The organism is Halorussus salinus (genome assembly GCF_004765815.2).
GTDB classification, from domain to species: domain Archaea; phylum Halobacteriota; class Halobacteria; order Halobacteriales; family Haladaptataceae; genus Halorussus; species Halorussus salinus.
The window spans coordinates 1-205,188 of record NZ_SBIS02000013.1; the positions used below are offsets into that span (position 1 = coordinate 1).

The 205,188-nt window shown below is 54.1% G+C and carries 177 protein-coding genes and 12 pseudogenes; 81 read left to right on the plus strand and 108 right to left on the minus strand.

The annotated features are described in order from the left end of the window. From EPL00_RS21910 to EPL00_RS21930, 5 genes are all read left to right on the plus strand, one after another. The coding region (locus EPL00_RS21910; protein ID WP_162224307.1) for an RNA-guided endonuclease TnpB family protein at nt 1–721 on the plus strand (721 nt) is incomplete at its 5' end. A gap of 1,436 nt (nt 722–2,157) precedes the next feature. Further along, on the plus strand, nt 2,158–3,111 hold the full coding sequence (locus EPL00_RS21915) for a ParA family protein (RefSeq protein ID WP_202932742.1): 954 nt from the start codon (nt 2,158–2,160) through the stop codon (nt 3,109–3,111). Further along, complete coding sequence (locus EPL00_RS21920; protein ID WP_135855068.1) at nt 3,108–3,527, plus strand: hypothetical protein; 420 nt, start codon at nt 3,108–3,110, stop codon at nt 3,525–3,527. Before EPL00_RS21915 ends, EPL00_RS21920 begins: the two co-directional genes overlap by 4 nt. A 351-nt stretch (nt 3,528–3,878) precedes the next feature. Next, on the plus strand, nt 3,879–4,466 hold the full coding sequence (locus tag EPL00_RS21925; RefSeq protein WP_135855069.1) for a DUF7504 family protein: 588 nt from the start codon (nt 3,879–3,881) through the stop codon (nt 4,464–4,466). 105 nt (nt 4,467–4,571) lie between these two features. Next, nucleotides 4,572–5,138, plus strand: coding sequence for a response regulator (locus tag EPL00_RS21930; RefSeq protein WP_135855070.1), 567 nt, complete (start codon nt 4,572–4,574; stop codon nt 5,136–5,138). An 854-nt stretch (nt 5,139–5,992) separates the two neighbouring features. Here EPL00_RS21930 and EPL00_RS21935 read toward each other — a convergent pair. From EPL00_RS21935 to EPL00_RS21945, 3 genes are all read right to left on the minus strand, one after another. Next, nucleotides 5,993–6,565 carry a hypothetical protein gene (locus EPL00_RS21935; RefSeq protein WP_135855071.1) on the minus strand — a complete coding sequence of 191 codons (573 nt, stop codon included), beginning with the start codon at nt 6,563–6,565 and terminating at the stop codon, nt 5,993–5,995. After that, nucleotides 6,562–6,942 carry a hypothetical protein gene (locus EPL00_RS21940; protein WP_135855072.1) on the minus strand — a complete coding sequence of 127 codons (381 nt, stop codon included), beginning with the start codon at nt 6,940–6,942 and terminating at the stop codon, nt 6,562–6,564. The genes EPL00_RS21935 and EPL00_RS21940 overlap by 4 nt, the downstream gene beginning before the upstream one ends. 379 nt (nt 6,943–7,321) lie before the next feature. Then, nucleotides 7,322–8,644: an RNA-guided endonuclease InsQ/TnpB family protein gene (locus EPL00_RS21945; protein WP_135855073.1), complete on the minus strand. Its 1,323-nt coding sequence runs from the start codon at nt 8,642–8,644 to the stop codon at nt 7,322–7,324. A 229-nt stretch (nt 8,645–8,873) separates the two neighbouring features. Here EPL00_RS21945 and EPL00_RS21950 point away from each other — a divergent pair, with 229 nt between their 5' ends. Further along, on the plus strand, nt 8,874–10,295 hold the full coding sequence (locus EPL00_RS21950) for an FAD-binding oxidoreductase (RefSeq protein WP_135855074.1): 1,422 nt from the start codon (nt 8,874–8,876) through the stop codon (nt 10,293–10,295). Between the two features lie 128 nt (nt 10,296–10,423). Here EPL00_RS21950 and EPL00_RS21955 read toward each other — a convergent pair whose 3' ends face one another. Next, on the minus strand, nt 10,424–11,833 hold the full coding sequence (locus tag EPL00_RS21955) for a response regulator (protein WP_162224308.1): 1,410 nt from the start codon (nt 11,831–11,833) through the stop codon (nt 10,424–10,426). A 355-nt stretch (nt 11,834–12,188) separates the two neighbouring features. Between EPL00_RS21955 and tnpA the strand changes: the two genes are divergently transcribed. Then, on the plus strand, nt 12,189–12,569 hold the full coding sequence (gene tnpA, locus EPL00_RS21960) for an IS200/IS605 family transposase (RefSeq protein WP_135855076.1): 381 nt from the start codon (nt 12,189–12,191) through the stop codon (nt 12,567–12,569). Beyond that, nucleotides 12,566–13,840, plus strand: a complete 1,275-nt coding sequence (locus EPL00_RS21965) for an RNA-guided endonuclease InsQ/TnpB family protein (protein WP_135855077.1) — start codon at nt 12,566–12,568, stop codon at nt 13,838–13,840. Before tnpA ends, EPL00_RS21965 begins: the two co-directional genes overlap by 4 nt. Before the next feature lie 30 nt (nt 13,841–13,870). On the opposite strand, the gene EPL00_RS21970 is transcribed toward EPL00_RS21965, so the two are convergent. Beyond that, on the minus strand, nt 13,871–15,058 hold the full coding sequence (locus EPL00_RS21970) for a hypothetical protein (RefSeq protein ID WP_135855078.1): 1,188 nt from the start codon (nt 15,056–15,058) through the stop codon (nt 13,871–13,873). An 881-nt stretch (nt 15,059–15,939) separates the two neighbouring features. Here EPL00_RS21970 and EPL00_RS21975 point away from each other — a divergent pair. The 4 genes from EPL00_RS21975 (at nt 15,940) to EPL00_RS21990 (ending at nt 20,843) form a co-directional block, all read left to right on the plus strand. Then, nucleotides 15,940–17,178: an RNA-guided endonuclease InsQ/TnpB family protein gene (locus tag EPL00_RS21975; protein ID WP_135855079.1), complete on the plus strand. Its 1,239-nt coding sequence runs from the start codon at nt 15,940–15,942 to the stop codon at nt 17,176–17,178. Between the two features lie 147 nt (nt 17,179–17,325). After that, nucleotides 17,326–17,997: a helix-turn-helix domain-containing protein gene (locus EPL00_RS21980; protein WP_135855080.1), complete on the plus strand. Its 672-nt coding sequence runs from the start codon at nt 17,326–17,328 to the stop codon at nt 17,995–17,997. Between the two features lie 309 nt (nt 17,998–18,306). Then, nucleotides 18,307–19,725 (plus strand): DNA methyltransferase, encoded by a 1,419-nt coding sequence (locus tag EPL00_RS21985; protein WP_202932744.1) that lies wholly within the window; start codon nt 18,307–18,309, stop codon nt 19,723–19,725. Between the two features lie 857 nt (nt 19,726–20,582). After that, entirely contained in the window at nt 20,583–20,843 is a 261-nt protein-coding gene (locus EPL00_RS21990; protein ID WP_135855081.1) for a hypothetical protein, read from the plus strand. A 188-nt stretch (nt 20,844–21,031) separates the two neighbouring features. Here the strand turns inward: EPL00_RS21990 and EPL00_RS21995 are convergent, their stop codons facing one another. From EPL00_RS21995 to EPL00_RS22005, 3 genes are read right to left on the minus strand one after another with little or no spacing between them, the layout of a single operon-like run. Continuing rightward, the gene (locus EPL00_RS21995) at nt 21,032–21,691 is read right to left on the minus strand and encodes a hypothetical protein (protein WP_135855082.1); all 660 of its coding nucleotides are present in this window, start codon (nt 21,689–21,691) and stop codon (nt 21,032–21,034) included. Between the two features lie 4 nt (nt 21,692–21,695). Then, entirely contained in the window at nt 21,696–22,766 is a 1,071-nt protein-coding gene (locus tag EPL00_RS22000; protein ID WP_135855083.1) for a Gfo/Idh/MocA family protein, read from the minus strand. A 2-nt stretch (nt 22,767–22,768) separates the two neighbouring features. Beyond that, entirely contained in the window at nt 22,769–23,806 is a 1,038-nt protein-coding gene (locus EPL00_RS22005) for a Gfo/Idh/MocA family protein (protein WP_135855084.1), read from the minus strand. 125 nt (nt 23,807–23,931) lie between these two features. Here EPL00_RS22005 and EPL00_RS22010 point away from each other — a divergent pair, with 125 nt between their 5' ends. Next, on the plus strand, nt 23,932–24,636 hold the full coding sequence (locus EPL00_RS22010; protein WP_135855085.1) for a PIG-L deacetylase family protein: 705 nt from the start codon (nt 23,932–23,934) through the stop codon (nt 24,634–24,636). Further along, nucleotides 24,633–25,661, plus strand: a complete 1,029-nt coding sequence (locus tag EPL00_RS22015; protein WP_135855086.1) for a hypothetical protein — start codon at nt 24,633–24,635, stop codon at nt 25,659–25,661. The genes EPL00_RS22010 and EPL00_RS22015 overlap by 4 nt, the downstream gene beginning before the upstream one ends. Before the next feature lie 451 nt (nt 25,662–26,112). On the opposite strand, the gene EPL00_RS22020 is transcribed toward EPL00_RS22015, so the two are convergent. The 3 genes from EPL00_RS22020 to EPL00_RS22030 are packed head-to-tail and all read right to left on the minus strand — an operon-like array spanning nt 26,113 to nt 29,933. Then, nucleotides 26,113–26,871: a sugar phosphate isomerase/epimerase family protein gene (locus EPL00_RS22020; protein WP_135855087.1), complete on the minus strand. Its 759-nt coding sequence runs from the start codon at nt 26,869–26,871 to the stop codon at nt 26,113–26,115. Between the two features lie 21 nt (nt 26,872–26,892). Further along, the gene (locus tag EPL00_RS22025; RefSeq protein ID WP_135855088.1) at nt 26,893–28,416 is read right to left on the minus strand and encodes an FAD-dependent oxidoreductase; all 1,524 of its coding nucleotides are present in this window, start codon (nt 28,414–28,416) and stop codon (nt 26,893–26,895) included. Next, a complete protein-coding gene (locus EPL00_RS22030) occupies nt 28,413–29,933 on the minus strand; it encodes an FAD-dependent oxidoreductase (protein ID WP_162224309.1) in 1,521 nt (506 codons plus the stop codon). Before EPL00_RS22030 ends, EPL00_RS22025 begins: the two co-directional genes overlap by 4 nt. Before the next feature lie 211 nt (nt 29,934–30,144). Between EPL00_RS22030 and EPL00_RS22035 the strand changes: the two genes are divergently transcribed. The 7 genes from EPL00_RS22035 (at nt 30,145) to EPL00_RS22065 (ending at nt 36,707) form a co-directional block, all read left to right on the plus strand. Further along, a complete protein-coding gene (locus tag EPL00_RS22035) occupies nt 30,145–31,674 on the plus strand; it encodes an ABC transporter substrate-binding protein (RefSeq protein ID WP_162224310.1) in 1,530 nt (509 codons plus the stop codon). 115 nt (nt 31,675–31,789) lie between these two features. Next, nucleotides 31,790–32,704, plus strand: a complete 915-nt coding sequence (locus EPL00_RS22040; RefSeq protein WP_162224311.1) for a carbohydrate ABC transporter permease — start codon at nt 31,790–31,792, stop codon at nt 32,702–32,704. A gap of 2 nt (nt 32,705–32,706) precedes the next feature. After that, nucleotides 32,707–33,591 carry a carbohydrate ABC transporter permease gene (locus EPL00_RS22045; protein WP_135855092.1) on the plus strand — a complete coding sequence of 295 codons (885 nt, stop codon included), beginning with the start codon at nt 32,707–32,709 and terminating at the stop codon, nt 33,589–33,591. 1 nt (nt 33,592) lies between these two features. Beyond that, a complete protein-coding gene (locus tag EPL00_RS22050; protein ID WP_135855093.1) occupies nt 33,593–34,717 on the plus strand; it encodes an ABC transporter ATP-binding protein in 1,125 nt (374 codons plus the stop codon). Beyond that, complete coding sequence (locus tag EPL00_RS22055) at nt 34,714–35,244, plus strand: helix-turn-helix transcriptional regulator (protein WP_135855094.1); 531 nt, start codon at nt 34,714–34,716, stop codon at nt 35,242–35,244. The genes EPL00_RS22050 and EPL00_RS22055 overlap by 4 nt, the downstream gene beginning before the upstream one ends. A 60-nt stretch (nt 35,245–35,304) precedes the next feature. Then, entirely contained in the window at nt 35,305–35,688 is a 384-nt protein-coding gene (locus tag EPL00_RS22060; RefSeq protein ID WP_135855095.1) for a Rid family detoxifying hydrolase, read from the plus strand. Further along, on the plus strand, nt 35,688–36,707 hold the full coding sequence (locus EPL00_RS22065; protein WP_135855096.1) for a zinc-dependent alcohol dehydrogenase: 1,020 nt from the start codon (nt 35,688–35,690) through the stop codon (nt 36,705–36,707). Before EPL00_RS22060 ends, EPL00_RS22065 begins: the two co-directional genes overlap by 1 nt. A 110-nt stretch (nt 36,708–36,817) precedes the next feature. Here EPL00_RS22065 and EPL00_RS22070 read toward each other — a convergent pair whose 3' ends face one another. Further along, the gene (locus EPL00_RS22070) at nt 36,818–38,026 is read right to left on the minus strand and encodes an aminotransferase class V-fold PLP-dependent enzyme (protein ID WP_135855097.1); all 1,209 of its coding nucleotides are present in this window, start codon (nt 38,024–38,026) and stop codon (nt 36,818–36,820) included. Between the two features lie 204 nt (nt 38,027–38,230). Between EPL00_RS22070 and EPL00_RS22075 the strand changes: the two genes are divergently transcribed. Continuing rightward, nucleotides 38,231–39,199: a sugar phosphate isomerase/epimerase family protein gene (locus EPL00_RS22075; protein WP_135855098.1), complete on the plus strand. Its 969-nt coding sequence runs from the start codon at nt 38,231–38,233 to the stop codon at nt 39,197–39,199. Between the two features lie 123 nt (nt 39,200–39,322). On the opposite strand, the gene EPL00_RS22080 is transcribed toward EPL00_RS22075, so the two are convergent. Further along, nucleotides 39,323–39,652, minus strand: coding sequence for a hypothetical protein (locus tag EPL00_RS22080; protein WP_135855099.1), 330 nt, complete (start codon nt 39,650–39,652; stop codon nt 39,323–39,325). Nucleotides 39,653–39,931: 279 nt separating this feature from the next. On the opposite strand from EPL00_RS22080, the gene EPL00_RS22085 reads away from it, so the two are divergent. After that, nucleotides 39,932–40,945, plus strand: coding sequence for a hypothetical protein (locus EPL00_RS22085; protein ID WP_135855100.1), 1,014 nt, complete (start codon nt 39,932–39,934; stop codon nt 40,943–40,945). Nucleotides 40,946–41,091: 146 nt separating this feature from the next. On the opposite strand, the gene EPL00_RS22090 is transcribed toward EPL00_RS22085, so the two are convergent. Further along, nucleotides 41,092–41,301, minus strand: coding sequence for a hypothetical protein (locus tag EPL00_RS22090; RefSeq protein WP_135855101.1), 210 nt, complete (start codon nt 41,299–41,301; stop codon nt 41,092–41,094). A gap of 73 nt (nt 41,302–41,374) precedes the next feature. On the opposite strand from EPL00_RS22090, the pseudogene EPL00_RS22095 reads away from it, so the two are divergent. Then, nucleotides 41,375–41,879, plus strand: a pseudogene (locus tag EPL00_RS22095) (RNA-guided endonuclease InsQ/TnpB family protein); the annotation flags it as partial. Between the two features lie 255 nt (nt 41,880–42,134). On the opposite strand, the gene EPL00_RS22100 reads toward EPL00_RS22095, so the two are convergent. Next, on the minus strand, nt 42,135–43,472 hold the full coding sequence (locus tag EPL00_RS22100; protein ID WP_135855102.1) for an RNA-guided endonuclease InsQ/TnpB family protein: 1,338 nt from the start codon (nt 43,470–43,472) through the stop codon (nt 42,135–42,137). Between the two features lie 365 nt (nt 43,473–43,837). Between EPL00_RS22100 and EPL00_RS22105 the strand changes: the two genes are divergently transcribed. Then, nucleotides 43,838–44,632 (plus strand): helix-turn-helix transcriptional regulator, encoded by a 795-nt coding sequence (locus EPL00_RS22105; protein ID WP_135855103.1) that lies wholly within the window; start codon nt 43,838–43,840, stop codon nt 44,630–44,632. Nucleotides 44,633–44,815: 183 nt separating this feature from the next. Here EPL00_RS22105 and EPL00_RS22110 read toward each other — a convergent pair whose 3' ends face one another. Further along, on the minus strand, nt 44,816–46,078 hold the full coding sequence (locus EPL00_RS22110) for a hypothetical protein (RefSeq protein WP_135855104.1): 1,263 nt from the start codon (nt 46,076–46,078) through the stop codon (nt 44,816–44,818). 241 nt (nt 46,079–46,319) lie between these two features. Then, nucleotides 46,320–47,099, minus strand: coding sequence for a hypothetical protein (locus EPL00_RS22115; protein WP_135855105.1), 780 nt, complete (start codon nt 47,097–47,099; stop codon nt 46,320–46,322). Nucleotides 47,100–47,372: 273 nt separating this feature from the next. Between EPL00_RS22115 and EPL00_RS22120 the strand changes: the two genes are divergently transcribed. The 4 genes from EPL00_RS22120 to EPL00_RS22135 all read left to right on the plus strand — a co-directional run bounded on the left by EPL00_RS22120 (nt 47,373) and on the right by EPL00_RS22135 (nt 50,583). Continuing rightward, entirely contained in the window at nt 47,373–47,648 is a 276-nt protein-coding gene (locus EPL00_RS22120; RefSeq protein ID WP_135855106.1) for a hypothetical protein, read from the plus strand. Between the two features lie 2 nt (nt 47,649–47,650). Further along, nucleotides 47,651–48,832: a DUF4350 domain-containing protein gene (locus EPL00_RS22125; protein WP_162224312.1), complete on the plus strand. Its 1,182-nt coding sequence runs from the start codon at nt 47,651–47,653 to the stop codon at nt 48,830–48,832. 127 nt (nt 48,833–48,959) lie between these two features. Continuing rightward, nucleotides 48,960–49,979 carry an AAA family ATPase gene (locus EPL00_RS22130; RefSeq protein WP_368407961.1) on the plus strand — a complete coding sequence of 340 codons (1,020 nt, stop codon included), beginning with the start codon at nt 48,960–48,962 and terminating at the stop codon, nt 49,977–49,979. A 223-nt stretch (nt 49,980–50,202) separates the two neighbouring features. Then, nucleotides 50,203–50,583 carry a hypothetical protein gene (locus EPL00_RS22135; RefSeq protein ID WP_135855109.1) on the plus strand — a complete coding sequence of 127 codons (381 nt, stop codon included), beginning with the start codon at nt 50,203–50,205 and terminating at the stop codon, nt 50,581–50,583. Between the two features lie 145 nt (nt 50,584–50,728). Here the strand turns inward: EPL00_RS22135 and EPL00_RS22140 are convergent, their stop codons facing one another. Next, nucleotides 50,729–51,751 carry a hypothetical protein gene (locus EPL00_RS22140; RefSeq protein ID WP_135855110.1) on the minus strand — a complete coding sequence of 341 codons (1,023 nt, stop codon included), beginning with the start codon at nt 51,749–51,751 and terminating at the stop codon, nt 50,729–50,731. Between the two features lie 552 nt (nt 51,752–52,303). Next, nucleotides 52,304–53,863, minus strand: a complete 1,560-nt coding sequence (locus tag EPL00_RS22145) for a DUF58 domain-containing protein (protein WP_135855111.1) — start codon at nt 53,861–53,863, stop codon at nt 52,304–52,306. 419 nt (nt 53,864–54,282) lie between these two features. On the opposite strand from EPL00_RS22145, the gene EPL00_RS22150 reads away from it, so the two are divergent. The 4 genes from EPL00_RS22150 to EPL00_RS22165 all read left to right on the plus strand — a co-directional run bounded on the left by EPL00_RS22150 (nt 54,283) and on the right by EPL00_RS22165 (nt 58,950). Further along, a complete protein-coding gene (locus tag EPL00_RS22150) occupies nt 54,283–56,520 on the plus strand; it encodes a hypothetical protein (RefSeq protein WP_135855112.1) in 2,238 nt (745 codons plus the stop codon). 196 nt (nt 56,521–56,716) lie between these two features. Further along, nucleotides 56,717–57,886 (plus strand): DUF1616 domain-containing protein, encoded by a 1,170-nt coding sequence (locus tag EPL00_RS22155; protein ID WP_135855113.1) that lies wholly within the window; start codon nt 56,717–56,719, stop codon nt 57,884–57,886. Nucleotides 57,887–58,296: 410 nt separating this feature from the next. Further along, a complete protein-coding gene (locus EPL00_RS22160) occupies nt 58,297–58,626 on the plus strand; it encodes a hypothetical protein (protein WP_135855114.1) in 330 nt (109 codons plus the stop codon). 129 nt (nt 58,627–58,755) lie between these two features. Next, nucleotides 58,756–58,950, plus strand: a complete 195-nt coding sequence (locus tag EPL00_RS22165) for a hypothetical protein (protein WP_135855115.1) — start codon at nt 58,756–58,758, stop codon at nt 58,948–58,950. Nucleotides 58,951–59,096: 146 nt separating this feature from the next. Here EPL00_RS22165 and EPL00_RS22170 read toward each other — a convergent pair whose 3' ends face one another. Then, nucleotides 59,097–59,420, minus strand: coding sequence for a hypothetical protein (locus tag EPL00_RS22170; RefSeq protein WP_135855116.1), 324 nt, complete (start codon nt 59,418–59,420; stop codon nt 59,097–59,099). A gap of 142 nt (nt 59,421–59,562) precedes the next feature. Here EPL00_RS22170 and EPL00_RS22175 point away from each other — a divergent pair, with 142 nt between their 5' ends. Together EPL00_RS22175 and EPL00_RS24225 are read left to right on the plus strand one after the other, a co-directional pair. Continuing rightward, on the plus strand, nt 59,563–60,486 hold the full coding sequence (locus EPL00_RS22175; protein ID WP_135855117.1) for a MarR family transcriptional regulator: 924 nt from the start codon (nt 59,563–59,565) through the stop codon (nt 60,484–60,486). Continuing rightward, nucleotides 60,483–61,001, plus strand: a pseudogene (locus tag EPL00_RS24225) (DUF6036 family nucleotidyltransferase); the annotation flags it as partial. The gene EPL00_RS22175 and the pseudogene EPL00_RS24225, both read left to right, overlap by 4 nt. A 3-nt stretch (nt 61,002–61,004) precedes the next feature. On the opposite strand, the pseudogene EPL00_RS22185 reads toward EPL00_RS24225, so the two are convergent. The 16 genes and pseudogenes from EPL00_RS22185 to EPL00_RS22255 form a co-directional block, all read right to left on the minus strand. Further along, nucleotides 61,005–61,808 (minus strand): annotated as a pseudogene (locus EPL00_RS22185) (DUF955 domain-containing protein); the annotation flags it as partial. 83 nt (nt 61,809–61,891) lie between these two features. Further along, the gene (locus EPL00_RS22190; RefSeq protein ID WP_135855118.1) at nt 61,892–62,893 is read right to left on the minus strand and encodes a DUF6610 family protein; all 1,002 of its coding nucleotides are present in this window, start codon (nt 62,891–62,893) and stop codon (nt 61,892–61,894) included. Nucleotides 62,894–63,007: 114 nt separating this feature from the next. After that, a complete protein-coding gene (locus tag EPL00_RS22195) occupies nt 63,008–63,307 on the minus strand; it encodes a hypothetical protein (RefSeq protein WP_135855119.1) in 300 nt (99 codons plus the stop codon). A 56-nt stretch (nt 63,308–63,363) separates the two neighbouring features. Next, on the minus strand, nt 63,364–63,579 hold the full coding sequence (locus tag EPL00_RS23915; protein WP_135855120.1) for a hypothetical protein: 216 nt from the start codon (nt 63,577–63,579) through the stop codon (nt 63,364–63,366). 121 nt (nt 63,580–63,700) lie between these two features. Continuing rightward, on the minus strand, nt 63,701–64,138 hold the full coding sequence (locus EPL00_RS22200) for a hypothetical protein (RefSeq protein WP_135855121.1): 438 nt from the start codon (nt 64,136–64,138) through the stop codon (nt 63,701–63,703). Nucleotides 64,139–64,216: 78 nt separating this feature from the next. Next, nucleotides 64,217–64,663: an SWIM zinc finger family protein gene (locus tag EPL00_RS22205; protein ID WP_135855122.1), complete on the minus strand. Its 447-nt coding sequence runs from the start codon at nt 64,661–64,663 to the stop codon at nt 64,217–64,219. Between the two features lie 176 nt (nt 64,664–64,839). Then, nucleotides 64,840–65,265, minus strand: coding sequence for a type VII toxin-antitoxin system HepT family RNase toxin (gene hepT, locus EPL00_RS22210; RefSeq protein ID WP_135855123.1), 426 nt, complete (start codon nt 65,263–65,265; stop codon nt 64,840–64,842). Further along, a complete protein-coding gene (gene mntA / locus EPL00_RS22215) occupies nt 65,266–65,724 on the minus strand; it encodes a type VII toxin-antitoxin system MntA family adenylyltransferase antitoxin (RefSeq protein ID WP_238398286.1) in 459 nt (152 codons plus the stop codon). Between the two features lie 19 nt (nt 65,725–65,743). After that, the gene (locus EPL00_RS22220; RefSeq protein WP_394352087.1) at nt 65,744–66,025 is read right to left on the minus strand and encodes a DUF7557 family protein; all 282 of its coding nucleotides are present in this window, start codon (nt 66,023–66,025) and stop codon (nt 65,744–65,746) included. A 64-nt stretch (nt 66,026–66,089) separates the two neighbouring features. After that, the gene (locus EPL00_RS22225) at nt 66,090–66,479 is read right to left on the minus strand and encodes a hypothetical protein (RefSeq protein ID WP_135855124.1); all 390 of its coding nucleotides are present in this window, start codon (nt 66,477–66,479) and stop codon (nt 66,090–66,092) included. Nucleotides 66,480–66,591: 112 nt separating this feature from the next. Beyond that, a complete protein-coding gene (locus EPL00_RS22230; protein WP_135855125.1) occupies nt 66,592–66,861 on the minus strand; it encodes a DUF7389 domain-containing protein in 270 nt (89 codons plus the stop codon). 22 nt (nt 66,862–66,883) lie between these two features. After that, nucleotides 66,884–67,285, minus strand: coding sequence for a DUF6166 domain-containing protein (locus EPL00_RS22235; protein WP_135855126.1), 402 nt, complete (start codon nt 67,283–67,285; stop codon nt 66,884–66,886). An 82-nt stretch (nt 67,286–67,367) separates the two neighbouring features. After that, complete coding sequence (locus tag EPL00_RS22240) at nt 67,368–68,228, minus strand: DUF6036 family nucleotidyltransferase (protein ID WP_135855127.1); 861 nt, start codon at nt 68,226–68,228, stop codon at nt 67,368–67,370. Then, entirely contained in the window at nt 68,225–69,163 is a 939-nt protein-coding gene (locus tag EPL00_RS22245) for a MarR family transcriptional regulator (RefSeq protein ID WP_135855128.1), read from the minus strand. The genes EPL00_RS22240 and EPL00_RS22245 overlap by 4 nt, the downstream gene beginning before the upstream one ends. Before the next feature lie 200 nt (nt 69,164–69,363). Further along, nucleotides 69,364–69,855 (minus strand): hypothetical protein, encoded by a 492-nt coding sequence (locus EPL00_RS22250; RefSeq protein ID WP_135855129.1) that lies wholly within the window; start codon nt 69,853–69,855, stop codon nt 69,364–69,366. A gap of 192 nt (nt 69,856–70,047) precedes the next feature. Further along, complete coding sequence (locus tag EPL00_RS22255; RefSeq protein WP_135855130.1) at nt 70,048–70,938, minus strand: biosurfactant protein 1; 891 nt, start codon at nt 70,936–70,938, stop codon at nt 70,048–70,050. A 178-nt stretch (nt 70,939–71,116) separates the two neighbouring features. On the opposite strand from EPL00_RS22255, the gene EPL00_RS22260 reads away from it, so the two are divergent. Next, nucleotides 71,117–71,431 carry a hypothetical protein gene (locus EPL00_RS22260; protein WP_135855131.1) on the plus strand — a complete coding sequence of 105 codons (315 nt, stop codon included), beginning with the start codon at nt 71,117–71,119 and terminating at the stop codon, nt 71,429–71,431. 115 nt (nt 71,432–71,546) lie between these two features. On the opposite strand, the gene EPL00_RS22265 is transcribed toward EPL00_RS22260, so the two are convergent. The 4 genes from EPL00_RS22265 to EPL00_RS22280 all read right to left on the minus strand — a co-directional run bounded on the left by EPL00_RS22265 (nt 71,547) and on the right by EPL00_RS22280 (nt 75,057). After that, on the minus strand, nt 71,547–72,476 hold the full coding sequence (locus EPL00_RS22265; RefSeq protein ID WP_135855132.1) for a transcription initiation factor IIB: 930 nt from the start codon (nt 72,474–72,476) through the stop codon (nt 71,547–71,549). 380 nt (nt 72,477–72,856) lie between these two features. Next, nucleotides 72,857–73,309, minus strand: coding sequence for a hypothetical protein (locus EPL00_RS22270; protein WP_135855133.1), 453 nt, complete (start codon nt 73,307–73,309; stop codon nt 72,857–72,859). After that, nucleotides 73,306–73,818: a winged helix-turn-helix domain-containing protein gene (locus EPL00_RS22275; protein WP_135855134.1), complete on the minus strand. Its 513-nt coding sequence runs from the start codon at nt 73,816–73,818 to the stop codon at nt 73,306–73,308. The genes EPL00_RS22270 and EPL00_RS22275 overlap by 4 nt, the downstream gene beginning before the upstream one ends. 342 nt (nt 73,819–74,160) lie before the next feature. After that, complete coding sequence (locus tag EPL00_RS22280) at nt 74,161–75,057, minus strand: DNA-binding protein (protein WP_135855135.1); 897 nt, start codon at nt 75,055–75,057, stop codon at nt 74,161–74,163. A gap of 788 nt (nt 75,058–75,845) precedes the next feature. On the opposite strand from EPL00_RS22280, the gene EPL00_RS24330 reads away from it, so the two are divergent. Beyond that, nucleotides 75,846–75,968, plus strand: coding sequence for a DUF7503 family protein (locus EPL00_RS24330; RefSeq protein WP_449405138.1), 123 nt, complete (start codon nt 75,846–75,848; stop codon nt 75,966–75,968). Nucleotides 75,969–75,970: 2 nt separating this feature from the next. On the opposite strand, the gene EPL00_RS22285 is transcribed toward EPL00_RS24330, so the two are convergent. The 4 genes from EPL00_RS22285 to EPL00_RS22300 all read right to left on the minus strand — a co-directional run bounded on the left by EPL00_RS22285 (nt 75,971) and on the right by EPL00_RS22300 (nt 81,617). Beyond that, on the minus strand, nt 75,971–78,046 hold the full coding sequence (locus EPL00_RS22285; protein ID WP_135855136.1) for a hypothetical protein: 2,076 nt from the start codon (nt 78,044–78,046) through the stop codon (nt 75,971–75,973). Nucleotides 78,047–78,100: 54 nt separating this feature from the next. Next, on the minus strand, nt 78,101–78,826 hold the full coding sequence (locus EPL00_RS22290) for a DUF7504 family protein (protein ID WP_135855137.1): 726 nt from the start codon (nt 78,824–78,826) through the stop codon (nt 78,101–78,103). 414 nt (nt 78,827–79,240) lie between these two features. Beyond that, complete coding sequence (locus EPL00_RS22295; protein WP_135855161.1) at nt 79,241–80,386, minus strand: Fic family protein; 1,146 nt, start codon at nt 80,384–80,386, stop codon at nt 79,241–79,243. A 484-nt stretch (nt 80,387–80,870) separates the two neighbouring features. After that, the gene (locus EPL00_RS22300) at nt 80,871–81,617 is read right to left on the minus strand and encodes a hypothetical protein (protein ID WP_135855138.1); all 747 of its coding nucleotides are present in this window, start codon (nt 81,615–81,617) and stop codon (nt 80,871–80,873) included. A 300-nt stretch (nt 81,618–81,917) separates the two neighbouring features. Between EPL00_RS22300 and EPL00_RS22305 the strand changes: the two genes are divergently transcribed. Both EPL00_RS22305 and EPL00_RS22310 read left to right on the plus strand, forming a co-directional pair. Continuing rightward, nucleotides 81,918–82,241, plus strand: a complete 324-nt coding sequence (locus EPL00_RS22305; protein WP_238398287.1) for a hypothetical protein — start codon at nt 81,918–81,920, stop codon at nt 82,239–82,241. A gap of 164 nt (nt 82,242–82,405) precedes the next feature. Beyond that, nucleotides 82,406–82,705 carry a site-specific integrase gene (locus EPL00_RS22310; protein WP_202932746.1) on the plus strand — a complete coding sequence of 100 codons (300 nt, stop codon included), beginning with the start codon at nt 82,406–82,408 and terminating at the stop codon, nt 82,703–82,705. 805 nt (nt 82,706–83,510) lie between these two features. Here the strand turns inward: EPL00_RS22310 and EPL00_RS22315 are convergent. From EPL00_RS22315 to EPL00_RS22380, 16 genes and pseudogenes are all read right to left on the minus strand, one after another. Beyond that, nucleotides 83,511–84,137, minus strand: a pseudogene (locus EPL00_RS22315) (DUF6735 family protein). A 219-nt stretch (nt 84,138–84,356) separates the two neighbouring features. After that, entirely contained in the window at nt 84,357–84,773 is a 417-nt protein-coding gene (locus EPL00_RS22320) for a PIN domain-containing protein (RefSeq protein WP_135855140.1), read from the minus strand. A gap of 9 nt (nt 84,774–84,782) precedes the next feature. Beyond that, nucleotides 84,783–85,013 (minus strand): hypothetical protein, encoded by a 231-nt coding sequence (locus EPL00_RS22325; protein WP_135855141.1) that lies wholly within the window; start codon nt 85,011–85,013, stop codon nt 84,783–84,785. Nucleotides 85,014–85,021: 8 nt separating this feature from the next. After that, entirely contained in the window at nt 85,022–85,282 is a 261-nt protein-coding gene (locus EPL00_RS24230; RefSeq protein WP_368407959.1) for a DUF6735 family protein, read from the minus strand. Nucleotides 85,283–85,594: 312 nt separating this feature from the next. Beyond that, the gene (locus EPL00_RS22330; protein ID WP_135855142.1) at nt 85,595–86,026 is read right to left on the minus strand and encodes a type II toxin-antitoxin system VapC family toxin; all 432 of its coding nucleotides are present in this window, start codon (nt 86,024–86,026) and stop codon (nt 85,595–85,597) included. Next, on the minus strand, nt 86,026–86,286 hold the full coding sequence (locus EPL00_RS22335; protein ID WP_135855164.1) for an AbrB/MazE/SpoVT family DNA-binding domain-containing protein: 261 nt from the start codon (nt 86,284–86,286) through the stop codon (nt 86,026–86,028). Before EPL00_RS22335 ends, EPL00_RS22330 begins: the two co-directional genes overlap by 1 nt. Nucleotides 86,287–86,404: 118 nt before the next feature. Next, on the minus strand, nt 86,405–86,548 hold the full coding sequence (locus tag EPL00_RS24235; RefSeq protein WP_368407960.1) for a DUF6735 family protein: 144 nt from the start codon (nt 86,546–86,548) through the stop codon (nt 86,405–86,407). A gap of 98 nt (nt 86,549–86,646) precedes the next feature. Beyond that, complete coding sequence (locus EPL00_RS22340; protein WP_135855143.1) at nt 86,647–87,135, minus strand: hypothetical protein; 489 nt, start codon at nt 87,133–87,135, stop codon at nt 86,647–86,649. A 154-nt stretch (nt 87,136–87,289) separates the two neighbouring features. Then, nucleotides 87,290–88,519 (minus strand): RNA-guided endonuclease InsQ/TnpB family protein, encoded by a 1,230-nt coding sequence (locus EPL00_RS22345; protein ID WP_135855144.1) that lies wholly within the window; start codon nt 88,517–88,519, stop codon nt 87,290–87,292. Nucleotides 88,520–88,522: 3 nt separating this feature from the next. Next, a complete protein-coding gene (locus EPL00_RS22350; protein ID WP_135855145.1) occupies nt 88,523–88,669 on the minus strand; it encodes a DUF2080 family transposase-associated protein in 147 nt (48 codons plus the stop codon). Between the two features lie 241 nt (nt 88,670–88,910). Next, a complete protein-coding gene (locus EPL00_RS22355) occupies nt 88,911–90,128 on the minus strand; it encodes a Cdc6/Cdc18 family protein (RefSeq protein ID WP_394352088.1) in 1,218 nt (405 codons plus the stop codon). A 633-nt stretch (nt 90,129–90,761) separates the two neighbouring features. Further along, nucleotides 90,762–91,280 (minus strand): DUF7342 family protein, encoded by a 519-nt coding sequence (locus tag EPL00_RS22360; protein ID WP_135855146.1) that lies wholly within the window; start codon nt 91,278–91,280, stop codon nt 90,762–90,764. Between the two features lie 189 nt (nt 91,281–91,469). Next, nucleotides 91,470–91,721 carry a hypothetical protein gene (locus EPL00_RS22365; protein WP_135855147.1) on the minus strand — a complete coding sequence of 84 codons (252 nt, stop codon included), beginning with the start codon at nt 91,719–91,721 and terminating at the stop codon, nt 91,470–91,472. Nucleotides 91,722–91,787: 66 nt separating this feature from the next. Beyond that, nucleotides 91,788–92,207 carry an HVO_A0114 family putative DNA-binding protein gene (locus tag EPL00_RS22370; protein WP_135855166.1) on the minus strand — a complete coding sequence of 140 codons (420 nt, stop codon included), beginning with the start codon at nt 92,205–92,207 and terminating at the stop codon, nt 91,788–91,790. A gap of 130 nt (nt 92,208–92,337) precedes the next feature. Further along, nucleotides 92,338–92,679, minus strand: coding sequence for a PemK-like protein (locus tag EPL00_RS22375; protein ID WP_135855148.1), 342 nt, complete (start codon nt 92,677–92,679; stop codon nt 92,338–92,340). Next, complete coding sequence (locus tag EPL00_RS22380) at nt 92,676–93,035, minus strand: MarR family transcriptional regulator (RefSeq protein WP_135855149.1); 360 nt, start codon at nt 93,033–93,035, stop codon at nt 92,676–92,678. The genes EPL00_RS22375 and EPL00_RS22380 overlap by 4 nt, the downstream gene beginning before the upstream one ends. A 746-nt stretch (nt 93,036–93,781) precedes the next feature. On the opposite strand from EPL00_RS22380, the gene EPL00_RS22385 reads away from it, so the two are divergent. Then, nucleotides 93,782–93,973: a hypothetical protein gene (locus EPL00_RS22385; protein WP_135855150.1), complete on the plus strand. Its 192-nt coding sequence runs from the start codon at nt 93,782–93,784 to the stop codon at nt 93,971–93,973. Nucleotides 93,974–94,024: 51 nt separating this feature from the next. Here the strand turns inward: EPL00_RS22385 and EPL00_RS22390 are convergent, their stop codons facing one another. The 9 genes from EPL00_RS22390 to EPL00_RS22430 form a co-directional block, all read right to left on the minus strand. Continuing rightward, nucleotides 94,025–95,299, minus strand: coding sequence for a phage NrS-1 polymerase family protein (locus tag EPL00_RS22390; protein WP_135855167.1), 1,275 nt, complete (start codon nt 95,297–95,299; stop codon nt 94,025–94,027). A gap of 353 nt (nt 95,300–95,652) precedes the next feature. Beyond that, nucleotides 95,653–98,685: an ATP-binding protein gene (locus EPL00_RS22395; protein ID WP_368407962.1), complete on the minus strand. Its 3,033-nt coding sequence runs from the start codon at nt 98,683–98,685 to the stop codon at nt 95,653–95,655. After that, complete coding sequence (locus EPL00_RS23920) at nt 98,675–99,805, minus strand: hypothetical protein (RefSeq protein ID WP_135855151.1); 1,131 nt, start codon at nt 99,803–99,805, stop codon at nt 98,675–98,677. The genes EPL00_RS22395 and EPL00_RS23920 overlap by 11 nt, the downstream gene beginning before the upstream one ends. Then, entirely contained in the window at nt 99,798–103,055 is a 3,258-nt protein-coding gene (locus EPL00_RS22405; RefSeq protein WP_135855000.1) for a VirB4 family type IV secretion system protein, read from the minus strand. The genes EPL00_RS23920 and EPL00_RS22405 overlap by 8 nt, the downstream gene beginning before the upstream one ends. 6 nt (nt 103,056–103,061) lie before the next feature. Next, nucleotides 103,062–104,264: a hypothetical protein gene (locus tag EPL00_RS22410; RefSeq protein ID WP_135855001.1), complete on the minus strand. Its 1,203-nt coding sequence runs from the start codon at nt 104,262–104,264 to the stop codon at nt 103,062–103,064. A gap of 2 nt (nt 104,265–104,266) precedes the next feature. Further along, the gene (locus tag EPL00_RS22415) at nt 104,267–105,163 is read right to left on the minus strand and encodes a hypothetical protein (RefSeq protein WP_135855002.1); all 897 of its coding nucleotides are present in this window, start codon (nt 105,161–105,163) and stop codon (nt 104,267–104,269) included. Beyond that, the gene (locus EPL00_RS22420) at nt 105,160–106,917 is read right to left on the minus strand and encodes a hypothetical protein (RefSeq protein WP_202932755.1); all 1,758 of its coding nucleotides are present in this window, start codon (nt 106,915–106,917) and stop codon (nt 105,160–105,162) included. Before EPL00_RS22420 ends, EPL00_RS22415 begins: the two co-directional genes overlap by 4 nt. A 43-nt stretch (nt 106,918–106,960) precedes the next feature. Further along, nucleotides 106,961–107,302, minus strand: a complete 342-nt coding sequence (locus tag EPL00_RS22425) for a hypothetical protein (protein ID WP_368407963.1) — start codon at nt 107,300–107,302, stop codon at nt 106,961–106,963. 889 nt (nt 107,303–108,191) lie between these two features. Continuing rightward, the gene (locus tag EPL00_RS22430) at nt 108,192–109,409 is read right to left on the minus strand and encodes an RNA-guided endonuclease InsQ/TnpB family protein (protein ID WP_135855004.1); all 1,218 of its coding nucleotides are present in this window, start codon (nt 109,407–109,409) and stop codon (nt 108,192–108,194) included. A gap of 316 nt (nt 109,410–109,725) precedes the next feature. On the opposite strand from EPL00_RS22430, the gene EPL00_RS22435 reads away from it, so the two are divergent. The 4 genes from EPL00_RS22435 (at nt 109,726) to EPL00_RS22450 (ending at nt 115,325) form a co-directional block, all read left to right on the plus strand. Continuing rightward, nucleotides 109,726–110,055 carry a hypothetical protein gene (locus tag EPL00_RS22435; protein WP_135855005.1) on the plus strand — a complete coding sequence of 110 codons (330 nt, stop codon included), beginning with the start codon at nt 109,726–109,728 and terminating at the stop codon, nt 110,053–110,055. Between the two features lie 63 nt (nt 110,056–110,118). Beyond that, complete coding sequence (locus tag EPL00_RS22440) at nt 110,119–111,039, plus strand: NAD-dependent epimerase/dehydratase family protein (RefSeq protein WP_135855006.1); 921 nt, start codon at nt 110,119–110,121, stop codon at nt 111,037–111,039. Between the two features lie 760 nt (nt 111,040–111,799). Further along, nucleotides 111,800–113,035: a glycosyltransferase family 2 protein gene (locus EPL00_RS22445; RefSeq protein WP_135855007.1), complete on the plus strand. Its 1,236-nt coding sequence runs from the start codon at nt 111,800–111,802 to the stop codon at nt 113,033–113,035. A gap of 994 nt (nt 113,036–114,029) precedes the next feature. Then, nucleotides 114,030–115,325 carry a sulfatase-like hydrolase/transferase gene (locus EPL00_RS22450; protein ID WP_135855008.1) on the plus strand — a complete coding sequence of 432 codons (1,296 nt, stop codon included), beginning with the start codon at nt 114,030–114,032 and terminating at the stop codon, nt 115,323–115,325. A 145-nt stretch (nt 115,326–115,470) separates the two neighbouring features. Here EPL00_RS22450 and EPL00_RS22455 read toward each other — a convergent pair whose 3' ends face one another. Next, the gene (locus EPL00_RS22455; protein WP_135855009.1) at nt 115,471–116,709 is read right to left on the minus strand and encodes a glycosyltransferase family 87 protein; all 1,239 of its coding nucleotides are present in this window, start codon (nt 116,707–116,709) and stop codon (nt 115,471–115,473) included. A gap of 665 nt (nt 116,710–117,374) precedes the next feature. Between EPL00_RS22455 and EPL00_RS22460 the strand changes: the two genes are divergently transcribed. From EPL00_RS22460 to EPL00_RS22490, 7 genes are all read left to right on the plus strand, one after another. Then, nucleotides 117,375–118,139, plus strand: a complete 765-nt coding sequence (locus tag EPL00_RS22460) for a hypothetical protein (RefSeq protein ID WP_135855010.1) — start codon at nt 117,375–117,377, stop codon at nt 118,137–118,139. Then, nucleotides 118,129–119,067 carry a hypothetical protein gene (locus EPL00_RS22465; protein ID WP_135855011.1) on the plus strand — a complete coding sequence of 313 codons (939 nt, stop codon included), beginning with the start codon at nt 118,129–118,131 and terminating at the stop codon, nt 119,065–119,067. Before EPL00_RS22460 ends, EPL00_RS22465 begins: the two co-directional genes overlap by 11 nt. A gap of 298 nt (nt 119,068–119,365) precedes the next feature. Next, nucleotides 119,366–120,274 carry an alkaline phosphatase family protein gene (locus EPL00_RS22470; protein WP_135855012.1) on the plus strand — a complete coding sequence of 303 codons (909 nt, stop codon included), beginning with the start codon at nt 119,366–119,368 and terminating at the stop codon, nt 120,272–120,274. A gap of 641 nt (nt 120,275–120,915) precedes the next feature. Next, complete coding sequence (locus EPL00_RS22475; RefSeq protein ID WP_135855013.1) at nt 120,916–122,364, plus strand: sulfatase; 1,449 nt, start codon at nt 120,916–120,918, stop codon at nt 122,362–122,364. A gap of 22 nt (nt 122,365–122,386) precedes the next feature. Then, entirely contained in the window at nt 122,387–123,805 is a 1,419-nt protein-coding gene (locus tag EPL00_RS22480; protein ID WP_135855014.1) for an oligosaccharide flippase family protein, read from the plus strand. A gap of 33 nt (nt 123,806–123,838) precedes the next feature. Next, nucleotides 123,839–125,275, plus strand: a complete 1,437-nt coding sequence (locus EPL00_RS22485; RefSeq protein ID WP_135855015.1) for a sulfatase-like hydrolase/transferase — start codon at nt 123,839–123,841, stop codon at nt 125,273–125,275. 44 nt (nt 125,276–125,319) lie between these two features. Continuing rightward, nucleotides 125,320–126,360, plus strand: a complete 1,041-nt coding sequence (locus tag EPL00_RS22490) for a glycosyltransferase family 4 protein (protein WP_135855016.1) — start codon at nt 125,320–125,322, stop codon at nt 126,358–126,360. Here EPL00_RS22490 and EPL00_RS22495 read toward each other — a convergent pair. Genes EPL00_RS22495 through EPL00_RS22510 form a run of 4 tightly spaced genes read right to left on the minus strand, consistent with a single transcriptional unit; the run spans nt 126,357 to nt 130,209 of the window. After that, entirely contained in the window at nt 126,357–127,010 is a 654-nt protein-coding gene (locus EPL00_RS22495) for a dTMP kinase (protein ID WP_238398289.1), read from the minus strand. The two genes, EPL00_RS22490 and EPL00_RS22495, sit on opposite strands and share 4 nt — an antisense overlap. Next, the gene (locus tag EPL00_RS22500; protein ID WP_135855017.1) at nt 127,007–127,969 is read right to left on the minus strand and encodes a glycosyltransferase family 4 protein; all 963 of its coding nucleotides are present in this window, start codon (nt 127,967–127,969) and stop codon (nt 127,007–127,009) included. The genes EPL00_RS22495 and EPL00_RS22500 overlap by 4 nt, the downstream gene beginning before the upstream one ends. Next, the gene (locus EPL00_RS22505) at nt 127,966–129,162 is read right to left on the minus strand and encodes a glycosyltransferase family 4 protein (RefSeq protein ID WP_135855018.1); all 1,197 of its coding nucleotides are present in this window, start codon (nt 129,160–129,162) and stop codon (nt 127,966–127,968) included. The genes EPL00_RS22500 and EPL00_RS22505 overlap by 4 nt, the downstream gene beginning before the upstream one ends. Nucleotides 129,163–129,165: 3 nt before the next feature. Beyond that, a complete protein-coding gene (locus tag EPL00_RS22510) occupies nt 129,166–130,209 on the minus strand; it encodes a hypothetical protein (protein ID WP_135855019.1) in 1,044 nt (347 codons plus the stop codon). A gap of 254 nt (nt 130,210–130,463) precedes the next feature. Between EPL00_RS22510 and EPL00_RS22515 the strand changes: the two genes are divergently transcribed. Further along, nucleotides 130,464–131,618, plus strand: a complete 1,155-nt coding sequence (locus EPL00_RS22515; RefSeq protein ID WP_135855020.1) for a glycosyltransferase family 4 protein — start codon at nt 130,464–130,466, stop codon at nt 131,616–131,618. Between the two features lie 10 nt (nt 131,619–131,628). On the opposite strand, the gene EPL00_RS22520 is transcribed toward EPL00_RS22515, so the two are convergent. Beyond that, a complete protein-coding gene (locus EPL00_RS22520) occupies nt 131,629–132,879 on the minus strand; it encodes a glycosyltransferase family 2 protein (RefSeq protein WP_238398290.1) in 1,251 nt (416 codons plus the stop codon). Between the two features lie 578 nt (nt 132,880–133,457). Between EPL00_RS22520 and EPL00_RS22525 the strand changes: the two genes are divergently transcribed. After that, nucleotides 133,458–133,982: a MarR family transcriptional regulator gene (locus EPL00_RS22525; RefSeq protein ID WP_135855022.1), complete on the plus strand. Its 525-nt coding sequence runs from the start codon at nt 133,458–133,460 to the stop codon at nt 133,980–133,982. Nucleotides 133,983–134,210: 228 nt separating this feature from the next. Here EPL00_RS22525 and EPL00_RS22530 read toward each other — a convergent pair whose 3' ends face one another. Beyond that, nucleotides 134,211–135,461: an RNA-guided endonuclease InsQ/TnpB family protein gene (locus tag EPL00_RS22530; RefSeq protein WP_135855023.1), complete on the minus strand. Its 1,251-nt coding sequence runs from the start codon at nt 135,459–135,461 to the stop codon at nt 134,211–134,213. Nucleotides 135,462–135,887: 426 nt separating this feature from the next. Between EPL00_RS22530 and EPL00_RS22535 the strand changes: the two genes are divergently transcribed. Beyond that, on the plus strand, nt 135,888–136,520 hold the full coding sequence (locus tag EPL00_RS22535) for a type IV pilin domain-containing protein (protein ID WP_135855154.1): 633 nt from the start codon (nt 135,888–135,890) through the stop codon (nt 136,518–136,520). Nucleotides 136,521–136,739: 219 nt separating this feature from the next. Here the strand turns inward: EPL00_RS22535 and EPL00_RS22540 are convergent, their stop codons facing one another. The 4 genes from EPL00_RS22540 to EPL00_RS22555 all read right to left on the minus strand — a co-directional run bounded on the left by EPL00_RS22540 (nt 136,740) and on the right by EPL00_RS22555 (nt 140,560). Next, nucleotides 136,740–137,915, minus strand: a complete 1,176-nt coding sequence (locus EPL00_RS22540; protein WP_135855024.1) for a DUF5305 domain-containing protein — start codon at nt 137,913–137,915, stop codon at nt 136,740–136,742. Nucleotides 137,916–137,982: 67 nt separating this feature from the next. Next, on the minus strand, nt 137,983–139,146 hold the full coding sequence (locus tag EPL00_RS22545; RefSeq protein WP_135855025.1) for a S26 family signal peptidase: 1,164 nt from the start codon (nt 139,144–139,146) through the stop codon (nt 137,983–137,985). A 65-nt stretch (nt 139,147–139,211) separates the two neighbouring features. Further along, on the minus strand, nt 139,212–139,808 hold the full coding sequence (locus EPL00_RS22550; protein WP_135855026.1) for an IS6 family transposase: 597 nt from the start codon (nt 139,806–139,808) through the stop codon (nt 139,212–139,214). Between the two features lie 188 nt (nt 139,809–139,996). After that, nucleotides 139,997–140,560, minus strand: a complete 564-nt coding sequence (locus EPL00_RS22555) for a hypothetical protein (RefSeq protein ID WP_135855027.1) — start codon at nt 140,558–140,560, stop codon at nt 139,997–139,999. A 404-nt stretch (nt 140,561–140,964) separates the two neighbouring features. Here EPL00_RS22555 and EPL00_RS22560 point away from each other — a divergent pair, with 404 nt between their 5' ends. Together EPL00_RS22560 and EPL00_RS22565 are read left to right on the plus strand one after the other, a co-directional pair. Then, entirely contained in the window at nt 140,965–141,498 is a 534-nt protein-coding gene (locus EPL00_RS22560; protein WP_135855028.1) for a DUF7344 domain-containing protein, read from the plus strand. Continuing rightward, nucleotides 141,498–141,983 (plus strand): hypothetical protein, encoded by a 486-nt coding sequence (locus EPL00_RS22565; protein WP_162224313.1) that lies wholly within the window; start codon nt 141,498–141,500, stop codon nt 141,981–141,983. Before EPL00_RS22560 ends, EPL00_RS22565 begins: the two co-directional genes overlap by 1 nt. Nucleotides 141,984–142,043: 60 nt before the next feature. Here EPL00_RS22565 and EPL00_RS22570 read toward each other — a convergent pair whose 3' ends face one another. The 7 genes from EPL00_RS22570 to EPL00_RS22600 all read right to left on the minus strand — a co-directional run bounded on the left by EPL00_RS22570 (nt 142,044) and on the right by EPL00_RS22600 (nt 151,567). Continuing rightward, nucleotides 142,044–144,035 (minus strand): hypothetical protein, encoded by a 1,992-nt coding sequence (locus tag EPL00_RS22570; protein ID WP_135855029.1) that lies wholly within the window; start codon nt 144,033–144,035, stop codon nt 142,044–142,046. A gap of 707 nt (nt 144,036–144,742) precedes the next feature. Further along, nucleotides 144,743–145,969, minus strand: coding sequence for an RNA-guided endonuclease InsQ/TnpB family protein (locus tag EPL00_RS22575; RefSeq protein WP_135855030.1), 1,227 nt, complete (start codon nt 145,967–145,969; stop codon nt 144,743–144,745). Between the two features lie 245 nt (nt 145,970–146,214). Next, nucleotides 146,215–147,318: a tubulin/FtsZ family protein gene (locus tag EPL00_RS22580; RefSeq protein ID WP_135855031.1), complete on the minus strand. Its 1,104-nt coding sequence runs from the start codon at nt 147,316–147,318 to the stop codon at nt 146,215–146,217. A 96-nt stretch (nt 147,319–147,414) separates the two neighbouring features. After that, on the minus strand, nt 147,415–147,972 hold the full coding sequence (locus EPL00_RS22585) for a metal-dependent hydrolase (protein ID WP_135855155.1): 558 nt from the start codon (nt 147,970–147,972) through the stop codon (nt 147,415–147,417). Nucleotides 147,973–148,307: 335 nt separating this feature from the next. Continuing rightward, complete coding sequence (locus EPL00_RS22590; RefSeq protein ID WP_135855032.1) at nt 148,308–149,546, minus strand: ABC transporter permease; 1,239 nt, start codon at nt 149,544–149,546, stop codon at nt 148,308–148,310. A 1-nt stretch (nt 149,547) separates the two neighbouring features. After that, nucleotides 149,548–150,690, minus strand: a complete 1,143-nt coding sequence (locus tag EPL00_RS22595) for an ABC transporter permease (RefSeq protein WP_202932751.1) — start codon at nt 150,688–150,690, stop codon at nt 149,548–149,550. Between the two features lie 115 nt (nt 150,691–150,805). Further along, a complete protein-coding gene (locus EPL00_RS22600) occupies nt 150,806–151,567 on the minus strand; it encodes an ABC transporter ATP-binding protein (protein ID WP_135855034.1) in 762 nt (253 codons plus the stop codon). A 415-nt stretch (nt 151,568–151,982) separates the two neighbouring features. On the opposite strand from EPL00_RS22600, the gene EPL00_RS22605 reads away from it, so the two are divergent. Further along, on the plus strand, nt 151,983–152,240 hold the full coding sequence (locus EPL00_RS22605; protein ID WP_135855035.1) for a hypothetical protein: 258 nt from the start codon (nt 151,983–151,985) through the stop codon (nt 152,238–152,240). Nucleotides 152,241–152,320: 80 nt separating this feature from the next. Here EPL00_RS22605 and EPL00_RS22610 read toward each other — a convergent pair whose 3' ends face one another. Then, nucleotides 152,321–154,822: a PGF-pre-PGF domain-containing protein gene (locus tag EPL00_RS22610; protein ID WP_162224314.1), complete on the minus strand. Its 2,502-nt coding sequence runs from the start codon at nt 154,820–154,822 to the stop codon at nt 152,321–152,323. 290 nt (nt 154,823–155,112) lie between these two features. Here EPL00_RS22610 and EPL00_RS22615 point away from each other — a divergent pair, with 290 nt between their 5' ends. Beyond that, nucleotides 155,113–156,180: a hypothetical protein gene (locus EPL00_RS22615; RefSeq protein ID WP_135855037.1), complete on the plus strand. Its 1,068-nt coding sequence runs from the start codon at nt 155,113–155,115 to the stop codon at nt 156,178–156,180. A 164-nt stretch (nt 156,181–156,344) separates the two neighbouring features. On the opposite strand, the gene EPL00_RS22620 is transcribed toward EPL00_RS22615, so the two are convergent. The 7 genes and pseudogenes from EPL00_RS22620 to EPL00_RS22645 form a co-directional block, all read right to left on the minus strand. Then, nucleotides 156,345–156,626 carry a HalOD1 output domain-containing protein gene (locus EPL00_RS22620; protein ID WP_135855038.1) on the minus strand — a complete coding sequence of 94 codons (282 nt, stop codon included), beginning with the start codon at nt 156,624–156,626 and terminating at the stop codon, nt 156,345–156,347. Nucleotides 156,627–156,852: 226 nt separating this feature from the next. Next, nucleotides 156,853–157,935 carry a hypothetical protein gene (locus tag EPL00_RS22625; protein WP_135855039.1) on the minus strand — a complete coding sequence of 361 codons (1,083 nt, stop codon included), beginning with the start codon at nt 157,933–157,935 and terminating at the stop codon, nt 156,853–156,855. 250 nt (nt 157,936–158,185) lie between these two features. Continuing rightward, nucleotides 158,186–158,532 (minus strand): annotated as a pseudogene (locus tag EPL00_RS22630) (zinc ribbon domain-containing protein); the annotation flags it as partial. Between the two features lie 516 nt (nt 158,533–159,048). Next, a complete protein-coding gene (locus tag EPL00_RS24240; protein WP_368407964.1) occupies nt 159,049–159,747 on the minus strand; it encodes a DUF4350 domain-containing protein in 699 nt (232 codons plus the stop codon). A 14-nt stretch (nt 159,748–159,761) separates the two neighbouring features. Continuing rightward, a complete protein-coding gene (locus tag EPL00_RS23925) occupies nt 159,762–160,058 on the minus strand; it encodes a hypothetical protein (RefSeq protein ID WP_135855040.1) in 297 nt (98 codons plus the stop codon). 303 nt (nt 160,059–160,361) lie between these two features. Continuing rightward, nucleotides 160,362–160,847: a type IV pilin domain-containing protein gene (locus EPL00_RS22640; RefSeq protein WP_135855041.1), complete on the minus strand. Its 486-nt coding sequence runs from the start codon at nt 160,845–160,847 to the stop codon at nt 160,362–160,364. Further along, entirely contained in the window at nt 160,847–161,308 is a 462-nt protein-coding gene (locus EPL00_RS22645; protein WP_135855042.1) for a type IV pilin domain-containing protein, read from the minus strand. Before EPL00_RS22645 ends, EPL00_RS22640 begins: the two co-directional genes overlap by 1 nt. A 331-nt stretch (nt 161,309–161,639) precedes the next feature. Here EPL00_RS22645 and EPL00_RS22650 point away from each other — a divergent pair, with 331 nt between their 5' ends. Continuing rightward, nucleotides 161,640–162,206 (plus strand): homing endonuclease associated repeat-containing protein, encoded by a 567-nt coding sequence (locus tag EPL00_RS22650; RefSeq protein ID WP_135855043.1) that lies wholly within the window; start codon nt 161,640–161,642, stop codon nt 162,204–162,206. Between the two features lie 457 nt (nt 162,207–162,663). On the opposite strand, the gene EPL00_RS24335 is transcribed toward EPL00_RS22650, so the two are convergent. Together EPL00_RS24335 and EPL00_RS24245 are read right to left on the minus strand one after the other, a co-directional pair. After that, nucleotides 162,664–162,819, minus strand: a complete 156-nt coding sequence (locus tag EPL00_RS24335) for a DUF7563 family protein (RefSeq protein WP_449405137.1) — start codon at nt 162,817–162,819, stop codon at nt 162,664–162,666. Nucleotides 162,820–163,005: 186 nt separating this feature from the next. Beyond that, a pseudogene (locus EPL00_RS24245) lies at nt 163,006–164,222 on the minus strand (RNA-guided endonuclease InsQ/TnpB family protein). Nucleotides 164,223–165,046: 824 nt separating this feature from the next. On the opposite strand from EPL00_RS24245, the gene EPL00_RS22660 reads away from it, so the two are divergent. Continuing rightward, nucleotides 165,047–166,342: a Cdc6/Cdc18 family protein gene (locus tag EPL00_RS22660; protein WP_135855044.1), complete on the plus strand. Its 1,296-nt coding sequence runs from the start codon at nt 165,047–165,049 to the stop codon at nt 166,340–166,342. On the opposite strand, the pseudogene EPL00_RS22665 reads toward EPL00_RS22660, so the two are convergent. The 3 genes and pseudogenes from EPL00_RS22665 to EPL00_RS22675 form a co-directional block, all read right to left on the minus strand. After that, nucleotides 166,325–167,623 (minus strand): annotated as a pseudogene (locus EPL00_RS22665) (RNA-guided endonuclease InsQ/TnpB family protein). The gene EPL00_RS22660 and the pseudogene EPL00_RS22665 overlap by 18 nt on opposite strands. Before the next feature lie 136 nt (nt 167,624–167,759). Next, nucleotides 167,760–168,161: a helix-turn-helix domain-containing protein gene (locus EPL00_RS22670; RefSeq protein ID WP_135855045.1), complete on the minus strand. Its 402-nt coding sequence runs from the start codon at nt 168,159–168,161 to the stop codon at nt 167,760–167,762. 25 nt (nt 168,162–168,186) lie between these two features. Beyond that, nucleotides 168,187–169,224: a DNA adenine methylase gene (locus tag EPL00_RS22675; RefSeq protein WP_135855046.1), complete on the minus strand. Its 1,038-nt coding sequence runs from the start codon at nt 169,222–169,224 to the stop codon at nt 168,187–168,189. Between the two features lie 487 nt (nt 169,225–169,711). Between EPL00_RS22675 and EPL00_RS22680 the strand changes: the two genes are divergently transcribed. The 9 genes from EPL00_RS22680 to EPL00_RS22720 all read left to right on the plus strand — a co-directional run bounded on the left by EPL00_RS22680 (nt 169,712) and on the right by EPL00_RS22720 (nt 175,929). Next, nucleotides 169,712–170,104 carry a nucleotidyltransferase domain-containing protein gene (locus EPL00_RS22680; RefSeq protein WP_238398294.1) on the plus strand — a complete coding sequence of 131 codons (393 nt, stop codon included), beginning with the start codon at nt 169,712–169,714 and terminating at the stop codon, nt 170,102–170,104. Next, nucleotides 170,097–170,498, plus strand: a complete 402-nt coding sequence (locus EPL00_RS22685) for a HEPN domain-containing protein (protein WP_135855047.1) — start codon at nt 170,097–170,099, stop codon at nt 170,496–170,498. Before EPL00_RS22680 ends, EPL00_RS22685 begins: the two co-directional genes overlap by 8 nt. 1 nt (nt 170,499) lies before the next feature. Continuing rightward, nucleotides 170,500–171,759 (plus strand): tyrosine-type recombinase/integrase, encoded by a 1,260-nt coding sequence (locus EPL00_RS22690; RefSeq protein ID WP_135855048.1) that lies wholly within the window; start codon nt 170,500–170,502, stop codon nt 171,757–171,759. Between the two features lie 374 nt (nt 171,760–172,133). After that, entirely contained in the window at nt 172,134–172,427 is a 294-nt protein-coding gene (locus EPL00_RS22695) for a hypothetical protein (protein WP_135855049.1), read from the plus strand. After that, on the plus strand, nt 172,424–172,564 hold the full coding sequence (locus tag EPL00_RS23720; RefSeq protein ID WP_202932752.1) for a hypothetical protein: 141 nt from the start codon (nt 172,424–172,426) through the stop codon (nt 172,562–172,564). The genes EPL00_RS22695 and EPL00_RS23720 overlap by 4 nt, the downstream gene beginning before the upstream one ends. 837 nt (nt 172,565–173,401) lie before the next feature. Beyond that, nucleotides 173,402–173,665, plus strand: a complete 264-nt coding sequence (locus tag EPL00_RS22705) for a hypothetical protein (protein WP_135855050.1) — start codon at nt 173,402–173,404, stop codon at nt 173,663–173,665. Then, nucleotides 173,662–173,949 (plus strand): hypothetical protein, encoded by a 288-nt coding sequence (locus EPL00_RS22710; protein WP_135855051.1) that lies wholly within the window; start codon nt 173,662–173,664, stop codon nt 173,947–173,949. The genes EPL00_RS22705 and EPL00_RS22710 overlap by 4 nt, the downstream gene beginning before the upstream one ends. Before the next feature lie 103 nt (nt 173,950–174,052). After that, entirely contained in the window at nt 174,053–174,436 is a 384-nt protein-coding gene (locus tag EPL00_RS22715; protein ID WP_135855052.1) for a hypothetical protein, read from the plus strand. Next, entirely contained in the window at nt 174,433–175,929 is a 1,497-nt protein-coding gene (locus EPL00_RS22720) for a transposase (RefSeq protein WP_135855053.1), read from the plus strand. The genes EPL00_RS22715 and EPL00_RS22720 overlap by 4 nt, the downstream gene beginning before the upstream one ends. A 408-nt stretch (nt 175,930–176,337) precedes the next feature. On the opposite strand, the pseudogene EPL00_RS23940 reads toward EPL00_RS22720, so the two are convergent. Beyond that, nucleotides 176,338–176,520: pseudogene (locus tag EPL00_RS23940) on the minus strand (UPF0175 family protein); the annotation flags it as partial. A 464-nt stretch (nt 176,521–176,984) separates the two neighbouring features. Here EPL00_RS23940 and EPL00_RS22730 point away from each other — a divergent pair. Then, entirely contained in the window at nt 176,985–177,950 is a 966-nt protein-coding gene (locus tag EPL00_RS22730) for a transcription initiation factor IIB (protein ID WP_135855054.1), read from the plus strand. Between the two features lie 77 nt (nt 177,951–178,027). Here EPL00_RS22730 and EPL00_RS24340 read toward each other — a convergent pair. Next, nucleotides 178,028–178,147, minus strand: a pseudogene (locus EPL00_RS24340) (DUF7342 family protein); the annotation flags it as partial. Between the two features lie 396 nt (nt 178,148–178,543). Here EPL00_RS24340 and EPL00_RS22735 point away from each other — a divergent pair. The 4 genes from EPL00_RS22735 (at nt 178,544) to EPL00_RS22750 (ending at nt 189,949) form a co-directional block, all read left to right on the plus strand. Further along, the gene (locus EPL00_RS22735; RefSeq protein ID WP_162224315.1) at nt 178,544–184,894 is read left to right on the plus strand and encodes a malectin domain-containing carbohydrate-binding protein; all 6,351 of its coding nucleotides are present in this window, start codon (nt 178,544–178,546) and stop codon (nt 184,892–184,894) included. Nucleotides 184,895–185,225: 331 nt separating this feature from the next. Next, nucleotides 185,226–187,517, plus strand: a complete 2,292-nt coding sequence (locus tag EPL00_RS22740; RefSeq protein WP_135855056.1) for a PKD domain-containing protein — start codon at nt 185,226–185,228, stop codon at nt 187,515–187,517. Then, nucleotides 187,517–189,088 (plus strand): dockerin type I domain-containing protein, encoded by a 1,572-nt coding sequence (locus EPL00_RS22745; RefSeq protein ID WP_135855057.1) that lies wholly within the window; start codon nt 187,517–187,519, stop codon nt 189,086–189,088. Before EPL00_RS22740 ends, EPL00_RS22745 begins: the two co-directional genes overlap by 1 nt. 6 nt (nt 189,089–189,094) lie before the next feature. Next, a complete protein-coding gene (locus tag EPL00_RS22750; RefSeq protein WP_135855058.1) occupies nt 189,095–189,949 on the plus strand; it encodes a hypothetical protein in 855 nt (284 codons plus the stop codon). 279 nt (nt 189,950–190,228) lie between these two features. On the opposite strand, the gene EPL00_RS22755 is transcribed toward EPL00_RS22750, so the two are convergent. The 3 genes from EPL00_RS22755 to EPL00_RS22765 all read right to left on the minus strand — a co-directional run bounded on the left by EPL00_RS22755 (nt 190,229) and on the right by EPL00_RS22765 (nt 195,194). After that, on the minus strand, nt 190,229–190,780 hold the full coding sequence (locus EPL00_RS22755) for a homing endonuclease associated repeat-containing protein (protein WP_135855059.1): 552 nt from the start codon (nt 190,778–190,780) through the stop codon (nt 190,229–190,231). A gap of 1,070 nt (nt 190,781–191,850) precedes the next feature. Continuing rightward, nucleotides 191,851–193,803, minus strand: a complete 1,953-nt coding sequence (locus EPL00_RS22760) for an ABC transporter permease (protein WP_135855060.1) — start codon at nt 193,801–193,803, stop codon at nt 191,851–191,853. A 449-nt stretch (nt 193,804–194,252) separates the two neighbouring features. Continuing rightward, nucleotides 194,253–195,194 (minus strand): homing endonuclease associated repeat-containing protein, encoded by a 942-nt coding sequence (locus EPL00_RS22765; protein WP_135855061.1) that lies wholly within the window; start codon nt 195,192–195,194, stop codon nt 194,253–194,255. Nucleotides 195,195–195,339: 145 nt separating this feature from the next. Here EPL00_RS22765 and EPL00_RS22770 point away from each other — a divergent pair, with 145 nt between their 5' ends. From EPL00_RS22770 to EPL00_RS24350, 3 genes and pseudogenes are all read left to right on the plus strand, one after another. Then, complete coding sequence (locus EPL00_RS22770; RefSeq protein ID WP_135855062.1) at nt 195,340–196,977, plus strand: rhomboid family protein; 1,638 nt, start codon at nt 195,340–195,342, stop codon at nt 196,975–196,977. Nucleotides 196,978–197,157: 180 nt separating this feature from the next. Further along, nucleotides 197,158–197,580 (plus strand): annotated as a pseudogene (locus EPL00_RS24345) (archaellin/type IV pilin N-terminal domain-containing protein); the annotation flags it as partial. A 75-nt stretch (nt 197,581–197,655) separates the two neighbouring features. Continuing rightward, on the plus strand, nt 197,656–198,549 hold the full coding sequence (locus EPL00_RS24350) for a hypothetical protein (protein WP_449405139.1): 894 nt from the start codon (nt 197,656–197,658) through the stop codon (nt 198,547–198,549). Nucleotides 198,550–198,684: 135 nt separating this feature from the next. Here the strand turns inward: EPL00_RS24350 and EPL00_RS23955 are convergent. After that, nucleotides 198,685–199,118: pseudogene (locus EPL00_RS23955) on the minus strand (DDE-type integrase/transposase/recombinase); the annotation flags it as partial. 662 nt (nt 199,119–199,780) lie between these two features. Between EPL00_RS23955 and EPL00_RS22785 the strand changes: the two are divergent. The 3 genes from EPL00_RS22785 (at nt 199,781) to EPL00_RS24255 (ending at nt 203,088) form a co-directional block, all read left to right on the plus strand. Beyond that, on the plus strand, nt 199,781–200,320 hold the full coding sequence (locus tag EPL00_RS22785) for a hypothetical protein (protein WP_135855065.1): 540 nt from the start codon (nt 199,781–199,783) through the stop codon (nt 200,318–200,320). 169 nt (nt 200,321–200,489) lie between these two features. Then, on the plus strand, nt 200,490–202,142 hold the full coding sequence (locus tag EPL00_RS23725; protein ID WP_202932753.1) for a BGTF surface domain-containing protein: 1,653 nt from the start codon (nt 200,490–200,492) through the stop codon (nt 202,140–202,142). A gap of 319 nt (nt 202,143–202,461) precedes the next feature. Beyond that, nucleotides 202,462–203,088, plus strand: coding sequence for a hypothetical protein (locus EPL00_RS24255; RefSeq protein WP_135855066.1), 627 nt, complete (start codon nt 202,462–202,464; stop codon nt 203,086–203,088). Between the two features lie 618 nt (nt 203,089–203,706). Here the strand turns inward: EPL00_RS24255 and EPL00_RS23960 are convergent. Both EPL00_RS23960 and EPL00_RS24260 read right to left on the minus strand, forming a co-directional pair. Further along, nucleotides 203,707–204,029 (minus strand): annotated as a pseudogene (locus tag EPL00_RS23960) (zinc ribbon domain-containing protein); the annotation flags it as partial. A 727-nt stretch (nt 204,030–204,756) separates the two neighbouring features. Further along, complete coding sequence (locus EPL00_RS24260) at nt 204,757–204,858, minus strand: hypothetical protein (protein WP_162224319.1); 102 nt, start codon at nt 204,856–204,858, stop codon at nt 204,757–204,759. Between the two features lie 179 nt (nt 204,859–205,037). On the opposite strand from EPL00_RS24260, the gene EPL00_RS22810 reads away from it, so the two are divergent. After that, a partial coding sequence (locus tag EPL00_RS22810; RefSeq protein ID WP_202932579.1) for a transposase occupies nt 205,038–205,188 on the plus strand: 151 nt, incomplete at its 3' end.

A 205,188-nucleotide genomic window follows, 5' to 3' on the forward strand; every position in this document is an offset into this window, starting at 1 on the left:
AGACATCGGAGAAACCGCCCTCATCACGGGCTGTGCCCTCAAGGATGGTTCTCCGACTGACCCGTTCGTGTGTAGCGGAAGCAGAGCGAAGCATCTCCGCAAAGAGATGCACACAACCCTGAAACGATTCCAAGAGCGTGACGCATCCGAGTGGCGGATTGAAGACCGCTTCTCGCACTACCAGAACGCGCTCACCGACATCGTGGAGAAAGCGTCTCGACAGGCCGTCGAGTACGCCAAACGGTTCGATAACCCGGTGTTGGTGATGGAGGATTTGACGTACATCCGTGAACGGTTCGACTACGGGAAGTACATGAACCGTCGGCTTCACTCGTGGGCGTTCGCCCGACTCCAAGGGCGTATCGAGGACAAGGCGACGGAAGCAGGCATCCCTGTCGAGTATGTGAACCCGGCGTACACGTCGCAGACGTGCCACTCGTGCCACCGTATCGGTCGACGGGACTCCCAAGCCGAGTTCCGGTGTCCGAACGACGACTGCCACGTTTCGACGTTTCAGGCCGACATCAACGCTTCCGCGAACATCGCACGACGGATTGACCCGTGGGGAGAGAGCGTCCCGCTTGACAAGGCGGAACGCGATGACTCACCTCGGGATGGGAGCGGTTGTGACACCGCCACGACTCACCGTGAGAAGAGCGCACCCGCGCAGATGACGCTCACGGCCTCCGAAGAGTCGAAACCCTCTGCCAGCGACGACTAACTGGTATTCCCCATGCGTGGGAAGCCTCGCCGTTTACGGCGAGGAGGATGTCACATCCGAGCAAACACCCATGCGTGCAACCAGCGGTTCATGAACCGACCGGAGTCCAACTGCTCACGGCTATCCGTCAAGTCCTCCAAAACGCTAACCCAATTCTCGAACCGTTATGCGTACTCAACAGCTTTCTGAGACGCTTTCTCAACAAGATTGGTCAGTTGTTCTGGTAGAGTCAAATCATTCGTCTACGCGCCACGCGGCGGCCTCACGAGATTGGAGCCGCCGGAGTGTGGTGAAGATCTCTTTGAAGAGGTGTTGCACCCACCTGTAGCTGACGAACATGGACTTCCGTAGGACGTCGCGTTCGAGGACTGCTCGTCGTCAATGCGCTCTCACAAACGTTGAACCGATGTATGTCTCATCGTGTTTGTCCGAATCGTCCGGCTCTTTGACCGCGTATCGGCGCGGTGACGTGCAACTCTCACGACGTGCGGTTTTGCTGTAACCGCAGTTCGCCTACCGTTGTATCCTTACCTAGCAAGTCGAACCACAGCGATTCCTGTCCGGGTGAATGCGGAGTGGAATCCAAAAATTCGTGCCGCGTCCGGTTGCGGAGCCTGCCAGACGAAGTCGAGTTCGCGCTCCTCAGCGTACCCGAATATTGGATTCCAGATCAAGAATTTCTAAAGCTCGTGGGAGTTGTGCGCTTTCCATGAATCGGCTAAGTTGCTCGAGCTTTGGGGGCTGTGCGATTCGCACGATTCGTAGGAGCTGTAGGATTCGTTCAGTTGTTTGATATCGCGTGGAAGTCTACGACGTTCCCGAATTGTACGAGTTCCCCGAGGTCTACGAACTATAAGATTCGTACGATTCGCAGGAAATGCAAGAATCCTATTGGAATCATATTTACGACAAACCTTACGGGTTTCACGAATCGCAGACGCCGCTAAGACCGTACGAACTGTGCAACTCGTACAGTCCGTACGGTCTTTAAGAGCCGTGTAAGCGCTATTCCTGGCAGAGGGAGATTCCAATTCACATGAATCGTGTCGTTCCATCGATGTATACGATTCGTGCGATTCTCACAGTTCGTGCGAGATCGCGGCGGGGCCCATCTGAGTGTCAGGTCTCTAAAGAAAACATGTGCTGTCTCAGGCCTGAACGAGCGAGTATTGCGATTCGTATACTTCGTGTGGTGTATGGAATTCGCACGAAGTATACAAATCGTTAAGCTCGTGCGAACTTCGCGAAATGTTTTTATCGGCTCCATGAGTGGGTCCGACTGTGCTACCAACGAAGTGTGGGCGTCGCACGACTCGAACGAACCCCCCGATTTGTACCGGTCGCGAAGTTCGCACGAATCGTGCGGGTTGGAGAGTTCACACGAACTGTCTGAGTCCAAGAGTTCGCGCACTTCGAATAGAGGGATACAACTATCAATGAGTCAACCTGAACCACGCGCTGTCTGCTTCCCGATGTTGAAAGGCGGCTTCGGAAAGAGCATCTTCGCAAACACCCTTGGAGGAGTCCTCGGTGACCGGCGCGACCACAACGTACTCGTCGTCGACCTTGACCCCGCCGGTCACCTCTCGACAGGCCTCGGCTATTACACACGCGAAGACGAAACAGCAACCGATCTCGACGATGTCCTTCTCGATGAGACTCCACCCGAAGACATCATCAAACACCCCGGCTACGGATTCGATTTCCTGCCGTCATTGAATCTCGAAACCGTAACCGAGAACCTCGCTCGTGACTCCGTACTCGCATCGGACATGAAACTCAAACAGGAGCTCGTCGAACCCCTCCTCGGTGACACGTATGACTACATCCTCTTCGACATCCCCGGAAGCCGCAACAAACTCGTGAACAACGCTGTTGTCGCCGCTCCGAACGCCATTCTTCCGTTAAAGCCAGTGCCCGAAGCGCTGAACGGACTCCGAGAAACCGCAAAAAAACTAATCGGAGAAATCCGAGATGCCATCGACTTCGAACTCCTCGCCGTCGTGCCAAACGACTTACAGCGCCGAATCGACCAACAGACAAAAGACCGACGCTTACTGGAAGCGATGAACACCCAAGAGCAGTTTGCAGCCTACCTACTCGCCGGTCGTGGCGCAGACCCCGATGCAGGAACCCTCCCCGACGGCGTGACGATTGAGGACGTGCTTGACGACCATATCCCGCCGTTCGCTCGTCTCACAGAAGACGACTGGAAAGCAATTGACAACGGGGAGCGTGACCCGCCGAAAGTCCCGATTCGCCACGCTGGATCGTTCGGTGACGCCTACGAAGCGCGGAAACCAGTGACCGCCTACGACCCCGACTGCAGCCAGATACAGCCATTTGAATCACTTGCCGATATCGTCGAACAGGGAGGCATCCAGCAATGACGGGATTTGACCTCGGACAAGAGGCCGACAATGAAGCCACAGACGAGACCACACGCGAGCCAGCCGAGACAACTGACACGGACTCAGCGGCCAGTATAGACCACGACGCGGACGAAAACGCAGGTGACGAGGAGCACTCCGAAAAGGACCCTCGTAAGACCCCCGCATTCGAATTCGGAGACAACCTCCGTGAAAGCTTCTACGTCCGTGAGGAAACGATGGAAGCGTTCGAGGACGCGAAAGACTTGGACGCGACACGACTACTCCGTGAACACGGAGTGCGGAAAGTCCCGACCCGAGAAGTCCATGACGCTGCCGTCCGACTCGCCGCTGACAATCCTGAGAAACTCGCCGAGTACATTCTCAACGAACGCGGTATTGACGTAGACGAGACAGAAGACTCAGAAACAATATAGGGTTGATTGCGAAGACCTAATCTCGGTGCATATCGATTTTCCGCATCAGAATCTTTGATATTGACTAAGTTAGCGTGTGGACTATAGCGGTCCGTGCAATTCGTACGATTCGCTCGATTTGTAGAGTTCGTAAGATTCGTACGACTCGTACGATTCGGATGGATACTCTTGTTCCTGGATTTTCTCAGAGACGACAAGATATTAGACCCGAACTGCTTCGGTTGGTCCCCAGATTACTTCGATTCTAATATCGAAATATAAACCCGTTACAGTGCATTAAGAAGATTAGCCGTCATAGATCAAATCGACTAATTTAAGTTTCTTGTTTTGCCAGGTCACATTGACCGTCCGATGCGTAACCATACAGAAGGCGATACTGGCGATAAAAATGTGCTCGTTCATGTTCCTCCGCTTGACGATAAAGGAGATGCCGCCACTCTCGGATTTCTAACGCAAACGCCACCTAGAGAAACAAACGTTCTCGTCATTTCTTATATCAGATCGGCAGACGAGTGGTTACGCACATGGCTTGATTATGCTGGCGAGTCGCCAGCTCACCTCGGCATCATTCGAGTTGGGGAAACCACTCGGTCGGCGACCACAGCTAGCGCGTCTGATTCGCCGTCACATTCGCCGAGTGTTATTGAGACCGTAGCGAATCCCCGCAACTTGACTGATCTCGGTATCACGATTAGCGAATATATCTCAGATTGGGATGAGAATCCGTATCAAACGTGTGTTTGCTTTGATTCGTTGACTGCTCTCCTCCAATACACCGAGAATGTACAAACAGCATTTCGTTTTCTGCATACCGTCGTTGGACGCGTCAAAACGGCAAATGCCCGTGCCTGCTATCAGATAACTCCGGATGCACACGACGACCAAACAGTGGCTCTCATCACCGGTCTATTTGATACTGTTCTTGAGCACAAAGGTTGACATCCTCCACACGACTCAAGTCGTGGGGAGAGTCACTAGAACGGAGTCTGTTTGATACAAAGTTATATTAGAGGCTATTTCATTAAATCAGAATAAGTATAGAAAATGGAAGAATCGTCTTCAATCACGATCTTAGTGGTCGATGACAACCGGGATTTAGCCGATCTCTATAGCGAATGGCTTACCCCAACCTACGACGTCTATACTGCTTACGATGGCGAAGACGCACTCAACCGTCTCGATGAGACCGTCGACATTGTCCTCCTTGACCGTCGAATGCCCAGACTATCGGGTAAGGATATTCTTACAAAAATCCAGAACCGGGGACTCGAATGTCAGGTAGCGCTCGTGACCAGTATTGAACCAGATTTTGATATTCTTGATCTTGGCTTTGATGACTACCTCGAGAAACCCACTACCGAAACGACCCTCCACAGCCTCGTTGAGTCACTCCTTGCGCGTACACGATATAGTGACCAAATACAGGAATATGCAGCCCTCATATCGAAGCAAGCAACGCTTCAAGCAGCGAAGGAATCCGAAGAACTCGCCGACAATCCCGACTTCGAGTGCTTACAAAAGCAAATTAACGAGTTACAAAACGAAGTCCAACTCCTCATCAAGGATTTCACAGCTCAGGATTTTATCGCAGCTTTTCGCCATATTGACTGAATATCATCTCTATTCCAGCTGAAATTGATTTCCTGTGTTTCTATCCGAATGTTATTCGTTCCGATTGTTGAGGAACTAGTTGTAATCGGAGAAAGTGCGCATTCGCTAGGTGTCTGTTCACAAAGACCACTTTCGCCTAGCACGAAATAGATATAATGAATATCGTATTGGTCTTAATCATGATATTGTCCGAGCTTATCTCATGGTGGGGAAACAACACTCAGGCCGACACACTAACCTACAAATGTACATCATGTGGAGCACGCTTTGAACTTCAGCGGCAGGCCTGTCCGGAGTGTAGCGGATACAGCATTGAACGATGCTCATGGGAAGACATTCCCGATTAAGCTCTCCACTGTCCTCAAACCGATATTTTAAAATATATATATTATGTATCTGACTTCCACTCTACCTAACATGCTTTATCGATGCTCGAGATTCGTACAATTCGCGCGAATCGCACGGACTGGAAAATCCTACAAGTCGGAGATCCCTATGGGGAAAGTTAGTGACCCACGACTGCCGTCGTGGGCTTGCTGATCGACTCGCCGTCGGCGTCGAATCGACGGAGGCGGTGTAGTCGCCGATTAGTGAAGTTCTCTCAGAGAGGCCCTTTACCTTGGACGGAGTAAGTGGGCCGAGAGAAATCCCGCGTCTCTCGCCAGCGAAGTATTCAGTTCGCGTGGTCCCTACAGGGATACGCGTGCGTGAATGTCAATATTTTACCCTGGTACCCAGACGTTCACCCAGTTCATGAAAAGCGATGTCTCTGTCCCGGTGTGATATCCTCCTCCTGGAAACATATTGGATTAGTTTAGTGAGAGTAGTGTGTCCAACTTTCAGTACGATGTCTGCTACTCCAACAAATCAAGCAACTGGGTAACGTATGGACTGTTCTCCCAACTGCGATGCGAGCTAATTGCAGTAATGACTGTCCGTGCGTTCTCGGGGGTCATGTGTCCATCGCGAGCGTAGTCACAGATGAGTCGAGGTGTTGGCACGATGCGAGGTCCCTGTAGCGAGGCATGGACGAGTGCGAAATTGGTGCCGCCGAACTCGTCAGTTAGGAATCCGTCGACCGTAAGTGCGTTTGCAAGAACGATACCGTCGGTTTCACCGTCGTCAAGTCCAAACGTCGGCCGCGAGTCTGGTGTTTCTGCTCGCTGATACGGATCCTCGACGGTATAGTGGTCACGTGCGGCGAGGACGTTACTGGCTGCTGCGCCGTGGATGTCCTGATACTGCGCAATATCACGGAGTTCGGTGACGACTTCTGGTGGGGCGAAGACGTCACAAGATGTGAGAAGATACTGAAGCGGGTCGGGGTTAGCATCGGTGTCGTAGTCAGTATCGGCACGAGGAACAGCGAGACTTACGAGCGCGCTCGTGTCAGCAACGACGGTTCGGAGCTGTGTCCTACTGCTCATCGTTCGTCAACGTCGTCGGCTGGATCCGCGGCAGAGGCCGTCGTGGCATCCCCATCGTAGATGTCGGTGTCTTCGGGCGGGGCGAGGTCGAGCGGTTCGCTTTCGAGATCAGCTTTAAGGAGTCGAAGCCGTTGGGCGGTTTCAGCTCCGACTAGTTGCTTCACGGTTTCGAACTCCAGTTGGTCGTCGTAGTACTTCGTCGCGACCAACTCTTGGAATGTCTCGCTTTCGGCAGTGTCTTCGATGTACTCTCGGATGGCGTCGACGAGGAGGTCCGTTCGGTCTTTGTCGAAGAGGTCCGCAATGGCATCGAGGCGGTCGACGAGGTATTCTGGGGATTTGAAGTGGACTCGTCGCGGGTCGTCACTTGCGCTCATCTTGTGTGCATGTTTTGCACACAGACTGATAATCGTTTTGCCTGATGCACACAGTTTGCACACGAAGAATGGGGAAGGCCGAGGGTAAGAAGGGCTTCCTCAGTCCTCCATTGTATGCTGGGGACACCCCCTATCATGTGTTTCACAGTATTCGTGTGGGGAAATTTCGCTCACGCTACTTCTACATGGAGGACGTATTTGTCGAGATCTGGTATCTCATCCTTCTTAATTGTTATCCAGTTTGCGGTTTTGTAAATAGAACTCCAAACCCGCCTGATTGTATGGCACACCTCCGGAGTGTCTGAAGAATGCCATTCACTACAACAATTGACATCCTCCTCCGCGTGAACGCGGAGGAATCCCAACCGCGTTTAGGATATTAGGGTTTGCAGTCCACCACTTGTTCCTGCGGTTGGAATCCGCTGGACAAGTCATGAAGGTAGACTGATGGCTGTGCCAACCAGCCGGTACTCCTATCGTTGTCCAAATCGGACGCAGACTCGGAGTTACTTTCGCCGTTGATGTTGAGACGGATGTTCTCTGCCCCATTCACGTCAGCGTTGAACGCATCGTCGTGCGCCTCACAGACGTAGAGACCACGTTCGACACGCTGACTATCGTCTTCCCTACCGCACACGCAACACGTCTTGCTCGTGTCGCGCTCAGACACCTCTACGACTTCGATTCCCTCGACTTTCGCCTTGTATTCGAGGATGTTGGTGAACCGGTCGAACGCCCACCCATGTAGGTCGAGGTTCCCGTGTTTACCCCAGTTCTTCGACTCTCCGTTCTCGTCTTCGCGGACGCCAGCGAGTTTCCCAACGTTGATGCGACCAACTTCTTGCTCTCCACACCGCTCAACGATGTGTTTCGCTAAGGAGTGGAAGAAGTGCGTGCGACGCTCTGACCACTTTGCGTGGAGACGAGTGGCTCGCTCACCACCTGAGTCGTCACACTTGGCGATTTCTTTCGGGAAGTAGTAGCCATCCTGTTTCAGGCGGTTGCCGGGGTACAGATCGGCTTGTTCAGTGCTGTACGCGACCGCCGCGAAGCTGCAGATGCCGAGGTCGATACCCGCCGTTTCGTTGCCGGGTGCGTTGGGCGTCTCGATTTCGTATTTGCAGACGAGATGGAGTTCCCACCGCCCCTTCGACTGGTCATAGACCGCTCTGACCTGTTGTAGGTTCTCAATCGAGACACCGGGACGAGTTTCGTATTCGACAAGGATGTACTCCCATGCTTTCGGGTGTTCCTTGTGATTCGCGCCTTTAGACAGGCGAACACGGTTGTTCTTCGAGTCGTGTTTGATGCCGTTTTGCTTCCACGTCACCGTACTGCGAGGGTGTTCTTCGTGGACGCGGTTTCCATCGTCGTCGTAGTAGTTTTTCTTGCGGTAGCCGGGCGGATTCGCTCGACTATCAGACTTCCTCTTGCCGTACCACGAGTTGAAGGCTTCAGCGAGTTCCTCCAGAACGCGCTGACTGGACTGACTATGCAGTCCCTTGTACTTTGAATGACCTTTCAACTCGCCTTTGAGGTCGCCGTGGTCAGGGATTTCGCCCGTTTCCTCCCACACTTGGCGGGAGTGGTAGTTTGCAACGTTCCAGAGTTTGCTGGCACTCCACCCGTGCCGGTCGAGCGAGTCCTCTACTTGTCCGTGGTTGAGGATTTTCGCTCGGTGGGTGCGGTGGACTTCCAGCATTCTGAACGTCTGTATAATCACTTATACTCACGTCTCTTGTAAAGGCATGGGTTGAGGACAGTGGAATATCCAGCCCTGCCATCGACTGTGGATTGTTGAAGAGTTGTCGGATTCATCCCGCGCCTAAAGGCGCGGGTATTCTCCTTGAACTTTATAATACAGTCTAGAATATCCTGAGATTGCCACAACCAGAAATACTATTGGTCAAAAATCATTAGTTACCAGTATAATGTCAGCAGAAGCTGAGTTAAAGTTAGTCAGTCCCGACGCATTTGATGAGTTTGCTGAGTCCATTCGTGGGGACATTGTGTTCTCTGACGCAGAGAACTACGATGATGTCCGTGAGATTTGGAACGGCTTGGTTGACAAGCATCCGACCGCAATCGTCCAATGTCAGGGGGCAGCAGATGTAGCGAAAAGTGTGGAGTTCACGACCGAACACAATATTGAGTTCTCAGTTCGCGGTGGCGGCCATCATCAATCTGGCAGTTCACTCGTCGACGACGGGCTTGTTATCGACTTGTCTGAGATGACCAGCGTCCACGTTGACCCTGCCGAGCAAGTTGCTCGGGTCGAACCCGGCTGCCGTGCCCGCGATGTTCTCATGGAGACGCAGCACTACGGCCTTGCCACCCCGACCGGAAGTGCCGCTGATGTCGGCATTCCCGGTTCCACACTCGGTGGCGGCATTGGCTGGATTCGCCGTAAGCATGGTCTCGGCATCGATGCCCTCCGTTCCGTTGACGTGGTGACGCCAGACGGCGACCTCGTCCACGCAAGCCCCAAGCAGAACGAGGACCTGTTCTGGGCCATGCGAGGTGGGGGCGGCAATTTCGGCATCGTCACCTCCTTCAAGTTCGATCTCTCTGAGGTCGGTCCCGTCGTCCCTGCCCTCGGGGTGTTCTATCCCGGTGACGAAGCCCACACCGTTCTCAAAACATACCGTGAACTTTCGCAGGACGCTCCGGATGAACTGACGACTCTTGCGCTCAACAGCCACGTTCCGGATCTTCCGCCGATGCCTGACGAGCTTGTTGGCGAGGAGGCGGTCTCTATCATGGGCTGCTATGCAGGGGACGACATGGAGGCCGGGCAGGAGGCGATTCAGCCATTCCGTGAGATTACAGAACCGCTGCTTGACATGAGTGAGCCGATGCCGTACCTGATGCTTCACGAACTTGGTACGCAACTGTTCCCTGACGGACGGAACTACTGTCACCGGTCGGTGTACGTAGAGCATCTCTCTGATGAGATTCTCGATCTCGTGGTCGACCATGCAGAAGAAGCTCCGTCCTCCCTATCCGGAATTGGAATTTGGCATCTTGGTGGTGCAATTGCTGACGTAGCAAACGATGAAACGGCATACCCATGGCGAGATAAGGAGTATCTGATTACGGTTGAAGCGAACTGGGAAGACGGTGGTAACGACGCAAATCTCGAGTGGGCACGTACTGGTGACGAAGTATTCCGAGAAGTTGGTGGTGTCGGTGCCTATGGCGGCTTCACGGGCGTGAGCGACCAGGACAGTGAAGACTTCACTGACCGGGTCTATGGGGAGAACGTTGATCGACTAGCCGAAATCAAAGCAAAGTACGACACCGGGAACTCGTTCGACACGAACGTCAATGTCGTTCCGTCGGAGATTGACTAACCGTTAATTTCGAGGAGTTCGGGTTTCCCGAACGTCTGCTTCATCTCTTATTTTGACGCGAAGATGGCCAGACGTGCGTCCGCATCGGTAGCACATTCTGAAGGAACTCTCTGAGAACGAACGGCTTCCTAGGCGATTTCGACGTCAGAAATTTCGAACCGAGCGCCACCATCCGCTCCTTCGGTAATCGAGATATTCCAACCCTCCGAATCGATTATTTGAGCGACGCTCTTCAAACCGATGCCAGTTCCGCCCTCTTTTGTCGAGTGTTTCCAGTCAAAGACTTCCTCCCGCTCCTCGGCCGGGATTCCCGGCCCGTCGTCTTCAACAAAGAATCCCTCCCCACTATCGAGATCGCCAACTTGAATCGCGACGGTGTCGCCCCCGTGTTCAATTGTATTGCGAAACAGGTTCGTCAACAGGCGCTCAACATGTGATTCATTTGCTGTGACGACAATTCCAGCTTCAATTTTGGCGCTTGCGGTGCCTTTGCTGACCTGCGTCCAGACGTGCTCGGCCATCTCTGAGACCGCCACCTCGGTCGTGTCAAGCACACCATTATTTGAACGGGAGATAGTGAGGACGTCCTCAATTACGTGTTCAATTCGGCCCAACGCATTCATGGCTGTGTTGAGGTGGTCGGTCTGTTGATCGGAGTCGATCCCGGTTGCGAGCAGTTCGAGACGACCCTTCATTACTTGAACCGGATTTTTCAAGTCATGCGAGAGAACGCCAGCAAACTCATCCAGCCGTTCCTTTTCGCGATATATCTCGCGTTCTGACTCCCGCTGCTCAGTGATGTCTCGGAGAACAGATAGATGCATGCCGGGAAGGATATTCGTACTCGCAGCGTATTCCGCGACCCTGACCGTGCCGTCCGGTCGTTCGACGGGGAAGAGTCCTCGCTCTTTTTCGACCTTTTGAAACGAGGCCCACGCCGCCTCGAAATCGAACTCCTCATACGTGAAGTCGGCAGCCGTCTTGCCCAGTAACTCGGTCTCAGTCAGGTCGAAGAGGTCACAAGCTGCTGAATTGACGTCTACATAGGTGCCGTCGTCGTTGGCGAGTATCATCGCATCGGACGCCTGTTCGAACACCGCCTGGAACCGGGTACGCTCCTCTTCAAGTTGTTGTTCTGCTCGATAGCGGTCGACGGCGTTCAGTATCCGATTCGCTAACACAGCGTATTGGTCGGTACCCGTCTCCTTCTGCATGTACTCGGTTACGCCATGAGAAATAGCCTTACTTGCAATCTCCTCACTTCCCTTCCCAGTATATAAAATAAACGGGAGATCCGGGTCGACGTTCCGGACGGATTCCAGGACGTCAAGACCAGTCAGCTCAGGCATATCAAAATCGCTGACAATCGCGTCGACCGAGTTAGCCTCGAAGAACTCAAGCGCGTCGGGGCCACTGGACTCTGCATGGACGTGAATACGATCAGTTTCCTGCTCCAGAAACGTCTTAATCAGTTCGCCCAGATCTGGTTCATCGTCGATGCATAGCACCTGAACCGGGGTTTGTCTGCTGGCAGCCATAGCGCGTTTTGTTAGTACCAGTGCATATAGCTGACGACTGCTACGATTTATGTCAAGTAGATAGCCCATAGATAAATTCGCTCGGTCATCAAGCGTCGAGAGTTTACTCCGCTCTAGAAGGTGAGAAATGAACGGCTGAACAGTGACCTTTACCATCGACGGAATATGAACGAGACGGTCAACGCGATGACCAAACAGAAATTCGGGGCCGTCGTACGGTTACGGAAAATTCAAGGCGAAAGCCTCGCCCTTCAGGGCGGGGATGAAGCCGACTAACAGTATGCAACTGCCGACGATGGCACAGACGGGGTTCCAACGCAATCTTTAAGCCGACCGACAATGATAGTATACATAGATGGTAAAGAGTACCCGTCACGCGAAATACGAACTCTACTACCACATAGTGTTCGTGCCGAAATATCAGCGTTCGCACCTGACGGGGGAGACGATGGAACGTCTCGAAACCATCTTCGCGGAAATCTGTGCGGACAAAGACCTCGAACTGGCCGAGTCCGAGGTCATGCCCGACCACGTACACCTGTTCATCGGAAGTCCACCGAAGAACGCCCCGTCACTCATCGTCAACTGGGTCAAGGGCATCTCCGCCCGCAAGTACAACCAACGCTACGACGACCGCGTGAAGTGGACTCGTTCGTACTACGTTGGTACGGCGGGAAGCGTCTCGAAGGGCGCTGTCGAACAGTACATCGCTGAACAGGAAGGTGGCGACGAATGAAGCGCGTCAACACCTTCGAGGTGGTTCCACAGACCGAGAACGACAAAGAGTGTTTCCTACGGCTACTCGACGCCTCCGCATCTCTGTGGAACGAACTCACCTACGAACGTCGTCAGAACTACTTTGGGGACGGCGACGTATGGGACACCTCCGAGTACCGAGGACGCTACAACGGTGTCGTCGGAAGTGCGAACGTTCAACAGGTCACGCGCAAGAACAGCGAAGCGTGGCGGTCGTTCTTCGCCCTCAAGGAAAAGGGCGAGTACGCCAACCCGCCGTCGTACTGGGGCAACGAGGAAGACGGACGCGAACTCCGTACCTACATCCGAAACAACCAGTACACGATTCAGTGGGGCAAGCGTAGCCGTCTCGAAATCCCTGTCGGGCAAGAACTGAAAGACGAATACGGACTCGGCTACCACGAACGACTCCGCCTCGAAGTTCGAGGCAACCCGAAGTGGGACGGCAAACAGGGTCGTCTAGAACTCGAGTACGACGAGGTGAGCGACACGTTCAGGGCTTTTCAACCAGTCACCGTCCCTGATTCTCGACTGGATTCACCACTGGCTTCCGAAGAAGCCGCCCTCGACGTTGGCGCGAACAATCTCGTGGCCTGTTCCACGACGACTGGTTCCCAATACCTCTACGACGGTCGGGAGTTGTTCGGACGGTTCCGCGAGACGACCGACGAAATCGCCCGCCTCCAGTCGAAACTTCGAGAGGGACGCTACAGTTCCAAGCGGATTCGACGGCTGTACCGACAGCGGACACGTCGTCGTGACCACGCACAGAACGCGCTGGTGCGCGACCTCGTTGAACGGCTGTACGACGAGGGCGTGGCGACGGTGTACGTGGGCGACTTGACCGACGTACTGGAAACGCACTGGTCGGTCAGGGTGAACGAGAAGACGCACAACTTCTGGGCGTTCAAGAAGTTCACCCACCGTCTCGCGTGCGTTTGTGAGGAATACGGCATCAGCCTCGAAGCCGAGTCGGAAGCGTGGACGAGTCAGACGTGTCCCGAGTGTGGCGACCACGAGAAGACGGTTCGCCACGAGGATACGCTGACGTGTCCGTGTGGCTTCGAGGGGCACGCCGACCTCACGGCGTCAGAGACGTTCCTTCAAGAAAACAGCGAGTGCGAAATCAGGCCGATGGCACGGCCCGTGCGATTCGAGTGGGACGACCAGGACTGGTCGGGGAAACCACACCCTCACGAAAGTCCCAAAGAAGTGCGCACAAACCCGCAAGTTGCCTCCGTGGGTCGGTAGCCGAACCCCCACTGGAGGAATCCTCGCGCTTCAGCGCGGGGAGGATGTCAACGTGACGCCGTCCGGCACGTCAGACTGTAACAGGCCAGTGGTCGCGTCCGTCGTCCGTAATTTCCGGAGCAGGCCTTCAAGCGTGTCGAGTCGGTCGATCGTGTCACTCCGAGTTTCATTACGCGTCAGATACGCATTCATCGTTCCGATGCTATGCGTCGTCATCGGTCCAATCTGAGCGGGAAACGTGAGATAGTCATGTTCTCGCAGGGTATTGATCAGGTCGGCCGCAACGGACTGATTTGCCGCAATCCAGACCTTGGTTGGCTGGCCGGCAACCGCCTGCATCCGGTCAGCCGATGAAAACCGGTCGTCGCGGCCGACAATATTCCGACCGCCACCCTCCACAGTTGTCTTGACCTCGACAGCCAGTTGCGGCTCCCCTGCGTCGGCGACGCCGACATCGAACGTTGCAGTCGGGCTCCCCTGCCAATCTTTTGGAAGTTGGATTTCATTGAGAGCGAGCGAATCATAGGCGGGGAACTCACTTCCCGAGATTCCGAGATTATACTGCAGCCACGCTGCAGCGGCGCGGACACCGACCTTGTGGACAACTTTCTCTCCGATACTGTCTGCTTTGCCGGGCCCAGTGAGACTATACTCGAAGGTACCATCAGGTGTGAGAACGAACGCGCTACTCTGCATCGGGGTCAGCCACCGGGCTTTCGGCGTCGGACTCCAGTACCGGCGTTTCCCGATTTTCTCACGGGGTTCGCCGTTCATCCGCGGCCGCTCGATGAAGCCATTATCGAGAAGCCAATTGAGAGCCGTGTCATCGAGTCCGTAGAGGTTTGTCAACCAGCCGTGGCCTTCGAGAAGTCGGTGACCCGCTGAGTTCGTCGGGGCACCGGTCCTTGGAAGTTCCACCGCGTATGTCCGGCTGTATTGGCTGCGAGTAACTGCTTGCAGGAACCGGACAACGTTTTCGCCGAATGGTGCATCAGATCGGAAGCCAGCGGCAATCTCTTTGATAGCAGATTGATTAGCGGAATCGGTTTGGTTCAGCTTGTGTTGGGCGTTCGTGATCCGGTCGGGTGCCCAGCGCCATAAGGTGTCTGCGTAGAGGTCGGGAAGGTTTGTCGGGGCGTCAGGATGCACATATGGTTTGTCGGGGGTACCTTGCCCATCTTCGGTAAGCGTCGGTTGGTAGCGAGAATTATCTGTCATCTATTCTATTATTTATTTTGTGTCATAATAAGGATTTATTCCGTTATTGACGGTCGTAAAGGAGAGAAAGTACGGCAATAACTAAATCGCAATCTATAATCCCAGAATCCGCACGCTCGGAGTAGTATTACCGTCACACACGGCCATTTTGCGTCGAACCATTGGAGAGAGCCGACTCAGGCCTATTATCCCACCCGTTTAAAGCTCAAAATCCTCAGCAATAACCTATCGCACCTCTATTTACCGCCCGTCTGTATTGCCGGATACCACCAACCCCTCTTTGACATGACTTCGAAATTTCTGAGTGGATCTCGGATTCCGGCAATAACGCCTGATTCAGGACCGTCTGAAAATTGCCGAAACGACCCGAATCGGCAATAACCGAGAAATCAACAATAACAGTGGCTCATTCCTACGTGTGTTAACCCTTCACAATCCGGTTTTCAGGCGTTTATCACCGGGAGAAGACGTCTACCTCGGCAATATCCGGAGTTGAGGCAGTAACGAGGACTGATGAAGACGGACTACTAGAATGAGGTATTGGATTCGTCACTCCAAAGACAGTTCGAGGCCATGAAGGCCAGTACGCCAGCTACCCACCCCTTCAGAGGTGGGTTTCCGCGCTGTTACCGCTGTGAGAGAACTCGCCACGGGATGAAGAAGAGAGTCTCCTGTATTTGCAGAGCGGAGTCAACTGCCCCGGCCGACTTTGCTCGCCCCACCGCGGGACACGCTCATAATGACTGCAAGGCGGAAACCCGCGTCTTTAGGCGCGGGAGGAAGCCGACACTTGATGACACAAACCACGTTCGATAGCAGTCCGACTCCCCCACGCCACCCCCGAACTATTATAAATACAGGCTACTACATATGAAGTACAGATGGTGGAAGATACAAGCACTCGAACCGTGCCCATCAAACTCGATGTGGACGAGAGTAGTGCTGACCTCCTCCACCAGACAACTGACCACTTCCTCGACGCCGCCAACTACGTCGTAGACGTCGCGTGGGACCCCGACTGGAAAATCACCAGCAAACAAAAACTCCACGACCAAACGTACTACGACGTTCGAGACGACTCGCCGCTCCCGGCTAACCTCGTGCAAGCCGCACGAAATCGAGCCGCAGAAGCCGTCAAAGGCTGTGTCGAACGATGGAAGGACGGCAAGAAAGCCTCGAAGCCACACTTCACCTCACGGTTCGCCAGCTACGACGCGAGAACCGTCACCGTCAACGACGACCACGCCACCCTCGCCACAATCGACGGGCGAGTTACCACAGAGTTCGTCCTCCCTGATGAACAGCGTGAGACGCCACACTCGGCGTACCTGTTCAACGATGACTACGACGTGAAGGGAGCCACGCTCCACTACGATGAGGTTGAGGACTGTTTTTACCTTCATGTGCGGACAAAGCCCGCCAGGGAGAACGAGGAGGCCGAACAAGGCGATGCCAAGCACGTCTCCGTCCTTGGTGTTGACCTCGGCATCACAAACATCGCAACCACCTCAACCGGACGCTTCTGGAGCGGCGGCGAACTCAACCACTGGCACCGAGAATACGAGAAACGTCGAGGCGACCTGCAACGAACTGGGACTCGTTGGGCACACGAGAACGTTCAGCGAGTTGGTCGAAAGCAAACGGGGCGTTTCGAGCAGATGCTCCATACCATCTCGAACGAACTCGTAGAAGAAGCTCTCGGAAACGACTGTACGCACATCGTGTTCGAGCAACTCAAAGGCATCCGCGAACGCCTCCCGCACGCGAAGGCGATTCACAAGTGGGCGTTCCACCGCCTGTACGAGTACGTCACGTACAAAGCGGAATCCGAGGGGCTTGTGGTGGCACAGATTAACCCGGCGTACACGAGACAACGTTGCTCAAAATGTGGATTCACCCACGAGGATAATCGTCCGCACACCAATGGTCAGGACGAGTTCGGGTGTCTGAAGTGTGGGTATGATGTTCACGCGGATTACAACGCCGCAAAGAATATTGGCCTGAAGTATCTCCGCGACCAGCAAACGTCTGGGCGTGGAGGCGCACCCGTAGGCGTGCGCTTGAACAGCGGGATGATGAACGTGAACGGCGAATATTCGCCGACCGCTCTCAGCGGTTAGAACGGGAGTCCATGCTGAATGCCACGCCCTTCAGGGCGTGGGAGCTTACAATATACAAAGTTGATCCTTAATGCGCTTCTATAACCTCCATGTTAACTACTATCGATAGTAAAAGTTATAATTTCTACATTATTAAATTGTGATAAGATGTCGGCTCCGACACCTACTACCGACACAGAACTCCTGACGACGGCGGAACACACCGACCCTGAAATCGCGCCCGCACCGACAACCAATCCGGCCTATCACGACTCGACTTGGCTTCGCTATCACTATCTCGTCGCGCAACAATCAAGCCGCGAGCTCGGTCGTGTCTGCGGCGTCAGCCATAAAACAATCCTCAACTGGCTCGACAAACACGATATTGCACGCCGCCCCGCTAACCCAACTGGTGATAAGAGGTATCTCAACGCGGACTGGCTTGAACGCGCGTACACGGACCGCGGCCACACCGAACGTGAAATCGCCGAAATGTGCGGCGTCCACCGTTCAACTATCAATACCTGGTTACAGAAACACGATATCGAGGTGGATCATGGCCACGGCGTTAGTTGTTACTGGACATCCCAAGGCTATCAACGTGTTCAAATCGGCGACACATCTCTCAACCTGCATACTCTCGTCGCTCTTGCAAATGGCGCAGACCCTTACAAACTGTTTAACAGCGGCTACGTTGTCCACCACAAAAACGGGATGAAGGCCGAGAATACGCCCGAAAACCTTGAACTCCAGCGTCGTGACGATCATACTCGCAATCATCACCAGAACGGTGATCTTCGGACTCCCGCCGACTGCTTCGCAACTAAAGACGGTAGTTAGCCGTCGCCGGGCACGGGCACCCTCTAGAGAGGAGGAAGCCCTCCCCCTTCAGGGGTGGAAAGAATCTGACTACAGTCTTCACCTCCAAGTGATAGTAACCCGACTCCCCAGAGATTCAAATCCGTATACAGGAGAACCCCCGGCGTCAGCCGTGGGTGGCTCAAATCTATTAAGTTTTCCAAGTCTTCTCTCCAGGATTTGTATTTTGAATCCCGATATTATATCGGAAACTCTTTGGACATACGAGCAATTTTCCCTCATCTGAAAATAAAACATAAAGATTTAAAATCGCCCGTTCGAGGCGGCGATATGGTCAACGAAGCCACCGCCACGACCGACACAGACCATTTCGCAGACAGTACACCGATGAAGTCCGGTCCGGCATCTCGCCAGCCTCCTCAAGTAGAGTTTCCGCTGCTGCATTGTATCGACTGGTCGTTCAACGATGCGGACACGGACGAGCATGTCCATGGTCCTCACAACTACCCCGCCCAAATGCCACCCCAAATCCCCCGTACGCTCTTTCAGTACTTCCAACTAACTGGCGATCTCACGCGTGGAGACTGGGTCTATGATCCATTTAGCGGGAGCGGGACCACTGCCGTCGAAGCACGACTCGCCGGACTCAACAGTCTCTCGCATGACGTGAACCCGTTCGCCTGTGAACTCACACAGGCGAACGCAATTCCGCTTGACCCGTCCTTGCTGACAGTCTTCCGAGATCGCCTCCTGACCGGTCTTCAAACAGAGCTTCAAAACGTCCGTGAGCGCCATCACGCTGATGCCGAAATAGCAGTCCAGAAACCCGCCGTTCGCGAAGGCTGGTTTCCATACCCGCAACTGTACGAATTGTGTAAAATCCGCGACCGGATCACCGTCCTCAAAGCCGAGACCCCGGACGCCCCCGTCTGTGACGGTATCATCCGTCTCTTCCGTGTGGCGCTCGCCTACACAACCCGTCGAGTCAGCTATCAGCGAAACGGAGAGTTCAAACGCCATCGGATTGCCGACGCGGACCGCGACGACCATGACCCCGATGTGTTCGACATCTTCACAGACCAACTCAGCGAGACCATCGACGCCCTGCGGACGTATACTGCCATCGCGCCCCACACGTGTACTACCACTGTCTTGCAGACCGATTCACGGAAAGCCGAGCATCTCGACCCGAACAGCATCGATATCGTGCTGACGTCGCCGCCATACGGTGATCACGCCACGACCGTTGCGTATGGTCAGTATTCACAAGATCCCGCCATCGTCGCGTGGGGTCGTGACTACGAGGAGATGCGACAAGTGGACAAGGATGGCTTAGGTGGCAAGAACGAAATCCTTGAACCGCTTCCCACGCTCGAACAGTGGTCGCCGACACTTGCGGAAACACTCGACAGCCTCCGGAAGAAAGATGGACGCGCCGACGACGCCCTTGATTTCTTCACTGACTTCTACGCAGTGCTAGAGGATGTCGCACGAGTTGTGAAACCCGGCCAGCCCGTCGTCTGGGTCGTTGGCAACCGAACAATGTCTCGAGTCCCCATCCCGACCCACCTCATCACGCTCGAACTCTGCAATCATCTTGGGTTCACACACGAGACTACGTTAGCACGGGATATCCCCGATAAAACGCTCCCGTGGGAGAACGCCCCGGAGAACCTCCCCGGCGTCACAAATGAATTGATGGCGAGCGAATACATCTTACTCATGCGAGCCCCAGAGGCTACCGCGTGAACTACCTCTTCCTACTACGCGACTCGGCCGCTCCCTACGTTACTCCTTGAGGAAGGGGTCTTGCCTGCCTACATTTTCGATAGAAAGCGTTGCTGGTCCAAGGCTTTATCCTAGTCCAGTAGACAACGTGTGATAGCGAAACCCGGAGAACTCGGGACACACATCCGAGTCCGCGTTCACTGCGTCCATCTCCGATGGTAAGCCACGAAGAGCGACAGGTGTCCTCGCACCTGTCCGGGTTTCGCTCGCGAAAACCCATGACCAGAGATGACCCCGATCCATGTGAAAGATTCGAATCGCTAGACGAAGTCTCCCAACGATCAGCAGAGGCTGACGACAGTGGGATTTCGCAAGTAGCGTCTGTGCTCGAAGCCATTGAGACAGGAGACGCTCTTCGGAACTGCCCAGTCGTCATCCTCTGTCCAGGGTGTGGAACCGTCGTTGATTCCTATCCCGACGGATTACCGGCCTATCTGTGTCATTTCGAGGCGTCCTGTCCGACATGCGAGATGGAATCGCTGCGGCGCTGGAGCGTAATCGCGACTGACGCCTGCTACGCAGACGTGTTGCCGACGGATGCCCTTCGGAACCTCCTACAGCACTATTGGGAGTCTCATCTGTGGCGCGGAATTGAGACTGCTGAAGGCTGTCCCCGAACCCGAGAGTTCTCGGATTTATTCGACGACTACTCTGTCCGATGGGGCTGGGACTGGCGCGTCCATTGTCCGCTCTGTCGGCGGACGAGAGACCAGATTGGGACTCGGCGGCTGGATTACCATCATTGGCGAAAGAACCCAGATACAGGGATTCTCCTCTGTCGGCAGTGTCACGACGCGATCAATGGTGGACAGGCCGATATGGATCTCGACTGGCAAGCCCGAGAGCTCTGTTTGCGGGGAAAACATGACCTGCAGATCGCTCGCTTGGCGGCTCGGGAAGCGCTCATCGGCTCCTCCCGTTCACTTACTGAACTTGCAACATACGTCGTTGACCGGTATAACCTCGTGCAGTCCGTCAGAGAAGTCCAATGCATTCTCGAGCAAACGCTTCTCAGGCCATCACTGCGTAAGGAGATTCGTGACGAGTACCTGTTAGCGGGGTTGGATAGAGACGCCTAAATTCGGGGGAATGCATCTTCGCTATACGTGACATCCTCCTCCGCGTTCACGCGGAGGACTCCCGACCGGTGGGAGTTTTTGGTCTCCAACGATGGACGCCGCCACTTTCCGTGTGCGTTCCCAACCCAATACTCGAAATCCCACCAAGACCGACATTCCCGAACGAGAGTGATACCGCCGTGACGACTCTATTCTGCCGGAGCTGAATATGAGATAATTGACCGACCTCCGGCTTGTTGATAGAGGAGATTCGTTCCAACGAGCGTCAATACGGCAGCGAATCCGAACCCAATAAGCGCCCAACCGACCATTGTCAGAACTCCGAGAACGAGAAGGGACGCGAGTACGAGATCAAGGAGGATGGTGTACCGGAGGTTTTGTACCGCAAGCACCACCCCGTCACGGACTCCCGTTCTAAGCGATTCAGCCGCGTCAGTGACGACGACGATATACGGGAGTGCACAGAGCCCAATGAGAGCGGCTGTCAACGACAGGAGGGCAACTAAGCGGACGAGGAATGGGACTGTTCCAGTCAGCATCAAAAGGTTGCCGCCGACAAGCCCGACAAGTAACCAAATAAGTGCCGAAAGACCGGCTCCCTGCACCAAATGCGTGCGAACGCCGTCGATGAAAAGCCCGACAGTTTGGCGTGCCGTATGCGGTGAGCCTCGTGCGAGAATGACCCGCATTGCGTGAACGACTCCGAGGAGAGCAAACCCGATTGTAACGAGTGGGAGCAGGGCAAGAGTGCCAACGAACGAGAGGGTGAGGGCTGCAATAGCGTTGTGAAACGCGGCGTTGATGCTTCGGCGAAGCGGTGTTTCGAGTGCAGCTGCCGGGAGCGCCATGTGTTCACTTGCCAGTAGGCAGTCGTGGTGAAACTTCCGCTTCGCAGTCACCGCTCCGATAGACTGCATCGAGGATGCGTTGGACTGCAAGCCCCTCCTCAACCGTATTCCTCGTATGCGCTCGATCTCCAGTGATTACCCCGTTAAAGTACTGCCATTCTGCTTGGAACGGGTCTTGGTCGGCTACTTGGAGCGTACTCTCTACAATATCGCCGTACTCGGTAGTAAACAGGGTTGCGTCTTCCTCGTGTATGCCGAGCGTCGTTCCTGTTTCATCACCGAGTAGTTGGACTGAGCGACGCGGCTCACGATTACTCGCCCACGCACAATCAACCCGAATACTCGTGCCGTCACGAGTACGGAGGAGTGCCTTCACCGTATCTTCGACCGTACACGTCCTGTCAGGTGTCGGGTCGCCACCCCACATATTGAGGTATGTATACTCGGGGTCGTCCCCGAAACGCGTACCAGTCGTAGCGCTCACCGTTGAGATTTCTGGATAGTCCAGTATGTAGAGCGTGAGGGCAAGGAGATGCACGCCACAGTCGATGAGTGCGCCGCCGCCCGCTTTCGACTTCTGGGTAAACCAGCTGCCAAGTTGGGGAATTCCACGCCGACGGACGTATTCGATACCGACGTCGTAGATATCGCCGAACTCATCGTCGTCAACACGGCGCTTAACTGACTCAACAGTCGGTTTGAACGTCATCGTGAACCCGACGAAGACAGTGGCACTACTACTTGCCTCTGCACGGGCAATTCTCCGCCCCGCCTCCAACGTATGCGCTAACGGTTTCTCCACGAACGCATGAATCCCTGCCTCAAGGCATGCAACTGCACAGTCGGCGTGCAGGTGATTCGGCACCGCAACCAACCCTCCATCAAGAGCCTCCTCGTCAAGCATCCGCTGGTAATCCTCGTACGTCGCACCGATATCGTACTCCTCAGCGAACGCACTCCGAGTCTCAGTATCGACATCTGCAACCGCGACGATGTCCACATCAAGTGGAGCGAGCGCTTCTGCGTGCGTCTCCGCAATCGACCCTGCGCCGATGAAGCCAATCTGTACACTCATGGTCAGTGGTTTCGGGATGCGTCAGCCGGGTCTGATTGCTCTCTCGGCGTGGAGGCAACGGAAACTGTTTCACCGGTCTCAATCGCTTCGTAGGCTGCTTCAGTAACGGCAGTCACCTTTCGTCCGTACTCGGGTGGAACCGGTGATGGTTCTCCAGTCTCGACAGCCTCCACGAACGCACCGAGTTTCCGTTCAACGAGCGTCTCAAAGTCCGGCGCGTCGATACTTCGAGTTTCGCGGTCGTCGCCGGTGATGACCGTCACACCATGGGTATCGTAGACGAGGTGGCCGTCAGTCCCAAAGACGATGAATCCTTCCTCCGGTGCCGGGTTCGTTCCGTCACCTGAGAGGCAGACACTCGCCGTGACATTCCCGGCTGTCGTTTTGAGCGTCATCGCTAGCGCGCTATTTACATCGACGTCATGGGTTTGAGCGTCTGCAACCGCTGCAACCGTTTGGGGTTCAGCATCAAGCGTCCAGAGCAGTGTGTCAAGGGCGTGCGATCCGGAATCGTACAGTTGTCCGCCACCGGATAGTTCGGGATTTGTTCGCCAACTCCCCTCGTGGACATCAATCCAATCCTGGCCGAGATAGAGGTTTGCGGTATGTGGTCGCCCAATTTCGCCATTAGCGATGAGTCGCCGAATTTCAGTGAACCGGGGATCGAAATGTCGCTGATACCCGACCTGAATCAGTTGATCGCTATCCGTCACACGTTCGACGAGCGAGTGAGCGCGTTCGAGGTCCGTCACCATCGGTTTCTCCAGGAAGACGCTTAGCCCAGCGTCCAAGCACGCAATGGTCTGGTCGTAATGGAGCGTATGTGGAGTAACAATATTGACTGCATCGAGATCCGTTTCCGACACCATGGTTTGGTAGTCTTCGTAGACCGGTACGTCGAAGGTATCTCGGAACTCCGCACGCACGTCCGCGCTGACGTCAGCACCTGCGACGAACTCTACATCATCAAGCTCGGTATATGCTCGACACTCGATCCGGCCGAGCGTCCCCAGTCCAATTGCACCAACTCTAACAGTCATAGTGTTTCTCGGTGGGTTCCCCGACACTAAAAGAATAGATGTGAGTAGTCAAAACAGCTGTCAGCACAACGATTGTATTTACTATCTACGTATGGGTTTATACCCAAACTGCCGGATGTTACCGTATGGAGGTACTTGCAATCGTTGCCCATCCGGATGATGCCGACATTTTCTGCGGGGGCACCCTCGCGAAACACGCTGACAGAGGTGACGACGTCACGATAGCGCACATGACTCGCGGAGAGTATGGCGGTTTCGACACTACCCAGCGTGACGTTGCTGAGACACGCACGGAAGAAGCCGAGCAAGCAGCGTCCACACTCGGCGCAGAGACAACGTTTCTCGGGTTCAAAGACGGCCGAATTACGTATTCACTAGAAAACCGGCTTCGAGTACTCGAATGCATCCGCAGCCACGCACCGGACCTCTTGATAACACATTTTGACGACGATATGCATCCGGACCATCAGACGACATCGCGACTTGTGACTGACGCCTACTACATGGCTTCGCTTCCGCTTGTCGAAATCGACCAACCGCCCTGTGATCCGGACAACATCTACTATTTTGGTAAACCAACCTCGTCGTTCGAGCCCTCCGTATTCGTTGACATCTCGCAGTACCAGTCAACCAAGGAGGCGGCAATCGAAGCCCATGAGTCACAGGTTGAGTTCCTTGACGAACACGGAGGAATCGACGCGGAGTTCGATAGCCTCGTCGAAGGAGTTCGAGCAGAAGCACGGACACTCGGGAAGCGAACAGGCGCTCAATACGCAGAAGGTTTCGCGCCGATGCACGAGACGACGACCGCTTACCTAGGTGAACAATGACTCGGCCTGAATGCGGAACCAGCTACTTCGGCGTTCGTGATCCCGAACACGTGCGAACCGATCTTGAACGATTGCAAGACCAGGGGCTTAACGCAGTCCTTCACACGTTCAGCGAGCGCGATCAGCTGTATTATCACGAGACGATGAGTGAAATCGTCGATGCGAGTCACGAACTCGGATTCGACGTGTACGTGAATCCGTGGGGTGTCGGACGAGTCTTCGGCGGTGAGGCGCTTTCAGAATTCATCGGTCGAAATCCCGAGGCCTGCCAAGTCCTTTCGTCGGGTGACCGCATCCCAGCAGCGTGTTTCAACAACCCCGAATTCCGGGAGTTCATGCGTGACTGGACGCAAGACGCCGTCAATATCGGCGCTGACGTGGTGTTCTGGGATGAACCCCACTGGTTCATCCCCGGCTGGCACGAGGAATCATATCCGGATGATGCACGCGCTTGTTACTGTGATGCGTGTCGCCAGCAGTACAAACACCAGTACGGTGCTGAGCTTTCCAACGGCGATCCGGATGACGTCGCGGCATTCCGAGAGGAGTCACTCCTCGACTTCCTCCAGGAAATGATGGCGATAGTACGTGAAGGCGGCTCCGAGAACGCCGTGTGTCTCCTTCCGGGTTCTGGGCATGAATCGGGAATCGACGATTGGGAACGACTCGCCCGTGCCGACAATCTCGATGTATTTGCGACCGACCCCTACTGGTTTGGTCACGGGGAAGATGCCAAGGAATTCGTCGGTGAATACACTGAGAAAGTCACGTCGCTGGCGGCTGACTACGGACTCCGAAGCCAGATCTGGATACAGGGATTCAAGCTCGACGATGATCCCGCGACAATTACAGAGGTCCGTACTGCAACTGAAACGGCACTCGAAGGTGGCGTTGACAGCGTCTTTATGTGGGGCTGGGACGGGTGTCGGATAATCTCGGACATCGCCTGTGATAACCCTGCCCAAGTGTGGGAGGCCTACCTCGACACGCTGAAAACAGTCACAGATAGCATGTCCCCGAACTGACTGCGGGGATACCCCGACGTGATATCTCCTACAACTACAGTCGTGGGCTTCCCGAGGTTCTTCTGTTATTCTCGTCGATTCGGATGGTCGGCAATCTACGGCTCGTGGACTGTCGGCCACTGGCGTTGCTACGAAGCCGTTACTTGTACCCGGCAGAGGCTTCGAGGTCTCTGATTTCTTTTCCGACAGTCGGTGTGGTCGGCTTACGTTTTGGTGAGGCAAACACCGAGTCAACTGCCAGTTTGCCACGCACCTCTCATCGTACTTGCCGTCTTATAAAACGCTTAAAGCCGGAGGTTTCTGGCTGCTTGAGATTTCCTCGCCTGCAGGCAAAATAGGGAATGCAGTCTCCACTGATTGTTCGAAAATAGAGGATTTTCGTGATTACTGATAATCGGAGCGGTATTCCTCAACTAGCGTTGTGGGGAGTCGCGCCCTACGTCTCAAGAGGCTAGATGAGGGATGTTGTCACTTCACCGCCTCGTTTGAGTGCTTGGGTTGGGGATGATGGATCATCATGCTCGAAGACAAGCCAGTCAGTATTGAGTTCCTTCGCTATAGTCGCGATCTCGTCGAGGGGAACGTCTCCTTCGCCGGGGAGGACAGATTGCTGTGTTGTTTCTGGACTCGGGTTGGGTGCCGCAACATCCTTGAGATGCACGAGAGGTGTTTGATTACTAATCTCCGTGAGGATTGACGTTGGATCGACACCTGCTGTGATAGCTCCACCGACGTCAAATTCGAACTTGACTGACTCATTCGTGTGGGCAATGAGTCGGTCGAACGCGGTTTCACCGTTAGCGAGCGGCTGGAACTCATGAGCTTGATTATGATAGACGAACTCCGCACCGCGCGCTTCAAGTGCCTCTCCGACTCTGTTCAGTCGGGCAGCCAATGACTCGACTGCCGATGCCGTTTCAAAGTGTTTTGGGGGGAAGTGTGGGACGATGAACGTCTGGCAATCGACTGGCTGATAGCGGTCGATGACAGCGTCTGGATCCGACTCAAGCGCGTCCATGCCGACGTGTGCACCGACGACGTCAAGTTCTAGTTCGGTAAGTGCGCTAGTAATGGTTTCCGTGTCAGCGTCGGCATACCGATGGGCGAACTCGACACCATTGTATCCTGCTGCAGCAACTTGTTCGAGTACCTCCGCCAATGGGACATCGAGGTCCCGGACACTGTATAACTGTATTCCGGCGTTAGTCATCGTTCACCCTCCACAGCGTGGTTAATCATTCGTCGAGACCTCCGGAATGGGTGTTGGTGCAGGTTCATCTGGATTCGAATTTGATTGTTGTTTATTTAAAATTGCGTTACACTCGGTTTCCAAGTATTCTTGGACGTGAGCGATTTCGTCGGCGGTAAATTGCCCTGGGAGTACGTTCTGCTGGAGGCTTACTGCGGCGGCGACTCCGGCGGCGTCGCCGAGGACGCAGAGATTCGGGAGAACCCGAACCTCGAACCAGGCCTGACTACTAATGCTTGCGGCGTAGCCAGGCAGTAGGAGATTCTGTGGCCGGGCGGGCGTCAGACAGTCATACGGAAGGTAGACCGGATTCGCTGTGGGTTCGAGTTCAGTTCCATCCGACTTGAGGTCCTTTGTATATCCATTATTGTCGAGCCAGTAATACGCAAGGCCGATACGAGTATCATAGAAGCGGGCGTCTGCACCGCTGTCCGGTCCGACGCCTGCGTTCTCAACTGCATCTCGACCGACCGCAAACTGACCCTGTCCAGTCGTCGCGTGAATAGTTTCCCGGATATACAATGTTTCCCCGGTACGGGGTGTCCCATCGTCGCGGCGCACGAGTGTTACGTCGTCGAATCCGGGGAAACTCTGGAGTGCATCGATGAACGCCTCCGAGTCAATTGCCTGTTGTCCCCGACGCAGCGCCTCGCTTCGACACCAGGTACTAGCAGTCTCAACTGACTCGGTATTCGGTCGATGATACCGACCATCGACGTTGTATATGAGGAGCGTGTTGAGCCAGAAGATTCCATCGTCGTGTTCCGCTGCGTTGAACGGTTTGATTTGCATACGCGGCGTCGTTTCTCCGAACTCTCTCATGGCCGATGCGGTCTCGACTGTCTTTGCGCCACCCCAGAACAGTCGATGCCCGCTTCGTTCGTCGACTTGTGTTCCGTACTCCTCTCCTTCCCCACTATGCTTGAGGATTGTATCCCAGTTAATGTCTTGTATCTGGAACATGAGCGTCGCGGCCATTTGGCGTGAATCGTGCGACCAGTCTTGCCGCCCGATGGTATGGGGAATTCCGGCATGACGTGCAAGCCGTCCGGATTCAGAGGCGTCGACGAATACCGCTCCCTGAATCTGCTTTGAGCGACTGTCAGATGCTCCACGCGCTCGAAGGGAGATTGCCGTTAGAAGGTCTGCATCATCAAGGTGGGTCGCCGTTATATCCCATCCATCGAGAATATCGATATTCTTCTGTGCGGTCACGTCTTCTCGAAGGGTCTGTTGCATACGGTCGGTATTGTACGCCTGTCCCTGCGAGCGGTACCACTCACGGAACGAGCCGCCCTGAAGGAGCCAGCGTCTGCCATTGCGTTCCCAGTATCGACAGTCCCAGAAGTTCTGCCCGCCGACTCCACCAATTCCGCCCCAGCCGGGCTGAGGATTGACGAGAAGGATCCGGCCAGTATCGAGGAGTCGCGCTGCGTTTCGAGCAGCTGCGACTCCGGGCATGGTCGCCCCGTAGACTACGACCTCGTACGATGGCGGGCCAGTCATTCGACAACACCGTACCCCGTCTCTTTGTCGAGTACCGCATCGAACTCCTCTCGGAGTATAGTCTGGATTCGCTCGATTTGTTCGATGGCGAAGTCGCGCGGGTCTTGCTCCTCCAGGAGACTCATGGCGGCGGCGACGCCAGCGGCATCGCCGAGAACACAGAGGTTTGGGAGGACACGCATCTCGAACCACGCTTGACTACTGATACTGGCGGCGTATCCGGGGATGAGGAGATTTGGACAGCGGTGGCTTGTGAGCGTCTCATAGGGGATATAAGCAGGATTATCGGGAGCGAGGAATTCGGCGTCGTTCGACGATTGATCGCGGCGATAACCGTTGTTGTTCATCCAGTAGAAGCCGAGCCCGATGCGCTCGTCGTAGTGTTCGGCATCGGCGCCATCCTGTGGGTCCTGGCCAGCGTCCTGAAGATGATGTCGTTCGAGTGCGAATTGTGTATCGTCATAGTACGTATGGATGGTTTCCCGCAGATACAGCGTCTCCGCGATGGCGGGTTCGTCGTCATGGAAGACAAGTTCTGCGTCTGAAAGCCCAGGAAAGTCTTGCATTGCGGCGATGAAGCGGTCATCTTGTAATGCTTCAAGACCTCGCTGACGGGCGCGGTCGGTGTCCCATGGTCGATGGTCGCCGTCTTCGGTCAGTATTCGGCCGCGTTCGCGGGCGTCAAATCGACCGTCGACATCGTAGATGAGGACGGCGTTGAACCAGAAGCGTTCCTCGGTGACCTCAGTTGCGTTCATTGCTTTGATTCGAAACCGCGGATGGGCGTCCTCGAATTCGGCTACGGCATCGGCGTTGTCTGCTTCATAGTGCCCACCCCAGAAGAGCCGCCGTCCGCTTCGGGGGTCGGTCCTGTGACGATACGTTTCACGTCCGTTCGCGCTTCGGCTCTGCTTGATTTCGGCCCAGTTTACGTTGTCGAGCTGGAAGAGAAGGGTTGCTGCCATCTGTCGGTCGTCAGGTCCCCAGTCTTGGCGGCCGGTTGTATATGGGATATTGGCTAGCCTGGTTAGACGGCCTGACTCAGAGGCATCGACGAACGTGGTCGCAGTTATGCTAACGCTGTCGCCCGTCGTCGTTGTATCGCCTTGCTTTCGTTTTAGCGGGGTGACGTCAACCGTCGTGATGCGGCCGGTGTTGTCGGTATGAATCGATTCGATATCCCAGAAGTCGAGGACGTATATCTGGTCAGATTCTGCAATTTCTGCTTTGAGTGTTTGTTCCATCGAGACTGGATTATAGGCTTGGCCTTCTGATTCGTACCAGCGACGGAACGACCCTCCATGCGGTGTCATCGCTAGACCATTTTTCTGCCAGTCTCGTCGGTCCCAAGCGGGGAGTCTGCCGACTCCAGCTATTCCGCCCCAACCCGGCTGGGGGTTAATGAAGAGAATCTTAGTGTCAGCGTCGAGCATCGATGCCGCATTCCGAGCAGCGGCAATGCCCGGCATCGTGGCTCCGTAGACGAGAAGTGCGTATTCCTGTGTCGTCTCGCTCATTACACGCATTTGAGATGCGTCCACATATAAAACTCGGGTAATCTAATAATCCGTCCTCAATGAAGAGACAGAATTTGGCTTAGCATTCATATGCTAAAGCGAGACAGGCCCATATTAGATTATAAACCCTTGCCTAATCATCATCAAAGATAATTATTAACTACTGTTCATGGACGAAGGATTTATAATGTAGTCCTCACATTTCATGTCTATGCCACAGGATGCCAACCAAGGTGGCGGTCAAGAAGAAGCAATGTGGAGCCTCGATGAAGCAACCCGGCGGAAATTCCTCGCTTCAACTGCTCTCGCTGGCGGTATGGGGCTTGCAGGTTGTGCCTCTGGAAATCCAGCACAAGATTCGACCACGACGACCACAACGACGACGGAATCAAGTTCTACAGACAACACCGACGAAACATCTGAAACCACCGAGAAGCCAGACTCGATTTCACTCTGGAATACGTACGGGAAAAGTGACCGTGCGAGCAGCAAATGGATCGCTGCAACCGCCGACGCATACACGTCCAAGACGGACGTTGACATCCAGATACAGGGTCACCCCGAACGGCTAACGGAGAAGGTCCTCGCTGCCTACAAGACCGGAAACGCACCTGATCTTGTCTACGATCACAAGTTCGACAAATACGTCACGCCCGGCAAAGTCGATGAGTCACCGCTCCTCGAAATTAACGAGTACACCGAACAGTTACAGAAGGAGACATACGACATCGTCTGGCCGAAAGTGACGTTCGACGGTGACGTATTCGGCGTTCCTCAAACAGTCAACGCCCGAAACTGGTTTTACAATAAATCGCTCGTCAAGCAAGCAGGCTACGACCCCGAAACATTTGAGCCCCAGACGCTCAGCGACCTCGAACAGGCGATTAAAGACATTACGAACAACACCGATGCGAAAGGCTGGATTTGGCCTGGCGGAGCCACCGCCTACAACTGGTACTTCCCCGCCCACTTCATGCGCTCGTGGTTCGGTGTCGAAATGACCGAACCGGTCGTTAAGCTAGGCGACGGAACGAAAGGGGCCTACTCAGAACTCCGCGGGAATCACTCTGAAACAAAAATCCATGCTGGCGAAGTCGTTGACGTCAAAGTCCGAGTTACCAGTGACGAAATGAAGGCTACGGTCGGATGGATGAAGCGGATGGCCGACCAAGGCTACGTGCCGGACAACGTGCTGACAGCTGACAACGGAGCCTGCATGACGAAAATCTTCCCAAGCAGCAAGGTCGGCCTTTACTTCTCAGGGCCGTGGGCGTATTCGCTGCTGAACAAGCACGTCAAGGATTTCGAGTGGGCCGCGTTCGGACCCGTGACGGAAGCGAAACTCGACGGTCTGAGCGGGTCGGGCTACTTCACTGCTTCAGCCGGAAAACCGCTCATGATTATCGACAAGTCCAACAGCCCCGACTACGCAGGGCAGTTCATCCAAGAGTGGTTCTCCACGGACCGCCAGAAGAAGTTCGTTCAGGAAGTCGGCTCACTCTCTATCCGACCGGAACTCAACACGCAGGAGAACTTCGAAATCCCGCAACTTGCATCCCTTGCAGAGATCGTCAAAGACGCGACCTACTACAGTCCACCTCAAGTCCCTGCAGACGTCGATCTGTGGAACACCGTCGGGTCAGTCGTCCAGCAAATCGTGAGCGGCTCGAAAGAACTCGATCCTGCTCTGAAGAACCTCCAGAGCGTGCTGGAAGACCGGTATGCAGAGGGGCTAAAGTAAGCATATGGCCGGGAACACGGAATCACAGCCGTCACAGTCGCTCGGAAGCCGATTTGAGAAATGGAGTATCCAATTTGGGCGGTACAGTAAGCTCGAAACGGCAGCTGCATACATCATGTTGCTGCCAGACATTCTCATCTTCTCGGCATTCGTGTTCCTGCCGGTCGTGTACGCCTTCTGGCTCTCGTTCCACGAGGCGTACTTCTTCTCGAGCCAGTTCCAGTGGGTCGGACTCGCACACTACAACGACATTCTCTTCCACCCGCTCGCAGAAGCGGCAGGAATCGTCGTCGAGGAGGGGCCAGTCGCGGCCTACGAGTTCCTCACCGACCCGCTCAGGCATCCGTTCTTAGCATCACTGAAGAACAACGTCTACTTCGGTCTGCTTTCGATTCCGGGTAGCGTCATCGCCGGACTCGGACTCGCACTCCTCGTGAACACCCAACTCAAGGGAATCAAATACATCCGGACGGTGTACTTCCTCCCGGTCGTCACGAGTATGATCGTAGTCGCGTTAGTGTTCAACTTCATCTACAACCCGACCTACGGGTTACTGAACTGGCTCCTAACGACGACAGGCATCCTTAACGACGGGGTCATCTGGTTGGCTGACTACCCAATTTTAGCCATCGTTGCAATGACCATCTGGAAAGGCGCTGGCTACAACATGCTCCTGTACCTCGCGGCATTACAGGGGCTTCCAACAGAGGTCTATAAGGCTGCGCGCATTGACGGCGCAGGCCGAATTGCTCGGTTCAAGAATATCACGTGGCCGCTGTTGAAACCGACGACGCTGTTTATCGTCGTGATGACGACGATCGGGTCGTTCAAGGTGTTCACACAGGTGTACGTGATGACCGAAGGCGGGCCAGGATTCAAATCGACCGTTGCGGTCTACTACATCTACGAAAAGGCCTTCGGCGAGTACCTGATGGGTGAAGCGTCCGCAATGTCGTTCGTCCTGTTCGGCATCATCTTCGTTGTCACAGTGATCAACATGCGCTATCTGAACACCGACGTGGAGTACTAACAATGAGCCTCAAAACCAATCCCACCGATCGCATCCAGCGAGTTAAACAACGGTTCGACAATGAGACGATAGGTCGTACCGTTCACATTCTCGCTCTCGCAGTTGTCGCAACGATCATGATCGGACCGTTCCTGTACATGTTCGCCGTCTCGCTGATGAAACCAGGAACGGTCCAGCAACTCCCACCCAAGTTCATCCCCTCAAATCCAGTCAAATGGGGACTCCACAACTATGAGCGAGTGCTCACGAACTTCAACTTCACGCGATTCCTACTGAACTCGCTTCTCGTCACCAGCATCGTCACCGTGTTCAACCTGTTCTTCGACACCCTCGCAGGCTACGTCTTCGCGAAGCTAGAGTTCCCCGGCCGGAAGGTGCTGTTCATGACGATTCTTGCGACATTAATGATCCCGAGCCAGATCACCATCGTTCCATTGTACATCCTGATGGACGCACTCGGGTTCATCAACACGTATATTGGGCTAACAGTGCCGTTCGCGGCGAGCGCGTTCGGCATCTTCCTCATGAAGCAGTTCATCGAGACGATTCCATCGGATCTGGAACGTGCAGCGATGGTCGATGGCTGCTCTCGCTTCGAGGTGTTCTACAAGGTCATCGTCCCGTTGAGCAAGCCCGCAATGGCAACGCTCGGCATTTTCACGTTCATCGGGACGTGGAACTCATTCCTGTGGCCGTTGCTCATCGCCCAGGATCAGTCGATGTACACCCTCGAAGTCGCACTCGCGCAGTTCCAGGGCCGGTTCGAGCAGGACTTAACCGCACTCATGACCGGCATGACGCTCACATCAATCCCGGTCATCATCCTGTTCGTATCGCTACAGAAGTACTACGTTCAAGGCATCAAACTCAGCGGCATCAAAGCATAACATGGCATCAGTAACACTCGACAACATCACCCACCGATACTACGAGGATAATGGCGATGCGACAGTCGCAGTCGATGATATAGCACTCGAAATCGAGGACGGAGAATTCGTCGTGTTCGTCGGCCCGTCCGGATGCGGGAAGACGACGACTCTTGAAACGATTGCTGGGCTGTTACAGCCATCAGAGGGGACCGTCCGGTTCGGCGACCGAGACGTTACGCCGGACCCTGCTCGCAAGCGTGACATCGCGATGGTGTTCCAGTCGTACGCACTGTATCCCCACATGACCGTCAAGGAAAACATGGCGTTCCCATTGAAACAGCGACAGGGAATTACAGGCGAACCAGCTGCCCAAAAGGTCACGGAAGCGGCCGAGATGATGGGTATCGACGACTTGCTAGACCGTATGCCCAGTGATCTCTCGGGCGGCCAAAAACAGCGCGTCGCACTGGGCCGCGCAATCGTCCGAGACCCTGACGTCTTCTTGATGGACGAGCCACTCTCAAATCTTGACGCAAAGCTCCGACGGCAGATGCGAATCGAATTGCAGGAACTCCACTCCGAACTCGGCACGACCACGATCTACGTCACCCACAACCAGGAGGAAGCGATGACGATGTCTGACCGCATCGTCATCATGAACCGTGGCGAAATCCAGCAGGTCGGGCGTCCGCAGGAAATCTACGACGACCCAGCGAACCGGTTCGTAGCTGAATTCATCGGGGAACCATCGATGAATTTCCTTGATGGCCACGTCGGTGCAGATGGCGAAACAATCCAGCTTCACAACACCACAATCACCGTCGCTGGACTTACGGGCGCGAGCGACGCTGCTGTTGCAGTCGGAATCCGGCCCGAAGAAGTTGAGCTTGTCAGCGACGGCGGCGACCTCACAGGTGAGATTCGCCTGATAGAGCCGATGGGGTCACACTTCGAAGTACAAGTAGAGGTCGGAGCTGGGACGTCGGTGACCGCGATGGTCGATACGGAGACGAATCTTCGGACTGGCGACGAAGTCGACATCGTGATGAACGAGTCAGCGGTCCACGTGTTCGATGCTCGCAGTGGTGAAGCATATGACGTTGATCGCGGCCCTGATTCGGAGGTGGCTCAGACTGGACAATGACCTCGATTCAGTATTACCAGCAGTTGTCGACTGACGACACGGGTGACCCGTGCTTCCTCCACGGCACACCCGTCGGAGGAGAGGTATACGGCCGCTTGAGTCAAGCCGGAGAGACGGGCATAGAGTGGGTGACCTACTCCGCGGAGGTCCTTGACCGTGTTGTCCCCGACCACGAGTTCAGTCGCCCCGGTCGGCTTGATTTCACTCAGCTATCCGCCGATCAACGCCGGGTGTTGCAGAACGCCGCCACACAACGCGATTGGCGAGAACTCGCTGTCGACCTCCATGTAAAGACGCCGTTGACGAACCGAGAAGCGGACGTGTATGTCCTTCGGCAGTGGTTCGCATTGAACCGCCGTGAAATCGCAGACCAACTCGACATCTCACCGAATACCGTCGATAATCATGTCCAGCGCGTCAAAGAGATTGACGGCGAGATGATCGAGTTAGTGTCGAACACAATCCAGTACTTCGATATCGCGGAGGAGGTCGCTGCCGAGGTTTCGCAGGTCGAACTTACAGACTGAAACGTACGCTACCACCAGTTTGCGTGGCTGGTAACATGGCCACGTCCCTTCCCTACACCCATGCAGGCAATCGAGACAACCGACGCACCAGCCAGTATCGGGCCCTTCTCACAGGGCATCATCGACGGCGACCGAATCTTCGTCTCCGGCCAGGGTCCAGTAGACCCAGAAACCGGCGAGGTCATCGACGGTGGGATTCGAGAGCAGACCGACCGGACAATGGAGAACATCGCAGCGGTTCTCGAAGCCGGAGGTGCCTCCCTTGACGATCTCGTCAAAACAACAGTATTCGTTCAGGACATGGCTGACTATACCGAGATTAACGAGGTGTACGCCACGCACGTGACGGAGCCGTATCCCGCGCGAAGCGCAGTGCAGGTCGTCGACCTGCCAGTCGATATCGGGGTTGAAATCGAAGCCGTAGCGACGCTCGGGGGTGACTGATGCGGGCAATCGTGACTGACGGCAAGGAGAATGTCTGGGAAGAACAACGTCCCCGGCCGTCACCTTCGAACGGCGAAGTCCTCATCAAAATCCGTGCAGTCGGCATCTGTGGAAGCGACATCGGTCTTATCCACGGTGAGGGACCACCCTGGACCAACTACCCGCTCGTCCCAGGGCACGAAGTGTGCGCCGAAGTTGTGGAACTCGGTGATGACGTCGATTCATTGTCGGTCGGCGACCGAGTAGCACTCCACGGGTTCATCTACTGTAGTACATGTACCGCGTGCCGAGAAGGCCGATACTACCAGTGCGACGATCTGAAGGAAATTGGCTTCACTCTTGATGGCGGGTATCGGGAGTACGCTACGGTACCGGCGTATACTCTCAATCCTGTCCCAGAGTCGCTTTCTGACAGCGAGGTGACGCAGGTGGATTCGGCGGCGTGTACGCTACACGCGCTCCAGCGAGTCCAGACGTCATTTACCGACACGGCGGCGGTGCTCGGACCCGGCTCGCTCGGTCTTTTCGGTGTGCAATTACTAGCGGCGCAGGGTGTCGAGAATATCATTCTCACTGGGACTCGAGATGAACGACTCACAGTTGGCGAGACATACGGTGCGAATCTCACAGTGAACGTCCGTGAGACGGACCCAGTTACTCGAATCAAAGAGTACACGAACGGTGCTGGCGTTGACATCTGTGTCGAAGCGGCAGGCGGTGGTGATGTACTAAATACCTGCCTCGAAGTCGCTACCCAACAGGGAGATGTAGTATTGACTGGCGTGTTTGACGACCGGAAGGCAATCGATCCAAATGATATTGTGGCGAAAGAGCTTACCGTCATCGGTGGGGTTACGGCCGCACACGCGACGGATCAAGTGATGGAATTGTTCCAGCGTGGAGACCTCTCGGTTGACGGTATCGTCACCCATGAGTTCAGTCTTGAAGAGTACGAACGAGCGCTCGAAACCGTACTGAACAGAGAGGACGGAGTTATCAAGGCTATCCTTCGACCGTGATAGACTATGCGCGGAAACCCACCATTTCAGACGGGAGCGGTATTGACCTCCTTTCGTGTCTGAAGACGAAGGTGTGCGCTATCACACGGTCTCAAGCCGAGACGGCGGCATCACTCCGAATTGACGTGGGCGATAATCCGGTTGACGACGTACTCGCCCTCTTCGTCGGTGAGGCACATCGGATTGATTGAGAACGCTTCCGGAAGACTATCCGCGCCGACGAATACGCGGGGAGTTTCCTTTCGCAAATCACGCACGAGTTCCGTGGTGGTAACGGCTGTGACAGCCGAATCAAGTGAAACGCTAACTTCCGGTGCAACAGCAACCTTCCCTCCATCGGCCACCTGGGTTGAAACCCCGTTACAGTGTGATAATCCTTCAGCGATTTGAGTTACACGGGCGGACCATTCGTCTTGCAATGCCTCTTGGTCTTCCTCCATGAACAATTCGAGAGCGCGAATTAGACCAACCAGTTCTTCTTTGCCAACTTTTAACGGCCGACCGATCCCCTGGCGGGGAACACCCGCTAACTCGTCGGTATCGACGAGACCGGATGGCTCCCAAACGGCTTCAGCAGCGTGCATATCGAGATGCTGTACGGCCACAGATTCGATAAGGTCGCGACGACCGGCAAGGATACCCGTTGTTTGGGGGCCGCGAATCGCTTTCCCCCCACTGAACGCCACAAGGTCAGCCCCCAGTTCGATGAATCGTTCAAGATTCGACTGCGGCGGCAACTCTGCGGCGGCATCAACAATAACCGGGACGTCGTTCTCGTGAGCGATTTTCACGACGGTTTCGAGTGGAGGTTCCGTATACGGCTTTTGCATATAGGCGACCGCAGCTGTGTCCTCCGAGATTGCGTCCCGGATCTCCCACGGTTCGACATTGGCAGCACCCGTGCCAAGATGATGATCATTCGTGCCAACGTCGACAATAGTTGCTCCGGCCGCCCGAAGCGCATGATCGTACCCTGACCGATGCGTCCGTGGCATAATGATTTCATCAGCGACCCCCGTGGTATCGGGAAGTTGCGCCATTGCATCGAGGTTCTCACCAGCGATGCATGCCGCAGCACCGAGAAGCAAGCCTCCGGCTGCACCCGAGGTGACGTATCCCGCTTCGGCACCTGTGACATCGGTGATAAGATCGCTTGCTCGTGCTTGGAGATCCGAAAGGCGAACAAACGAGTCGGCCGCTTCGCGCATCGCGTTGAGGGCTTCCGGGCGAATTCGACTTCCCCCGATTCGGGTTTTCGTCCCGGCTGCGTTGATAACGGTTGGCACTCCCAGATTGTCGTAGATCGTGTCGTTCTGCATCTGCCTCCATCATCGGGCGGTCTCCGTAAGTATTCAGAGTATCGTAGTAACTTGCAGAACACAATACTGTCACAGCGATGCAAGAAGGAAGCCTCCGGCATCACCCTCGAGAAAATCCGACAATACATGCCGTTCTCCAAGGTGGAGCACATGGATTTACTATTCTGCCGGAGTATTAACCCAGGAGAATGAGACTATTCGAATATGGAAATTGGTGTTCTGACGGTTCCATTGACTGGACAACCACTTGAAGAGGCAGTTTCGTATCTCGACGAACTTGGTGTTAGTACTATTGAACTCGGTTGTGGCGGGTATCCCGGTGAGGACCATCTCCCTCGTAACGAGTTTCTCGGTAATCAGACGGCGCAGGCAGAATTGAGAGAGATGCTTGACGAATACGGGATGGAAATCAGCGCATTAGCGACGCATAATAATCCACTGCATCCCGATGACGAGACTGCTACACAGGCGGACACTGACCTCCGGGAGGCTATTGAACTGGCTGATGAACTTGACGTGAATACGGTAACCTGTTTCTCAGGGTTGCCTGCTGGTGGCCCAGATGATGAGGTTCCGAACTGGGTGACTGCACCATGGCCTAGTGATCATAGTGACGCTCACCAGTATCAATGGGAGGAGGTTGCCATTCCGTATTGGCAGACGGTGGCCGACCATGCCGCAGAACACGGGGTTGAGATCGCCATCGAAATGCATCCGAATATGCTGGTGTACGAACCAAGTGGCCTGGTAAGACTACGTGAAGCAACTAATGACTGTATCGGTGCGAACTTCGATCCAAGTCATCTCTACTGGCAGGGCATCGACGTAGCTGAAGCGATACGGTTCCTTGGCGAACACGACGCAATTCATCACGTCCACGCGAAGGACGCGAAGGTTTACAAGGCTAATGCACGGACAAAAGGCGTTCTTGACACAACGCCATATACCAGGGAAGGTGAGCGGTCATGGTTGTTCCGGTCGGTTGGCTACGGCCACGGCGAAGACCACTGGAAGGACGTAGTCAGTACGCTCCGGATGGTGGGCTACGACGGCGCGCTCTCCATCGAACACGAGGACTCACTAACGAGTTCACGAGAAGGGCTTGAGAAGGCAGTTGATACTCTTGAACGTGCAATCTTTGAGACTACGCCAGGGGATGTCTACTGGGCGTAGCGGATTTCGCTTGTATACGGAACGCAGGAGAAAACCCACGGCTTCAGCCATGGGAGGAGGTCAACGGCCTCATAGAGTTCCCGGTCCCAAGAGGGACTGGAGGATCAGCTACAGCGAGTGTCATCAGTCTCCGGTAAAATGCTGTGTGACACGGGGTTCATCAGATGCCTCAAATTTTCGAGTCGTCACCTTATCTTCGACGACTCCGGTCACTTCCTGAATGATATATGGCGTCTGTATTGATGCGGCGATAATGGCGCGTTCGGACGGGCTTGTCTCGTATCCATTGATTTCTCGTATGTCATCTTGGATGAAGACTGTTTCATCTGTTAGCCCACCAGTAGCTGGGCGGAAGACAACGCAGTATCGGCAGATTGGCGGCTCAATTGGTTCGAAGTCGGACGGACTTGGGAGGTAAGTGAGTACTTTCCCTGAGAGGGTTTGTTGCTTCATGATCTACTTCGTGGAAGCCACTCAGCGCTTGATACGCATTTGTCTTAATAGTTGTGAAGATGATAGTTCTAGTGTATCTTACAACCCCAGTATCTAGCCAGAAGGGTTCCTCACCTTGAACTACTTCTAAAAATAAGGAACTGTTTGCCTCTGCTCCCCACAGAACAGAGGAAGTCTTCAAATTCAACTAACCCTGTCCACCATTCCGGATAATTTCCTCTGAGGCAAACAACGAAGCCAACCAAACAATTATCCATAGGTTCACCGATTCACAGAACTATGAGGGGGAAGGGAAGAACTTCAATAAGCAGATTTTCCGCACTCTGTATAATACTGCTTTTATGCAGCTCAGCCACAGCATGGACCGGACCTGTAGAACTAGCTTCTGAAAAACAATCAGTATCCACTCGATCGTATCTGCATGCGAGTTCACAAGAAGATTACTCAAGCACATTGATACTCTTCTATGAAAACCTTCGCGACGAGGGCGTACCGGTTGAATACGTTTGTGCTGAACAAGTGTCCGAAGACACTGTCTACCTCCACATTCGGATGAAAGGTACTGATCAAATCACACGGTTCTACGATGCTGAGGTTGCCGCATTGGTTTATGCGTATGGTGAGCAGGAGTATGATTATAATTTCCGGGTGATGGAGAGAGTAGTGATGGAATGGCCAGAAGATGGCCGTTGGGAAACGCGGAGAATGTATATAGAGAAGGATTGGATACAAAAATACATAAATAAAGAAATAACTAGGGGAGTACTTGTCAATTCTATTTTGACCACCGACGATAGCTACGCCCAACCATATCAGCCTAGCGAAAAAACCGAATGTTACCCAAACGATGCAGGCGAACTAGAATCTGAAACCGTCAGATCCTCCAAATCTGAAGAAACACGGCAAGCGCCACCATGGAAAAGAATCGGAGGAAACCAAACCCAGATTTACAACGCCAACATCACCTCGCCCACGGGAGTCGTCGGATCACTGCTTAACGCAACTCTGCCTATCAAAAAATATCGAACCGTCGGAGATGACCTACAAATTATACTCCCTAACACAAACCAAACAGAAGCCCGAAATCATGCAAGACAGGCCGCCTTAGTATTCGCTAACGCTCGAAAACAAGGATACAACGCGACAGACCGACTGTTCATCTGGTTCCCACCGGAAAAATCAGGCCCCACAGAATTCATGTACATACGAACCAAGTGGGTGGACAAATACCTGAACGGAACGTGGACGAAAAAAGAATACATCCAGAAAGTCTGGAACACACAAGAGGCCTAAGAATCTGCACCACATTTATATAATGTGGGTTTATTTTATTGTTTTGTATGAGTCTTCCTCCAGACTCCTCGTTGTCCGCCGAAAAACTTCGAAGCATCCTCCTTGAGGCCGCCCCATCTCTCCCGCCGCTTGGCGATTGCGCCACCTCAATTACCGCTGGAAATACGCCCATCTCTCCTGGTGACGTCATTCAAGATTGTTGGGGACAATCGCCGAAAGTCTCTGATTTCCGCATCATCATCGAGTGCGACCCTCGCAATGACCGATTCATCTGTTATCATCCATTCAGCGGCGAGTATACCGTCGTCTGGCGTGAACACCTTGATCAGGACCTCCGAGAAGAGGAGCGAGTCCATCACGAAAATATACTCTAACCCGTTGACATCCTCCCCACCCTGAAGGGCGAGGCTTTCGCCTCGAATTTTCTGTAAACAGCATGGGTCGAACAACTACGAGACCAAACGGCGGCGAGTCGCGGAGTGTTACTCTGATTCCCGACGCAAGCACCGTGACTTCCTGCACAAGCTCTCTGCGTACTACGCTCGGGAGTACGACCTTGTGGCGGATGTTCCTCTCGTTGCTCGAATACAAGTGCGAACGAGCGGGAACGCACTTCGTGGCGGTCGAACCAGCAGGGACCACGAAGAAGTGTGCGGCGTGCGGTATCTTGGCGGACAAGCCGGTGTGAGTCCGCGAACATTCCTGCCCGTCGTGCGGATCCACCGCCGACTGAGACTGGAACGCGGCGTGGAACATTCTTTCTCGCGGTGCGAAGCAAGTAGGAGAGGGACGCTCCGAATCACCGCCTGTGGAGACTACGCTCCCTACAGGAACCACCACGGTTCCTGCAAAGCGCGTCGTGGAAGCAGGAAGCCCCACTCTCAAGCGCGAGGGCGTCAGCCCAAGCAGTAGAGTGGGTAGTTCACTCGGATGAATGTTCGGGTTGTGATCACTAACGTCTCTACGACGATGAAATGGTGTTTGGCCTTGTGCTAGGGTGGAGTTTCGCGATGTAGGTGATGGCAAGCGCAAGCGACAGGGTGTTTACAATTCCTAGGACAGTTGCTGGGATTGAGACAGATAGGAGGGGGGTGCTCACGATACTTCCAATCAGGACGATTCGATAGGGGAGTGGTAGGAGTTGACATCCTCCCCGCCCTGAAGGGCGAGGATTCCTCACGTGGGAGTCTCAGTCGTCCGAGTCTCCGTGAGCGATATTCCCGCTCGATGCGGTACTCTGGTCTGTGTACGCCTCGTTGGCCGTTGTCTCCACCGCGATGGAGGGCGGGCTATGGTCTTCCCGCCACCTGTGATTGTTCCACTTGAGGTACACGGGCCGTGCCATCGACCCAACCGCGTTGTTCTGCTGTCTCAGGAACGATTCACTCGCCACCAAGTCAGCGTGCCCCTCGAACCCGCACGGACACGTCAACGACTCCTCGTGACGAACTGTCTCCTCTCTCTCCCCGCACTTCGGACACGTCCGACTCGTCCACGCCTCGGACTCTTGCTCAACCTCAATACCGTACTCCTCGCAGACGCTTTCGAGGCGGTCGATGAACCGCCGGTACGCCCAGAAATTGTGCGTCTTCTCGTTCACACGCGCTTTCCAGTGCGTCGAAAGCACGTCTTTGATGTCGCCCACGTACAGCGTCAAGACACCCTCTTCATACAACCGTTCCACGAGGTCGCGGACGAGGCCGTCTTGGGCGTGGTCGCGCCGATTCGTGCGTTTCCGGTACAGACGCTCGATGCGCTTGCTGGACTTGCGCTGATCGTCGAGGAGTGACTGGTAGTGCGCGATTCGCTCCGTGGTTTCGCGGAACTCGTCGAACAGGTCTCGTCCGTCGTAGAGGAGTTGCTGGCCGGTCGTCGTCGTGCAGGCGACGAGGTTGTTCGCGCCAACGTCCAGAGCGGCCTTGTGAGAGGCCAGTGGTGAGTCCAGTCGAGAATCAGGTACGGTGACTGGTTGGAATGCCCTGAACGCGTCTGCGGTTTCGTCGTACACGAGTTCGAGTCGGCCCTGCTCGCCGCTCCACTTCGGGTCGCCAGCGACTTCGAGGCGAAGACGTTCCCTGTATCCGAATCCGTACTCGTCTTTCAGGTCGGAGCCAATCGGGACTTCGAGTCGGGAACGTTCGCCGTACTCGAGGGTGTACTGGTCGTTGCGAACGTAGGTGCGTAGCACTCGTCCGTCGTCTTCGTTGCCCCAGTACCCCGGTGGTGACGGTCGATCATCGAGGGTTCCGGCGTGGTATTTCTCGTTGAGCGAGAGAAATGACCGCCACGCTTCCGAGTTTTTGCGGATGATTTGCTGGGCGACACTGCTGCTGAGGATGCCCTTGTATTTGCCTTCGAGACTGCCGGTGTCGGCGTCCCAGACGCTTTCGTCGTCTTCGAGGAAGGCTTGGCGGCGAGCGTAGTTTGCCTCGTTCCAGAGACTCGCAGAAGCGTCCAACCAGCGAACGAACACCTCGCGCTCTTTCTCGGAGCGAGGGCGAACGTTGAACTGGTTGGTTCGCTTCATCACCGCATCATTCGGAGTGATGGTTTGTAAAAGTATGCGTTGGCGTGGGAGACTCGACCTTGCCACCGTCGGTTGATTGTGGATGGTTTGTCGGATTCATCCCCGCCCTAAAGGGCGGGGCTTTCTCCTCGATTCTCCGTAATAACGTTCTAGTAGCGTCTGAGTGTGCATACTGGCCTTTTAAGGCGTCGGAAAATAAAATTTTGCACGACTGCATCTTACAATCCAGACTGGCCTTCTAGGTCAACTTCTACAGGTGGAGCAGGCCGAGTGCCTTGGGGCGTGACCCCGAGCCGGTTGACAAATAGCGATTACGGGGTTGTGGCCATGATTCATATGTCTGCCACTCGTGTTTTTTCAGTGTAATGAATGAGGAAGGTGATCACCAGTCACTAATTGACCTGTTTGATCTCCTTAATACGCGCTCGGAGTATCTGTCTCGGCTTGACACTGAGGCGTGCGAAAAAAGGGAGCTTGTCGATGACCTCTCGGTGTCACGTTCGACTGTTGATCGTGTCCTTCGGGAGCTTATCACCGCCGGATTAGTCCAACAATCGAACGGCCAGTATCAACTCACGTTTTATGGGCGAACAGCACTTGCAGTATATAACTCCGTTCTCGCCATGCTTGAGGATGTCCAGCGGGCACAGCCACTACTTGTCCATTTGCCGCCGGACATCTCCTTTGATGTAGGCCTCCTCCTCAATGGTGAAGTGCTAGTCGCCGAAGAACCGGCGCTCCATCTCCCTGCCGCTCGTGTCCGGGAGTTAGTTCAACAGGCAACCGAAATCAAAGCACTTGCATATGCCCATACCTCGCCGGAAGCAGCGAGGGTGTTTCTCAAGCAAATTCGTGCAGATAACCTTAAAGGAGAAATTGTTTTCCGAAAACCGATGTATACTCATCTCCGGGATAGCCATCCTCAACTCCACACACTTCTCTCCGAATCTCCATCGTTTGCTGTCTCCGTCATTGAAGAGCTACCGTTTGGCCTGTTCCTGTTACGGACGCCAGATGAGTGGCAGGTCTGTCTCCTTGTCTATGGTCCAGAGCAAAATCTCCGGGGACTCATTGTAAATGATGAACCGCGGGCTGTTGCTTGGGCGCGCCAGTTGTTTGACCAGTACCAAACAGATGCGACTCCGCTAGCTGATTTTTAGTGGTATCCTCGCCTGCTCTAATGGGCGAGATTTCCTGTTTGTAGTAGGATGAGTTCTGCTATTCGCTAGTCGTAGTCTGGAGGCGGCGGATATTGCTATGGGAGGTAGTGCACTAGCTATCTTTCTATGAGGAGAGAATCCCGCCGTTTACGCCGGGAAGGATGTCACTTGCGGTGAGCTTGGTTAACTGTGTGTTGATAGTTGAGTGGTTGTTTCCTGAATGCGCTTGTTAATCTCCTCAAGGGTCCGATCTTGTAATTCGCGCGTTGCTAGTCGTCCTTGGACGAGATCGAGGAGATTGAGTTCTCGTAGGAGGTCGCGGGCTTGTGTGCGGTCAAGGCCAAGCTCGTCTTGTACTTCGTATAATGTTTTTGCATTTCGGACCGCTGTTTGAATGTCATCTAGACTTAGATGTTTTGGAATTTCAACCTGCTGTTTAATAGCTTCTTCGTCAATCTCTATCTTTTCTTCGTTCGGGGACTGGGCGTCTTCAGCCTCGAGGAATGGCGTTTGCAGTTCAGACTGTTCCTGTGGTGATTCGGTCTGGCCCTGTTCGTCACTTCCCTGCTCTTGCTGTATCTGTTCGTCTGATTGGCTCTCGTCGTTTATTGACGGTGTCTGGCCGTCGCGTGACACCGCCTCTTCCATATCTGTGTCTATGGAGTTCTCCGTCTCTGGCTGTACGTCCTGGTGATTCTTGAGTGGAGATCCCTGTTTCTCAGTATTCGAGTTGTCTGTCTCAGAGATTGTTTTCCCCGGTTTCTTTTCTGCATCTTGAGCAATTCTTCCCTGTTCTGCTGCCGAGGAGGGTTTGTGAATATCATGCTTGATCATATAGCGCCGGACGGTCTGCCACGTCACCTCTACATTGAGCGCATCCGTCATTTCCTTGAACGTATCGTGAACCTCGTAGACCTCCCGAAGTCGATCAGGGTCTCGATATGCCGGAAGAGAAGATTCGTGGTCCGTCTTGGCTTCACGCCCCTTAGCAACATCCCCATTCGTATCTTTTTCGCGCGGGCGTGGACGGGTATTTTCATCGGGTGACGTTTCTTCTTCGGAGGATGTTTCGGTAGTGTTCTGCGTGAGGGCAGTAAGCAGAAGTGTAACATCCAGATCCCCTTTGTCAGTAAGCGACACCGCTGATGGCTTAATTTCTATCTCTGGGTCAATTCTACTCGCATCAAACAGCGGAATTTCGAAGTTAACTTTGACAGAAACCTTCGACGTCGTTTGGACATCTTCTTCTACAGGCGTTACAGCAGTCAACGTGTACCCTTTTTCCGTCGTTTGAAACACCTCTAATACGTCTGCGAGACCGTGAAATGCATCTCCAATCTCCGTCATTTTTCCCTCCCCCACAGGGCTGTTCTGTACAGTTGCAGACACTCCCATATAAAGGAGTACGTCAGTTTGCCACTTGCGAGAGTCTATCGCTTCTTCCATGAACCATTTCTGCGCTCAATGGATTCCTTGGCGATTCGCCGACCCCTGTATCGGTAACAGACCGTTTCTAACGAGTATTCCACGTTTCTTCTATAAAGACTACTGGCCACCTGAAAAACCACCGGTCACCTACGGAGGAATCAAATAGCGGAAACCGTTAGAAGACGTCAAAGTATCTACAGGCGGTTGAGGCAAAGTACCGCGGGTCGGGTGACCCGTGGTATTTCACTGCAAGCGGACGTCAGCTTTTCTGCAGAGGTGGTGATTCGTCAGAGTTGTTGTCGTTCGGGATACGGGGGTCACGCTTTGTGGGGAGATTGTCTGGGTCGAGGTGAAGGAGGGTTTCCGCGGGTCGTGATCCGGTATTTGATGCTGGCTCGTGGATGCCGTATTTAATCATGTAGCGACGGACAGTTTGGGCGGAGACTTCGACGTCCAACGCATCCGTCATTTCCTTGAACGTTTCGTGTTCATCATACACGGCCTGTAGGCGATCTGGATCCTGATATGGTGGTAAATCGGTCGTCTCTGTTTCTGCAGTGACTTTCTCCGTGTCAGAATTTCCCGTATCCTCCTCCAAATCATCAGGTTGATTCCCGTTCTGGCAGCTTACAGCCTGCAAATCTTGCTTTTCAGTACTCTCCGCCGGATGTTCGTCGTCCCCGTCGACTATCGCAGTCTTTTCACTTCCGGCCGCAGATTCGCCTTCCATTTCGGTCTGAACAGCGGTTTCAGTCCTAGTAGAGTTTTCCTGCGGGACAGAAGCTTCCATCTCAACGTGAAGGCACCCATCCGACTGGATTTCGACCGCTGTCGGGGTGAGGTCGGCCTTGTCGAACTCTTCGTCGACGAATGGTACTTTCACGCCCATCTCAACGGAGATGGACTCCGTGTTAAGAAGATTCTCTTTAGCCGGGGTTGCAGTCGTCACAGCAAGATTTGTATTTCTCGTTTCAACTGCTTCGAGGAGGTCGGCAATATCGCGAAAGACTTGGCTGACGTCCTTTCCACCGGTTTTCATGTACTCACTCGGCAACGTCAACTTTGATAGGTGCAACTACTGAGGGCTTCCTCAAAGCTTGCCTTTTCACATAAATATGTATCGCTAATATCTCGTTCATTAGTGGCTGCCAGCACTCTATGCCTGAAGTCGTGGGCAGCCACTTACGTTGGGGTTTCCGCCTTACAAAACTAATACTCGCAAATCAGGTAGATGGTTTTGCTCTCGTCAAAAGTGTCTCTCAGCGTTCCCAAATCGGTGGTTTGGTATAGGGGCTTCCCAAAGGAGTCGCGTATGGCAACCCAGCGACGCATCCAGTTCATTTACGGCCAGGCTGCGTGGCTGCTTACTGCGTTCTTCGCGCTGCTTCTGTTAGATGCATTCTCATTCGAGCTGCTTTTCGTCGTGTCCTTTATCGGCTTTCTCGCGATTACCCAACTCACGGCACAGTTCACTATCACGTCGGCCTGGCGCCGCCGCCTCAAATGGCCTATCCTTGTTGGTCTCCTCATCTTCATCGCAATCGTCATCCGGCGGATCCTCGCCATCCTCCCACCGGGGGTGCTCTAACGATGCGCGCACTATCGGAGTACTCATACCCAACCCTCTTCGTCGTCGCATTCGGCCTCATCGTCGGAGTGGGACTCCTCGTCACCGCCAGCACCTCAACTGCGTCGTTCGGAGCGTTCAATACGGCCTGGGATGGGACCGCGGACTTCCGTGGACTCGCTGACACAACCGGGACAGAAAGCCAGCTCGTTCAAAACACCTCCGAGTACACAACCCGACCTGCTGGAGAGACACTCGCAGTCATCCTCGCCCCAGACCAGCCCTATCAGCGCCAAGAAACACAGCACATACGCCAGTTCGTCCGGCAAGGAGGAACACTCGTCGTAGCCGACGAACGTGCAACACCCACAAACGAATTATTAGCCGCCGTCGGTGCAGATGCACGCATTGATGGGACACCGCTTCGCGATGGCCGCTATCATTACCAGTCACCTGCAGCACCACAAATTCGGAATCTCTCAGACCATCCCCTGACGGCCAATGTGAGTACGCTCACGCTCAACCACGGATCTGCGGTCACGCCCAATACGGCAACGACGGTAGCTACCACCTCCGGCTACGCTTATCGCGACATCAACCAGAACCAACAACTTGACCAAGCTGAATCTGTCAGTCAGTACCCCGTTATCACAACCGAACAAGTCGGCGACGGACAAGTAGTGGTCATTGGTGATGCTAGCCTCTTCATCAACACCATGCTGGAGCAGGGAGGGAATCGTCAGTTCGCACGCAACCTCCTTGCGACCCATCAGCAAGTTCTCTTCGATTATTCGCACACAGCGGCGCTACCACCCATTATGAAGATGGTGCTGTTCCTCCGTCAAACTCCGATTAGCCAGTTCCTCATCGGCGGCCTGGGCATCCTCGTATTTACGTTCCTGCGGACACATTCGAGATTACTCGCGGTTGTTAATCAGCGTCTTCGCAACCGCCATCCCAGCCTTGCCTCTCCTCACTCAACACGGATCAACGACGCCGACCGGGGGACTACAGACACATCCTCGCCTGTTGCGGATACAGCCCTTGTTACGCATCTTCGCACCCACTATCCGGACTGGGATGACGAACGCCTTCATCGAATTGTCGCTGCCCGCCGCCAACCACCTACGGACGCCAGTGCGTCAACTGTCCCTCCCGAAGCAGACGATAGCAATGCAAATTCAGCTCTCGATACGAACACGTAGTGAGAGAAAGCCCATTCTTCCGGAGTGAGAGGCTGATGAGTAGCTTCTGTACACTACTGGTATCACGTCAATACATATCCCCGTACTTTATCCTTCTTGGGATAAATGGTCTCTCCCAATGACGACGATGGACCCCGAGGCGATGTATGCGGCGCTCCAAGACGAAATTGGGACGGTCTTACTCGGGAATGAAGATATCATCGAAAGCCTGACGGTTGCACTTCTGACTGAAGGCCATGTGTTACTTGAAGGCGTCCCTGGGACCGCTAAAACTACTATTGCGAATCTATTCGCCACTGCGACAAACCTCAATTCAACGCGAATCCAGATGACGCCCGACCTGTTGCCGTCTGACATTACTGGCACACACGTCTATCAAGAGCAAACCGGTGAATTCAACCTCCAACGTGGCCCGATCTTCACGAATCTCGCAGTCGCAGACGAGATTAACCGCGCGACGCCCAAGACTCAGAGTGCACTCCTCGAAGCCATGCAGGAGGGCAACGTCACCATTGAGGGGGAAACGCTGTCACTTCCTGAAATCTTCATGGTGATCGCCACCCAAAACCCGATTGAGATGGAGGGCACCCACGCGTTGCCGGAAGCCCAACGCGACCGTTTCTCGCTGAAACTAACCGTCGACCTTCCAGATGACGAGACAGAACGCAACTTGATGGACCATTTCGATGGCCAACCAAATCTCGGTCCAAGCGATATCTCCGCAGTACTCACACCAGACGACATTCTAGACGCCCGTGACACCGTGACAAACGTCCACCTCGATGGCTCGGTGAAAGATTACATCCAGGAACTTGTTTCGGCAACTCGAGCCCACCCGACGATTGCACACGGCTGTTCCCCGCGCGCGACGTTGATGTTCATGCAGACCGTCAAGGCGCGAGCCGCCATTCACGGCCGCTCGTTTGTCACTCCAGACGACGTTAAGGCCCTGGCAACGCCGGTTCTGACTCACCGACTCGTCCTCGATACAGAAGCAGAACTAAGTGACTACACACCATCGGAGATCGTCGACGATATTCTGGACACGGTGCCTGTGCCAAGCACAGATACCGATTTGACGCCACCGGCACAACCAGTTTCAAGCGATGGCGGTTCCCCATCCAACCCTGACGACGAAACTGAGTAATACTCTTATTTAGGAGTTGGAACGTTCCGGTCGAAGAAACACTGCCAGCGGTCTTGTGGGGACCCTTATATTCTTATAGAAAGATTACGAATTTAAATAGTTAAGGGCATGAATGTCTCACGCTCATTGTTTACCTGACCTCGGTCTGATAGAAGGCCATGCTGAATACGGGCGGTATGCTGCAAGCCAAGGGCTATGTTCGATAGCGACGAATAAATAGAACATGTCAATGGCAATCGCTCATTTCGCGTTCGGAGCGGCGATGACGACGCTTCTCATTACGTTTCTCGTTCCGGCTGTCCGATATCCCCGAACGCTCCTGTTAGTCGGCGGTGGATGGGCGATGCTCCCCGACCTCCATTGGGTAAGCCCCATCTTCAACCAACAGCTTCGCACCCTCCACCAAACCTCAGTATGGATGGATCTCTTCTGGTTCCATCGGACACTAGACCAGGCCGATCCAAGTGACTCAAAGACAATAGCTGGAGGATTCCTCGCATTTCTCATTCTCACGACTGCAATCGCGGAACGACGGAGCTATCGCACCCCCAAAGTAGTCAAGTCCACCTACGATTCCTTTCCAAATGACGAATCGACGAAGTGACCCCGCCGATTGTATCTACTAAGTGTATTCTTTGTACTCAGCTACCCCATTCTATACAGAGACACCATCGATGTTTTCCTTAACAGACTGAAACGCCAGCAGCAACCAAGCCATCACCACGGCCGGTTCCTCGCACCATCATATTTCAGGAGTCTTCGCCTGCACTAGCCTCTGATTCAGAGGGCTGTTCGATTGCGCTCGAATCCCACGTACACGTCACTACGGCGTCAAACTCTGCCTCATCGGCTGTGACAGCGGCAAGCTCAACCGGCGTTTGAAGGCCAACAGCGAGACTCGTTGCAACGAACGATGGGACTGGATGGTCAACCCGCGTTACGGCCCCGAACGTACTCCCCTGGACACCTACTGTGACACGACCATCGTCGGCTTCAAGATCAACCACTGCCGTCTCGACAAGTTCAAACCCGGCCTCCAGAGCCTCCGTCAGTTGTTCCGTCAATTCACGCGGTGTCGAAGCTAACTCCTCGACCATTGACTGTCGAAACTCTTGAACAAGCGCGCTCCCAGTTGGTGGGAGTGAGACACCGCGTGTCTGCTCGTCCGTCTCGACAATAAAGACGGATGTCAACGCGTCTGGATCCGGCACGGTATAGTTCTGATGAAGCGGCACGAACAGCCGGGCCGCTATCCGCGTCGCCTCCGTCTCCGGTGGCGTTGGCACATATATCTGGGTGTCCTGTAACCCAAGGTCTGCGCTGATTTCCTGTTCAAGGCGAGCTAATGTGGCGTACGACCGCTCCCCGACAGACGCACTTGCTTCTTGCTGTGGCGTTACGTAGTAAATGAGAATCGCCATGACGAAGCCAATGCCAGCAAGCCCGAGCAACGTCTGGCGGCCCGCCGGAAACATAAGCCCGCCGAGACCAGCGACGCCACTAAACAGACAGAGCGCAAGAGCCGCCCGCCGAAACCGTGATTGACGGGCGCGGACGTAATCTGTCCGCAACCGCCGATTCTCCTCCTGCAGCACCTCCATCTGCGCCAACACCGCCTCAATATCAACCGACTGGCTGGACTGCCCGGAGGTTTCCTCACGTTCTGGTTCCGCCTCGGCGGTTGGGTCTAAGCGAAACTCGTATTCCCGATCTGTCTGTGACGTCGTTGATTGGTCGGTCTCGTCCCTCGTATCCTCACCATCTACGGTCATAGTTGAATCGGAGTTACTCATGTGTATTCGGTTTCTGCGCAGACTGTTGGGCATGCTGCCAGCGGTCGTAGGACTGTACAAGATAGACGAGCACGCCACCCACTACGAGGAGGCCGCTCGCGACTAGCCAAAGGGAGAAGTCGGTCGTGACGCCCAACCAGCCGACGCCCAAGCCAACAACGACTGCTCCCGCAGTAAGCCAGATTGCAGCACGTCCTCGGGGCTGGCGCTGTGAGTAGGACTCGTCGGGTAAACTCAGCAAAAGACCGATTAATCCGAGTTCACCGAGCGCTAGCAATCCGAGGAGTAATGGCCGGCCAGTTAGCCCACTCTGCTGGAGTGGCGTTGCGATAATAAGTGCAAACTGCCCAAGGGCAAAGGTCTCTTCGGGGGCAAGTCGCCGCCAGCCAACCAGGAGAACGCCTCCAAGAATAAAGCCAGCTAGCCCTGCTAAGCCGACGGCGGCAAGTGTGACTATGCCGAGTCCACTCAGACCCAACCAGTGTGTGCGTTCTGGCAAGCCAGTTGAGAGGGGGTTGCGCATAGGGAGTGTCACCTCGAGGTAATTGGCGTAGTTGCCGACGCTGTTTTTTGAAGGGTTGCGAGTCGGTCACCGGGTGCAACTTCGAATGCCGAAACTTGATCAAGCCCGGCGAGCTGTTGTCTGAATTGCTCAAACTCGGTGTATCGCTCGTATGCCGACTCCATATCAGTGAGGCCAGCCGGCTCGAACAGCACCGTCGGAGTCAGAAACACCAAGACCTGATCACTTTGCTGGCGCGCTACTTGGACCGTTTCTCGAACCTCTGCGCGATTTGTATCATCGGTCACTATCACAATCCGGTCCGGCCGGCGGTGTTCCGTATTCTCTCCGGTTGTCAGGAGCGTCCGCACAGTTTGATACAATGGTTTCGTTGCGATGCGTTGGACGTACGTCTGGGCCGCCGTATAAAAGGGATGAAGTGACGCTGCGAACGCTGAATCCTCTCTTGCGAGCTCGTCTGCAGTCTGTTTCGCTATTCCGGGAGTAGTTGTTGAATGGTTGTCGCCCTGTGGGGTCGAATCTGGCACTCCCATCGATGCCGCACGCTGGTCAGCACGGTCTGCTCGCTGTTGGGCGGTTGGGTTTGAGTCCTCGGTCGGAGTGACATCATATATCGTGGTGCGGAGTGTCGCATATGTCTCCATAGTTGCCCGGATCGGCTGGCGGTTCGTCACGCCAGCATCACCGATTGTATGGAGTCCGATGCTATCGCCGTCGGTTTCGGCTTGGTCGACAACTGCGAGCGCGACTTGACGGGCATACTCAAGTTTTGTTTCGCCCGGAGTGCCAACCTGCATCGCTTCGCGGTGATCAAGGATGAGTGCGGTTCCGTATTCTGTATGTTTCTCGAACGTCCGGATGTACGGTTGGCTTGATCGGGCTGTGGCCTTCCAGTCGATTTGGCGGAGGGCGTCACCGGGCGTGTATTCACGGATGGAGTCCGGGTCGAGACCCATTCCTTCTTGGTTGGTTGGATGGTTGCCGATGATTGCCGTTGTCGGGTCGCCGCCAGCACCAATGTGGAGTGCCCGTGGCTGTGGCGGGACTACCGTTACCGACGGTGGCGTGACGGCTGGCTTCGTAACTGTTGTGCGGAACAGGCTTTGCGTGTCCGTGATAGTAACCGTTGGATTCTCGAACGTGACTCGGCCGGCGACTGGCCAGCGGACGGTAAACGCCGTGGCAGCCTCTTCGGGTTCACCATCACGAGGGACAGCCTGAGTGAGTCGGCGCTGCTGATGAGTTGCTCCATCGCCTGTGGCACCAAGCGGGACACCCGCTTCGATGGTGACTGTCATTGAACACCAATCTACGTCCGGAATGGTTGCGGTTAGTCCACACGTCAAGGGTTCCTCAACCATAATCCGGTCGCGCGCAACTGTTTGGGTCACACGCAACTCATCGGCAAGCTGGTGGGTGGACCATGCAAACAGGTACTGTTGTGCGAGAAGCCACGCGCCAAGCCCGGCCCCACCGACAAGGAGGAGGGGTTGGCTGAGAACGACCGCGGCCATCAGGAGGAACCCGATGAGTCCAACGGCAGTCCAATAGCGACGCGTGACCTGCATGCGCGATACGAACTTCCGGCACCTAATTGAATGTACTGGTTGTGACCTCCTCCCCGTAGTAAACGACGGGGCTTCCCACGAGTTCGGTCTCGCCGATTTGGGAACTTATGTTTACACACCGACGGGGTGCTGGCGGGGCCACACCGCCGTTACTCCTATCCGGCAGTGGGGTCACGGTTCTGCCCTGCTGACTCGGAGTTATCTTAGTTGTTTTGTGTCGGTCAGCACCCAGTACGACCACCGAACACGTAAATATTCCGTGCGGCGATTCACGCACGCCGTAAACGGCCGGATTCTCTCACCTAATTAAGATAGATTTGGACAAACCCTATCTGGTATTTGTTCGCTGGTTCTCATTGATGGACTGCACAGTCAATAAGAAAAACGTCTTTATGCTGGCTTGTCCGAGGTAGCGTATAATGGTTTCAGTCGGGTTCCGCATCGCCTTCTGTCTCCTGGTGCTTCTAGGAGCCCCGCTTGCGCCACTCGCTGCTGGTCAGGCACATACGACTGCCGGAACTACCGGTGACGTGACTCCTGATAGTTCTGCTCCACGTACGGTGGGCGTGACGCCAAGTTCACTGCAATCTCCACCGCCAACAAATAATTCGTCTGTGCGGCATGAAAGTCGCGAGGAACTGGCTGGCCCTGATGAGCGCGCTGCACTCAGCCAGTGGTTTGGCACCCACCTCAGTTCACAGCTAGGGTCAAGCGTCATTAAGCTTGACCAAGGTGAATACGAACAAGCGCGTTCCCTCCTTGGCGACGACTACAACACCCAATTAGGCAGGTACGTCGATGTCGCTGGTGAGACCGCCGGAACGGCGGACGATCAGACTGCAGACCGACTCAAAACCACGCAGGAAAACCAAGCAGACTACGTGGAAAGTGTTCAGGAGTACCGCGAGACGTATCGCGACTATGTGGCGGCGAAACAAGCTGGCAACGAAACGGCGGCTCGTACACACGCACGCGAACTAAACAGTCTGGCGAATCAAATCCAGCAGACCGGGGGTAATCTCACCACTAGTTATCGTGTCCTAGGCAATCGGACGAACGCCAATCTCACGCAAGGCCAGCAAACCGTCGACCGCATCACGGAGAATATTACAACCCAACAGACTACTGTTCGGCGCGAAACATTCGTGAACACGACGCTGACACTTAAGTCCGTCTCTACCACCGCTTCAATACTTGACCCCCTGCAGGTTCACGGCCGTCTTGCCGCTACTAATGGAACTGTATTGGCTGACCGCCATATTGTCATGCAGATCGGCGCACGGACTATCCGCACTCGGACGACGACAAACGGGCAGTTCACGCTCTCATTGCGCCCCACGCTGCTCGCGGAGGGCGAACAGTCCCTCTCAGTCCACTATCGCCCACGAACGGATGCGGTTTATTTAGGGTCGAATGACACGGCTACTGTTCGAATCACGCAACAGACACCGACTGTGCAACTCACCGGGTCGTCAACCACCGTCGCGTACAACGAGACGGTGACCGTTCACGGCCGAGTACACGTCCAAAACCAAAGTGTCGGCGATGGCGTCCCCGTCCGCATTACCGTCGAGGGGACATCCCTCACGACAGCCCAGACCAAGTCGGACGGCACGTTCACGGCCACAGCCACACTTCCGCCAGGGGTGCCTGCGGGCGAGCAAGATCTCCGTGTAGCGCTTCCGCTCGAGGGTCGCGCCCTCAGGGCTGCTAATACGACAACATCACTCCGCGTTCAACCTACAGAGACACGGTTGACTCTCCGGCAGTCAACCAGTAGTGACACAGCAAGCCTCGCACTCCACGGAGTGTTAACCACTGCATCCGGAGCAGGCGTCCCCAATCAGGCTGTCCAGCTTCGGGTTGGAGGGCAAACGATTACGACGGCCACCACTAACCAGACCGGCCACTACCGTACTCAGCTTGACCCAGAGGCTCTCCGTCCCGTAGCGGAGAACCCCTCGATGACCGTGACAGCAGTCTACCCTGGTCCCGGCAATCTCCAGTCGTCACAGGCCCAAACGACGGTTTCCCTTCCAGCGGAGGCAACCGGTTCAGGGACTGGGCTTGGTGGTCGTGTCATGAAGTGGCTGTCGGGATCGCCCTGGATTGTTGTACTCGGTGGACTCGTTGTCGCTGGCCTTGGTGGACTAGCACTCTGGCGCTACTTCGGTGAGGGTACATCCGACACCACATCGGATACCACCACGGAGACTGGTAGCGAGGCGTCCGCTACTGAGACCGCATCTGACACGCCTACGGCGTCAACGCAGTCTGCCAGCCAATCGTTACACGACCAAGCTGAATCCCTGCTTGAGGCAGGAGAAACCGATACCGCCGTCCAAGCGGCCTACACTGCTGTTCGCCAGCAGGCGACTGAATTGCTGGCGTTGAATGCTGACCAGATGACCGCGCGCACGTACTGGGAATTCTACCACCTCTGTCGTTCGCACGACGCAATCAGCGAATCACAGGCAGCGACGCTCAAACACCTCACGGAATACTTCGAGGCGGCCCAGTTCAGCCCAACGCAGCTATCAGCGGACCGCGCTGACGAAGCAATCGCACAAGCCACGACCTTCCTCTCAGAGCTTGAATCGTCAACGACACCTACCAGCCAAACTGATGGTGGTCGGGACACAACTGACAGCACCTAATACGGATCTGACAGTCTGGCTAATACGTAGCAATCAAAAGTCACTCCTATAGGGTAGGTGAGAAATAGCATGTCCGAACACTTTCCAATACCACTAGTGGTAGAGTTGACGAGTTGGTCTTTCCGCCTTGCATGTTAGTCCCGCCCGGATGTTGCAACCGAGTGATTTTTACAGTCGGTGGTGAAACGTCACGCCCATGGCCCCAGACCCCGACCGTGCCCGCCTACGGCAGGTTCTCCTCCCACGGTCGGTCGCACACTTACCGGCAGACCTCGCTGCTGTCGTTGGGACCGTCCTGCTCACCGTGCTGGCCGTGCTAACGCCAGGACTCAACCAGACGCCACTCCGAATCGTGGTTGGTCTACCCTTCGTTCTGTTTGTGCCAGGGTATGCATTTATTGCGGCGCTGTTCCCCGAGGCAGCCACACCCACAGCGGCCGAGAGCGCATCCGATAACCAAGCAGAAGAGAAAGAGGACGATGTGGGTGATGCCAGCCGACTCTCACTCGCAGCAATCCAAGATCGGGGGAGTATTGACGGTATTGAACGAGTAGCACTCTCGTTTGGTACCAGTATCGCGATCGTCCCACTGCTTGGGCTCATCCTGAATTTCACACCGTGGGGAATTCGCCTCGTCCCGATCATCATCACCGTCAGTGGGTTCACATTGTTGGCGACTGCTATTGCAGCCCGCCGCCGGTTGCAGTTACCCGCTGAAGGCCGTTTTCGCGTCCCATACAATGAGTGGCTGGCGACTGCACGAACTGAGCTCATCGAACCGGATACCCGGACTGACCTGGTGTTGAACGTTCTTCTTGTAGCGAGTGTCCTGCTTGCAGCGGCGAGCGTGACTTACGCTGTGGCGGTGCCCAAACAGGGCGAGTCGTTCACGGAGTTTTATGTGTTGACCGAAAACGAAACCGGCGAGCTTGTCGCTGATAACTACCCGACAGAGTTCACCGTCGGTGAGTCCAAACCCCTTCACGTGGGGATTGGCAATCACGAACACCGCCAGATGGACTACACGGTGGTGGTCGAACTGCAACAGGTGCAAACAACGAACAACACAACCCGTGTCCAAGCTGAACGTGAACTCCAGCGACTGCAAGCGTCGGTGCCAGCGAACGGAACTTGGCGCCAGCAACTCAACGTGACGCCGCCGATGGAGGGCCAACGCATGCGGCTTACATTCCTCTTGTATCGGGATTCGGCCCCGGCCCAGCCGACGGTTGAGAATGCATATCGAGAGCTGCATCTTTGGGTGAACGTGACGGCCGCACAACCGACGGCTCAGCGGCGTCTAAGTGATGTGGATAGTTCCTCGAGGACACCCAGTCGTTTGCTAACCGCCCGTGTCTCAGGTTAGTATTTTAACAATATGTGTCTGATTTCTGGATGTTGTGTCTTTTTCTAACCGTTATGCTACCAGACAGCTTTGATTAACTATTATACAAATTACGGTGTCCTACTCGTGTGATGGAGGCCTACTGTTCCTATTGTGGGGAAGAGCAGCCCATACGTCAGACCGTCCCCTGGCAGGCCAACCTCTGCAAGACCTGTGGTCATTCCGTTACGACCAATGAGCCACACCAGCAAGGCTAAGTCCAACAACCCCGATTGGGGTATCCTAACTGTACGCCCGGCAGAGGAAACTCCTTAAACGTAGAGCAACAGTCTAAACAATCCATCTGGATTATCCGCCCCCAGGATGATGGCCCATCCGGCAGTACCAGCATGAGACAGATTAGCGCTATCGCGATACTCGGAGTACTCATAGTGAACGTGGCGACAGCAGGCGCGCTCGCCCACCCAGTCAGCACACCGGCAACAACCGACGAAGCCAATCTCGAAACTGGAAACCGACACATCACAATCAGTGACCTCATAGTCTCAGTCAAGGATACACACATCGAGGGAACGAACCTGCCAACCAAATCCATCGACGAGGCATCCTACACGATTGAAGAGACGTCACTATCGACTGACGGCTTCACCGTCACGTTCCAGGGACAGACACATCGGATTGGCGCAGTTACGGTGACGGTCACCGATGTCGGAGTACGACTCCAGAACATCTCCATCAGTGACGGAACTAGCGAATCCTGACATCCTACGACGCCGATCGTGGACGACTTCTCTCACTCGACCACCTATTTGCGGTTTGCTATGTTCGGGCTCGTGGGATACAATTGGGATAACAGCTAAGCGGGTGTGCTTCCTATTGGGATACACTCTATGGAACGAGCGAATATCAAGATTCCACGCGAACTCTTCGAGGATCTCCGCGACGACAAAGGCTCCAGGACATGGAGTACATACCTTCGGGAAAACTGCCTCCACGAAGAGATAGACGAACTGGCGGAACTCCACCAGCGACTCAACGACTTACCACAGGAAACTGCCGAGGAAATCGAACAGCGACTTCGATAATCCTCTCCTTCGGGTGTAATAATGGCTCCTTCGGGGAATCCTCGCCCTTTAGGACGGGGAGGATGTCAACGAGACCTTATTGCCAATCACCACACCAGTATTTCCAGTAAAGCACCGTCTTCTAATTCTACTAACCTAAACGAAGACTAGTTCTCCGACTCAACTGGACCCTTGTACTGAGAACGTATCTTCTCTCCATCCCGCCACTGCCAGTAGTAGTACCGATTGTCGTTAATCTCTTTGATCGTGATCGTCGCCTTCGACGGGACCCCATCTGGGAGATCGTCCGGTCGTTCTTCGATTTCGTCTTCTCCCTCTTTCTCAGCAAGACGAGCTGCACGCTCACGATATTCAGCAAGGTCCTCGGTATAACTGGCGACGTGACGAAGAAGCTCGGGCGAAGAACCGTTGAGGGTATCGACGATGTCGGTGGGGAGTTCGGCTGGGGGTGTCGGTGGCTCGTAGGACATGGAGGTTCAACCCATATTAACCAACATAGGGTGCCAGTACCGTAATTTTGTTGGTTAAGAAGATCTTGCGACTCGTCAATCCCCGCCGATTGTAACATTACTCGAAACCATTTTATATACTAGTTTCGTATTATGTTACACCGTGTTGCAGAGCATCGAACTGGAGGTCCTCGCCACCGTCGAACGCGGCGACACGATCTCCGACCTCGCGACGGATCTTGACCACAGTAAGAGTTATCTCTCGCGTGCCGTCGCGGGCCTCGCCGAGAAAGGCTTAGTCTACACGAAGCGCAACGGCCGCGAAAAACAGGTCATTCCTTCGGATGCTCGGGCGGTCGAACTCTACCAAGATTTCGTGCGCCAGCACTCCCACATCGAGTTTCCCGAACTGTTGACGGGCAAAACTCTTGAGGTGCTTTACTATCTTGACCAGCCACGAACCGTCGCCGAGATTGCCGAGCAAAGCGGGAACTACCGCAACACTGTTAATCGTGTTCTCAAACGGTTACGGGACCGTGGACTCGTCGGCACGGACGACGGGTGCTACTGTTTCAACGGAGACTTCGGGCGACTTCACGACTTCGCACGTGAACTTGCCCACCATCTCCACCGGCAGCGCCTCGAATCAGTTGCTCCAAACGGGACACTCCTCTGGGAAGACTACGACGAATTTCTCGCGCAAACGGAGACGGAAATCGACGTAGAGGGGTTTCACGAAACTGGCCTCGCTCACTTCGCGGCCTTCGACCTCCAGTTCCTGCTGACCGGCCACCGCTACTACCTCTACTCCGAGGATCTTGACGCAGTCTCGCCAGCGGAGCTGTGCTGTCACACGTTGCTGATTGACGACGACACTCGTCACCGCTCGTACTGCTTACTCCTGCTCAGTCGCATTGACGTCGGCGAGGGTGACCTTCGAGATAAAGCGACGAAGTACGGGTTGGAAGACGAAATCGACGCCTTGCTCCGGTATCTCGAGACACACGGTGATGTCGAGGACGACTCCCTTCCCAAGTGGTCCGAGTTCCAAGAGTTGGCGGCTGACTACGAGGTGCCACTACAATGAGACCAACATTCGGACGCGACTACATCGAGAACGAATTCCAGCAGATTGCAGACGAGCTGTCGAATCCGCTATCAGTCTATCTGATTGGTGGTGGCGCGATGTCGCTCCGCGATCTCAAAGGGGCGACGAAGGATATCGACCTCGTCGTCACTGATGGTGACGCGTACGGCCAGTTGTGGGCCGTCCTGATGGATCTCGGATATTCAGAGGTCCAATCACTCAATTCTGACTATCGGGAGTTAGGCGCGACGAGTTGCGTCGAGAACGACGATGGATGCCGTCTCGATATCTTCAACCAGCAGGTGGCGAACAAGCTCGTGTTGACTGAGGGGATGCGCGAGCGTAGCGAGCCGTTCCTCACGACGAACCGATTGACTGTTCGCTTGGTCAGCAACGAGGATATCTTCCTGTTCAAACTGATCGCGGGCCGCGACGACGACATTGAGGACATGAATATGCTCGTGCAAATTGGCTTGGACTACGACGTCGTCCGGATGGAACTTGAAGCGCAGATCGACCAACCCGCAGTACCGACCGACGATGTACGCGACGGCCTCCGCTTCGACCTCGCGTTTCGCCCGCTCGGTTTCGTCGGTGATGTCTGAGTGGAGGAGTGCGTGGGCGTACTCGTGAATCAGCGTGACAACGAGATCGGCCTGATTCGAGCGGGCTTTCGCCTCGACGACTGGTTGGAGATCACGCTTACTCCGATATTTACAGACACCCTTTGCGTCGCCATGCGCCCACTCGTCAGCATCGACGATACGAACTATCACGCCGATATCAGCGGCTGCATTCTTGAGTGCGGGCACAAGGTCGTCGACGTCGCCAGTCGCCTCGGTCTCCAGCTCGGGGAGGGGTTCACCTTCGGTCTGGGACACATCGAAGACTGCCGTTGGCTTGAAGCCGACAAGCCCTTTCGACCACTCGTCCGGCGATGTCTCGTCGTACTCACAGCCGATTTGCTCGTGGTAGCTAGGCGAATTCTCGCACTCGGGACAGCGCTTGGTGATGATTGGGGCCCAGATCCAGATGGCCTGTTCGCCTTCCTGGACGTGCCGGTTGAACTCGTTCCGCCACGTGTTGTAACCTGCGACCTTCGTCGCCTCTGGATACTGGTGCTTGATGAGGAGCGTGTTCCGATGGGAATAGTCGTGGAAGCGACTCTGGACGTCCAGCCAGTCTTGGAACTCCTCGCTGGCCTGCGCATCGTCAACGTGGTCAACGAGGTCGTTGATCCATGCTTCGATGGTACTGTGCATTTCGTCGCGTCGGGCGTCGGTCTCCTCGAACGAGACCGACGAGTCACTGGTCGTAGTCATGATTTTCAGTAAATCGCGTTCACGGCGACTGCGTCGGAGTAGGACGCGCCGCACCCCTCGGGGCGCAAAAAACACTCGTGGCGTCACGCCGGTGGGAGGTAGACGCTCTGCTCACCGGCAAGTTCCTCAAGCTTGTTCCGATGGCGGTGGGTGAAGTAGCAGTCGTAGCTGCAGTAGCCACAGATGTCCCCCGTGTCGTACTCAGCGACGTATGGACCGCGCTCGGTCGTCCACACGTTTGTGCCACATTCGGTACACGCCGCGCTCTCGATATCGCCCGGTGACGGACCCTGATACGCGATTTCTCGCCCGTCCTCCTGGGGTGTCGACTCGGGCCAGACGCCCTTTGTCTGCCAGAACTCACGAATCCGGGCGAGGCCGTGGCGCACCGTCTTGCGAATCGTCACATGGTCGGCGTCGCGACCGCTGTCGTCCCACCCGTCGGGCGTCCAGAACTCGCCGAACTGCGCCCCGCGATGGATACCGTTCCAGTCGAGGCCGACGATATCGGCCGGTGGGTCGCCCGTTAGCGTCGGGCGAGTAAGCTGGTCGATTACGCTGAGTTGCTTGGGCGGGCTTCCACCGAGAATGTGGACGCGACGGCCACGCCAATCTACGGGGTCAGAGAATTCGTGGGCAAGTCGATCGGCGTAGCCGCGGGAGTACCCGACGACGAGATCATCGGGGACTGCGCGAATCGCGGCACGGCACTTCGGGACGATCACGAGGTCTGCATCCGGGTAACTTCCCTGGATTTCGCGCGCGGCAGTAACGTATTCATCGACCTCGTCAATGTCGTAGGCGTCACCGATTACACCGACTTGCGGTTCGTACTCGAAAAAGCGCTCGACGTATCGATTGAGGTCGGGATTGCGAAAATCGTTGTCGAGCATTCCGACTGGTAGTTCCAAGTCTGTGTACTGGTGCTGTTGGTAGGTACAGTCTTCGCGAAAGCCCGTGAGAAAACCGAGTCGGAATGCATCAAGCGCGAAGGGAACGCGGTGAAGGAACGCTACGTGGTCGGCCTGCCGGGCAGTTGTAATTTCGGTTGCGATGCGACTAGTCGGACGTGCTGAGAGCGCCATCTCGAATTACCTCGAAGACGGGGAGTGGTCGCCCCGCACCCCTCAGGGGCAGAAAAACCAGTCGCAGACGCCAACGTTAACCAACAATGTCCGTAGCTCGTTCCCTATTGTTGGTTAATCCTCGAAGAGACACCGAGTGGCCGCATCCTCGCCTGTAAGCGTCCGTTGGTCGTCGGCAGTATCGGCGAATAGGGTCGCTTGGTCACTCTCGGCTGAGCGCGCTACTTCGGGCCGGTCGTCAACGCCGAACTGGTCTGCCTCCGGCTGGTCCAGTTTGGAATCACGCTCACGGTGGTCGACCTCAGCGCCGAAATCTTCGAGGGATGTCTCGACGTTTTCTTCGACGACTTCAAGTCGGCCGTCGTCTCCAAACGCGGTCTGGTGCCGAATCTCGATTTCTGGTTGATTACTCATGTTCTTCGAGCCTCCACCCGCCAGAGGCTTGAAAAAACTCTCCGAGAGACGGAGCGTTACGCCTGCTCTGCGCGAATTTCTTCTGCACGTCGTTTGAGCCGTCGGAGGATTTGGATGCGATTCTGGTGGGTGTTTTCGTAGGCGACACAGGCACGGAGGGTGTCCATGTCGTCTATCGCCGCAATGCTTGGATCGATGAGCCGGATGTTTCGCGGCTCAAGTCGTTGTTCTGGTGAGAGTCCATTCGATTCGCCGTCTCTGACATTGCTCACTTGTTGTCGCCTCCGCTCCTGTCGGAGGCGACGAAAAAACAACCGAGAGCGATTTTTGGACTCTACGCCGGAAGACTACATGAGACGTGTTTCGAGGTGCGGATGAAAGAGCGCGACCGAACTAGCAGTCGCGGTCGGTGTACCGCTGGCGCTCCGGCCGAATCTCTCCAGCGAGGACCTCGCTTTCGGAGTGATCGCCGACGTTTCTATCGAGATCGACGAGTTTGAACACGCCGTCACCGGTCCAGCCACAGTCGGCCGAACATCGAGCGACCGCGTACGCATTTGCACCCTCGCCGAGATGGATACCGTTGAGCGTGAGCGCGCTATCGCACGCTGGACAGATGGGACTGACCGAGGTGTACGTGTTCCCGAGAATAGCCCTGATGTCTACCGTGGAGTTACCGAGCGTTTCGTTGAGGACAGTTCCAACAGCCGCCTCGAGTGATTCACTGAGGGCCTGCTGTTCGGCTTCGTCTTCTGGAAGGTTGGTGTTCGTAACTGCGATGGTTAGTCGTGCGAGCGAAGCGTCGTCATTGGTGTTTTCGGGGGAAGTCATAGAGTTCGGAATCTGCTGTTGATTGTACTTCGATACAGCGTGGCAGAACGGAGCGAGGTCGTCTCAACGTGCAGAGTGCTATTCGGGGAGGTCACGTCGGCCAGTTCGGTAGCACTCCCAACACGGAAAATCGCTGGAGAGGTCCGCACAGTCACAGTCTGGTTCGTCTGTCTCCGGTTGTTCTCCAGAGTTCTCCTCGTGGTCGGGAGGGTGGTTTGAGGGCTGGACAGTTTCGCCACCGTCGGCGAGGAGTTGGTGGTGGCGGACGGCGTCGAGAATGGGTTGGCGGAGCGCAACAGCGACGCGGTGTTTGCACGCCCCGCTGTATTTTGCGTCTGCCGGGCACGTACACGCGGTCGGCAGGTCGTCCTCGATGCGGACGGTGTATTCGTGATTCTCCGGATCGGCGTAGCTCCCATTCCGCACACGCACATCGCCATCTCGAAGTTCGAACTCGAGGGCTTCGTACTGGGCGCGTTTCCTCACTCTACTCGTCGTCTTGAGTCTTGCAAGTGGTGTCGTCATCGTGGTCGTGAGGCACCGAGAAGTCGAGTGCCCCGCACCCGTCAGGGGCAGAAAAACTAACCGACCGGCTCTAACTCGTCCATCGAAGCGACGTATCTATCTCGTTGTGAAACGCATGGAGCGACTCTCTTTATGGACGAGAACTGTTTATTATCTGTATCCTGGTGGGTCCTTGTTCAATCGAGTTGTTGGAACCACTGAGCGAGTTCCTGTTGGAAGCGATTGAACCACTGCAAGTCATCGTGGAGTACGTCGTACACAACGTCGTGATCGACGTCGCCGTATCTGTGCGCGAGAATATTTCGAAACCCGACTGCTTCTTCGAGTTTCGCCTGCGTCTCGTTCGAGATGATGTCTGCTTCCCCAAGTGCCTGTATCTCCTGTTTGGCGGTTCCGCTCGGGGAGAGATTCTCTGTCGACCGAACGTGCTGAGCAAGGTCGATACACGCCTGAATAAGGTTCATCAACGTCCGCTCGACTGCTCGCTGGGTCACCATATCGTCCACATACTCGGCCTTTGAGAGACCTCGCATCTGTTCGAGGTCCTCGATGTACTGGTTGATGTGGCGGAGTTTGTCAACGAACACGTCTTCGTTGACCATCTATGCGTCTCCGCTTGCTAATCGGTCGATGAATTCACGCTGTTGGCGTTTCCGCTCGTCGACCGTTGACTCGTACTCGTCTTTGATTTGCTCGTGATAGGTTTCGACGGCCTGTTCGTCGCCAGTTAGCAGGAGACCGTCTTGGAGAGCGGCGTGTGCGACGGCAGTCGGGAGTTGCTCGATATCGCTTACGTCCACAAACTCCTCGGCATACTGCTGGAGGTCCGCATCGATTTGGTTTCGCAGTCGGAATCGTTCCCGAGCGTCCAATGTCTCCGGGAAACGGAGTGCGATGTCCACGTCTGAGTCTGGGCCAGCGGTTCCGCGTGCGTGCGAGCCGAAGAGAATCGCAAAGACGACTCGCTGTTGGTCGAGATACGACCGCAGTCGGTCGAGCTCGACGCGTTCGACCGCGGAGTCGTCTGTATGCACCATACGTACGTGTTCATCGTCCCGCATAATATAGTTGTGTTGCCGATTAGTCGAAGCGCTTGCCGAGTTCACGGACCGCGGCAGTATCTTCTTCCTCTGGTATCTTGATCGCGTCCCGCATCTCACCCACTTGCTCGCTGTCGAAGACATCCTGAAGGTCACGGAGCGAACGGTTGTCGATGAGGCGCTCGATAGTCTCACTAAACGACTCTCCTTCCTGTCTATTTGCTTTGATGCGCTCGTAGAGGTCGTCATCAAGCTGAACGTGGCGCGACATCCTTGTCGACGACATTGCCGCCGAAGTTGAATCGGTATTTGGGTCACCCACGAAATCACTCCGCTGGCACTCTCTGGGACCGGGTTCAGTGACGCGTTTATTCCGGTAAGACGCGTCACACCGTTTGATCCTCAACTGGCTCAAGAGTCTGAAGGTCTGCTCGCAGGACATCGCCATGCCGGACGACGTATCGAGAGGCAAGCACCGGGAACCGACACTTGGTGAATCCGGCCGTTTGAATATCGAGTTCGTCGCCCTCCTTGACGTGCGTTGCGAGTGCTCGAAGGAACTCGTGGGTCCGCTGTCCTGCTTCGTAGTCGGGCAGGCCGTTTTCTCGACGCCCGTAGACTTCGAATGCGTCGTAGCCCCAAATCGAGAGTCGGTCGTTGTCGTCAACCTCCCATTCGAGCATCTTGAGATAGTATGATTCGCAGAGTTCTCGAACTGCCTGTGCATCTGTGACAGTGACGCCGTTCGACGTTGTTGCTGCTTGGAGTGTTGCCATGTCTCTCGGGCAGGGAATGCTATCCCCGCACCCTTTCTGGGGTCGAAAAATCGCCCCGGATGTCGTTTCTATTCGAGTCCCGAATTCTCGCTTCATCCGGTTTTTGTTCGTCTTATTCCGCCGGTTGAATCTGACGGGTGTCCTCGGCAAGGTCACGAATGTACGCTCGAAGTGCGTTCATATCGTCACGAGCGTCTTTGAGCGTTTTCGCTTTCACCTTCGCCTTGATCTGGTCTTCATCCCGTGTACCGGTTCCACGCTTGAGTTTCACAGTGAGTGAGACACCGACGTCGCTCCGCTCGACGTACTCCGTCGGTGATGATTCGTCATTGGTCGCTTTCGATTCGGTCGTTGTACGGGAAGACGAGTTGTGTTCTGACATGATGTGGCTGTATTACTGGTGTTCAGTTAGACGGTGCGACGGCTTGGTCGGACAGTTCACGAAGGGTGTTTTCGATGTCGGTGCCGGTGGGCTGCCAGTACCCTTCAGGATGTGAGCAGTCCAACTGGCTCACGCCCCGGTTTTTGAACCTAGTGTAGTGGGCTATCGCGACATCTTCATCGTCGGTATAGTCCAGCAGAAGCGCAAGCGCAAGTTGCGACGGGCCACTTCCACTGTATCCCCAGCTGAAGCCCGAGGGACTGTGGTTCGCCAGTTCGAGACTCGGCTCTGGTGTCACCCGCTCTTGACCGGGTTGTTTTTCTACGACAGCGCGTCCGCGTCGCCGGTAGCCGACGTAGACGATATCCTGTTTCTGGTTTGGCCGTGTCTGTTCGAGTGATTGCGAGTCGGTTGTTCCACTCATGATTCGATTCGAGGGACTACTTCGAGACCCCCGCACCCCTCAGGGGGTGAAAAACTCACCGCGGTCGCTTCTGGCCTGTAATTCAGGGAAGTGAAATCTCCTCGGCTAGCGAGACGTCCGAGCCATCTCGCTCGACAACTCCCTTTTCAGCTAAATTGGTGACCGCTTTCCGGACAGTTTCTGGCCGGTCGATGGAGCTGTCATTGTCTGTAACTTCCCGGCACAGAACCTCGATTTCCAGAGAGCTCGTTTGGAGGTGTTCGATGACGGCACGCTCGGTGAAGGCACGGTCTGCGAGTGCTTCGACTCGGTCGATGAACCCCGAGGGAAGCCCATCGAATCGCGTAATTGTCTGCTCAAACGTCATAAGGGGATGAGAGTAGCTGTACAGTTGGTGAGCCTCGACAGTCCCTGTATTGACCGGGAGTTGTGCCTCAAGCTCTTCTCGGACAACGCTAAACTGTAGGCCAGACCGCACAAGCGCGAGCATATCCTCCGGATCGTATCCACGACCTGCAACGCCTTTCAGGAGGAACATATCCTCTTTTGAAAGCGTGAAACCAGCAACTGACTCTCCTCCGTATATTCGCTCTGCGCGTTCGCGCATCTCCGTCGAAAGCCGAAGCTTCCCGACGATCTGCTCCTCAAACAAATCCACCTGAACACCCGTCTCACCAGCCAACTCTAATGTCCGTCCAACACCCTCGAACTCCGCGGTCGGCTCATTCTCAACGACAAACCCCATATCGAGGAGAGCATCTCGAACGAGTTCGAATTCTGCGGAAACGCCGAGCACGAGGTCAATATCTTTTGTCTGATCTTTCAGCTGGTGTGCAGTCATCGCACTGCCGCCGACAAGATAGACCTCGACGCTCTGGTCAAGCTGGTCATCTACATCTTGGAGGAATTCGGTAATCGCCTCACGGCCACTAAACGGACTCATGATGTCACCTCGTATTGTTGCTTGAGTGCCTCGAAATCCCGTACACTCGGGATATACTCGGAGCTGGTAGGTTCACCATGGAGGAACGAAAGCATATCTTCAATGAGTCCAGTTAAGCCGTACTCCGTTGCAGCTGCGCGTAATCGGTCTTCATCAAATGCGGTCGTCGTGAGTAGGAGGAGTGCGTAACTCGTCCGCCGACTGTCGGTCTTGGCGACGAGGGTGTGACAGACGAGTTGTTCGACGGTAATCTCGGTGTCGAGTTCGGAGTAGAAGACCGGCGGTTGGTTCGCGCCAAAGAATGTGAGGCCGTACTCTTCGTACCGTGCAAGCCCTGATACTGCCCAGACATCCGTATCCACGAGCTGTTGTCGGTCCTGTTTCGATTCGACGGACACAAGTGCTTCTGCGGGGGTACTCCACAGAACGACCGCACTCGGGGCGTATTTTCGCACTCGGTGTGCGTGTTCGTGGTCGACGAACGCCCGAGCGAATTCAACAAGGTCCGTGAGGTCGTCTGCAATCTTGTACTGGGTTCCGTCTTTGGTAAGCATTGCACGCTCTTGCAGTGGTGCAAGGAGTTGGTAGACCCGCTGGCGTGTTATCGGAAGTCGGTCTGCAATCTCGCTCACTTTCCGGGGTTGGTCCAGAAACCAGCAGACGTGGAGGGTGCGTCGAGAGAGAAGTTCCGGGAAATCGATATGTGAGTGTTGGCTTTGGAGTCGCCGGTAGGCGCGGAAGACGGCTGTTTCGGTGGCTGAAACCACTCTTCGATTGCGATTTCCGCGTTTGGTCACGACGAGGCCGTTCTGCTCTAGCTCTTCGACCACTTCGTGGACGCGGCCCATGCTATAGCCCGTTTGCTCGTGAAGGGCTGTAATCGATCGGTCCTCGGTCAATGCGTCGAGGACTCGAAGAGGCGCTTCCCCCATCATCTGGTAAGAGATACTAAACCAGTATATAAGAGTCTTCGGCTTCAGTTTACAAATGCTGATTTCGGGGTTCGTTTTAGCCGCCACTACTCGAATATCGATTCGTTGGTTGCTCCACAGTAACTCGGGCTTCATGCACCCCTCAGGGAGAACGAAAAACTCACCGCGGTCACTCCGTCACGTTCCCTGGCTAACTCGGGCGCTCAGTAGTGAACGTCAGCGGGGACAATCCAGAGATTCTCGCCCTCGTCGAGGATGCGGTCAAACTGGTCTCGATGCCGAATACCACTGCCATGTTCGTCGTACAGGAAGATAGTGGGACCACTGTACGCGCCGACTTGATGGAACGCATGCCGGGCAAGCCCTTTGTCGCGCATGATCTCCTCGTCGCTCAGTTCCTCAAGTGCGTCCCGGACGGGGTCGAGATTCCGCTTGAACTCGTTCTTCGTCGCCTCCCACCCACGTTCCAGCAATTCCTGACCATCGTCGGATTCTACAGGAACTGCTACTGGTAGGTCGCCCCACCGGGCCTTCCCAGCGACTGACGTGCCCGACTCGTCAAACGTCACGTAATAATCGAATACAGCATCTGCGTGTGGGCTGGCTCCGACGAGTCGGTCGAACACTGTCTTTCCAGTCGCAAGTGCTTCGTCTCGTGTCGATGCCTCTACTAGCGAGTAAATTACCGTATGCATTGGTTCTCACTTCGGTCTGCCGACGCACGCGACTACACGCCGTGCTACTGCTTGGTGCGCCGGCACTCATCGCCGGCGCAGAAAAACCACGGACCGACATCGTCCAACCGGGAAGGAGTGGTGAGTGGGACTGTAGTTAACCAACAAATGCCGAAATACGTACTCGTCTGTTGGTTAAGATTGTCCTCCCGTTTACTGGTCTGCTTTGGGTTCTGGCCCGTATCGGGACGTACTGCAGACGTGGCACTCCCACATTGGTTGGTCACTCCACTTGTCGTCAGGGACAGTCTCGAAGTCGAGGAATCGGTGCCTCGTATCGCGGTCGCACTCACGACACTCGAGGTGCCTCCTGTTTGGTCGCCCGCGTTGCTGGCTGTCAGCCTTGGTCTCCCCGATAGATTGCTGGAGTGCAATCGCGGGGACCAGCCACACGCCGTCTGCGTTCTCAAGAAGCGTCATAAGACGACTTTCGTCGCGAACGCCACGTCCGCTTTCGTCGTAGAGGAACGTCGTATGTTTACCGTCGTGACGCGGTTGCGTCGTGTCCTGCCACTCCGTCAGTTCACGGGCAGTCTTGAGTAGCTGTCTGCCTGAGTCGGACCTAACCCGTACTGCTTCAGGAAGCGAAGGCCACTTGCCGGCAAGTTGTGATGCAGGCTCTTCGTCGAACTCGGAGATTGGTTGGCAGTCGTCGACCGCGGAGTCTCTGTCGGCCTTCACGAGGAGGCCCGCGGCTGCAGTCCCCTTCGCGACGGCGCTGTCGAACGTCGATGCTTCCACGACGAAATGAACAACGTGAAGCAGTGTCCACTCGGTATCGGACCTCGACTGTTCCTCCTCGGTGCTATCGAGGTGGTTCACCAGACAGAACCGACATTTGGTCCGACTCGCAGGGATTGATGCTCCACAGGAGGAACACTCGCTCTCTGTTGCTGTTGTGTTGTTGGGATACTCTGCGTCAATTGCGTCGGTTTGTTTTTGATTGGATCCTTCGTCACTATTGTTGGAGAGTTTGTCGTCGGGAACATGCGTTGCTTCGCCGAGCGGCCGAAGTTCTTCGTGGTCTGAGTCCCGCCTAGTCATTGAGTAGTGACATGGCTTGTTTCGTCTTCTAATTTAAGTAGTGGCCCTCTAGTCAAACTGTCCATCAGTAGCAATTAATAGAGTCTCTTGATTCGAAGTTACCCGTATAACCGTCCCGCGACTCAGCCAAAACAGTTACCAGAACAACACTAATTGTCACTCATATCTAAATCGTTGTATGGCCCTTGAGAAGGCAGTTCGTGGACTTACGATCCTCACCGTGATTGGACTCACATACAGACTGTCCCACCTGCTTGAACTAGGCGGAGGTGAGTCAAACCTGATATTCATCAGTAGTGTACTTCTCCTCGCGTATCTCGGCCTCGGTGGGCTTGTATATGGTCTTTCTTTAGTTGGCGTTATATCCGGTTTCTTGCTCTTTGGAACAGGATTTATACTGTTTCTTCCCTCGATACTAGTGGCTGGGATGGCATTACTCGTCGATGGAGTATCAGCGATCACACCCCGCCTAACGGCCTCTGCATCTGCATAAGTAAAACGAGCCGTCTGCACTACGTATCAAGCAACTCCCGGAGGAGAGACAGACTACAGAGCAATGAAATCGCTAATACCCACTTTTGACATCAAAATCGGTAGAGTACACGCATTTACATAGCGAGTTCGTTCAATGTATCCCGGTGGGTGCGGATGGTCACTGTTGAGACATTCGCGGCCCGTGCGACGTCTGATTGGATCATCAAGCGCCCTGCGTCACAGCCTGCTTTGTACAAGCACGCGGCGGCGAATCCTGTCGGATCCACGCCTGCAGTAACGCCTGCTGATTCTGCCTGGTCTGCTAACTGCCGGGCACGATGCCGGATCCGTTCGGGGATGTCGAGTTTCGAGGCTAACTGCGGAATGAATCCACTCGGCCTCACGGGTTTTGCCGGAAGGCCGAGTTCCGTATTCAGCGTCTGATACGCAGCCCTCACTCGGACCTGCCCAACGCGCGCTGGCTCAGTAACATCATCGAATGTTCGCGAGAGGCCGTTACATCGACACGCGCCGTGGACGCTCGCCGCCGCCATCGCCTCGATTGACTGGCCCCGAAGCAGGTCTTCATTCTGGGCGCTCCGGAAGAGCCGACATGCTTGGTCACAAATGGTTTCAGCGAGGTCGAGCGCGCTACTGATCCGGCGGACCTCACCGAGGCCATGCGCGAGATTGCGCTCGGCTTTCGACTGGAATCGTCCGCGGGACTGTTCCCGGCGGAGTCGACCGAGTTGTCGGCGCTTTCGCCCGGAGAGCTGATTTCCGTTCGCGTCGGTCCCACGTCCGATTTCCGTCGAGAGGCCGCGGTCGTGACGAGTGGCCGTTAGTGGCGCACCTGTACGCTCTCGGTTCTGCTCGTCGTCACTGAACGACCGCCACTCCGGCCCGTGGTCGATACGTTCGTCTTCGAGTACGAGTCCACACTCCTCACAGACGGTCTCTGCGACGTTCGTGGCCACCCGTCCATCACACTCCGGACATTGGTTCGTTGTGTCGTTCTGTACGTCCTCGTCGAACGCCGTCTCGTAGATATCGCTCGTTGCCATGATACTCACGAGGGTCTCCGTGAATCGCTATCTCGAAGCGGCCCTCACCGATGAGGGCAAAATAAACACGTCGTGGCGGGACAACGGCAGAATTGCTGTGGCGAAAGCCCGGCCGCGAACAGCACGTGGACCTGTGGCCTGCAACAGAACAGTGTACGAACAGATGATGACGGGCGTCGTCAGATTCCGGGGGAATCTGACTGCCAATCAGAAATCTATGATTTCTGATGACGCTGTATCCCCGCCCTACTGTGTCCTCAGAACGCGAAGCGTTCTGATGTACGAACGAGAGCGAAGCTCTCGTTAACGCTACTCGGGCTTCGCCCTGCGTTGCTTGGTGAGAACGGGGCTTAGCGCCTGCATTCAGCGAATCCGTCCCGTTACGGCGGATTTGATGCCCTATTCAGTTGGTTGACGTCATCGTTATCGTACGCTACTCGCCACATTGCATGGACAGCACGAGTCACAAGGGATACCTCGGTTACGTCGATACAGGATGGTTCGGCTGCCGTCGTAGTGGCATCGGGCGGGGGATGAAAGTGGATTTCGGGTGAGTGTGTATTCGGATGGCGATCAAATCGCCAGTTAACGTCCGCGGCATCGACGTAATGAAACGAATACATCCCCAGTTCGCTCCATTGGATGTCGATTCGCGCAGTGTCGGCGTCTCCGAGCCCGTCGGTGAGACTGATCTGCAGTTCCGTGGGTGCGACGACATCATCGTACGACGTCGCTTCGACGAGCGGTTCGAGTTCGAGCCAGAGGTCACGAATCCGCTGGAGCGCCGGGAGATAAATTGGTCCAAACTCACCGGCTCGGTCGTGGTCGCTCATGCGGTGAGGTGGTGGCTGGCTTCACCGTAGGCGAGTGCTGCTTGGGCGACGGCGAGATTCTGCCGAGTAGTCTTCCACGCGGTGAGGTCGTTCCACCCGTCTGTCTCGTCGGCGTCGAGTTTCTGGGCGAGTTCCTCGGGTGACACCACGTCGTAGCGATCCTCGTAGTCCCGGATCTCGGCTTTCATGTCCTTGATGCCCTCGAGCAACTCGGTTCGATTGGCTTCGTCACGGAGCTCGCGGATCCGGGACATCAGAATCCGGTCGCTGTTACGCCGATACAGCGTTGTTTGGTTGTCGTGGTCCGTTTCGGCGAATCCAGTGTTCACGAGCGTCTTGCAGTGCCGACGCGCAGTCGGCTCGCTTACGAGAGCCCGGCCGGCAATCTCCGCTGCCGATTGCCCGTCGTGGGTTTGTTCGATGATCTCGTACACCCGCTCGAATGGCGTGGTGTCGTTTTTCCAGTCCGCTTTAACCTGTTCGTTGATGTCATCCCATGTCTCGGTCATAGTTGGTGCTACGCACTACAGAGCCAAATAATTTCCTGAGAAAACTATTCTTTTCAATAGTGCTTAGTAACTGCCTCGGGGTCAAGCCCCGTGGCACTCGCCTTGATCTCCGTAGATTTCGCTCGTTACCATGATACGCACGAGGGGCTCCGTGCATCGGTTTCTCGAAGCGGCCCTCACCAATCAAGGGCAAAATAAACACGTCGCGGTGGGACAACGGCAGAACTGCTGTGGCGAAAGCCCGGCCGCGAACAGCACGTGGGTCGTGAGCGGCCCGGACCGTGGAGGTGGTGGGAGGTGGCGGTGACCGCACCACACCAGCAAAAAAGGGGCGTATTCGGGCTATTCCCACCAGCGACCGCGCTCAGGGAAGAACATGGTGCTCCACCCAGTCACGGCGAGGGAGACGCGTCCTTCGTACCAGTTCCGGGCCGCTCCACGAATGCACACTTGCTCGCCTTCCTCCATCCACGGCGCTCGCGAGTTTTTCCAGATCGTAACTCGGACTCGCCCGCTTTCGTCTTCGATGAGCCCGACTTGCGCTATACTCGGATGCGATGGTTCCCACAATGTCTCGACACGCCCGGAGATGCTCACCTCCTTGCGATTGACCTCCTCGAGTTTGTCGATAGGAATCACGTGCCCCGACGCCGTCTGTAATTCTTCGTGAACGCCGACGACCGCACTCATCATGCTTGCCCCTTCGACCACGCGCTCGGCCAATCGCCGACTAATCGCCGCTCTCGTCCACCCATCCAACTTCTCGCTCAATCGCTTCGTCTGCTCGTTCACGCTCGCTAGCTCGTCTTGGGATAGCTCCTCGCGTGGATCCGGCCGGTCCGGGTCCGCCATTGGAGTCACGCTCGCCGCCCGCTTCTGGAACTCCCGACGCCGCTCTTTGCTCCGCTTTGCCGCAATGTCTCGCGCCCGCTCTGCCCGACCATCCTGCTTACTGACTTTGGCACGGACACTAATTCGCTCCAGTTCGGCTTCTCGCGCCCGAATGCGCTCCTCTTGTTCGAGTGTCGTACCCTGAATTCGCTCTTTGTTCGTCTCCTTGATTCCGTTCGGGTGGTTTGCATCCACCTTCGCTTGGATTTCCTGCTCGACCGTCGCTCTAAGTTCGGGTATATCCTCAACAACCTCGAAGCCATCCGCATCGACTTCTGCTTCGTCCGCCTGTTCAAGTGCCTGTGCATCGACCGAAACGACCTTGCCGCTTGCGTTGTTACTAGACATTGGTCTCACTAGACCTGAAGGCGCTCACGCGCCCGACACCGCGATGCTACTACATCGCGGATTTCCTCGACAACCATAACCAACAGACCCATCTGCGCTCTCGCTCGCGCCTTCGCGCGCCCCCTTGGGGCGCGAGCGAGAGCGCACCCGAGAAAGTGAATCAGCCAGCACCGCGCGCCGTCTCGGCCGCCGCGAGCGTCCAGCGGAGTATGCGTCGCGGGGTGAGCACCGACGGCGCGCAACCCCCGGCGGATACCCGCTGGCGTCGAGACCAGATTCACTTTAGCCCGGACCGGGCGCTCGCAGTGCGGAGAGCGCCCGCACGCCCGGAATGGTCGGTCGCGAGCGACGCGGCGGTCTCGTGAGCGAAGCGAACGAGACGTCGGTGAGCTTGCTCACCGAAAGCCGGTAAGCGGCGAGCGGGGCGGGCCGTTGAGAGCCACCTGTCTTGTCGGCCACATCGCTCGGCGAGCCAACCACCGTCCTGGTGGACTCAGAAAGGGCGAGGCCGTCTCGGTCGTCCCCCGACCCTGCAAGCACCGCAGGTACGAGGAGCGCAGTCGTGGTCGCGGGATGCCGAGCGGCCGAGGGCTTTCAGCAAGCTACGCGTACTTCGCCTCGGTGGATAGCTGTATTCTGTACGTATCCTGTCGACTAATCGACTGACCAACCTTAATACTCTCCGGCCAATGTACTTATAACCAAACTATTCAATGAAAATAGATAATTTCAACTTGAATGGGGTTGGATGATTTGGTGGAACTATGTCAGAGGCACCAAATGCAACGATGGCGGAGTACTTTAGCAAACACCCTCGAATGATGGGCATCCTCTTCACCGCTGGCCTTCTTGCGCTTGAAGCGGTAGGACAGGTAAGTGCCGGAGGTGGAGCCCACACCGCAGGACCGTAAACCTATTTTCGAAGGTCGCTAGCAGTAATTTCGTTACTCCAGTAGAGGTCATTATCGAAGATAACGGGGTGACTCTCGAGATCGAAGTGATGTTCAAGTTCGTCATCAGTAACAGAGAAGGTATCCAGAAGACCAGATGCGATATACTGAGTTGATTGATCTCCAAGCACCGGATCGAACAATGGCCCCATATTGAACGTCGGTATCTGAATGGTTGTGAAATCGACGGACCAACCGTCCTTCATTTGTTCCACCTCCGAAAGATAGCAACAGCTGCTCTCAGATTGTACGAGGGTCAAGCCTCCATCGCCAATCGTCATGTACGAGTAGCCACCGACGGTCCGTTGGACCAGATCAACTGCCGCCTGTAACGGGAATCCTCGGTTGAGAGCTTTCGCTAATGCACAGCCCACTCGCGTCCCCGTACTGTTCGTGATCTCCGACAGAGTCACGACGCCACCGAGGCTTCCGGACTCGACGAGCGCTTGTCCTTGAGCGTACGACCGGCAGGCGTTCAGGACGAATGCCTTTACTTGCACCTCGTCAAGTAATCGCGCGTCGAGATGACCGTCTGGGCAGCGAAGGCCCTTCGCATCGACATGACCGATGAAATGGAAGAGGTCAGCCGATGTCGTTAGGAGTTCCTGTAACTCCTCGGTGTTTAGTCCGTAGTGGACAGTAACGTCGAATTCGAGAAGTTCACGAACGCCGTAGAACTCTTCAACGACGTCTTCGGACTCCATCTGTTCGTCGTTACACACGACATGGATCGTAATCGAGGACTGCTCGGGTCCTCCTTGGTCGAGTTGGCGTTTGTAAGCCTCGGTCGTCGCCTTGTTCGCGCCGAGTGGATAGCCTTCGCCGACCCACGTATGCCTGATCGACTCCGTCGATTCGGGCGTGAAAATTTCGTCGTCAGAGAGATCCTGCAACTGATGGGCAGACCTCGTTAGCACCTCTGCCTCATTGGCTGTCTTATCCCCACGGGTAAACTCGGTGATCATGTCGGGTGCTGGCGCGGGTTCCTGCCTGTCTGGCGTCGGACTGCGGACGACCGCGAGTTGTGTGGCCGCAAAGGGAAGCATCGAAACATGCTCTGGGTCAGGTATGATGTCCATCGTCACCGACCATTGCGGGAGGTGCGGTTCTAGTATCGAGAATGGCACAGACAGATACGTTTCGAGTTGGGCCGCGAGTGACTGGTCGTAGAGCGCCTCGAAGTCAAGGTCGACGAGTGGCTCGACTTGATTTCGCTCGTGGAGATCGACATCGTACAGTCCTTCCGTCCGGGTTAGACAATCAAGGAAGAACACCTGTTGGAGTGTCCGACGGACATTCTCCTCGTAGCCGAGTGGTCCATCGAGTGTATACTCGAATCCGTTCTCGATCACGAGTCGCGGCGTACTCGCTGGTCGTACGTCTGCACCAAGGTAGTAAGCCAGTGACGTAGCCGGGTAGACGTACTCGTATTCGGGCGGCAATTCGATACTGACCCCCGTCTCTGGCCGTTCGATACCGGTCGGCGCATCGAATGAACTTCCTCGCTCGATCAAGGGCGGATGACCACGTAACGTCGGGAACGACCGCTCAGGAGAGAGGTCTTTCAAGGCCGAGCCGAACAGCGAAACCGCCTTCATCACGTTTCGCGGGTCGTCTGGTACCGTAATCGTCCCCGCAGGATGTTCGTGGAACGACCGCGTCCCGACATGGACGGTCACAGGGTGCGGTCCAAAACCTATCCGAACGGTTGCCTCATTGTACTCGATGTCGAGAGTGCTCTCAACTCGAAGGTAGAGTTTGACCGGCGCTGTCGTGAGTTCGAGGACGTACTCGTTGTGGGGGAGTGACTGGTCGGTCTGTCCACTGGTCTCCGTAATCAAGCCTCCGGCAGGAGAGCGGACGTAGATGTTTGACAGCGAGGGAACGTCGATGCCGGTGGTTTCGATGCGGACGGCAGTAGAGACGGGAGCGGGAAAGATGTCGACGTCAGCGGTCGTCGGATCAACCGCGGTCGGGGTGTAGAGTGCAAACTGGGCTTGCTCGATCGGGTCGAAGATAGTGATGCCGGGTCGGTCCATCGATGTCGTGATTCGTGGTTCCATTCTCTGGGTGTCGGGGGAGGGGCGATTTGGTTACAGGCGCGTCCAGCCAGTCGTTCCAACGTCAGGAATCCGCCACCGTTGTTCCGCAGGATTTCCGTTCCGCTTTCGGAGTTGAATTTCAGCATCGCAGTAAGCCATCAGCTTTTCGATGGTCTCGCGGTTCTCGTCCGGGTCCCGTTGATAGATGAAGTGCGACATCCCGTTATCGACTTTGACGCTGGCACTGATGCTTGCGACGAGTCGTTCAACTTCGACGAGGCTGTACTCGTCGAGGAGATAGCTTAGCGAATCGATTCCGACGCGGAGTTCGGCTGGTTCGAGGCCGCCACGGGCGAACCAATCGATCGCCTTTTGCAGTTCTGCTTGGAGTGCAGTCAGTGAGTTCGGCTCTCGTTCGAGCGCCGGGAGATTTGGGCTTGCAGTTGCCGGAATACTTCGCTCTTGTTCTTGGAGGTCGATAACCCAGTTTTGAGACTTCGTTTGTACTCCCGTCCCTTGGAAATGTGCTCTGGTCTGTGCCCGTGAGCCATCGGTGAGAGCGAGGACTCGTTTTCGGGGCGGTGAAGCCTCTGGGCCGCCGAAGAGATTGCTGCTCGCGTAGGCGGCAGTTCGTTCACCGACGGTTCCTGTGACGAGGAGTGTACTTCCAGCCTGTTTGAGTTCCTTGAGTTTGGCCTGCATTTCGTGGAGATCGTATTCTTCGTCCTCTACTGACCCGCCGCGGAAGCAGACCCGTTTGTGATTCCCTACAGACATCTATTGCCTAGTATGATTATAAATGAAATCAAACTTAATACTATTGGATTTTAGCGCGTGAAACTCAGTATAGAGAATAATTCCCAGGAGTAATACTTTAACCAACGGCGCGATATTCTTCTCCGCATCTGTTGGTTAACTCACTAGGAAGTGACGAAGCGAAAATCACCACGACGGTCCTCACCCGCCAGCAGACACGTGGTGTTAGCTGAATCTACGCCGCGACCGTCGTGGAGTTGAACGACGAGACGGTGTTCACCCCTCTGATTCTTATCCACGCGAACGGTGCGTGGTGAGATGGCCGCGAGGTCCTTGATTTTCTCGAAGATACGTTTGAGTCCGTCCGAGGCAAACGTCCGAGAGAAATATGCATTTAGAGTCGTGGGATACCAAGAAGTCGCGGCCTCTATCCCGTCATTTTAGGATGTCAAACACGTCGACTGCTTTGTACTCTTTCCCGCGTTCTTTCCCGGTTACTTCTTTGATAAGGCCATCTGCTTCGAGGTCGTCAACGATTTTGTAGGCAGTGCGGCGTGAAACATCGAGATACTCTACAAGGTCGGGTGCCGTGAAATAGGGGTACTGGAGCAATTGACGAGCAAATTCATCCGTACTCGTACTGCCTGAGTACTCCCTTTCGTATCGCTGTTGGAGTTCACGGAGCTGGTGAGTCCGACTGTATGAGGTCTCGGCTTGCGTACGGAGTCCCTTGATGAAGAACATGAGCCACTCGTCCCACGCGCCTTCCTCACTTACCGCGCGCATCCGTTCTACGTACTCGACTTTGTGGCGATTAAAGTACGCACTCGGGTAGATGTATGGACTCTCCAGATAGCCCTCGCTCGCCAGGTAGAGAATGATGAGGAGGCGGCCAAGCCGACCGTTGCCATCCGAGAACGGATGCACTGTCTCGAAGAAGTAGTGAATGATCGCGGCGTCGATGAGTGGATAGTATTGTCCTCCCATCTGGATGTACGATGCAAGCGACTGCATGAGTTCATTGAGTCCGTCTGGGCTTGGTGGGACGAACGGACGTTGTCCCGACTGTGGGCTCGGTAAATGAACCATATGGTCACGGAAGTCACCGACGACGTCCCCGTCGTTACGGACGTCTTCGAGAAGCATTGAGTGGAGGTCTTTGATGAGTGAGAGTGTTATTGAGCCCCCACTCTCAATCTTCTCTAGTCCATCTGTTAGTGCGTTCTCGTAGTTGAGGGCCTCTTTCAGATCTTTCTTGATTGTGGTGTCAGCTTCGCCGGAAGGGTGTTGTGCATGGTACGCTTCGACGTCCTGATATGCCACGTCTGCACCTTCGATTTGGGCGGATTCGACAGCCTCGATACGAATGAGCGAGGTGTAGAGGACTGCGGAGAAGTCTACTGTCGAGCTTATTCCGTCCACACGGCCGATTTGATACGCGGCATCGGCAACGAGGTCACGGGTCTGATCGGATATCTCAAGTTTTGGCTCTATCGGTAGTGTCTCTGGCGAGTAGTATGGCTCTGGATGGTATGGAACGTACTTTCCTGGGGCTTCCTCTGGAAGACTTCGCGTCGGCATCTCAATAACACTCGTTTCTATCCTCATTCGTATAGGTGTTTTTATAGCCCGTATACGGAAGTCCCGGTGGAGACCCACTGCGTGAAAATACGCATGAAGAGTATACGTACACACACCAACAAGAACTCTCTGTATATGACGTATATAAGTTAGTATACGGATTGTACGGGCTCTAGGGTCGAGGTGTCGTTTGAGAGGTACGATTGCACTTAGAGTCAACCCTACCACTGATAGCACGGACAGTTGCATCGCCTCGACAAACACGTGGTGTTAGCCGGATTTACTCCGCGTCCGTCGGCCCAACGACCGCCGACGACCGCACTTCAAAACACACCCACCGCTAGCCAATCCAGCAAGAACAGGACTGCTCGTGCTTCCTCGGGAAGCGTGGTAGTGTCTTAGAGCGGGTTCGTAGTGTGGACGGGGGTATGCTGACACCCCGTCGTGGTGGCTGTGCTAACACCACCTGCAAGCCGGCTCGTCATCACTCGCCCTCGACGCTGGCGTCGTGGAGTTGGACGACGAGGCGGTGCTCACCCGCCTGATTCTTATCCACGCGCACGGTGCGTGGTGAGATGGCCGCGAGGTCCTCGATTTTCTCGAAGATACGTTTGAGTTCGCTTGAGGCGAACGAGCGGTCGAAGTACGCATTCAGATAGGGCCGGACTTGTGGGGCGGTGTAGACGACGCGCTGGCCGTTCGCATCCGAGACAACTCTCCCCCATTCCTTGGGGTGTTCGAGGAGTGCTTGGGCGCGTTCGTGAACGGGATAGACGCGATCGGTCACGGCATCGGGGCCCTGCTGGACGAGCCGCACGAGTTTATCCTTCGCAATCAGGTCGGCGTCCGTTACGTCGATATCGGCTTCGTCGGCGAGGTCCGAGAGCCGTTGCTTGAGGCGGGCGTCCGCTTGGCTCCGCGTCTGTTGTTCGGTCTGGATGGTGTCGTGGAGGTCGTGGACGTCCTCACGCACGTCTGCCTTCGCGCGAGCAATCTGTTGGGTGCGGTCCTTCTTCAGTTCCTCCTCGGCCTCCTTGCGCGCGTGGCGTTCTGCTTGGAGGTCACCACGGAGTTCCTCGATTTCGGTTTCTTGGCAGTCGATGGCTGTCTGTTGGTCGTCCACATCGCTCCGGAGGTCCCGGACCTCCTCGCGGAGCTGGCGGACCTCCCTCGTGAGTTCTCCAATCGTCATCGCAGACACCGGCGTCTCGGCGTCTGGCTCAGACGACACGCGCGGTCACTCCCTTGTCGATGTCAATCTGGCGGCGTAGAATCGGTCGAATAGGTGATTCGGCAGGTCGTGCGGGAGATTCAAGTCCCGGCGTCGTGATTGCGTACATGGCTTCCGTAGGGTGCTTACGGAGGCTCACGCGGATCCGATGCTACGACATCGGAGTCCGCTTTTCGTCATGGACCTATCGGCGACCGACAGGTCTGCGATTGTGTCTCCGTAAACTCCCCTTTAGAGCCGGGGCCCATAAGTTTTGATACCAAGTAGTATTATAAACAAGCTAGAAGGTGTTAGAAGCCGATGGGTGATATGCAGTTATGGCAGTTGCGGAACCAGAGCGGAGTAATGCGTCCGCTGGTGTCTTGGATGACGAAATCTGATCCTGCTATCCTCGAATTCTTTGAGGAACAAGACATAGCCATGCCACCGGCAGTTGTCTCATTCAATATTCAGGGTGTCTCGCATCCAACAGTCAAGCGGCGAATGCCAGAGCTAGCTGAACACGGGCTACTGGAAAAAGTCGAGGGAAAACGCGGATACTACCGAATTACCGAAAAAGGTCGACAGTATCTTGCCGGAGAACTCGACGCGAGCAAACTGGAAGACACGAATAACGAAAACTAGTATCTCTTCCCGTTAAAATACCAACTATTGTAGAAGATCAACCTGAACTCATTCTAGATAATGTCCTTGTTCTCGGTGTAGTTCAAGGCGGATTAGGTGGGGGTGAACTCTACGACTTGCGAGTGGGTGACGTCTATGACTCCGAGCATACTGTTGGACTGCACGTGGACGGAAAGCGTGGTGAGCGAACGATTCATCTCGTGATGTCCGTGCCCTACCTCCAGCGCTGGCTGAACGAACATCCCGGCGGCGACGGTGACCACCTCTGGTCGAAACTCTCGAGTCCGGACCGACCCTCGTACAACTCCTTCCTCGGGTACTTCAAGAACGCCGCCGGACGTGCCGACGTCTCGAAGGCGGTCACGCCGACGAACTTCCGGAAGTCGAACACGCGCTGGCCACGTGTGAAAATGCTTCGCGTTCGACCGCGACCGTGCTCGCTCACCATCCCGATCACCCCGTAGACGAACTCCTTTATATACGGACTCCCGCTCAGTCACCGCAGCAAACTAGGTCACAGGGGTACGTATGCAATTTCATGCGCCACAGAATGGCCGATTCGCGCGAGCGTCGATTCGAAATTGGCGTTCCACACGGGAATTAGTAATACCGACTGTAGCCATCGATTTAGACTCGGACGCCACCGCCTTTGAGGTCGTGAGCGACCTATCACTGCCAAGGCACTCCAGTCCATGACCGAGGTGTTGGTCCCGAATTCGTACTTAGCACCGGCTACTGGCCACTAGGAGGCCGAAGTCAGTAGGTAACAAAGACATGATAAAAGAGACGGGACAAGGTCACAAAGCCATCTTCCTCAAGGAAGTTCGTATTCAACGACCTCTGTTGGACCACAGTAGGGACAGGAGTCCGTCTGTGAGTCGAGGGTCGTCCCACAATACCGACACTCATAGACCGTCGTTGGTTCGTCCTGCATCGTGAAGAGTCGGTATAGAAGCTGAGGGACGCTCATCGACGTAGCGGCCTCCGCGTCGAGTGCTGACTCTCGCGTGACGCCTCGTCCCACGAGCGCGGGATGACGCCATGATGTTCAATCACGTCGGCGTAGTCTCGTAGGAGACCGACGAGCACGAGTTCGGGGACACCGGCTTGCGCGTGCAGGAGGAGCCAGCGTTCGAGGTCTTGTTCAACTGCGTCGATACGACTCTGGCCGAACGAACGTCGAGTCCTTTCAGTCATTGTAGTGACGCGACCCACGATGTCGCGCCTGCACCCCTGCAGGCGCACACAAACTCCCCTGTACGCCACACGTCACAACACGCTGTCGTGAGGACCGATGACCTCTGTCTCGTCACGACTCCACGCTCGGAGCTTCTCGACCATGTACGCCCATCCCTCTTCAAGCGTGAGTTCACCGTCGTCTACACGGTCACCGACGACGTCTTTCAACGCCTGGAATTGGCCGTGGCTGTACTCCTCATGAAGCGGTTCGCCGTCCCGCCAACTGACGGACTGGAGGACGCCATTCCCTGTCGTCTCCGAGGACTCGACAGCCTCACAGTCGTACTCAAGGCCGAGCCATCGCGTTCGATACGCCGTCACCTCGAACTCCCGCGAAACGACGTAGAATGCTTCGTGGTGAAGGAAGTCGAGGTACTCCGAGTGAACCTCGTCCAATGAAACTCCCACGGCAATTGGGTCTGTGTTGACTGGTGTCTGTGACTGTCGGTCCACGGCGTCTGCGTCCGCAGTCGTCTCCGTACTCGATTGCAGGGCTTCATACTGGTCGTGAGCCCATTAGGTTGGGTGGTCGCCACCGAAGGGTGTCTCCGGCGTGAGTTGGTGTTTCAACCGATAGTCGAGGGCTCCATTATGCGAGTAATGGAGGGTGTGCGATGCGTCTGACCGTTCGTAGGCAACAAGTGCGCGATATCCCATTCGGAATCAGCGGGCCACCGAGGTGCGCCCGCAGTCCTGTCGGGCGCACAGAAAATCCGTGGAGTCTCGAGAGTACTTCTCTGAAGCGGAGAATCGGCTACATCGTCTCTTGACTTCTGACAATCACAAATAGAGAACCATCATATTGACTACTGCCCGAAAATGGATTCCGATACGGGATAGAAGAGGAGATGTGACGATAGTCGCCGTGGGAAGACGTCAAAGCGTCTCGAACGATTCGACAACGTCTGTTGTCGAATATACTGGGACGAGGTCTTGCTCATCGAAGTCAGTATCGTCGCTCCACACCCCTGCCTCACGGGCAAGTGCGCAGGCAACGTACAAGACATCGTCTGGGTCGGTGTCACCCATTGCTTCCTTTACTTTCGGGATATAGGGATGGAACTCGCTTGCAGGGACGGTTTCGATGTACTGGAACAACAACTCAAGGAACTGCTGTACTCTCTCGGCGTCCATCCCCGACTTCTCGACAATGAGCGGTTCATAGTTCTGAACTTCCTCGCGAATCACCGCCGGCGTCAGAAGGTCCGGTTCAAGTGTGACGATGAGTTCCCGAGTTTTCGAGTCGGCGATAAGCGCAGAAATGACGACATTCGCGTCGATAACCAACTTCATCGGTCAATCCTACTCCGCGTCCTCTTCGAGGGTGTTCCGTGCGCTCTCGTTGATTTTTGCAGCAATCTCTTCGACGTTTTCATCAGTAAGCGTGCTGTTAGCGGTGAGTTCGTCCATGAGTTTGAGTTGCTCGATTTTTTCCTTGATGGCTTGACGCGTGACCTCACTCCAATTGATCTCAGGATGGTTCTCCATCTGTTGCTTGAGGTCGTCGTCGACATTGACCGTGATTGTGGGCATATAAACAACTATGAGCACACAGAATACTGTATCTTTCGGTGAACTACAATCGACAATTGGCCGTGGCTGAATTTCCTCATGAAGGAATCCGGGCTTGATTGCAGGGCTTCAAACTGGTCGTGAGCCCATTGGGTTGGGTGGTCGCCACCGAAGGGTGGCTCCGGCGTGAGTTGATGGTTCAGCTGATAGTTGAGGGCTCCGTTGTGCGAGTAGTGGAGGGTGTACGATGCGTCTGGTCGTTCGTAGGCAATGAGTGCGCGATATCCCATGTGGAATCAGCGGGCCACCGAGGTGCGCCCGCAGTCCTGTCGGGCGCACAAAAACACGGCCAATCGTTTGTTTTGAATGGTTGATTGAAGACTGGTGACCAGATAGGGTTGAGCACAAACCGGACAGAGAGTACGGAAACTGGCCAGGATTGGTGGCTGGGTGGGAATGAACGGGGCCGGGTGCTCGCGTCCGAAGGACGTGGTCGGCTCTGTGAGCGATTATCTGTGCCGAGTGGTGCTGGGAGAATGTTACTCGAGAATCTACCCCTCGTTCGATGGGATCTGACAGGCAGGTTCGTGCTACTGACCCATCTACGGCTCAAATGGGTTTGTTGCGGTGTCAAGTCGAGTGATACCGTCGATTGCCTCGAAGTCGGTGTCGAAACTATACAGATACTCGATTTCTTCTCGTTTCAGATAGGCTGCAATGGTCGCGTCACCGAACGAGAGGCCGTCATATTGTTCAAATAATTCGACGGCCTGTGAGAAATCGGCTTTTGGTGAATGCACTAACTCGAACCCTGCTGCTTCTGTCAGCCGTTCGTATAATTCAACTGCGACCTGGTGTTGTTGGCGCTCGTGGATGTAATTCAGGGTTTCAGTCAGGACATAATTTGTCACCCGCATCGTGGGTAACTCTCCATGATCCGCTGCATCCACGATTGCGCACGCAGCGTCATGGTTGGCGTCCCGTGCACTCACACGTGCGACGAGTACATTCGTATCGACTACCGCGACAGCCATTACTGTCCTTCTCCGTCTTCACGCTCGACGCCCGCAACGTCGTGGTCTGCTGTGACGTCAGTGTCGCCCATATCGACTGCTTCGAAATCGTCGAACGCACCGAACCGTTGTTTCACAACTTCGATTGTCAACTCACCCTCGTCAGTCACTTTCCACTCGATTTTATCTCCCGGTTCGATGTCGAGTCGGTCACGAATCGCCGCCGGGACTGTAACCGAGTAGTGGTCGTTGATAGTCGTTTGCTCACCATTCGTAGCCATAACTGATTGTTTGTACTCAGCTCTCTTAAGCCTCATGTGCATTCTCATGAGAACTCACAATATCTACACTCGCAGTCGTCTCTGTGCTTGATGGCAGGGGCTTTGATCTAATCTTGGATCATTCCAATGATTGGTTGCCACCGAAGGGCGTCTCCCTAGCGAGTTGGTGCTTCAACCGATAGTCGAGGGCTCCGTTATGCGAGTAGTGGAGGGTGTACGATACATCTAGGTGTTCGTAGGCTACGAGTGCGCGATATCCCATGTGGAATCAGCGGGCCAACTGAGTGCGCCCGCAGTCCTGTCGGGCGCACAAAAACCTGGTCGTTCTCTCTAGTAACATACAGGCCGTGTCCCTGGGGGTTACAGGAATTGGCCTTCGGTTTCGCGGACGACTACTGGGAACGTCTCGGTGTGCTCCAGTCCGGCATACCGTATCGTCGCGGTCACCGACGTGGGTGTGATATCACGTAGGTCGTCGTACTCAATTGTGGGTTCTGAGAGGATGTTCCCGTCTCGGTCACGCATGGTCGACCGTTCGACCTTCACTGCGAGGTCGTGGCAGTCACCGTCGTATTGCCCGCATGCGAAGCCAACATGCTGGCCCTCCTCGAGCCGGGATTCGACGACCTCCGTGACTCGTTGCTGACCAAGGCTCGCACACTCGGCCTTCGCCCATCGCTCGAAGGACATCGTCTTGTAAGCTGATTCGCGCTCCGGCGGGTCTTCATCGTCGACCGACCGATACGCAACGTACCGGATGGCATGGTCGTCTGGTAGGTACTCGGTTCCAGCTGGTGGACCGGCCTCGTCCAGAATGGAGACGGAGTCGGCGTAGCCACGGTCGGTCATAGAGATGGGTGTACGGCAAGGCGACTTCTAAGTATTCGGTCACGCTTGGAATCACCGCCAGTGCCTTCGGTAACGCAAAAAGCTAGTCGCATATCAGGCATGAGTGGATCGGGTAGGGCCGTTGCGGTCACAGTCTCTTGTGAACTACCCCACCCTAATCGCTCACGGCTTGCGCCGTTCGCTCGGTGAGGGTGGGGCTTCCTGTTTCCACGACGCGCTTTGCAGATACAAACGTATCCACAGGGAGCGCAGTCTCCACAGGCGTTGAGTCGGAGTGAACCACTCCTACTTCTTTGAGGCCGCGAGAACGAATGTTCCACGCCGCATTCGCGTCTCTATCCGCTTCAAACCCACACGCCGGGCACGAGTGTTCACGAACCCACAGCGGCTTATCCGTCTTGACACCGCATGACGCGCACTCCTTCGTCGTGTCTTTCGGGTCAACAGCGACGAAGTGCGTTCCTTCGCGCTCGCACTTGTACTCGAGCATCCGCAGGAACGTTCCCCACGAGGCCCCGGCACGGTTCCGTGAGTTGCCGGGGAGTTCGACCAACCCGGCGGCGTCCAAGTCCTCGACCGCGACAAGGTCGTACTCTCGGGCGTAGTAGTTTGACAACTTGTGGAGGAAGTCTCGTCGCTTGCGCTTCAGGTCGGCGTGACGTTGGGCGACTGTCTTGCGTTGTTTCTCCCAATTGTTCGAGCCGTGTTCCTTCCGTGAGAGTTCGCGCTGTGCGCGTTCCAACCGCTCGCGCTCGTCGCTGAAGTCGGGACTCTCGATGGCGTACCCGTCGGTACCGTGGGCGTACTTCAGGATACCTACGTCGATACCGACGACTTTCTCGGGCGTCTCCGGTTTCTCGGGCGTTTCTTTGTCCACGTCGATGCCGAACGTGGCATACCACTCGCCCGTGGGTTCTTGTTTGACCGTGACCTGTTTGATGGTCGCGTTCTTGGGGATGTCTCGGTGGAGGTGAATCGGAATTTCACCAATTTTGCTCAACCACAGGACAGGCCGACCACTCGTATTCTTGAGTTTGAAGCCGGACTGGTTGTAGGTGAGCGACCGATACTCCCGAGGAGACTTCCACTTGAGCATCCCCACAGCCCGCCCATTCTCCTTCTGCGCTTTGAGTGTAGAGAGGTTCTCGTAGACGCGCTTGACGACCATCTGCAATACTTTCGAGTGAACGTCTCCGAGGTCGTCCCACCACGTTTTGAGGTCGGGAAGTCGTCCCTGTACCTCGTAGCGAGCGGGAATCTCGTCTGCGTCGTTCAGCAAGCAGAGAACGTGATTGTACAGTTGCCTACAAGTATCGACGTGGTGTAGAAGCTCCTCTTTGAGGGCCTCCGGTGGGTCGAGTCGATACTTGTAGTTGTACTGCATATTCTACTCGTCTGAACTGGGTTCGGAGACGCGAACGACTTTCACGTCGGCTCCGCGCCAGCGTTTGGGAACGATGACGTGGGCACTGTTACCCGACGGTTTTGCAGTCCCGTCGAGGACTTCTTCGCCTTCGATTTCAAATCTACCCATCGTGTTTGTATATACTATGAATATACATAAAGGTGGCGGTGGGGCTGTGGGCAGAGTGTCGCGGGTGTATGAGAACTGTGCGGCGCTGTATCCCCTCCCTACTGCGCTACCCGGTCGCTTCGCTCCCTGCGTTGCTCCTTGAGGAAGGGGACTTAGCGCCTAATCCCAGTTAAATTCGCTTTCGATTGGCGTATCGCAGAATAACACCGGTCTTCCGGAGAAATCCGGGACGAAAACTCTGTCAGTAGTATTGTTGGATGCTTTCGTGGACGCCGACGTAGTCGATGGTATCGCTGAGAGCATCAACGACGACGTCGATGGCTTGGTCAAGTTCGTATTCCTTGTATTGGCCGCCGCCTGCGCCCTCGTTGATTTCGTCTGCGGAGATGATGCCGAGCATGGCGAGACTGTCAAGATGTTCACGCACCCATCGAGTTGAGAGCACTCGTTCACCGGTCCGGTCAACGAGACGTTCGTAGCGCTCGTATACGTCGGTCGTCCGAACAGGGGTTCGGCCTTCTGCATCGAGTGTTGCCACGGCGTACGCGACGTACTGTGATTGCTCGCCACGGTCAGCAAGTCCTTTTGAAATCGTCTGTCGCTCGACAGTGCTTTTTGCTTCTTTGACGTGGTCAACTGTGACCGTGCTTTGGTTTGCATCACGGGCTAGGTCGCCAGCAACGAGAAGGTAGTCAAGTGCTTCACGGGCGTCGCCGGTTTCTTGGGCGGCATATGCGGCGCAGAGCGGGATGACGTCATCGTTCACGCTCTCGTCTTTGAATGCGACTTCTCGACGTTGCTCGAGAACTTGCCGGAGTTCGGTCGCGTCGTAGTCTGAGAACGAAAGTTCACGCTCACAAAGCGAGGATTTGACTTTCGCGGACAGTCGGTCGCGAAAAGTCATATCGTTGGAAATGCCGATAACACCAATTCGTGCGGTTTCAAGGTTGTCGTTTTCACGTGCTCGGGAAAGCTGGTAGAGAATCGAATCGTCTTTGCGGACGTGATCGACTTCGTCGAGGACGAGGAGCGTGATACCGGCGTTGCTGTCGAACTCCTCCCACATCATCGCGTAAACTTCGGCTTTGGAGTATCCCGATTCGCTGATTTGCTGTGTCGGCTCTCGGAGACTATTGACGATTCTGACGGCGACTTGGTAACTGGACTCAAGTCCGTCACAGTTGATGTGGAGCGTGGCGAGGTCGAGGTCGTCGTATTCTTGTGCGTCCTGTTCAAGTGTTCGAAGCATGAACTTCGTCGCGGCTGTTTTCCCAACACCAGCTTTCCCATAGAGGAAGATATTCGATGGTTGGTCGCCCCAGATGACGGGGTTGAGGAGTTGCTGGTATTCTTCGAGTTCGTCATCTCGACCGACAAGTTCGTCGGGCGTGTAATCATCGAGAAGGGCGTCCCGGTTCGTGTAGGGCGTTTTCCCACGTTCAAACCCGATGGAAGTCACATGTAGAGGCTCTCAAAGCAATGGGATAAGCGTATCGAACCACTACTTCCGTAGCTTCCGGAGGTTCCTGAGTTTGGTTTCATTTAAAACGCAGAACACCGTTCTTCCGGAGTTCTCAGAGTCATTCACGGCTACCCACCGTCGAACACTGCATTTCCGGAGTTTCCGGATAAGTCGAACTCCCCGAGCAGACACACACCATTCTTCCGGAGTAATCGCCCAAGAGAGCACGGCGGACGCTATTCTCCAACACCTATATCGTTTAAATAGACTATTATGCCTATAGTACGGATTTAGTTTCTACCATATTAACTTAAAGGTTCGTGTTTCTAGAGCAGAAACTGAACGAGGAGAGGAAGTGTATCTGGAAATAACTCCGGAAGAGCGGTGTGTGTGTTCGAGAGAAGTCGCAGTCAGTAGTCACTTGTTTGCCGAAGCTCACCCAGAAGTCGTTCAGGACAGACTTCGAGGAAGCTGAGCGGGGCTTCAACCTCTATCGCTCCCGGTTCATGGACTGATTCGTCATCAGTTTCGAGTTGGAAATGCGTTGTCCCGAGTTCTGGATGGTCGTCGTCTTTGTGCCAGCCGAGACTCACGACATCGTCCGCCTAATGAACGGCACAATCGGTCTGACTATCCTCTATGCGGGTGGTTCGTGGATGACTCCTCGGGAGGCGACTCCACTCCGAGTGTCGTGAGCGAATTCTTGAGGCTGATTGCGAATTGAATTGCTTCACGCATCTCGATGTTGTACACCCACTCGTCGATGGTTTCGAGGCGCTCATGTCGACCCTCACTATCGAGGTCGTCACGGCCGACGCTCTGGCGGAGTTCTGTGAGTGATTCAACCTCGTAGGTGTCCTTCCACGTATCAATCTCCTCCCCAATTGCGTTGAGTTCCTGTGAGAGTTCGTCGAGCGTGTGTACTTCTGCAAGCGCACGCACCTCATGAAGAAACTGCGTGACGTTATCTGATTTGTAACTCCTCTCTTCGTCCGTTTCGATGACTTCCAGATCATCTTCTTCGACCATCCTCTCAAGATACGTCACGGCAGTATCGCGAGAGACCTCTGCCTCCTTAGCAATCCACTCAGCAGTACGTGATTCTATCCGCGTTAGCGCTACATGGCGGACACGTGCTGTCGTATCCATATTTTCGGGCCATCTCGATGTTTTCGTCGTCATAAGTCATGTGAGAAGTCAATCTGCTTGTTCAGAGCGTTCGACTCTCGGTAGCGCAAAGAATCCCCGTGTAAGAGGCGAAGCAAACGAGTAGATAGTAGACGGAGAGAAACTCGTTACGCACATCTGTATACGTAGGCCAATCAGTGACTTCGACATTCATCCATCGAGGCCCCACTGAACGTCTTCCTCAACTGCTTCGACTTCGCGTTCTGCACGCTTGATTTGGTCTCGACCGACAAGTTCAATTGCGGTGTCTCGGTCAACGTCGCCATCTAAATACTGAGACAGTACGGCGTCTGTCCAGAGAATCTCGACACCACGCTCTATGGCTTCTTCGAGAATTTCGGATTCGGAGATGCCTCGTATCTTAGAAATCTCCTGAACACGCTCGGTGATGGTCTCCGTCATAGTAGAATGTCACTCCGTTTCTTGATAAACGCCATAGCAACTGTGCTAAGATCTAGAAATTGGAGGTTAGTCTGCACTTGCGGGTGTACTCTCTGTATCCCCATCCTCAAGGAAAGGGTAGTCGATGTGTATCTCGATTTTGTCGAAGGGCACGGCTGGCTGGATTGCGCCACCAGGGCCGCCCTCTTTGAGTTCGAGAATTCCGACTACCTCCAAGTGCTTCAAATCGGAATGGACATCGGACACATTCCGGTCAACGAGGCGGGCGGCCTCACGCATGCTCTCGGGTTGTTCGGTCGCAATTGCTTTGATGAGTTCAAGACGGAGTGGCGTGAGGCTGTCGACGAAATCATCGTAGGTGCCGAACTGGAGGACGGCACGCTCATCACTCTCTTCTAGCTCGTCTTCTTTGGCATACTGGATGAAGTTGAGGGTGTTCTCACGAACCTGCGCTCGGTCGCCGACAGTAACGTGAAGCGTGGTCATATTTGATACGGAGTTCACCGCTACTTCGTCCTGCATATCGTCCCACCGCCCATCGATTTCGCGTGACTAGACCAAGCCCTTTCGGGGGATAGGGGATGTCGAAGACGCCGTTGGCGGCAGTAAGGTTTCCTCAGGAGGAGATATATCCATTCAGTTGTCTCGCCACATCCGCGATACGTTCATCAACGAGGGAGGTCATATGGAACTCCACGTCTGCAGCACTATTGAGAGTCGCGAGCGCCCACGGAAGAACGTGACTTCGTTCTCCGAGTGGTTCGCCCTCGTAATCGTCGTCTCGAAGCGTGAGTGACTCCTCGTGGTAGGTCTTCGTGGAGATCAGGACCGTGATGAGTTGCAAGCCGTGGGTCGGAAACCGAGGTGTTCCCAGAATGAGCATCGGGCGACCTTTGTCTGAGAGCGGATCGGTTCCCCAGATGATGTCACCGCGCTCCAGTTCATCGAACGCGGTCACTGCACGTCCTCCATCTCGTCGGTTTTCAACTCCTCAAGATGCTCCTCGCCGTACTGCTCGTCTGCGGTCTGGTGGTGCTGGTGGAGCCGGTAGGCGGCCCGGAGCCGTTCCTCATCGTCAGTAATCGCCCAGTACGGCCGCTTGTGCCGCACGAGACCTCGTTCCTTCAGCCGCGAGAGAATCGCACTCACGGCGTCCGTATCTAACTCAAGTTGCTCGGCAATCGTTGCCGCCTTCCACGCACGGTCGTCGTTCTCGTCGAGGAACACCACGATCCGCTCGGTATCGTTCTGCTCCTCGAATTCGCCGTCGTCGGCGTTCTCGAACTCGTCAATATCGATGGTGCCGCTCGACATAGACCTAGTGTTGGGACTGTTGGAACATAGCTGTTTGGTATGTTTGTTACTTTGGGTTGGAGTGTTACCGTGCATAGAAATACAGGATGGAGTTACTCAGCTGGCGTCGCGACGAGGTGCTCCTCAGTCTCACGCGTTCAGTACGTTGCGAGTCTGTCTAGGCGACATCGCTCGCACAACTACAACGGGCCGTCGAGATACCCGAGCTCGACACAGATTGGGTGGGTGACTCCGCTTCAAACCGTTCGTAATCGGGTGATGTACTATCGAATGCATCTCATCGGTCATGGGAATCACGTTGGCGCGCATCTACGCGCCTCGGCCTCTCAGGCGCGTACAAACTGCTAGTTCCCGCGAGTTAACCAACAGACGCTCCCGAGTAATACCAAGCGTTGGTTAAGAATTGGGCTTGCCGGACTCGTCTGCCGTTGAGGGGCCTAACTCGGGGAACATTGCAGTCCCAATACCGCACGTTTATATCGTACGACCAGAACCAATCGGGGGTGGGATACCCTGTTTCTCCCCTAAATCCCCCATCTGGGTATCCCACGCCTGAGCCTGACCTCGTAGACACGCACTATACAGTATTCGTTGGTCGATAGCCGACGACGCAATCTTTCTACTAACTACCGAGGCCATGAGTCCAAACCGAAGGTTCGGTCGGACCCCAATGGTCTATTTGATGGCGTCCAATATATCGAATGATGCCGAGTTCACGGAGGCCCCTGAGCACGAGCGAGCAATCTGTGCTCGACCACCTCGACACGTATATCGAGACCACGGCAGATGAGGAGCGTATCTCACACGCAGACGCCGTCACGTACCTCAGTGAGCAAGGAATCAACCGTGCTGACGCCGATGAGCTTGTCGAACAACTATTATTGAAAGGATATCTGTACGAGGTCGGCGACAGACTCCGTATTCCACCTCGCATCTAACCGCTTACAGCCTGCATCCGTCTTACCAGACTAACATTTCTCTACGAACACCTACGAGTCAGGGTCGTTTCCGAACAACCGCTTCGTCCGCCCCCAGACAGACTCCGACTGTGACTCCCCATCATCCGGACTCCCAGCAACACCCTGCCCCTCGTGAGTCTGGTTCGTCGCTTGCTGACGCTCCGCGAGTTCATCTGTGAGTTGCTCGACTTCCGCTTCGAGTTTGTCAATGCGGTCGTTCTTCCATTCGAGGAGCGTCTCCAGTTCTTCGACACGCTCGGCCAACAGCCGATTCTTCTCGGTGAGATACGCCTGACTACGAGCTGAGTCCTCACGGCCAGTATCAACCGAGGAGTCCCCCGTTGCGGTAGAGTCCCGAGCCAACTCTTTTTTCGGTTCTGGGTCGTAGAACGCCGAGGTATTCCCTACTGCTCGTTCGATGGTCTTCTCTCCGTACGTCGAACCGTCTGCATAGTGGACCTCATCCCATTTCTCACGGAGCAACCCAGACTGGCGAAACAGATCGTCCATCCGGGTTTGGTCGCCGCCAGTCCAGAACGCTAGCATATTGCAGAGCGCCATATCCGCTTCCGACTGACTATCATATCCACCCGTATTCCCTTTCCAGAGACGCTCGAACTTCGCCCCATTCGACGCATTCATCGCCTTCTCCAGCAACTCCTCATCTGCGAGGTCAACGTCAACTTCACGTGGCCCATCCGTCGTAGGGTCCTCGTCAGCGCCCTCACGCGGGTCAGGTTCGGCCTCCGAACTGTCGTCGGTGTCTTGGACGTACTCACGATGAATGGCCGAGAGCGCATCCTGCCGCCGTGCAACACGCGTCGGCGTCTCCTCAACGTGGTCGCCGGTCACGGTGAAAAACCGTGCCGTCTCATACAGCTCGAAGCTTCCACGTCGATTCCGGCCCTCAGGGAGGTCGCCTTTAATCAGCACGTGATACCCAGTTCCAGATGGTGAAACCTCGGTGTACGAGTCGAGACGCTCAATGATGTCACGTGCCGCCTCGTCAGCCTCCTCGGTTTCAGGGTCCCGGCAATCGTCGAGGTCCACGCCAACGATGAGATCATCATCGGTAAAGACGAACCCGACGCCGTCCGCGTTCCCTGCTTCGATGTAGTTGAGCGCGGTCTCCAATCCCGTCCACGTCTCCGAATCCGTCGAGGACGCGAACCCACCCGACCCCGGTGTCACCGGAATCTTCGTCGCCTTCCCATCCCGTTGCTCCTCCTTCCAGCACACCCACTGCTCGCGCTCACACAACTCATCCGGAAGCACCGAGACCCCGACTAGTGACTCAGAATCCATCCTCGTCTCTCCTTGTAGATACTTCTTGGAACATCGCACACCTACTATCACGACGATGATAAAACGGCGCTCGACGAGCAGGCTGACCGTTACCCCATCCAACGGGTGCAACCCGTTCTATATTAGTTGGTCTTTGGGCGGGGATTTGCATGGACGGCGTCCTCGTCATGCGATTTTGCGTGGACAGTCGTGTCCATGCAACACCCTTGGCCGTCCAGTCTGCATGGAAGGGAGTGTAGAAGACCGAAGCTGCTCGTCTTGAGGCTTGTATTGCACTATTTCGTCGGCTAGCTTCTGTCGAATGAGGGCGGTGGCTAAGCCACCCGCGGATTGTATCCTATATTTGATTGGTTTCATTGTTCGAGTAGTGTCTTAGCCTCTTGTGTCAGCGTGATTCCAACGTAGAACTGAACGCGCTCACCGTTCACTCGCGACCGATCAGTATCGAATTCAATGACGTTCTGCAATTTCCGAGTGAACCATCCCTTGTTCGTCCCGTCAATATCGTGCTGGTCAGTCCAATTAGAATACGCCTGAAATAGGTCATCCTGTGGAACCTTGGCCTCGTCCACTTGCTGAACATACATTGCGGTGAACGCCTCGACACCATCGCCACTCAGATCGACATCCACCGACTTAGCAGGTGACTGAGAATCAGCGTCCTCGGGCGATGGGAGAGTCTTCTCACTCTGGGTAGAGTTCTCAGACTGCTCTGCATCTTCAGTCAAAGTGTCGGGCCATAGTTCTACAGAGTCGGGATTCTCTGGGAGCGCATACGTCTCGCCTTGCTGGAAGACCGTCGGATTGCCGTCCGCTGATAGAATCAGAACAACGTAGCTATCTTGGGGAATCTCAGCTTCCGGCAGTTCGTCGCTTGGGACGAATGGTCGCTTGATTGGCGTCCACTCCGCCTCGAACTCCTCTTTCGAGTCATATGTCTGTGTTTCGCCGGGTTCGTGGACGGTGTACTGCCCGGTTTCTCGGTCATGACTGTAGTAAGCCGGAACCACGTCTTTCGAGAGTGTTCCTTCGTCGGGCATACGAGCGAACTTCGTCTCGCCGTCAGAGAGCACGCGCTCGTCACCGTCGCGGGTCCAGACTGTCCGGTTCGTGTCAGAGGTACGTGGCCGGACTGCAGTCACGCCACCATGCGCTGTTGCGCCACCGCCGAACGTCACGACCTCGTCGCAGTTGTAGAACTGCTCGGTCCCATCTGCGCGCTCTTGGAGTGGCGGCGAGAGAATATTCTCAACCCGTGACGCCCACTTCGTCTCCGAGTCACCCGGTCGAACGACAAAGATTGGAATCCGGTCTGCTTCGTGGGCGCGCTTGAGATTCTGCAAGACCTTCACAGGCCGGTCCAGCGTCGTCGTCTCAGCCTCGATATTGAACACGGCGTCATGGTCCGGATGGGTTGCAATAGCGTCAGGCTGTTCACTTCCGTCCTGTTCGACAATCTCAACGCTAAACCCACGCTCAGTTAGTGCTGCCTCAGTCTCGACGAGGACTGCATCGTGAGTTTCACCGCCCGCAGATCGAACGGACCCTGTCTCCGGTTCAACCATCGTCTCCCCATCGTCGGTGAGACGGACCACGATATCGTCGTCCTGCAACTCGACTTCCATTAGTCCAGAGGCGTCTCGTACGTCGGGCAAGTCCTCGGGCGCATACTCGATATCGGCATCCTGATTGTCGAGGCGGACCGCGAGTTCGTCGTCCACTGCGGCGACATCCACCCAGCCGTTTTCTGCACGGACACCCTCCCGAATCTGGACTGCGCGAATCGCCTCGGCCATCGTTTTGTCCAGTATCCTCGTGGGGTTCGCCGCCTCGTTGGCATCACCATAGATGAGGTTCTGCATGATTTCGGCGTCAGTCAACGGGTCCGTCCCATAGCGTTCGAGACTCTCCTCGATGATCTCGTCAACCTCCGCGGACGACCGGAGCGGCGGATATGGCGCGAACGAATTGAGTAGAACTGGTTCAGAGTAGCGACCACCACTAAGAGGGAGTTTCGTCCATGCTTTGTACTGGTCAGTCGAGATGAGATCCTCTGCTGTATAGTCGCGGAATCGCTTCATCAACAGGCGAGCGTCGTCCACGCTGTTCACTGAGAACGCGATGAGGTTGTCGCAGTTATTCTGCACTGCTTCGAGCGTCTCTTCTTCGAACTGCGATGGATACTGGGACGCAAGCGTCACGGAGAGACGCATCGAGCGAGCGCGAGCGAGCATCGACTCAATGTCAAGGTTATCGCTGGCAATCTCATCGAACTCGTCAACAAGCACAAAGTAGGGGTCAGGGTCACGGTCTAACTCGTACGACCGGCGTTGAATCGCACTCCAGAGATTCCGCATCACACCGAGCGTGATCATCTTCTTGATATCCGTGTTCTCGACGGGCGTCCGAACGATGACGATACGGTCGTTCTCGATGATATCGCGGAAATCAATGGTGCTCTCGCGGTGGGCGATAATCCGCCGGATAACCGAGTTCTCGACCCACGATTTAATCCGCTTCAGGATGGGTCGCACCGTCTCGTCCTCCATCTTCGCAATTTCGATGCAGAACTCACGCACATAGGGGTCCTCGACATTAGCCGCGAACTCTTCGCGACGCTCGGCGTTCAACAGCGTAAAATACAGATCAATCACCGAGAACGGCTTCTCGGACTGCATCATCGCCCGCCCCATCGACTCGGTGATTGACTCCATGTTGATGCCCCAGTATTCGTCGGTATCGAAAATCGCCTTCAGATTCTCGATCCGGCTCTCAATCTCGTTCTCGTATTCCTCCGGCGTCTCGCACTCGGGAACTTCGAGGAAATTCAGCCCAACCGTCTTCTCGTGCTTGGACGAGCCCGGTTCGATCCAAATCACATCGTCAAGGCGGTGAGCGGGGAGTTTCCGCAGAAGGTCACGGGAGTCGCGGCCTTTGGGGTCGAAGTAGACGAAACCGTGGCCAGCGTACGCCAACTGGACCGAGATATTGTTCATCTCCGTTGATTTCCCGTAGCCCGTCACGCCCTGAATCCAGATATGGCGGAACAACGAGTCGAAGCGAAGCGGTGCTTCACGGAATCCTCGCTGGACGTCCTCGTCGTATCCAATCCACAGTTGGTCAAACGTGCCCTCAGCACTTGCTTCGATCATCTCACGGACGTACGGGCCTGCAACGAGACCTTCATCGGCTGTCTCGGTGCTAACGGCCTTCCCGCCGACGTAGGTTGTGTCCTCCTCGGTAATGTCGTACGGTTCACCGAGAAGCGATTGGGCGTCGAGTGTAGAGTCGGCCTCCGTGTCGTCTGCTTCTGGCTTCTCAGATGCAGAGGTAGTGTCAGACGACGCCTCGGAGTCGTCACTCCCGAAAATTCGATCAAACACCATGATTTCCTCTGTTGGAACTGGAGTCGTCGTCTTCGCCACTCTCGGTTTGGCGGTCGTGTTGTCCTGCGTCAGCAGGAACTCGGTCGCCGCGCTGAGTGTGTCGCCAGTCGATGTTCGGCGTCTCGATGTCATCACTCGGGATATGGGCAACACCAGCGAGTTCGTCGATAGTTAGAATCATCCGCTGGTCGGTCCAGTCACGGGCGGCCATCCGCTCGACATGCTGGTGGAGTTTGTTCGCCCGTTTCGCCTCTTTGCGGTGCCAGATTGGTGTATCTTCGAAGCCCTGCTCGGTGACGCCCCAGTAGAGTTTCTTGAACATTCCCGCGACACCACGGGCACGCGCTTCTGCCTCACTCTGGTCTGCAGAGACGGCTAGAATACGGATGTTCGCGTGGAAAGCCTGTTTGCCGCGCTGTTGTGCGACAGTTTTGGCGATCTGCTTGTCCGTCTCGTTGGCCGGACGGGTTCGTGGATTCAGCCAGCCGACTGAGGTTCCGTTTCGATGGGCTTCCGCGAGTTCCTCAACGCTGTTGTGTTTGAATCGGTCGCCGTCAGTCCACGACTGCTTCGCGGGCCGGAAAACGACTTGCACGACGACCATGCTATCGTCAAGCGAAAGCATCTCACTCGTGATTTCACCATAGGGATCCATCTCGAACTCCTCGCTGTTGTGGTGGCGAATCGGATAGTAGGGAATCTTCTTCAGGCCCAGTCGGGCACCAGCGACGTGTTCGTCGGGCTTGATTACGGGAAACGTGACGCCGTCTTCGACGTGAAAAACTTCGCTGTTGGCGTAGTTGTTACCGACGCGGCGACGGAACTTGTCGGCGGCCGCGTCGGTCGCGGCGTGCATGTAGAACTTGATTTTGCCTTCATCGAACCATATCTCGAACGAGTGGTGGTCGCTTGTGTTCTTCCCACGGAAGTTCGTGGTCACGTCGTGGACCGACCGGAGGAGACCGGTCGCGCCGAGGATGTCCTCGTTTTCTTTGAATGGCCGAATACGGAGCAGGCTACCGGATGTGTCCTCGGCCTGCTGGACGAACGCTTCGTCAAGGGGGAGTTGGGTTGCGCTGTACTGCGGTGAACCGCCGATGATGCGGCTGAATTTAGACATTGTTCGTGTTCTCCGTGGAGGTCTCTGCTGAGTCGTGTTCTGTCGGTACTCCACTCCCATCCGCACGAGCAGTCGAATCGGCTACGCCATTACTGAGTGATGCAGTGAGAACGGCGTCGATAACCTCCTGCCGTGAAAATCCATCTTCGAGAATCCGCATCGCGTCTTGCTCACGGACGCCGAAGCGATTGGTGAGCGCGTTCCGCCGGGCTTCATCCTCAACGAGTTCCTCGAACGCCACGAACTCCTCAGGGTCGGCGGAGATCGCCTGCTGGATGAACTCACGGTCATCGGGTTCGTAGTCAATGACGCGCCTCTCGAACTCGTCGGCAACGATGTGGAGCGGATATGTGCCGTGTTCTTCGACGTGGACGAGCGCCTGACTGTACCCGAGGTCGTCCTTGCCAGCGTCGGCATGCCGGACGTACTTGCGTTGCTCACGAGTCAGCCCAATCTTCTCAGCTATTTCGTCATCCAATTCCGGCAGTTTATGGAAGACCTTGATTGGGCACATTCCGAGGATTTTCTCGGCTTGCTCGGCCTCGTAGAACTCTTGAATCGTCTGGGAGAGCAAGACCATCCGAAGGCCAGCGTGGCGTTGGTGGCGGAACGCTGTTTCGAGGAAATCGAGATTCGCTTGATCCTCGAAGAGATAATGCGCCTCGTCGATGGCAAGTTCGACGTTTCGGTCGGTCTTTTTCGCCTGTTGGTAGACCGTCGTGAGGAGTAACTGCATCAGGAACGTCTGGCGGTTGATACCTGACGCCGTCCCCTCGATTTGGCCGAGGTCGATATAGACCACCTTGTTGTCGCCTTCGAGAACGTCGACCTCGGAGCGCTGTGAGAGATTCTCGTATGCACCGCCCTCTTGGAACGGTTGGAGTGCAATCGCAAGTTCATCGGCGTACTGGGCGGCGCGCTCGCGGGCAGACTCCGACGTGGCGATGTTATGCTCGTCGGGGTTCTTCGCGATGTCCGCGAGAATTCGATGGACGTCCGTCATCGTCGGCGAGTTCTCGGGCGTGTGCGTCGAAACGTCACCCTCGACGACACCGGCTTGCCGGTAGGCCTCGTCAATGACATACGAGAGGGCGCCCGTTTCGGTCCCAAGGTCGATATCGCGGGCGGTCAGGAAGTTCTCAAGCACCGCGTACACTTCGTCTTTCTTCGCAGACAATGGCGAGATACCGTCGGCAGATTCGAGGACCTCCTGTGGTGTCTCTCGAATCTCCAGCGGATTCAGTCGTGTGTCGCCACCCACCGTAATCGTCTTCGCATCGAGCGCGTCGGCGAGTCCCTTGAACCCACCAACGGGGTCAATCATCACAAGCATCGTCTCCTGCTGGCGCTTCATCAGCCGGAGGTGGCGCATTATGTCGCCGAACGTCTTCCCAGCGCCGGGCATGCCGACGACAAGTTCGCTATGGCCGGTTTCGAGGTCCCACGGATTGATTTGGACGGGAGAACCGTTGTGACCGTGGTACCCATACTCGACGCCCTCCTCCATCATCAAGTAGTTCGAGGAGAACGGGAACATCGCGCCGATGGCCTGATTGGTCATTGTGGACATCCGGTCGCGCCCGAGTTCGTTCGCGCCGAGTGGTGACACCGTCGCAAGCCCCTTCTCTTGCCAACGGTTCGCCACCTTGAGCGTGCAATTCGCGGGCGCATCCTTGACAATCGATCGGAGGCGCTTCGTCTGATTGTCGAGTTCCTGCTTGCTCTCAGCAGAGAGACGGATGAAGACGCCACCCCGGTAGAACGACGCCTTGTTCGCGCGGACGAGCGAGCGCATGAACTTCCCGCGGTCGATATCCTCCTGTAGGTCCTCGGCTTTGAGGCTGTTCGCGTCGTACTGGTTGACTTTCAAGTCCGAAATCCAGTCGGCCATCATGTCCTCGGCCGATTGTGTGTCGAACGGGTCGAGGTGAATACTGACGTCCGTCTGGAGATCAGTCTCCAACAGGAGTCGCTCGAACATCCCATTGGCAGGTTTCTCGGGGAACTGCTCAATCCAGAACGTTCGGACGTACGTCTCGTCGTTGAGAACCGCATAGGTTGTCTCCCAGTCAACAGCAGATGGCGCGATGACCGACTGGTGCATCGTTGAGGCGTCATCGAGACGGTCCTCAGAGGCGACATTCGTCTCGGTGGCCTCGCTGTCGTCCATTGCATCAATAATGCTATCCGGGGAGGGATTCGACGGGACGTCGTCGCTGAGACCGTGTGCGACAACCGGGAACGTCCCGATGGCGTTCGCGATATCGTCGTACTCCTCGGTGTGGCCTGTCCAGTATTCGTTCGTCACGCGAGCAAGATCGTAAGCATCAACGGGACTCACTGAACAGCGGTAGAGTGACGACCCACCACGACGAATCTGGCCGAGACGCGATTCCAACTGGTCTTCCTTCAGGTGGTCGCGTTCGGCCTCGGAGAGACCGTCAGACTGGAACCCGCCAAACGCACGTCCCAGAACGGGAACGTCCGCGAGGTAGGCAAGGACACTATCGCCGGTCTCGTCAAGTTGTTCGACGTCGGCGTCACGGACGGCCGTAATGATGTAGTATTCTCGGATGGTCGTGCTTTCGGAGTCGATATCGCCGTTCTGGTTGGTGTTGGTGGTGATGTACTCTTCGAGTAGTCGTTTGAGGACCGGCCGAGAACGAACGTCGGCGTCACCAAGGCGTTGCTGGTGTTCGCGGACGGTATCGTCTTGGTCAACCTCCCGACTCGTAATGTAGAACTTCACGGGGAAGTCGAGGGTTGCATTGACGAACTCAGAGAGGGACTCGACGGCCTTCGCCCACGCTTCGTCGTCTTCGAGCGCCATGTTCGCTGGTTCGACTTTCATCGCACCGACGAGCGCGCCGTCCGACCGCTCGATAGCGTGCGGGAAGACTTGCCCGACGCGGGTCAAGTAGCGGACCTCGCTGTTGTCCTCGCCGTGGGTGTACTCTTTGTTCTTGACCGCCCAGCCAAGGCGTGCGGCCAGCCATTCGGTCAGCCAGAGGTGGGAAGGCTTCACCTTGTGGAGTAGCCCGAGGAGAAGACTGAGCGTGGTACCAAGTCCGAGGATGGGTATCGTGAGGGTGGCTGGGACGAGTGCTGCGCCGATGAGCGTGACGAACGCGACGCCGATGAACAGCATGAGTTCGCCGATGGTGTAGCCGCGGAAGAACGCGGTCGTCCCGCCGAGCGACTGATGGATTCGTCGTGCACTATACTCGTAGTCGTCAGTTTTGGTACTCATAGGAAATTACCACCGTGACACCTTGTGCTTCGTCTTCCGGAACGCCTGCTTCGACCGGGTCTTCGCAGTCTGTGTTGCTTGTGTTACGTCTGCTTTCGCTTGGTCACGCATCCGGCCGGACTCCGACTTCCGGAGGTCGTTATAGCGGCCAGCGTGTGTTTTCGCGGATTGAGCAGACGACCCGAGTTTGTAGGCGTTCGAGTCGCCGCTCCCGAGTTGCGTCTGTCCACCCTTCGTGACCGGCCCGTGTGCGTTCTGAGCGTACCCACGGTGGACGTTGCGGGCACCGCGAACCGATTTGCCAGTTCCCTTCCTTGCGGCAGTCTTCGCTTTCGGCGCACCTCTTGCAGTCGTCTGTGTGCCTGAATGAGCGATCCGTTGGAGTGTTGGGGCACTCCAATAGACCGTCAGAATACTCGCAATGCAGGCTGCGGGGATAAGCGAAAGACCGAGAATCAACGCGAACAACGCACTCAATCCACTAGCTGGATCGGTCTGCCAGCCGAGGCGGAATAGAGCTGCTGCTGGAACTCCAGCGATGATAAGACCGGGATAGATGCTTGCGGTTCGGCGAGCAGTATTGGATATGGAGCTAAGGGGCCACACGTCTACCGCCCACAGAACACCGAGTAATGGCATTAGCGGCGTCAGAACGATTATCCCGAGCCAGCGGAGGCCGTAAACGAATGCGGCCAGGAGAAGTAATATGTTCTCGACAAAGGCGATTACTAACACAGCGATTAAACCGCCAAGTCCAGCTTTTGTCAGCTGACCAAACCCAGAGGACATCTGCTCAATTGGAGCGAGCGTCATCCCAACCGCGTTCACGAACTGGAGTGGAATCGAGACGAGCGGGAACCAAACGAACGACCCAAGAAATACAATGCCAATCCGTCGAAGGAGTCGCTTGCGGCGATATTCACTAATCGAACCTGCACGAAGCCCAATGAAGGCAAGCGCGACGAGCAACAGCATAATCGCTAATGGGAGGATATACGGGAGGTAGAAATCTTGGTAAATCGAGTTCCAAGGATCGTTCGACGGAGCATTCACGACGATGTACCGTGAATCGGATTCAGGAGCAGGAACGCCGATTATCGGTTGCAGGAGGGCTTGGAAGAGATCCTCTGCGAGTCCAAGCAGTCCATCCCTTACGTCGGTGAGAACGTCCGTGATGGCATTCTCAATCTCGTTTTCTAGCCATCCCATATTCAGGTATCGCTCCCGTTCGTCGTCTGGGTTTGATTAGTCGTCTCGCTATCGAGGATGTTGAGTTCACAAGCACCCTTCTTTCCCCCGTACTTAATTGTCTCCGAGTATGTTGGATTGGAACCCGGCTGAATGACGGTAGTCAATTGGAGTGTTTTTGTGTCGATTGTCTCGCATTCAATGGCAGAGGCCCCGACTAGCCCCCCACTCGTTTCGTAGACTGGTGGTGTCGAGTAGACGGTAGTCGTCTCTTCGGGTGGGAGAACTATCGAATGGTCGAACGTCTGCTCATTCTCATCTGTCCGGAGGACAAACGGAGCGTTTTGCCATCGAGTCTGTTTGAGTATTGCTGGCCCGTTTCCCGTGTTCTCCAGTCGGAACGCAGCGTGTTCCTCCCAGTTGTTTGCAGACTTGTCCCAGTCCATCTCGGGGTGCTTTTTCGCCCATCGGAAGTCGGTAAGTGTTACACGAGGAGTAAGGTCGACACTCACTTCTCCAAGTATTTCATCGTCCTTGGCAGCGACAAGTCGGTGTGTTCCGGGGATATAGCTCTCAGTAGTCTCGCCAACGAGGTGGAGATACGTCTGCTTCGCATCCGGCGATACTCTTGACTCCGCAAAGAGGCCACCATTTGGTCCAAAGAGGCGTACCCAGTCAGCAGGTGTATCGCTATCAAGCGCAGTTACGAGTTTTCCCCCATCGACTTCGACATCTGCGAATACAGCAGACTGTGATGCAGGTGACTCGGTCGTTGGGTTGGAGCTATTGTTCGATGTGTCGTCTGGAGAGGGTTGATTGGTACATCCAGCAAGTACAACGAGGGCACCACTAACCCCGCTAAGGAGTGTTCGACGGTCAATTCGTCTTTCGTGTTTCGGTGTATTCGTGTCGTTAGTCATGTTCTGTTTGAGAGTCCGAGCAATGCGCCGCCAGATATGTAGTCGAAGCCGAAGAGCAGGACAGCAACAGGGAGGAACCAGAGTATCGTCACGACGACGAGTTGGATGAGCGACTGAGCGTCCGGAAAGTCGGCAGGAAGCGTCGTAACATCAGTCGATTTCGTATACGGTTTCTCGGCCTGCCACCACGCTGTTGGGGTATACTCCCCGCGAACGACGGACTCCGGGTTCGAGAGGGTCACAACCCCGATTCCACTACTATTCAGGGCGGTCGTCTGATTCCTGATGTGGACACGGCCAGTCGTAACGGCATCTCCGGTCGAGTTCTCCGTCACTCTTGCCTGGACGACTGCGTGGGTAGCATTGGCTTCGATGACGGTCACGGTGAGATTCGTCTCGCGAACGGTCTGTTGCTCGGTGAGCGAGACTGTTCGTGATTGGCCTCGAACGATACCGTGGACTGTGACCTCGCGGAAGTCGCGCGCGTCCAAGGTTGTGGAACTCAGCGCGACCGAATCCGCATTCACGTACGGGTCGGCCGATTCAAGATCAATGTTCCGTGGGAGCGACGGCCCTGTCTGTTCTGTGCCCCACGCTTCTTCGATGACGAGTGGGCGTTTCCCATCGTCGTTGGGGTCAGTTGGAACGGACGGTGTCTGCTGACTCGGGAATGCGTGAACCTGGACTGGGCGTACCGACGATTCAGCACGTGACGTGTTGGTTGCAGTTCGCGTGACCATCGTCTGCCATCCGGCGCGTCCGGTCGTGTAGAACCACCAGTTGCTCCGTGCTCGAACATCGTCGCTGACCGTGATTCTCGACCACTCAGTACTCGGATGGACGACCGCACCGGTTCGGTTCTCGTTAGTTTCAAACTGGACACGATTGCCCGTAGCTTGAGTGAGTTGTGTGACAGAGACGTTCTGAAAGGTCGACACCGTTTTCGACGCTTCGACGGATTCGACATCGCGGGTCCACCCGCCATCACAACCGGTACCCGTCTGGTTCCAACTCGGACAATCGAGCGTAACGTGACGGAGTTGTACCGAAATAGTAGCCGTGACAGTCAGTTGCTGCGAGCCTGAGAGGTCGGTGTACTGGAGTGTCGCTTGGTGGCCGCGACCAGTATCGAGCGATTGTCCGTCTGCTGTGAGCCTGATGGACTCGATCTTGGTTTGGTCGATTGACCAGCGGTCACGCTCCGACCCAGTTCGATCATCCTGTGGAACGGCGACTCGGTAATCGCTAACTGCGCGAACTGTGCCGTCCGGCGAAACATACCGTGTCGTCTCATTCCCTCGGTGAAGGATTGTCGACGGTTGGATAGCGAAGATGCTGACGTATGCATCTTTGATGTACACGCCATCCATGAGGGATGCTCCCTCCGGATGGACTGACGAACGCTGATTGCCGGGTGTGTAATCGTCGAAGTCACCGCGGTTCCAGTTATCGACTGCCTGCGGTGGGCGAGTGAATGGTATGTCTGTCGACTGGGCAAGCCGTCGAGTGAACTCGCTCCGAGAACCGACGTTCGCATCCCCGAAATCGTCGGCGGAGAGATTCCCGTTGTCGGTGTCTTCCGACCAGAGACGCTGGAACGTGCTGTTGTTCACACCGTAGTCAGGCCCGTCGTCAGGGATTGCCGAGTCGGAGTTAGCTGGTGTCGCGGCCTGCACGGTTCCTGCGATACTGATGGTGCTACTGCTCACGAGAAGCAGGGCAAGCACGGCGGGTATCGCATGGCGGACAGACATTCGTTCGAGGACTGCCAAGGGATTCAGTATCGGTTCACGTGGGTTAGAATGGCTTGACGCAGTCTGAGAAGCCAAAGCCCATCTGACTACCAATCTTGTCGATGAGTTCGGGTGAGACGAGGGCAAGCACGACGATGCCGAAGCCGATGCCAGACATGACGAGTTTCTCTTTCGCCTCGTTCTGTTTCTCGGGATTGCCCCCCGCACGCATATACGAGAGGCCAGCCTTCCCAGTATAGTAGCCCGTTGCGGGAAGTCCAAGCCCGGCGACCGCGCTGAACACGAGATCAATACCTGTTGCGACGCCAGTATTACAGTACACGTCACCAACTTGGCTCTGTGCAGCGGCGGGGCCGACAGCAGCGATAAAGAACGCAAGCCCCATTGCAAGGGTCGTCACTCGCGGAGAGCTGCGGGTTATAATTGCTGTGAAGTGGTGTCTCCGTTGGGACGCAGAGTGGGAGTCGTCACGTGAACACTCGGCCGATACCTCAATTGTCGGGTCTGACGGTTGTTCATTCATAGGGTTGGCTTCTCACCTGAACGCGGTCGTGTTGGTCGTCCAACTGCGGACCAATACCTAGATCGGCAGAGTTGTGACTACGAGATCAGCGGTATGGCGTATTGTTCCGCGGTCGAGTGACCGCGATTCGGCGGTAGTTCGTGGTGCTGGTCAGGGTACTATATACCTTCTGTTCGGTCAATAATAGTCAGTATTATTCTAGAAGTTCCGGAGATAATGCTGTAGAGGAACGCATCCGACCATAGAGGATACATCACCAATGACAAGATATCTGGTTAATGATTTTCGACAATACAGTAGTACTGGCCGACATACGTAGGCCTTCTCTCAAAACAGCAGCAAACAAGATTCTGACCTGCAAGTTCCGGCGAGTAGCCAGTACCTACGTCAAAACCGTCACCCTCATCGTTTGAGTGCATTGAGGACGCGACAACACGCAGACGGCGTACTCCGAGCGCGGACAATAGGGTCATATATCCACCAACAGGGTCCTCAAGTTGTGCAAGGCGAACTTCGCCCTGATAACGAGCGAGACGTTCGTCAGCGCAGCCGACACGAGCCGCCGCATCTGCGAGAATCCGTCGGACAAGTTCCAATCGTAAATCGCCTTGAGTGCCGTCCGAATCGATTCGATAGCTGCGAGCGCACCGTCCAAATGTCCGCCACATTGGAACCATCCACAACCACAGCCACTTACACGTGGTAAATCGCCTCGGGGTCAAGCCCCGAGGCTTTCGCGTGGACTCCCGTTCTATGCCTCAGCCGAGGCAGGGGGTACGTACTCCCCACTCACGTTCAACGTCCCGCGATTCAAGCGCACATCTACGGGTGCGCCTCCATCGTCTGCGTTTTGCCGACGACGGAGATACTGCAAACCGATGTTCTTCGAGGCGTTGTAATCGGCGTGGTTCTCATACCCGCATTGCTGACACTCGAACGACTCTCTGTCACGGTTATCGTCGTGGGTAAACCCACACGTCGAACAACGCTTGGACGTATTTCGAGGGTCTACTTGGGCGACTTCGACGCCGTGTTCTTTGGCCTTGTAATCGACGTACTGGTAGAGGCGTCGGAACGCCCAGACGTGTTGCCACGTCGCTTCGGGAATATTCTCCCGAATGTGGGTCAACTCCTCGAACACGATGTGCGAACAGTCGTTCGAGACAGCTTCCTCGATAAGTTCGTTCGCCGCCGTGTGCAAGTGTATCTCGAACCGCCCGTACTCCTTCTGTCCGACTGATTCGATGTTCTCGTGGGCGTGGCGAGAGCCACACTGCTGGAGCGAGGCCCGACGTTTTTCGTACTCTCGTCTCCAGTGGTTGAACTCGTCTGCCGACCAGAATCGCCCCGTCGAAGCGACCGCGAGGTTGTTGACGCCCAAATCCACACCAAGGACTGTTCTGTGCTTGGACTCGGATTCGGACGTTTCCTCGTCTGCTTCGACGTTCCGCATCGAGGCGTGGAGATACCAGTCACCATCACGATACTGCAAGTGAGCCATCCGAAACTCGAAATCCTCGTCGGAGACGTATTTGGTCGGCGGAGTCTCCGAATCGTCGGGGAGGATGTAATCGCACTCGACGCGCCCGTCTACGGTGGAAAGGGAAACGTGGTCGCGGTGGAACGTCGCACTCCGCTTGTCGTACACCGCGCTATCGGCAGAAAAGTGCGGTTGCGATGTGTTCTCGTCACGTTTGAGGCGTTCAACTCCGCTTTTGACGGCTTCGACCGCTCTGCGAATCCCTTTCTGGACGAGGTTCGCGGTAAGGTCGGTTTCGTTGCGGAGTCGGTCGTAGAGGGCGCGTTCGGCTTTGGCTTTCGAGGTGACGTGGTATCCGTCGTCGCCGTGCCAGCACCATTCGCTCGCGGTGTTGGCGCAGTGTTTGAACTGCTCGACAGTCTCTCGAAGGGAGTCGTCGGCTCCGTCGGGAGTGTCGAGTTTGATGACGGCGGTACGACGGTATTCCACTGTGTTTTCACATATACGGACTATGTTACTTGTACGTTTGGGAGCCGGTCTGCATCGTAGCGTAATTTGTGTCATCGGTTGTCGGCTTCCTCCCCGACCTCAAGGGTCGGGGCATCCGCCTTGTACCGCCTGTGAAAATACTCCTCGAAAACTACCCCGAACTGTTAGCAGACCTTCAAAAAGCAGCCTGTGACGATGACACAGAAATAAGTGAAAGCTAAACTACACTTCTTACCCTCTCTAAAATAGGATTTCCAGCAGCGGGTAGTTTTTAACTGAGTAACATTAATAAGGACAGAGTTGTGCGGTTTACTTGATGTTTGAACGGGTAGAAAACGAGGTGGCAATTATAGAACGCAACCTTGGCGTCTTAGAGGCGGTCATCGAATACAAGCCAGTTGGACTTACTACGTTAGACAACCGTCTTTCCTATCCAAAACATAAAATCCGCTATTCACTTCGAATCCTCGAATCGAAGAACCTCGTAGAATCGACTTCATCAGGCGTCACCACGACCGACTATGTCCCAGAGTTTCAAGCTGAGATGAACTGCGGAATAGAAGACATCAGTCAGACACTGGAACGTCTTCAATTGGTTTGTCAACCGGACTTTGAGTCTGTCTCGGAATCTGCGACCGCCGACTAACTACTTCGTCTCTTTAATCGTATTATCGTATCTTTTATTACTGTCTTCTTGGGCTGTTTCAGTATGGTAGAGAACAAGCGAGTGCTTGTGACTGGCGGTGCTGGGTTTATCGGATCGAACCTCGCAAACTCCTTAGCCGAATCAAACGACGTCATTGCTCTCGACAATGGGTATCTCGGCACCCCAGAAAATCTTAAGGATGATGTTGAGTTCCACGATCGGAGTGTCGTCGAAGACGATCTCCCCACGGATGTGGACGTTGTGTTCCATCTTGCAGCGCTCTCTTCATATGCGATGCACGAGGAGAACCCGACGAAGGGTGCTCGGGTGAACATTGAGGGATTCGTGAATGTTGTCGAACAAGCCCGTCAGGATGGCTGTGACACGGTTGTATATGCGTCGACTTCCTCGATTTATGGGAATCGCACGGAGCCCTCGCCTGTGGACATGGACGTAGAAGTTCAGACAGGATATGAGGCGTCAAAGCTTGCGCGTGAACAGTATGGTGAGTACTTCGCCAATCACTATGATATGAATATGGCTGGGATGCGATTCTTCTCGGTATACCAGGGCTACGGTGGGGCAGAAGCCCACAAGGGCGAGTATGCAAATATCATCGCACAGTTCGCCGACGACCTCGCCAACGGTGAGGCGCCGGTCATCTACGGCGATGGCACCCAGACACGAGATTTCACCCACGTCGATGATATTGTGCGCGGTCTAGAGGCGGCAGCGAATCACCAGCTCACGGGCATCTATAATCTCGGGACGGGCGAGAGCTACAACTTCAATACCGTGGTCGAGATGTTGAATGCCGAACTCAGAACCGATATTGAGCCCGAATACGTCGAGAATCCGATTCCCGAGGATGTGTATGTTCACGACACAATGGCTGACGTGACGAAGATGCGCGAGGCGACAGGGTGGAAGCCCCAGATCAGCTTTGAGGAGGGAATCGAACGCGTGTGTGCTACGTATCGTTAGCCCCGTCTTTCGGCGGTTATGTGAGCATCCCTTTCAGCAATTGTGATTTCTGTACTTGTCACGTACTGCCCGCTGTGAACAGATGGTGGCACACCATCAGTACATTAGTACAGACGCGTTGACTCTGAGTCTGTCGTGGGATAGGCACACCCGGCATTCGCGCACCGTATTTTTGTCGGGTACTCCTCAAGGGCACATCCGCACCACGGACATTGTTTGGTATTCACATGGCCTATCTCGCAACTCTGGTACTTAGTGATTTGGTAGTGTATCGGTTGCGGTTATTTGAGATTCATGTCGTTGTGAGCATCTACTATGGTTATCGGCTTTGTCCATTTGTCTTCTTGGTGGTACACAGGGCTATTCTAGTAGCCCTTTCTACGAATTCTGTCGTGGGCTTTTGTGTTGTTTCTGCTGGAGGTTACTCAGACCTCTTTTTGTCCTTCGTTATTCATAAGGAGCTCCCGGACGACAGAAGTTATGGCCAAAACGTTTATTTACGCGCTAAAATTCTAATCAAAAACGTGTTATTATAGTAAGAGTTTTTAGGGACTGGTTAAGTTGACTTAACAATGGCACGCTATCCACGAACAGTACGCGATGCTGCAGTCAAATGCATCTCCTGTAATGCACCAGTCACACAAACAGTTGATGATCGATACGTCTGTGTAAAATGTGGTAAGTCTCCTCTCAAACAAAGCAGTAAAGCAGCTCCGACGGCCACCGCGAGTGACGACTAACCTAAGAGAAACTAGCACACATGGCAACAAAAGGCAAGCAACCATCGATAGACCAAACTTCATCCGAACGAGGGACCCAGCAGCGCCCTACCCCAACAGGTGGCCTTCTCGTCGATCAAGACAGCGATGTCGAGCCTGCATTGAGCGTAGTGATGCCCACGCTCAACGAAGAAGAGGGCATCGCGGAGTGTATCAAGCGAATCCAGAACGGTATCGAAGAATTTGGGATTACCACCGAAATCATTATTAGTGACAGTTCGACTGATCGCACCCCTGAAATTGCTCGGGAGATGGGTGCCATTGTCGTTGAACCTGATGCCCCCGGTTACGGCTATGCCTACCGATATGCGTTTGAACGGGCTCGCGGCGACTTAATTGCTATCGGTGATGCCGACACCACGTATGACTTTGAGGACCTCCCCCGATTGCTCGACCCAGTTGTCCGGGGCGACGCCGACATGGTGATGGGAAGCCGTCTTGAGGGTGAGATCAAGCCCGGCGCGATGCCGAAGCTCCATCAATACATCGGGAATCCATTGCTAACCAAATTCCTAAACGCCTTCTACGGAGCGGGCGTCTCGGACGCCCACAGCGGCTTTCGGGTCTTCAGCCAAGAAGCGTGGGAAACGCTGGAGTGTACGACAACTGGCATGGAGTTTGCCAGTGAGATGATTATGGAGGCCGGCGCCAAGGATCTCACTATCAAGGAAGTCCCAATTACCTACCATGAGCGAGAGGGTGAAGCCACGCTTGAGAGCTTTCGTGATGGTTGGCGCCACGTCCGATTTATGCTTGAAAACGCGCCGGGGTATCTCTTCTCCGTTCCCGCAGTAGCAATGTTCGCGGTTGGACTCCTTACAATGACTCTTTCAATATCTGGGGTTAGCGTGAGCGGTGTCACGTTCGGGAGTTACACGATGATTGCCGGCAGTCTCTTTACAATCGCCAGCTATCAACTTGGCAGTCTCTCGCTCTTCAGCGCAGTTGCAGCAGACCCAATCCAGAAACCGCAGGATCCTTTCACCACATGGGTACTCAACAATTTCAAACTTGAGCACGGTGCGATGCTTGGAGTTGGTACCTTTGGTGCAGGAATGCTCTATACGGGGTACTTCGCCTACAACTGGGTGATCAGTGGCTTTACACAACTCCCCGTCATTGCTACCAATCTCGTCGCGTTCACAGCTCTCGTACTCGGGATACAAACCATCTTCTACTCGTTCTTCCTGAGTATCATCGCCAGCAATAAAGAGTGATGTCCTCCATGCTGAAATGCATGGATCTCTGATACCGCTACTTGTGCGGTACATCTTAATGCAGGAGGTTAGAAGCCACTGGTTTGTGACAAAGTGGCTAACTCTGCCACATAGCCTTCTGCGTAGATTGACATCAGATTTCACGCGAGATTCCTGGAATTGCGTGGGTCCGCACATTACAGTTGAGTGGTAGCGAACTCATTATCTGTCACCAAGCGGTTTTCGGGCGTTTATGGAGCCGTTTAGTCTGACCTCGCCTACTAGCGAAAAATATAAATATTATTTAGGAAGAGTTTGAAGCCAAGATTGATTCAGTCGTTACCATGTCCGGGACCTCCTATAGAGACGAAGCGCGTAACGAACTAGCTTGATTTCACTCGTCAGCGATTTCTATCTAGCAGCGACGTTATACATCTCTCAGATTTCCGTAGCAGTGAGTTCTTCGTTGTATGCGAGTCGCCCACGGAATGTCTCGAATGAATCTACAGCGAATCGTCTTTGAGATCCTCTAGTTCTGTCTTGAGTTGTTCCAATTCTGCTGAACGGGATTCCCGGCTATGCACCTAAACGAAAACCAAGGTTCATTGAAGAGCAACTGGGTAGGGTTGAGTTCGTCTCTTTTCTTCACGTCAGTAAGCGTCTTGCGGACAGGGTTGTAGTCTTCCAGTCGCTGGACGCTGATCAAGTTTCTAAGCGCCTTTAACGTGGACTCACGATTTAGTTCACTCAAGTACAAATCGCGAGATAGCAGTCCATCAACAATGTGTTACACAAGAGCGATACAAACAGTGCCAGTAAGAGACCGACTACGTGCATCGGTTATCCCGAACAAATTTATGCGATAGAGAGCATGTCCCGAGTATGGACCGTTCGGGCGAACTAACAATCTCCAAAGATACCATCGCCGAACTCAACGAGAGAGCGGCTAAGTCGAACTTCGAGAACACAGATTCGTACGCAGAATATCTGTTGTCGGAGGTGTTACATCATCTCGATGAGCCGGGCGATGCACCGGATAAAGCAGAAGTCGAAGACCGGTTACAATCACTGGGTTATGTCGAATAACGTCTTACTCGTAACCGCAGACAGCCTCCGTGCCGACTATTGTGGCTTTCTGGGAGGTCCGGAGACGACACCATACCTCTCCAAGTTAGCAGATAATAGTGCGGTTTATGAGTCTGCCATCTCTCCAGGGCCGCGAACGCCGTCCTCAATTGCGTTAACACATACTGGTGAACGGTTCCGAAACGTCGATGCCGATACAAATGAGGGCCGGCTAAAACGGATTGCAGACCACATTCGCCGGTTCGAGACAATCCCCGAGCGTCTTGCAGCGCAGGGATACTCAACAGGTGCTGTAACTGCAAATCCGTGGACGGTAGGTTTTGATGAGCCATTTGATGAATTCGTCGCAATCGGCGAAGGATACGAAAGCGAATCGGATTCCACTGAACGGAGTATTATCGATAAAGGTCTTGACTATGTGGAGCAGTGGCGAAAGGGAACAGATTGGTTCGCCCAATGCACCAGTTTTGATGACGAAGTCCACCGTCTAATTCAGGAACTTCCCGAACCGTGGTTCATATGGGTTTTCCTGATGGACACACACAGTCCGTACATCGTCCCCCGCCAGCATCTTGTTGAATCGAATGTGGCAACGATGTACTATAGTGCGCTCCGATACAACGCGAGCGTCATGCGGGGACAGGATGTAAGTTCGCTTCCGTCCCATCTGGATCGATACCTGAAGCGGGCGTATCGAGATGCAATCCGCTTAGTGGACACATTCGTTGAGCAAGTCCATCAAGAGGTTCCCAGTAATACAGCACTAATCTTTCATTCCGACCACGGCGAAGCATTCGGCGAACACGGCACCTACGGGCATCAAGAGGTCCTCTATGAGGAGAACATTCACGTTCCGCTACTCGTTCACGATGGAACAACGAGTGGGCAGTTCCAGCGTCCAGCATCGACACTCGAAATCCCCTCAATTGTCGAGCAGACTGCAAAAGAGAACTTCGATGGCGAGAATGTAACCAATGATATCGCGTTTGCTCAGACCGGTGATGGGAGTATGCGTGCAGCTCGGACTCCATCTCACTGGTTCGTCTCAGATGGCGAGCAGGTACTCTGTCAGGATACACGCAACCGCTCCGATTACGGTGTTGTCCAAGACGAGGAGGTAGCCACAGCGGTTGCCAATCTCTTTGAAGCCGAGTTTGCACCAGACGCAGAGAAATCCCAAGTTATCTCGGCTATTGAAGATGCATCCTTTTCGAGTATCAGGTAAGCGAACAGGTATCGTTCAATTCGCGCGAGGGACTTAGCGTCTCACGGTTCTGAGGTTTTCGAGGTTGTAAACTGTAACTCCGATCGCGTTCTAGCTCGTGCTTTCGTTCGTGCTTGGCGTTGGAGTCGTTTCTACGTTGGATTTGTCATCTGGGGTTGTCTTGCAACAGAGTCATCGGCGAGCGGTCGACATAGAATACCACAATACTACCAAGCATTATTGCCAGACCAATCATCCCTGGAGAGGCAACCGTGAGTATGGGAGTGACAATATCCATTATAATTCCCTCAATCCCGAACGGCAGGCCAATGAGGCCGAGCACGTTTGCGATTTCTTCCGGGCCAACAGAGAAGCTTGCGACCACTAGCCCAGTACAGAGTGAGACTCGCAGTTGGGGGTCTGTGTAAATTGTCGTGAGTAGAGGGAAATAAGTCAACAGAAGATAGTTTGGGTACGAGGGCGTGGAGAGGATGATTCCAATAGTAGTTACTAAGAATGCGACGATGGCGGGTTTCGTTGGGTCATCCTTGAAGTAGGCAAAAGCGATAATCGCAAGCCCCCCAAATAACGGCACAAGGAAAAACATAATTCCGGGAGCATCAGGAAATAAATGCGAGAGAGCTCGGTTCGGTGTGACGAGTGGGATATTCGGATTCAGACCTCCGTGATACCAATGAAGACGACTCCGTTCGCTCGCGATGTACTCAACGTAGGAGGCGTGCATCTCGACTCCGAAAGCCAAGAAACTGAGAGCGACAGCGACAAGTCCAGAGGCGATGGCAACTCCGACTGCTTTATACGTCCTCTTTTTAAGAAACCAGAGACCGAAGAGGGCAGGAAATATTTTCAACACAGCTGGGAAAGCGAACGCCAACCCACTTGCAACCTCGTCACCCTGGTTGAGAAAGATGTAGCCGATGCAGAGCATGAGCGCTATCCAATAGGTCACCTGTCCATGGGCGTACGTCATCACGGCGTGCGGGCCGACGAGAAACGCCCCTGTTATTAGTACTTCATCAACCCGGTTAAGGTCAGTACCCTGTGAGCGGATATATTTGATCGTCAGAATGGCCGTAATTGTCGCGAATATCACGTTGAAAATGATGTGCGTAGCGAGGGCGAGTTCCCAGTTCGGTAGCAGGGTAAAGGGATAAAAAAGGAAGACAGTAATCGGCGGGTAGACGTAATGCATGTTGAAGTCGGTTTCAGGGACTGCATAAGGTTTGATGAAGGGATCGCCGGCTTGCGCTTGTTTGGCAGCGAAGTAGTACCGTTGGAAGTCAGCTGCCTCAATGTTCGAGATGAGAACGAAATAGAGGAGAATTGCGATTCCTGCACAGATGGATACTGCCAATGCGAGACGTGGGATAGTTCTCTTATCCATTATTAGCACTTTCGCGTTAGAACAGAATATGAATGTTCCTATCCTGTCGTTCTGGGATTTGCAGTCCCCGCTAGAATCTGTGGAAATTTATTCATATATCTAGAATATAAATATCTTTACTATTCCGTCTCCTATCTGCCTTTTTAGTTTCAAGAATAGCAATGGTGATCGAAGGCCGCAACCGTCAGCTAGTGTCCTCAGTTTGAGTCGGCTGCAGAGTAGTTCCCGTAATCTACTTTTCGGCAATTCTTTCGCACATTCTACATGGCTGTTTGTTCCGTCTTTTTGCTTCTTCGACTGTAACGCATTCAAACTCCGCTGTTTTAGAGCTAGCATTGCATAGTGGTTTCCCCTCATTTGTCGGTATGTGATAGGAGTATCCCCCGTTTGCAGCTCCATTTTTCGTTGTTAGAACCTCCACTACGTCTGAACGGGTATCCGAGGCAGCTCGCTTTTCGCGCTCATCCCGCGAAGGACGGTGTTTTGACATACTCTGTGAATCAAATTTGGGGATAATATAGATTTTGCTTCGATAGCGTAACCTACTTAGAGCCTCTCAATACTGAACCTACTAGGAGTTGACGTGGACTCAAACGCTGTTTCTCCACTTGATGTGTCAGACTCGTACCGAAAGAGCTTTTCCGAAAGAAATCTCGGATATGAGTATGCGATTGCTCGGTTATTACCTACTCCTTGCAGGGGTGTCTATTCTCGCTGGCGTCAGTTCTCTCCCCCTCTACCCAACCTTTGGTCTGTTAATTCTAAGCGCCGCAATTCCAGCCATCCTTGTCGGGCTCTACTCTCCTCCCCAATCTATGAGAGGATCTGCGAATCTCGTATTCGGTCTGGTGGTATTCTCCATGTCCCATCGGATCGGGATGACCCTACGACCCGCAAGCATGGTCGGGTACGACCCGGACAAGTATGCTGTATTCTCCAATCTTATTGTTGAGTCGGGGTCAATACCTGACTTGGGTTTTTACGGATTCGCTTCTCTGTTCCATCTCCTACCCGCAATGCTGTCCGTACTATTCGACATTCCCCCGCGCCTGTCCTACCTCATTTATGCTATAATATTCGGGGCTACACCACCGATCATGAGCTGGATTATCGCTCGCCGACTCACGACACGTGGTGGAGCGGCTATCGGGGCTGGTCTCGGAAGTGCGCTTCCGAGTTTTGTCCACTTTTCCATCTGGCCGATCTCGCAGGCTCTCGGCACCGTCTTTTTTGTGTTCGCGTTGTACTCTTTTGGTCGCGCTATTAATGTTCAGAACGATCAAAATCGGTGGGTTATCTTGATGCTTATGTATACACTTGCGGGAGGATTAGCTCACAAGCTCCCTGTGCTAATGCTTGCATTGGTAATGGTGTTCGCCAAGGCGATCGTCTATATCACCCAAAACAAGGGATTCAGCAATGCAACGTAAAGTTCCAACAGTTCTGACTCTTCTCGTGATTGTCTGGGGGCTTGTGGAGTATGTTTTATTCACCAGATTTGCAGTCTCGGTAGTGCGGCTATTCGGCGGCCTATTAGATATTTTCGCGGTGGGGGCAGAGTCGCTTCCAGAACCACAAGCCGCTCGCGCGACGTCTGCGGGGTGGCTCGAAGTATTCGGCCATTTTTCACATGCGCTGATTCTGCTCCCAATTGTGTTTGTTCTCTGGGTCTATGCAATCCAGCGCTGGCAATTGACCGGGATGCGTCTTGCAGTCCTGTCCGGTCTTGGGGCAATATTAGGTGTCGTCGGAGTGAGCTTTCCTGGGTTCTTTTCGTCTGTCGCCCCACAACCGTCGCGGTTCTATCTGTTCGCAACTATCCCGATTGCCGCCTTCTTAGGCGGATGTTCGGTGCTCGGTCACAAGAGCGATAACTGGCGGCGGGGAGTTACTGCCGGACTTGTAGTGGTTCTGCTCTTTCAGTCGATGGCGTTCTCTGCATCCATTTCCCCGCCGGGAGAGCCGCGGTATTTCCTAACTGGCGAGGAGGTGGCCGGCAAACACTTTGCATCAGAACATCTGGAGTCGCCTGTATACACGGACCAATACTATGCACGAGAGGTGGTTTTCCCACAGAGTGTCAAATCGACTACTCATCCTGCAGTTCATCTTGGCGGGGACATTGCAATCCCGCCATTTAAGCAAACCGCAGGGCATCTCTTCAATGGAACGCTCTCTGAGTTAGAGACGGTTGCACTGCGGACGGACGAGTCTGTGTTCCGACCGAGTGCGGGAACCGTAGGAGGTGGGTATCAGGAATTGACGTATGATCCTGAGGTATACCTTGATGAGACGCACAGTAAAGTCTACTCAAACGGCGGGGTGAACGTGTACACGAACGAATCTGATTCTGGATGAGGGTGTTCAATTAGCGCGAAGTACTTATTTCCTCCCCGTTCTGGTAGGTCTCTATGTAAATTATGAGCGTCTAATCAGGTACGTGATTTCGTTACGCCAGACGTCTCGATAGCCGACATTCAGTCAATGATTGACTCGCTGAGGGATTGGTGTCGGAAATTGTGTTTCTCGGCGAGTTCTCACATGATTCGGCGCTTACTCTGCGGCCGGGCGAATACTGGTATGAAATGGTTCACGGGTGAAGGTTAATGGACGTGGATAGCTACGTTTTTGACTCTTGATAACGGTGTCTCGGATTATGTTAGCTCAATGGGCGTCTCGTTCGGTAAAGCGAGTGCGTGAAGACGGATTACACGGGGCGAAACAATCACTACGCTATCCGTACATCTATGCACTCCAATCATTAGGGGCTATTCATAAATCAGGGGATAATATATACTCACGTGAGTGGGATCTCTTGATTATTCTTGATGCTTGCCGAGCTGACTTGTTACAGTCCGTTTCGGACCAATATGACTTTCTCGGCAGCGGTGAGACAATGTGGTCGAAAGGCGCAGTAACAAAAGAATGGATGCAGGAAACGTTTGTTGGCTCGTACGCTAGCGAGATGAATAAGACAGCATATATTTGTGGTAATCCTCACTCAGACTCTGAGCTTGACAGTTCTAATTTCGAGTTACTTGATGAGACTTGGCGTGAAGCTTGGGAGTCGACGATTCCCCCTCGTGCAGTTACTGATAGGGCAGTAGAGATAGCGCGAACAAGTAGACCTGAGAAGATGATTGTTCACTATATGCAACCTCACTGTCCGTTTATCTCGTGGGGTGACAAGGCCCAGGTTAAGTCCGCGGACAATTTTGGGGAACAAGATACAAAGGATGTTTGGCAGCGACTTCGAGACGGCGAAGTGAATAAAGCAGAAGTCTGGCAGGGGTACCGAGAGAACCTACAAATCGCGTTAGACGAGGTGGAAACGCTGTTGGCGAGTATTGATGCGGACACGGCAGTTATCACGTCTGACCACGGGAATGCTTTGGGGGAGTGGGGTGTGTACGGCCATAAACCACGTCTTCCATTGGCGTGTTTGCGTGAGGTACCGTGGGAAGTGACGAGTGCTGTTGACACGGGTGCTTACGAACCAACGTATGTGTTTGAGGATTCCGACGTTAGCAAACAAGAGCAGCTTGAGGCACTTGGCTATCTGTGACAATGCAGCCACGCGCACCTCGCGCGAAGTGCTTATTTTCTCCCCATTCTGGTAGGTCGCTGTACAATTCTGTTCATCGGCGAGTTCTCACAGGATTCGGCGCTTATTCTGCGGATGAGCGTGACATATGACGGCTATGCTATCATATTGACGGTAGAGGCGAATGCGTTCGAGACCGCGCAGGTACGCGAATTTCTGATGTGTTTTCAGTAGGAGCAGATAATTCTGGGATACGGATAGTGATTAATAACTGAGGTGATTGGCCGTCCGTTGATTAAAAGTAGTGAGTGGGCTAGGTATGGGTGTGAGGGGCTTGGAGTAGTTAACATGTCTTCAGGCACTAAATACGTGTACCGGGGCGGCAAGTAGGTCTAATTACTGGTATCAATTCACGCAAGTTGTCGTACCTGGTCTCCATCTGTTGCAGTACCCCCAAAACAAACCCACGAAGTTTTGCCCTCCTGGTTCTTACTCAATTTACTGAGTTTCGGCCCCGGCTTGAGAATAAGATAGTGAAAGTAGCATCCTTGCTAATTAAACTACTGTTTGAAACTCACCATTCTGTGGAGCTATCTACCGCATCTTGGCAGTTGTGAATAGTTAGTACTATAAACACGCCCTCTTATTTTGATTTACTAGGAATGGAGAGTCCCAACATCATTTTGCTCGTTATGGATACTGCTCGAGCAAAAACCGTGGTGCCCGCTCTTAAGAAGGAAACTTTACCACACTTATCTAAATTTGCTCGTGATTCGGTCTTATTCAACAATGCCAGTACCGTTGCCCCCTGGACACTTCCCTCCCATGCATCGATATTTTCAGGCCAGTACACCAGTTCCCATCAGACCGACGCTAACACACCGGATTTTCAACCGGATTCCTCTTCCTTAGCAGGAAAGTTATCGAAAAATGGATATTCAACTGCTGGAATATCTGCAAATCCATGGGTGAGTCCAGAGTTTAACTTTGACCAAGGGTTTGACCAGTTTTCAATGAAATGGGATGAAGGTTGGGAAAGCTTTGACGTTACTGCCGCTGTGAATGCTGAGTCTACAATTGAGGGCCTACTAAAATCAATCAAACAAACACCTATCCAACAACTACCGGCCTTAATGAAGAGTCTTTGGCATAAGAGATTTCATGATTCTATGTCCGATAACGGGGCTAAAGAAATCACGACACGAGCAAAGAGATGGATTAAACAACAGAAGCAAGAAAGCGAGCCTTTTTTCCTTTTCCTCAATTATCTTGAACCGCATCTCCCATACGAGCCTCCTTCAGCCTTCATTGAGGAATTCCTTTCTGAAGAAGAATTAGCTACTGCCGATGAGATTGACCAGGATCCGTGGAAGTTTATTGTTGGAAGAGTCGAACACGATACAAATGAATTTGACCTATTACGGAAGCTCTACCTTATTGAAATATTGTACTTGGATGCACAGATTGGAGAGCTATTTGATTTCCTAAAGTCTGAAGGAGTATATGAGGACACCGCGATATTTATAATTGGCGATCATGGCGAAAACATTGGAGAACATGATTTGATGGATCATCAGTATTGCCTATATGAGACGTTAGTGAATGTCCCATTACTAGCTAAACATCCTGAGCTGGAAACAGGAACGGTTGACGAACGGTTAATTGAGTCGCGCGACCTCTATCCTACAATTTTACAACTAGCTGGCATACCAATGAACAATTTACCATCCCCGGTCTCTCAAGAGCCTATTACTACCTCCTCCCGAGATTACGCTATCTCAGAATACCTAACGCCACAACCTGATGTAGATACACTTGCAAAGAAAGTCAATGCGGACTTATCACCATCTCGATTTGACCGTGCTCTCCGGTCTATACGTACCAAGGAGTGGAAACTAATTGAATCTTCAGACGGATCCCACGAACTTTATAACGTATCCATTGATGTAGAAGAACAGAATGACCTTTATGATGATGAGCCAGATATTGCAGAAAAGCTACGTAGCAGGTTGTCAGAGTCTATCGGTCCCTTAACTATGTCAGAAGCATCCCGTCAAGATATTAGCAAAAATAGTAAGCAAAGACTTGAAGAACTCGGTTATCTCCAATAATGGGATACGGCTATTAAATCACATGGCATTTGAACGGTCAACGGTTTTGCTTGCAGCAAGTAAAGCATTAAGCGCAATAATAACCTTTGTTGGAATTGCCTTTTTTACGCGAGAGCTTGGATCTGATGGAATAGGGCAGTTTTTCTTATTCCAGTCAGTATTGACATTTATTGTTTTTTGGTCGAATCTGAGCATCCAGAATGCAGCAGAGAAGCGAATTAGCGAGGGTAAACCCAAGGGTGAAGTTATATCCTCAGCTTTAGTTCTAAAATTATTTGCATTAGCTACAACTATTATATTAGTATCGGGTATAAGTGATCATATAAATAGTTATTTAGGGGGTGATTTAGCATATCTCTTGGTTATTGGAATAATCCTGAGTGGAATGGGGGATTTTGTTATTCGAATAATGAGCGGTGATCTTCGAATAGGAGAAACAGCAATTTTACGGCTTAGTCAGCGAGTTTTTTGGCTTGTAACGGGTATAACACTAGTCTGGTACGGATACGGAACACGTGCACCAATAATTGCTCTAATCATTGGTCTCTTTGTAATGTTTGTTTGGGCAACTATACGATGCAATTTCGAATTTGCTTCGCCTTCTATGCTTCGTATAAGGGAATTACTCTCGTTTTCAAAATATGATTTGATAGCAGGAGCAAGTCGAAAGGTCTACAATTGGGCCGATGTGTTAATTATAGGGTTATTTTTAACGTCTGCAGATGTTGGCAGATATGAGATTGCCTGGAGAGTCACTGTTATCGCAGGGTTACTCTCAGATTCCGTTTCACAGGTAGTATTCCCCCAAATAAGTCATTGGACGAGTAACAATGCTCTGGACAAAATTGAACAGGCTATGAGTGAAGCACTTGCGATGTCGATGGCATTAGTTATTCCAGCCCTATTTGGAGCCCTAATTCTTGCAGATACAATACTTTCGGTGGTGTTCGAAATAAAGTCCCCTGAGGCAGTTCTTGTCCTTGGGATTCTAATGTTAAGCCGACTGATTTTCGTGAATTTTCAGCCGATGAAACGGATCTTGGATGGTCTCGGGCAGGTAAGCCTTTCAGCTCGAGCAACGGCCGCATCTGCTATCGCTAACATTTTGCTGAATTTTGTGTTAGTACAGAAGTACGGTGTTATAGGGGCAGCCGTTGGGACAACTATAGCTGTGCTTGTAGGAACCATTTTGACTGGGTATTATCTACATCTCCACCTAGAAATCATATATCCCCGGAAAATGGTGGTTGGGTTTCTAGGTGGATCAATAGTCATGACTGGTGTTCTTCTTGGAATTAGAAGATACATCGATATTAAATCGGCCCCTGTACTTTTTGCGACTGTAGTGTTAGGAGCGATAGTGTACGTTGTCTCTCTTTTAATGTACACCCCTACAAGGGGGTTCCTAAGAAGACAGTACGAAAGTTTCTTTGTAGTCTAAAATCCTCTTTGACAAGAGTACTGTAATTCCACTATGCAACGACCAAATATCCTGTTGATCGTCATGGATACCGCTCGAGCTGATTTCGTTGAGGACAGCCGTGTAATGCCTTATCTCAATGAGTTTGCTAAGGAGTGTACCTGGTTTTCGAACACGTTTGCTAATGCTCCTTGGACGCTTCCGTCTCACAGTTCAATTTTCACAGGTAAGTATCCCTCAGAACATGGGACCGGTGGTAACAAAAAGTACTTTGACTCGGAGCGAAATATAGTGTCCGAGTTAAATAAAGCCGGCTATCAGACTGCTTCATTCTCCAATAATCCGTGGATTAGTCCGGACTTTGGGTTCGACGATTTCGATACTTTTACTCCTTGTTGGCAACTCTTCCGCCGAGGGGCTGATCTTGCAGCTATCTCACAAGAGGAAGGTATTCGACGACAGTTGAAGATGCTGGTAAGCAAATTAGCAAAGATAGATGCTCCCTTTACCTTAGCAAACGCCCTTTATATGAAATTCATAGAAGGAAAATACGATTCTGGCGCTGCTCTCACGAACTTCCGATTAAGACGGTGGTTATTGGACCAAGGGGAAGAGAAACCTTTCTTTGCTTTTGTTAATTATATGGAGCCTCATTTAGAATATAATCCGCCTCATGAACATCGGGAAAAGTTCCTAGACGAGGATGATTTAGACCGATGGAATAAGGTAAATCAGGATCCTTGGGCATATTTGACAGACTCCGTTGAAATGGACGAAACAGATTTCCAAATATTAAAACAACTCTACCGGGGTGAACTTCATTATTTAGATTCCCGTCTGGAGCAGGTATTTACCACCCTAAAGAATACTGGATTAATGGATTCAACGGCTGTCTTTGTGACGGCGGATCACGGCGAGAATCTCGGTGAGCACGGACTTATGGATCATCAATATTCCCTGAATGAGGCTCTACTTAGAGTCCCACTTCTAGTCCATTACCCTGATGAGTTTGAAGACGGGGGAATTGATGACCGGATGGTTGAACTCAGAGATCTGTATCCAACAATACTTTCGCTTGCGGGAATCGAGACTTCGTTCGAAAGTACAGAATATCCTCCTCAGGACTTGACAAATAATGACTGGGGCCGTGAGGCAGTAATTGCTGAGTATCTCTCTCCACAGCCCTCGGTATCCACACTTAGTAAGCGTTACGACGTACGGAATTCGAAGATGGCTGAGTACGATCGAGCGTTACGATCTATTCGAACAGCTGATCAGAAACTTGTTGAGGGAAGTGATGGGACTCAACAACTGTATAGAGTAGGCGAAGACGAAATGGATCAAGATCAGACACATGTGGAAGGTAAAAAGGGACTTGCTGAACAATTGCAGAAGGTTGTCGGAGATTTTGATTCGGGACTCGCTCAGTCGGGCGGCCGTAAATTACCAGAGTCAAATAGAGAGCGTCTTGAGGATCTCGGCTACCTCTGATGTAGGACGGAATATTAATGTCCCTCTACTGGCCATAGTGATTTATGACTCGAATCGCGTTTTTCACCGGTTCAAAATCCGCATTCAATATACTATTTGATACCTTGAATTTTGGGTGGATGCTACACAATGACTATGAGCTAGATCTAATAACAACAAAGCCGGATGAGTTGGGTCCATTAGCCAACTACTTTGAGATGCATGGTGGGAATTTTCCTTCAACACGGGTTGGGGAGACACGGGCCCTACATAACTATCTCAAATATAATCGACCGGAGGTGATCGTTAATGTTGTTGAGCCATCGATTCACGGAAATATTGTTGGGGCACTTGCAACCCATCACGGAATTCCATTTACTTATCGGTATAGTGGTGACCTCCTTGACCTTTATCGAGTGAGTCATGGATGGCGGAAACCAGCCCAATTTATGCTAAATAATATTTTTGGGCGCCTCGCGATATCGACTGCAGATAAGTTCATAGCTCTAGGACCTACGGGGAAAAAGCGACTTACGGATCATGGGGCCACTCCGTCGGATGTAGAAATTCTCCCGCCACCGATTGACAATGAGCGGTTTAAGGGTGTTGAGCCGTCAGATATCTCTATTCCTGAAGGGCGGAAACTTGTCCTATATGCTGGGAGGAGAAGCCGAATCAAAGGGATGAATGACATGAATACAGCTATCCCTGAGATTCTCAGTCGGCGAGACGATTTGCAATTCGTGTTTGTCGGAAGCCACGGTATTGAACCAGATGTTCCATCACGATATGAAGATCATATCACTATGGTTGGACGGGTTCCACTTGGTGGAATGCCTCCGTATTTCCAGGCTGCCGACCTTTTGGTTCTGCCGACATACAATGAAGGACTTCCGAGAGTGATAACCGAAGCGTTAGCAGCTGACACCCCTGTTGTAGCAAGAGACGTTGCTGATATCGCCTACGCGACTCAAAACACGTTCCAGACTATTGATGAGTTTATAGAGATGGTATCCTCATTGGAAGACTTGCCATTAGACGAAATGACTCCATTTACTCGGACAGCACTAAAGGAGAACTATATCAACTTCTTCTCTCAGTTCTAATCCAATACCTTCCTGATAACGTTTGTACAAAGATTTGATGGAGAGTTTGTACCGTCTAAGACGGTCATTCCGTATTCTTGTGCGAAGACATCGTAGAATCGTTTTCTATCTCGTAGATACTCAATGTCTGGAATATCGTCTTTCCGCTCGAGAGAGACCTCAGGTGGTATTTGAATGTAGAATTCAAAATCTGGTGATGGAATTAGTTTTGAATAAGTTTGGTATCGGTCAACTGCCTCCTGTGGCTCCGTAATTACGTCTCCGCTGAGGTCCGTTAGCAGTGTATCGTAGAAGTATCTGTCACAAATGACGAAATCATGCTGATATAGTGGGAGTATAACTTTGGCAAATAATTGTGGTGCGTAGTCTGCCATGACCAACGCTTCATAACCTCGTCGTAACACGGTGGTGTCGAATAAATCCGCCTTGTTCGTTTGATGTTCTGTATAATCTTCCTCAAGGTCACTATCGGAGAGCACTGTCCGTCGTCCTAGTTCCATAACAGGGTATGAGAGTAATGGTAAGAACCTCCCGTAGGCGTAAACCGCATCGTGTCCCCGATCTCTCAGTTCGTCTCTTATATTCTTAGCAAGAGTCGATTTACCCGCTCCATCAATCCCGGTTATTGTTATTAGTGTTCCGCGTTTCATATTCTTTTGTATGACTCGATTACTTGGTCAACAATCGCGTCCCACGAGTACTGACTAACCTTCTCTCGTGTTTTTACTGTCTCAAATTCTATGTCCTGTTCTTTGACGTCCTCAAATGAGGAAATGAAGTTGAGGCCTTCACCTTCGTTAAAGAGGTCAGTTAACCCACCAAAGCGAGTCGAGACGACCGGTAGGTCACAAGCCATCGCTTCAAGGACTGAGAGTGGTGCTTGAATACTGTTCTTTTCGTTGGTAACAGGAAATACATAGGTGTCTGATGCACGGTAGTATTTCTGGATGTCGGGAACATAATCGGTTACCACTGTAACCCCGTTCTGTCGGAGGGAGTTGACGAGGTCAGCTTCTGGCCCCGTTGAGGGGCTTCCTATAATGACTAGCTTCCCGTATTTCTGGAGCGAAAGTAGTGTCTTAACACCACGGTCTCGCTTGAAGTGTCCAACATGGAGGAAAATGCGCTCGTCATGAGGAAGACCGAGCTCTTCTCGTAGCTCCCGTTGTTTACCATTGTCACATGGAGTAAATTTTGAGAGGTCAACTCCACTCGGGAGAAATTCCGTTTCAGAGCCATTAAATTCGAACCTCTCCCTCTGTCGCTCTGACTGGACATACATGAGATCCGGCGCAAGATGGGGGGTAATCATCCTCGAAATTTTGCTAAACCGCGGTTGAGTCACTGTAGCGACCGTCTTAGCCTGCTTCATGGCTGAAAGAACTCTAAGAAGAAACATGCCTTTCGCCGTTGGACCTGGAACGAGATGGATTACATCTGGGTCTTGATGAACCAGTGACTTCCAGAAATCAAAATTACCAATCTCTCGAAGATCGAGAAGGGTCGCCTCAATTCCTTTTTCGTTCAGAAGGTTATGAAGTTGTACACTAAAGTTCTTCATACCTTCATCCAATTTTTCACTTTGCTCTCCTAATATGCAAACCTTCATTCTAGAACCTCCTCATACAACTCAAGATATTGTTCGGCGATTGTGCTCCACTTTCGGGCTTTAGCCATCGAAAAGGCATTCTCCGCCAATTCTCTCCGTTCACTTTCATTGTTATATAGGTATTGAAGCTTGCTGGTGATGCTATCCGCACTCCCTGGTTCAACGAAGATTCCGATTTCATGTTCTCCAACAACGCTCTCAATAGTATCGAATTGACTTGCGATAATAGGTGTCTCTGCAGCAGCTGCTTCCAGTAAAACAAGCGGAAAGACTTCTGACCCCGGAGTTACTGACGGAAGGACGAAAGCATCTGCTGCTGCCATGTAAGTCGGCTTTTGTGACTCCGGTATGAAACCGGGAATACTGACGATGTCCGACATGGTATTTTCAGCTACTGTTGACTTAAGTTGTTCTTTGAGCCCACCATTACCTCCAATAATTAGCCTGGTATCCGGATATTCCTCGTGAAATTGGAGGAAGCCTTCTAATAGTACATCTGCACCCTTTCGCTGATGGAGTGATCCTAGATACATAACGAGGAAAGAATCAGGTTCTATCCCGATTTGCTGCTTCGCTTCATCACTTGAAATCCCAGGATCAAATTCATCAACTTCTACACCATTTGGGATGACTCTTGCTGTCTCTACACTTGATAGCGCAGATGATTCCTTTATATAGCCCGAGGTGGGAGAGACAGCAGCATCCGCGGATCTAAATAATGGATTGATGATAAACCTCGTATAAGCGAATAACCCCACTTGTCGGAAGATGGACCCGTGCTGTTCATAGTTCTCACCACCATGATGAGTAATTATGAGAGGTACGTCATTCCACTTTGCATACAACCATCCAGCAATTACTCCCGGAGGCGTACTATTATGTGCATGAACTAAATCAAATTCTAGTCCCTTAGATATCGGGTCCAGAACCTGGGTAGGGGAAATTTGCGTTGTATTCACTTTTGTGAGGCTAGGAGAGCGTTCAACGGTAACTTCTCCTTGATCTTCTACAACATATTCAGAAGTAGCAGATGACGAACATACAGTTACCTCACAACCCATCTTCGCAAGTTCGTCGGACAGACGTTTTGCGACACGTTCAGCACCAGAGCAAAAATACTCATTCCCTCCTGTAAACTGGTCTTTATACGGATATTGGGTAATGAACTGCCCGACATGTAGTTTACCACTCATACTCTATTCTCCCGACTGACTCATGTCAGAAGTGTCATGGACATAGTGTTCACGCTCTCTCCGAGTGACCACCTGTGAGAGGATATAGAAGGCTGTCGATGGATGCAGCAGTCGAGGAAGCTGAGAAACAAGGCTCCGGCGAAAGACTGGATTTCGCATCTTTCGAACAACAGTTCTAATCCCTGTTCCACCTCTATATTTATGCGGCGTACTGAATCCCTTTGAGTGGAACGCTTGTTGTTCTCGGTCACTGGTTCCAACCCGGTCAAGAATCTCCTGTAGGAAGTCAGGAGACCGTTGAAAAACGTGTTCACATAGTTCCTGAGTGATCGTGAAAAAGGAACTACACGCGGGTTGAATCTCATTCTGCTCTATGATATCAAAGAATCGTTCAAACTGTTCACGTGAGAACGATTCAAGCATGGATACTGCAGTATAGAATTCTTTTAAAATATACATCTGCTCAGTGACTGAGTGGATGACAATCAATGCGAGGTCATCTGGCTTACGAAGAATTGGTATCGATGTCCCATAAGGTGACCTCTGTTCGACCCCATCTATAACTGACATCTTATCGAAGTATATCACTCGCTGAAGGGAAAACTGGCTCTGCACATCAAGTTGGATTTCAGTCACTGGGTCAAGGACGTCAAATGAGGTTGGTGAGCGTCCACAGAACTCGTAACCCTGACTGAGTAACTCGCTCTCCAACTCTTCGAGTGTATCCTCGAATAGGATAAGATCAATATCTTTCGAGTCCACCCATGGATATCCAGACTTCACAATAGCGTATTGAGTGTCTGCCGGAATCGCATCTGGAAGTCGGTCTACCGTCTTTTGAATCCGTGCTTGGAAGTCTTGCCGATTCTCCCATTGCTTTTCCAGCAACTCGATATCCCCAGAACTTTCCAGTGACTTTACATATAGTGAACCAATCTTATTCCGTCGGGCAAGATTATAGAGTTCATGTGATTCAAACGGATCTAAGGGTGAAGGTGAATTGCTCTCTGGATAGCCAATGGACTTGAGTAGTTTGACTGTAGACATAGAAATCTGTTTATTTAGGGTTCAAAGTTTGGTATTCTTCGAATGGGCTGTATAGCAAGTGGTTCTGGTACATCGGACTACTCAAATTCAATTGGAGGGTATTTATAAAGAAATTACCCGTATTTTGGTTAGCAGTCATCATGTTTCTCTCGCCCATCATCATAAATATATCTTTATATTACACGACCAACTCCACTATATCCCTCATCCTATTATCGAAAGGTCATTAATACTGTAATAGTGATGGACACTCAATGGATATCGCTTTCGTCTCAAATGTCGTGTATCCCTATGTCACCGGTGGTGCCCAGAAACGTATTTACGAAATTGGGACACGCCTCGCCGATGCAGGCCACGAAATTACTATCTATGGCCGCCATTTTTGGGATGGTCCTCATCAAATAACGGAAGATGGCCTGACGCTTCGAGCGGTCGCTCCGGCCGCGGACCTCTATACTGACGAGGGCCGCCGGTCAATCGGGGAAGCGATTGACTTTGCAACTCGACTTATGCCGGACCTTCGCCGTCGGATCGATGATCATGACCTCGTTGTCGCAAGTGTTTTCCCTTATTTTCCGGTCCTTGCCTCGAAGCTCTCTAGCATCGGTTCAAACACTCCACTTGTCACAACGTGGCATGAGGTCTGGCGTGATTACTGGGACGAGTATCTCGGGTCTCTATCTTTTGGAGGGAAACTTATTGAACACCTTACTGCTCGTGTTCCCCAACATCCAATTGCAGTTTCCGGGGTGACGGCCGACAGGCTCGCTACGATTGGTCCTTCCCGTGAGGAGATAGATGTCGTCCATAACGGAATTGATGTTGAGCAGATTCAGTCAGCTACACCTCCTGAAGTATCGTCATATACCGATGGTGGGACAGGCTACGATGTGTTGTTCGCTGGTCGTCTTATTGCGGACAAACGAGTTGACATCCTTCTTGATGCATTCGATCAGGTGGCAAGCCGGCATGATGTTCATCTCGGTATTATCGGTGACGGTCCTGAAGCTGACCGTCTGCGCAATCAAGCAGACACGCTTGATCATGCCGATCGTGTGACGTTCCTCGGGTTTCTCGACGAGTACGAGGATGTTATCGGACACATGCATGCTGCCGATGTCTTCGCTTCTCCTTCAACTCGAGAAGGCTTTGGTATTACCTACGCCGAAGCCATGGCTGCCGACTGTACAGTCATCGCGGCGGACCACTCTGAGTCCGCTGCCGCTGAGGTAATTGGTGATGCAGGCTTCCTTGCTCAACCTACTACTGAGAGTGTCGCAGCGACACTCGATAAGGCTCTAGCTGGTGAAACACCAGCTGTTTCGCCGACGGTACGGGCACAAAAGTTTGATTGGGATCAGGTTGCCGACCAAGCGGAGAACGCCTATCGACGGGCAATCGAAACATAAAATAAATGGGTTAGGTTCCGTTTTGCAGGTAGCTCAGGAAGAATGCAGAGAAGATGGTTTGGAGGCCAAGTATTAACGCTGATAGTGCGATGATGTCTTCTTTGAGGAGAGGGAGTTGTGCTCCGCCGGTTGCGAGCCATGTGCCGACGAGGTACGTGACGTAGGCGATGCCTCCGAGGAACAGACCCCCGCCGAGCAGAAGGCCGTGCTCAAGCTGGAGCTTATCAATAACCCATGCAGTAAGCGAGTTATTTGACGACTGTATTGGGTTGGCTGTGAGTGTCGAGTAAATTCCGAAACTCCCGATTTGATAGCCCGCAATGGTGAGGACACATCCTGCAATCATCGAGTGGATGCCGATTGCCCACCCTCCAAGCGAGATATCGGTGTACGCGAGTCCCATGACGAGAACTCCCAGTGTCGTCAGTAACACGCCTGGTATGGAGAAGAGGTAGCCGGGGGCGTTGAGGAGCATGAAGCGGATGTGGCGCCAGCCATCTCGGAAACTTTCGAGTGTTGCCTCGCCTTTCCGCTCGTGATACGTAATCGGAACTTCGTGAATCGTGAGGTCGTTTGCACCGGCGTCCATCACCATCTCACTCGCGAACTCCATCCCATCCGATTGCAAATCCAACTCCTCAAGCACATCCCGTCTGAACACCCGGAAGCCACTATGTGCGTCACTTACTTCGGTCCCGTAGAAAGTATTCAAGAACTTCGTGAGTAACGGATTTCCGATGTATTGGTGGAGTTTCGGCATTGCGCCGGACTTGATCTCACCCTCAAGACGACTTCCCATGACGATGTCGGCATCATGTTCTCCAATAGCTTCCAGTAGTTTCGGAAGTTCGCCGAAATCATACGTGCAATCGGCATCAGCCATGGCGATGTAGGACCCGCGAGCGCGTTCGAACGCATATTGGTAGGCGTAGCCGTAGCCCTCTTGGTCCGGATAGACGACGGTCGCGCCAAGTGACTCGGCAATCTCGGGTGTCCGATCCGTCGAACTATCGCTTACAATGATTTCAGTAGTGACACCGAGACGGGCGACTGTTTCTTTGATGGTCTGGATACAGTCGGCCACACCTTCTTCCTCATTCAGCGTCGGCATAACAACACTCAGAATCGGTTCTGTCTCGCTATCCAGGCCGACAAGCGGAATCCCCTTCTTCACCCCAGCTGCCTCCTCATAATCAACTTGAGGCTCTGGATGTCTGTCGGGCGGGGCGTTGTCAGGGCTACGGTTTGGCTTACTTGCCACTCTCATCCCCCCTGGTCTGGGTGGACGTGAGGACTGTCTTGCCGCAGGTCACGCAGACGTAGTCTTTCTCTACCGTTTGGGTGCCTGGGGCGTTACAGGTAACACATTTCACGGCCGCTGCACGGGCTTGCGTCGGGAATCGACGACTCATCGTTGCACCCTCCAGTTGGCAAGTGGTGCTAGCGGAGTGCAATCTGGCCGTATATTTTGCTCGTCGGTTGTAACCGAGTTTCTCGGCATCATCTCGGAGAGAACGACATCAAAGACCGTGTTAAAGTCAACTCTCACACAACACTTCGGGGCCTACATTTTCATATAAGAGCTTTATGGGATGATAGTAGCAATTCTAGTCATAGTTTGGCGTCTGACGTGCTTACGTCCTAGCAGGCTTCTCTGTTAGCCTTCGGTAAGTAGCGTATACATCAGGTACTGTTCATGCTATAGTTCTTATTCCTGAATACTCCGAGGCACAGGGCCTGATTTTGAGTAGATAGCGTCCTCCTAAACTGCCTTAGTGGTCACCGTGTTAATTGAAACTGTTGCCACGATTTTTATATATTGGAGTATTCACCGATAGTATGGATAACGCATCCGACGAAGCAAACACGCTCGTGTTCGAATACCACGGAAATAACGAATCGACAAAAGCGGTATTCAACCGGTCGCTAGCAACACTATCCGAGGCCTCAGCCGAAGTCACGGGATTCCGAATTGAGCTCACCACCACGGACTCAATTGATCCGTTCGATGCACTTATTGATCAACAATCAACCCCAGAGGACACCGCAGAAGAAACTAACAACGATCAACAGGAAACCAGCACAGAATCCACGAACGGCGACTCAGATAGTGTCCCAACACTCCAAAGCGATGCACTCCCAGCCCAAGTGCTGTCACGCATGCTCGACCGTGATGATGAGTCAGTCCGAACGAATGAGTTGAAAGACGAATTTGAGAGCGACGATATTGATACAGCGCGACTCTCGCAGACGTTGGCAAGCTTGAAACGTCGAGAATTGGTCGCAGCCGAACCTGACCCAGAAGACAAGCGCGCGAACATTTATTGGCCAACTGAAAGAGGAGAAAAAGCACTCACCAAATAAATTAGATTCCCGCGACACCCCGCCGAACGGGTACGATGCGATCACCGCACAGGTGCTCTTTTGAGTTGTCTGTGGCAACGGTCCAGTTGCCATCAAGATAAACGTGGCCCGGTAGTCTATTTTGATCAGTCGCGGAGCTTAGTGACCGAGTAAACTACCCCACCCTATTCCCTCGGCGCTCCGCGCCTCGGTCGTTGAGGGTGGGGCTTTGATGTGGACTCCCGGCAATCAGTCGCCAGCAATCTGCCGGTGACTCTCGCCGTTCAACGTCCCACCATTCACACGCAGGTCTACTTCTGCGTCTCCGCTCCCCGACGTGGGCGAGGAACGGAGTCTGTGTGTCCGCTTCCGGGCGTACCGTAGCCCGATGTTCTTCGCACCGTTGTAGTCCGCGTTCACCTCGTACCCGCACTTCTGGCAACAGAAGCGTTCTCCGTGGCGGTTATCCTCGTGCGTGAACCCACAGTCCGTCCGAGAACAGCGTTGAGACGTGTGGTTCGGCGCGACTTGCTCCACGGAGACGCCCTGCTCGGGCGCTTTGTAGGAGACGTATTCGTACAGGCGTCGGAACGCCCAAACGTAGTGCCACTTCGCGTGCGGCAACCGCTCGCGTATGTCGGTCAAGTCCTCGAACACGATAACGTCGCAGTCGTGTTCGACGGCTTCCACGACGAGTTCGTTGGCGACCGTGTGGATGTACTGTTTCCGCCATGCTTCTTCGCGCTTTCCGAGGCGAAGCAGGGCGTTGTGAGCGGCTTGCGTGTCGTGCTGTTGCATCTCCCCACGTCGCTTCTCGAACTCGCGGCACCAATGGTCGTAGTCATCTCCTTGCCAAAACGTGCCGGTCGATGAGACAGCGAGACTGTTGACGCCGAGGTCGATACCGAGGACCGTTTGGTCGGGGTGCCCAGTATCTGGCGAAACCTCTGGGTCGTCGCCGTCAATCCGCCGCGTCGAGATATTGAGGTAGAACTCGTCGGCCGCCGCGTCGTACCGGAGCGTACTCTCACGGAACTCGTAGTCCTCGGAGAGTACGTACCGCTCGTAGGGTGTCGGGCTATCTGCCGGGAAAACGAACGTGGGTTCGACTCGGCCCTCGATGGTTGCCAGCGACACCTTGTTGCGGTAGAATGTCGCGCTTCGCGTATCGTAGTCCATCGTTTCGGCGGTGAACGTAGGGCAAGAGACGCGCTGTCCTTTCTTCCAGCGTTCGACACACGCTTTGACGGCTTCGGCGGCGCGTTTGATGGCGGCTTGGACGAGTTGTGCCTGTAAGTCCGTCTCCTCTCGAAGTTCGGAGTAGAGCGCGTCACGGACCTGCCGTTTGTTGGTCTTGCACTCGGTGTATGAGGTGTCGGACCAACAGTAGTCGGCGGTTCGGTTCGCGCAGTACAGGTATTGCTCGGCGGTTTGGTGGAGTGCGACGCGTTGCTCGTCGGAAACGGCGAGTTTCACAACGGCGGTTCGACGCACCTCCATACTTCAGAGAAGAGGCGACGGTACTTATACGTTCGGGAGTCGGTCGGTCGCAGTATGCCGGTTGCGTCGTACCGTGTCGATTTCCTCTCCGGCCTACTCGCTCCCTTCGCTACGCTTCGGTCGCTCCTTGAGGCCGGCGGCTCCACCTCGAAAACGCTGAAACCTGCCATGCCGGGTTCCCACCGTGCGGGAAGCCTCGCCGTTTACGCCGAGGAAGATATTAGAGCGTGGATTTGCAACCTAGCGGGGCACGAGGATAACTACCTTAGGCCTCGCCTTAACCAACACGGTGTTAGCTAGCCGTCCGAATGTTGGTTAAGGACAAAATCCACCACTTACTCGGCTTGAGTCAGTGAACTGAGGTATATCATAACTATTTTAATATAACATAATAGTTAAGTCGAGCTGGTTTCTCCGTTACACTCAATGTCCTCTGATCGCGCTGTTTCTCCGGTTCTTGGGACGACCCTGATGGTGTCTCTCGTGGTCGTGCTGGCGGCAGTTGTCGGCGTCTCGTTTTTTGATGTTGTTGAGGAAGCCAAAGACACCAACGAAAAGCCGATTCCGGTTAGTGACAATCTTCTTTCGAACGGTGGCTTCGAGGACGGTGCAACGAACAAATGGCAGGACGGCTACGACAAACCGCTAGCTGGTCGCTCAGTTATCACACAAACCGATCCGTACTCTGGTTCATATGGACTCGAGATGGACAATACCCCTCCATTCGTCGGACAAGATACGACCAAGAATATGGAGGCAGGGAAGATTTATCGAATGTGTGCCGTATCAAAGGTCTCCAATCCTTCCTCAAGTTTTTGGGTTGGCGTTCAGTATTATGATTCCGGAGGAAACATCCTTGAGAAAGCTACATACGAAATCAAGTGGACCACATTTGAAGAGAAATGCGTCCTCACAGACTTCACTGAGAATCAAGCAGCTGCCTCAGCTGAGGTATGGGTCTACTATGACTCGGGGAGCGCCACAGCATACGTCGACGATATCTCCCTAAAGGAAGTCCAGTACCTCGCCGATCCCGACAAGGACACCGACGACCAGTGAAGACCCCATGAAAACATACTTACGAGGTGTGGAAACATGCAATCTCGAATTTTCCTTCGGAAAATCCCCGTGCGTTAGCGCGGGGAAGATGTCAATCCTGAGAGTGTGCGACGATATCGGCTGCTTTGTCGAAAAATCGTCCGCGCGTTCTGGTTGGCGTGCCTCGGCTGTAATGACGGGATGGCCATGGTGTCACAAACCACGTAAGCCCGAGATAGTTTACTTCTCAGTCGAATCCTCGCTGGCAACATCACCCGTTGGAACATGTTCTTTCGCTTTGTCAATCAACGGCCAGGTATCGAGTTCGGTATCGACGTTGTCCGAGTCAGTTACTGGTTCGGGCCGTTCATAGACGTACTGGATGCCGTCGTGGAAGACGAAGTAGGCCTTCCGGTCGGCGTCTTCGATCACTGCATTGTCGGTGTCAATGGCGTAGTCAACTAAGTCTTGGAGGCTTGTTGCCTCTGCGCGGGGATTATTGAGCGCCTCGTCGGGGATGCTGATGGAGGTAATCCACTCGTCAAAGTCGGTTCTATCGTCGTCGTACGCGAGCCACTCCCGCTCAGCATCCGAGAGTGAGAAGTAATTTCGGCGGTGTGAGAAAACTAGTATGACGAGATAGCCGGTTCCGAGTATCAGCGCCAATGGTCCACCACCCTCACGAACTGGTCCGTACTCTCGGGGGACTGATACAGCTTCTACATTCCGGCGTTCATTGGTTACGGGGCTGTCCCATGGAATCTGGTAGACGCCCGATGCGAGCTTCAATGGGAGCTGATACCGTTCGGTTTGTTCGACTCGCTGGCCGTTTACGCGGCCCTGAACGTGGACAGTGACGCTAACGAACTGCTCGATTTGTCCGGCGGACCCGCCCAAATCGTTTTGAATTTCGGCACTTCGGTTGCCCACCTGCGGAACATCGATGGTGAACGGGACTTCTACAGTTTCGTCGGGGCCGACGTCCGTGGTGTTCTCGCTTGCGAGCGGTCGCGAGGACCGCCAATGGGTGACATTCCCGTCGTCCTGCTCGCTCACGCTTCTAATGACGAGCGTCGCGTTAGCGGCCACATTCAGTGATCCGTCCTCGCTTGCCCCGTACGAGAATCGATGCGCGCCACGCAGTACCGGGCTTATCGCCGTGAAATAGGTCTGTCTGTTCTCAAGCACGGTTCCTTTGGAGTAGACTTGCGTGTCCCGGACGACGGTCGCGTTGTGGGCGAACGTCCCGGTCGATTCCCACGACGAACGGATTCGCTCTTCAGTTGTGGTTCCCGGCGCGATATGTGTCGTGTATGTAGCCCATCCACCGACGAGGACGAGAAGTATGAATAGGGCAGCCACGAGTTCGAATCGCCGGTCAAGGAATGCTCGAATCCGCAGCGATGTGTCGGTCACAGACAACAACGGGAAGGGAAGATATATGATTCTATCGCCGACCGTATATGTATATTATCTGCCTATATCACCAATACAACCATCGGACCCACCGCCGGAGGGCCGTTACCAGTGGAAGTCCATTGCGTTGCTGGTCAAACCGTACCCGACCCCGTCCGACCAGCGTAATTCCAAGGATAGCAACCGTCCCGCCGAGGAGTCCGTTGATGACCACAACCGGGAGGAGCGGGTGAGCCACGTACAGGATTCGGATGACGCTTACAGGAAGAATCGCCAGATACCGATGAACCACCATCGTTCGATAGTATCGGCCCGGTTTGTCCGGAGCACTCAGCGTCACGCGAACCCCCCTCTGGCTGTTGGGCCCGATGGAGACATGATGGTCCTGTACTGTGAGCCCGCCGCTTCTGGATTCGACGAACGCGACAACCGGCACGTACCCGGCGTTCGAGAGGTTTAGCGTAACGGTCTCATTTGCACCTGCTGGAATGCCTCCCTCACTAGGACTTGATGGGTCAACGCTGTCAAAGGGGACCGACTGGGGACCACTTGTCAGAAGCATGCTCGCGGCGGCGACTGAAACGATAATCACCGCAAGTGCAAGGAGTATTAGTAGTGCACTATATCCGGAGTTTCGGGTTGTGTTGCGGTCGCGGCGTCTAGTAGTACCGTCTAGCCACGCGTCCAGAATGTAGCCAATCGCTGAGAGCGCGAAGAGAAGGTACGCCAGTCCCCGCATGCCAAGCGAGGACTCCAGTCCGAAAAACTCTGTCACCGTCTCTTGAACGGACGAGAGTGCGCTCTGAGTACCGTCGGCGATCATACCGAGATTCGGCACGACGACGACCCGACCGTTTACCTGCAGTGCCACGGCGACAATCTGGGACCGACGAACTGGCGGTTCGCCCGCCTGCTGGTCGGTGAAAAGATTGTTATCACCCCGAGTAACGAATCCTTCGGCTGTACGACCAACAACGCGGTGGGTCGTCAGACTGCCGTCGTGGAGTTTCCGCGCGTGAAACGTCACGACGTCACCGGATTCGATGGGACCACTGAGTTGCGCCGGAATCGCGACGAAGCCGTCGCCGGGCTCCAGCGTTGGCTGCATGCTACCGGTCTCGACATAGCCTAGGACGATTGGTTGTCCAAGTAATGGGCCAGCGAATAGACCGACGATGAGGACCACGACGACGATTTCGACGCTGCGGAGTAGTATCCGTTGGACGCCCATCGCTTGACATCCCAATACTCCAACACTGAGGTGATAAGACTAGGGGTGGTCGGGTTGGGCATTGTTCAGATTAGCTGATTCCACGCGAAGGCGAGGGTTTGCAACCAGTTTTCAGCGGAGCGATGCGTGGCGTGGCGGAAATGATTAGCGAACTGGTTGGTGCGGCGTTTTAATTCTTTGAAGACACGTTCGACGCTATTCCGATTTCCATGTGTTTCATGCTGAAATCGGAGGTGTAACTCGAAGAGCGCGGCTTTGAGCCACGGTGCGCCATCGACGAGAAACATCGCGTCGGCGACGCGATGTTTCTCTTGCAACTCGGTTAGAAACTGCTTGGTCACAACGATAGTTCGTGTCGGATAGAGCTTCACGTGGGGGAATTCGTTGGTTTCAGGGTCGACGGCGGCGTACAGCCAGTAGCGCTGGTCGTTGAGTTGAATCACGGTTTCACCGACCGCAACGTGATTCGGGTTTTTACCATCGGTCGGCTGTAGATCGGCTTTCTGCACCCAATTATGGACGGTCGAGCGACACCGTTCGACACCGAACCTCTCCAAGACAGAAACAGTATCCGAGAGTGATAATCCGGCCGCATGAAGGTGGATACTGAGCTTTATCAGCGGCTCCGGTGTCGCTTCTCGCTCCACAAACTCTAACTCGATTCAATCGCTACACTCGTTGAGGCGGTCGAATTCTGGCATGGACACCTAGAATTTCAACCGCCTCGTTCTTCAACGCTTATCTGAACAGTGCCTCGGGTTGATGATTTCGAATCGGACCCCGTAGAAGATGCAAAATTAACTCTCTTAAAAGAGGTTAGCCCGACTGTGTCTCAAAAGAATGATTCTCGCTACTGGACAGAGGTCAGACGCTTGGCATTGATTTTGACCCACAGGTCGTCTGCGAGGTCGTCCTCGATGACGCGCATTCCGACGAGGAGTTCGGTAATCTGGGAAGCGCTACTACCCTTTCCGCGACTATTGATCGTGTCGTCTGAACCGCCGTCAACCGGGTCGAGCGGTTCACGCCCGTCGTTGTCGGTCACGTTCCCGTGGAAGTCTTTATGACCACTCTTGTAGAAGGCGATACCGGGCGCACTCTCGATGGTGATTTCGTACTGGCCGCCCGTGTTCGCGCTATTCTGGTTCGTCGCTGATCCGAGCCCTCCTTCGACGCCAATCTCAAGAATGTCGTCAAAGTAGTACGTCGAGTCCGGATTGACACCCGCGCCGTTGGTCTCGATGTCGAATTGGATCTTGCCGTCGCTGTCGTAGCTCACGAAGCCGCTGTCGCCGCCCCAGCTATCGTCGTCTTGGGCTTCTTTCAGTTGCAGCATAGCGTTCTCGTCGCTGCTCGTCGTGACCGTGACGTCACGCTTTCCGGAGGCCGCCTGACTGAATGCGCCCGTACCCATCGCCGCTGCACTCCCTGCGCTGACTGCGCCGAGTCCGATTAGGAATTTACGTCGTTTCATGATTGTTGTCACCTTGGTCGCACCCCGAGTCGTCCGGAGTGCTCACTTACAGGTCAGTATCGATACATACTTTGTCTTGAGCCGCGAGAACAGGTTTCTGGGCCTGTATGGACGTTTTCTCGGGGTGCAATCTAGGAGTTCTAACACAGCCAGAAGTTCGGCAAACAGTCCCTGAAGAACCGCAATTGAGCCAGTAACTGGGTGTTACGGGGGCGATCTAATTGAACTGTCTTGTCGTATTATATACATAGGGATAGTTGATACAGTCCGAGTAGATAGAGGGGAGAATTTACAATGGAGATAAAAAACCACTTAAAGAATCCGGTGAGCAAGAAAGCCAATCGATGTCGCGTGACGACATCTTCCACCTCCTCCGGAATCGACGACGCCGATATGCACTCCACTATCTCAAGCGAGAAGAAGCTCTACCCATCGCCGACATCGCCGAGCAAGTTGCCGCATGGGAAAACGGCGTGTCCATAGAAGCCGTATCCTCGACGCAACGAAAGCACGTGTACAACTCACTCCAGCAGACCCACCTCCCGAAACTCGCCGACAGCGGAATCATCAAATATCAGCCCCGCAACGGCATGGCCAAAGTTACTGAGCGCGCCGAACGACTTGATGTCTACCTCGAAGTTGTTCCCGATCGTGACATTCCATGGAGTAGCTATTATCTTGGCCTCGGGGCGGTCTCGCTCGCACTCACGTCCGCGGTCTGGGTTGACGCGATAATCATCTCCCAACTTCCGCCCGTCGCATGGATGACGTTCATTTCCGTAGCGATCGTCTTTTCGGCCGCAGTCAACGTATATTACCAGCGAGACGACCTCCTCGGCGAACACGAACGACCGCCGGAACTCAGAGGTGACAATTGATGACTCACCGATGGCTATGGACTGCCATTGCACTGGTAGGTACGGTTCTACTCGTCACAGCAACCGGCGGCTTCAGCGCGGGCCAAATCGACCGACCGGTCTCAATAACAGTCGCTGAAAACCCCGAAAACGCCATCGTCGGGCTCTCGGGATCAGACAATGTCACGGTAACCTACGGAAGTTCGAACGACACAAAGCAGCCTACCGTAGAGTTGTTCACCGTCACAAACAACTTCGAGAGTTCGTTTGAATTCTCGATTCAAATCGTCGGCGATACAAATACCCCTCCGGACCATCAGAGTCTCTCGGCAGAGAAATATTCGTTAGCACCCGGAGAAAGCACGAAAGTGACCGCGAACGTGGTTTGTAGTTCACAAGAAACCGAAACGTGGACAATCTATCTCGAAGTCAGTAGTTCAGGAGTTGAGGCGGAGATTCAGCATGATATTTCTATAGTTTGTGCCGGGCCCACTTCCACAGGCTAACCGACTTCTACCGAGCCCAATCCGACTACAAGAAATCGAGCAAAAATCCCTATTCTTTCTTTATGAGGTGATATAGGGATTGTTTGGAGATTCCGTCACGCTCGCTGGGCTATACTCGAGTTTTCCATCTCTATAATGAGCCTCCGTGACTGTAGTTCCGTCTACAAACAGGGTAGCAGACGTTGTTCGGAGATTAGCAAAAGCCTGATCACCAGCGAGAATGGCTGCCTGACCTAGATTCATATTACCATTCGATTTGAGAGTAATGCTCTTACCGTTGTAATTCTCGTTGTTGACCTCTGCTGCTTGTGCGATTAATGCTCCGCCACGTGCATCAATCGTGACCGTACTCGACGCTAATATCTCTCCATTTGAAATATCAACCCCTTCATTTGCAGTGACCTTGATTTCTTGCCCATTTACAGCAGTGCTGTCTAACGTCGCTCCTTGAGCGGTCACTGACCCTCCTTGCGCATCAATCGTGATCGTACTCGAAGATTTGAATACAGAATCCTCAATATCTATAGCCTCATTTCCTCGGAGCGTGATTTTCTTCCCGTTTGTGCCAGTACTATCTACGGTGATATCCGTACTAGAGAGAGTGCCCTTTTTAGCGTCTAAGAGAATGTTCCCATTATCCGTCTCAAGATCCGTCTCAACTATTACACCCTCTCCCGCAAGGTCAATATTCCCATAACCATTAACAGAAATTTCACCAATGCTGTCTGGAATCACTAATTGATCCGAGCCAGCATTATATTGACCATCGCTGACCTCTGCAGTCGGAATTTGTTGGTCAGTTCCACTATCATAATTCCCGTCTTTATTCACGTCCCGATAGGCAAAGCCGGGGTCAGCAAGCCCAGAGTTTTGGTTCATGCCAGTTACGGTGATATTGATTGCATCGCTAGTGCCACCGCTACCGACGTAAACACCGACTGTCCCATTTTTCTTCGCTTTCAGAGTTATTTCAGCTACTCCATTTGAGTCAGTCGCTTGGTCAGATGAGGTGATAGTTGCCACTGACGAATTTGTGACTCCAAAGTGGACGTCCATCCCCTCCAATTGTGGCGTCGTAAGTGCGCTGAGAGCGAGTTTGTTATCAGAATCATTGTTAACATCCCAGTCGCAATTATCTGCGTCGCAATTAGGTTTCGTTCCTGATTGACTGGATGGATTCTGCCAATTGATTTCAAACGCGGTCGAGGAGTTGTCGCTGGTTTCGGTGCCAGAATGTGATACATTAACGTTTGGTGTCTGACCTGTACCAACAACTGCACATTGTACGTTCCACGTTGTATTGGCTAACTCCAATTGCACGCGTTGTGGGGCAGTCTGTTGGGCCGCCACAAAATTGGATTCACTTTCGAGGGCTTCTTCCCATTTGCCAGCTGGAAGTGCCGTCGGTATCGTCAATGTGACTGGTCCACTGACTTTCGTGTATCCTGTCTCTGCACCATAGAAATCGACCGATATCGGTCCACTCCGTGTTTGTGAGAACTCATCTGAGAGTGGATAGAGGTTAATGGTAGACCCTTGGATGAGTGTAGGTTCGTTTTCAAAAATAATAGTCCCATCTGGCGTCTCTCGATAGAACACTGTATTTTCGTATTTAAATAACGGAGCTTCAGATCCAGACAGATAATTGTAATTCATTTTGAATTGAATTGATCGTGTTTGCACTGGCGCCTCACGCCCACAAACTTCGGCAATATCGAGGCTGGTTGAAGAGATCTCGCCACTAGACAACTTCTCTGCTTTGAGTTCGCCATACGGTGGTGGTGGGTTTAAAAAGAAAGCCCGTGTTGGGTACGTTGTACTGGCCTTGATTGTCGTTGAGCGAGTTGTTCCGGTTTCGGCTGCATTAACAAAATTCGATCGGAGTTGTGTCATATCTTCTTGGACGTCAATGTAGTGAGCGAATTCACGCTCGGTATTCTCCGACGGCACTACTTGTGCTTGCCAAAGTGACATCAAGATAACTAGGACCGCAAAAATGAGGACAACTCCGACTTGCTCACTTACTCCACGATTGTCCTCGCGAAATGACACAGGTCCCTGGTTTCTGTTGAGTTGATAAAATCCTATTGGTGTTCGTGTACTGCCAATCAACTGTTTGTTATTTCGATAAAGTTAGAAATGTCTGGAGGTCTTCAAGACTGGGGAGAGTGTATAGGAGCCAATAGAGAAGACAGAGAGTTCTGAAATAGTATGGTGTATTAGACAATACTGTCCAATCATCTATGAGTAAGAAAAAGCTAGCAAAAAGGAATCCAATGACTGTCGGCGCAATTGCCATTAGTCGAATACCTGACTTCCAGCTCGTTTGGTCGTCAAAGTTTATCGAGACTCGAAGCGGAAGCCATGACTGAACGCCGAATGTTGGCTGTCCTACTAAATACGCAATGGTGAGATGTGTTGCTTCATGTAGAAAAATCACACTAACCCCAATTAATGTGAAAATTATAGCCGATTTAATTGTATTCATATGAAATATTTGTTTGCGCTAAATTTTTATATTCTATTACTTATATGTTTGTCGGTCTTTGTATAAGATATCTGTGAGAGGGAGGTTGCTGATATCAAATCTCAGATAAATTAGACTCGCTCTGCGAGTGAATATCGATTTCGATGAACGTTTATATAAAAGGTATTACCATGTGAGTGTGGCCGTTGTAAAAGGAACTACTGCAACGAGTCACGCCATATAACATAAATAGAGGCACTCGGATGGCAGTAAACGTGTAAGCTACCACGGCCTAAAGGCCGTGGCATTCAGCATGGACTCCCACTCTAACCGAAGTCGGCACGGGAACGACCCCGTTCGTGGTCAACATCCCGCTGTTCAAGCGCACGCCTACGGGTGCGCCTCCCTCGCCCCCAGTTTGGTTGCGAAGGAGTTTCAGACCGATGTTCTTCGCCGCGTTGTAGTCCGCGTGGTTTTCGTATCCGCACGAGTGGCACGAAAACGTCTCTCGGTGGCGGTTATCCTCATGGGTAAATCCGCACTCCGAACACCGTTGGGACGTGTACTGCGGGGTAATCTGTTCGACCAAGATGCCACGTGCTTGGGCTTTGTACTCGACGTAACCGTATAAACGTCGGAACGCCCACTCGTGGAATTTTCGTGTCCGAGGCATCCGGTCACGAATGTCGGTCAGATTCTCAAACGCGATGTACGAACAGCCGTTCTCGACCGCTTCGGCGACAAGTTCGTTCGCTACTCGATGGAGATACTGTTCAAACCGCCCCGTTTCGGTGCGTCCAACCGATTGGACGTTTTCATGCGCCCATCGCGTCCCGCATTCCTGCAACGATTTTCGGCGTTCGACGTACTCCGTTCGCCAATGGGTCAGTTCGTCGGTTGTCCAGAACGTCCCCGTCGAAGTGACGGCGATGTTCTCAACCCCGAGGTCAACACCGAGAACCGTTCCGTTCTCGGGGCGGTCGGGGGCGTCCACATCCGCCTTTGTTCGGATGTGGAGGTAGAATGATCCATTGCGATAATGGAGTGTTGCGCCCGTCGTCTCGTAGTTGTCGTTCAATAGATATCTCGATTGGGGCGTATCGCGGTGTTCGTCGGGCAACACGTACTCGGCGGTGATGCGCCCATCGACAGTTGCCAGCGTCGCGTGGTCGTCGTTGAACGTCGCGTTTCGCGGGTTGTACTCGCAAGACGGCGTCGTGAACGTCGGCAACGAGGCGTACCTGCCTTGCTTCCATTTGGCGATGGTCGCTTTGAGTGCGTCTACGGCACGGTCGCGGGCCGATTGGACGTGGTTGCTGTGCAAGTCGGTTCGGTCACGCACGTGGCTGTACGTCTTGTCGTGGAGAACCGATTTGCGAGTTTCGACCCATTCGCCCTTGGAGGCCACGTCTACGACGTAGTTCGCGGAATCGAGGAACTGTTGTATCGTCTCACGAAGAAGGTTCGCGTCACTCTCGGTCACATCGAGTTTGACCGGGACAGTGCGCCGGACCTCCATATACATCACAAAACGCACTATGTACTTAAATATTAATATAGGGTTGGGGAATCAGCCAACCATCGCCAGTGGAATAGTCAATAGTTGTCGATTTCCTCCCGCATCTAAAGGTACGGGTATCCACCTTGCGTCTCTATGACACAGCAGGTATGAGTTATCGGTGGACAAGCTCGGACTGCCGTTCTCGAACCGGAATCCCGGCCCGGTTCTCACACAATGTAGGTATACACAAACAGCAGAAACCACTACTCCTTGACTACTCGCAAGTCCTCAATCCGAGGATTCGCTGAGACACCCGCTAATAAGACGAGTATCTTGAGTTGTGTTCCACCCTGCATCGGAGCATCACCACTTCGTAACTCTGTAGATGAAATCTCTTTGAAGAGCCACGCTCGGCCGTCAGCAATAGCCTCTCCATGAAGCCAAGCCGGTGGACCAGAAACAATCAATAAACCACTCTCTACAGTCGATAAATTACATTCCATGGTGAGTTTTCCCTTCACCGCTCGGCGTAGCGTGGTCTCAACTGCCTTAATCGCTTTTACATCATCAACGGCCTCATCCTCTTTCTCTGCACCAAGCAGACGTTCGCGAATATTATCTAAAATCGACCCAGTCTGTTTTTCGGAATCAGTTTGGAGGTCTTGCTTGGCATACCCGATTGTCGCCAGACCATTCTGTTCGAGTGTTGTAATAATCTCGCTCGCGTCGATGACGCGCTCACCGACAGCTGAAGCCGTTTCAGCTTCGCCAGCAGCAAAGAGCGTGCCGAGTCGTTCAGCCAGCACAGTGTTCAACTCAGCACTGTTCTCAGAGATTGTTTCGCCTCTCCCAATCCAGTTATCGTTATCAAAGACGATTTGGGCATCGGCGACTTCACCGAGCGTTTTGAGTCCACGAGCCGTGTTTTCAGACGGAACCGATTCGCTACTAGCAGGAAGGACAGAAATAGCATAGAGTGGGATCTCGAAGATTTCTCGGAGCGCTTGCACCAAATGAGGTGTTGCACCTGAGCCTGTGCCACCTCCGAGTCCCGCCACAACAAAAATGGCACTAGTCTCAGACGTGATTGCAGTCCCAATTTCACGCCGTACTTCTGAGAGGTCCTCTTTGATGGCGGCAGTACCACTTTCCCGATCGCCATCTGTCCCAGTCCCATGTGTCTCAAGATGACCAAGTTTGTGGCGTGCCTCGTCGGGGATTGTCGTGAGCTCGGATAGAGCTTCAAAGTCGGTGTCGAGGACCTGAGCGGCCGTGAGATACGATATTGAGCGACGGTTATTATCTTGGGCGAGGGCATCGACAATCCGGCCACCTGCACCGCCGACACCAATAGCTGCGACCTTCATTATACGTATCTGTTCGAGGAGTAGAACTTAAACTCTCCCCGTGAACCGACATCTCATTTCTGGCCATCAACCACCAGCTCAGATATTGTCACAAGATTAGTCCGTGATACGACCCCAAATCGAATTGAGACCGGGCATTCCTGTAGCAATCCACACACAAATGGCTACTCCGAACAGGAGGAATTGCGCGATTACATATGGCTCAAAACTGAACGCCATGAAGTGCTCCATGAACGAGGTATCGCTTGGATACGGTGGTGACGGAAGCACTGGCCAGAGGAGGTACGTCGTCCACTGCAGTTGACTCATATCGCCTTGGAGTAGTCCAAACACGACAGAAGGACCGAGATCAGCTAAACTGTGGGAGATGTAGCCAATTCCGAATGCGGTAACAATGTCTGTTCGACGGCGGTGTTGGCTGATCCAGTACGCTACGGCGAGGATGACTGCTGCAGTGAGAAGGGAATGTGCAAGGGAACGACCGGAGGGGAGAATGTCGAAGGTCCATGCAAGAGGTTTGTCGATGAGGTCGGGAAACTGTGTCCCAAATCCTAGAGCAAGGAGCGTCAGGAATGTCTGCTCACGGCGGTCGCTCCATTGAACCCAGAGGATGTAACATAGGTAGCCGACGCCAAGATGTCCCCATGGCCACATGGTCACGTGTTTCTAAGACACCGTTGTGGTTCTTTCGTCTTCTTCTCCAGCAGCCTCTCCTAGTTCTCGGAGGCAATGGGTTGAGAACAGCATCCTGGAATACGGTGTAATCTAGTTAACTAAAAAAGGAAGATTTGAATACTCTAATAGGAAGAGGCCGGTATAGGGTTGATTGCGAAGACCTAATCTCGGTGCATATCGATTTTCCGCATCAGAATCTTTGACATTGACTAAGTTAGCGTGTGGACTATAGCGGTCCGTACAATTCGTACGAGTCGCTCGATTTGTGAGGTTCGTGAGATTCGTACGACTCGTACGATTCGGATAGAATGATGTTAGCTTTCGAGATGGGTTAATGGCCGAACCCGGCCGACTCGCCACCCTGCGACAAGCGAACCAATCATCCCAATCACCACAGCGACAACGGCCCCAACGATGAATACGAGGTCTGGTGTCTGGACAAGTCCCTCAAATCCGACAAGCTGAGCTGCAAGAGCGTTCAAGCCAGCACTCGCAAACGGTGTAATGGCGAGACCCACGGCACCACCGAGTAGGCCGAGCATGAGTCCTTGACTTGCAGCAGTCCCAATGAGGACTGATGAGGAGATACCAAGTGCTTTGGCCGCAGCTAATTGCTGGCGTTGCTGGTAGACAAGCAACGCCAGCAGATTCGCAGTTAACGCAACGCCAGCGAGAACAGCTAAAATGACGAGTACGAGACCACTTGCGAGGACGACCGCTTTGTCGGCGAGAATCGACTGTAACTGCTCTTGATTCGTCCGAACATCATACTGCGGATACTCTTGCTGAAGCTCCTGCTCGACAGCAGCCGTATCTACTCCCGACTCAAGATCAATTGTAATCATCGTTGCAGGATCTGTCTGCGTCGTGCCCGTAAGCTCTTGCAATTCACTCAGGCGGAGAATAACACTTGGGGTGCCGAGGAACCGAGAGAACGTCGGCGAAATCCCAATCACCGTAAACTCATTCTGGCGAGCACTCACAACTGTTCCCCCGAGATGGATTGTATCTCCTACAGAGACGTTAAGAAGTCGTGCTGTCCGTGGCCCAATGAGGACTTCACGGGTCATTGGCCCATCGTAATTGCCACTAGCATAGTGGCGGTCATTCCCGGTCAATCCCTTTCCCTCTGTAATTTGGGCTGCCCCACTACTGCCAGTACCACGAACGCCAGTCCCTACGATTGTTTGGAGGTTGTCTGGGTTCGTCCCGACATAAACGGTTTGGAAAGCCATCGGCGTCGCGGTCCGGACGTCCTCACGACTAGTCAAATTCCTTGAGATGCCATGAGCATCCGTGAGTGTGTTCTCGAACCCACCCACGCTCCCAGGAGCTAACTGCACGGGTCCTCCGGTAATCCAGAGATCGCGGCCGGATGCGTCGAATTTCTGTTGGCCGGTCTCGACGACACCGTATCCGACACTCGCCAGCAGTGTCGTTGAGAGGACGGCAAGTGCAATTCCGAAGATGGCTAGTACGGTTCGTGTTCGTTCGTGGGTGAGCTGTGCGACCGTGATGCCGAGAACGGCGCGAAGTTTGGTGAGTGGACGCATGTTAGGTGTTGAGTTGGTCGAGGATCGACGTTCGCTTGGTGAGCCACAGAAGGTACGGCGCGGCGAGCAACCCGATCAAAATGGCGACACCAACGCCATACACCCCCAGCATGGGATGAGCAACGGCGATGGCAGTCGGTGCGATGTACTCCTGGGCGAGGTGGTTCGTTACCTCAATACCGAGATATCCTAATCCGAGTCCGAAGATTCCACCTACAATGGTCACCGTCAGTGCCTGTACCAACACAACGACGGCACGACTGCGCCATGGAAGCCCGAGTGCACCTAGTAACGCATACTGTTGTTGGTCAGCCGTAATCTCAAGTCCCATCGTCGTGCCGACAAAGAGCGTGCCAACGATAACGGCCACACACAGGGCTGCCACGCTCATTGCAAGCGGGAGCCCCGAAGACATACTCTTTGCAGTAAGTCCACTCCGAGCCATCACTGTCGAGCGCGGATAGACATCCGCCAACTCGGATTTCACGTTACGCGAGTTCGTATCAACCAGGATTTGGTCTGCTTGGTCGCCATCTGTCGCGCCCGTCAACTGCTGAATCTCGCTCAGATGCACGAGGATGACGGGGAGTTGGCCCATCCCAGTACTCACATCCTCACTGCCAATCGAACTCACCGTGAGCGTCTGATTACCCTGTGCTCCTCGAGTGGGAATCAAGGACGTGCCATTCGTCGCACCGAGGAGTTCTGCGGCAGCAGGCGACACTACGGCTTCTTCAGTCCACGTCCCATTGTAGGAGCCATTTGCGTAGTAGGGGTCACCAGGCGTTAATGGTCCAGCAGACAACCCAGCGACCTCCACGTCGGACTGTGCGACAACACCGATGACGATGATGTACTTACTCTCGTCTTCACCACCGGGTGTGTGCATCTCCATTGCGTGCATGAGTACTGGCGTGGCATACGCAACCTCTTCGTTCCGAGTAAGCCGCTCGGTCGTCGCATGCACGGCACCGAACTGTGGGCCCTCTGTGGAGACAACCATGGTGGAGGTCGAGCCTGCTTCTGGTGTGATCCAATAATCGACGGAGTCACCACCCACAGTGGTCTGAGAGGACAGGCCGAGTGCAACACCGGTGACGATGAGCATGAGCGCGATCGCGATAGCAACACCACTGACGCTCAACGCTATCCGACGAGACTCGGTGACGAGGGCTTTCTCGCGGACACGGCGGAGTCCAACGCCAACGAGTCCGAGCCATCGCTTCACTCGCGACGGACGTCCGTGTGATGGGCCTGAGTTAGTCGCCATTGGGTACCACGCGTCCATCCTGCAGGTCGATTCGCCGATCAGCAATCGCGAGCGTCGGGTCGTCATGCGATGCGACAACGACCGCGCGGTCGTCCGCAAGATCCTCGAACACCTCGAGAATCGCGCCCGCAGTCGTGGTGTCAAGCTCGCCGGTTGGTTCGTCTGCGATGATGAGATCAGGATCTGTCGCGAGCGCGCGTGCGATAGCAACCCGCTGTTGTTCTCCACCACTCAATTCACCGGGCTTATGCGACGCTCGATCACCAAGGCCGACCTTCTCTAGGAGGTCAGTCGCACGGTCGTGGCGCGCCTGTTTACCGAGGCCCTGCTCAACCAGTGGAAGGGCGACATTCGATTTTGCAGAGAGCGCGGGAAGCAGATGGAAGCGTTGGAAGACAATGCCAATTGTTGAGAGTCGGAGTCGTGTTCGCGCTCGACCAGACAGACTACCTGTATCTTGTCCATCGACGGTGACTGTCCCATCAGTTGGGGTGTCGAGTGCAGCAAGCAGGTGGAGGAGTGTCGATTTTCCGCTACCGCTCGGTCCTGCGAGCCCAATGATTTCACCACGATGGACGGAGAGACTTACGTCTTCAAGGGCGGTCACAGTGGGCCGTTCGCTTGATGATGAACCGAAGAATCGGCGTGAGCCACCGCGTGTGTATGTTCGGGTGACGTTCTCACATTCTGCAATTACAGGGCCAGCGGTGTGAGTGTCCGATGTGGAGTTGGGGGCGTTTTGGTGTTGCATAGCTTGCTTAACGAATTGAGTGGGGGCTAGCGAAACCCTACAGTTCGGTTGTTCTGACCGTTTCGAGGAACCACAGTTAAATGTTACCGTACTGCTGGTTCGAGCATTGAGACGTCCTCGATGTATCGGTTCTCGTTTCGTACTCGGTCTACCAACCACGGATTAACGGCGCCAACAGAGATGAATTCAATGCAGTCCGGTATACCAACCCAGCACTCATCCAATCAAACCGGCTCAATTTGACGCTAACAGGGGTGAGCCGGGGCTTAGCATATCTCAGGGCCCATACAACAAAACCCGGGTACGGCATGATATGATGCATGCTTTCAGTGGGCCGTCTTCAACCACTCCTCGAAATAGCGAGCTGAAAACCACTGAATCGCCCCAAAGAATCCCCCGACATTCCAATTTACCAATGGTCTCGAAATCGACGCTCAAGGAGGTTATCGAAATCCTCGGTATTTTCTCGATGTTCGCGCTTAGTGTCTTTGTCTACCTTGTGTGGTGGCTTGCCTTCTATCAAGGCGGCCAAGTTTCACTGCAAATTAACGTCTTTGAGGAGATGTGGTTTGAATACGTTCTCTGGCTCATCGTCACCCCTCTCATCACCCTCTCGATGTACTATTACCTGAAAGAGGACGGACAATCCCAACCAACTCCTGACCAAGAGTAGCGCGAGAAGAGACTACCAGCTGACCACCGGAACTCCGAAAGAAGAACGCCGAGTCGAAGGGGGATTGCTGACTTTCGAGCTTAGCTACTGAGGTACATCTGGACCTCGTCGCGGAAGTAGTAGAGTCCACCACCGATGAGGCCGAGGATGAGGAGGACGGCAATCGAGATGCCGAGAGCACCAATGCCACCGTCGTCATCGTCCTCTTCTTCATCCGGTCCAGCCGAGGTCGTCGTCTCATCGGAATCCGATCCGTCGGAATCCGAACCAGCATCGCCTTCCTCGACGACCGTGAGCGTGCCAGCGGAGGCATCGTCAACCGAAACCTCGAACTTGCCCGTCTCACTGGCTTCGTAGTTGAAGGTCACCGTCTTCGTTTCGCCGCCCTTGACAGTCACGTCTTTCGTCGCAACAACGTCACCATCGACAGTGAGTTCGGCGGTGTAGGTGCCTTCGCCATTGCCGTCGTTTGTGAGTTCGGCAGTCACGTCCACCGTCTCACCGACGGTGACTGTCGAGCGACCGAGTTCAGCACTCGAGACGCTAATCGAGGGTTGCTTCTCGCCGATTGCGAACACCGAGAAGCCAGGTGTCACGGCCTCGAACTTGTACTGGCCGTTTTCTTGCCCGACGAACGTGGTTTCAAGCTCCTGCCACGAGCCGTCGTGGTAGCGGTACAGCACGACGTTGTTCGGCGTGCTGTACTCGCTCAATTGACTCGACGACAGGCCGAAGCGGAACGTCGCTTCTTCGATGTCAGCATTCGAGATGAGTTCCTTCTCAACTTGCAAATAGCCCTTCACTGTGACACCGGACGGATCCGACGGCACCGAAGAAGGCCTACTGGAGAAGGAATTGATGGCGAACTTGAAGTGCGCGTTTCCGTTCTTCAGCTTCACATTTAGACTCTCGAAGCTGACGCCGCTCACCTGCGTCGCCTGCTTGCTGGGGATGCTAATCTGAACATTGTCGCCTGCCTGACCGCCTCGGATGTCAGCAACGGCACTACCGTCGGATTGTTGAACTGTCTCAACGGACTGCGGCGGTTCAAGTCCTCCAGCGCCACCGCCGCCACCGGGGCTACCTGGATTACTGCCACCACCGCCGTCTTTAGCTTTCACAGTAAGGGTGTCGGTTGCGATTTTACCGTTGACTCGGATTTCATACGTACCCTTCTTCGGGATTGCACCAGTCAGGTCAACAGTCTTCGTTTCATCGGCATCGAGGTCGACCTTCTCGTCAGTGATTCGGTTCCAGTCGGTCGAGCCTTCCTTTCGGTACTCTAGCCACACATCTTCGTTAGTGAGCTTCTCGTTTCCGGTATTATGGATTTCGGCGCTGACGGTGAAGGATTTTCCAGCCTTGGGTTTCTTCGACGGCAACTGGATATTGGAGACACCAATGTACGATTTTTCTAGGTCGAACGTATCCGTCTTGGTCCGGATGTCACCGTCTTCGTTGACTGCGACGTGAACCCAGCGGTAGGTGTCCGACGACCAGTTCGTCAGCGTCTGAACATTAATCGTGCTGTCTTTTCCAGTGACCGCGGTCACCGATCCGTCGAGAGTCGGATCGCCCGCTCCCGAGTCATGAATCGCCTCGGTCTCCGGAATTGTTCGGTCCGTATTCTCCTTTACGAAATCCATGAGTGAGGTAACCCCATATGAGCCCACGTTTCGCCGGGACACGTCCTTGTCAAAGAACGTAGTGCCGTCTTCAACATGGGCGACGCCGTTGACCTCACTAATAGAGTGTTTGAGCGTCGTGCTTTCAGAGAGTTCGGAAATGGTCGACGGGCTCCCCTCAACGCGTAGTTTAAACATCTGGTCCTCAAAGCCAGTCTCCTCGTCGTAGACAAGGACAGCCTGCTGAACGTTGTCCCCATCCATTGAGGATATGTCGTTCATCTTGAACGTTAGAGTGTCACCGCGTGCAGGACTAGACGTTGAGAGTGACGCACTCGACGGCTGGTTGTGGACCATAGCACGCTCGACACCCACAATTGTCGGTTCACCGGTCACAGTAAGGTTCTTATCGTCGATTTTCAGCCCTGAGTTGGCTGGTTCCCCATTTGCGACAAAGAACACGTATTCACCGGACTTCGGCGGCGTGAACGTATAGGTGCCGAGACTATCGGTGTTAATTTCCAGGAGGCTTTTCTCGTAGAACGTGACATTTCTGTTCAGTTTTTCCTCCGTCGCACGGTCCTGCACATCATCCCGGGAGGTGGTATCGATAACCTCCATAACATCCTCATAGGAGTTGATGCTCGGATACGTGGTCGTCGGTGAGGGACTGACTCGTGCAGCAACGATGGTCAGTTTTTCGCCTGCAAGGCTACCAGATTTCGAGGTATAATCCCCGTTGAACTCAACCGTGATTTCTTCCCCGGCTTTGAAGACACCAATCGTATCTTTATTGAGCGAAACACTGTCCGAACTGAAGTCGGAGTTGGGCCGTTCAATATACCACGCAGCATTGTCGATCTGCGTATCTGCGTTTGACGTATCAGTTCGGAGTGGGAGAATTGATTGCTCCCAAACGGATACATTTCCGGCAGTCATTGTTTCGTCGTCGGGCACCGTCCAATTGGATGTAGCACCGACCGGCACTGTAAGCGGTGCAAGGACGAGCATCACAACCATTGATAAGGTTATGAATTGACTCAATCCTTTGATTGGTTTATTGAACATCTATAGTCTTAGTGGATGTCTCAAAACGAACAACAATAAGGTTTTCTCTGTTAGAAAACACCACAAAACATCAAACGTTCTTTTCCAGAATTTCCATCACTATTCTTCTTTGCTCTCCAAGAGGCTCATCGCGATAGAAAAATATTTATTTGCGGTTCCTCAGAACGGATTAACACGCTATGAAACGTCATCTCATTTTTGGAATGCTGATATTAGGACTCTGTCTTAGTAGTGGAAACCCCGCCGCACTCACCGACTCATATACGATTTCTGCATCTAGCAGTGTGGACACACCAACGAGGCAGGTGACCGTTGATGGTACCCAACACACAGTGTCAAACATCGCAAAAACAGCCCCCGGGAGAACACTATCCGTCTCGGTCTCTGCCCCAGATGAAACAGACTACACCATTCAACTCCGGAATCGGAAACGCCAGGTCACCACTGATAGAGATGGGACGGGAGACAGTCAAGTCACCTTCGACTTCACCGGATACAAACCGGGGTCATACATGCTGCTCCTGTACAAGAATGGTGAGTACAAAGACATACTTCCGGTCGTCGTAAGTGGCTATGACATCAGTGTCGATGCTCCAAGCACAACCACACCAGAGTCTATAGTCACAGTCGACGTTTCAGCGACAAAGAGTGCAGACGTAGAATCCCCAAACGCAGTCTATGTCGTCTTCACAACTGGTGAGAAAACAAAAAGAGTCCAAGCAGAAAAAAGAAGCTCAACGTCATATCAGGCATCAATCTCGCTCGAAAATATTCCAACAGGCGACCACCGACTATATGCCTACGTGCAAGGGAGCAACACGGCATTCAAGGAAGGCAAGAAAGAAATCCTCGGGATTAGTCACAGTAGTAGCCTGACTGTCCGCAAACAAGGGACAACGACGTCGACCACTAGTGACTCAAACAGTAATACCGGACAAACTGGATCCAGCTCTAAGTCTACAGATACGACCACAACCACACGGCCGACAACCACGCAGACAATAGAAAACCTGACCACCACAACGTCTCAGCAGTCACCGACTTCGACCCAAACAACGACCTCCACGACCACCACTCAGACATCGACACCAACGAAGAAAACAACTAGTTCCTCACTCATCACGCCAAATAAAACGACGACAAATACGTCCACAACGACGAATTCTCAAGAAGGAATTCCAGGGTTCGAGATTAGCACGGCAATAATGGCACTGGTGGCGATTGGAATACTTCTTTCCCGCCGATAAGAATTATCTTTCCTTTATCTGGAACAAATTCTTGTCTGCAGTCTTGACAGACGCAAATCATCTCTTGAGCCATATTTTAGATTTACAGACCTACTACTTGTTGATTATAGCGAGGTGAATCAATCGTGAAAGTATGAACTCTTGGGCGTAAGTTCACGACAAGTTTATGATTCGATATTGTCTATTTCTTCAACGGTGATTTTGCCGTCTGCGTACACGGTGACGTGGCAGTCTGCGAGTTCGAATTTAATTAATCCTGAGTCTTGCCGTGAGAAGAGTGTGAGGAGTGCGTCTGGGTCGACTGCCTCGTTCAGTGGTCCAATTTCTCGCGGAGTTTGGCCAGTTACTGTTGTGAGGGCTGTGACCACCTCCGGGATGAGGTCGTTAGCTCTCTCCACATTTCTTTGATATATTATGTCCTCCTCGCTTGGGTCGGTTATAGCCATCAGTTATCTTCTCCTAGAAATAACCATACAATGATAAATAAAATAGTTTACTATATATCTGATTTCTTCAGCCTATATTTTTCTTAGAAGAGAGGCTCCCACCGTTCATCTGAGGAATGTCACAGCGTGCCGTGAACTATCTCGTACAGAGAGTTATCCAGAAATTGATTACCTTGTCTTACCGCTCTCAAGGCTACTCGCCCCTCGCTCGTTGAGGACGGATAGTTCACACTTCATGGATTCGTTCTTTGATTTGAGCAATAGTGATGTCTCTTTCATCGGCTTTGGCCATTCGCCCGCTCACAAATTCGAGTAAGTTTAGCTCTTGGAGGAGGCGTCGTGCTGTCGATCGATTAATCCGAAGTTCTCGTTGGACTTCGAACAATGTGTTCGACTGCTGGATGGCAGTACTGAAGTTCTCAACAGTGACCTGTGAGGGAACGTCAAGTTCGGAAGGGAACTCGACGTCCTTCGCCGTCGCTGATTCATCGTAATTTGCTTCAGTCGGACTCTCACCCTCGGTTGTGGCCTCTTCTAGGTCAGTTGTTGAATCTGTAGCTGGCTGGTCGACGTTCACCTCAGCCGGTTTTTCAGCCGAGCTTGACCGTGGATTTCCCCCCTCAGGAGGGCTAGCTTGATCTCGGTCTGCGTTCTGGGAGTCTCGTTCGCTCGACTTGCGGGTATCGTCCTCAGTGGTGTTTGGTTCGGTCTTTTTTGCGTTCGGCTGGTGGATGCCGTGATTGATCATGTGGTGGCGGACCGTCTGGGGGGTGACATCAACGCCAAGCGCCTCAGTCATCTCGGGAAACGTCTCATGTTCATTGTAGACTTCCCGAAGCCGCTTTGGGTTCCGATGGGGGTCGACTTCTTCATTGACTTCGGGTGTGCGTTCTTCTTCTCCTTGAGGGTTGGTGGGTTCGGGGGTGTCCTGATTTCGGTTGGCCGTCAGTGCGGGTTCGACGGTGACGTTTTGTGGGTAGTCTTCAGCAGTAGCTGTAATGCCACCGTCGGTGACCTGTTCTTTTTTTGTGACCTGGGTTTCCGTCTGTGGATTGATTTCGACTGTGAGTGGGATTTCGATTTCATTCTCGTCCGCTTCAATCGTTGTGCCGTCTGGGAGCGTAATTGATAGTGAGCCGGTGATGTCTGTCGTTGAGAGTCCGCTGAGTTGGAGAGGAAGGGTTGCAGTGAGTGTTTTGCCGTCAATGAGGGTTGAGTTGGATTGTTCGACACCGCCGACCGATAGGGAAGTGTTCTCCATGGTCTCGATGAGGGTTGCGAGATCTCGGAGTGTTTGAGGAGTGGTCATGTTAGTGATCTACGTAGAAACGTTAACTCACGGCCAAAAAACTTATTGTTAAGGTTCAACTAGCTGTGCTAAGTTATTAAAGAATTGACTGGCTTAGAAATACGTATAGCAACTACATGAAAAATGAAGCTCTCCAGTCTCATTTTCGGTTAACACGTAGAATTCGGTGAACGCTTCACCTTGTTTGGGAACGGCAACAGCATATTGACATCCTCCGGCTGAAGGCGGAGGAATCCCGAGCGGTGGGATATTAGGGTTTGCAGTCTCCCTGCTCTCGTGTTGAACGACCCGCTCTCGCGGTCGAATAGGAAGACTCCAGGCTGTGCCAACCAGCCGGTACTCCTATCTCCCGTCGGGGGACTCTGAGGTATCTTTCGACGGATCACCGTTCGCGTCTGCGTTCATCGTCGTTTCGCACGGTGCACAGAGGTACAGACCGCGCTCCACACGGTTGCCATCACGGATCTGTCCGCAATACGAACACGTCTTGCTTGTGTTCTCCTCGTCTACACGGTCAACAAGGAGACCGTGTTTTTCCGCTTTGTATTTAAGTAGGTTCGTAAACCGGTCGAACTCCCAGCCGTGGAGTCTCTTATTGCGAACCCAGATCTCAGTGGTTCAAGTGGAAAGCCCACAACTTCAGTCGTGAGAGGTTGACAGTATGGACAGCCGGTCGAACCTAAAACTACCCCGTCATTTTATTATTGTGAACAATGTTTACTGATATGCACCGCAAGGTGCAGTACCGAATTTGTCATTCGGTAATGGTTCAACTCGTCATCACGCCCACACCGGGCGTGATGACTCCTTTGCGAAAACAAGGGTTATCATTGCGCGAGAGCGTCTTACTACTAATTGATAAAGTACGGTGATCCCGACCTTGACACGTAGAGATTAGTCTTCAGTCAGCCTTAAATCCGAGAAGTCACGGCGCGCCGCCACAATACGTTGAATCTGTTCTTCATCCCAATTGGGGGTGTTCAGCGCGGAGATAGTCGCCCAGCTCCTCCTCGCTCACTTTGACTCCGTCTGGCGGTGACTGCGTCCCGTTCAACCGCTGTTTAAGCGCCGTTAGTGCGTTAGTCTGGAGAACGCCAAGAATGGGCAGTGTGCCTAGTAGCCCGCCGACGAACTGCAAGGGATGACGTACTCGTGTGGGATAAAGAGCGCACGCACGAATGCACGATTATCCGACTGATCAAGCATCGTATCAATTAGGAGGCCTGGATCACCGACGACAATGACGTTCCTGTCCCCAAGTTCCTCGCTTGTCACAACTGAATACGAGCCAACCGTTTCATTCGAATCAAGTTCCGCATTCTGATTCGTATCGAGATATGCAAACTTGGAGCTGCTAACTAGGACTGAGACATTATTGGGGTTGACGGCAGTCCCGTGATTCAGAGTCACCGAAGAAACATTCACGAAGAATGATTGGTTTGTGACATCGTTGGCGACCGGCATCGCAGGGGAGCGATAGTTGATCTGTTCATCTCGCAGTGGCTGGCCGTCCAAGCGCGCTTCTGTGTCGAGACCAGCGAGGAGACAGTTTGTCTGGTCGGCATAATCACCAGCGATGATGAGTGTCCCTCCATTTTGAATGAAAGAGTCGATCCGCTGGCGTTCCTTAGGCGTATATGGTTGGTCCGGTGAGAGAACACCCCAATCGTTTCCGTTGGTAGTGTCTGACCGTAAGCGGTCGTCTCCCGTGCAATGGTCGTTGTTGCGCCAGTGGACGTACTTGCCGCAACAAAGAAGGTCACAACTGTGAGTACGGTGAATCCGATGAGAAGCCGTTTCGGCGAGAGGAATGACTCAGCCTGCATCTATATCACCCCTGGTGGAAGGATTGTAAGAATTCGACGGACGACGATGAGCCCAAAGACAAGCAGCCCAAAGCCAATAATCCACTTGAGACGTCGACGCCACTGTGGGGTAACCGAAAACGGAGCAGTCAACTCCACAGTAATCAGAAACCCAATCAATGAGAGGACGAAAACGAGTTCAAGGGTAACCGAGCTAAGGAGAGTAAGGACGAAGACCGCGAGGAGCATCCACGCGGTGAATCCGTAAACGAATCGGAATCGCCGCTGTGTAGCATATAGGCTACGCAACCGAGCCATTCATTACAAACATGTCGATCCCCGGTTTGACATATAGACCATTATTATTTTATTATATAGTTATTTAATTTTTAATGATATAGATGGAGGCGGTATGGTTGATATCTTTTCATCATTTAAAACTAGTGATTGCCCTATTAGCCTACCAAGAGTTGCGTTATGAGAGACAGGAATTCGACACACTCAGTCGCAAGCAGACAATGTCGAAAACATACTAACCCCAGTTGTACGTAGCAAAGCAGCCGAAATAAGAGTCTACTACAGAATCGCTAAGCACAGAGATTCGATAGAGCGGTTAGGGTTTTAGAGGTTGACTTCTGATTCACCGATGACAGCTGTCTTGTCGCTCCCCTGAGCGGTCCAGATGATTTTTACGGCTTCACCGTCATCAATCGTGGAAGAGCTTCCATTATAAATTTCAACACGGTCACCTGCACCGAGTTCACCGGCCCAATTAGTAGTGGTAGTAGCGTAATTGGAAGCACCGTCACTAGTCCAAGCAGTTTCTCCACCAATTTGGACCTTTAGTCGTGCAGAATCAATCGCGTCACCACCATCGTGTGTGATGTTTGCGAACTGTTCAGGTCCAGAATCTCCATCTATATCAATGCCGTTCGCGTAATCAAATGACCAAGTCGTAGTGGGTTGTGCACTTTGCACACGGTCGCCAAGACCTAGAACAAAAGTTCCGATGACAGCTGCTAGAATTACTGTAATTGCAACCATTAAGATAACACCAATAACAGGTGAGACCGCGTCGTCATCGGCGAAGAGTTCGTTGAGTTGCATTAGAGAGACACCTCAGATTCACCAATGACAGCCGTTTTGTCGCTGCCACTAGCAGTCCAAATGACCTTAACAGTCTCTCCATCTTCTATGTCACCATCTTCCTCATCGTGAATTTCGACAGTTGCGCCAGCGGTGATTTTCGATCCTGACCAAGTGTCGGTGCTCACATTCTTCGTCTCACCGTCAGTCCACATTGTATTTCCACCAATTTGGACAGATAGCTGGGACGATTCAACGCCTTCTCCACCGTCGTGCGTAATGTTTGTGAAGTCTGCGCTTCCATTGTTACCGTACTCAAAGCTAAATTGAGCATTGGGCTGTGCTTGGCTGACTCGGTCACCGAGTCCGAGGACGAATGTGCCGATGACGGCGGCCAGAATCACCGTGATCGCCACCATGAGGATGACGCCGATGACGGGGCTGACTGCGCCGTCGTCTTCGAAGAGTGCTTTGAGGTTCATGTGTTGTGTTTCTCCGTTTTCCAGCACGTTCTCACGTGTGAGAAGTGGCCGCACCCTTTAAGCCGGATGACGAGAAACGGGTACTCGTCGGCAGGGGAGACCTGTCATGCCGCCCCGTCCGGCACTTCTCTATCGTTGTCACGTGCTTAGTTCGACCGTTCTCACCAATAGTATATAAATACTTCTTTACCTGAAAACGAGATTATCTATCTGCCACTTTGCCATAGAATAGACTCCCCGAAAGACTAAAATCCTCATCAAAAAACATACTTCGAAATATCAATCATACAAAAGAGAGATTTAAGCAAGCAGACCATCAAAGAACAACCAAATGAGTCACCCAGCCACGCCCGGATCGGAGGACACCCTAGACCGAGATCGCCTCCGAGCCACACTGCAGGCCGTGGCCGCACGCACTGGAAAAACCCCCACCGTCGTCGACTTCCACAACGACGACCAGACAGACATTCACCCAAAACAGTACGTCGAAGAATACGACACATGGGAAACAGCCCTGAAAGACGCTGGCCTTGACCCCGAGGAAATGGGCTCGAAGCAAATTCCTGACCGTGAGCTCCTTGCAGAACTCCAACGACTCGCCAGTATTCTCGAGCGCTCGCCCACGCGCGCGGATATGAAAGAACATGGTCAATATTCAGATACGGTCTATCAGAATCGCTTTGGCTCTTGGAATGAGGCGCTTGAGCAAGCTATGCTTGGCACGCGTCGCCTTTCAGAGGACGAATTGAAACGGGAGCTCCGGCGGCTTGCCCGTGAGTTAGAACGAGTCCCCCGCGCGAACGATATGCAGGAATATGGTGCACACGCCCCTGTCACGTATCACCGGCGGTTCGGCAGTTGGTTGGACGCACTTGACGAAGCGAACTTACTGAGATGATATAGATTGCGAGCGCATACTTCCGTCTTCTGGCGGAGGTCACGCGGGAAGCCCGATGGAACTAACATCGTATTCTGCCATAGATGGGGTTTCAACTACAAACGTTAGGTATGTGTCCCGATCCGTCTCTTATAAACTGCTATGAACTCGGTGGGATGTCGACCCGAACTACAAGGGGTGGTGAACTGTGTTAGTTCACCCGGCGATGACACGGAATTCGATGGGGCCTCATTGACCGGGCCACAGCCCTACGAGGGAGAAAGGGAGACCGTCGTCAGTGTGTCACGGGTTCCCTCCGAGTGCGGGTTGGAACCTCGAAGGTCACACGACCGAAATCCCGTGGCGGGATTCCACGCCGTTTACGGCGTGGAGGAGGTCAATAAGATGGTATAGCCTTTTCAAGGCAGCAGATAGATAAACATGCTTTCTGAGGGTTTGCAATGAGACAGATTTGTAGCTAATTACGAGGTGTTCGTGTTTGTCGGACCTCTGCTCCGTCTCTGATGAGGTCTTCACATGACGGACACACTCGTGGTTTCTCGACCTCAGTTGGGGTGAATACTCTTACATATCGCTTGGTGACGAATCCACCACAGTTCTGGCACTTAGGCATATGCGCGACCTATCGTTGTACCTAAATATTCTTTGTGGGTAATTTCCATTTAGAGACATTCGAGTTTCCAAGTTAACTATAGGAAAATCTACAGTTGGTGTCATACCTACGCGTCTAGTCTTGGTCAACTGCCCCGCGCACGGTGGCGCGGGGCTTGTCAGTGAACTCGGCCTCTATCGACTGTGGTTAGTCGGACGGGACAAATCCCCGGTTCGGCGTCACCGTTCCTGACTTCAGGGCAAGTTGACTGTCGCCCGTCCGCCGCGAGGACTGTAGCCCGCGACGGACAAACCGCCACCCAACATTCTTCGCACCCACATAATCTGCATTCTGAGTCGCGCCACACGACTCACACTCGAACTCAGCCTGCCGCACTCGGTTCCTCTCGCTCGTATGCCCACACTCGGGACACCGCCGACTCGTATTCTTCGGGTCTACAAACTCGACGCTAATTCCTTCGGCTTCAGCCTTGTACTCCACGACGTCAACAAGTTGTCGGTGCGCCCACTGGTGGAACATTTTCACTGGGGGCGAACGCTCTCGGATGTGATTCAGATCCTCAAACGCGATATACTCGCAGTCGTGTGTCTGTGCTTCTTCGAGAATTCGGTTGGTGACTTGGTGGAGTTGGTCACGGAGATACCGTGACTCCCTCCCGCTCATCTGCTGAATTGTCCGATGGGCGGATCGTGTACCGGTCTGCTGGAGGTTGCCGCGAATCCGCTCGAACTCACGATGTCGGTGCCTGAGTTCCCTGCCGGATGCGAAGTACGCTGTACTGGTGGTGGCGATGTTGACGATGCCAAGGTCAACGCCGAGAACGGTCCTGTCCTCGTCGTCATCCTGTGTTTCGACCTGTTTCTCAGGCTCGTCTTTGCGGAACCCGAGGTGGAGGTAATACTCACCATCACGCTTTGACAGCGTGGATTCTGTTACTTCCCACTTGTCATCGGTGAGGTATTCGTGTTGATACCCGTCTTCTTCACCGGGAAGTTCAGGTCACACCGAATCCAACCATCGACGGTGGAGAGCGAAACAGACCCGTCATCAGACAGCGTCATCGTCCGTGTATCGTATTTCATCGTGTTACTGGTGAACTCCGGTCGGGACGTTTTGTAGTGTTCGTCGAGGTCTTTGATTGCTTCGACACCATCGAGCGCGACTGCGGCTTGGTGGCTGGCGAGAATCGCGTGTTGACTTCCGAGACGTGTTTCATCCAACACCGGGTCGTAGGCGAGGTCTTGGAGGTAGGTTTTCCGCGTTTCACCGTGTTCCCATCCAATACGACTGCTGATGTTGCAAGCAGTTTTCCACTCGCTGATGGTAGTATCAAGCAAGTCCTGTTGCTCGGTGGTGAGGATGGGGCGGGTGATTGCGGTACGTCTCAGGTAGTCGTCTGCCACGGGTTTCAGTAGATGGTAGAGGTAGTTAATAGCTCGTGGTTAGTGGCAACGAGTGTCGGCTTCAACCCCGCCCACGGTGGGACGGGGAATCCGCCTCACTACTTATTTGAATTCGTCAAGGAGGTCTTGGCGGCTAGTGCGGGAGTGTCAGCCTTGGAGGGTGAGACACCCCCCCCGCGTTTCATGAGAGTTTAGTGCGAGGCAACGAGTTGGTGTTTCGGGGGCCCCCGGTTTTCACGAGAGTTGTGTCAGTGCCAAGTCGGTTGGTGTCTCGTGAAATACGGGGTGTGGTATCGAAAGAGAGTACTTATCAACATCGGAAAACTCGCTGGTGTCCGTGAGGACGAGAACGGCGACTCAAAGAACTGGGGCAAGCACGGGAAGATAGTGGGTTAGGAGTAACGTGGTTGTTGACGAGGATTTTGGGAATCAGTGAGAGAGATGCCGGTGTTGAGGAGTGGTTGGTTTGCCCCCCACCCCCCGTTTTTCACGAGAGTTGGTGTCGAAGACAGTGTAGACGAAATCATGTCTAACGCTCCTTCCTCTGGAAGCGACATAGAAATAAACTGGCTGTGTTAGTTTGCGGATATGGTTTGTCTGGATCCGTCTTAAACTTTTCCTCATGTAAAGTTTGTTCTCGACCACCTCCCCGAGGTTCTGACGGGAACACTCGTGAAATGTGGGGGGCGGGGGTCGAGGGTTACGTCCGTGCGCGTGGAAAAATTGTCTCGTTCCTCTCGTGAAGCGGTGGGTGTGTCTCGTGAAACGGATGACTCTCGTGAAGCGGTGGTTTTATGTCACACGCTGTGTCTGTCATCTATACGATGGGCTTGGAACCGTTCTCTCCTGACTCGACGATTTTCCGTGATGAATCTGTCTTACGGGACGGCTATCAGCCCGACCGCCTCATCGAGCGCGACCAAGAACTCGATCAGTACCAGAGCGCGCTCAAACCCGTCATCAACGGGGCACCGCCGAAAAACCTGTTTCTGTACGGGCAAACTGGTGTTGGGAAGACACTCTCCTCGCGAATGGTCGTCGAGCGACTCACGGAAGATCAGGAGCGAATCGACGGTGTCGATATTCACGTCGTCGAACTCAACTGCAAATCGTTAAATAGTAGCTACCAGGTCGCTGCGAACCTTATCAATCAGTTCCGTCCGCCGGATGAACAGATTAAGCCGACCGGCTACCCGAGTGGCATGATTTATAATATGCTGTTCGAGGAATTGGAAGCGCTCGATGCAACGCACTGCTTGGTGGTGCTCGACGAAATAGACGCAATTGGGAACGACGACGATATTCTGTATAAACTCCCGCGAGCGAACGATAACGGAAATGTTGAGGAGACGTACGTTGGTGTTATCGGTATCTCGAATGATTTCACGTTCCGCGATAACCTCTCTGCGCGGGTGAAAGATTCGCTAGCTGATGAGGAGATTCACTTCCCGCCGTACGATGCGAATGAGCTCGGGAACATTTTGAAGCAGCGGGCTGGCGAGGCGTTCCACGGCACAACTGCTGAGCAACGTGATGATGGGAGTTACGAGTTACAGTCTGACATTTTGGAGGGGGATGTGATTCCATTGTGTGCGGCGTTCGCTGCACAAGATTCGGGGAGTGCTCGGCAGGCGCTGAAGCGGTTGTATAAAGCAGGAGATCTGGCTCGGGACCAGGAGTCGGAGGTGATTACAGAAGCGCACGTTAGACAGGCTGATGAAATTGTGGAGCGCGATAAGGTTCGTGAGGAGCTACGGCGATTGCCGACGCAGAGCAAGCTGACGTTGTATGCGTTGTTGTTATTGGAACGGGACGGGAAGACCCCATCGAAGCGTAACCGGATTTATAAACGGTATGTGATGGCTGCGAAGCGGATTGATGCAGATGTGCGGACAGACAGAACGATTCACGATCGGTTGTCGCAGTTAACGTTGAAAGGGTTCCTCGATGTGGACGAACAGAACAAGGGCCCGAATGGAGGGTCGTATTACGAATACGAATTCTCAATTCGACCGGATCTTGCGCAGGAGGCGCTTGAGGAGGAAGAGCGGTTAGATGAGTTGTTCGATACTGGTGGGGCATCGACGACGCTCGACTCGGTGTCAGTTACCCACGACTGAAGTCGTGGGCTTGTCAGTGGACTCCCCTTCTACCGTCGCATGGACGGAGGCGTTGTAATCGCCATTCAGGTTCAGCGTCCCTGACGGTAGCGCACACTGACAGGGTGCGCCTCCACCCGAAGACGTCTGCCCCGAGTGGAGCGTCTTGAGAAGTTTGCGAGCGATGTTCTTGCTCGCGTGGTAATCAGCGTTCAGTTCGTACTCACACTTCTGGCACACGAACTGGTGCTTCGACCGCCGATTGGTTTCGTGGGTAAACCCACACGAAGAACACCGCTGACTGGTGTACGCCGGACTCACCTGCTCGATCGAGATGTCGTATATCTCAGCTTTGTACTCGACGTACTGGTAGAGGCGTCGGAACGCCCACGCGTGGAACCGCTTCGCACCAGCCATCCGATTGCGAATATCCGTCAGATTCTCGAACGCGATATGCGTACAGCCGTGGTCGAGGGCTTCTTCGAGAATCCGGTTCGAGGCACGGTGGAGTTCGTCCTGCATCCAACGGTGTTCGCGGTCTTTCATTGACTGAATCGACAAGTGTGCCGACCGCGTTCCAGTCTGTTGCATCGACCCGCGAGTCTTCTCGAACTCTCGGCGTCGATGATTCACCTCGTCTGCGTTCCCGATGAACGCGCCTGTGGAAGTCACGGCGAGCGAACCGTCCACGTTCAAGTCAACACCAAGGACTGTTCTGTGCTTGGCGGCAGAAGGAGTCGTGGACTGGCCTTGTTCGTCTGTGGTTCGGCGCATCCGAGCGTGGAGGTAGAACGACTCTGAGGCACGGTCGTACTGTAACGTGGACATTCGGAACTCGTAGTCCTCGTTTAGCAGGTACTCACCAATTGGCGTCCCCTCTGAGTCGTCGGGAATCACGTAGTCGCACTCGACGCGACCGTTTACGGTTGAGAGGGAAACGTGGTCGCGGTGGAACGTCGCACTTCGCTTATCATAGACGACGCTCCACGCATCGAAGTGCGGCTGACTCGTCTTACCGCCTTTTTTGAGCCGGGCAACACCGCTTTTGGTGGCCTCGATAGCACGCCGAACCCCTTTCTGAACGAGGTTTGCAGTCAATTCCGTCTCGTTTCGGAGTTATTCGTAAAGGGCGTTCTCGGCGTTCTGTTTCGAGGTCACGCAGTAGTCGTTCGGGTGTCTCCACGCCCACTCTGCGGTGGTGTTCGCACAGTGGAGGAACTGGTCTTTGGTCTGATGGAGGTCGTCGCACCGCTCTGTGGGTACGTCGAGTTTGACTTTGACGGTGCGAATCACGTCCTCCATCCGTATTTCACATATCGTGTTATCTATTTATAATGTCTGCGGTTGGCGTGGGGAGGCGGACTGCTATCGCTCGTGGTTTGATTCGAGGTTTGTCGGATTCCTCCCACGGCTTCAGCCGTGGGCTTCCTCCTTGCAGCTATGTGAACCGCCTCGGGGTCACGCCCCGAGGCACTCGGCCTGCTCCGCCTGTAGAGGATATCATCGATATCGTCCTCACCGACGGTTCGTGTTCGTCACCGGTGTGCGCCTCGGCCTCCCAGAACGGGTCGTCTAGGTTAATCTCGGCTATGGTGTCCTCGGTGTCGGTAAGCCACCAGACGACGGCGTTTGCTCCGACGGTGCGGCGTTCGACTCGGCCCTGTTCGTGGAGGGTGATTAGCTTCTGGCGGGCGGCTTCCGAGCTACAGTCGAGGAGTTCGCCGAGTTCTTTCGCGGTGGCGACGGGACTGTCGGTTTGGCGGATGGCTTCGACGACGTCCTCGAGGGAGATTGTCCCGACGTACTGGTCGTGGTCGTTCCGTTCACGGTCTTGACTCATGACTACTCTTTAGGGCGGGGGGATGTCACTCCGGTGCAAAATTGCAGATGAGGCGCTCATTGACGCCAGGTGAACTACGTCGCATCCGATGTCGGCTCTCCCGTTCCACGATAGTATATGACTGTAGCGCGTTGGGAACCTCGGAATAGGAGACCATCCAATCATTTTCGACCTCTCGGAGACACTCGGCGAACTTCTGGTGATTGAACTCCTCGCCATAGACGTCTTCTGCACCGAGATAGGGCGGATCACAGTAAAAGAGGACATCGACGGCAGAATCGTCGTAGTTCTCCAGAATCGCCTGGTAGTCTTGATTCTCGATGGTGACCTGGCCAAACCGCTGGGCCAACGTCTGGATGCGTTGTCTAGCATTGTCGAACGTCCGCGCTGGCGAGCGCTTCGCCCGCGCCTTGAAGCCGTTCGGGGAGGAGGACTCGCCGACATACTGCATGTATCGTAGTGAGAAAAAGCGGCCTGCGCGTTCAATCGGATCGTCTGGTCGAATACCATCATAGAACTCCGTCACCCATTCTTCATACTGCGCCCGCGAGTACGGCACGGCCTGCAACCACTCTGCTAACTCACCTGGGCGATCGCGAAGTACGCGAAAGAACTGGGTCACGTCCTCGTTGTGGTCGTTGTAGATCTCGTACTTCGACCGTGGCTTGTTATAGAGTACCCCCGCTGCCCCACCGAAGACTTCGACATAGGTATCATGTGCAGGCATCGTCTCAATAACCCATTCCGCGATGCTTCCTTTACCGCCAGGATACGGAAACGTGCCTGAATGAGAGCTCTGTTGAGGAGAGTATCCGCCGGGACTGTCGGCGACGCCTGGCTTCCGTGGATGAAATACGCGTGGCGCTCTGCCTGCCCCACCTTTGCTGCTAAGCAAACCTAACTCCTCCATCGCATCCAAAGTGTTCCGAACAGTCCGTTCTGCGGGCGGCTCGCCATCGATTGCCTCTTGCACATCAGTTGAGCGAAATGTTCGTTCAAATTCTAACAGGCGAAGCGCTGCATCCCAGATTCGATCGCGCTGAGTCGGCACTTGTTGGAACATATCTTCCAAGAACAAGTCGGTTACGGACTCTATTTCTGTTGTTCAATTCATAGAGACTCCTCATATTTATCTGACTGTTATCAAATGAATCTGAAATACAGTTTCCCCTCGCCTTTTCTTTTGATTCGAAGTCCAAAACCACGACCTGGTCGTGAGTGCGACAGGAAGAAGCGAACGAGAGATAATCTGAAGCAGTTCCCGCTCACTGGTTCGTCGGAAAAACGCTTTACACCCCCACTAAACCCACAGTAGTCTAACTTCCAACAGTGTTAGATTTGTTATCGCGATATATGGTTTATGAGTATTTTGGTTATTTCGCGGGTATTTCTGTGTTGTGTGGTTGTCCAAACCAGACAACCATGCACCACAAATACTAATATTATTGATTGAATTGGCCTACCTGCCAGAAATCATGTCTTCAAAACCACTCTCAAACAAAGCGACTCAGCTTCTATCCAGAAAGCACCTCCCCCAACGGGGAAATATAATGGAGGCAGAGTACGTATCTCAGAATATGAATAGTGAGACCACTGGAGATGCACTCCCTGCTGGCGCGCACCGCGAGGCAGCGGGAGCTTTTGTTGAGCGCGCACGGTCTCACCACGCCGAGGTCCTTGTCGAATTGTACATCTTCGGGTCAACCGTCCGTGGCGAAGCAAGTGGTCGGTCGAGTGACGTTGATGTTCTCATCGTCCTCGAAGATACTCCCGACCAGGACGCTCTCGCTGACTCTCTACGCGATATCGCATACGACGTGATGCTTGAGTATGGGCCGCTCGTCGAACTCCACATTTTGGCCGAACCAACATTCAAACGTCACCGACGAGAGGGGAACCCATTCGTCCGAAATGTCCTCCGAGAGGGTCGTTCGTATGCCTGATGATGAAGCACCCAGTGATGCTGAAATCGAAGATCAACTCCAGCAGGCGCACCAAGCACTCGCTGACGCGGAAGGGGCACGAGATGCAGGGCTCTCCGACGCAGTCGTAATCAACCGTCTGTACTACGCCTGCTTTCATGTCTCACAGGCCGCCCTATACGACCGAGGGTACGACCCCAGCACCCACGGCGGAGTTCTCACCCTATTTAGGTCTGAGATTGTTAGTGAAGGCGATGCATCGCGCAATGACGGCCGCTTCTTGAACGACCGTGAGGAACTCCGTCAGCAGGCCGACTACGGCTATGGAACTCTCGACGAGGATATCGATGCACTCCTCGCACGAACTGACAAGTTTGTCTCCAAAATGGAATCTTTGTGTTTAACTGTCGACTGATATGCCTAACTACGCTCAGTTCAATGACCTTGACGAGTTTGAGCAGTTCTATAGGGAGCAGATTATTCCAAAACTGCGTAACGACCCCGATTTTGACGCCGACCCTCTTCAGGAGACACCAACGTACCGGTGGCTCAAGACAAACTTCTCGGGATTCGTTGAACGCCTTCGGCGCGACCACGCCCTCTCACCTGGCGAGTTCTACGACACCGTCGGCCTTCCCCCGAATCCCACTGAATCAGACAATAACTGGCATATCTCCCACGAACCCACCGTTCGAGGCCTCGAAGACTATCTTGAAGAACTAGAACGTGACCGAGGACGCGCTGAGACTACAGTTGGACCCCGGCGATCAAGATTGAAAACCTACGTCACCACATACCAGAAAGTCAATGAAACAGGCGACCTCCTCTCACCGCTACTGGACGAAAACGCGAAACCCGATGAAATTGCACGCGTACGAGACACATTCCGTGTCCTTGATGAAGAGTTGGGGACGCTTGCCTCGAAGAAGAAGTACGTCTCAGCGGTGAAAAACTGGTATACATTCCTCGAAGAGATGGGTCGTGGACTCTACAATCCGGCCGAGAATCTCTTGAACCGCTTCGGATGGGATGAAGATCCTCGGTACGACCATCCCGCCCTCAGTCGCGACGAACTTGATCGGCTACTCGCCGCCGGCGACGACGACGAGCGCTTCCTTCTGCTTGCGCTTGCCGGATGGGGACTCCGTCCCAGAGAGGCATGTGAACTGCACGTAGACCAGCTAGTCCTCGACCCCGCTGATGAGGATGTCCCCTACATTGAGTTTGAGGCAGGCCAGCGAAAGAACGCACGGCGTACTCGGAACACGGTTGAGCTTCTCGTCGGCGTTGACGCCATCGAAGACCGCATCAACGCTCTCGGTGAACACGACGATTGGACAGGCTATCTCTTTCCTGGACAGTCGATTGAACATCCGATATCGACGGAAACGGCGCGACGGTGGTTCCGTGATCTCGGCGAGCGCGCCGACGTCACCATCGCTGACAGCTACCCACTCCCGAAGATGGGGCGACGGACGTGGTATCGCCTTTATCGCCAGCAGCGCCCAACCATCGAAGCGGGAACAGCGGCTGTCGCAGCCTCGCAAGGAAGCCGCGATGCGTCCGTCTCCGAACGCAACTACCTCGACGAACGGACGCGACGGCAGGCTCGCGCCGACGCAATGCGTGACCTTGTGCAAGGCGAGTTTGCGGGTATTTTCGACGAGTACCTCTGATTTTATACTGAATAAATGGACTCGCTGTTATAAATTCCATAATGCTATACTGAACTGCTGAGCTGAAGATGGCAACGTCACTCTCAATCGCTTGGATTTGTCTAGTGAGTTGATTGTGTGCTAATTCTGTCTTGTGGGTAAATATGGGTAAAGTATAAGTGGGTAGTATGACAGAGAGCATGACCGTGACGGTGTACCGAAACGATGGCGGGTGTAGGAACTGCGGACACTACGTTGCCCGAGACGATCTGTTGGACTGCTATGGCGACGGAGAAAAGATGGACGAAGCTTGCCCGAACTGCTTCGTCCCACACTTCCAGTAACCCGCGTTGGCGTACCGTGGTTCGATTCCACGGGCGGGCATGAGGTAAACAATGAATACAGATTCGCCTACTGAATCGATGATCGAGACCCTCAACACCCTGAAACAGATGGACGTGGACGCCGCTCGCGGTGTCCGTAACCAGACCGACCTTGACCGACGCCGCTTCAAGACGACTCACGAGCAAAATCCGGACTACATCGACGTGCTGCTCGCTGGCGACGGAATCATCGTCATCACCGACCGATACGAGAAAGAAGACTTTGCATGGTCCGGGCGGCTCGATGACCAAGAACTACTGGATAATCTAGTCGAGGACGGCGTTCTTACGGAGGAAAAGCAATGAAAGTCGAAGTCTCAGCCACCGATATAGACGAGAAGAAAGCAGACGACCGAGGGCGCGTCACGCTCGGAAGCGAATACGCGGGGAAGACCGTGACAGTCGCAGTCGTAGAAGTCGAGGAGGAAAGTGAGAGCGAATGACCTTCGGTTACTTTTCCCCCGGATTCAATCCATTCTAGTGTCCGCCATGCAGCAGCAGTAGTAAGAATCGCTGCAACGCCGTCTGCTTCGATCCGATTGATGGGCCTCTGCTGGTCTTGGGGATAGCCATTGCGGTATTGGGTTCAATAAGACTATTGCGGAGAATGGAGCGTGAAAACGAATGAGCGGGGATGACCACGACGAGATACCGAAGCACAACAGGAGTCGGAGCCGTGTCGAGAATATCCCGGTTGCTGGTTGGCTTGATTCGGAAATAATGAGTAGAGATGGCGTGGGGTTGGCTTTCGCGGTCGGGGGTTGGTTATCTCGGGGCAGGGATTGGGGCATTTACTGTCGTACATGGCGTAGACCCTGTTATCTACGGGGCGATATGGATAGCTGCTGGAGTGATTCTATCGTACCACTCTATAATCAATCACGGTTCCGCCGTAAAAAGACTGAGTGAGAATGAATGAGTGATCCCGAACCGCGCACGATGGCAGATGAGAGGCAATTACAATCCCGAGTCCTAAAAATAGGCCGTGGGTTTGCCAAAGGGGGCGTATTCAGCCTCTTTATTTTCCCACTGGTCGGGGACCTCGCGGGGTACAGCTCACCGATCTACACAATTGCAGTCATCACCACTGCACTTGCCGGGACATGGTTCGCGTACCGCTGGGAAACCTTGGAGGTGAACAATGCCCTGTAAGCGATGTGGGAGCGACGACACCGATCTCGGCATATTCGATGAAAACGGCGTGATGCAAGATTATTGCGTCAAATGCGGCAAAGAGATGCTGTTCGGAAGCTCATCAGAAGATGAACTCCGGGGAGAGAATGAGCGGCAAAGAACACGACGAGATGCCGAAGCACGTTACTGCCGAAGTCAATGTTGAGGCCCTGAAGAAAAACCTCGAAGGTAACGGAATGCACCACGTCTTCGGGGAGGACGGCACCCAGTTTGTCATCCGCGAACGCGAGGGAGACACAAGCGACGTCACAGTCCAGCCGAAGTTCCAGATCGTAGCTGAAGACGGGAAACCGCGCCGTGTTCTTGACAGACTTCTAAAATATTCTGCTGAAGATACCAACACAATATGACCAAGTACATTTGCCCCGATTGCGACGAGACGTTCGAGTTGATTGGTGAGGTGATGAAGCACCGAGAAGCGACCAACCACTCGCCCCACATCGTGAAACACAAGTCTCGACCGGAATCCGGGGAGAACGAGCGGTCGTGGTGTTCCCGGTGTGGCGAACGAATGGAGTACCACGCGACCGCCGAGTACGACGGTGAGAAGCACTGGATTTGTCCGGTCGAGGCGCGGGCGGTAGACGACGAGGAACCGCAGGAGCAGTTGGGCGCTTTTGCCAACGCTGAATAGACCTGTTGCTACAAATCAAGCCGTAGGGGGCTTCTCCCTTGTATTTTTCCACTCTGCCATAGCTAAGGCTTAAATACAAGCGCCATATTAGCTAGGCGCGTACGTGTCCGCAACCAGATTCGCCCCGGCAGGTTCGCACCCTATCTCGTTCGCCACCCACTGGCGAATCCCTGCCGAACACCAGTACGGCGACTGGGCGGACACACTCGCCGTCTACTACCTCCAACACGACAACCCGAACGCGACACTCGGCGAGCTGGCCGCAGACATCGAGATCGGCCTGAACCCCGACGACGGCGACCCACACGAGTTCATCAACCTGCCCGACGACCGAGCGACATGGCACCGCAACTACACCCCACTTGAACCGTGGATTCGAGCGCACGTTCTCCGGCTCGCCAACGGCTGGAAGTCGAAGCGACTCGCATCCTACCTCGAAAACCACGCCAGCGTCACTCGAACCATGGGGTTCCGAGAAGCCTCGTGAAAGTCGCCCACGACAACAACATCCCGGCACCAGACGACGTGTTCCAACCCGAGAAACAGGACGGTGAGTCTGAGCGGTCGGAGCGCCGGTTGACCGAGCGGAAGATGCGGGAGGTCTGGCACGAGGCGAAGCCGTTGGTGATGGATACCTTCCATCTCGATAGAGGCCAGAACGCCCAGATTCCCGAAGGGAGCTTCTGGGAAGTCCAAGCACTCGCGGGCACCCAGCAAGACACTTTCACCGAAGGCGGTGTCGAAGCCTTCCGAACCGCCACAACCCGCCCGGAAGACCAGAAACACACGGGGAGAACCCACCGCCACCACCTCCAGAAGCACTCCGTCGAGGAGGTTCGACGGATGCTTCGGGATACAACCACCCGGCTGGTGCAACGCGCTCGGCATAACGGTGAGTTGCAGGGGAAGGTGTGGGCGGCTATCGACGTGACGAAGGGGAATCCGTGGGCTGGTGAGATAGAGTGGACTGACGACAACCATCCCGAGGACCCCTACATTCTCGGGTATAAGGACGACGAGGACCGGAGCGCCGACTACTACTTCCAGTGGGCAACCATCCAAGTCGTCGGCCTCGACGTCCCACTCGTCCTCGACGCCTTCCCCCTCTCGCGTGGAACATCGAAGGCGGAGATCGTGGACGAACTCCTCTCCGGCGGTCTCGACATTCTGCCGGACATCGAGTTGGTGATGATGGACCGAGAGTTCGACTCGGAGGGCGTGAAAAACGTCTGTGACGACCACGGTGTCTACTACTTGAATCCGGCGCGGAAGAACACCCACGAACAGGTGATGTGTACGAAGCTCCGGAAGGCTGGGAAGAAAGTGCGGGTGGTGAAACAGAGCGCGTTCGAAGGCCCATCGCGCAAGCGGCTGTACCTCCCCGCCCGCAACACCGACATTTTCGAACCCAGCGACACCGACGACCGCGACACTAGTGACGGTGACAGTGGTGAGAAGAGTGAGGAGGAGCGTCGGGAGGGGTACCGGCAGAAGCACGCCCAAGCGTTCGTCGAGACGTTCGACGTGGACGTAGACGACGAAGACGGCCACATGTTCAGCGGGGTTGTTGACGAGGTGCGCGAGCAGGAAGCCGCCGAGGACGACCGTGTTGATGACGAGGCTGTGGAGGCGTATGCGTTGTTCGAGACGAACCATCCGGCGCTGGACCCCGAGGACTCAGCGACCGAAGAGCAGTTGCTCGGACGAGTGCGTGGGTTTGTTGAACGGTACAGCCATCGCTGGGGAATCGAGAACGGCTACAAGCAAATCAAACAGTTCCGTGTCCGGACGACCTCGAAGGACCACCGGTATCGGTATTTCTGCTTCGCGTTCGCGTGCGTCCTGTATAACGTCTGGCGGCTCGTGGATTTGCTGGTGAAGCTGGCGTTCGAGGACGACCCGGACTACAGTCCGCGAGTGAGCGCGGGCGTGTTCTTGACGCTCGCCAGCCAGAATCTCGGCCTCGACCCACCCGACTAGACACCGCGTTTCTTCTGTAGTATTCCCACTCCGTAGAGGCGTCACTGTGCTGTACCCCTGTTTTTCGCGTCGAGTATCTGTCTAGACCGCCGGAGTCGTCTAGACGAGTCTCTACCGAGTTGGTTGCGACCGCAAGAAGCGTCTAGACAAGTCGAATCCAAGCGATTATCTGGCTACCTTGCTATCTCGTCGCTGAACACTGACGTTGAGACTACAGCGGGTTTAGCAGGGCCGTAAACTACCCCGCCCTACTCGCCGCCTTCGGCGGCCCCTCCACCGGGTCCGTTTTGGCCCCCGTGGAGTGTATCAACACTACACACGGAGGCTGTTACGTGTGTGCGAACGCGCTTCCTCCCCGCCCTGCTCGCGTCTCTGACGCTCGCTGAGGACGGGGCCTCCGCGCTACCGCAAGGTGATTCGCTCGCGTTCGTAGAGTGCGACTGCAGCAGCAATACGCTCGTTTTCGTGATCTTCGAAGTATTCACGCACGAACTCTCGCAACGCATCGCTCTTCCCCCCGAACACACCAGCCTCGACAGCACCCTCGATGAGGAGGTCGAGGTCATTATGAACTGCGCCAGAATACCATATGCAGTGAGACGACCGGCCTCAACTTCTGCTTAGGCTTGTGTGTATGGAGCCCAACGGCTGTACGACCTACGACAAGCCATCGGAGACCTTCGCGACCTACCACAATGCCTGGTCGGAGATCGAGTTTGCCCTCACGGGCTCGGAACCGGCTGGCCACCTCTGGCTAAGCTACAGAAGTTCAAGGAGAAAGCCCACGGCTTTAGCCGTAGGAAGGTGTCAGTTGCCCACATACCTGCTAGGGTATAACACGGAATCCGGTGGGCCTCATTGGCCGGGCCACAACTCCTCGAAGGAGAGAAACGAGAGTCCCCCGGTGTGTCGCCGGTTCCCTCCGTATGCGTACTGAAAACTTGCAGATCGAACGATTGAAACCCTGAGGCGGGATTCCGCGCCGTTTTCGACGTGGAGGAGGTCAATGGAACCATAGCTATTAGTCAGACCAACGATAATGTGAGATTCAATTAATGGCCCGGCCAACCCGCCAGCAAACCAATAATAGTGACCACACGATAGAAACCGAGGAAGACGAAACTGAGAGTCAGAGCTGTCCGGAGTGTGACTCCGAGAATCTCACTACAAATGGCGAAAGTAGCGAAGTTGTCTGTGAGGATTGTGGACTCGTCATCGAAGAGCAGATGATTGACCGCGGACCAGAATGGCGTGCGTTCAATCATAGCGAACGACGAGACAAGAGCCGTGTCGGCGCGCCGACCACGCAGACGATGCACGACAAAGGATTAACTACCCAAATCGACTGGAAAGACAAAGACGCCTATGGGCGGTCCCTTTCCTCCGAGAAGCGCAGTCAGATGCATCGCCTCCGCAAGTGGCAAGAACGCATCCGCACGAAGGACGCGGGTGAACGCAACCTCCAGTTCGCACTTTCAGAAATCGACCGCATGGCTTCTGCACTCGGCGTCCCGCGCTCAGTTCGTGAGGTTGCGTCGGTCACGTACCGACGTGCCCTCAAAGAGGATTTGATTCGTGGTCGGTCCATTGAAGGCGTCGCCACTGGCTGTCTCTATGCAGCATGTCGGCAGGAAGGGATTCCCCGAAGTCTCGAAGAGGTCTCCGAGGTCTCTCGTGTTGACCAGAAGGAAATCGGCCGGACGTACCGGTATGTCGCAAAGGAACTCGGTCTGAAAATGAAGCCAGTAGACCCCAAAGAGTACGTGCCACGGTTCACGTCCGAACTGGATGTCAGTGAAGAGGTGAAATTGAAGGCGAACGAGATTATTGATGAGTCGACAGAGCAGGGCCTTCTTTCCGGAAAATCCCCGACAGGCTTCGCAGCTGCCGCCATATATGCGGCGTCACTCCTCTGTAATGAGAAGCAAACTCAGCGTGAGGTTGCCGAGGTTGCACAAGTGACCGAAGTCACAATCCGAAATCGATATCAAGAGCAGATCGAAGCATTCGGCATCTATTGAGCACTGAAAACAGAACTCAGTCACGCTCAGGGCCTTTGATTTAGCAACTATCAATTTATTCACCTGAATACCAGAGTATAGTAGCAGTAGTACGTAGTGTGAGTACCGCTTTCGTCACGGCGGAGAATGCCGTCATCGACGAAGTGTTTGAGGGCGCGCTTGGTCGGCTCGTGTAACCAGCCCGCTTCCGAGGATATCGGGAACGTGTGTCCTGTAATTTATATATGGGTGATATTTCACCGTCCAATTAGGACCCGCTTGAAGCGTCGTAGGCGGCCCCTACGAACTGTTCTAATTCTCCCAGAAATACCACAGATTGCTCATAACAAACTAAGTATATATTGTTTCGGAGAACGATGGCGCTGTATCGACCGCTTAGGCGCGACAAGAGGACGTTAAGTCCGCTCCAACCAAGGTTAGCAGTCATTTGTCGAGCTGTTGGTCAATCCTTACAGAGCAAAAAGTGCGCGAATAGTCGGTCGTCAGCGCCAGACCAGACGCATGACCAGAGACAGATCACCGCAGGAAGGGGTAGGATGAATAGTACACGAAACACGACACGACTCTTAGCAGTCATATTTTCGATGCTGCTAGTGACATCGGCAGTAGGAGCCGGCGCGCTGTCGAGTGTCGGGGTAACGCAAGCACAGCAAGCCAGCGACGTGCTGTACCGAGTGAACGCCGGCGGCAACACCGTGACACCATCGAATGGCCCGGACTGGTCCGGAAGCTACAACCAGTACGTGACCGGCGGATCATCGTACGGCTCGTACAGTGGCACAGTGTCTCTCGACAGTTCCGTGCCGTCAGGAACGCCGACGGACATTTTCGGCAATGAAGTGTACGGCGACCAAAACTGGACCTTCTCTGACAGCATCCAAAGCGGCCAACAGTACGAGGTCCGTCTCTACTTCGCCGAAATATACCACGGCGTGACCAACAACAATGGCGCGGACGCACGAGTCTTCGACGTCGCCATCGAGGGCCAGACGGTACTGAACGACTATGACATCGCCGCCGACGTCGGAACAGAGACCGGCGTGATGAAGTCGTTCACCGTCACGCCCTCCGACGGCACTCTTGATATTGACCTCACGACTGAGGTCGACAACGCCAAGATTTCGGCAATCGAAATCGTCGAAGCACAGCCCGAACCAAATACACTCGGCGGTCCGTCGAGCGTCAACTTCGGGCAAGTCATCACTGAGAGCTCAGCGACAGAAACGGTCACCGTGACGAATCTCGGTGACGACGGTGACCCGAGCATCGACATCTCGGATATCTCCCTCTCGGGCTCGGACACAGACGCGTTCTCGGCAGGGTCGGTGTCTCAGACGTCGCTCGCACCTGGCGAGTCCGCCAACATCCCGGTGACATTCTCACCGTCCGCGGTCGCCGTCGAAAGCGCAACGCTCGAAGTCAGCCATAGTGGGTCGAACACGCCGCTGACAGTCGATCTCTCCGGCGAGGGCGCAAGCGCGGTGGAGCCCGACTTCCAGAAGAGCAAACTTCAGGGCTTCAGCGCGGGCAACCCGACGGCCATCGACTTCGGGCCTGATGGGCGAGCCTACGTCTCGACGCAGGGTGGCACGGTGTACGCACTCAACATCACTCGGACCGGCGACAACAGCTACACGGTCGAAAACGAGGTCCAGATCGACGCCATCAAACAGATCCCGAATCACGACGACACCGGTGATTACAACCCCGGCGAAAACAATCGCCAGATTACTGGTCTAACCGTTGGCGGAACCGTCGAGAATCCAGTAGTGTACGTCTCCTCATCTGACCCGTCTATCGACGTCGGGCAAGATGACGATGACACGGACACCAACTCTGGAGCGATTTCGCGACTCGAAATCTCGCCTGGAAGCGATGGCGTGCTCGAAAGTAGCGAAATCAACCACGACGTATTGGTCATGGGGCTGCCTCGTTCCGAGGAGAACCACGCGACCAATGGGATCGATCTCTCGGCCGACGGCGATACGCTGTACGTCGCACAGGGCGGTCACACCAACAAGGGCGCGCCCGGCGACAACTTCGGTCATACGCCCGAATACGCGCTCTCGGCGGCCATCCTCGAAATCAACATCGCACAAATCGAGAACAACTACCAAGCGAAGGACCTCGCGACCTACGACCCGCAGGGTAGCGATCAGTCGTACCCGGCTCTCGACTTCTACTACGCCATTCCCACCATCCAGAACGACGATGCCACGGACGGCGACGACCTGCCGTTCGGCGGCAACGACGGGATCAACCAAGCGAAGCTAATCGAGGGCGGGCCGGTGCAGATTTACTCGGCCGGGTATCGCAACCCCTACGACCTGGTCGTGACCGAAAGCGGCCAGATTTACGCCGCGGATCATGGTCCGAACGGCGGCTGGGGCGGCCAGCCAGCTGACGCGAACGGGAACATCGTGGCCGACGCCGCGTCGGTGACAAACCACCCCAACGAGGATGGCAGCTTCTCGACCAACGACCAGCTCGTCAAGGTCGATGAGGGCGACTACGGCGGCCACGCGGCGCCGATCCGTGCCAACCCGACCGAGGCGGATATCTACGACGCGAACGGGAACATGATCTTCGACATTACAGCGTCGAACTCCCCCGTTCCGGAGAGCATGGTGAACCCGGTCGAGGCCGACTACATCCCGCCGACGAGCGGGTCACCCGACCCGGGCGCCCCGGCGGGCAGTGCGAACACGATGGAGACCGAGAGCGGTGACAAAGTCTTGTTCGGCCCGACCGGCGGAACGGCCGAGTACACCGCCTCGAACTTCGGCGGCGCGATGGAGGGCGACCTCCTGCAAGTCGAACTCGGCGGTGATATCGAGCGCATCGAACTGAGCGCCGACGGCTCAACGGTCACGAACGTCGAGACGCTCGCTAACACCGGCGGCCCGCTTGGCATCACCGCACAGGACGACGACGAAACGTTCGCCGGGACGGTGTGGACCGCGAACCATGGTGGTAACGACGTTACCATCCTTGAGCCGGTCGACTACGGCGATGACAGCGACGGCGGTGACGGCCAGCAATGCAGCGGCGCCGACGACGCCTCGCTTGACGAGGACGGCGACGGCTACGACAACGCTGATGAACTCGACGCGGGTACCGACCCATGCTCGGCGGCCTCCACGCCCGCCGACTTCGACGGTGACAGCACCTCGAACGTCAACGACCCCGACGACGACAACGACGGGCTTGCTGACACCGACGACCCGTTCGCGGTTGACGCGAACAACGGCATCGACACCACGCTCCCCGTCCAGCACGACCTGTCGGAGCTCAGCCTGTTCGGCGAGAACGGCCAGGGCTGGACCGGGCTAATGACCAATGGAACCGACTACCAGGACCTCTACGACACATCCCAGATGACGATTGGCGGCGCGGCGGAGGTCCTGACGGTTGAGCAGGTCCCGCCGGGTGACGCGTACTCGGACACGAATACCCAACAGTACGCGTTCCAGTACGGCGTCAATCCGCCGGACGAACCGTTCGTCGTCGAGACGACGGTGAGTAGCTTCCCGGACGACCCGGCGAACTACCAGTCCGCTGGTCTGTACATTGGCACTGGTGATCAGGCGAACTACACCAAGCTGGTCGTCGCGGCCGACGGTGGCAACGGCGGTATCCAGTTCGCGAAGGAGGTTGAAGATACCTTCAGCAGTCAGCCAACCGTCAGTGACAGCGCGGTCACGACGTCGAAGACAACGCTCCGCCTGACGGTTGACCCGACGACCGATCCCGCACCAGACAACGATGTCGACGAAGTCGCGGTGACTGCCGAGTATGAGGTCAACGGGAACGCAACTGAGGTCGGAACCACGGCCGTCCCGGCGACGTGGCTCGACACGTCCGACGGCGTCGCGCCCGCGGTGGGCGTCATCGCGACGTCTAACGGCGCGAGTCCGTTCCCGGCGACGTGGACCGACATCTCGGCCGAGTACGTGACTCCGCCTGTGAACCAGCCGCCGACGGCTTCGTTCACTTACTCGCCGAGTCAGCCGAACGCCACCGAACAGGTGACGCTCGATGCGTCCGGAGCGAGTGATTCGGACGGCTCTATTGCGAGCTACAAGTGGGACTTTGACGGCGACGGTCAGACCGACGCGACCGGCCAGCAGGTCACTCACGCGTTCGAAGCGGCAGGCGACTACCCGGTCACGCTAAACGTCACTGACGACGACGGCGCGAACGACTCGACGACCCAGACGGTCTCGGTCGTCGAGGTACCAAGCAAACCCCAGTCGGTCGCCGCGATTGTCGCAAGCCAGAGCGACGGTCCCGACGCGAACGACAGCAAAATCGACCTCCAGGAGATTCAGACCGCAATCGATTGGTGGGCTGAGGACGACCCCGTCCCAGGCACCGACGGCCAGACGCTGGGCCTCCAGGAGATTCAACAGCTCATCGATATGTGGGCTGAGGACGAATCGGTCGACGGTGGCGAGGGCGACCAGCCTGCCGCCACTGGCTCCGCGCTGGTCGAGATCACGCCCGACACGGGCCTCGAAACCAGCACCTACGGCAGCGGCTCCTACCAGGTCACGAACACCGGCGAGAAAAACATCACGTCGGTCTCCTTCGACCTGAGTAGTACTACACTCCCGGACATGGTGTTCGACCCGCAGGGCACCGCTGGTGACCCGACCGGTGAAGGCCTCAACATCGCGAGCGAGGGCGACACCAATATCCTCACCGAGCCCGGCACCGGCGAGGCGTTCAGCCAACCCCACAACGGTCAGAACGCCGACGACGGCTACGACGTGATGACCGTCGAGTTCGGCGACTTCCAGCCCGGTGAACAGGCCACCTTCTGGGCCGACAATGACCCAACCTCCATCAAGGGCGCGACCATCGGCTCCCAGGAGGCTGGCCCGGTCTCCGGACTGGAACTGGCCCGCGCGACGGTGACGGTTACCTACGAGGACGGCACCACCCAGACCACCCAGCTAATGGGCGACGGGAGCGACGGCGGCGCGACCGCCGTCGTCAACGGCAACGAGGCACCGGCGCCGACCATCGGTGCCCAGGACGTCTCGCTCGATTCGAGTGCGCTCGACGACTACCACAGCGCGGCGACGGTCTCGTCAGCCAGCCAGACCATCACGGTCACCGGACAGCCTGGCGAGACGGTCACGCTGGTGCGCGTCGAGGGCGAACTCACGCTGAAGAACGTCCCGGAGTACGATGGAACGACCGGCTACAACGTTGAGGCCTACGAGGCCAACGACGCCGAGGCGGTCGAGTACTACACGGCCACGCTCGACTCGAACGGCGAGGCGACGATTCCGGTCACGCTGACCAACACGACCGGCGATGAGGATGCGGGCAACGCGGGTTACAACTACTTCGTGGCCGCGCACGGTGAGGCCTCCGGCAACATGGGCCTCGCGTCGAACGTCGCAGTCCTGAAGTACGAGGAGGGTGCTGACTCCGGCGGTGACACCGGTTCCGCCGACTTCGCGGTCACTGCCAACAGCGGCGTTGACGCGAGCACCTACGGCGCCAACTCATTCGAGGTCACGAACACTGGCGATAAGCAGATTACGTCGGTCACCTACGACCTGAGTTCAGCGGCGTTCCCTGACGTCGTCTTTGACCCGCAGGGGACCGCCGGCGACTCGGGCTCGAAGGGCTTCACGCCCGACAGCGGCTCAAGCACAACCGGTCTTCAGGGCGGTTCGTTTGCCGCGCCACACAACGGCCAGAACGCTGACGACGGCTACGACGAGCTAACTGCGACGTTCAACGACTTCCAGAACGGCGAGACATTCGCCTTCTCGGTTGACATCGACCCGACCAGCATCAAGAACGCCCAGGGAACCGGCGCTGCGGGCTCGGTCTCCGGGCTCGAGATGTCGGGCGCGACGGTGACTGTTGCGTACGCTGACGGCACCACCCAGACGACCCAGTTGTTTGGTGACAGCAGCGACGGCGGCTCGCAGGCGACCGCGAAAGCGGACGTTGCGAGTGCGCCCAGCCTAGCCGTCGACGGCGTCTCACTCGACGCGAGCGCCCTCGACGGCCAGCACAGCGCCGCAACCGTCTCATCGGCCAGCCAGACTGTCACGGTCTCCGGTCCTGCGGACGCGACCGTGGAACTGCTCCACATCGAGGGGCAGCTCGAACTCGCCAACCAGGCCGACGGCTACGACCTCGAGGCATACGAAGCCAACACCGCCGAACAGGCCAGCTACCAGACCGTTCAGCTCGGCAGCGACGGCCAGGCCACGGTCGACGTGACCCTGACCAACACCTCGAGCAGCGGCGCCGAGGGCGGGTTCAACTACTTCGTCGCGGCCGTCCAGGACGCCAGCGGCGACACCGGCCAGACCTCGAACGTGGTCGCGCTGAAGTACGACCAGAACGCCGACTCCGGTTCGGACGACGGCGGTTCGTCGAGCCAGCAAGTGCTCCACCGCGTGAACGCCGGTGAGGGGACGACGCTCTCCGCTACGGACGACGGTCCCGACTGGACCGGCGTTGCGGACACGAGTTCGCAGTACCTCGCCTCGGTCGCCGAATCAAGCGCCGGGAACTACTGTGGCGGCGCAAACATCACACCCACCGAGTCGGTTCCGTCGAATACCCCTGACGCGGTGTACGATTGCGAGCGGTACGGCAACTCCACGTGGCAGTTCTCAGTGGATCCTGGTCAGGAGGTTGAGGTTCGACTCTACCACGGTAATCAGTTCTCCGGTGCCAGCAACCCTAGCGACCGCCAGTTCAACGTCTCTATCGAAGGCCAGCAGGTCCTAAGTCAGTACGACCCCGTAGCCGACGTCGGCCATGCGAACGGGACGATGAAGAGCTTCGTCGTCACCGACGATGGAGACGGCATCATCAGTGTCACCTTCGAGCAGGGAGCGGCCGAAAATCCGCAGGTGAACGCCATCGAAATCGTAACAAACGACGATTCTAACGGAGGGAGCTGACGATGCAGGCTCCTGATGATTGGGTTTGGACGCACAGTACGGGCGTCTCAATCACGCCCGTTACTTCGGCCGGACAGCGTACTGCAACGGCTCCTGTCCGGACCGAACGCTGCAGCTCAAACCCATTCCCACTCGGCGATACTGACGGTGAGCATCCACTAGCTCACGTCAGCATCGGGCAGTCTGCTGGATCGAAGGCACGCTTGACAGCCGTCGACGGTACCATCTCGAAATCGCGGGGTACGTCGACCGTCCGTACGATTGAGAGAGAATCGACTGCGGCGTTCGGTGTCGCAATCACAACCAACACGATCTGTACAGGTGGTAGACAATGAAAACGGACAACACGCAGCGGTTCACACAGTTCACAGCTGTGAGTCTCGCGCTGTTGGTCCTGTTCTCGGCGTTCACGCCGGTCGGGACCGTCGGCGCGCAGTCAGCAGTATCGATTTCTCAGACAGCGACGACCGCCACGACTGTCGCGCCCGGCGACACCGTTATCCTCGAAACGACGGTGTCCGCCCCCGACGCGAACGGACCGGCGATCGACGTCGACCTACCTAACGGCTGGACGATTACCAATCCGTCATCCGATGGCGGTACGTACAAGTCCGCTGTGAATCAGTGGGTCTGGCTCTCGGGCAGCCATACAGTAACCTACACTGTACAGGTACCCGAGGACGCCGCTGAGGGCGACTACATCGTCTCCGCCGAGGGGTCGGGTATTGATCCGGCAACGGACGAGCGGCTGACCGACACAATACAGACTACGATAACGGTCGATGAAAACCAGGCTCCGACCGCTGACGCAGGGAGTGACCAGACAGTCGACGAGGGCGCGACGGTCACGCTTGATGGCGCAGCGTCAAGCGACCCTGACGGGGACGACCTGTCGTATTCCTGGACTCAGACTGGCGGGCCCGACGTGACGCTAGGCGGCTCGAACACGGCGACGCCCTCATTCGACGCTCCAGCCGAACCACCACAGACCCAGACGTACACCTTCGAGCTTACCGTCTCTGACGGGCAGGCTAGTAGCACCGACACAGTAGACGTAACGGTCGAACCGGTCAACGATCCGCCGACCGCCGACGCGGGCGACGACCAGACGGTCACCGAAGGCAACTCGGTCCAGCTGTCGGGCGCAGGGAATGACGTGGACGATTCGTCCCTGTCGTACTCCTGGACTCAAACCGGCGGCCCTGTCGTGAGCCTCTCGGACGCGTCGGCTACCCAGCCGTCGTTCACTGCCCCGTCGATCGATAGCACGAGCACGCTGACCTTCGAGCTCACCGTTTCCGACGGGCAAGCCAGTAGTACTGATACGGTGACAGTCACCGTCCAGCCAACTGCCCCTGTGAATGACCCGCCGACCGCTGATGCGGGCGACGATCAAACGGTTCAAGAGGACGACCCGGTTAGTCTGGATGCTACAGGGTCTAACGACCCGAACGGCGACGACCTATCGTACTCGTGGACCCAAACTGGCGGTCAGTCGGTGACCCTGAATGACGCCGACACGGCGACCCCGACGCTCACTGCACCGAACGTCGACGCTGACGAGACGCTGACCTTCGAGGTTGCGGTTTCCGACGGCCAGACGACTGACACCGACACGGTGACCGTGACGGTAACCGCCGTTAACCAGCCACCGACCGCCGACTTCGACGCCGAACCGAGTTCACCCATACCGGGTGAGCCGGTTACCTTCGACGCTAGCGCGTCGAGCGACGACGGCGCCATCACGAGCTACGAGTGGACTATCGAGACGACGGGCGGCCAGAGCCAGCAGACGCTCCTTGCGTCGGACTTCGAAAGCGGGTCGCTTGTGACCGACGGCTGGACCCATGATGCGATGGGTACCGAAGCAAGTGCGGGCGTCGACGCCAGCACCTCGAACTCCGGCAGTCAGTCGGCCTACCATCACGGTGGGCAAGGAGCTATTGTTTCGCCCGCGCTTGATGCGGGTGATGCTGGCTCGCTGACGGTCTCGTACTGGATTCAGAAGGGCGACGAGGCGTTCAGTGAGAATCCTGACGCGAATAGTGGCGAGGATCTGATCGTCGAGTACCTTGACGCGAATGGAAACTGGGTTGAGGTCGACCGCATTGAAGATAGCGTCGAACCTGGCGCTGAGACCACCGAGAGCGTGACTATCGACGCGGACGACGCACTCCATGATGGTTTCCAGCTCCGGTTCCATCAGGAAGGCGCGTCGGTCGCATCGGGCGATTACTGGCATGTCGACGATGTGTCCGTAGTTGCGACCACCGATGCAGGGTCCGGCATAGTCCAGACGTCGGGCCAGACCGTCTCGCACACGTTCGACCAACCCGGCAACTACGAGGTGACCCTGACGGTCACCGGTGACGACGGTGCGACGGACACGGTGATCAAGACGGTTGAGGTGTCCAACCAGCAACAGTCGCTGACGATTCCGGAAGCAGTCGCCGGTCAAGACGGCCAGCTTAGCACGTCCGACATTCAGCAGGCGATTAGCTGGTGGACTAACGACGAGGCTGTGCCTGGCACTGACGGCGGAACCATCGACACGCAAACAATGCAGGAACTCATCGACATGTGGGTTGAAAACGAACCAGTCGGGAACGGAGGTGGCGCATAATGACGCAGGCTGACGGCATCATGGTTACGGGGGTAACTGCACTCACCGTCGCCCTGCTCGTCGCTGTCGCCGCTTTCGCACCCGTCGCCGCGGTACCACAACCTGACGACAGTATCGGCCTCCAACAGTCTGTCGCTGGTGACGCGACAGTCATACCTGGTGACACCGTCACGCTCGAAACCACGGTCAACGCGACGGGGTACAATGCGCCCGGCGTTGATGTGGCGCTCCCTGATGGCTGGACTATCCAGAGTCAGTCGACCAACGGGCCGTTCACCTACAAGGCGAGCACCACTGAGTGGGTTGGGCTCTCCGGCGGCGAGTACACCATCACCTACACTGTCGCTGTTCCCAATGATGTCACCGCTGGCGACTACACCATTAGCGTCGACGGGTCGGCCATCGACCCTGACACTGACGAGTTCGTCACCCAGAGCGACGGTTCCACGATAACTGTCCAAGACGACTCTACCACAACCGTCGAACCGCCGACCACCACGACGGAGGAGCCACCGACCACCACGACCACCGAACCGACGACGACCGTACCGGGCGAGATGTCGGTGAGTCAGTCGGCTGACGGCCCCGTCGCGCCTGGCGGGACGGTCACGATGACCGCGCAAGTGGACACCACTGGTCTTGACGCGCCTGCGCTTGACGTCAACCTGCCCGACGGCTGGAGTGTTCAGAGCCAGACCGCTGACGGGCCCGCGAGCTACAAGCCCAGCACCAACGAGTGGATATGGGCCGCTGGCGACGTTGACCAGGTCTACACTGTCGAATACGTCGTTGCGGTTCCTGATGACGCCAGCGAAGGCGATTACACGATTACGGCCGATGCCTCCGCGTTGGACGCCGACGACAATCAAGTGACAGACTCAGCCGTGACGAGCGTCACAGTTGCTGGCGACGGTGGCGGCGAGCAGCCAACCGGGCCAACGAGTGAGGTAAACCTCTCGCCAGCCAGCGAGCTGACAGGCCTCGACCAGACGACTACATTCGACGTCGTCGTGACGGACGTCGACGGCGGAATAGGCGTCTATGATCTCACTGTTTCGCTTGACGACACCAATGTCGGGACGATCACCGATGCGACTGTGGTAAACAGCGGTTCGTCCGCGCTAAGCGACGTTCAAGTCGCGGATGACGGCGCGTCAGCGACGCTCGAAGTCGTGCTTGCCGACACCGCCGACACTGGGGCAGTGACAGTCGCAATTGTTACTGTCGAGACCGCTAACGAGGGCACGACCGATCTAAACCTCGACGTTGCGGAACTCGGCACCGAAGGCGGCTCGGCATACGAAGTGACTGCGACCGACGGCGCGACGCTTGAGGTTTCGCAACTCGTGGTTGGTGACTCGGCGAACCCCGCGGCCGATGGTGATGGCGACGGACTCTACGAGGACATCAACGGCGACGGGAGTGTCACAATGAACGACCTGCAGACGCTGTGGAGTGCCCGGAACAGCGTGACGATCGCGAACAACCCTGAGGCCTTCGACTTCAACGGCGACGGCCAGTTCACGATTCTCGACATCCAGGCACTCTACAGCCAGGAGCTATCGGCCTGAGCAATCATGATGGGAAACAACAAGTCACGATTCAGCGCGTCGCAGGCGATAGCGATCGCCCTCGTGAGCCTTATTGCGTTCGGGTCGCTGACCGCAGCGGCTGGACCCACAGCTAGCACGGCAGTCAGCCTATCGTCGACAAGCGAACAGGTCACTGTCGGCGATACCACGACGTTCGAGGTGGTGGTCGAGAGCGCCGATGATGGCGTCGGCGTCTACACGGCGAACGTGACACTTGAGAACCCGTCGATCGCGTCGATAACGGGCGTTGAAGTCGCTGGTGACCCTCGAATCAAGGATGTGAACATCACCGACGATGACTCGTCGGTTCGCATCGATGCTGCGCTGATGAACACGACTGATACTGGGTCGGTAACCATTGCGACTGTCACCGTTGAAGGCGATGCAACAGGCAACAGTGACGTATCGCTTTCCATAGCGGAACTCGGCGACGAGGATGGTAACGCCTACACGGTGACAGAGACACCGGACGCGACGCTTGATGTTCAAACGAGTGGCGATACGAACAATGATGACGATACCGATGGCGGGAATAGCAATGCAGACAGTAGTGACCAGGGTAACGCGATGAGTTCAGACGCGACGACAGCCAACACGACGTCCGGTGTGTCGGATACCGAGCATTCAGACACGGTGGCTGCCGGGACTACGACCGGTGTGCCGGGTAGTGGTGATAATGAGTCCTCGAGTACTGTTGCTGATGGGGAGAAAGTGGACCGAAGCGACGATTTGACGGCTGCAGCCACCGACTCGGGGCCAGGACTTGTGGCCGTCTCCCTGCTTGTCGTCACCCTGGCGGCTCTCATAGCCGGTCTAATTGTCGCGTTCCGACGCCGCTAACTCTCAGCCGATTTTTTGAAGACTGGAAAATCATGCTAGATATATGGTGGTGCAGATAGTTGTATAAATAAAATTATATTTTAATAATCGAAATATATATAGCGAATGGTGGATATGGATGTTCCGCAGGCAGAATGCCTGCGGACTGAATGCGACTCTGAAGACTGTGACGATACCACCGGTCACCTGCCAGTCGTGTTCTAGGACCCGAGTAGTACACGGAAAATCCGTGGGCGACACACGTTGACCGTTGATTGTCGCCATCGGGACTTTCCCCCTTCAATTTAGTTTGAGATTAGCTTTGGAGAGAGCTTCGTTCCACGATCCAAAGCGGTCATGATAGACATCACTTGAGTAGGGGCCTTTTGTGTCCATATCGGATTGCGTTGGCGGTCGTCCGAGCTCACGAGTGAGTTGATGAAGGGCTCGGAGCAGTTCTTTGCGGTCAATTCTCTGGGACGATTGCTGGCTTTCTTCGTCGAGTCCCGCTTTTTCGAGTGCTGCTCTCCAAGAGCCGAATCGCCGACGATATGTGCTCGGGGAAAATGGACCGTGTGTCGCCATTTCTTCTTTTCGTGGTGAGTGACCAAGCTCATCTGCCAACTTCTGAAGTTCGGTCAGCAGTTTCTCCTCGGGTATTTTTTGTCGATATTTTGGCTTTAGCTCTGCATGCTTGAGAGCGGCAGTCCAAGATCCGAATTCACGATAATATGGTGTCGCCGAATACTTACCATCGGCTTCCATCTCACCACGTGTCGGTGGCCGTCCAAGCTCCCCTGCCAGCGCTTTGAGAGCTGCTAGAAGATCTGTTTTCGAGATCGGACGGGTCATTGGCCGTATGAGTACAGAGTCAGCAACCCCGTGTAAGAATTTCTATTTCAATCATCTACCACCACTTAAATAATCTGTTCGTCTTCCTTCTTAGCAGACGGCCGCATATATTCCATTTCTTATACCTGCTCTGTAGGCTTAGTGGTTTCCGTATCCATTTTCTTCGTGAGTGGTGAACAGAGATCTTTAGCGAGTGACGAGGCCAAAAATAGCGAATCAGGGTTAACTTCGACAGGAGAATCGTCGGCAGCGAATTCAAAAATTCGTGCGAGCGACTGGAGGTACTCAGCAGACCGGTCTTCATGCCGGACCACAAAGCCATCCTCCCAGGCCCAATATTGAGCCGTATTTGCTAAATACGTCTCTGCAAATGTTCGAGCATGACTGCGTACCTCATTAGTTGTCATACTTTCCTCCGATTCGGCGCTGGAGGGTGGTGTGAGATACGTGGGAAGGGTGGTGGCATCTTCACGGGGTCCGAGTGGTGCTCCTAGCAAGAACAGGAGTCGGCCAACAATGGTACGGTGTTCCGAAATCCGGGCTTCTGTGGCTCGGTCTGTTGACTCTTCGTGATACCACGTGTAGTTGATATCTAGCGTATCGAAGATTCCAGTGAGTCGCTCTCGCTCATCTTCATGGTGACAGGTGAACATCGGGGCGTATTCAGCCTCCGAAATTGAGCCTCGAGAAAAAATCCACGCTACAAGCCGATTGAACGATGGGAAGAGGCCATCATCGGTACTGAGTGGCAGCCACTCGTGTTCTTCTGCGATCTGAATCGCCCGAACGGGAGCCGGACGACTCCCATTCATCCATGGATGGACACGACCACGGGGGAGATTGAAATTCGAGGCAACTGCCGACGACCCCTTGTTCGGATGCCGACCAGTGTACTCTAAGATTCGCTGGTAATCCTCGACGGTCTCCCAAGCATCTTCGTACGATTGGGGATTGTATGTCCGAGCTAAATCGGGAGGCGAGACAAGTACGGCCATTGCTCTTAGCTGGCCACTCACAAGTCTGGTGGGAAAAGGTTTCGACACCATCGGGCCGAATACCCGAACACGAGGTCAAATCGTGCCGAGCTGCGTGACAACAACGAGATTATAGGCCGCGTGAAGGAGTGTCGCACACACAAGCAGGCCCGCATACCAATAGCGGGTTTGGCGTGCGCCGTAGGCAGTAAGCGTCGCGGTCACCACGTGCAGGCCAAGAGGAGCGAACAAAAGCCCGAGGAGTACAATCGGTGATTGAGACACACCAAGGCCGGTCGCTGTGCCGAACGCAGCACGACCGAGATCAAGCTGCGGTAGTCCTACTAGTTGGGCGACCGCGGTCGCTTTTTCACCGAGGAAAAAGCCGAGTCCAGATAGACTCCCGAGGAGGCCGACTGTCCGGAGCGACCGATCGAAGCGGTCGTGAGCGAATCCAGCATAAATGTGTGCGCTTTTCGCCAGTTCCTCGATTGCCGCGATGACCACCAAGAGAACAGGCAGTGAAAGCTGGATTGGCAGGGCGAATAAGATTGCGACCGCGAGTAGTTCGCCGACGAAGACAAACGGAATCGAAAGCGCGCTCAGTTTTGCGACACTCCGTGGCCCCGTAAGTTGACTATTGAGTGCGTCAAGGAATTTCAGGGGGACTGGACGCTGAGTGAACATATCCTCTTCACGGTAGACGCCACGGCCGAGTGCGAACAGCACGCCCGAACTCAAGAATAATGGGAGCGTCGAGAAGGCATAGTCACCGAGAGAAACACTGGTTTCTCGGAGCGTATGGACGACGAGTGTCAGCGGTGAGATTGCGGCAATCGGATGGACGTTTGTGAAGATCGCGGGGATGAACGCATACGACGTCAGGAACACGGAGAGCGAGACCGTGACAAAGGTGAGTTCCTTGAACGAGCGAGCGAACATCGCGCTGACGAACGCACTGCCGAGATACAGGAGTGCAATTGGAATCACCGCCAAGACTGCTGTGATGACCGCAGCAGACCCAGCAATAACTCCACTCGCACCGGCGGGCGTCGCTACGAGAATTCCAATCGCAGTGACTGTCGCAATCACCACCATTCCGAGCAAGTACGGCAGCGTCTTCCCAGCGATGATATCACCGGGTGAGACTGGCGATACCAGTAGCAGTTCACCTCGGTCATTGATGCGTTCATCCATGATGCTGCTTGCGTACGCTTGAATCACGAAGTTCATCGGCAGGATGAACGCAAACGCGAGCACCAACGATTCGAATGGGAACGGTGGCGTAATACCGGATGGCGTTCCCGCTTCGCCATTATCGCTGAACAACGAGCCACCGCCACTGCTACCGCCATCCGAGGCAGGAAGCGACCCATTCGACGATTGAGCCCCAGCGTTCTCCCCATCCGTGATACCGCTTTGAGTCGTTGGACTCCCTTCGGTCCCAGACGCTGTTCCCTCAGAGACGCTTCCTACCTGTGTCGTCTTCGTCCGAACCTGTGTCGCTGAGTCGTCTTGGTTCGTCTGCTGGCTATCGCTGGCAGTTGTCCCTGGATTCGCTGTTTGTCTATCCGCTTGAGTGTCCCCTATCTGGGTTTGTGGATTCTGCTCAGCGTACTCAAGCGAGACCTGTACTGGGAACGCAGCAGCCTGATCCTGCTCACCCCTCATTTGCTGGTCGTTATACCGCTTGACCGTGTCCCGGAACTCGGATAGTGCAGCCCTCCCTTTCGGCGTATCACTAATCACCACCTGTTTTTCGGAGACGATGAGGATATCAATCGCATCGGCTTGAAGTTTCTCTGCACTCGGTTCGACAACTGTGAACGTTGGGTCCTGTGAGGCGATGTCGTAGTATCGGCTATCTTCAGACACGCCGACACGGTATATTCCCTGATCGACAGTGACTCCTTGCCCCGCAACCATCGGCAATAAAATCGCTAACAGCAGGAGGAGAATTCCACCAACCGCCAACGTCCGGCGATCAAACTGCCCGCTGTTCCGTGTTATCTCCCACTTTGCAATCCGCAACACATTGTCCTTATCCATCGTTCTACATCTCCGGCGCAGGGTTTTCTTTTTGCGTTAAGATTGCAATCCCATTCTCCACAGAAATGGTATTCAACAAGCGTGGTCCACGCGAGTTTGCCTTTGGCTTGCGATAGGTAACAGAAATATTCGTTCGCGCGCACATAGCCATTGGTTGAGTAAGCGTGACTCTCCCCCCAAGGTACTTTATTTTATCCATAGGAAGGACAAACGAGAGTGCCGAGAGTATTAACCAACAAGTGAACGAGGAGCCCGCCTCATGTTGGTTAACTCAGTCGGGTATTTGATAAGCGGGGACCCCACTATTTCCGCTAATTCGCATACATGATGGACGGGTGGTTATATCCGTCTACTCTCCCCACTGCTTCCAGTGAAAAGTGGTTGCAAATGCTCGCTTTTGCATGAAAGTAGCTAATCTGAACAAATCCGTCCCTGACTGGCACATCTCGCTACCGCTTCCATGCATCATCCGAATTGTATCCTGCTTCCCTGACAGCATGAGTCCACGAACCGAACTTAATAAGGTATAATTCAGGGTTGAGTTTGCCTTGCTGACGCATCTCTGCGGGAGTTGGTGGCCGCCCAAGTTCCGCCTTGAGTTGTCGAAGCTCCGTAAGTAAGGCATCTGCCGGAGGGAGTGACGACGCTCTCGTCGATGTGAGCCCTGCTTTTTCGAGTGCGTCATTCCAGCTGCCAAACCGCTTGCGATACGTATCTGCTCCGTGCTTTCCGATTGTATTCATTTCACGGGTAGTCGGTGTTTCCCCGAGATCTGTTGCTAACTCACGGAGATGAGTGAGTAACTCATTGGTTGAGTAGGTCGGCGCACCATGCATAGAGTGTTCTGTGAGACCTGCGAGTTGCAGGGCGTCATCCCATGACCCGAATGCCGAACAATAAATCTCGCTTGCAAAGTCCCCATATCGATCGAGTTCATCCTCTGATGGTGTGCGGCCGATTTCATCAGCGATGTTGACGAGGAATGTTCGGAGTCGATTGTGTGTCACTGTTGCTTCTGCAGGCGACGTCCGCGGCACAATATTGAAACCGGCGCGTTCGAGCGCTGCCCGCCACGATTTGAAATTATCAACAAACACCCATGGAGAGAGTTCGCCCTCCTCTTTGAGGTCAGCACGAGTCGGCGTCCGACTAAGTTCGTCACCCAAGTCTTGGAGATGGCGTTGCAGACGTGGCTGAGAGAGATTCGGTTCCCTACGGTCAGCGACCCCTGCAGCCTCAAGTGCCGCTACCCACGAACCAAACCGATTCATGTATGTCTCAGCGGAATACCGCCCAATAGTCTGCATATCCTTTGCTCGTGGAAGCCGCTGCAACCGCCACGCAAGCACCCCTAATTCTTCAATCAACTCCTCATCCGACAAATGCGGCATCTACAAACTGACTGGCAAGCGAAACAATAAAAATCTATGGCTATTCCAGTCCAGTTATGTATAGTGTTTCTGATGGACGCTCGTATCTCCCGATTAAACCAAATTCTAAATGGGTACGATGAAACGGTCCTTCTAGCGACAAACGATGGAAGGGCCCACCCAAAGTAATATCCCCGTAGTTGGCCTGATTGGTGATCTTATCGGTCTCCTCTGTATTGCTGGTGGACTAGCCGGAATTCATTTTGGGGTGCCTACGCACGTGCGCGCGAACTACATATTTGTTCACTCTGAGCCTTCTCTCATCACGATATGGACCTCAGCATTTGTTCATCAATCGACTTCACATCTGTTGGGAAACCTCATTGGGTACGCGATAGCCATTCTCCCCGCATGGCTTCTTGCGGTAGCCCAGGATAATCGCCGACGCTTCTGGATGTGTGTCGTTGGTATCCTACTATTGTTCCCGATTCCGCTTGCGATTGCGACTGATCTTGGGTTCACTCATTTAGTTGCCGGAATCACAGCACAGAGCTCGCTCGGATTTTCCGGCCTTGTCGGCGCATTTGCAGGCCTCTTATTCGGATTTCTCACTTGGTATTTTGTCACCCGACACAGTGGCCAACCAGCACTAATTGGAACTTTGCTTGTTGTGTTGTCACTGTTGACGGTTCTCATTCAGTATCATCGCCCATCAGGACTCCTTTGGATAAAGGGCTTACTTGGCGGGAGTATCGCACTCGGTTGTGGAGTGCTCTTCGTCGATTTACGTAGTCGAAGCGAAGGTGAAGACTCTGGTATTCGGAGTTGGCTGTGGAACCATGGTCCTGCAGCCGGTCTCATCCTCGGGGGTTGGGTCGCGCTCGCTGCACTCACAATTTTGCTGTTCCCTCGTCCGGACTCTGTCGCAGGTGTTCCTAATATCATCGTCCATGGTGTCGGTCTTGGTGGCGGCTACACATTCACGCTCATCGTGCACGGTGGCGTTCTTCTCCATACGGAGTCGATAGAGAGCATCCGACGGAACACGGTCGGTTTCTCGGGAGAAAACGACGGTCGGAAACCCGGTCAGGTGCTTCGTGAGTCCGTCACAATTGGACTTACCCAGTCCATTGTTCCCGAACGACTGCCTCAGTCTCGGCTTCCTGTTGAAACACAACAGGCGTTCGTCCGACCTGTCTTGAGACATTACCTCCAGTTCGATTACGACCCAGCGATTGGTCCACTGGAAGTCCAGATGACGTTACAGCCAACACCAGAATCAGAACATAACCAATCGGTTTCAGGGACGATTTCTTTGCTTAGCTCTGAGGAAGATTGGCAATCTGTCTCGATTCCAATTGCCGACACGTATCTTAGCACTACTTTCGTTCCGCGGTCTCGAGTACTGAACCCTAAGACCGAACAGAAAATCGCAAACCAGGGTTCGTTCTCCATGCCCACAACTCCTGATGGAACAATTCGAACTCGACCATCTGGCAGTCCTGATCATTTCGACTATCAAACCTACACATGGCTACGTGCCAGCGATGAAACCGAATTTGAGACTTCGTCTTCGCCAGTACAGCCACGAGAACACCGTCGATTACCATCGACAGAGTATGTGCTTACAGTTCAAATACAGAAACCGATGGTGAACCAAGACTACCTACAGCAATTCCAACTTAGTCTCTCTGATCAGCCGCGTGTATCCTCACCTCAACTCTGGATTCCAGAATGGGAGAAATATCAACCACTACCAATACTCTTCAGGACTATCATGAGTCGGTACTGTAGAGATATTTAGCATAGGAACGGACAGAACGGGATGCTCGTTCATTGTCCGGCTATTTCCATCGCTTATCTTGAATATGTGAATAGTTGAATTGTTCGGATTATCATCGCTGATATTCGACCTATAGTTATTTGTGCCTCCTGTCTAAAGAGCGAGATAGTCAAGCATCCGACCAGGATGCTTGTGAGAATAATGATACGAGATACACTCAAAAAACCGTTCGAGCGGATCGACGACCGCCTCCCCGACACATGGGAACGCGGTCAAGTGGGTATCGGCACCCTGATCGTGTTCATCGCTATGGTACTCGTGGCCGCAATCGCCGCGGGTGTCCTCATCAACACGGCAGGCTTCCTACAATCCAAATCACAGCAGACCGGCGAAGAAGCAAGCTCACAAGTCACGAACCAATTGCAGGTTGTGAGTAAGACCGGTGTGGTGACGGCAAGTGCGACTTCAGAGAACTCTGAGGTGCGAGTGGAACTGACCGCTGGTGGAAGTGGCGGTCATGTCGTCGGAGAAACGTCAGTGACTCTCGCGGAAAGTACGGGTTCCGCCGGAGACGTGGTGCTGACTACTTCTTCGAGTACCACAGAACTCACGTTATCACAAGGCTCTCAGGAGTCGTTCACTGTTAACCCAATTAACGAAACAGCCTTTGAGCTTAACCATAATGGAAAGACCCTACTGATTGAAAGTGGCGATGCACTTCAGAACACTGGTGGCGGTACATTCTCCATCCCAGTTGAAGGTACAAGTAACGTTGAAGGTGTGAGCGGTTCGGCTGTGACTGGATCCCCCAGCTTCAGCATCGAAGAAGTTACGGCAGAGTACACTATCGAGTCAGGGTCGTCCTCCATCGAAATTCTCGATGGTGGCGAATTCACTGTCTCGTCACAGTCTTCCTCGGTGTCGCTGCGAGAAGGTAGCGGTGGCGAGACGCTTCAGTTAGATACTGATGGCGACTCAGTGACCGTGGAAGTCGAAATCCTCGACGAAACCGGTGTGATCGGTTCGTTCCAAGGCGGTACCGCTGGTGAAGAGAAAGTTAAGTTCACCGGCCCGAACGGGAACTCGATCACTGTCGACTCCGACTCAACTACGGACAACGTGCTTCAGTTCACAGAGAACGTAGTCCTGGAAAATAGTGGCGAATCTGTCTCCGTGGCCTCTGGGACTCCCGCAGCGACTCAGACCCTCGCATATCGGGCGACTAGCGAAACGGACACGTCCGCTCAAATCTCGGAGGTCAATCTCGTCGTTCTCCGCGGTGCCGGTGCGGGCGATATCGACATGAGCGGAACGATCATCTCGTTCACCGCGCCCGACGGCAGTCACTCGCTGACCTACAGTTCCGACGCAGCACAAGAGGACGAGTCGTTCACGATCAGCGCGGTTCAAGATGACGACGACACGGCGCCTGTCCTCTCCTCCGGCGACCGGTTCAAGCTTACGGTCAACCCTGGAACCCTCGATGCAGGTTCGACGGCGACGCTAAAGATTACGACGCAGTCTGGCGCGACGAAGGTCGTGCAGATTCGCGTGCCGGATTCGCTGGCAAACAAGGAAGCAGTCAACCTGTAGCCTGCTTTCTGCCTTCCTTTCGACTCTCATTTTATTGGCTGGCAATTATTCAGATGTTTCATACAACTTGACTGAACGTCACCGTCTAGTTTTCCTTCTCAACCGGCGTTGTTCAGCGAGCGCTGGGTGCGGTCGCTAGAAATTATAATAATGGACGAACGATGCAAGCCACTGGCGGACGCTCCGCTGATTGACCACCAACAATGAATAAAAACGATTGATCCGCATCTGCAGGGTATGAAACCACTTTTCGATGAGGTTTCGGTCCGCATAGCCAAGCCGCCCGCTCAGTCTTAATCGAGAGAGGGCAGTTTGATAACCAAAGCCATCGGCGAGAACCGCAGTTTCCGAACAATCGTGTTTCTTGGTGAGACCGTGGAGGAACGCAACCACCGGATTGGTGCCTCGTCGTCCAAACACGTGGCATCGAGCAGCACTCTCGTGTCGAGGTCGATTGCAGCATATACCCACTATCACTCACCGTTAATCCGGACAGTGGTCTCGTCGATTGCGACGCGCGTCGGCTGCGCCGACAGCGAGTCAGAAACGCTGTCAGACAGCCGATGTACTGTATTCAGCATTGGATTTCCTTCTTTCACTCAAAATTTGGCAATTGCTAGATCCTATGTTGATTATCAATTATAGCTATGGGGATGACACTCATGGTTCTAACCTTTGAGAACACGATCTTAGATCTCGCCATACCCACGGCCAGTATATTTATAATTAAAATATTTTATATATATCCAATATAATAATTAGAATGACGTAAGAAGTCTAAACTTATAGTATTTGTTTTAAATATACATTGTTCCAATACGGTAGTAGCGAAGTGCAGCTTACCCCAAGAAATTCTTCCTTGACTGTTAACAAGGCAGGCGGTGTTGACGCATCCACTCCATACCACCTGCCGGGAGAAGATGAGACGCTCATAACCACGGCTAGCTGAGGTGAGAAAAACGTCACCTGATCATTTCTCGGGCGATTCTTTCAAACCTACAGGAACCCATAGGACTTTGCTACCTACTTAATAGCTGAGATTAATTTGCCCGTATTTAAGAGCTACAACATGGTAAAACTTCCTGTGAAGACTCGTTAGCGAATATAAACGCGATTAGTCTATGACTTCCCCCTAACCTTTTAGACAACAAATTGTTTTAAGTACTTAAATGAATATCCGCATAACTACACAAGGGGCAGGCTTTAGTACTTTGACTTTGATGCCGAAGATATGAACATAAAGACGGGATCTCTCATCGCGTTCCTTTTAGTGGCTACCTTCTTGGTTTCTGGGTCAGGAGTGGCTGAAAAGTCTTGTACTACGGAGAATTCTTCTAAAGTGTGTGTAAATGATTTGTCCGTATCACCTGGAATGTTATTAGTAGGCGAGAAGGGAAATATTTCGGTTGTTCTCGAAAATAAAGGGTCAGAGCCGGTGTCGGCGGTTGTGACTTTGAATACGGCTGGGCCGAATAATACAACCAGTATCTATCAGCTTGGCAAACCGACGCTTATGCCTGGAGAGACACGTACTGTCTCGACATCGTTGAATGGGTCTACGCCGGGTATTCATGGATTCCGTGTGCTGGTCTCTGATGCTGATTCCGGCAAAGTATATGGTACTTCTGAGATTGAGACTATTGAGGTCCGGTCAGAGCCTCCTGTTGAGCTTGGCGGCCCGTTTGACCGAAGCGAATTTGCACTCTTTGCTCTCCTCTTTTCTGTGTCTGTAGTCGTTGGCCTAATTTGTCGACAGTACAGGAAGAGTTGAGAATAGTCGGCGGTGCCTCTCATTTACTATCGGAGCGATATGTGAAATAAAGCGCCTACTACTCAGTTAGTAACACTTAGATTTACATACTCCGGTTGTATAACTACCAGACAGATAGACAATGAGTTCTTTACTGAACATGCGCTTTACTGTGTTATTTATCGCATGTATGATTGTTGCTGCCTCGGTATCTCCTCCTGTTATAGCTGGATCGACGAGTGAAACTCCTAATCAAGCTTCTCTGAGTGTGCCAACTGGAAGTTTCTCCGAGACGGTAGTTCGGGGTACCCGTGGAGAAAAAATTAACATTTCGGCGGCAGCTGACTCTCAGGCCACATTGAATCTTGGGTCGCCTGAGAACGGATTCTGGGTGCAGATGAATTTTAGTGGATCTACCGAAGTCACTCTTGACACGTACCAGACAAATATAGATGATATAGTCTCAGGTGGCCAAATTGAACAGACTGCCCGCCGTCAGTTTGGCAGACCACTTGCGGCGACGACGTACGATATGAATATTACTATTAATGGGCGTGAGGTCGCCCGCGGGAAGTTTATTATCGAACCATATGGAGAGTCGAAATTTGTTGATGACATTGATACGTGGATTGCTCCGGCCTCGAATGGAATGAAAGACGTAGAACGGCCGAGTGAGTTGTCGAATGCTATTCCTATTGATGCCGGTGAAAACGCGACTGTGCCACAGGGTCGGTGGGTGGCATTTCGGGTAAATACCTCTGGGTTCAATGATGGTTTCCTTCGGAGTGGTGCGAATGCCTCAGATCTATTCTCAGCGACGTTCACCGAGGTGAATCCAGATATAAATAAGCAGCCTCATACATTCGATTCGAGCGAGGTTAGGACGTTTGAGAGTGTCCAGCAGGAGGATGCGCTGTATCTCTTTGTGAATACTGGTCGTCATGGGATTAATGCTGGCTCGACTTATCGAGTGAACGTGAGCGCCAAGGGGAATTCTCCTTTTATTGAGTACCCTGAATCAATCACGACTAACTTCACAGTAATTGAGCCACAGGTAAACGTTGAATACTCAAGTAATCCGATGGTTGTTAATTCAACAGCAACCCTTCGGGGGACGACGACACTCCTTCCGGGCGAGACAATTAATGTCACTGCAAAATACGATGGTGTCCCACCAATCCTTGAGACGAAAGAAACTGAAGTGCGAATGAATCAAACGTTTGCCGTCACGTTCGACCTGAGTAACGTACGGCGTGGTGATAGGGTCATATTCACGCTTCCGGACCAAAAGAAATCCTATAAGGCTGTCCGAGCGTGGGACGTGCGACTCAACTATACTGGCGACAGTATCAATCTCCAGGAGGACGCGAAGATTGCGGGTGAAGCTAAACTAGAACCGGGATCTCAATTCGAGGTGCAAGCGAAGTACAAAGAAGGGGCTACGCGGTTCACGAAAACGAAACAGGTTGTGGTGACGCAGACTGGTGAGTTCGCCGTCAACTTCGATCTCAGTGACGCTTCACCGAAGGGCAACCTCTCAATTCGGATTCCGGAGTACAACAAGACGGTACCCGCAGTTCTCACTGAAACACCGCCGACAATCACGACGATTAGCACCGTCTCAACACCAACTACAACAACGACGACCCAGACCACAACTAAGACCACGGCCACTACTCAGACACCGACTACTACGACAAAAGACGTGATTACTCAGCGGGCGATAAATGAATCGCTCACGCAACGGCCAAAAGAATCCGGCCAGAGTATCCCCGGGTTCACAGCTATGAGTTCACTGGTGGGACTGTTGAGTGTACTACTCCTTATGCTGCGCCGTGCGTAGTTCCAGAAACGTTTAACGACATATGTTTACATCATATATTTAACCTCTTAATTTCCATAATCAGTACATTCACATTGGCCTAGTTCAGAAGTAGCCATATGCACGGAAGATTAGTAACTATGCTGATGGAACCAACAGCAGTTACTAATCTTCCATCGATAACTAATCGCCCTTCCTTCTCTAAACTCCAACTCTCCCATTTGCACAAATATAGTCGATCTCGACTCTCGTCGTTCCCGTCTCAGACGAGCCATCGAAAAGAGACGGTACAGAGAACTGAGCATGGACGAACGCAGAGTACAACCCCTTTCGATTGTGAATGAGGACAACGAAAGTCCTCGAAAAATGTCGTCAAACAGAGGGAGAGACTCATGAGAGTCCGGCGTTACGGGCGCAAGTGAGTATCGGTGCGCTTGTTCTTTTGATTGCGGCATTACTTATTGCAGCGACGACCGCAGGCGTGTTTTTTGAAATGACTGACGTTCTGCAATCTCAAACCGGCCAGACTAGTGGCGATGTGAACCAGCAACTAACAAACCGTGTCTCGGTAGTTGCTGTAACGGGGGTAGTGAATTCAAGCTCGCAACCAGCGACCGTTGAGACGATCCGGATTATCGTGAAGAAGGGCTCGGAGTCGGATGCAGTTAGCCTCGGGAACTCGACTGTCCGAGTTACTCAACCTAACGAAACGTCAATGGTAACGTATGCAGATGGCCCAGCGCCCACGAAATCTACGTTTGGGGTTGAAGCACTTCGAGACTCCGATCGGTCGGTTCCGGTTCTTACACAGTCTTCAGACCGATTTGCTCTGGTAGTGGATTCTGGTGTTCTCCATTCAAATACAACCGTTACTGTCGAGATTATCTTGCCGTCTGGAACACAGCAATCACTCCGATTTACCGTTCCGTCTTCACTTAATGGCGAAAAAAGAGTTTCATTAGACTAGACCCATGAACTAAGTAAGTTTTATTTCGAGCTAGAAAGATTGTCTCGATATACTCGTGCCACGACCGCCCTCGGATGTGAATCTCGATTATCTTTCGGAGCACGGTCCGACTCCGCGAGATGAACTTCCACGTTCGCCAACCCAGAGCGACAAAGAACGTGGTGTCTTCACCTTCCAAATCCGTGCTGGAACCGGCTCAGCAACTCCTCTCGGGGGGAAACCGACGCCGGTTTGTTATCTTGAGTGCCATACAAGGGATGCCGTTCTTCGTGCGTTCTTAGACTCGAATCCACAATTAGTCGAGGCAAAGTCATCTAGTGGTCTTGTCCAAGCTCTCGGCGGACAAGGTCTAAAATGGCAAGACATGGCCCGCGATGTTGTCCCTTCATATTACGATGAGGAGGTGTCTTCCTCCGAGTTCAGGGGTTCACGATACGACGGCGAGTCAAAAACGTGCGACTTCTGCGGGAACACAGTCTTAGGATCGAAGTTTGCACACCACTTAGCGAATGACTGTCCGGAAGTTTGAATCTGTTTGCTGTCCAGCCTTCGTTTCTTACCCGTAAGCATCGTGAACCGCCTCCGGGTCAAGCCCCGAGGCTTCTATCTTCCCGCAGTTTAATCGGACACTCCCACCGTCCTTGACGCCGCACCTCGAGATGGGTAACGGTTGTCTCGGCCAGACGAGTGGGTTGCGGTCGGGGCGTCCACGGCCCCCGATGCCTGCCGTCGTACCTTCCTCACGGTGGGAGGCTGTTGAGAGCAGGCACATTCCAGTCCTGATGTGTCTCGAAGTCCTTCACGGCGATGTTGACGCTTGCACCACGGTCGCTATGGTCTTGATGCCCGCAAGCCGTGCACTTGAACCGCTTCTTGTTCCTGTTCGCTTGCTCTGTGTGTCCGCATAGCAGGCATCACCGACTTGTGTACTCGGAGTCAATACAGCCTCGGCTACTAACTCCGACGGAGAAGGCACGACTGATACTGCCCAGAGCGATGGCAGTACAACGCAGAGCGAAGGTGACGGAGGAAGTATTCCGGGCTTCGGACTTCCCCTGACCGTCTTTGCTGTGTTTGCTGGCCTCCTCGTCGCCCACTGGCGAGAAGAGTAGCCTGCTCTTCGCCACGTGCCGCTGGCGTTCTTCGCGACCTCTTGAGGACAGGGGAAAGGGAGTGGTATGTGACGAAGGAGGGCGGCAGAGCAACATGCGGTGGCACGCGTTGAGCACAGGTTGTCTGATTGCCGCCAGCCAACTCTTACCACATTTATTTAATAAGGCTTCTGTTATCGCCTTCATCCCATCAAGAGACAGTGAAATAGTTAATCTATCATCGCCTACTCCAGACAATACCGCCCATCTAACCATCGAGACGAACACCCGTTTTCGATTTTCCAGAGGTGATATCCTCCCCGAGGTAACGGCAAGACCTCCTACATAGTAGGAATACGGTTTAGCAGGTTACAGGCCGAGTAGGCCGTGAGCCTCATCTGCGAAGATTTCTCGCTTGTCTCATGGTGGACTATGGCGCTGTCAGGGCGCTTCAATCCTGAGGGGAGCCATCGCGTCCGGGTTCCCAACGGACGTTCTCTTCCCAGATCGGTTCGCGTGACTGACGATATTCTCCGCCAGGTTGACATCTGCTTGGAACTCCGAGACGCGATAATCGTCATGTGGACACACGAATTCCGTTGTAATCCTGCCGACCGAGGCGGTTGCATGCATGGCACATCTGTGAAGGGTACGCCGCGTTAACGTACTCGACGTGAATCCCTGTCTCGGTAGCTTTGTCTTCGAATCGGCCCTATCTTTTTTCAAGGCGAGAATCCCGCCCTTTAGGGCGGGCATGAAGCCGACAACTCCTACACGAACCACGGTCGGTTGCAGGCCGAATACCCCACGACAACGAACCTTTATTAGAATTGGGTATATAGAAATCAGTACGGCCAAATGAAGTACAATCTCGAAACTGGGTCGCACACGGTCTACGCGCTCCAATATCACTTCGTGACCGTCACGAAGTACCGCGCAGACCTACTCACCGACGAAATCGCAGAACGAATCGGTGAGATTGCCAGCGACATCTCCGAGGACTTCGGCG

Excerpts from the sequence above, each read along its gene's own strand:
- EPL00_RS21915 (WP_202932742.1), top strand. The coding sequence starts at position 2,158 with ATGAGTCAACCTGAACCACGCGCTGTCTGCTTCCCGATGTTGAAAGGC.
- EPL00_RS21920 (WP_135855068.1), top strand. The coding sequence starts at position 3,108 with ATGACGGGATTTGACCTCGGACAAGAGGCCGACAATGAAGCCACAGAC.
- EPL00_RS21925 (WP_135855069.1), top strand. The coding sequence starts at position 3,879 with ATGCGTAACCATACAGAAGGCGATACTGGCGATAAAAATGTGCTCGTT.
- EPL00_RS21930 (WP_135855070.1), top strand. The coding sequence starts at position 4,572 with ATGGAAGAATCGTCTTCAATCACGATCTTAGTGGTCGATGACAACCGG.
- EPL00_RS21935 (WP_135855071.1), bottom strand. The coding sequence starts at position 6,565 with ATGAGCAGTAGGACACAGCTCCGAACCGTCGTTGCTGACACGAGCGCG.
- EPL00_RS21940 (WP_135855072.1), bottom strand. The coding sequence starts at position 6,942 with ATGAGCGCAAGTGACGACCCGCGACGAGTCCACTTCAAATCCCCAGAA.
- EPL00_RS21945 (WP_135855073.1), bottom strand. The coding sequence starts at position 8,644 with ATGCTGGAAGTCCACCGCACCCACCGAGCGAAAATCCTCAACCACGGA.
- EPL00_RS21950 (WP_135855074.1), top strand. The coding sequence starts at position 8,874 with ATGTCAGCAGAAGCTGAGTTAAAGTTAGTCAGTCCCGACGCATTTGAT.
- EPL00_RS21955 (WP_162224308.1), bottom strand. The coding sequence starts at position 11,833 with ATGGCTGCCAGCAGACAAACCCCGGTTCAGGTGCTATGCATCGACGAT.
- tnpA (WP_135855076.1), top strand. The coding sequence starts at position 12,189 with ATGGTAAAGAGTACCCGTCACGCGAAATACGAACTCTACTACCACATA.
- EPL00_RS21965 (WP_135855077.1), top strand. The coding sequence starts at position 12,566 with ATGAAGCGCGTCAACACCTTCGAGGTGGTTCCACAGACCGAGAACGAC.
- EPL00_RS21970 (WP_135855078.1), bottom strand. The coding sequence starts at position 15,058 with ATGACAGATAATTCTCGCTACCAACCGACGCTTACCGAAGATGGGCAA.
- EPL00_RS21975 (WP_135855079.1), top strand. The coding sequence starts at position 15,940 with ATGGTGGAAGATACAAGCACTCGAACCGTGCCCATCAAACTCGATGTG.
- EPL00_RS21980 (WP_135855080.1), top strand. The coding sequence starts at position 17,326 with ATGTCGGCTCCGACACCTACTACCGACACAGAACTCCTGACGACGGCG.
- EPL00_RS21985 (WP_202932744.1), top strand. The coding sequence starts at position 18,307 with ATGGTCAACGAAGCCACCGCCACGACCGACACAGACCATTTCGCAGAC.
- EPL00_RS21990 (WP_135855081.1), top strand. The coding sequence starts at position 20,583 with ATGGATCTCGACTGGCAAGCCCGAGAGCTCTGTTTGCGGGGAAAACAT.
- EPL00_RS21995 (WP_135855082.1), bottom strand. The coding sequence starts at position 21,691 with ATGGCGCTCCCGGCAGCTGCACTCGAAACACCGCTTCGCCGAAGCATC.
- EPL00_RS22000 (WP_135855083.1), bottom strand. The coding sequence starts at position 22,766 with ATGAGTGTACAGATTGGCTTCATCGGCGCAGGGTCGATTGCGGAGACG.
- EPL00_RS22005 (WP_135855084.1), bottom strand. The coding sequence starts at position 23,806 with ATGACTGTTAGAGTTGGTGCAATTGGACTGGGGACGCTCGGCCGGATC.
- EPL00_RS22010 (WP_135855085.1), top strand. The coding sequence starts at position 23,932 with ATGGAGGTACTTGCAATCGTTGCCCATCCGGATGATGCCGACATTTTC.
- EPL00_RS22015 (WP_135855086.1), top strand. The coding sequence starts at position 24,633 with ATGACTCGGCCTGAATGCGGAACCAGCTACTTCGGCGTTCGTGATCCC.
- EPL00_RS22020 (WP_135855087.1), bottom strand. The coding sequence starts at position 26,871 with ATGACTAACGCCGGAATACAGTTATACAGTGTCCGGGACCTCGATGTC.
- EPL00_RS22025 (WP_135855088.1), bottom strand. The coding sequence starts at position 28,416 with ATGACTGGCCCGCCATCGTACGAGGTCGTAGTCTACGGGGCGACCATG.
- EPL00_RS22030 (WP_162224309.1), bottom strand. The coding sequence starts at position 29,933 with ATGAGCGAGACGACACAGGAATACGCACTTCTCGTCTACGGAGCCACG.
- EPL00_RS22035 (WP_162224310.1), top strand. The coding sequence starts at position 30,145 with ATGCCACAGGATGCCAACCAAGGTGGCGGTCAAGAAGAAGCAATGTGG.
- EPL00_RS22040 (WP_162224311.1), top strand. The coding sequence starts at position 31,790 with ATGTTGCTGCCAGACATTCTCATCTTCTCGGCATTCGTGTTCCTGCCG.
- EPL00_RS22045 (WP_135855092.1), top strand. The coding sequence starts at position 32,707 with ATGAGCCTCAAAACCAATCCCACCGATCGCATCCAGCGAGTTAAACAA.
- EPL00_RS22050 (WP_135855093.1), top strand. The coding sequence starts at position 33,593 with ATGGCATCAGTAACACTCGACAACATCACCCACCGATACTACGAGGAT.
- EPL00_RS22055 (WP_135855094.1), top strand. The coding sequence starts at position 34,714 with ATGACCTCGATTCAGTATTACCAGCAGTTGTCGACTGACGACACGGGT.
- EPL00_RS22060 (WP_135855095.1), top strand. The coding sequence starts at position 35,305 with ATGCAGGCAATCGAGACAACCGACGCACCAGCCAGTATCGGGCCCTTC.
- EPL00_RS22065 (WP_135855096.1), top strand. The coding sequence starts at position 35,688 with ATGCGGGCAATCGTGACTGACGGCAAGGAGAATGTCTGGGAAGAACAA.
- EPL00_RS22070 (WP_135855097.1), bottom strand. The coding sequence starts at position 38,026 with ATGCAGAACGACACGATCTACGACAATCTGGGAGTGCCAACCGTTATC.
- EPL00_RS22075 (WP_135855098.1), top strand. The coding sequence starts at position 38,231 with ATGGAAATTGGTGTTCTGACGGTTCCATTGACTGGACAACCACTTGAA.
- EPL00_RS22080 (WP_135855099.1), bottom strand. The coding sequence starts at position 39,652 with ATGAAGCAACAAACCCTCTCAGGGAAAGTACTCACTTACCTCCCAAGT.
- EPL00_RS22085 (WP_135855100.1), top strand. The coding sequence starts at position 39,932 with ATGAGGGGGAAGGGAAGAACTTCAATAAGCAGATTTTCCGCACTCTGT.
- EPL00_RS22090 (WP_135855101.1), bottom strand. The coding sequence starts at position 41,301 with ATGGACTCGCTCCTCTTCTCGGAGGTCCTGATCAAGGTGTTCACGCCA.
- EPL00_RS22100 (WP_135855102.1), bottom strand. The coding sequence starts at position 43,472 with ATGAAGCGAACCAACCAGTTCAACGTTCGCCCTCGCTCCGAGAAAGAG.
- EPL00_RS22105 (WP_135855103.1), top strand. The coding sequence starts at position 43,838 with ATGAATGAGGAAGGTGATCACCAGTCACTAATTGACCTGTTTGATCTC.
- EPL00_RS22110 (WP_135855104.1), bottom strand. The coding sequence starts at position 46,078 with ATGGAAGAAGCGATAGACTCTCGCAAGTGGCAAACTGACGTACTCCTT.
- EPL00_RS22115 (WP_135855105.1), bottom strand. The coding sequence starts at position 47,099 with ATGAAAACCGGTGGAAAGGACGTCAGCCAAGTCTTTCGCGATATTGCC.
- EPL00_RS22120 (WP_135855106.1), top strand. The coding sequence starts at position 47,373 with ATGGCAACCCAGCGACGCATCCAGTTCATTTACGGCCAGGCTGCGTGG.
- EPL00_RS22125 (WP_162224312.1), top strand. The coding sequence starts at position 47,651 with ATGCGCGCACTATCGGAGTACTCATACCCAACCCTCTTCGTCGTCGCA.
- EPL00_RS22130 (WP_368407961.1), top strand. The coding sequence starts at position 48,960 with ATGGACCCCGAGGCGATGTATGCGGCGCTCCAAGACGAAATTGGGACG.
- EPL00_RS22135 (WP_135855109.1), top strand. The coding sequence starts at position 50,203 with ATGTCAATGGCAATCGCTCATTTCGCGTTCGGAGCGGCGATGACGACG.
- EPL00_RS22140 (WP_135855110.1), bottom strand. The coding sequence starts at position 51,751 with ATGACCGTAGATGGTGAGGATACGAGGGACGAGACCGACCAATCAACG.
- EPL00_RS22145 (WP_135855111.1), bottom strand. The coding sequence starts at position 53,863 with ATGCAGGTCACGCGTCGCTATTGGACTGCCGTTGGACTCATCGGGTTC.
- EPL00_RS22150 (WP_135855112.1), top strand. The coding sequence starts at position 54,283 with ATGGTTTCAGTCGGGTTCCGCATCGCCTTCTGTCTCCTGGTGCTTCTA.
- EPL00_RS22155 (WP_135855113.1), top strand. The coding sequence starts at position 56,717 with ATGGCCCCAGACCCCGACCGTGCCCGCCTACGGCAGGTTCTCCTCCCA.
- EPL00_RS22165 (WP_135855115.1), top strand. The coding sequence starts at position 58,756 with ATGGAACGAGCGAATATCAAGATTCCACGCGAACTCTTCGAGGATCTC.
- EPL00_RS22170 (WP_135855116.1), bottom strand. The coding sequence starts at position 59,420 with ATGTCCTACGAGCCACCGACACCCCCAGCCGAACTCCCCACCGACATC.
- EPL00_RS22190 (WP_135855118.1), bottom strand. The coding sequence starts at position 62,893 with ATGGCGCTCTCAGCACGTCCGACTAGTCGCATCGCAACCGAAATTACA.
- EPL00_RS22195 (WP_135855119.1), bottom strand. The coding sequence starts at position 63,307 with ATGAGTAATCAACCAGAAATCGAGATTCGGCACCAGACCGCGTTTGGA.
- EPL00_RS22200 (WP_135855121.1), bottom strand. The coding sequence starts at position 64,138 with ATGACTTCCCCCGAAAACACCAATGACGACGCTTCGCTCGCACGACTA.
- EPL00_RS22205 (WP_135855122.1), bottom strand. The coding sequence starts at position 64,663 with ATGACGACACCACTTGCAAGACTCAAGACGACGAGTAGAGTGAGGAAA.
- hepT (WP_135855123.1), bottom strand. The coding sequence starts at position 65,265 with ATGGTCAACGAAGACGTGTTCGTTGACAAACTCCGCCACATCAACCAG.
- mntA (WP_238398286.1), bottom strand. The coding sequence starts at position 65,724 with ATGCGGGACGATGAACACGTACGTATGGTGCATACAGACGACTCCGCG.
- EPL00_RS22225 (WP_135855124.1), bottom strand. The coding sequence starts at position 66,479 with ATGGCAACACTCCAAGCAGCAACAACGTCGAACGGCGTCACTGTCACA.
- EPL00_RS22230 (WP_135855125.1), bottom strand. The coding sequence starts at position 66,861 with ATGTCAGAACACAACTCGTCTTCCCGTACAACGACCGAATCGAAAGCG.
- EPL00_RS22235 (WP_135855126.1), bottom strand. The coding sequence starts at position 67,285 with ATGAGTGGAACAACCGACTCGCAATCACTCGAACAGACACGGCCAAAC.
- EPL00_RS22240 (WP_135855127.1), bottom strand. The coding sequence starts at position 68,228 with ATGAGTCCGTTTAGTGGCCGTGAGGCGATTACCGAATTCCTCCAAGAT.
- EPL00_RS22245 (WP_135855128.1), bottom strand. The coding sequence starts at position 69,163 with ATGATGGGGGAAGCGCCTCTTCGAGTCCTCGACGCATTGACCGAGGAC.
- EPL00_RS22250 (WP_135855129.1), bottom strand. The coding sequence starts at position 69,855 with ATGCATACGGTAATTTACTCGCTAGTAGAGGCATCGACACGAGACGAA.
- EPL00_RS22255 (WP_135855130.1), bottom strand. The coding sequence starts at position 70,938 with ATGACTAGGCGGGACTCAGACCACGAAGAACTTCGGCCGCTCGGCGAA.
- EPL00_RS22260 (WP_135855131.1), top strand. The coding sequence starts at position 71,117 with ATGGCCCTTGAGAAGGCAGTTCGTGGACTTACGATCCTCACCGTGATT.
- EPL00_RS22265 (WP_135855132.1), bottom strand. The coding sequence starts at position 72,476 with ATGGCAACGAGCGATATCTACGAGACGGCGTTCGACGAGGACGTACAG.
- EPL00_RS22270 (WP_135855133.1), bottom strand. The coding sequence starts at position 73,309 with ATGAGCGACCACGACCGAGCCGGTGAGTTTGGACCAATTTATCTCCCG.
- EPL00_RS22275 (WP_135855134.1), bottom strand. The coding sequence starts at position 73,818 with ATGACCGAGACATGGGATGACATCAACGAACAGGTTAAAGCGGACTGG.
- EPL00_RS22280 (WP_135855135.1), bottom strand. The coding sequence starts at position 75,057 with ATGTCTAGTAACAACGCAAGCGGCAAGGTCGTTTCGGTCGATGCACAG.
- EPL00_RS24330 (WP_449405138.1), top strand. The coding sequence starts at position 75,846 with ATGGCGGAGTACTTTAGCAAACACCCTCGAATGATGGGCATCCTCTTC.
- EPL00_RS22285 (WP_135855136.1), bottom strand. The coding sequence starts at position 78,046 with ATGGACCGACCCGGCATCACTATCTTCGACCCGATCGAGCAAGCCCAG.
- EPL00_RS22290 (WP_135855137.1), bottom strand. The coding sequence starts at position 78,826 with ATGTCTGTAGGGAATCACAAACGGGTCTGCTTCCGCGGCGGGTCAGTA.
- EPL00_RS22295 (WP_135855161.1), bottom strand. The coding sequence starts at position 80,386 with ATGCCGACGCGAAGTCTTCCAGAGGAAGCCCCAGGAAAGTACGTTCCA.
- EPL00_RS22305 (WP_238398287.1), top strand. The coding sequence starts at position 81,918 with ATGGGTGATATGCAGTTATGGCAGTTGCGGAACCAGAGCGGAGTAATG.
- EPL00_RS22320 (WP_135855140.1), bottom strand. The coding sequence starts at position 84,773 with ATGAAGTTGGTTATCGACGCGAATGTCGTCATTTCTGCGCTTATCGCC.
- EPL00_RS22325 (WP_135855141.1), bottom strand. The coding sequence starts at position 85,013 with ATGCCCACAATCACGGTCAATGTCGACGACGACCTCAAGCAACAGATG.
- EPL00_RS24230 (WP_368407959.1), bottom strand. The coding sequence starts at position 85,282 with ATGGGATATCGCGCACTCATTGCCTACGAACGACCAGACGCATCGTAC.
- EPL00_RS22330 (WP_135855142.1), bottom strand. The coding sequence starts at position 86,026 with ATGGCTGTCGCGGTAGTCGATACGAATGTACTCGTCGCACGTGTGAGT.
- EPL00_RS22335 (WP_135855164.1), bottom strand. The coding sequence starts at position 86,286 with ATGGCTACGAATGGTGAGCAAACGACTATCAACGACCACTACTCGGTT.
- EPL00_RS24235 (WP_368407960.1), bottom strand. The coding sequence starts at position 86,548 with ATGGGATATCGCGCACTCGTAGCCTACGAACACCTAGATGTATCGTAC.
- EPL00_RS22340 (WP_135855143.1), bottom strand. The coding sequence starts at position 87,135 with ATGACCGACCGTGGCTACGCCGACTCCGTCTCCATTCTGGACGAGGCC.
- EPL00_RS22345 (WP_135855144.1), bottom strand. The coding sequence starts at position 88,519 with ATGCAGTACAACTACAAGTATCGACTCGACCCACCGGAGGCCCTCAAA.
- EPL00_RS22350 (WP_135855145.1), bottom strand. The coding sequence starts at position 88,669 with ATGGGTAGATTTGAAATCGAAGGCGAAGAAGTCCTCGACGGGACTGCA.
- EPL00_RS22360 (WP_135855146.1), bottom strand. The coding sequence starts at position 91,280 with ATGGATACGACAGCACGTGTCCGCCATGTAGCGCTAACGCGGATAGAA.
- EPL00_RS22365 (WP_135855147.1), bottom strand. The coding sequence starts at position 91,721 with ATGACGGAGACCATCACCGAGCGTGTTCAGGAGATTTCTAAGATACGA.
- EPL00_RS22370 (WP_135855166.1), bottom strand. The coding sequence starts at position 92,207 with ATGACCACGCTTCACGTTACTGTCGGCGACCGAGCGCAGGTTCGTGAG.
- EPL00_RS22380 (WP_135855149.1), bottom strand. The coding sequence starts at position 93,035 with ATGTCGAGCGGCACCATCGATATTGACGAGTTCGAGAACGCCGACGAC.
- EPL00_RS22390 (WP_135855167.1), bottom strand. The coding sequence starts at position 95,299 with ATGGATTCTGAGTCACTAGTCGGGGTCTCGGTGCTTCCGGATGAGTTG.
- EPL00_RS22395 (WP_368407962.1), bottom strand. The coding sequence starts at position 98,685 with ATGGTGTTTGATCGAATTTTCGGGAGTGACGACTCCGAGGCGTCGTCT.
- EPL00_RS23920 (WP_135855151.1), bottom strand. The coding sequence starts at position 99,805 with ATGTCTAAATTCAGCCGCATCATCGGCGGTTCACCGCAGTACAGCGCA.
- EPL00_RS22405 (WP_135855000.1), bottom strand. The coding sequence starts at position 103,055 with ATGAGTACCAAAACTGACGACTACGAGTATAGTGCACGACGAATCCAT.
- EPL00_RS22410 (WP_135855001.1), bottom strand. The coding sequence starts at position 104,264 with ATGGGATGGCTAGAAAACGAGATTGAGAATGCCATCACGGACGTTCTC.
- EPL00_RS22415 (WP_135855002.1), bottom strand. The coding sequence starts at position 105,163 with ATGACTAACGACACGAATACACCGAAACACGAAAGACGAATTGACCGT.
- EPL00_RS22420 (WP_202932755.1), bottom strand. The coding sequence starts at position 106,917 with ATGTCTGTCCGCCATGCGATACCCGCCGTGCTTGCCCTGCTTCTCGTG.
- EPL00_RS22425 (WP_368407963.1), bottom strand. The coding sequence starts at position 107,302 with ATGGGGCTTGCGTTCTTTATCGCTGCTGTCGGCCCCGCCGCTGCACAG.
- EPL00_RS22435 (WP_135855005.1), top strand. The coding sequence starts at position 109,726 with ATGTTTGAACGGGTAGAAAACGAGGTGGCAATTATAGAACGCAACCTT.
- EPL00_RS22440 (WP_135855006.1), top strand. The coding sequence starts at position 110,119 with ATGGTAGAGAACAAGCGAGTGCTTGTGACTGGCGGTGCTGGGTTTATC.
- EPL00_RS22445 (WP_135855007.1), top strand. The coding sequence starts at position 111,800 with ATGGCAACAAAAGGCAAGCAACCATCGATAGACCAAACTTCATCCGAA.
- EPL00_RS22450 (WP_135855008.1), top strand. The coding sequence starts at position 114,030 with ATGAGCCGGGCGATGCACCGGATAAAGCAGAAGTCGAAGACCGGTTAC.
- EPL00_RS22455 (WP_135855009.1), bottom strand. The coding sequence starts at position 116,709 with ATGGATAAGAGAACTATCCCACGTCTCGCATTGGCAGTATCCATCTGT.
- EPL00_RS22460 (WP_135855010.1), top strand. The coding sequence starts at position 117,375 with ATGCGATTGCTCGGTTATTACCTACTCCTTGCAGGGGTGTCTATTCTC.
- EPL00_RS22465 (WP_135855011.1), top strand. The coding sequence starts at position 118,129 with ATGCAACGTAAAGTTCCAACAGTTCTGACTCTTCTCGTGATTGTCTGG.
- EPL00_RS22470 (WP_135855012.1), top strand. The coding sequence starts at position 119,366 with ATGTTAGCTCAATGGGCGTCTCGTTCGGTAAAGCGAGTGCGTGAAGAC.
- EPL00_RS22475 (WP_135855013.1), top strand. The coding sequence starts at position 120,916 with ATGGAGAGTCCCAACATCATTTTGCTCGTTATGGATACTGCTCGAGCA.
- EPL00_RS22480 (WP_135855014.1), top strand. The coding sequence starts at position 122,387 with ATGGCATTTGAACGGTCAACGGTTTTGCTTGCAGCAAGTAAAGCATTA.
- EPL00_RS22485 (WP_135855015.1), top strand. The coding sequence starts at position 123,839 with ATGCAACGACCAAATATCCTGTTGATCGTCATGGATACCGCTCGAGCT.
- EPL00_RS22490 (WP_135855016.1), top strand. The coding sequence starts at position 125,320 with ATGACTCGAATCGCGTTTTTCACCGGTTCAAAATCCGCATTCAATATA.
- EPL00_RS22495 (WP_238398289.1), bottom strand. The coding sequence starts at position 127,010 with ATGAAACGCGGAACACTAATAACAATAACCGGGATTGATGGAGCGGGT.
- EPL00_RS22500 (WP_135855017.1), bottom strand. The coding sequence starts at position 127,969 with ATGAAGGTTTGCATATTAGGAGAGCAAAGTGAAAAATTGGATGAAGGT.
- EPL00_RS22505 (WP_135855018.1), bottom strand. The coding sequence starts at position 129,162 with ATGAGTGGTAAACTACATGTCGGGCAGTTCATTACCCAATATCCGTAT.
- EPL00_RS22510 (WP_135855019.1), bottom strand. The coding sequence starts at position 130,209 with ATGTCTACAGTCAAACTACTCAAGTCCATTGGCTATCCAGAGAGCAAT.
- EPL00_RS22515 (WP_135855020.1), top strand. The coding sequence starts at position 130,464 with ATGGATATCGCTTTCGTCTCAAATGTCGTGTATCCCTATGTCACCGGT.
- EPL00_RS22525 (WP_135855022.1), top strand. The coding sequence starts at position 133,458 with ATGGATAACGCATCCGACGAAGCAAACACGCTCGTGTTCGAATACCAC.
- EPL00_RS22530 (WP_135855023.1), bottom strand. The coding sequence starts at position 135,461 with ATGGAGGTGCGTCGAACCGCCGTTGTGAAACTCGCCGTTTCCGACGAG.
- EPL00_RS22535 (WP_135855154.1), top strand. The coding sequence starts at position 135,888 with ATGTCCTCTGATCGCGCTGTTTCTCCGGTTCTTGGGACGACCCTGATG.
- EPL00_RS22545 (WP_135855025.1), bottom strand. The coding sequence starts at position 139,146 with ATGGGCGTCCAACGGATACTACTCCGCAGCGTCGAAATCGTCGTCGTG.
- EPL00_RS22555 (WP_135855027.1), bottom strand. The coding sequence starts at position 140,560 with ATGGGTACGGGCGCATTCAGTCAGGCGGCCTCCGGAAAGCGTGACGTC.
- EPL00_RS22560 (WP_135855028.1), top strand. The coding sequence starts at position 140,965 with ATGTCGCGTGACGACATCTTCCACCTCCTCCGGAATCGACGACGCCGA.
- EPL00_RS22565 (WP_162224313.1), top strand. The coding sequence starts at position 141,498 with ATGACTCACCGATGGCTATGGACTGCCATTGCACTGGTAGGTACGGTT.
- EPL00_RS22575 (WP_135855030.1), bottom strand. The coding sequence starts at position 145,969 with ATGGAGGTCCGGCGCACTGTCCCGGTCAAACTCGATGTGACCGAGAGT.
- EPL00_RS22580 (WP_135855031.1), bottom strand. The coding sequence starts at position 147,318 with ATGAAGGTCGCAGCTATTGGTGTCGGCGGTGCAGGTGGCCGGATTGTC.
- EPL00_RS22585 (WP_135855155.1), bottom strand. The coding sequence starts at position 147,972 with ATGTGGCCATGGGGACATCTTGGCGTCGGCTACCTATGTTACATCCTC.
- EPL00_RS22590 (WP_135855032.1), bottom strand. The coding sequence starts at position 149,546 with ATGCGTCCACTCACCAAACTTCGCGCCGTTCTCGGCATCACGGTCGCA.
- EPL00_RS22600 (WP_135855034.1), bottom strand. The coding sequence starts at position 151,567 with ATGCAACACCAAAACGCCCCCAACTCCACATCGGACACTCACACCGCT.
- EPL00_RS22605 (WP_135855035.1), top strand. The coding sequence starts at position 151,983 with ATGGTCTCGAAATCGACGCTCAAGGAGGTTATCGAAATCCTCGGTATT.
- EPL00_RS22615 (WP_135855037.1), top strand. The coding sequence starts at position 155,113 with ATGAAACGTCATCTCATTTTTGGAATGCTGATATTAGGACTCTGTCTT.
- EPL00_RS22620 (WP_135855038.1), bottom strand. The coding sequence starts at position 156,626 with ATGGCTATAACCGACCCAAGCGAGGAGGACATAATATATCAAAGAAAT.
- EPL00_RS22625 (WP_135855039.1), bottom strand. The coding sequence starts at position 157,935 with ATGACCACTCCTCAAACACTCCGAGATCTCGCAACCCTCATCGAGACC.
- EPL00_RS23925 (WP_135855040.1), bottom strand. The coding sequence starts at position 160,058 with ATGGCTCGGTTGCGTAGCCTATATGCTACACAGCGGCGATTCCGATTC.
- EPL00_RS22640 (WP_135855041.1), bottom strand. The coding sequence starts at position 160,847 with ATGCAACTCAACGAACTCTTCGCCGATGACGACGCGGTCTCACCTGTT.
- EPL00_RS22645 (WP_135855042.1), bottom strand. The coding sequence starts at position 161,308 with ATGAACCTCAAAGCACTCTTCGAAGACGACGGCGCAGTCAGCCCCGTC.
- EPL00_RS22650 (WP_135855043.1), top strand. The coding sequence starts at position 161,640 with ATGAGTCACCCAGCCACGCCCGGATCGGAGGACACCCTAGACCGAGAT.
- EPL00_RS24335 (WP_449405137.1), bottom strand. The coding sequence starts at position 162,819 with ATGCCTAAGTGCCAGAACTGTGGTGGATTCGTCACCAAGCGATATGTA.
- EPL00_RS22660 (WP_135855044.1), top strand. The coding sequence starts at position 165,047 with ATGGGCTTGGAACCGTTCTCTCCTGACTCGACGATTTTCCGTGATGAA.
- EPL00_RS22670 (WP_135855045.1), bottom strand. The coding sequence starts at position 168,161 with ATGAGTCAAGACCGTGAACGGAACGACCACGACCAGTACGTCGGGACA.
- EPL00_RS22675 (WP_135855046.1), bottom strand. The coding sequence starts at position 169,224 with ATGTTCCAACAAGTGCCGACTCAGCGCGATCGAATCTGGGATGCAGCG.
- EPL00_RS22680 (WP_238398294.1), top strand. The coding sequence starts at position 169,712 with ATGGAGGCAGAGTACGTATCTCAGAATATGAATAGTGAGACCACTGGA.
- EPL00_RS22685 (WP_135855047.1), top strand. The coding sequence starts at position 170,097 with ATGCCTGATGATGAAGCACCCAGTGATGCTGAAATCGAAGATCAACTC.
- EPL00_RS22690 (WP_135855048.1), top strand. The coding sequence starts at position 170,500 with ATGCCTAACTACGCTCAGTTCAATGACCTTGACGAGTTTGAGCAGTTC.
- EPL00_RS22695 (WP_135855049.1), top strand. The coding sequence starts at position 172,134 with ATGAATACAGATTCGCCTACTGAATCGATGATCGAGACCCTCAACACC.
- EPL00_RS23720 (WP_202932752.1), top strand. The coding sequence starts at position 172,424 with ATGAAAGTCGAAGTCTCAGCCACCGATATAGACGAGAAGAAAGCAGAC.
- EPL00_RS22705 (WP_135855050.1), top strand. The coding sequence starts at position 173,402 with ATGAGCGGCAAAGAACACGACGAGATGCCGAAGCACGTTACTGCCGAA.
- EPL00_RS22710 (WP_135855051.1), top strand. The coding sequence starts at position 173,662 with ATGACCAAGTACATTTGCCCCGATTGCGACGAGACGTTCGAGTTGATT.
- EPL00_RS22730 (WP_135855054.1), top strand. The coding sequence starts at position 176,985 with ATGGCCCGGCCAACCCGCCAGCAAACCAATAATAGTGACCACACGATA.
- EPL00_RS22740 (WP_135855056.1), top strand. The coding sequence starts at position 185,226 with ATGAAAACGGACAACACGCAGCGGTTCACACAGTTCACAGCTGTGAGT.
- EPL00_RS22745 (WP_135855057.1), top strand. The coding sequence starts at position 187,517 with ATGACGCAGGCTGACGGCATCATGGTTACGGGGGTAACTGCACTCACC.
- EPL00_RS22750 (WP_135855058.1), top strand. The coding sequence starts at position 189,095 with ATGATGGGAAACAACAAGTCACGATTCAGCGCGTCGCAGGCGATAGCG.
- EPL00_RS22755 (WP_135855059.1), bottom strand. The coding sequence starts at position 190,780 with ATGACCCGTCCGATCTCGAAAACAGATCTTCTAGCAGCTCTCAAAGCG.
- EPL00_RS22760 (WP_135855060.1), bottom strand. The coding sequence starts at position 193,803 with ATGGATAAGGACAATGTGTTGCGGATTGCAAAGTGGGAGATAACACGG.
- EPL00_RS22765 (WP_135855061.1), bottom strand. The coding sequence starts at position 195,194 with ATGCCGCATTTGTCGGATGAGGAGTTGATTGAAGAATTAGGGGTGCTT.
- EPL00_RS22770 (WP_135855062.1), top strand. The coding sequence starts at position 195,340 with ATGGAAGGGCCCACCCAAAGTAATATCCCCGTAGTTGGCCTGATTGGT.
- EPL00_RS22785 (WP_135855065.1), top strand. The coding sequence starts at position 199,781 with ATGAACATAAAGACGGGATCTCTCATCGCGTTCCTTTTAGTGGCTACC.
- EPL00_RS23725 (WP_202932753.1), top strand. The coding sequence starts at position 200,490 with ATGATTGTTGCTGCCTCGGTATCTCCTCCTGTTATAGCTGGATCGACG.
- EPL00_RS24255 (WP_135855066.1), top strand. The coding sequence starts at position 202,462 with ATGAGGACAACGAAAGTCCTCGAAAAATGTCGTCAAACAGAGGGAGAG.